Below are 230,686 nucleotides of genomic sequence, written 5' to 3' on the forward strand. Positions count from 1 at the left end.
CTCTCTTTTGTTCTTTCTTGTTATATCAACAATTTACTGAGAATCAAACTTAAGAAGTGTATAAAACATAGCTATATAGGCTTTTCGAAAGGCTTATGCTTATTTGCAAAGTCCGCCAAATTTTTAATTTGGCTTTAAAAAAGAGAAAGTTAAAAACAAAATATAAAAATTCGGCTCTGTGTTAATCCGAAAAGTTAGTGCCTTTTTGCACGCTACGTTTCATACACAAACCGTTCTCCCACAAGTAAAAGCTCTAATCTTTTGCCAAACCGAGTAAAAATATAAGTACGTCAGCAATAAAATTGTGTTAATTTCCTACTTATTAGTAACTTACAATTCTATGCCTGATAAAATACATCTTGAAAATATCTTGTTTTTAGATATAGAAACCGTACCTGAAAAAAGCTCATTTGACCAGTTAGATGAAACCACACAAGAATTGTGGGCACACAAATCTCAATACCAAAGAAAAGATGAGGTAACCGCAGAAGAGTTCTATGAGCGTGCCGGAATTTGGGCGGAGTTCGGTAAAATTATTTGTATATCCGTTGGTTATTTTACTTTTCAAAATGATGTTAGAAATTTTAGAATAACCACTTTTCACGGAGACGAAGCGAAACTCTTGGCTGATTTCAAAATCTTATTAGACGAGCATTTTAATCATGTTAAAAACGTGCTTTGTGCTCATAATGGTAAAGAATTCGATTTTCCGTATATCGCTAGAAGAATGATTATTCACGGTATAACCTTACCTCAAAAACTAGATTTATTTGGTAAAAAGCCATGGGAGATTCCGCATATAGACACCATGGAGCTTTGGAAATTTGGCGATTACAAACATTTTACTTCATTAAAATTAATGGCGCATGTACTGGGCATACCTTCCCCTAAAGAAGATATAGATGGTAGCATGGTTAGGGTGGTGTATTACGAAGAAAACGATTTGAACCGTATTGTTACCTATTGTGAACTAGACGTATTGACTACTGCACAGGTTTATTTAAGATTAAGAAATCAAGAATTACTAAAAGATAGTGAAGTTAAAAAAGTAGCTAATTAATAGAATCGCGTTAAAATTAGCAAGCATCGATATAAAAACAGGACTAATGATGTAATTTTGTTAGTAACGTCATTTGTTCAAAAACGAGCCATATCTATGAAAAAAATCATCTTATTATTCTCTGTAGTTGTATTACTGGCAAGCTGTTTACAAGAAAAGGAAATAAGCTCTATACATCCTGAAAACTGGACGAAGAGAAAAATTACCATGAAGGTTCAAGATTCTTTAGAGTATGGCAAGTCTTATTTATCTATCTATTCTCAAATTTATAGTAGCTCTGAGCATAAGACCCATAATTTAACCGCTATGGTCAGCTTACGTAATACCAGTGATGTTGATACTATTTACCTTTCTAAAGCTGAGTATTTTGATACGCATGGGGTTTCGTTGAGAAATTACTTTAACCACCCTATTTATTTGGCTCCTTTAGAAACTGCAGAAATTATTATTGATGAAATGGATGTTGAAGGCGGTACGGGATCAAACTTTATTTTCGAATGGAAAGCACCTAAAGATTGCCCAGAGCCATTATTTGAAGGGGTAATGAATTCAACGGTTGGTCAACAGGGTCTTTCATTTACAACGCAATCAAGAAGAATAAAATAATCTTAGTACTTATAAAATTTCGTACTCTTATTCACATCAAAATCTTGAATTTGCAATACATATAGTCCTGTAGGTAAATCAGAAACATTGATTCTTGAATTGGTAGCTGAATCCATTTTCAACTCTACACCGTTAGTACTTACTATTCGATATACTGTGCTGTCGGTCGTTTCAATATTCAATTGAATCTCATCAACTGCTGGGTTTGGGTATACACTAAAAGGAATTTCAGAATCAATACTTAATGTATTAAAAGTTTCCAATACAGTCTCTTCACCTTGAAAGATAAAACTAACTGGGTCGCTATATTCAGAAGCTACATTTTGAGAACAAAAAGTTCTGATTCTAAAAGAATATGTATTATCAACAATTAATCCGTTCCAAGTAAAATTATTGATGGTAATGTATTCTGTAGACCATTCTTGTTGGTGAACTTCTTTATACTGTATTTCATAAAGTCCGTCTGTAGTAGCATCCCAAGTAAGGTCTACGCTAGAAATATCGGTTTCTTCTAAAGAAATTTGTTCTGGAGCTTCAATTGAACATGTGGTCATCTGTACTCCTGAAAGGATTATAGAAAAATCTTGAGTACTATTTTGTAATTCACCTTTGTGAGTTACTGTTATTGTATACGTACCACTTGCATTCGGTATTTCAATACGTTCGAAAGGATCTACACTATTATCTCCTTTTATTGCAGCACTACTAGCCTGCCCAGGATTCAATTTCCAAGGTAAAAAAGTTTTACCGTTCTGGGTAATTCTAATATCAAGATCATTAATCAAAGCAGCAGTGGTATTGTTCAATTCACCTCTATTGATATAAGTTGATTCTAAATCGGTCCAAGAAATAGAAGCTATTAATGTTTCATTCCCTTCTGCAGAAACTGTAAACGAAAATGTTTCTCCATTCTCTAAAGACTCTTCGGCCATATGACTCGTAAAGTCTTTATTATAAAGAACCTCAGCAGCGCTCTTTGCATTCATAATACCCCAGCCCATTTTATAGTCAGGCCCTTGCGCATCAACATCATCTGCTGTGTGCAATGCCAATCCTTTTAAAGTAGCAGCTTTCATATAAGAACCGTATAATTCTTCATTATACTGTTGTAGTAATAATAAAGAACCTGTAACACCTGGCGTAGCCATTGAAGTACCTGAAGAAGTATTATAACTTGTATTACTAGAAGAATCGGTAGAAAGTATTGAACCACCGTTACCTGCGATATCTGGCTTAATTCTGCCATCATCAACAGGACCAAAACTACTATAAGCAGAAACATCTGCACTTTTCAAGTTACCGTTTCCATCAATTTTAGAATTGGCACCAGCTACTGTAATTCCATTCTTAGCCAATGTAAAACCTAACAACACATCAAAACCATCAGCAGTTGTACCGTAAGTAGGTGTCTCGTTATCTCTACTTTTCTGTGCATTACCTGCAGCAGAAACCATTAAGTAATAAGGTGCATTGTACATAATCTTGTCCCAATCTTGAGCTACTTTAGTATAAGCGCCAAAATACCAATCTGGTACACGATCCGCTTTAATACCGTACGAGTGGTTAGAAAGTAAAAGTCCGTCAGCAGCTGCTTCAGTAACTTCAATTTTATCTCTTGTCCAATCATGAGATACAACGCTTGCCTTACTAGCAACTCCTTTTGCATCTTTCTTAAACCCTGAAGATATAATACTACCAGTTACACGGGTTGCATGAGAATCTACTTCAGATTCATCATCACCGATTTTAATTCTAGAAGAATATTCAACATGATTTTCTAAAGCTACACCAGAATCCCAAACACCCACTTGCATACCGTCACCATCTAAATGAAGACCCAACATACCATTTGTATTTAAAGTAGTGGCTCTAGATACCAAACCAGCTTCGTCAGAATAGGTTTCGTAATATAAAGGACTACCATCTTCACCTATTTCTTGTAATTCAATCTTTTTACCGTTAGCAAGTGTTTCTTTAATTTTCCAATTGTTCTGTTTTGCAACTTCTTTTAACTGAGTTCTTTTGACATCATACTCAGAAACCAAATTAGATTTAAAATTAGCCAACTCAACACTCTTGTTGTTCGATGCTATTTTTAATCGTTGTTTGGTAGTCTGACCATTAAGGTTAGTTACTGCAGAGAACACTAAAAAAAGTAATATTAGAATACTACTTGCGCTGTAGGTAAAGTTTTTGGTATTCATCATTAGGTTATATAAGTGTAAGATTTGGACTACAAATATATAAACCAGATGCTGTGTTCGTTGAATGAACACTATTATTCGATGAATTACCTAGACATTGCGGCGAACTTGTTGTGAAAACATCAATTTATGATGTGTAGGGTTTTTCTTTCATTCTAATTGTGTCATGAATTGAACGTAAATACAGTATAAACAGGAAAATGATCACTATAACCTCCCATATACCTGTGCGAGACAAAAGTTCTGTACGGGGTGCCTTTATACTTACCTTTTTTTTCCTTCAGAGATTTATGATCATAGATAGCGGCAGTATCATAACTATGGGTATTCTTTTCATAATTGAAGAATGAATTCGATATCAAGACTTGGTCGAACATGTTCCACTTTCCACCGTAGACTGAAGCTCCTCTACTATCAGGAATATGTAAAGTCTCCATAGCATTAAATAAACCTGCCCCTTCTTTTAACGTTTGCATACTTTTAGAGGATGGGTCGTCATTGAAATCTCCCATGACAATAATGTTTGGATCTAGCTCTTGTAATTTGATACTTTTGATTTTCTGAATAATTTCTTCAGCAGCAATTACTCTTTTATATTCGGTTTCTACATCTCCATCACGTCTAGAAGGCCAATGATTTACAAACACATGAACCAACTCTTTGTTTAATTCCCCCTTTACATATAGTATATCCCTTGTCGTATCTCTAATACCGCCGGCATTATTAACCATTAATGTTAAAGGTTCTGAATGAAGCACCTTAAAAAACTTTTTACGATAAATAAGTCCTGTATCTATTCCACGTTCATCTGGCGAATCGAAATGTATAAAACCATAATCAAAATCTTCCATCGGCTCTGTATCTAAAAGGGCCTCTAGAACACTATTATTCTCAGCCTCGGCTACACCAATTAGAACAGGAGGATAAGGATGATCATCCTCTCCTATTTTGACAATAGTCGTTGCGAGCTTAGAAAGTTTTCGACGGTATCTTTCTACGGTCCACTTTTTTATTCCATTAGGGGTATAATCACTATCTAATATTTTAGAATTACGCTCTGGATCAAATAGATTTTCTAAATTGTAGAATGCAACCGTATAACGTTGTTTTTTTATCTTTTTCTTAAAAAATGGTATTCGCATACAGTATTTTATAGGGTCAATAAAAATACGAAATAGCTTATCGGTAATTGCTTAATTTTACACTTTACGGAATTTATGATAGAAAAGAAAAGTATAGATTATGAAAAAGCGGTTCTTATTGGCATTATCAATAAAGACCAAAATGAGGAAAAGGTTAAGGAATATCTAGATGAGCTAGAGTTTCTAACCTATACTGCTGGTGGCGAAGTTTTCAAACGTTTTACACAACGAATGGACATCCCCAACCCAAAAACCATGATTGGAACAGGTAAAATGGAGGAAATCGAAAAATATGTTGAAGAACATGAAATCGGTTCTGTTATTTTCGATGATGAACTTAGCCCTGGTCAACAACGTAATATTGAAAAACAATTGCGTTGTAAAATTATTGACCGTACCAGTTTAATTTTAGACATTTTTGCGCAACGCGCACAAACGAGTTACGCTCGTACTCAGGTAGAACTTGCACAATACGAATATTTACTGCCGAGACTTACCGGTCTTTGGACACACCTTGAACGTCAAAAAGGTGGTATTGGAATGCGTGGTCCCGGTGAAACAGAAATAGAAACGGATAGACGTATCGTTCGTGATCGTATAACGTTGCTTAAAAAGAAACTCACTAAGATCGATCGCCAAATGGAAACCCAAAGAGGTAATCGCGGTGCTTTAGTTAGAGTTGCCCTTGTCGGCTATACCAATGTCGGTAAGTCTACTTTGATGAATGTAATCAGCAAAAGTGATGTATTTGCAGAAAACAAACTCTTTGCCACGTTAGACACTACAGTGAGAAAAGTTGTTATTGGCAACTTACCCTTTCTGTTAAGTGATACTGTAGGATTTATCAGAAAACTACCTACACAGCTAGTAGAAAGCTTTAAAAGCACCTTGGATGAAGTACGTGAAGCAGACTTACTTTTACATGTTGTAGATATTTCACATCCTCAATTTGAGGAGCATATAGAGTCGGTAAACAAAATTTTGGCTGAAATAAAAAGTTCAGACAAGAAAATCATTATGGTCTTCAATAAGATTGACCAGTATGAACATGAAACTATTGATGAAGATGATTTAATTACAGAACGTACCGGAAGACATTTTACCATTACCGATTGGAAAAACACATGGATGGAAAAAGTTGGAGACCGAGCGATTTTTATTTCTGCCTTAAACAAAGAAAATTTAGATGAATTCAGAAAACGTGTCTATGACGAAGTAAGAGATATTCATGTAACCCGTTTTCCGTATAATAATTTTCTTTATCCAGAACATTTAGACGAGTATTAATTACCAATTATAATCTGATTTGTGTAGTTCATCGATGAAATTAAACCAATAATAAATCTCACCACATTTTAAGTTGAGTTCACAACATAAATTATCACCAGCTTAGGTATTGGGTTAATTTTATCATGTGTTTAAGTGTTAGTGTTGACCCCAAATCGATATTTAACTTATAAAAACTAAAAGTAAAATCCCAAATTTTACGATAATTACTTAACCGAAAAAAGCCCTCTATATAGAGGGCTTTTTTATTATATAAAATTCTGAAATGTTGCTCTGTAATTATAATGAGTAGTTAAGACCAACAAGGAAGTAAGTCTGTAACTTATTATCAACATTATCAAACGTTGCTGTTAAATCCGGAGTTGGACCAGTTAAAGCATAGTTTAAAGCTTCTTGTTTGTTACTACGTAAACCAAATTCGAAACCTAAACCGATACCATTCCATAATGTATACCCTAATGAGTTAATCCAAGTTACATTAGAAAGGTCACCACTCTTATAACTTTGAAACATTGAAAGGTTTGTCTTAAAATTAACAGCACCAATTTGTTTCGTATAATCGGCTACAATTTTAGCACCCAAAGAAGATTCGAAGACTGCATCATTGCTACTGAATACAAAATTATAGTTTAAAGGGTGTATTACAACTACTAAGTCAGCAATTGGTGTCCAAGTAGCACCAACCCCTAAATCTAAATACCCAGGATCGTTGAAGTTATTTAAGATAGTAGTACGATACTCAGCTAAAGTAGAGATAGCGAATTTCTCATTAAGCTTTCTTCCGTATAAAGAAGTAATATTGAATACATCTGTACCTTGCTTAAAGCTATCATCGTCAGTTGCATCATTTTTATCATCGAACTTTACCCATCCTAAGTTAATGTTACCAGAATTTCTCCAGAAAAACTTTTCTTGATTTAAATTAGCAAAAGCATTTACAGTTACACCGATATTGCCAGAAGATAAATCTGGGGTGCCTTGTCCGTACCAGTTGTTAAAGCTACTCAGATTAGCACCAATAGTACCAAAAGCACCTTTTTTCCATCCTGGTAATTTGTCTATTTGACCCTGTATAGCGTCTGCTCTTCCTTGAATAGCAGCTATAGAATCTTTTGCTGCTCCTAATTCACCTTTAAGCTCTTCCCCTGTTTGAGAAAAACCCATAGTTACCACGAATGCAGCCGCTATGGTTAAAATAATTTTCTTCATAATAATTAATGTTTATAGTTTATAGTGGCGCAAAGGTAAGGATTGTAAACAAAATCTTTAAATAGGAAGTTGTTATTTTCTTTTGTATAACGGCACTGAAGAACACGCTTCGCCATACATAATAGACTTAGCGACAGGTCTTAACCTCTCTGCAATAAATAAATACGCATTCGCAGGAACAGGCTTTTTACTACATCCTTTTATGATAATTGATTTATCTAAATATTCAGATACCTCTAAATTTTCAATAATGGTTTGATAGATACTTGTCTCTAAATCTACCAAAGTACCTTGTACCGCCTTTTTTGCAAAAGCACTAAGTTTAATGCTTAATAATAAATATGCCCATCCAGGTACAATCGCATCTGTTGAGCAATGCATGGCGACATAAGCACCTTCATATTGAGACCAATCATGTTCTTCTACAGAATTTCTAAAATCTTTTTCTTTCAGAATAAACCCTTCAAAAAGCCAATCTTTGATATCTAAAACCATCCTCTTCCCTTTTGGATAATAATCCTCTAGGTTAAATGTGATTAGTTTGCTTTGGGCAACTCTATTTACGATTTCATCCTGCATACATTCATCTTTTAAATCAAGAATAAGCTTTATTGCTTAAAGAAGGCCTAATTCTAATTTTGCCTCTTCACTCATTAAATCTTGAGTCCAAGGTGGGTCAAAAGTAATTTCTACCTCAGCATCTTTAATAGCATTAAGCGATTTTACTTTTTCCTCTACCTCTGCAGGCAATGATTCTGCTACTGGGCAATTAGGAGATGTAAGAGTCATTAGTATTTTTACTTCATTTTCCTCATTTACTAAAACATCATAAATAAGCCCTAATTCATAGATATCAACCGGAATTTCTGGATCGTATATTGTTTTTAATATCTTAACAATTTTCTCCCCTAATTCTGCACTATCCTCTGCTATATTCTCTTCGCTCATAATTTCTATTGTTCAATTTGTGTTTGATACGCTACTGCGTATAACTTCAACTGCTTTATCATACTCACCAAACCATTTGCCCTAGTTGGAGACAAATGCTCTTTCAAACCGATTTCGTCTATAAACTTCGTATCGGCATCTAAAATATCTTGTGGCTTTTGATTGCTAAAAGCACGTATTAAAATGGCTATAATTCCTTTCGTAATAATTGCATCGCTATCAGCAGTAAACACTAATTTATTATCGTCTAGTTCAGCATGTACCCATACTTTACTCTGACAGCCTTTAATAATGTTATCTTCAGTCTTATACTCTTCATTAATCAATGGTAATGACTTACCAAGATCTATCATGTACTCATACCTTTGCATCCAATCATCGAACATAGAAAACTCATCGATAATTTCTTCTTGTATCTCCTTAATTCCCATTACTTTATTTTATTCAAAAATACAATAACAATTGATGGATTTCAAAAGTTAACAGTCTTGATAAATCATTGTTTTACAACAACATGCTTTTAGCTTTTAATACCCCAGCTACTAGAACATCTACTTCTTCTATTGTATTATAAAAGGCAAAGCTAGCTCTTACCGTACCTGGTATTTTATAAAAATCCATAATCGGTTGAGCGCAATGATGACCGGTTCTTACGGCTATACCCAATTTATCTAGAATACTGCCTATATCGTATGGGTGAATACCATCTATATTAAATGAAATGACAGAAGTTTTATTTTTTGCAGTACCATAAATTTTAAGCCCTTCAATTTTCAATAACTCCTGAGTAGCATACAACAACAATTCATGCTCGTACTTGGCAATATTTTCAAAACCAATTGAATTTATGTAATCTAAAGCTGCACCAAATGCTATACCACCACAAATATTGGGCGTACCTGCTTCAAATTTATGCGGAAGACCTGCATATGTCGTTTTTTCGAAAGTAACCTCGGCAATCATTTCACCACCACCTTGGTATGGCGGTAATTTATTCAACCACTCCTCTTTGCCGTATAACATACCTACACCCGTTGGTCCACATATTTTATGTGCAGAACAGGTATAAAAATCAACATCAAGAGCTTGAACATCTGCTACTAAATGTGGAGCAGCTTGTGCGCCATCAATTAAAACCGCAGCACCAACTTTATGTGCTTTTTTAATTATTTCTTCAATAGGATTAATAGTCCCTAAGGCATTTGAGATATGATTACAGAAAACTAATTTGGTCTTATCATTAAGTAATTGCTCATACACATCCATTCGCAATTCCCCTTCTTGGTTCATTGGAATCACTTTTAAGATTGCTCCAGTTCGTTCACATAGCATTTGCCAAGGCACAATGTTAGAATGATGTTCCATAGCAGAAACTAAAACCTCATCTCCTTTTTTAATCAAAGCAGAGAATCCGTTTGCAACGAGATTTATACTATGGGTAGTGCCCGAAGTAAATATAATTTCATGAGATTTTGCAGCATTAAAATGCTTTTGAATCTTTAATCTAGCCTGCTCATATTTATCGGTAGCTTCTTGAGAAAGCGTATGAACCCCACGGTGAATGTTTGCATTGTAGTTTTGATAGTAATCTACAATGGCATCTATAACCTGTTGCGGAGTTTGCGAAGTAGCGGCATTGTCTAAATAGACCAATGGCTTACCGTTTACCTGACGTTTAAGAATTGGAAAATCTTCTCTTATTTTTTTAATATCTAACATAGTCAATCTTCTTATATACAAAGATACCCGATAATGAAAAAATATGTATAATCGAGCTTCGAGTTAGTACCAAATTGGCACATAAAAAAAAAGGATAGTTAAAAATTTAACTATCCTTCGTTCAAATTTTTCTTAATTATAGCTTACAAATCGAACCCAAGGTTTACCCCTAGCTTCTTCGCTATCAATTTATTGATTCTAGCTTTTAATTCAGGAATACGAACAGAAGACAATACGTTATTTGCAAACGCATACATTAATAATGCCCTAGCTTCTTTTTCTGGAATTCCTCTAGATTGCAAGTAGAACAATGCATCTTTATCTAATTGACCAATAGTACAACCGTGAGAACATTTTACGTCATCTGCAAAAATCTCTAATTGTGGCTTTGAATTGATGCTTGCCTTATCACTAATAAGAATATTATTATTCTTCTGAAAAGCGTTTGTTTTTTGGGCAATCTTATCTACTATAATTTTACCGTTAAAAACACCTGTAGAACTATCTCCGTAAATACCTTTATAATCTTGATGACTTTCGCAGTTAGGTTGAATATGATGTACCAATGTATGATGATCCACATGTTGCTTTTCCCCTAAAATAGTAACCCCTTTCATAGTAGAATCTATATACTCTCCATTCTGATAAAAGTTAAGATTGTTACGCGTTAACTTACCACCAAAAGAGAATGTATGAATCTTTACAAGACTCTTATCTTTTTGATCTACATATGTATTATCGATCAATGACGCCGTAGCAGCATCGTTCTGTATTTTATATAAATCTACGATAGCACTTTTTGCAGCAAAAATCTCGGTTACCGCATTAGTAAGTACTTCGTTGGTTGTTAAGCTTTGGTGACGTTCTATAATTTGAACCTCTGCATTTTCCTCAACTACAATTAAATTTCTTGGCTGCAATAAAAGAGAAGCCTCATTACCTGTTGAGAAATGTAAAATCTCAATTGGTTTTTTAGGCATCTTATTCTTAGGAATATAGATATATGCCCCTTCGCGACTAAATGCAGTATTTAATGTAGTTAACGACTCGTCTTTAGATGCAATTTTATTAAAATACACATCTATAACCTGTTTGTACATTGGCTTTGTAAGCGCTGCACTCATTAAACAGATATCTACACCGTCATGTGTTGTTTCGGATAGGTAAGAACTATAAATACCATCAACGAAAACAATTTTATAAGAATCAATTTCGTGAAGGAAATAACGTTTTACGTCTTTGTATTCCAACGCATTTTCCTGTTTAGGAAATATGCTGAAATCTATTTTCTGAATATTATTTAATGAAGTATACTTCCAAGCCTCTTCCTTTTTAGAAGGAAATCCTTTTTCCTCAAAATTCTTAATGGCGGCCATACGAACATCGTGTACCGGATGCTCCACATCCACGTTATTCTCAAACGCCATAAAAGAGGAAATCAATTTATCTTTTAAATCCATATTTTTTCAATTGCCATTTGGTAGTGGCAGAAAACCATTCTACAGAATGTTCTCTGCTACTGTATACTTAATTATACCGCAGTTTCTTGCTTTAACCAGTCGTATCCTTTTTCTTCAAGCTCTAAGGCAAGTTCTTTACCTCCAGATTTTACAATTTTACCATTATGCAAAACGTGAACAAAATCAGGTACGATATACTCCAACAAACGTTGGTAGTGCGTAATTAAGATTACCGCATTATCCTTACTCTTCAATTTATTAACACCACTAGCAACAATACGTAATGCATCAATATCTAATCCTGAATCGGTTTCATCCAAGATTGCCACTTTTGGCTCTAACATTGCCATTTGAAAAATCTCGTTACGTTTCTTTTCTCCACCAGAGAAACCTTCGTTTAAAGATCTTGATAAGAACTTACGATCAATCTCTAACAACTCAGATTTTTCACGAATCAATTTCAACATATCTTTTGCTGGCATATCTTCTAAACCTTTCGCCTTACGAGACTCATTAATAGCCGTTTTCATAAAGTTGGTTACAGAAACACCCGGAATTTCAATAGGATATTGAAAAGATAGAAAAACACCTTTATGCGCTCTCTCTTCTGGAGAAACATCTTCTAAATCTTCTCCTTCTAGTTCTACTGAACCTTGAGTAACTTCAAAATTATCATTTCCAGCAATTACAGAAGCTAATGTACTTTTACCAGAACCATTTGGTCCCATAATTGCGTGTACCTCACCTGCCTTTACCTCTAGGTTTATTCCTCTTAATATTTCTTTACCGTCTACACTAGCGTGTAAATTTTTGATTTTCAACATAATATGTTACTTTAAATATTCTGGTGCCTTAGGCATTTTATTAAAATCTTTATTGCTTTTTAACCTACAGAACCCTCTAAACTAATTTCTAATAGTTTTTGTGCTTCTACTGCAAATTCCATTGGTAGTTTATTCAGTACATCTTTACTAAAACCATTCACAATTAACGCAATAGCTTTTTCTGTTGGTATACCTCTTTGGTTACAATAGAAAATTTGGTCTTCACCAATTTTACTTGTCGTAGCCTCATGCTCTATCATTGCTGTTTTGTTCTTCACTTCAATATACGGGAAGGTATGTGCACCACATTCGTTACCCATTAACAAAGAATCGCATTGAGAAAAGTTACGAGCTCCATCAGCACGACTATTCACCTGTACCAATCCACGGTAGCTATTTTGAGATTTACCTGCAGAAATACCTTTAGATATTATGGTACTTCTAGTATTCTTACCAATATGAATCATTTTGGTACCAGTATCTGCCTGCTGATAATTGTTAGTTACGGCGATAGAATAAAATTCACCGATAGAATTATCTCCTTTTAAAATACAGGAAGGATATTTCCATGTTACTGCAGATCCTGTTTCAACTTGTGTCCAAGATACTTTAGCGTTTTTCTCACATAAAGCTCTTTTAGTTACAAAGTTGAATACACCACCTTTACCCTCTTTATTACCAGGGAACCAGTTTTGTACCGTTGAGTATTTTATTTCGGCACCATCCAAAGCAATCAACTCTACTACAGCTGCATGTAATTGATTTTCATCTCTTGAAGGTGCAGTACAACCTTCTAAATAACTTACATAACTATCTTCATCTGCAATAAGCAACGTACGCTCAAATTGACCCGTACCTGCCTGATTAATTCTAAAGTATGTAGAAAGTTCCATTGGGCAACGTACACCTTTTGGAATATAACAAAAAGAACCATCGGTAAAAACCGCTGAATTTAGAGCTGCATAGAAATTATCTTTTTGTGGCACAACAGTACCCATATATTTCTTCACTAACTCTGGATGCTCTTTTATAGCCTCTGAAATAGGCATAAAAATAATTCCCTTTTCTGCCAACGTCTTTTTAAAAGTCGTTGCTACAGAAACAGAATCGACAACAATATCAACAGCTACATTTTGTAATTTCTTTTGCTCATCAACAGAAATACCAAGCTTACGATACATTTCTAACAAGTCTGGATCTACATCATCCAACGTTTTGTTAGGGTCTGCAGATTTTGGTGCAGAATAATAACTGATTTTCTGGAAATCTGGTTTTTCATAATGCACATTTGCCCATGTAGGCTCTTCCATACTTTTCCAAATTCGAAAAGCTTCCAAACGCCAAAGTGTCATCCACTCTGGTTCTTCTTTTTTCTTTGAAATCGCAATAACAATTTCTTCGCTTAAGCCAATAGGGAATGTATCAGATTCAATATCTGTATAGAAACCATATTCGTACTCTTTGGTTTCCAATTCTTTCTTTAATTCTTCTTCTGTATATGCCATATATTATACTTAATAAGCAAAAAATAAATGAGTTTAAATAATTACCCAAATAGCCTTTTACAAATTTAAAACTTCACTTCTTCTTATAATGAAAAACTCTCGCCACAACCACATGTGCGTTGTGCATTTGGGTTATTGAAAACAAAACCCTTTCCGTTAAGACCTCCAGAGTATTCTAAAACCGTACCCACTAAATATAAAAAGCTTTTTTTATCTACAATGATACGTACGTTGTTGTCCTCGAATACTTTATCCGCATCGTCTTTCTTATTATCGAAGTTTAACTCGTATGACAATCCGCTACATCCGCCACTCTTGACACCCACACGAACAAAATCCGTTGTGGCATCAAAACCTTCTTCCGTCATAAGGTTGATAACTTTCTGTTTAGCCGTTTCTGATACTTGAATCATAATTAACTAGATTTAATCTAAATAGTTTACAAATATACGGTATAAGTAGGTTTTTTCCATGGAACCTAACATTATTATAACGTATAGATGTATCGAAGAATCTTATCGGAAATAAGTTGGTGATACTATTTAATTTTGAGAAGAATTAAGTCTGAATTCCCTTTAGAAGTCAAGGTGTTAAAATCTATACTTGAAGATTCCCCAACCACCAGAATGCTTCCGTCTTTGTTTTCAAGTAAATCAAAGCCAAAATCTAACCCAGAGCCACCAAAAGATTTTTCCCAAACAAGGGTACCAAATTCATTGGTTTTAACCACCCAAATATCATTCTCACCATTATTTATCGCACTATCTTGATCATCGCTTTTGGTGTTCCCTGTTATTAAAAACCCTCCATCTTTACTTTGAACAACAGCTTGGGCCAAATCGAACTGACTACCTCCGTATGTTTGTTCCCAAATCATATTTCCTTTTTCGTCCAATTTTATCATCCACATATCAGACTCGCCATGGTTTAAAAAAATATCTCCATTAGCACTAAAAGTATTACCAACCACTACAAAACCATTATCTGCTGTTTTAGCAATATCATAAGACACCTCAATACCTTCGCCACCGAAAGACTGCTCCCAAATTAAATTGCCGAAAGAATCCACTTTAACCACCCAAAAATCATAGCTGCCATTGGTATTGCTTATATCATAATCGTCGCTTTCTGTAAAACCTGCCATTACAAAACCGCCATCATTCGTTTGCACTACACCATGTGCCCGGTCATTGTTGGTGCCACCAAAATATCCTCTCCACTGTACACTACCCTCCCCATCGATCTTAGTTCCCCAAAATTCCCCTACGCCATGGCTGGTCAATGAATTTCCCTTTTCTGTATTCCCATCTACTCTAGCCGATGTAATGTCTAAAAATCCTGTGAAAAAATATCCGCCTTGTGCTGCTTCAAGAATATCGTATGAATGATCATGACCAGAAAAACCATAACTGCTTTGCCATTCCATATCACCCTTTACATCTAATTTTAAAATCCAATTATCATGAAAACCTTCGTTATTCGTTGCGTCACCATCACTACTCATAGAATACCCAGTTAAAATATAGCCGCGATCATTTGTTTCTGCTAAGCTCTGTCCAATATCATCTTTGCTTCCACCATACGTTTTATTCCATTGTAAATTTCCGTTTTGATCAAACTTCAAAAGCCAATAATCATTTTCTTCTTCCAATTTTGTTAAGATGTCACCATTAACACTACCCGTATACCCTAAAATTGCAAAACCACCATCAGTAGTTTTTATAATTGCCTGAGCACTTTCATTTCCACTGCCTCCAAAATTCTTAACCCAATCAAGCTCTCCCTTAAATTCAGTATCTAACGCCTCAAATGGTATTTCGGCTTCTTCTTTCGCACAAGAAAACAAGAAACAGGAAAGTAGCACTAGAATTAAATTTCGCATGATCAATTCGATTTCTGGATTATAAAAAATCCGCTGTTAATATCACTGATAATAATTTTACCACTTTCAAAATATGGATAAACACTCCAAACTCCGGCAAATTGAGTATTGTTATTTGCTGGATAAGTATCAAAAAAAGCTTTTTCCTCAACCGATTTTCCACCAATGTCAGAAATATCTAAAACACGAACACCTGCGGTATAATTGGCCAAGAAAAACTCATCGGCCAACACATAGCCATTATGGTCGATAGCATTTGTTGGCCCGGAGTACGTGTAATGTAAAATCGGGTTGTCTAGATCTTCCATATCAAAAATTAAGGTACGGGTTCTAAATCCCTGTCGAACCTCATCTAACTCATCACCGAGTATAAAATAACGGTGATCATCTGTAAACCAACCTTGGTGTGTATACCCAATATTAGAGTACGGCATTGTCGCCAAGGTTATAGGTGTATTCTTATCTGAAATATCAACAACCACGACTTGATCCTCATTTGCACCCACAAATATTTCGGCACCAACATAAGTGGCATCAGGACCGTTGTAGGTGATTACTTGTGCATCATGCGTATACCCGTTTAAACCCCAACCACCGACCAAAGTGGGAACTATTGGGTTTTCAAGATTTAAGAAATGTACACCACCGTTAAATTGATCATCTCTATCGGTACCTACTGGATACGCAAACCCAGATGTTTCATTAATTACAATGTTATGTGCATTACCAAGAGCTGTGTAGTGGCCGTCGGCAGAAAAATTTTCAGTGGGATTACTTACGTTTCTTAATCTTTTTAAATCAAATATCTGAACACCATGGTCATTTGCTTCAGATACAATATAAGCATAATCACCATAAACTTTCACATCTCTCCACGAACTTGATGTAGTTGCTGTAGAAAGTTTACCTAGATATATGGGATTTAAAGCATTCGACATATCAATAAAAGCAGTTCCATTATCCAGACCCATTAAGGCATACTCTTTACCAGTTTCCGCATCGGTCCACCCCCATATATCATTACCTTCTTCTGCAGACATTGTACTAAGAGAAATATGGGCGACCAAATCATATCCGCTACAAGGGTAAATACCAGCCATTCCATTTTCACAGGGTACTATAGCATCAAAGTTTTCCTCCATAGGTGTTGATTCTTCCTCTTCTTCTAGAATCTGGTCGTCAGAAGAACAACCAAAAATCACAATAAATGTTAAATACCAAACTCCCTTTTTCATATAAACAATTTATAATCAACACTTAAAGATACTAATTGCTTTATTTGAACAAACATAAAACCACTACGACCTTCACATAATTGAATGAATTGATTTATCTTGAAGATCAAATCAACAAATTACTAAACAACAGTACCGTATGTCAAACAAAAAAACCAAATTAAACAACAACACACGTCGAAAATTTATGAAAAACTCTGGTATAGCGGCTGCCGGCATTATGATAGTTCCAAGACATGTTTTGGGCGGGCCAGGTTATGTAGCACCGAGTGATAAATTAAATATCGCAGGTATAGGCGTTGGAGGGAAAGGTAAAAGTGATATTGCATCCTTTGCCGAGAGTCCGAATGTAAATATTGTATCGCTTTGCGATGTTGACGATAGACAGGCTATTGCTTCTCGAGAAGCTTTCCCAAAAGCCAGTTATTATAGTGATTTCAGGGAAATGTTAGAAAAGGAAGGAAACAATATCGATGCGGTATCTGTTTCAACACCTGACCATAACCATGCTGTAGCAGCTTATCAGGCTATGGTTATGGGTAAACATGTATATGTTCAAAAACCTTTGACCCATGATATTTGGGAAGCAAGAATGCTAACCGAGGCTGCCAAAAAATATAAAGTGGTGACACAAATGGGGAATCAAGGTGGTTCTGGCGATGGTGTTCGCACAATGAAAGAAATCTATGATACCGGCATTATTGGAGAGGTTCATACTGTAAAATGTTGGACCAATAGAGCAATATGGCCTCAAGCATTACAAACCCCTACTAAGAAAGACAGAGTGCCAAAAGGTTTGAATTGGGATCTTTGGTTAGGTACTGCAGCAATGAGAGATTACAATAACGCTTACTTACCTTTTGATTGGAGAGGATGGTCAGATTTTGGCACCGGAGCTCTAGGCGATATGGCTTGTCATATTATGGACCCTGTTTATAGAATATTACCAATATTGTATCCTGATACCGTAGAATGTAGTGTTTCAGATTCTTTTAAAGGGAAGTTCGAAACTGCCGATTATCCAAAAAGTTTTCCGAACTCAAGCAAAATTCATTTGAGCTATCCAAGAACGGATGGCAAAGGCACTGTTAAGGTTACCTGGATGGATGGCGGTTTGTTACCCGAAAGACCAGATGAACTTGGCGATGATGAAGCTTTAGGCAATTGGGATGGTGGTGTCTTATTTATTGGCACTAAAGGAAAATTAATGGCAGATTGTTACGGAGCCAATCCAAGATTACTTCCATTGAGCCTTAATGAACAAATAGAGGTAGAAGAAACAATTAAACGTGTGCCAGAAGGTCATTATCTACAATGGGTGAATGCTTGTATGGCAGGTTATGGTAATGCTGAAACAAGTTCATCATTCGATTATGCAGGTCCGTTTACTGAGAGTATTCTTATCGGTAACTTGGCATTAAAATCATATTTTGAGCTAGATCCAAGTATCGAAAACAAAGGCTTCTGGGGTGGCGGTAAACAATACCACGGAAGAAAACGTTTACAATGGGATGCCGTGAATATGAAGGTTACTAATTTCGAACCTGCAAATAAATATGTTAAGCGTACATACAGAGATGGTTATTCATTAGGATAGTCCTATTATTATTCAATAAATTTGAGTATCAAAACCGGAGCTGAAAAGCTTCGGTTTTTTTTATGTCCTTAGTCTAGTATTACTTCTTATTTTTGCAGCATGCTAGAAGACAAGAATCAAGAAAAGACATCAATTGAGAAATTAGGTGAATTTGGCCTCATAGAACATCTTACAAAGGACTTTAAAATTGAGCAGAAATCGACTTTAAAAGGTATTGGTGATGATGCTACGGTCTTAGATTTTAAAAATAAAAAAGCGGTTATTAGTACCGACCTTTTAATAGAAGGTGTGCATTTCGACCTTGCATATATGCCATTAAAACACCTAGGCTATAAAGCCGTAATGGTAAATCTATCTGATATTTATGCCATGAATGCAACAGCAACTCAAATCACTGTTTCTATTGCTGTTTCAAATAGATTTCCTTTAGAAGCATTAGAAGAGCTTTATGCCGGAGTTGCTACAGCATGTAAAGCTTATAATGTTGATTTAGTTGGTGGCGATACTACCTCCTCTAAAACAGGGTTGATGATTAGTGTTACTGCAATTGGCGAAGCTAATGAAGAAGATATTGCTTACAGGTCAGGCGCTAAACCTAATGACCTTTTGGTAGTTTCTGGTGATTTAGGTGCTGCTTATATGGGTCTTCAAGTTTTAGAGCGCGAAAAAGAGGTTTTTAAGGTCAACCCAAACAGTCAGCCCGATTTAGAGCCTTACTCCTATATCGTAGAGCGACAGTTAAAACCTGAAGCACGAAAAGACATTACTGAATTATTAAAAAAATTAGATGTCCACCCAACATCTATGATTGATATAAGCGACGGACTTTCTTCTGAGATTTTACATTTAAGCAAAAGTAGTGGTATAGGCATCGATGTATATGAAGATAAAATTCCTTTAGACCCAACGGTGATTGCTGCCTGTGAAGAGTTTAAAGTAGATAGCACTCTTGTTGCTTTAAGTGGTGGCGAGGATTATGAATTACTATTTACCATAGACCAAAAAGAATTCCCAAAAATAAAGGGCAATCCTAGCTTAACCGTCGTGGGGCATACCACAGGTAAAGAAGAAGGTGCTTTCTTAATTTCCAGGAATAATACGAAGATTCCATTAACCGCGCAGGGTTGGAATTCTTTTACAAGTTAAAATTAACCATACAATTTAAAACCCGTAATTTGTTGCTTCAATTTGTAACGAAATAATGGAAGTGATTCTTAATGTTGGCTTAGGAATAGGTCTCCTAATGTTTTTTATCCTTCTTTTTAAAAAGGGAAAGCAACAAGGGGACTATCTATTTTTAGCTTGGATATTGATCATGTTAGCTCAAGTCTATTTTTATTTCATCACTATTTATCATTTTGAAATTCAAGGCATAATAGCAATTCTATCCTTTGCTCTCCCATTATTGGGATCTCCCTTATTATTTCTATATATACTTTGTCTTACTGGGCATAAAGTTTCCTGGAAAATTATAATATTTCATTTAAGTGTTTATGTAATATATGTTTGTCTCATTTTTATTTTACAACAAGACAACTCTGTACTTTTAATTGCAAAAAATGGGTATTTAAAACTTGAAGGGACTACTACCTTTTGGCTACGATATTATGCCGTTCCTCTGGCAATTTCTGGCTTAGTGTATTGCATATGGGATTTAAGGTTGTTGGAAAAGCACAGAAAATCAATAGCGAATCTCTATTCTTTCAATGAAAGAATAAATCTGAATTGGGTAAGTTATATTGTATACTCGTTTCTTGCTCTTTTTTTAATTGCCTCAGCTTGGGTTTTTGGAGCCACTCAATTTCAACTTATTTCCTTACCAAATGCATTCGCCCTAGTAGGTATTTCGCTTTGCCTAATGTTGAGCGCTTTTGGATTTTATGGGTTTAGGCAAACAACTGTTTTCTCTAATATTAATATTCTAGATTTTGAAGATTCTACAATTAATAACACTGAATCAGAAAAATCCACTTATTTAAAATCTGGACTTACTTGGGATAAAATCCAAAGCTTGGCGCAGGAAATAGAGGTATATATGGTTAAGGAAAAACCTTTTTTGAACGATAACCTTAACCTCACTACTTTTGCTAAACAACTAAGAATCTCACCCTCTAATTTATCACAGGTCATTAATCAATATTTTGAAAAGAGCTTTTATGATTATATAAATCAATATCGTATAGAAAAAGCTAAAACAATGTTTTGCTCAAATAACTATTCACATCTTTCCATTTTAGGAATAGCCTATGATTGTGGATTCAAGTCAAAATCATCCTTCAACCGTTATTTCAGAAAATATACAGGAAAATCTCCATCCTCATTCAAAAAAAACTCAATCTAATTGGCTCCAGCCATTGGGTTGGGTCGCTTGTAATGAAAACTTTACCAAGATTTGTAGAAAATTAATCTACAATGAGCGACTACAGTTTACCACATCAAATAAATATATTACTACATATTATAAGCGGCAGTTTGGCGTTAATTTTAGCCATCATTGCAATGTCTTCTCAAAAGGGTAAAAGGATACATAAAAAAAGTGGCGTTATTTTTCTTATTTGTATGTCAATTGTTATCATCACAGGTGTGATTGGTGTTTTTGTTTTTAAAGCAAATGGATTTTTATTATCACTTACTCTTTTAAGTGGCTATCAAGCTTTTTCAGGATATCGTATTTTAAGTAATAAATCCAGTATCCCCAAACCACTGGATATTGTAATAGCCATTCTTACTTTGTTATCGGGGGTTTATTACATACTTTATTTTAAATCTATCGGATTTTTCTGGGAACCCGGTCTAATATATGGCACTATAGGGGCGCTGTTTGCGATAGTAATATATGATTTTCTTCGATATCTCATTCCAAGAAACAAATTCAAAAATCGCTGGTTATATGAACATATTTATAAAATGATTGCTGCTTTCACCGCACTATTAGCTGCTTTCTTTGGCACTGTTTTCCCTCAATACCATCCATATAGTCAATTTTTACCATCGCTTTTTGGAACCGTTTTAGCAATTATCTTTATTTTATATTATTGGAGTAAAAACAAAACTAAAAATAGACGTTTTTAAATACAGTTTAAAAAAAGAATTCCCAAAAATAAAGGGCAATCCTAGCTTAACCGTCGTGGGGCATACCACAGGTAAAGAAGAAGGTGCTTTCTTAATTTCTAGGAATAATACGAAGATTCCATTAACCGCACAGGGTTGGAATTCTTTTACCGAATAGATAATTTACTATGCAACTTGTTGCGTAGCGGTATGCCTTCTTTGGTAAATATGTTCTAAGGTTCTGTTGATATCTTGTAATTCAGGCGTTAATATGGCAAGATTGCCGCTAACGTCTGTTGTTACTTCTTTTTGACAGTGAATACATTTGTATTCTTTAATATGCGAAGTCACTTTTTTTGAAATAGAATAGTGATGGCCGAAAATGTTGCAGAATATTTTTTTCATGCTGTAGGTTTTTTTGCAAGAATTACGATTTGGGTAATCGAGAAAATGCGATTAAAAATTTTTAGGTTGAAATAATTAGAAAAATCGCTTACGCTAAATTTCCTTTTGTTAAAGTACTGTATATTAAACGACTGTACCAGTAATTGTTGTGAGTGTTGCCTAACCTGTTGTCAATCTACTTTTTTTTGGTGTCTTACAAAATCAAAACCTGTGGCTTGTCTGTTATTTCATAATCTTTCACTTAATTTGTAACCATGATCAAGAAGAAGGAAACTCTCGTTACCGCCTTTGCCCTTTTCTCTCTTTTTTTTGGAGCTGGCAATCTTATTTTACCCCCATTATTAGGCTTTAATTCAGGTAATCAATGGCTCGTGGTAACAATCGGTTTTTGTATTTCTGCAATGGTAATTCCCATTTTAGGTATTTTGGCACATGCCAAATTACAAGGAACCCTGATGGATTTTGGTAAAAAGATATCCCCAACATTTAGCTTGATCTACGCTTTTTTCATTTACGCCATTGCTATTGCCTTACCAAGCCCAAGAACGGCTTCAGTAACACATGAGATGGCAATACAACCCTATTGGGATATTTCTCCTTGGTTTACTAGTAGTTTTTATTTTGGCTTAGTATTTGTTTTTGCGATGAACCGTTCAAAAATATTAGGAATTCTAGGCAAACTTTTAACCCCTGCCATTATTCTTATTTTACTTTTTGTAATCGGAATTACAATTTTCTCTTTCCCATTCGAATTTGGAACAACAATGATTGCCAGTCCATTTACCAATGGAATTTTAGAAGGTTATCAAACTTTTGATGCAATTGGTGCTGTGGTGGTTGGTGGAGTAATCATAATTTCCATCAATTTAAGACATACCAATGCATCTTATGAAGATAAAAAATCTTTAATACGTAGTGCAGGCTGGTTGGCAGGTTTGGCCCTATTCTTAATATACCTAGGTCTAATATTGTCTGGGGCTTTAGCGCATTCCGTTTTTGATGCAGGCACAAGTAGGACAGCATTACTGTCTGGCTTAGCCATAAACAGCCTTGGTAACGTGGGTAATTTATTTTTGAGCATACTAGTAGGTGTCGCTTGTTTTACAACTGCTGTGGGTATTGTTACAGGAACTGCCGATTTTGTACGATCAAGATTCAATGATTCGCAAACCGCATATAATATCACTGCCGTAATTGGGTGTGTTTTAGGGGTATTAATGGGCCAGTTCAATGTTGGCTATATCATTGCAGTTGCATTGCCATCATTAATGTTCATCTACCCTATTACTATCATTTTAATTTTACTGAATGTAGTACCAGACAAGTATGCATCACCTTTAGTTTTTAAAGCGGTTACCATAGCGACTATCATATTTAGTATTCCAGATTTCCTGGGAAGTATTAGTGCTATTGCGCCAGCGGCAGACACTTTCTCATGGATACCCCTGCAAGAATATAGCTTGGGTTGGGTATTGCCTGCCTTGTTGGTATTTGTTGTGACTAATTTTATAATCAGAAATAAAATTAAATAGATTTTAATCGCCTACTCCTTATTTCTTCGTTTTTTGGAGTAATAATAAAAAGCGTAGGCTATTAAAACCAGTACGAAAAATGGAAGGTACGTACCAATAACTACACCAATTTCATAGGAGTCATCAGGTGCTTGCTGCATCTTTTTTTCAATTTCAGCAGCTTCTTGAAACATTAGAAATAGTCCCATAACCTAAAAATCTATCTCCAAACTAATAGGACAATGATCACTTCCCATTATTTGATCATGAATTTGTGCAGATTTCACTTTATCCCAAATCGATTCGCTGACCAAAAAGTAATCGAGACGCCAACCTACATTTCTACTTCTTGCACCACCTCGCATACTCCAAAACGTATATTTATCAAACGTAGTTGGATGCAACTTTCTAAAGCTATCCACTAAATTTAATTCGTTCAGCATTGCATCAAACCCATCAATTTCTACTTGTGTAAATCCAGATGTTTTGTTGTAATTACTTTTAGGGTTCGCCAAATCATTTGCTGTGTGCGCCACATTAAAATCACCAGTAATAATCAATGGTTTATTTTTCGATAATTCCTTTAGATAATTAGTGAAGTCCTTATCCCACCCTGCTCTATAATCCAATCGCTTTAGTCCGCTTCCACTATTCGGTATGTAAACGTTGACCAAATGAAAGTGCTCAAATTCAGAATGGGTAATACGACCTTCTAAGTCATGCTCTGCAATGCCCATGTTCTTTTTGAATTGAACGGGCTTTAACCTTGTCAAAATTCCGGTACCAGAATATCCTTTTCTATCAGCACTATTGGTGAATAACTCATACCCACCTATATCTTTCAATGCTTCGCTCACTTGATCATCTTGAGCCTTGGTTTCTTGAATGCAAAAAACATCTGCATCAAAATCTTTAACAATATTTTCAAAGCCCTTTTTTACAGAAGCCCTAATGCCATTTACATTCCATGATACTAATTTCATTCTTTGATATTATTTGTTCATCAATTCTTCTATCTCATCTGCCTTAATAGGAATATTTGCCATTAAATTAAAAGGCTCTCCTTTTTTCTGAATAACAACATCATCTTCTAAACGAATACCCATGTTTTCCGCTGGAATATAGATACCTGGTTCAACTGTAAAAACCATATTTGCTTTCATAGGTGTTTTTAAAGCACCGTAATCATGCGTATTCAATCCGATATGGTGACTAGTGCCGTGCATAAAATATTTTTTATACGCAGGCCATTCAGGGTCTTCATTTTGTACATCTGCTTTGTCCAACAATCCCAATCCTAATAATTCAGAAGTCATTAGTTTACCACATTCCTTATGGTATTCTGCCCAAAGCGTGCCAGGAACCAACATTTTGGTAGCATCATCTTTTACCCGTAAAACGGCATTGTAGACCTCTTTTTGACGCTTTGTGAATTTTCCATTTACAGGAATAGTCCTCGTTAAATCACTAGAATAGTTTGCGTATTCTGCGGCAACATCCATAAGAATTAAATCTCCATCATTACAGGGTCTGTTGTTTTCCAAATAGTGTAAAACATTTGCATTATAACCGGAAGCGATAATTGGTGGATATGCAAAACCTTTAGAACGGTTACTTACAAATTCGTGCAGTAATTCTGCCTCAATCTCATATTCCATTACCCCAGGCTTAACAAAACCTAACAATCTTCGAAAACCTTTCTCCGTAATATTACAGGCCGTTTGCATCAATTCTAATTCTTCTGGCTCCTTTATTCCACGAATCTCTTGAAGAACAGGATTACTTTTCGCAACACGATGCGCTGGAAATTGTTGCTTGCATTTTTCAATAAAACGATCCTCTCGAGTTTCTGTTTCTACCGCCTGTCTGTAATGCTCGTTAGTATTAAAATAAATAGTTTCTGCTTCGGTCATTAAATCAAAGAATATTTTATCAAAATCCTTTAACCAATGTATGGTTTGTATACCCGAAACCTCGGTTGCCTTTTCCTTTGTTAATTTAGCTCCTTCCCAAACCGCTATATGTTCGTTAGTCTCCCGAACAAACAGAATTTCACGATTTTTTTTATGTATTGAATCAGGAAACAAGACTAAAATAGTCTCTTCTTGGTCAGCACCAGACAAGTAAAAAATATCTCTATGTTGCTCAAAAGGCATTACACTATCGGCACTAATGGGGTAAATATCATTAGAATTAAAAATCGCAATGCTTTTTGGCTGCATACGATCCATAAATTTCTTTCTATTCTTTATAAATAATGAATTAGGTATTTGATGGTATTTCATGAATTTACATTTTGATATAAAATTACGGATTATGTATTGTTTCAATAGAAAATAGGATGTATAATTATGAAATTTACAAATAAACTTGCGCCCAACTTAACCAACAAAATAGTTAACTTGTATGCTTCAACCAAAAACAAATTAGCAATGAATAAAATAGCTTACCTATTAATGGTCGCCTTATGTTTGCAGGCCTGTTCAGAAACCAAAAAAGAAGAATCTCAAGCTGAACTATTTGCTCGTATCGATACTGAAATTAACCAAAACTCTAAAGGGTATAGTTCATTAAAAGAGGCCACTGAAACCATAGGTCATAGATTAACTGGATCATCAAATGGTGAAAAGGCAGAAGAATATACCTACAATAAGTTTAAAGAATATGGTTTTGAAGATGTAACCTATCAAACTTTTGAGGTAGAAGCATGGGCAAGAGGTAACGTATCCTTAGAAATAAATAATAATTCAATTAAAGTTGTTACCCTAGGTCATTCTCCTATTAAATCAGAGGTAACAGGTGAAATTGTAGATATGGGTAATGGTTTAGATGCTGATTACGCTGCTAACCCAGAAGCTGTAAAAGGAAAAATCGCTTTGGCGTATATTTCAATCTTACCTGGTAGCGAAGAAGGGTTAACCAACCTACATCGAAGTGAAAAAACAGCATTGGCTATTAAATATGGTGCTATTGGTATTATCATCATTAATCAAGTAGATAACGGAGTGCTATTGACAGGTACCGCTTCGGTTACGGGGGAGTTAATTCCAATTCCTGCTGTTTGTATTGGCAAAGAAGATGGAATGGCTTTAAAAGAATCTATGAAAATTAAAAAAGCTACTGCCAAAATAGCAATGACTAACAAAAGTGATGTCATTAAAGCACGAAATGTTGTTGCCACTTTAACTGGTAGTGAGATTCCAGAAGAGATTATTGTACTTGGCGGGCATTTAGATTCTTGGGATTTAGCAACAGGAGCAATAGATAATGGAATTGGTTCTTTTGCGGTTTTAGATATTGCAAGAGCATTTAAGGCAAATAATCTTCACCCTAAACGTACTGTAAAATTCGTAATGTTCATGGGAGAGGAACAAGGTCTTTTAGGCTCTAAATTCTTAGTAGAACAAGCTATTGAAAACAAGACTATTGAAAACATTAAATACATGATGAATCTTGATATGTCTGGTAACCCAATCGGCATGAACGCTGGTGGCAAATTAGATGACGAGCAATTTTTTAAGGATTTAGGGTCTGCCATTCAAAAACAGGACACTATTTATCAAAATACATTCTCTAACAAGTCTGGCCTACACAGCGACCACCAACCGTTTATGTTAGAAGGTGTGCCAATATTATCTGTTAATAGCAATTTAGACCGTTCTATATACGGCTGCTATCATTCTGATTGTGATGATTTTAATTTGGTGAATGAAGACCATATGAAAAACACTTCACGTTTTGGCACTATGATGTTATATTCATTGGCAAATGCAGATAAATTACCTGCAACGAAAATGGACAGTGATACCACTAAAGAATTTATGATAAAAAATAATTTGAAGGAAAAACTGATTATAGGAAACGATTGGAAATGGGAGGAATAAAATTTATAAAATCCTTTCAAAGATTAGTATTGAAGCAGGGTATCATTCCTATGACGCTCTGCTTTTCTATTTTAATAGGTTGTTCGCAACAATCGGAAAACACACCTGTTAATTATTTTGAATTGGTACGACCTGAAATCACAGGGCAACTCGCCTATGAAACCACTGATTTTGTAGAGGATTATTGGCGTGTGGTAGGTAACACAGGGTTTGACAAAACCATCCACCTCATTGCCGATACTTTAAAAGCATCTGGCTATGTGTTGGAGGAGGAATCAAGCTCAGATGACCGATTAATTTATCGTATTGAAAAGCGAGCAATGGACCACCATACATGGGAACCAATTTCAGCATCATTACAAATTTTTGGTGAAGACAAACCTTTATTGATGTCCGAAACAAATAGAAATATGACCTATTTGAACTCGACATCAACTGCCGAAAATGGTGTTAAAGCTGAAGTTGTTTGGATAAAATCTCTTATGGAATTAGAAACAGTTTCCGTAAAGGGAAAAATAGTATTTACTGAAATAGGTGCAAGACGGCTGTCTAAGCTCGCTATTAAAAAAGGTGCTCTTGGCATTATTTCTTATGACAACCCCGACTATCTACAACCCGAAAAGAATAAAACTTCCATACAGTTCAGAAGTCTACCATCAGATGATGATTCTAAGTTTTGGGGAATTGCACTTTCCTACGAGGCAAAGGAAAAACTAATTACATGTTTAATAAAGGGAAGGACAGAGGTTATCGTAAACATACAAACTAAACGTTACCCATCTGAAGAACTAACTATTATTGCCACTATAAAAGGAGCAAAAAACCCTGATGAACGTTTGGTATTTAGTGCACATATTCAAGAACCTGGGGCAAACGATAATGCTACCGGTGTAGGTGCTCAATTAGAAATGGCTAAGACAGCAGCTAAATTACTTAAAGAAGGAAAGATTCGCATTGACCGTAGCATGACGTTTTTATGGGGAGATGAAATAATTTCTACCAGAAGATATATTGAAGAAGATACTAAGCGAGCAAAGGGAATTAAATGGGGAATAAGTTTAGATATGGTTGGCGAAAATACTGCTAAAACAGGCGGTTCGTTTTTAATAGAAAAAATGCCAGATCCTAGTGCTATTTGGACAAGAGGTGCCGATAAGCATACCGAGTGGGGCGGTGAAGTTTTATCATTAGAAGACATGAAACCGCACTACCTCAACGATTTTATTTTTTTAAATTTTAGAGAACAGGGTGAATTTGCAAATTGGAAGGTTGAAACCAACCCATTTGAAGGTGGAAGTGATCACACTCCGTTCTTAAAAGCCAATATTCCCGGGCTTTTACTTTGGCACTTTACAGATCAATTTTACCATACTGATAATGACCGTATTGATAAGGTTTCACAAGAAACTTTAAAAAATGTTGGGACTGCAGCTTTAGTCAGTGGATTAGAATTGGTGAATGCAGATACATCTACTGCAACAGAATTATTAGGACAATTAAAGAAAACCGCAGATAATAGACTAACAGCAGAATTCAATCTCAGTAAAAAAATAGTACAAAATAATGGGAACTTAAATCATGAAATTTCTATTCTCGATGCTTGGGAAGATTGGTATTCAAAATCTTTTCGTTCAATATTAGACATGGTCTTGAATTCTAATTCGGACTTAGAAAAAGAAGTCATTGAAGCTCAGGAAATGTTGGCGAAAAAAAAGCAACAATTAGTAAAAGAACTTAAAGACTAAAAAAGGGTCCTTTACTCAAGGACCCTTGATACATTTTAACTTATTTAGAAATTAGGTTTTTGCCATAGCGTTTTTTATGGCTCCTATAATAGCCATAATTACGCCACCGCCGATACCGCCGCCGGCCAAACTAGATATAATCCCAGAAACGTCCATTCCGCCGTCCGTTGCTAGACCAAGCATCCCTAGCAAAGTTCCGCCTATACCGCCGCCGAGAATTCCGGTTATACTATTCCCAAGAGTTCCTAAACTTAGTTTAGGTAATAATTTTCCAGCAACATTACCACCTATTGCGCCAGAAATTAATTGAATAATTAAAAGTAAATACTCTTCCATATTATAAAATATTAATTGGTTATTTGGCAATAATTTAACATTATTATTACCATTATCATAAATAATATTAAAATTTATTTTAAATAATGTAGACATAAATCATTTCCGTTATTTCAAAACTTGTTTTTTTGTCATGAATAAAAGTTATGATTAACTTCCACGATACAAACCGTATGATATAAAAATGAAACGATTCTACCTTCTGTTATTTACCAGTATTTACATAGGTTCAGCACAAGTACAACCTACAACATCTCAAAAAATCAAAGAATCTTTAGTGTCCAAAAAAGCTATGGATGCTAATTCATTAGTCAAAAATCTGGCTTTAAAAAATATTGGCCCGTCTGTAATGAGTGGTCGTGTTGTAGACTTGGCCGTTAACGAAGACAATCCGACAGAGTATTATGTTGCATATGCTTCAGGTGGTTTATGGTACACCAATAATAATGGCACAACTTTTACACCTATAATGGATGAAACCCAGACCCAAAACATTGGTGATATTGCGGTACACTGGCCGAGTGGTACTATCTGGGTCGGTACGGGAGAGAATAATGCTTCTCGTTCTTCTTATGCAGGAATCGGAATTTTAAAATCTACCGATAAAGGAGAGACTTGGAAAAACATGGGTCTATCCGATTCACATCATATAGGTCGTATCATAGTAAATCCTAAAAACGCAGATGAAGTAACCGTTGGTGTAGCTGGTCATTTATATTCTCCAAACAAAGAACGTGGTATTTACAAAACCACCGATGGCGGTAAAATTTGGAAAAACACTTTGTTCATTAATGATGTTACAGGCGTTATAGACGTAGCATTTGCACCAGACAACTTTAATATACAATTTGCCGCTGCATGGCAAAAAGATAGAAAGGCATGGGATTTTATCGGTAACGGTGAAGGTTCAGGTATCTACAAAAGTACCGATGCGGGCGCTACTTGGTTGAAAATCTCAATGCCATCAAGTGGTTTTCCTACGGGCGACGGAATTGGTAGAATAGGATTAGCAGTGTTCGATGCTAACACCGTTTATGCTGTTCATGATAATCAATTTAGACGAAAAAAATCCGGAGAAAAGAAAGATAAGCAAGAAGGATTAACAAAAGATGATTTTAAATCACTTTCAAAAGAGCAATTTCTTGACCTAAATGATAAGGAGTTGAACGATTTTTTGAAGACCAATAATTTTCAAGAAAAATATCGTGCTGCCAACGTAAAGCAAATGGTACGTAGTAATGCAGTAAAACCAGTCGATCTTGCCCTATATTTAGAAGATGCAAATTCTATGCTTTTCGATACGCCTGTAATTGGTGCTGAGGTTTACCTCAGTAATAATGGTGGTAAAACATGGGTAAAACAAAATGAAGATTATATTGATGACCTCTTCTATAGCTACGGTTATTATTTTGCCCAAATTAGTATAGACCCTAAGAATGTAGATGCCATTTATTTATCTGGAGTACCAATAATTTCTTCAAAAGATGGCGGCAAAACTTATAAGTCAATAAATGGCGACAATGTTCATTCTGATCATCACGCTTTATGGGTCAACCCTAATTCGCCAGGTCACTTAATTAATGGAAATGATGGTGGTGTAAATACCAGTTATGATGATGGTGAAAGTTGGATCAAGAACAATTCACCAATCGTAGGTCAATTTTATGCAATTGCCGTTGATAACCAAAAACCGTATAATGTATATGGTGGCCTACAAGATAATGGTGTATGGATGGGACCGAACAACGCAGATGAAAGTACAGAGTGGCACCAAACAGGACAATACCCTTGGAAATCGATTTTGGGTGGTGACGGTATGCAAGTACAAATTGATTCTAGAAATCATAATACTGTTTACACTGGCTTTCAATTTGGCAATTACTTTAGGTTAGATTTAGAAAATGATAAACGAGTTTATATTCAACCTAAACATGAATTAGGCGAAACACCTTACCGATTTAATTGGCAAACACCTATTCTATTATCTCCCCATAATCAGGATATATTATATATGGGAAGCAACAAATTACATCGTTCATTAAACCAAGGCGATACTTGGGAAACGATTTCTGCTGATTTAACCCAAGGTGGTAGAAGTGGAAATGTTGCTTTTGGTACCTTGGCTACAATTTCTGAATCTCCATTTAAATTCGGATTGATTTATACCGGTAGTGATGACGGGCTTATTTACCGCACCGATAATGGTGGTGGTAGTTGGGAAGTGATTTCTAAAAATTTACCACAGAACTTATGGGTAAGTAGGGTTGTTGCATCAAAGTATAACGAAAATAGAGTCTATGCAACTTTGAATGGCTACCGTTCAGACGATTTTACTCCTTATATATATGTAAGTGAAGATAAAGGAATTACATGGAAGAACATTTCTAGTAACATACCAATGTCTCCAGTAAATGTAATTATAGAGGATTCGGAAAATGAAAATGTATTGTTCGTAGGTACTGACAATGGACTATATGTTTCCTTAAATAGTGGAAGCACATGGGAATCTTTTCAAAACGGAATGCCATATGTTGCCGTTCATGATTTGGTAATTCAGAAAGAAGAAAAGCATTTATTGGTAGGTACGCACGGCAGAAGTATTTACAAAGCTGACATCGCTCAACTACAAAAACTAACCCCTGAAGTACTAAAAAAAGAGTTACATATCTATTCATTAGAAAATATCATACATTCAACACAATGGGGAAATTCATGGAGTTCATGGTCAAAAGCTAGCACACCAGGACTGGATATTACTTTTTACTCTAGCAGAGATGAAGTATACCAGGCTAAAATAAAATCTTCAGATGATATTACCGTAAGTGAAACTGAAGTAATAGCGAATAAAGGATTAAACATTTTATCCTATGACTTGGGCTTTACTAAAATAGGAAAACTAAATTACCTTAAAAAGCATAAAACAGAATTGAATCAAGCTAAAAATGGTAACACTTATTTGCCAAAAGGCTCATATACTGTTGAAGTAAAGGGAAACGGGAAAATGGAACAGGTGACTTTTGAAATTGAATAATCCGCATGAAAATAGTTGATTGGTACTTATTACCAGATTTAGGAGTAAGTCATAATCCTGAGATTAAAAAGAGAACCTTAATCGGTACTAATGAGATACCTCAATTAATGATGTATGGCACGGCTATTTTTAAACCCGGTCAAGAGGTAAAATTACATAAACATGATACCATGTATGAAGTTTTTCTTATTCAAACTGGAAAGGCAATTTTTATCATTTTAGGCAATGAGTACGAAGTAAGTCCTGGCAATTGTATTACGATAGAACCTGGTGAATTACATGCCCAACGCAATCCATTCGACACTGATGTTTCATGGACCTATTTTGGCATTGCCACTGATTAATTTTTGACAAAATATATGGAACTAACTTTAGGAATACCTGCTTTACTTTTCCCTGCAATTTCTTTAACCATGTTGGCCTATAATGCTCGTTACCTAGCAATTGCCGGGCTCATACGTCAATTACATCATAAATATCAAGAAACAGCATCACCTTCTATTGGCTTGCAAGTTCAAAAATTACGCAAAAGACTTACTATAATTAAAAACATGCAGGCAACCGCTATCTTTAGCTTTCTTTTAGCGGTAATTACAATGGCACTCTTATTTTTTAATTATGTAATAATCGCCAAAATAGTATTTGGCATTAGTCTATTTGCTTTAATCCTTTCTTTAGTTTTAAGTTTAATTGAAGTTCAACTTTCCACCAAAGCCTTATCAATTCAATTAAAGGATATGGAAAAATGAAGCAAATAAAAGAGCTTGAATTACTTAATCAAATTAGAGAGATTAGGGAATTCGATTTTGGTATCTTCTATTTTTTTAAAAAAGGAATTATTATATCAGAAATGAATAAAGGTGTTCTTTTTAGATGGGAAGACGCCTCGAAAGTTGTTACCGCAGCTGAAAATATATATGGCTTAGAAATTCCAATAATCTATATTGCCAATCGAATAAACAACTATTATGTAGTACCCTCAAATTGGCTAAAGTTTTATCAAAATAGACATAAAATGGCCTTTTACGGTGTTGTAGGTAAAACAACAGGTAGTAGGGCAAGTATACTTTTAGAATGGTTTTTCTTTAAAAACTCTATTATTCAATTTAAAGATTTAGACGATGCCGTACTTTGGGCAATAGATAAATCACAGTTAAAAACCAATCAAATATCACCCTAGTTTGTTTGTTCAAGATTTTTAATCCTTTTGGTAGTTTAATCTTATAATTCTTCAACACTATAAAATTGATTCTTAAAATGAATCTAAATAGGCATACTAAACCCCTTGAAAACTTGTTAATAACTAGCGTGTGATGTAAATTCGCGTATAAAATTAACAACTAATGAGCGGATTTTTTAAATCTTCGATTGGTAGAAAGTATGCAATGGCTCTTTCTGCTTTCTTTTTAATGTTTTTTCTACTTCAGCATTTTGCAATTAATATTTTATCGGTTTTCAGTCCAGATGCGTTCAATGAAACTTCGCATTTTATGGGTACTTTTTGGGCCGTACAATACCTATTGCAACCTGTTTTAATTTTTGGAGTTATTTATCACTTCGTGATGGGTTTCATTCTTGAAATTAAAAATAGAAATGCTAGAGCAGTGAACTACGCTAAAAACAATGGTTCAGCTAATTCTAGCTGGATGAGTAGAAACATGATTTACAGCGGATTGGCAATTTTGGCCTTTTTAGTGCTGCATTTTATTGATTTCTGGTTACCAGAAATCAATACCAAATATATTCAAGGCGATATGTCTGGATTGTTGGGAGATGGTGAAGGTTTTCGCTACTACGAAGAATTGACACATAAATTTGTGAACCCGATTAGAGTAGCAGCTTATGTACTAGCCTTTGTGTTTTTATCATTACACCTTATGCACGGATTTAGTTCTGCTTTTCAGTCAGCTGGCGTATCCTCTATGAGAAAGAAAAAGCTTCAAACTTTTGGTAAGGCATATGCTATTATAATTCCATTAGGTTTTATTTTCATCGCCATTTATCATCATTTTAATCATTAATACCTTTTACTTATGTCTGTATTAGACTCAAAAGTACCTAAAGGTCCATTGAAAACGAAGTGGACCGATTATAAGAACCATATTGATTTGGTTAACCCTGCCAATAAACGAAACATTGACGTTATCGTAGTTGGAACAGGATTAGCAGGTGGTTCAGCTGCGGCTACCTTGGCAGAATTGGGATATAACGTTAAAACGTTTTGTTACCAAGATTCTCCAAGAAGAGCGCACTCCATTGCAGCACAAGGTGGTATCAATGCTGCTAAAAACTATCAAGGTGATGGTGACTCTACCTATCGTTTATTTTACGATACGGTAAAAGGTGGTGATTACCGCTCTAGAGAAGCTAACGTATATAGATTAGCAGAAGTTTCTTCAAATATAATTGACCAATGTGTTGCCCAAGGTGTACCATTTGCACGTGATTATGGCGGCCTATTAGATAATCGTTCATTCGGTGGTGTATTAGTTTCTCGTACTTTTTACGCAAAAGGACAAACAGGACAACAACTTTTACTAGGCGCATATTCAGCAATGAACAGACAAATTGCACGTGGTAAAATTACCCCGTACAATCGTCATGAAATGTTAGACGTTGTTAAAGTAAATGGTCAAGCAAGAGGAATCATCGCACGAGACCTGGTAACAGGTGAAATTGAGCGTCATTCTGCCCATGCTGTCGTTATTGCTTCTGGTGGATACGGAAATGTTTATTTCCTATCAACTAATGCAATGGGCTCTAACGCAACTGCAGCTTGGAAAATTCACAAAAAAGGAGCGTTTTTCGCAAACCCTTGTTATACTCAAATTCACCCAACGTGTATTCCACGTTCAGGTGATTATCAGTCTAAACTTACGTTGATGTCTGAGTCGTTACGTAATGATGGCCGTATTTGGGTTCCTAAGAATATGGACGATGTAATGGCAATTCGTGAAGGAAAGAAAAAGCCGACCGATCTGTCTGAAGATGAAAGAGATTATTACTTAGAACGTCGTTATCCAGCGTTTGGTAACTTAGTTCCACGTGATGTAGCTTCAAGAGCTGCTAAAGAGCGTTGTGATGCTGGTTACGGAGTAAATGCAACTGGTGAAGCTGTGTATTTAGATTTTGCATCTGCAATACAACGCTATGGTGTCGAGCAAGCAAAAATTCATAATATTGAAAATGCCTCAGCTGCAAAACTATACGAATTAGGTGCCGCCATCGTAAAAGCTAAATACGGAAACCTTTTTCAAATGTACGAGAAAATCGTAGATCAAGATCCATACAAAACCCCAATGATGATTTATCCTGCGGTACATTATACAATGGGTGGTGTCTGGGTCGATTATAATTTAATGACCACTGTTGAAGGTTTATACTGTATTGGTGAAGCAAACTTCTCTGATCACGGTGCAAACAGACTAGGAGCATCTGCTTTAATGCAAGGTTTAGCGGATGGATACTTCGTATTGCCTTACACAATTGGTGATTACTTATCTCATGAAATTAGAACAGGAAAAATTCCAACTAACACTCCTGAGTTCGATGAAGCTGAAAAATCTGTAACTGATAAAATTGATTTCTTTATTACCAATAAGGGTTCACACTCTGTTGATTATTACCATAAAAAATTAGGTAAAATCATGTGGGACAAATGTGGTATGTCTCGTAATGCAGAAGGTTTAAAAGAAGCTATTGTAGAGATTAAAGCTTTACGTGAAGATTTCTATAAGAATGTAAGTGTTCCTGGAACTGCGAACGAACTAAATGCTGAGCTTGAAAAAGCTGGTCGTGTAGCTGACTTTTTAGAATTGGGAGAGTTATTTGCAAAGGATGCACTTGAAAGAGATGAATCTTGTGGAGGACATTTTAGAGAAGAGTCTGTTGAACTTGACGGCGAACAAAAAGGAGAAGCAAAACGTAATGATAAAGATTTTGCTTTTGTTTCTGCTTGGGAATACAAAGGGGAACCTAGTGATGCCGTTTTACATAAAGAGCAACTAGAGTTCAACGAAATCGAATTAAAACAAAGAAGTTATAAATAAATAGTATTGAGCTATTACACATGATTTACATCATTCAATAATACTCATTACTCAATACTTAAAATATGAATCTGACATTAAAAATTTGGAGACAACAAAATGCCCAATCTAAGGGTAAAATGGTCGATTATAAAGTGACAGAGATATCTGAACACATGTCTTTCCTAGAAATGATGGATGTTCTAAACGAGCAATTAATTAACAAAGGTGAAGAACCAGTGGCTTTTGACCATGATTGTCGTGAAGGAATTTGTGGCATGTGCTCTATGTTTATAAACGGTGAAGCTCATGGCCCAGATAGAGGTGTTACGACTTGTCAATTGCATATGCGTATGTTCAAAGACGGCGATACTATTACTATTGAACCATTTAGAGCAAAAGCTTTTCCTGTACTAAAAGATTTAGTAGTTGACAGAAGTTCTTTTGATCGTATACAGCATGCTGGTGGTTATATTTCTGTGAATACCTCAGGTAATACTCAAGATGCTAATAATATCCCTATTTCTAAACATGCTGCTGATGAAGCGATGGATTCTGCAACATGTATTGGTTGTGGTGCTTGTGTAGCGAGCTGTAAAAACGCTTCTGCTATGCTGTTTGTAGGTGCGAAAGTATCTCAATACGCATTATTACCACAAGGCCAAATTGAAGCTGTAGACCGTGTTCAAAATATGGTTGCTCAAATGGATTTGGAAGGATTTGGAAATTGCACAAACACTGGTGCTTGTGAAGTTGAATGTCCGAAAGGAATTTCATTAGAAAATATCGCAAGAATGAACCGCGAATTTTTAAGCGCTAACGTTAAAGGTTAAATTCCATTTATAATAAATATTGAAAATCCCATGCTGTAAGGCTTGGGATTTTTTATTTTTAATACATGTCCGAAGATTACAAAGTAAAACGAATAAAAGTACCGCGTTTTAATGAAGAGTCCGGTTTTTATACCACACCACAACGCTCTAAAATAATGAGCAAAATACGAGGTAAAAATACCAAACCAGAATTAGCCTTTCGTAAAGCTTTATATGCGGAAGGTTATCGTTATCGAATTGATTATAAAAAGTTAATCGGCAAGCCAGATATAGCGCTTCCAAAGTATAAAACCGTCATATTTATAGATGGTGAATATTGGCATGGAAAAAATTGGAAAGAACGAAAACCTAAAGTAAAAACCAACAGAGTATTTTGGATAGCTAAAATTGAAAGAAATATTCAAAGAGATAAAGAAGTAAATACTGAGTTAACAAGAAAAGGATTTACCGTCTTTAGGTTTTGGGAAACGGAAATTAAAAAGAATTTAGATACTTGTCTACAACAAACCATTACCCACCTAAATACTGTGCAAATGAGCACAAAATGAAATTTTTAAAGTTCATTTAATAAATTTTTAACCCTTGACAGCCCTTATTTAATAGGCCTTTAACGAAATTAGGTTTCTATGATATGTAATTTAGTTTCAAACAAAATTATTAACCCTAAAAACTAAATATATGAAGAGGATAGCAATATTAGCTACTAATGGATTTGAAGAAAGTGAATTAAAATCCCCAAAAGAAGCCATGGAAAAAGAAGGCTTTAATGTAGAGATAGTAAGTTTGAAAAAAGGAGATATAAAAAGCTGGGCAGATGGTAATTGGTCTAATAATTATAAAGTTGATAAGACTTTGGATGAAGTAAAAGCCGAGGAATACAATGCCTTAGTATTACCAGGCGGAGTCATTAATCCAGATTTGTTAAGAAGAGAAGAGTCTGCACTCAATTTCGTTCGAGATTTCTTTAAAATGAAAAAACCAGTAGCAGCAATTTGCCATGCACCGTGGACATTAATTAGTGCAGGTGTAGTAAAAGGAAGAAAAATGACATCTTTTAAATCTATAAAAGATGACTTAATAAATGCAGGAGCAAATTGGGTAGATGAAGAAGTCGTAGTAGACCAAGGGCTTGTAACCAGTAGAAATCCAGATGATTTACCAGCATTCAATTCCAAATTAATTGAGGAGATCAAAGAAGGAAAACATGAAATGCAGCATGCATAATTTACACTTGAATTAGTACATTAAAAAAGCCCAACCTTTCGGATGGGCTTTTTTAATGTCCATTCTCAAAATTCTTACATTTACTATTATGGACTATACCCAACTAACTATAAAATCAAAACTACCAGATATAAAAACAACAATTTTTACAACCGTTGGTAATCTTGCAAGAGAACACAATGCCATAGACTTGTCACAGGGCTTTCCCAATTTTGAAGCTGACCGAGAGCTTTTATCCTTGGTTACAAAAGCAATGCATGAAGGTCATAACCAATATGCACCTATGCCCGGTTATTATGGTCTACGAGAAGTTATTTCCGAAAAAATAGAATCGCTGCATAACCATCATTATAATCCAGAAAGTGAAATTACAATTACAGTTGGAGCTACTCAAGCAATTTTTACGGCTATTACAGCCTTTATTGGCTTAGGCGATGAGGTAATTGTTATAAAACCAGCGTATGATTGTTACGAGCCCGCTATCATCTTAAATGGAGGCAACCCAGTACTTATTCAATTAGATACACCAGATTATAAAGTTGATTGGGAAGTATTTAAAACGAAGATAACCCCTAAAACGAAGATGGTTATTATTAATACACCTCATAACCCAAGTGGAACAATTTTATCGAAAAAAGATATGGAAAAGCTTCAAGACATTCTTAAGCCTACAAATATCATTTTATTAAGTGATGAAGTATATGAACATATCATCTTTGATTCTCAAACGCACCATAGCGCATCACAATTTAAAGATTTGGCAGAACGAAGTTTTGTTTGTGCATCTTTCGGAAAAACATTTCACGTTACCGGATGGAAAATGGGTTATTGTGCAGCGCCAGCAGCTTTAATGGCAGAATTTAGAAAAGTGCATCAGTTTGCAGTTTTTTGTGCAGACCATCCCGTACAACGGGCATTAGCTTCATATTTAAAAAATGCCTCTCATTATCTAGATTTGAACAATTTTTACCAAAAAAAGCGAGATTTATTTTTACAAGGAATAAAATCATCCAAATTTACTTTCAAACCATCACAAGGCACTTATTTTCAATTACTAGATTATACTGCCTTATCAAATGAAGATGATGAAATTATAGGCAAACGCTTAATAACAGAGCACAAAATTGCATCCATACCCATATCTTCTTTTAATCTAAATAATAGAAATGATTATAAGCTACGATTCTGCTTTGCCAAAAAGCAGGAAACTTTAGAAAAAGCGATTGAAATTCTTTGCAGATTATAATTTAATCTTATTAAAAAGCCGCATTTACTTTCGTCATAAATTCGCCAATTTTACTTGGCTCTAACCAACGAGTAACAACGACTACATCATTTTCTTTATCAATTACTATAAAATTACCACCAAAGCCAGCGGCATAGAAAATATTTTCAGAAAGTCCTTCCCAATGGCGGTCTCCTTTTTTATTCAACCACCACATATATCCGTAATTAGGGTTTGGTATGGAAGGTGTAGTGGCTTTTTTAATCCATGATTCTGAAATAATCTGGCTATCCTGCCATTTTCCGTTATTTAAGAAAAGTAATCCAAAACGAGCCATATCTTCTGCATTAATGAACATTCCGGCACCAGAGTGTCCTCCACCTGTAACCGACTTCATTTGTAACCCATCAATTTCTGTCCATGAATTGTCATAACCAAACCAACGCCAAGAAGATGAAGCGCCTATTTTATCCATTATTTTCTCTTTAAGAACCATTGGCATAGGTTTCCGCCACACATGAGTAAGTGAATATGCCAAAACATTTACGCGAATGTCATTATATTCCATAACTGTACCAGGTTCCTTTGGCTCAGCGAACTTCCAATCGTCTATATCACCTTTATTTGGTGGTCTATCGGCCCAATCTTTACCACCCCATAATTCACCAGACCATGCAGAATTTTGTTGTAATAAGTGCTCCCATGTAATTTTTGAATTATGTTTTCCATCGAAAGTCCCATCCCATATATAATTTCCGACAATATCATTGGTGTTAGAAATAACTCCTTCATCTTCGGCTAGGCCCGCCATCGTGCTCAAAAAACTTTTGGTTACACTGAAGGTCATATCTACTCTTTTGGTATCACCCCATTGTGCAACCACATATCCGTTTTTAAGAATCATACCTGCCGGACCACCTCTTTTCTTTGTGGGACCTAAAATCTGATGAAACGGTTCCTTTTCAAAGCCTTTCAAAATTGCAATTCTTAAATCTCGAGAACCAGAATATTCATTCGCCTCTGCAAAAGTGATTGCATTATTTAATTGAGTTTCTTTGATTTTAAAAGATTGAGGAGATTTTTGCTCCCATTCGGCATTTGCTTTTGGAAAGTAATAATCTTGTGCATTAACGTTCAATAAACCTATAAATATAAATAGGATAAAATATTTTAATTTCATGGATCGTTGTTTGAGATTACAAGGTACTTAAATCGAAACGCATTAACCAATCAGTTTGTTCATCGTTTCCAATAAAATATGGGTGTGTCCCAAACTTTTTAAATGCGTTGCGCTGGTAGAATTTAATAGCACGTTGGTTATGTTCCCATACACCCAACCAAAGTGAGTTTTTCTTACGCTGTAATGCAATATGTTTAATTTGATTTAGAATTTCTTCCCCTAGGCGCTTACCTTGATAACTCGCTATCACATAAATACGTTCAAGCTCTATACTATCTACTAATTTACCATCTGTTTGAGCGTTACCTTCGTTTAATTTAAAATAGGCTACCAAGGTTTGCTCATGATAAACAAAGTAAAAATGGCTTTCTGTATTTTGTAATTCTATCGCCAAAGTATCATTAGAAAATGCCCTATCTATATAATTTTTAAAATCTAAAGGGTCATTATCATTTTCAAAAGCTTCAACAAAAGTTTTTCTTGAAATTAGCATTAATTGACTGAGGTCATTAAACGAGCAAGGCTTATAAGAAAGTTCCATACCGCTAAAATAAAAAAAGGAGCAAATTTCTTTGCTCCTGATGGGGGAAATAATATAAAAAAGGTTGATTTGGTATGTTAACCGTTTTTAACACTACTGTTTAATAGCAATGCTATTGATAGTGGGCATTTTTCAATTGCGAACTTTTTACTATTGTTTTTGGGCGAATATTTTACCTTCTGTTCTCATCAGTAGCATACCGTCTTCCGTTTCTTTCATTTCAATAAACTCGTCTGGGAAATCAGTACCTGGATAACTGACTATATAAATATTGTCATTAACGCTCCATTTAAAATCTGTCAAATAAACTACTTCACCGTTTTTGTAACCGTGAAAACGGCCTAGATAGACGTCATTAAATATCCACTCTTCATTATCTATGACCATTTTATTGGTATTAGTAGCGGTTTTCACCGTATGTTTCCAAATTCCAATGATTGGGTCATGATTCTCTTCAATTTTTGAACATGAGGTAACCAGTACCAATAATAACAGACATTTTAATAAGCACTTCATTTTAGGTTAAGTTTTTAAAGCGATTTGGGAAACACTTTTTATTACACTTCAAATATATGTAGTCTTTTTCTTACAATTTAATATTTGTGGTAAAACATAATATACTTGTTGTGTATTACGTAATGTTGTTCATTAAAACACCTTAATTAAATCGTAATTGTAAATAATAAACTTTGTAAAAGGTTAATTTCAAAAGAAAATATCTCAAAAAAAAGCAAAAAAAAAGAGCGACTTATAAAGTCGCTCTTTTTAATCGTCTAAAAGTTATTTATAACATAAACAACTTTTTAGTAAGTCTTAAAAATCCGCTGAAAAAATCATTACGATACACTTGAACTTTTTCTTCAGCTGCAATGTGGTTAAATTGAGAATTCATTTCGGTTAAGTAATTAATAGTTATTGGGTAATAATACATCCTAAAGATATGCACATACCTCTTAATTTATAAAATAATTGTTGTGTAGTCTATTCTAGATGTTGTGAAAAAAAGAAATATTCATTTCATCGATAAAATGAAATTCTTTAAATATTCATTTCAGGTATTTCACCATTTACAATTAAAGCACCTTCAGTAGCTTCAATAATCTCATTTACCGTTACCCCTGGAGCCCTTTCTATTAACAAAAAGCCTTTGTCGGTAACTTCTAGCACCGCCAAATTTGTTACGATTTTTTTAACACAACCAACACCAGTTAATGGCAAACTGCATTTCTTTAACAGTTTTGACTCACCTGCCCTATTTGTATGCATCATTGCAACGATTATATTTTCGGCAGAAGCAACAAGATCCATTGCACCACCCATACCTTTAACCATTTTGCCTGGTATTTTCCAATTGGCAATATCGCCGTTCTCAGCAACCTCCATGGCGCCCAATATGGTAAGGTCTACATGTTTACCCCTTATCATTGCAAAACTAGTTGCAGAATCAAAATATGAAGCCCCTGGTAATGCCGTAATAGTCTGTTTGCCAGCATTGATTAAATCTGCATCTTCTTCTCCATCGAAAGGAAAAGGTCCCATTCCTAGAATTCCATTTTCACTTTGAAATTCAACATTAATATCATCGCGTACATAATTTGCTACCAAAGTTGGAATACCGATTCCAAGGTTTACATAATAGCCATCTTCCACTTCTTGTGCAATTCTTTTTGCAATTCCGTTTTTGTCTAACATGTTCTTATTTTTGACGTACCGTTCTTTGTTCTATTCTCTTCTCGTAATCTTTTCCTTGAAAAATTCGTTGCACGAAAATTCCTGGAACATGTATTTGATTAGGGTCTAATTCTCCTTCAGGCACCAATTCTTCGACCTCAGCTACGGTAATTTTAGCGGCACCACACATACATGGATTAAAATTACGCGCGGTACCTTTAAATATTAAATTACCGGCTGCATCTCCTTTCCATGCTTTTACAAATGCATAATCTGCCTGGAAAGCTTCTTCTAAAATATACATCTTACCATTAAATTCCCTTACTTCTTTTCCTTCAGCTACTTCTGTTCCATAGCCTGCAGGAGTAAAAAAAGCAGGAAAACCAGCTTGTGCTGCTCTACATTTTTCGGCAAGTGTACCCTGCGGTGTCAATTCTACCTCTAATTCGCCACTAAGCATTTGCCGCTCAAATTCATCATTCTCCCCAACATATGAAGACACCATTTTTTTAATTTGATGTTTCTGCAACAATAATCCCAAGCCAAAATCATCTACCCCCGCATTATTAGAAATACAAGTAATATCATTCACCCCTAATCTTACTAATTCGCTTATGGCATTCTCAGGTATGCCACAAAGACCGAACCCTCCTAGCATAAAAGTCATTCCATCCTTTACTCCGACTAATGCATCCGTTACGCTTGCTACTGTTTTACGTATCATTTTTTATTAAATTATCTTGTTACTAAAATACCGATTATAAATGGGATTAAATAAAAAAAGGTCTTGGTATAAACCAAGACCTTTTTTTATTTATTAAAATTTTAAACTAAAAATCTAAATCATCTAAATCATCTTCGATATCACTGTCTTTCTTAATACCGGCCGCGAATTTATCACAATCTATTTCGATAGACATGTTTTCTGGTTTTTCAAAATCTTCTTTTGAAATACCTAATTCTTCATCAGCATAATTCTTTGTCATATAAAGCCCCCAAATAGGCAATGCCATAGAAGCACCTTGACCATAGATAATACTTTTAAAATGGATTGATCTATCTTCACCACCAACCCAAACGCCAGTAACTAAATTAGGTACCATACCCATAAACCAACCATCACTATTATTTTGGGTTGTACCTGTCTTTCCAGCAATTGGATTAGTTAACGCATAAGGATATCCAGTAATAATTTCATCATATTCCTTTCTCCATTTATTAGCGCCAGTAGTACGTAATCGCGTACCTGAACCACCTTGTGTTACCCCTTTCATTAAATCGACCATGGCATAAGACACATCTTTACTCAATACATCTTTTGTCTCAGGTACATACTCGTAAAGAACCGTACCGTCTTTATTTTCAATTCGCGTAACCATAACAGGTTTTACATAAACACCTTGGTTGGCAAACGTACCATAGGCACCTACCATTTCATAAACACTAAATTCGGGAGTACCTAAAGCAATTGCGGGTACCTCTAAAATTTCACGATCAAGTCCCAAGTTCTTCACCATATTAACCACTGATTTTGGTCCGACCTCATCTATCAACTGTGCGGTTACCGAATTAACCGAATTCGCTAAAGCCCTTTTTAACGTATAACTGTTTCCTGAATATTTACCATTAGAATTCTTAGGACACCATGGCTCTAAATTACCATGTTTGCCCGCTTCTATACAGTATTGTGTATCTGGACGTGTTTCACAAGGTGACAAGCGTAATTGATCAATGGCAGCTGCATAAACAAATGGTTTAAAAGTAGACCCAGCTTGCCTAGCTCCTTGTATAACGTTATCGTATTGAAAATGCCTATAATTTATACCACCAACCCATGCTTTCACATGACCTGTTTGTGGCTCCATAGACATCATTGCCGTTCTTAAAAATGCTTTATAATAACGAATGGAATCCATTGGCGTAAGAATAGTATCCTTTTCTTTAATTGGGCTTTTCCAATCAAATACCGTCATTTCAGTCTTTTTAGTAAAAGATTCCCGTATTTCTTTTTCAGATTTACCGGCATCTTTCATAATTCGCCATCTCTCTGAAGTTTTCATAGCACGCTCCATAATACCATTGGTCTCTTCTGGAGTAATATCTAAAAATGGTGCAGTTGGGTTTCTATCTGGAGTATTCTGATGAAAAAATTCAGCCTGCAACTTCGTCATATGTTCATTGACAGATTCCTCAGCATTGGCCTGCATTTTTGAATCTATAGTCGTGTAAATCTTTAATCCGTCTAAATACAAATTATAACGATCCGACTCATCACCAATGGCTGGCTTCGGATTTTTATTAATCCAATCCTTCATAAAGCGATGTAAATACATTCTAAAATAGGTAGCCAAACCAACACTATGACTTTCTGGATTATAGTTAATATCCATTTTCATGGATTGAAGGGAATCTTTTTCCACTTCTGTGATGTAGTCATATTTCGCCATTTGCCCCAACACAACATTTCTTTTGTTAAGTGTAAGTTCTTCTCGTCTTAATGGGTTGAATAATGAAGAATTCTGCAACATACCAATTAACATAGCAGATTCTTCGACTTTTAAATCTTTAGGTTCTTTGCCAAAATAAATGCGGGCAGCAGAACGTATACCATCAGCATTATTTCCAAAATCATAAATATTTAAATACATACTTATAATCTCTTCTTTGGTATAACTACGCTCTAATCGAATGGCCAATACCCACTCCTTTATTTTTTGTTTTATAGCATCGAACTTACTTCTAGAACGAACACCAACAAATAATTGCCTCGCCAATTGTTGCGATATGGTACTTGCGCCACCTTTACTACCCAAATAAGCAAATGCCCTTAAAGTTCCTCTAGCATCAATGCCAGAATGATCCATAAAACGAATGTCTTCGCTTGCGATAAGCGTATTCACCAAATTTTCAGGTAAATCTTCGAATTTTACGTCGGTCCGGTTATCATCCAAATAGAATTTACCCAACAGTTTACCATCTGAGGAAATAATCTGAGATGCTAAATTAGTCTGTGGATTCTCTAAATATTCATAAGGAGGTAATTCTCCGAACAAACCCCAAGAGGCCGATAAAAATATCAAAGCCACTACGGCAATACCTGACAAGAATAATATCCAAAACCATTTAATGAATTTGGAGAAATTGTTGGTTGTACTCTTCTTTTCCGCTTTTGCCATAATTTACGGGTTACTTTTAATTACTTCAATACCTACATCGGTTATGCCTTCAAGACTAATAATCCCCGAAACATTACCGTTTTTACGCATCGCTTGTGAAACCTCAATAGTATATACGCCAGAAGAAGAAAAAACGATGTTTTCTTTATACCATAATTTATTTTCCTTGATACTTCCGTTCCCTTTTCCCAACCAAGTACCATCTGGTAAAGACATTGTATATTCTAGTGTATCCTTTGTTACTTTGCCCTCAGGCGTGGTAAGAGATGCTATTATAAATAAATTACTATACGGAAAGGTATTATCATTTCTAACATTAATAAATATATCATGCCCTTCAATAGTGTCCATTTCAGATAAAGAGAACTCAAGCACATTATCTTTATTCCAGACACCATCTTCTAAAGAACGGTATTCAGATTTGATGATATTGGTATTACAAGAAGTAAATAGCAATACTGCTAAAAAACAACAAAATAAGCTACGCATTGTTTTGATTACTTTTACGATTTCTGTTTTTGTTCTTGTTACGGTTTCGGTTCCTGTTTTTATTCTTGTTCTTGGTTCCTCCACCCTTAGGTCTATCGAAACGCGTAAGACTATCTTGACCAACTACATTTTCAAAAACAACTTTTTCCTCAACTTCAATTTCTATCGCATACATTTCTAAGCTAGCGACTTTCTCTTTCTTCTTATTTTTCTCTAAAATTACATTAACTTGATCCTTCGAAAGAACATGCCAGCTACCTGGATCTTCTTTATAGGAAAACCAGAGCATTTCTTTGAAAATATCAGTTTTTTGACAGAAAGCTAATCCCTTATCCGTAAGCAATTTGGTGTCTGGCCCAGGAAAGTCTTTTAAGGCATCTAGATAAACGTCTAATTCGTAATTTAAGCAACACTTAAGTTTACCGCACTGCCCCGCTAATTTCTGCGGATTTAATGACAACTGCTGATAGCGTGCCGCAGAGGTACTTACAGATCTAAAATCTGAAAGCCAAGTAGAGCAGCATAATTCTCTACCACAAGAACCAATGCCTCCTAATCGTTGTGCCTCTTGACGATACCCTATTTGACGCATTTCGATACGAATACCGAATGCCTTAGCCATATCTTTAATTAATTGTCGGAAATCTACGCGTTCATCGGCAGTATAGTAAAATGTGGCTTTAGACCCATCTCCCTGAAACTCAACATCAGAAATCTTCATTTGAAGCTTAAGAATGATTGCTATTTCACGTGCGCGCTTTTTTATCTCCTCTTCCCTATCTCGACATTTTTGCCAAATATCAATATCTTTTTGACTGGCCTTTCGATATACTTTAGGCGAATCTGGAGTATCATAAGCTACTTTCTTGCGCTTCATTTGTACACGCACCAACTCACCCGTTAAGGTAACCATACCTATATCATGACCAGACTGTGCCTGAGTGGCAACAATATCTCCTATGGAAAGTGATAGATTCTCTGTATTTTGAAAAAACTCTTTTCTACTGTTTTTAAATCGTACTTCAACAAAATCGAATGGCCGTTCCCCGTTAGGGAGCGACATGTTGGAAAGCCAATCAAAAACTGTTAATTTATTGCAACCATCTGTACCGCAAGTACCGTTGTTCTTGCATCCCTTTGGTTGTCCATCCTTACCGGTAGAACAACTACTACAACCCATATTATATATATTGATTTGGCCGAATTTTTGAAGATTCACCAAAAGAGGTTCATAAAAAACTTATAGGTAAAGATACAGTTTTTTTAATGTGAAATAAAAGGGAAGTTGGTAGTATCAATATTCTATATTCAATAACCAATGGTCGATAAGCAGTATCTTAGGGAATTTAATACACGTTAAAAACGTACTTATTTTTAAGCAAAATTTCGTCTTCTTAGTGCTAAAAGTATAAGTTAATTCAAAACCTCTAAACACTTACAGCTAAACTATTTTTTGAATTTCAAGACCTCAGAACGCCCTTTCTTAAAAATCTTATTACTGACAACTTTTCCTTTTCTCAGCTTTTTTTGCTCTTCAAAAGGTAATTCATGCACCTCTTTACAAGTATCTGAACAACAATTGTTCATTTTTTCTGCACATGATTTACATTGGATGAATAATAAATGACAAGCTTCATTTGCGCAGTTTACATGTTCATCACAAGCATTGCCACATTGATGGCAGTTTGATATAACATCATTACTGATTCGTTCACCCCTTCTGTGATCAAATACAAAATTTTTACCCCTAAACTTGTTCTCTAAGTTTTTGTTCTCAACCTGCCTTGCATATTCAATGACGCCTCCTTCAAGTTGGTATACCTGTTCAAAACCTTTGTGTTTATAATAAGCACTTGCTTTTTCACATCGAATACCACCAGTACAATACATCACCAGTTTTTTATCTTTTTTGTGATTTGCTAAATCTCGTTCAATAATGTCTAGTGAATCGCGAAACGTATCTACATCTGGTGTCACTGCATTTTTGAAATGTCCGATTTCACTTTCGTAATGGTTACGCATATCAACAAGAACCGTATCTGGATCTTCAATAAGCTCATTAAATTTTTCCGCGTCTACGTGAATGCCCTTGTTCGTAACATCAAAACTGTTATCGTTTAGACCATCAGCTACAATCTTATTTCTAACTTTTACCTTAAGTTTCAAAAAAGAAAGATTGTCTTGCTCTATAGCAATGTTGAGTCGTACATTTTCTAAAAATGAAATACTATCAAGATGTTCTTTAAATTCATTGAAATTTTCGGCAGGTACCGATAATTGAGCGTTTATACCTTCATGAGCTACATAAATGCGCCCAAGTACATCCATCTCGTTCCAATGTATAAATAAGTGATTTCTAAAAAGGTCGGTGTTACCGATATGTGCATAGGTATAAAAAGAGATGGTAAGGCGATCCTTTCCTGCTTCTTCAATCAAAGCTGCTCTTTCTATCGCACTTAGTGTATTGTACAGTTGCATGCTATACCAATAGTTTTAAGTTATAGAAAAATTTGAATGGCAAAAGTAATGATAAAATCGAAAAATTGCATCCATTTTATTAAGCTTAAACGATTTGAAATAAAAAAAGAGCCTTGATTTTTCAAGACTCTTTATTGACTATTCCATTCTTTTTCTTCTTCATAGCAGTCTTTCAGAATACAGAAAAGGAAATAGTCACCAATGCACGTTGCCACTAAAAACAACGAACTATATTCTATTTAGTAACTTCTATTTCCTATTAGATAGTAAATGATTAAAATGGTTGCGTAATACATTTCAATATTATACAAATCAAAAAAGAAATGGTAATTTAGCTTTCCAAAAAATTCAAAAAATGAGTTCCGAAAAAGAAGCAAAATTAAAAGCATTAAAGTTGACCCTTGACAAAATGGACAAGACTTACGGTAAGGGTGCCGTCATGAAAATGGGTGATAAGGTTGTTGCAGATGTTGAAGTGATTCCTTCGGGCTCGTTAGGATTAGATATTGCATTAGGAGTAGGTGGTTACCCAAGAGGCAGAGTCGTTGAAATTTATGGTCCTGAATCTTCTGGTAAAACCACATTGACACTTCATGCTATTGCTGAAGCACAAAAAAAAGGCGGTATCGCGGCATTCATTGATGCAGAGCATGCTTTCGATCGTTTTTATGCTCAAAAATTGGGTGTTGATATAGATAACTTAATCATTTCTCAACCAGATAACGGAGAACAAGGGTTAGAGATAGCAGATAATTTAATTCGCTCTGGGGCAATTGACATTGTTGTTATTGATTCTGTTGCTGCATTGACTCCTAAAAGCGAAATTGAAGGAGAAATGGGAGATTCTAAAATGGGACTTCATGCTCGTTTAATGTCTCAGGCATTAAGAAAGCTTACAGGCTCAATTAGTAAAACAAACTGTACCGTTATTTTCATTAATCAATTGCGTGAAAAAATTGGTGTAATGTTCGGTAATCCTGAAACAACTACTGGTGGTAATGCCCTTAAGTTTTACGCGTCAGTACGTTTAGATATTAGAAGATCCACACAAATAAAAGATACAGACGGTAACGTTCAAGGTAATAAGACAAGAGTAAAGGTTGTTAAGAACAAAGTAGCTCCACCATTTCGTACTACTGAATTTGACATTATGTACGGTGAAGGAATTTCAAAAGTGGGTGAGGTTATAGATCTTGGTGTAGAGTATGAAATTGTAAAGAAGAGTGGCTCATGGTTTAGTTATGGCGACACAAAACTTGGACAAGGTCGTGATGCCGTTAAAAACCTTTTATTGGACAATCCAGAACTATTCGAAGAATTGGATGGTAAAATACGAGAGGCAATTAATGCGCTGAACGCTAAATAAAGTTTTTTTAGTTAAACAGAGTTACCTTCTACGCAACCATTGCAACTAACTTTCATCTTATAAACAAATTATTTGTTTGATGAAGCAAAAATTAATATTGTTGGCTGTTTTTATAGCCTTTATAAGCAATGGTTGTTCGATAGAAGATGATAGCGCCAATTTTCATTTCACATCATTGGAAATTGTAGGCGCTGAATTACCGGAATCTTTTGATTACAATCAGACCTATGAGATTTCGGTAAACTTTATAAAACCTAATAGTTGCACTAACTATGAAGGTTTTGACGTGGTTAAAGATTCCTTAACGGTTAGAAACGTTGTAGCTATCGGCACAGTAAGAACCGATATTGATGATTGCACCGAAGAATCTATTGAACAAACAGCTTCTTTTATCTTTAAAGTAATCTATACTGACCCTTACACTTTTAAATTTTATACAGGAGATAATAACGAAGGAGAGGCTGAATACTTAGAAGTAGTTGTGCCAGTAAACAAACGTTAAAACAATCAACCATTTGTGAGTCTAGAAGAACTCATACATAATTGCAAAAAAGGAGACCGTAAGGCACAGGAACTTTTGTACAGAGCCTATGCCACTACCCTATTTGGCATATGCTTAAAGTATTCCAATTCTAAAACCAACGCAGAAGATAGCCTCCACGATAGTTTCATGACCATTTATGAAAAGATTGGACAATACCAAGGCAAAGGGTCTTTTGAAGGTTGGATGAAAAGAATAACGGTTAATACGGTATTACAGAAATATAGAAAGGAAGAATACCTAAATGTAGTTTCTGAAAATACTGAAGAGGAAATTACGGTAGATAATGAGTTTAGTGATATTAGCTTGCAATCGCTTTTAGGCTATATACAAGAATTACCGAATAAATATCGTGCGACCTTTAATTTATATGTTTTAGATGGTTATACCCATAAAGAAATAAGCGAATTGTTAGGGACCTCAATTGGAACCTCAAAATCTAATCTTGCAAGGGCGCGAACATTATTAAAGGAAAAAATAGAAACCAAAGTAACCCAGTCTATCATAGGGGTACTTATAATTATTACAACACATTTTTTATAATCAAATTGATTATAAACTGAAATCTTAAAGGATGCAGAAAAAGAATTTAGACGAACTGTTCCAAGATAAACTCTCGGACTTCAAACCAACCCCAGACAATAAAGTTTGGCGAGCGATTGATGCGTCATTGGAAAAAAGGAGAAAAAAACGAATTTTACCTATTTGGTGGCAAATTAGTGGCATTGCTGCTGCAATAGTAATTGGCCTATTACTATTCAACCCGTTTTTAGAGAACACAACTTCAAACGAGATATTAGTTGACACCCAAAAAGAGACTAAAAAGAAGAATGAGATTCAACCAAACCGAATAGAGGAAATCGTAGTTGATTTAACTGATATACCTAATAACCAGATAGTTGAAAAAACAGTAAAAGAAACGAAAAAAGATTATGATGACACGTATCCGGCTTCTAAAAAACAGCAAAAATTAAAAGGGACGATTCAACATGCAAGTAAAAATAGTAGTGAAAATCAGTCTAAAAGCAACATAGCTTTAGCTGAAAACGAAACTAATAAAGCTAAAACGGACGCGAATTCTAATACTTTGGTAGCTAAAAATACGCCAGCTAAAGAATTAATAAGCCAACAATCAAAAGAAACTACTCAAAGCATCGAAGAGTCCGTCATCGCAAATGAGACAACTAAACAGAATACCCTAAAAGCTATATTATCTGACAAAGATTCAACAACAAATACAACCATAGCAGCCAACGAAACTACTAATGAGGCAAAAGAAATAACTGAAGCAGATAAAAAATCGATTTTTGAAGAAATCGCTGACCAAAAGGAAAGCAAAAAAGATATTGCCAATAACAGATGGTCAGCAGGCCCAAATATTGCTCCCGTTTATTTCAATGGACACGGAAAAGGTTCACCTGTAAACTCCATATTTACCCCTAATTCAAAATCGGGAAACATTAACTTTAGTTATGGTATTTCTGTTGCCTATGCAGTATCAAAAAAGCTAACCATTAGATCGGGAATAAACAAGGTAGACTACGGTTATGATACTGAAGATGTTGCTTTTTCATCTTCTCTAAATGTACTATCCACCAATGGTCAATTAGCAACTATAGATTATGCTCCAACATCTGAGACATTAACAATTTCAAGTAAAAAAGTAGCCTCAGAAAGTTTCAGCACCGCCAACTCTGCATTAGATGTAACTGCCAAAAGTGCTTCTAGAGATGGTTATATGTCTCAACAGTTTGGCTATTTAGAACTACCCGTTGAAGTGAACTATGCACTGATTGACAAAAAATTTGGCGTAAATATCATAGGCGGCGTAAGCTCATTATTTTTAATAGATAATGCCGTGTCTTTAACCGCTGGAGAATTAACAACAGAAATCGGTGAAGCAAACAATATAAATGACCTTAATTTTAGTGCAAATATGGGGTTCGGTTTTAATTATAAGTTCTCTTCGAAGGTGCATTTTAATCTAGAACCTATTTTCAAATATCAACTAAATACATTTTCAGAAATATACGGTACGTTTAAACCATATTCTATCGGGATCTACAGTGGACTTAGCTTTAAGTTTTAAAAATCTTTATTCTGTGAATTTTTTAAATCTTGAAGTATCAAATTACGCACATTATTTCTTAATTGCACTTTTTCATCTTCATCGAGAGTTTTAGTCGGAATAAACTTGTGAACTTTAGCTCTACACTTTCCTGGGCCACCACTAAAAAAAGTAAATGAAAATCTTTTTTTGTTATCATAGAAGGTAATTGGTACTACTGGTATTTTATGGGCAATAGCCATTTTAAAAGCTCCATCCTTAAAATTATCAAGTAAAACATGCTCTTCTGGCACTCCACCTTCTGGAAAAATACAAATACTTGAACCTTGCTGTAATCGTTTTTGAGCCCTTCTATACACCCCCGTTCTACTCTGGGTATCCTCCCGATCCACCATAATACATACGCGTTTATAGAAAAATCCGAATAAAGGTATATTTACCAGTTCTTTCTTTCCCACAAATACGAACGGATTTCGACTAACAACGAGCATTAGCATAATATCTAACATACTGGTATGATTAGCTACTAGCATATAACTACTTCCCTTCACTAATTTCTCTTCATATTTTATACTTGGCCAACAGAACATACCATATAAAATTGGTCTTGCCCAAAGATTTCGGGCCATCCAGAAAAACTGGGGGTACCAGCTTTCTTTAGAAGCGAAAATCACCAATAACGGAAAAAACAAGAGAATAGGAACGGCCACCAAAACATGAAACCAAATACGGTATAACGTTTGACCGGTTTGTCTGACGACTTTAAGCATAAATCAAAAGTAGTTATTTAGGTTAGTTTTTTTGTATTTGTTTTACCTTTGCTTTCATAGAAAAAAAGCAAATGGCAAGAATTTTAACTGGCATACAAAGTACTGGAACCCCCCATTTGGGAAATATTCTAGGAGCGATTATGCCTGCAATCGAAATGGCTAATAATCCATCTAACGAATCTTTTCTGTTTATTGCAGATATGCATTCACTTACCCAAATAAAAAATGGCGAAGAATTACGTCATAATACGTATGCTGTAGCCGCAACATGGCTTGCATTTGGATTGGATATAGAGAATACTGTTTTTTACAGACAGAGTGATGTACCGCAAACTACCGAACTATCTTGGTACCTAAGCTGTTTTTTTCCATATCAACGTTTAACACTAGCCCATTCTTTTAAAGACAAAGCGGATAGATTAGATGATGTAAATGCTGGGTTATTTACGTACCCAATGTTAATGGCAGCTGATATATTATTGTATGATGCGAATATTGTACCTGTAGGTAAAGACCAAATGCAACATATAGAAATGACCCGCGATGTAGCCTCGCGTTTTCATGCACAATTGGGAGAAACATTTGTTTTACCTGAAGGAAAAGTTCAAGAAGAAACCATGTACATACCAGGTACTGATGGTGCAAAAATGAGTAAAAGTAAAGGTAACTTAATCAGTCTTTTTCAAACGGATAAGCAATTGAGAAAGCAGATAATGGGCATACAAACAGATAGCACACCTATGGAGGATCCTAAAGACCCTACCAACGATAATGTATTTGCCTTATATAAGATTTTAGCGTCGCAACCTCAAATAGAAGAAATGAGTGCTAATTATTTGGCAGGTAATTATGGTTTTGGCCATGCTAAGCAAGCGCTTTATGAAGTGATTTTGAATAAATTTGAAGAGCCCCGCGAAAAGTTCAATTATTATATGAACAACTTAAATGAAATTGATGATGCTTTGGCTTTAGGTGCTGAAAAAGCAAGAGAAGTAGCTGGTGGTGTCTTAGAACGTGTACGAGAAAAGTTAGGATATTAGGGAATTTAAATTCTCTTTAGCAAATAAGCTCAAAAACACAAAACCGACCCTTAGGTCGGTTTTGTGTTTTAACATTTTAGCTTTCTTAATTTTATCATCGATTTTGTGTCATTTTCCATCGTTGTTTATTTCTAAACGACCTATTTGTCTTTACCCTATAACAAAAACAAACCAAGTAGTTTGTGAAAATTTCAAATTGCCTCAAATAATTTACCTGGTAATGGCCTTATAACGCCTTTCATTTCCATATTTAATAGCGTCGACGAAGCTTTATAAATTGGAATCTTACACTCGAGTGCAATAGCATCTAACAACTGCTTGCCGTTATTTTGTAAATAGGTATAAATACCCTGCTCGATATCATCCAATTCAATGAATAGTTGTTTTTGTATCGTCTTACTTGGTTTCTGCTCAATATCCCAATCTAACAAATAAATTAAATCTGCTGCCGAAGTCATTACATGTGCTTTTTGCTGTTTTATCAGGTTATTACAACCCAAACTGTACTTATCAGTAGTTCTACCTGGTACAGCGAATACATCACGATTGTAACTATTGGCTATGTCAGCAGTTACCAAGCTTCCTCCCTTTTCGGCCGATTCTACCACAACAGTAGCTTCACTCACGCCAGCTATAATTCGATTACGTTTTAAGAAATTTTCTCGTTCAGGATTACTGGTACTCCAGAATTCTGTATAAAACCCTCCGTTTTTCAATACATCTCCCTGATATTTTGCATGTACTTTTGGGTAGATTTGATTTAACCCGTGCGCAAGGCATCCTATGGTTTGTAAACCCTGTTTTACAGCTTCACGCTGAATACAAATATCTACACCATAAGCAAATCCGCTAATAATAACCGGATTCAATGGTGCAATATCGGCAATAAACTGTTCACAAAAAGCCATGCCATAGCTGGTTATATTACGAGTACCCACAACACTTATAATCTTCCTATCACTTAAATCAATATTCCCTTTTTGAAAAATAAGAATGGGTCCGTCGATACAATGTTTTAGATAATGAGGATATGTGGCATCTTGAAAATAAATACAACTTATACTATTCCTTATAACATAATCATATTCAGCTTCAGCAGCTTCTAAATGTTCGGTTTCAAATAAATGCTTGATGGTATGTGTACCAATACCATCAATTTTTAAAAGATTTCGTTGGTTATCTTCAAAAATTGCCTCTGGACTCCCGCAATGTGAAATTAATTTCTTTGCTAAGATATCGCCAATGTTGGGCACATGTTGCAATCGAAGTATTGCAATGAGTTCATCGGCAGTGTGTTGTGTAGTTTTCATTTATTGTTCACAAAATAGGTGAAAAATTATGTTAATAAAAAGTTACGCCAGAGGTTTTTATACCACTATATTTTTTTAATATTTGCGTAACTATGGTACTAGAACACTATATAAGCGATTTACTTTATAGATACAACTGTGTGGTTGTTCCCGGTTTTGGAGCATTCCTTACCCAAAAAAATTCGGCTAGAATTAATCAAGTCACGAATACTTTCAGTGCACCAAATAAATCTATAGCGTTTAACAAACAGCTCATCTCCAATGATGGTTTGCTTGTATCTTATGTGTCAGAATCAGAGAAAATTACTTTTGAATCTGCATTGTCTTCTATTGAGGAGCAAGTTAAGGTTTGGCAAAATATATTAGCACAAGAAACGTCATTAATCCTAAAGGATATTGGGTCCTTATCAAGGAATAATGAAGATAAAATATTGTTTCAACCAGCAAGTGAACCAAACTATCTAACATCCTCTTTCGGACTTTCTAATTTTAATTCTATTCCAGTTACTAGAGAGGTATTAAAAAAAGAGGTAGTTGAACTAGAAGAAAATATACCGTTCGTTATCAGTCCGGAGCGTAGAGAAAATATAGGGTTCAGACCATATTTAAAATACGCAGCCATTTTATTATTAGCATTTTCTACAGGAGTAACAGGCTATCGTGCTTTTAAACAACAACGCACAAATGAACAAGTTGCAAGACAAGATGCGCAAGAATACGTTACTAAACAAATACAAGAGGCTACATTTTTTGACCTTTCGCCATTAGAATTACCAACAGTAACGGTTGAAGCATCAGTAACAGCATCACCTACCACTAATGAAAGTGAAATGCATTATATCGTTGCAGGCGCTTTTAGAGTAAAATCGAATGCCGACCGTAAAATAGAGCAGCTTAAAGCAATCGGATACAATGCCGGTTATTATGGCACTAATGCATACGGACTTCACATGGTTACCTACGAAAGTCATTCTAATTCTTCGGATGCATTAAAAGCTTTAAGAGAAATAAAACGCACCGAGTCAAAAGATGCTTGGTTATTATCTAAAAAATAAACCTTACACATTTTATAACTACTATTGTTGCCCGTATCTTTGCGCAAAATTTCTATACATGGAAGCTAAAACACCTGCAGCATCTCGAACTACAATGACCGATATGGTACTCCCAAGTGAGACCAACGCACTTCAGAATTTATTTGGAGGCGAACTATTGGCACGTATGGATCGTGCTGCTAGCATTGCAGCCGGTAGACACAGCCGTAGAATTACTGTTACGGCCTCAGTTAACCACGTAGCCTTTAATTTAGCAATACCCTTGGGCAGTGTTGTAACTGTTGAAGCTGCTGTTTCACGAGCATATAATACCTCTATGGAAGTCTATATTGATGTATGGATAGAAGACCGTTTTAATGGAAAGAAAACTAAGGCAAATGAAGCTATATATACTTTCGTAGCAGTCGATGATACTGGAAAACCTACAGAAGTACCTGAACTTACACCAGAAACGGAATTGGAAATCCTTCGTTTTGATGGGGCACTTAGAAGAAAGCAGTTGAGTTTGGTATTAGCAGGTAAAATGGAGCCCGATAATGCCACGGAATTAAAAGCGCTTTTCACAAAAGGCTAAAAACTAAAATTATCTGGATCAGGACCGGTTCGTTCTCCAGTTTCCAAACGATCTAAGAAGACTATATCTTCTTGAGACAATTCAAAATCAAAAATAGCTGCGTTAGATTTAATGCGGTCGATATGCACTGACTTAGGAATAGCAACTATACCCTTTTGCAAATTCCAACGTAAAATTATTTGCGCTACAGATTTTCTGTATTTTTTAGCTAAGCCATTGCAAATATCCAATTCAAAGACCTTGCCCTGCATAAATGGGGACCACGATTCGTATTGAATACTATTTTGATTACAGAAATCAATTAATTCTTGTTGCACCAAATGTGGATGAAATTCCATTTGATTCACCATCGGTACTATTTGGCAGTCCTCTATTACATCTTCTAAATGGTGCTTTAAAAAGTTACTGACTCCTATTGCCCTAATCTTCTTCTGCTTATATAAGTGCTCTAAAGCCCTCCAAGTATCTTTGTATTTATCAGCAACAGGCCAATGAATTAAATATAAATCCAAATACTCCAAACCCAGTCGATCTAAACTCTCCTCAAATGCTTTTAGTGTAGTTTCATAGCCTTGGTCAGCGTTCCAAACTTTACTTACTACAAAAATTTCCTCTCTGTTAATACCGCTCTCCTTTATACCTTTCCCTACACCCTCTTCATTCTTGTAAATCGATGCAGTATCTATATGTCTGTACCCTAATTGCAATGCTCCTTTAACTGCATCTACAACTTCTTGATCATTATCAGATTGATACGTACCTAAACCTAAATAGGGCATTTGCACCCCATTACGTAATCTAAACGTTCCTTTAATATCTGTGATGTTAGATTTATTTTTCATAATCATTATGGTTATAACCTAAACACCCATTCTTCCGGGTTTAAACGAGATGTATTTTGATATAAGTAAAATTTAAGGCGTGTTTGTCCGTTATTCCGATTGGTATAAACAGTACCAAGTTCCTCTTTACTAGCAACTTTATCACCTTTCTTAACATATAGGTCAGACAGATTATAATAGGTACTAATAAAATTACCATGTTTAATTTGAACCCCTTTATTACCACCGGGTACCGCCAAAATAGCAATGACTTCACCTTCAAAAATAGCACGTGCTTTTGAACCTTCGTCCGTTGCAATAATAACTCCATTACTTTGGTGTTTTATTCCTGGATATACTGGGTCGCTATACACCCCAAAGCCCTGGCTTTTAATACCCTTTTCAACAGGCCAAATTAACTTGCCTTTATTGGCAGAAAAATTATTTGCGATAATAGTCGCCTCTGGTGTTAGAACAAATTTGCTTGAATTTTTAGTGGTGCTACCTGATTTCTTGTTAGACGCCGCGATAGCACTTCTAATTAACTTTTCTATTTGCTGATCAATCTTGCGCGCCTCTTGTTTTTTGGTGTCAATAGCGCTAGCATATTTATTTTCATTCTTACGAATAGTACCTAACAATGCTTTTTGCGTTTGAATTTCACTAAACAATTGGTCTTTTGCCTTTTTATTTTGGGCAAGTAATATTTCTTTTACTTTTCGTTCTTCGTTAAGGTCTGAGTTTAATCGAGATAATTCATCTGTTTTAGCCAATATCTGCACACCTTGCTCTTTTCTATAATCTGTGTACTGCTTCATATACTGAAGCCTTTTAAAAGCCTGAAAAAAGCTCTCAGATGATAATAAGAACATTAATCTATTCTGCTTCGATTTATTCTGATATGACTTCTGAATCATCTTGGCATATTCCTCCTTAACCTCTAGTAATTCAGATTTAAGCTTACCTATATTTCTAATATTGGTGTTAATTTGCCTGTTTAATAAATTAGATTGTTGATTAGTGACACGTATTAATTGTTGACGGACCGTAATTTTTTTGTCCAGCGCCTCCATTTGATCCAGTACATTCCCTTTCTCCTTTTTCTCGGCAAAAAGTAACCGGTTTATATCTCTAATCTCAGTTTGCAGTCGCTCGCGCTTTTCCTCTAAGGCTTTTTGCTCACTAGTCTGTGAATAACAAGCCATAGAAGTGACCAACAATAAAAACAAAAGGCCATATTTTAGTTTGAACTGCATCTGATTATAGCTCTATTTCTTTAAAACCTTTTGGTATTGAATACGGAAAATTCATAGCACCATTTAATTCAATATTCCGAAACTCTAACACTATATTATTCTCGCTGTCTTTCGTAATAGCTCTGATTTTGATTTCATTTGGAAGTATCTCTTTATCTAAAATTTGATAATTCTCATATGATATCTCTAACAACCTTTTTTCAAAAGGTTGAGAAAGTTGTTGAAGGGCCATTTTGTAATTTTTCGGCTCTATTCTAAATAAAGTTTTATATAACGTTCCTTGCAGTTTAGGGGTTAATCGATATGATTCTTCTGAAATATCTATACCATATTTATCTTCTCTCAAGTCAACGATAGCCTGTCCCGTTAAAAGATTTTGCAAAATTGAAAAATCAACTTCGGTACCCAACAATTCACTTAAATAGGAAAAATCACCATCAAAATATTCATTCTGTAATTTATTATAAAACGAGACACGATTGGGAGTAATATAAGCTTTAACGATACCTAAAGGGGCACTCATCCAAATGGCTTTATCCTTTTCCATTCGAATGCTCACTGAAACATTCTGAGAAGATTCTCCATCAGAATAACTAATTCTCACTTTACCGTTCAAAGTTTTAAAATTAGCCTGATTTTGATAATGCGCCTTTATCACAGATTTTGCCGATAATTTTGCATCAACAGCCCCACCTGAGACCAACTTTGTGCTTTTACAAGAAGCCATAAATATTATTGCTACTACCAATAGATATTGCTTAATTCTAGCACTTCTCAAAATTTTAATCATTTAAAAACCCGGTTTTATTTTACTAAGGTACATATTTGCCTTTGACGTATTGTTGATCGCAGTATATGCATTGGCCAATTCTTTATAGATTTTATTTTCTAAAGCAATATCGTCAATAACGTAATCTAAAGCTGTTTCCAAAATTTCGATGGCATCTTCTCGCTTTTGGGAGCGATTTAAGGCAGCGCCATTCGAATAATAAAAAAATGGTTGAGATGGAAAGCTCTCCATAGCTTCTTCAGAGATTGCTAATAGCGTAACCACGTCATCGTTCGTATTTAAGAGTTCATTAATCTTTGTTTTATAGTCTTCAATACTATTTAAAGCTTCACTGGCCACTTGACTACTTGGTATTTGTAAGGTTGAAATCTTTTTGGTTTGCGTTTGAAGCGAATCTTTTATTCGTTGCTCTAAGCGGTCGTTAGATTTAGTTGCTTTTAAACCCTTTAAAACAGATTGGGCCATTATATAATCCTTTTTCAAGAAATAAATCTCAGCTAGGTTACTTCTTAGCTCAACGTTATTCCAAGGCAACTCTCCCTTGACTTCGTTTAAAATAGATTTTCTTGCCTCAACTACATTTACTAATGTTTCTGCGTACCAGTAATTTTCAGGTTCTCCATTCACGGCTTCTAGCGCATACTCTTGGGCCAAAATTAGTTGTTTGTCATAGAGATGGAATTTTGCCAACTCAAACGAGACAACTGTGTTTTGAGGTTGTAGGCGTTTACATTCCAAAAAGTAGGTTATAGCTCGGTCGTAATTCCGTATCCCTTTTTGCTTTAATCCCTCAAAGAAATTCTCTTGAAAAGTATCTGAATACTCTTCTAAAAAAACTTCTGCACTTTGCTCAATTTCAATGGTTTGATTTTCTTGGGCATAGGTTGTCTTCAGCGATAAAAATCCACTTATTAGAATGACCAAAAAAAACAATCTCTTCATACTAAAATTTGACAATTATTAAAAACAAGAATAACTACTTAACTCCAGTACTACCAAAACCACCTTCACCCCTAGCTGTTTCTGACAAGGAATCAACTAGTTTCCATTCTGCACGTTCGTGCTTAGCTAACACCATTTGTGCGATGCGTTCGCCATTTTCAATAGTAAAAGGTTCGTTGGATAGATTAACCAAAATGACCCCCACTTCTCCTCTATAATCTGCATCAATCGTGCCAGGTGCATTAAGTACCGTAATACCCTTTTTGGCTGCTAGTCCACTTCTAGGTCTGACCTGTGCCTCTATACCTACGGGAAGTTCTATAAATAGACCAGTGGGTATAATAGCTCTGCCTAACGGCTGCAATGTGATGGATTCTAAAAGGTTCGCTCTTAAGTCCATCCCTGCAGATGCACTAGTTTCATAGTGTGGTAGGGTGTGATTCGACTTGTTGATTATTTTTATGTTCATCTATTTAAATATAATTTTTTAACGTTCTCAAATTCAAGTTTGTAAACCAAGCCTAAGAACAACAATAATAATGGTATGCCTATAAAAAGATTTCTATCAAAAATGTAAAATGAAAGGACAGAAAACAAGATGGATACTACTAAATAAAAGCTAATTTTTCTGAAGTTGTATGGAATAGGATAATACATGCGCCCGAAATAAAAAGACAATAACATCATGGTGCCATAGGCTGAAACCGTAGCCACAGCAGATGCCATATAGCCAAAATAAGGAATGAAAACAAAATTGATGATTATGGTAATTACTGCACCAATCATAGATATGTATGCTCCGTATATTGTCTTATCGGTTACTTTATACCAAACAGATAGATTGTGATATATACCCAAGAAAAAACTTGCCAAAACAATTAAAGGTACAATCGGCATCGCATCCCAATACTCCTCATTTAAGACCAAAAATTGTTTAAGTATGTCAGAAAAAACAACTACGGATAATAAGATAACACTACCCATGACCACAAAATAGTTGGTTATTTGCGCATAGGCTTTTTGTGGATTTTTTGTCTCAGAGTGACTAAAGAAAAAAGGCTCAATTCCCATACGGAAAGCTGTAGCGAACAAGGTCATGAACAATGCCAATTTATAACAGGCAGAATACTTCCCCATTTCACTTTTTGCAATATCTACCGGTAATAGCTCTGAAAGTAAGTAACGGTCAAACACCTCATTAATCGTAAAAGCTACACCTGCAACCATAACTGGCATTGCATATTTAACCATTCGCTTCCACAAAACAGTATCAAATACATATGGCCGACGTATATAAACTCTAATCATCAGTAGCAACGTAACACCACTTGCAATTAAATTAGCTATTAAGATATATGGTATTTCGTAATCTGGTTTGTATAAGGAGTTCAATAATCCAGTTGAAGTTCCATCCGCTATTTTAGGCAACATAATTAAGAAAAAGATGGTGAACCCTAAATTGAGTGAAACATTAAGGATTTTAACAATAGCATAACGCATTGGTTTTTCATTTGCTCTTAACCATGCAAAGGGTATAATCGCAAGCGCATCTAAAGCCAAAATACCTAACACATAATTCATGAAAGGCAGGTCAATATTTAAAGCAAGTGATAACTTCTCTTTGAAAAGAATTCCTATTAGCACCAATAATATTGTGGAGCCCATTATAGAAAGTAATGAGGTACTCACCACTTTTTTACGGTTATCTGCTTCCTTATAAAATCGAAAGAATGCTGTTTCCATACCATAGGCAAGAAACACATTGAAGATAGCAAACCACGAAAAAATCAGTGTAATTTCACCATACTTGCCAGGCTCCATAACATCGGTATAGATAGGAACCAATAGAAATGAAATCATCCTGGGCAAGACAGTTGCCAAGCCATAGATTGCAGTTTGTTTAAAAAGTTTTTTGAGTGGATTCAAGCACCTTAAATTGAAGCAATAAATGTACCCATTAAAACCCTCTTTACAAAGTTAGTTTTTAGATGCACTCTTATAAATTAGCGGTTGCTTCTGTTTTATATCGGTAATCTTTGTGTATTTAATTTCATTATTCTCCAGATATTTCAAAACTGCCTCGTTTGACTGCAACCCTAAATCAATCGTTTCTGACGATTCAGGTTGAGAATTTGGAATCCTAGCAACAACAACGTTTTGACCTTCAATAGAATTTACCGTGGGTACGACTTGTTTTCCGCGAAAATATACTTCTTGTACCTCCACAGCCATTTTATCAGTAAAAGTAATCGGTATATTCAATTCAACACCAGAACTGCTTTCTTCTCGACCACCCACCCATGATTGACTAGTAGCTTTCCCTATCTCAAACGACGTCCCGGTTTGTAACTTTTTTTGAGAGAGACAACTAGTTAAGCAAAGGCAAATGAATAAATAACAAACACTTAAATTTTTCATTAATTTATAATATTCTTATAAATATAGGAAGTTAAATGCACCTAGTACTTCAATTAACTTCCCTTATTTATGCCACAAGCCTAATCCCTTATTAACAGTTGATTTAATTTCAAGAGTTCATTTTTAATTTGTCTATATATAAATACAGAAAATATTAGAAGTAGCACTATCGATGAAACTACAATATAAATATAAAATCCGTGAGACAATGAAGCCTTAAATAATGGCAACAATATAACAAACCCAATAACGTAAACTAGTATTGATAAAGGTGTTATCATATAATGCACAATTTTTCTGAAGCTATAATAACGTGTTAAGTCTTCTTTAAAAGCATTATAGTCGTTTATAAAACTTAACTTCTTCGACCTCTGTAGACTATATAATTCAAAGCCGATTCTAAAAATTAAACTTCCTATCATTAAACTTATTCCTAATAAAAAGATAGAATTCTTATACCCTGAAACATATATCGCAAAAAACAATAACACAATGATTGTTGTTGATAAAACAACATTCATGATCTTCTGTTTTCGCTCTATGGATTTTACACTTTTTAAAAGTGATTCAAATCCATTTTCGGTGGCTGATAAACCAGACTGGCTCTTCCACTTATCTTGTAATTCTTCAAAATTATTCATTGTTTGCACATTTTGTAAGTTGAGTTTTTATTCTATGTATACGAGTACGAATCGCTTCATGCTTAATTCCAATAATTTCAGAAATATCCATTTGAGGCAATCCTTCTAGTTCAAGTAAGATGATTGCCTTATTGGTGCTCGTTAATTTATTAATGCATTGATATAGTTGATGTAGCATAGCTTCTCTGTCAACACTATTAGGAGCAGAATCGGCTAGTTGAACATTTTCAATTTGTACGCTTTTTGGAGTTTTACCTTCCTTTCGAATTTCTGCCAAACAAGTATTCACACATATTCTAAAAATCCATGTCCCAATACCACTTTCATTTCGAAAACTATCTAGATGCTGCCATACCTTAATAAATGTATCTTGGGCTAAATCTTTGGCAAGTGTTTCATTACCTCCAGTATAACCCATACAAAGACGAGCAACCTTGCTATAATTGTCTTGATATATTTTCTTATACTTTTCTTCTTTTGATATCATTATTCAGGTAATGAATTTAAAAGATTATCTATAAACCATTTCGGTTGATCGTACATAATAAAGTGTGCAGCGTCTTTAGCGAATTTGATATCATATTCAGTGAGTGCTTTATACTGTGTTTCATAAGTGGCTTTTACCGTATCATAACCATAAGGCTCAGTTGCAGCTAATATGGTGACAGGCACTTTTATTTTAGACAAATCTTCACGTAAATCAAGCTTCAATAAATCAGTATACCCATAAACGTATGTTTCCCTATCTGCTTTAAGCATCCAATCTTTTACTATTTCTTGTTTTGATGTATCCTTAGTCATCCCACTTGCCATTTGTAATGCCATTGCCTCAAAATCTGTAGTATTCATTTCTAACAACTGCTTGTTATATGGAGAATCATAAATCATATATTCACTTTTAAAATTTGGCATCATTAAAGCACCTGTAGATGACAATGCATCTACTAAAATTAGCTTCTGATAAGAATTACTTTCAGTCGCCATCCATAACGCCAATGCACCACCTAAACTATGTCCGATTAATACAGGATTCCTTAATTTCTCCTCATCAATATAGGCGAGAATTCCTTCTTTAATTTTAGGAAGCCAAGGTTTTTGAATTGCAGGAACATCACCAAAACCAGCAAAAGTAAATACGTGACATTGATAGTCTTTTGATAATTCAGTAACGGTATCATCCCAAACATCACCCGTACAGGTAAAGCCGGGAAATAATAAAATCGAATTACCTTTGCCAAACACTTCCACTTTAAAAGGTTGGTCTTGTGCTTTGATAGAAAAGGAAACTATAATTAGCACTACAAGAATTACTTTTTCAATTGTTTTCATCTTAAGAGTTTTAAGTTATCTACCCTTTAGATTCAAAAATCAAAAAATGTTACGTTTTTATGTAAAAGAAATTATTCTGGCTCAACATTCATTCGTTTTATAGCCGTAAATGCTAAAATGAAGGCTGCTAATAAGAATAAAGCTGCCAAGGCATAAGGAGCGCCCGGAAAATATATAGTGCCCTCAGGACGTATAAAATAGTAAAATACAGGTGAGAAAATAAGTTGCCCTAAGATCGCGGTAATACTAACTAGGCCAGTTATAGATCCTTGTAATATTCCCTGTTCTTTTTCAGAAACTTGGTTAGAAATTACACCTTGCACTGTAGGGCCGGCGATACCACCAAGTGCATAAGGAATCAAGAAAGCATACAGCATCCAAGGTTCTTTGGCGAAAGAGAATAAAAACATCCCGACCGTCCAAAGTAAAAAACCGTAAATAATAATTTTTCGCTTACCGAACTTTTTTACCAATACCCCAACTAGAAAACCCTGTACTATAGCAACGAGTAAACCAACAACCATTAAAGATATACCGATTTGCCTTGGATTCCATTCATAACGTTCTATTCCATAATACGACCAGGTAGAAGGTAAGGCTTGACCTGCAAGATTGGCCAAAAAGAAAGCTGAAATGAGTAATAGGAGTCCTTTATAATTCCTTAGTGCCACTAAAGACACTCCAGGAATCATTTTCATGAAATTTATTTGTCTTCTATTTTCTGGAGCTAGAGATTCGGGAACGAAGAAATAACCGAACAAGAAGTTAGCAAAAGTCAATCCTGCAGCGATATAAAAAGGTAATCTAATATCTATTTCACCAAAAAATCCTCCGATACCAGGACCTATAATAAAGCCGACACCAAAAGCAGCTCCTATTAAACCAAAATTTTTGGCTTTATTCTCCTTAGTACTTACATCTGCAATATAGGCTGATGCCACAGTAAAACTTGCCCCAGTAATACCTGCCAAAAACCTACCTAAAAATAGCCAGGCAATCGTTGGTGCCCAGGCATGAATCATATAGTCAATACTCAGCCCAAAAAGCGCTAGCAGTAATATTGGCCGTCTACCGAATCTATCAGATATTTCTCCTAATACTGGTGAAAACAAAAACTGCATACCGGCAAAAGCTGTAGTAAGCCACATGCCGTAGATTATTGCCATGTGATTTCCTTCCCCAGTTAATTCCATAATCAAATCAGGAATTATAGGAAGAATGATTCCGATACCTATAACATCAACTAAAATGGTAATAAAAATAAAAAGAAGGGCAGTTTTGTTGGATTTCATGGTCAAGGCAAAAGTCGGATAAAAAAGGTTCTATAAACCGTTAAAAAACAAAACCCCACAATTAAAGTGAGGTTTTAAATATTAGTATACATATAATCAAAAGATCGCTTCGCTATACCCGCAATAAATCTTAATTATTTAATGCTTCTGCACCACCAACAATTTCTAAGATTTCATTGGTAATAGAAGCCTGTCTTGCTTTGTTATACGTTAATTTTAATTGGTCACGCATCTCAGTTGCATTATCAGTCGCTTTATGCATAGCAGTCATACGTGCTCCATGCTCACTTGCGAAAGAATCTCTTATACCTTTATATAATAATGTTTTTAAAGATTTAGGAATCAACTGTTCAATAATTTCAAGTTTTGAAGGCTCAAAAGTATAATCAGCACTAGTATTACCTTCCACCTCTAAAGGCACGATAGGCAAAAACTGCTCAGTCATCACAATCTGAGTAGCTGCATTTTTGAATTTGTTATATACAATTTCAATACGGTCATAAGCTCCGTTTGTAAAAAGCTCCATTAAACTTTCTGCAATCTCAGCTACATTGTCAAACGTTAAGTCATCATAAACCCCGCTGTGATTAGCAATAACATTAAAACGTTTTCCTAAATAGTCATTAGCCTTTTTACCAACAGCAACAAAATCTACTTCTTTACCGGCATGTACATTTTCAGCAAGATTAACTGACTGCTTTAAAATATTGGTATTAAAAGCACCACAAAGACCCCTATTTGAAGTTATTGATACAATCAAAACCTTTTTTATAACACGATTATCGGCATATGCACTACCAGAATCACCTTCTAAACTAGCACTTAAATTCTGTAGTAATTCGGTTAGTTTATCAGCATAAGGTCTCATAGCCGTAATGGCGTCTTGTGCCTTCTTCAATTTAGCAGCAGAAACCATTTTCATAGCACTGGTAATCTGCATCGTTGATGAAACCGATGAAATCCTATTCCGTATTTCCTTTAAGTTAGCCATACTTTAGCGTATTTAGTAATAAGTACAAAGCATATCGTTCAACATTGTTAAGCAAAACACTTTGTACTTTTTACTCAGTACTATGTACTAGTTTATTTTTTATATTTAGCAGAAAGATCTTTACAAACAGCAGTCAAGGTATCAGTAACCTCGTCTGTAAGTTTACCTGCTTTCAACGTATCCAAAACATCTCTGTGCTTAGCGTTCAAAAACTCTAAGTAATCACGTTCGAATTCTTTTACTTTCTCTACTGGTACATCTCTTAGCAAGTTCTTAGAACCAGCATAGATAATTGCAACCTGATCTTCAACAGTAAATGGATCGTTCTGTGCTTGTTTTAATATTTCAACGTTTCTACGTCCTTTTTCAATTACATTTAAAGTAGCGGCATCTAAATCTGAACCAAATTTCGCGAACGCTTCTAGTTCACGGAATTGTGCTTGATCCAATTTCAACGTACCTGCAACTTTCTTCATTGATTTAATCTGAGCGTTACCACCAACACGAGATACAGAAATACCTACGTTAATTGCTGGTCTTACACCTTGGTTGAATAAATCTTGCTCCAAGAATATTTGTCCGTCAGTAATAGAAATTACGTTGGTTGGAATATAAGCCGAAACGTCACCTGCCTGTGTTTCAATGATAGGTAATGCAGTTAAAGAACCACCACCTTTTACCATAGGTTTTAGCACCTCGGGCAAATCGTTCATTTCTCTTGCAATAGCATCGTTATTAATCACTTTTGCAGCACGCTCTAATAATCTAGAGTGTAGATAGAAAACGTCACCTGGGTAAGCCTCACGTCCTGGTGGTCTTCTTAACAAAAGAGACACCTCACGATATGCTACCGCTTGTTTTGATAAATCATCATATATAATTAATGCTGGACGACCAGTATCACGGAAATATTCTCCAATAGATGCTCCAGCGAATGGTGCATATACTTGCATTGGTGCAGGATCAGATGCATTAGCCGCTACAATTGTAGTATAGGCCATAGCTCCTTTATCTTCTAGAACTTGAGCAATACCAGCTACCGTAGAGGCTTTTTGACCAATTGCAACATAGATACAATATACAGGCTTACCTGCATCGTAAAATTCTTTTTGATTCAAAATGGTATCGATACAAACTGTGGTCTTACCAGTTTGACGGTCACCAATTACAAGTTCTCTTTGCCCTCTACCAACTGGGATCATCGCATCAATAGCTTTAATACCTGTTTGCATTGGCTCTGTTACAGGCTCTCTAAAAATAACCCCTGGAGCTTTACGCTCTAATGGCATTTCATAAGTTTCGCCAGCAATAGGCCCCTTACCGTCTATTGGCGTCCCTAAAGTATCAACCACACGACCAACAATTCCTTCACCAACTTTTATAGATGCGATACGTTGAGTACGTTTTACGGTATCACCTTCACCTACTGATTTAGAAGGTCCTAAAAGCACTACACCAACGTTATCTTCTTCAAGGTTCAATACGATACCTTCAAGTCCACCTTCGAACTCAACTAATTCCCCATACTGGGCATTTGCTAGTCCGTAGATTCTTGCGATACCATCACCTACCTGTAAAACGGTACCTACTTCGTCTAAAGTAGCGGTAGCATCAAATCCTGATAATTGTTTCTTTAAAATTGCTGATACTTCAGCGGCTTTTACTCCTGCCATTTTTAATTAGATATAAGATATTAGGCGATAGATACAAACATCTGAAGCCTTATATAGTTATTATAGACTATTCGAAAATTCTCTTTTAATATTACTTAGCTTATTTACGATACTAGCATCATATTGTAAGTCACCTATTCTTAAAATGAATCCACCTATGATACTTTCATCAATTTTATTCTCAATGGTTACTTCGTCACCAGTAATATTAGCAACTTGCTTTAATACCTTTTTTTCCATTTCAGCATTTAAAGGTACTGCAGTAGTCACGTAAGCTACGCCTTTTCCTTTCAATTGCTCATTAAGAATAATATATTTTAATGCTACTTCGTTAAGCATTCCAATACGCTTGTTATCCACTAACATGCTAATTGAACCCTCTGTTATAGCATCGCAACCCTTAAAGATTTCTGCTAATGCATTCCTTTTAGAAACACCCGATACTACAGGGCTAGCAAGAACATCTCTCAACTCTTTACTATCGGAAATAGTAGCTGCGATTGAACGCATGTCTTTCTCAACAGCAGTCAAGGCTTTCTTTTCCTTAGCCGTATCCAATATTGCCTTCGCGTAACGTAATGCTGCTCTTGATTCGCTCATTATATCTCTTAGTTAAGTTTTAAATCGCTCAACAATGAATCTACTAACTTCAATTGCTTTTCGCTACTAGACAACTCTTCCTTTATAACCTTCTCGGCAATGGCAACAGATAACTCTGCAACTTGGTTTTTAATGTCTGCAACAGCCGCTTTCTTTTCGCTTTCTATAGCCGCTTGAGCCTGCTTTAACATTTTATCACCTTCCGATTTGGCCAGCTCCTTAGAATCAGAAATCATTTTCTCTTTGATTTCGCGAGCCTCTTTCAACATGTTCTCACGCTCAGCACGAGCTTCTTGAATCATTTTTTCATTGTCTGCTTGCAAATTCTGCATATCAGCACGTGCTTTATCAGCAGCGGCCAATGCATCTATAATACCAGATTCTCTTTCATTCAGAGAATTTAATATCGGCTTCCAAGCAAATTTTACTAATAAGAAAATTAAACCTAGTAAAAGAATTGTTTGCACAACAAACAAACCTGGTGAAAAATCGTTAATTAAAACTTCCATACCTTAATTTTTTAAATACTAAATCAATAATTAAAAAACACTTCCTGCAACCAACCGTTGCAGGAGAATGTTTCTTGATTTTTGTGTTCTTATTTTCCTAAGAACAAGGCACCGAATGCCAAACCTTCCAAAAGTGCAGCGATAATAATCATCGCAGTTTGAATTTTACCTGTCGCTTCTGGCTGACGAGCAATACCTTCCATTGCTTTACCACCGATTTGACCAAGTCCAATACCTGCTCCGATTACGATTAAACCTGCTCCAATTAAATTGTACATAATAAACTGATTTATATAATTAAATTAAAAAAACTCTCGTTAAATAAAATCTCCTCTTACATCTTCTGCATCTTGCAATTCATGACCTTGAGCATCATGCTCATGATCGTGATCATGTTCTGCAACTGCCATACCTATAAATAATGCTGATAACATTGTAAATATGTACGCTTGTAAGAACGCGACTAACACTTCAATTAAAGTGATGAAAAATGATAACACTAAAGAAAGACCTGTTGCACCAACAACTCCTAAACTATTCTTTAAGGTGAACATAATTGCAATTAAGCTCATCACAACAATATGCCCTGCTGAAATGTTAGCAAACAAACGCACTAATAATGAAAATGGCTTTATTATAAATGCTCCCGCTAATTCGATAATAGCCAAAACTGGTCGAATTAAAACAGGCACACCTGGCATCCAAAGCATGTGCATCCAATAATCTTTATTCCCACTAACAGTATATATAATTAAGGTAAAGATTGCCAAAGCAGCTGTAACTGCTAATTGACCTGTGACGTTGAAGCCGAAAGGCGTAAGACCTAATAAGTTCAAAATCCAGATAAAAAAGAATACCGTCAATAGGTAACCGGTGAATTTTCTATACTTTTTCTCACCAATATTAGGCAAAGCAATTTCATCTCTTACATATATAACTAGTGGCTCTAAAACTCTACCAAAACCAGTTGGCACTTTTTTATTAGCGTACTGCCTAGCCAAAGAACTAAAAACAATCAACATAAATAAGCCCACCAATAAAATACCCATTACACTTTTTGTAATAGAGAAATCTATTACTTTATGCGCATTGGCAGCGTGATGCGTTTCGTCGAATTCAACTTGAGAAGCACCTGCCTCTAATTCGTATATTTTGCTATGAAGTTTCACAAAACTTGAACCATTACGTTCAACAACCACCTTCCCATCATCATCATGATGAAAAGCAGAAGACATAAATGTCGCAAGACCATTACTAGACCATACAATTACAGGTAATGGAAAACCAACATGTTTACGCTCACCGTTAGAGGTATACGAAAACAAATGAAAGTCATGAGCATCTTTAATGTGATGCTGAATATACGCATCTACCTCATCTTTAGTGTCTACCGCAAGGTTTTGGTCCTCATCAGACGATGCAAATCCTTGTAAGGAAAAACATAGTACAAAAAGTAGTGCTGCCGTTTTCAATGTTTCTGAAACTTTCTTCATTATATCTTTTTCAAAAATTAAGCTCTTGAAATTTTGCGCAAAAATAGTCATTATTAACCTATTCCACACAAATTTAGAGCTTTAAAATTTAAGCTTTTTTGCCATGCATTATTTTTGAAATGAAAATCACTTCAAGCGGCAAAAATACAATAACAGGAACTAATAGAGAAGCCCTATAGTAACGGGATAACATATTTTCTCCTAAAAGTTGTGGATAAAAAAGAACCGCAAAAACGATAATCTTAAAGACGAGTACACCCATATATATAAAACCCAACTGTTCAAAAAGTTTATTATTTTGAGTAAAAAACTGAAATGCAATGAGTAAAACAAGGGAGAAACAAAAGTGAAAGATATATGCTTTTTGTAGTAACGGAATAAAATTTTGGTTTTCCTTTATTAGAAAAACTTGTAGAAAATAAGAAGTCGTGCCCATAAACAGGAACACGACTATGTATAATATTATTTTTTTTAGCAATTGTCCTTATTTATTTAAGGCCATAACTTTTTTAATGACCAGATATATGGACAAAAATACGGCAAGTAACGTAACTGTATCTTCTAAATATGTTTTTTCGAACTTAACATCTAACCATTCCCCTAAAAGATTGCCCAAGAAAATCGTAGCACCCATTTGAATGGCAATACTTGACAAGCTAGCAGCTGTTCTTAAAAGTTCAGATTTATTATCACGAGGCTTTTGCGTTTTCATTGCTGTTTGATGATTTAAAGCCAGTGTTGTTCCCTGAGCCTTTCTTTCCGCCCATTGTACATGCAGCGTTGAAGGTTGCGCCTGGTTCAACAGCCAATTTATTAACTGTTACTGTACCTTCTATAACTGCAGATGCTTTTAAAGATAATAAGTCAGATACTAAAAGTTCACCATTGAAGCTGCCTTCAATATCAGCATTCACACATTCTACTTTACCATGTATGTAGCCATCTTTACCTATAACAACTTTACCAGATGTTTTTACATTACCATCTAGCTTACCGTCGATACGAAAATCTGCTTCAGAAATTATATCTCCTTTTATCTTGGTATTCTTCTCAATTCTGTTAGGTTGCCCTCCTATTTCATTCATAGCCTTAGGTTTTTGTCTGTCTGAAAACATTGTTCACGGTTTTGGGGTTAAAAGCGTATTTCTATAATCGATTATATTTTTGTGTACTTGTATAATCTTATAGTTCTCGGATAAAACTACAAAATTCTCATCAGCAACTCGGTAATCCTTATTGTTTTTTAAAAGCTCGGCATAGCCAAGTGCAAAGTCTTTAGATTTAAATCCGTGAACAACCACAAATTGATCTTCAAGATTATAAATATCTTTAGATACAATATTTTTGTACCGAAGATCTTCGATGGACTTCACTAACAATTCCATCAATTTTAAAGCCTTTTCGTTATTATTTCTTTTGAACGGAAAAACTACTTTCCAATTAGACGTTCCTTTTGAATCGGTCTCTGGTAAAAATTCTTTAGGTTCTAATTTTGGCAACTGCTCAGCAACCATTTGTTCTGCTTTTTTGCCTTCAGGATTATTCGGATACGTTAACGCAACATAATTAAGAGCTTCTTTAAACAGATCGAATCCTTGAAGCCTACCAACAGCATTCGCTTTCAACATTTCAAACTTAGGCACTATTGGATCTCCAGTAAATCTGTTGATGTTTTCCTCAGCGCCAGTAATCACTTGTAAAAATTCCTGTTCCTTAAATTTTTTGAATAAATTTTCATATCGCTTTTCCGGACTATCAGAATTATCGGCCAATACGGCCTGCGGATTCAATAAAATCTCAGCATATCTAGAATCTGAATGATTTGTAATGATATCATTCTTCATCGTATTCTTTAACGGACTATTGACCTCTTCATATATCTTATACAGATTGTATTTAGAAGGTAGAATCAATCGTTCTTCGGCATTCGATGCTAATACATCTTCTAACTTGCCTGCAGCCAATAAATTTTCGTTGAACTTCTCCTTATAAATCAATCCTAATTGATAATTAGCAAAATTACGTTCTGTTTTTAGGCTATCGATTATTGTTACATCAGTGGGTAATCGATCCATATAATACTCAAGCGAAAATTTCTCATCGTCACTTATCGTACTTAAACTATCAGTACTGTCAGTGATATTTTGAGCAATATCATCTTTAACATTAATTTTAGACTTGTCTGACCAACGCCAATCATCTGTTAATTCACGATTTCCCCATCTGTTTTTAAAATCGTTCTGACCATAACCTAAACTGGTAATATTATAAAAGTAGAATTTTCCTTTATTTTCCTTACCGCCCTTACTTTCACTAAAAGCAGCAAAGCCATCAGTGATTCTATCTTTTTCTTTCTTTTGGGCTGCCTCTTTCTTTTTTTGTAAATCTTCAATATGCTTTCCAAAATAAGCTAATTGCTCATCTTTTGGCATTTTATATAGTGTTATTACACTATCGGCATATTGAACAATATCTTCGTATTTTATGACATCTTCAAGGTTATCAAGCTTCTTTTTAACGGAACGAAATTTCTTTGTGTTTTCATCTAGGTTTGTTAGCACACTATCATAATATGCACCTGCATCTTTATAAACACTCTCATCAAAATTATACTCAGCCAAATTCTCATAATTAAGCGCATTTAATTTTGGTTTACTCTGTGAAGCTCTAAGCGATTTGTTAAAATAAAACAAGGCCAAACTATCTGACTTTTGTTCCAAATGAAACTCTGCTAGCTGTCTATAAATATTATCTAAAAAAGGTCTGTTTTCCCTATTCAACTCCATTTTAGTTAAATACTCTAAAACCTGTTCTTTATTCTCACCTGTGATTTTGGTATTCCTTAATTTTTGAATTTCCGCATTGATCATATAAACCCGTGGCGATTTCCTATTCAATTCAATGACTTTGTCAAAAGCATAATTAGCACTGTCTTTATAACCCAATTGATTATATAGCTGTCCTATTATATAGTAGTACCTTCCTTTTTCAGGATGCTTTTTTGTGTAATGCGAAGCAATCTTAAGATTTTGAACAGCCGTGTCGGGTGCTTTAAGATTTATAAAGGCCTGTGCCATCATTGCTCTCGCATCGGCATATTCTTGGTCCTTTAACTTCTCATATTTCATTAAGCGTTTAAGATTCTTAATGGCTAAATCTTCATTTTCTAGTCGGATGTTTACTTTTTCTCGCCATATGCTGGCTTCATTCAACTTATCACTTTCAGAATATTTATTTAGAATATAGTTGAAAGACTCTAAGGCGGGAATATAGCGTTCGTCAAAATAACGTGCTTTACCCAACAAAAGAAAAGCTTCATCTATTTCAGGATTTCGCTCTTCATCCTTAATATCCATACTATGCCGTTGAATTGCTTTTGTAGCTTTTTCCTCAGCAATAAGAAAGTTAGGATTGTTGTCTTCTGAATCAAGTTTTATTTCACCACTTACGGCTAAACGTTCTACTGGCAAAACTTCAAAGTAGTCATCTTGGTATGTATCATTTAAGGTATTACGGCCTTCTTCAAATGCGATATTACCATTATACAAGGTGTTGTATTTGGTATTTAATGCGTGCCATTTGCGATTTATTAAGGCATCTTTTTTGGTTGAACATGCATTGAAGAGCATGATTGCCAAAACACCGGATAAAATAAGTTTTTTTCTAAGGTTCAAAATAGATGATCTACGTATGTATGTTTAACTTAAAAACAGCCATATTATTATACGGTTCATCGGTAAAACGTATTTTTATTTTCAAGTATTATACAGTCGAACAGGCTTTCACATATTACATAAACCGACCAAGTAGTTTGTTTCAATTCAAAACGAGGGTGATTTATTCAATTATTAAACCATAATCGATACAATTATAAGTTCATCGTCTTTTAGAGGCTTTTGAATCATTTGCATTACTAAAAAACCGACCATATAGTCGGTTTCTTGATTTTTGAACAAAAAAGTGATTTATCGATGAACTACAATATCATTTTACAATTCAATGCTGCTACCCTGCAAAGAAGACCTCTAATTCTTTCAATGTTTCGGTCGATGTTTGAATATCCTTTACTACTTCTCCTTTATTTAAAACTACAATTCGCTCACATACCTCTGTAACATGAATAAGATCGTGGCTAGATACCAATACGGTAACATCTTTCTTTTCTGCTAACTCCTTTATTATCTGCTTTAAACGTATTTGAGTAGTTGGATCTAAATTCGCGAAAGGTTCATCTAAAATAACAACTTTTGGGTTTCCTATAAATGAAGCAACAATACCCGCTTTCTTCTGATTTCCTTTTGATAAATCTCTTAGGTACTTTTTCTGCCCTAAAATCTCGCCATGAAAAAAATCTTGATATTCAGACAGCAAACCATCAACATCTGCTTTGTTTTGACCACGTAGATCACCAATAAAGTAGAAATACTCTTCGGGGGTCAAATACCCAATTAAAAAAGTTTCATCAATAAACGACGACGTAAAAGGTTTCCATTCTTCACTTGTGTTCACTTGAACTTCATTATTAATAATATGACCCGTTGTAGGCTGAATTAAATCAAGTAAAAGACTGAAAAGAGTAGTTTTACCTGCACCATTATTACCTACCAAACCGAAACTTTGCCCCGTAGGGATTAATAATTCTCCAATATTTAAAACTACTTGAGAACCGTATTTTTTTGATAAATTTTCTATTGTAATCATATCTGAATATTCGAATTTGTAATTATAAAAAGAACTAGCGCTGTACTACCCTTTTAACTTGCCTTTTCCTTAAAGCCGGCAATCATTCCATATTTTTTTCTTTTGTATTGTTCTGTAATCAAGTTCATCAAGTAATTCTTCATCGCAAAACCGATAACCCCTAAGACGGACAGTACAATTACCGCTACTTGCAAGTTAAACACGTAATAAAATATGGAGAATAAGATTATTGGAACTACTAGAACCGGAAGCATAATTAGAAATTGGGTGGCGCTTGTGCCCTGCATATTCCCAAACGGACTCTGATCTAATTCTATCCGTTTTTTATTGAAAGAACCGAAATATAAAATGACCGGTATATTTACTCCCAGATTATACATTGCGCAGCCAAAATTTATAGCTAAGGCTTCCCAACCAAAGTATACATAGGGTGTCGTCAACAGAAACATAAATACTACACTAACGGAAATTAAAATCACTTTTGACTCTAGATACTTACGCATAGGTATGTTCTGAGACATCATCATACTATAGTAACTACTATCCCATGCTGGTATAAATTGACCAAAATTACTCAAGAAAATACCTGTCATAAAAATACCTACAAAGGCCTTCATGGGCACCATGCTGCTATACACATCTACGGTGTAAAATACTAATCCATAAAAGACAAAAAGCAAAGAAATAAAGACTTGTGATTTAGTTCGTTTGTTTCTCCAAATCATTTTTAAATCGAGTTGTAAAAACGAGCCCATTTCCCCAAAGCGCTTCGTCCAAGCCAAGTCAGAAGTGTTCGCTTCAACTTTTTTAGATTTTAATTTCGCATCTAAATAAATCTTATCCTTAAGAAATTTATAATTGACATAGTATATACCGAAAGCTAAAGCTATTGGAATGAGTACCGTTGCCGGATACGCATAAAGTGCATGGAAAACAGGAGCAAGTAATTCTTTAATAGAGAAAATGCCTAAATAATCCAATCCATAACCAATGATTAAAATACTTGCTAAACCAATTAGTACTTTCTCGTTCTTATTAATTAAAAGATTCAAGTAATTAATACAAAGAACAATTGCCATAACCGCTACAACCCAAAGCAATACATTTAACACAGGGTAACTATTAAATAGAAGCACAATAGCAAAAGGTATTATAAAAAAGAGGGTCAACAAATTATAGATTGAAGCTGCAGACCTACCCAAAATATAATGGGCAATAGTGCTTTTCTTTACTGGTGTGGTCAAGAATGGTTTAATATCCATCACCGGTAATTTTTGCATGAAATACCTTAGAGACAATTCAATTAGAATCCAGTAAATGAAATATTGGCTAATACTCCACGTGGGGCTTTGGTCTGGGAATATTTCTTTTAAGATAAAGTACATTCCGGCTCCTAAGCCAGCAAGGGAAATAAGCATGTAAACTCCGAAAAATCCCATCACAATTTTTATGCCCAAGCTTTTGCCAAGATTGGAAGACCTGAAAAATGATTTCCATTGTAATGAAGTAAACTGTTTGAACATGTGGTTGGTTTTTATCTTCAGGGTATTGGTAAGATAAATTTAGATTTTGTTACAAGACTGATCAAATTTATGTTTCCAAATTTGACAATCCGAAACATTCTGAAGCTACCTTTTTAGCGTAAAATGACCTGTAATTACTTGATTATCAATAAACCTGTATTTGAACCAATAATCTGACTCAGGAAGTGGATTTCCGTTCGAAGTACCATCCCAGCCTTTAGAGTTCGGACTTATTTGTTTTAAAAATTTTCCATACCTATCATAAATATATAGTTGAGAATCTGGATGAAGTTCTCCACCAATAATGTTCCAATATTCATTAGAACCGTCTCCATTTGGAGTGAAAAAACGTTGATAGCCAATGGCGATTATTTCTTCGGATAGAATTCTACACTCCAATAAATCTCTTACATAAACTGTGTATTTTCCAGGAAATACTTTGAACTGATTACTTGCCTGATAATTTTCACCATCTACAGAATACTCAAAAGGTCCTGTTCCAGTAGCTATAACTGTAACATCAATCTGGTCTGAAAATCCATTAGTATCTACCGTTATAGATTCCGGAGCGCCAGATGATAAAACCTCAAATAGTACAGAATTCTCACAGGTTACCCCGTTTGTGGTTTGGGATACCGTCAATTGATATTCTCCAAGGTCTGTTGCATCAAAAATTCTAGTTGTGCTTATTTCGGTTCCGTTAGCATCTTGCCAAGACCAAGTCTCAAAATCACCACCATCGATAACCAAAGCGGGGCTATCAGGACATATCACATAGCGTTCTTCTAAAACAGGTTGTGGTAAAGGGTTTATACTAATCTTTAGCGAAGTCAAAGCGTAGCAGCTTTGAAGACCAATTCTTTCCACACGGGCATATAGCGTTTCTTGATTTTCCGTATTAATATAGGAATTTGCGCTTAACTCATTTATTCTATATTCTGCATCAGATTGGGAAGCATAATAAGTTACTGTAAATTGATTTGTGTCTTGACTACCCAAAATTTCTAATGCCTTTTGAGTAAGATCTATGCTCTGGCTTCCTGTTTCGTTTATATCACAACCAATTATCGGTGTTGTAACAATGGCAAACGGAGTTTCAAAAACCTCCAAATCAAAACTACTTGTCACAAAACATGTTGTGTTCAAGCTATTATCTAAACGGTAAAAAAGCGTCTGTGGATTGGCAGTGTTCTGGTAAGTTCCTACAATCTCATTTTGAGCCAGATTTGCATCCGCCATGCTTTCGTAATAACCAATGGAAACATTCGCAGGGTTTTGATCTCCTAAAATTTCATTTTTCTTTTCCGTCAGGTTAAAATCAAAAACTCCGTCATTATCATTATCACAAACAACCCAGTCGGCAACCGTTTGTAATTGGGGCGTATCAAAAACATTAACCTCAAAAGAGGTCGTTGCATAGCAATTGACATCGGTAGCATTCGCTACCCGAACATAAATAGTTTGTGTACTAGCAACGCTATTGGTATAAGAATTGGGTAACGGATTTAAATTGCCCTCAGCATCAGTCATTGTAGCGTGATAGCTAATGGATAAACTACTCGCACTCTGTGCGCCAATAATTTCCGGTTCAGTATCAGCAAGATTAAAGGTGGAATAACCATCATTGTTATCATCACAGATTTCTAAATTGCTTGGAATATTTGCCGTAACTCCTTGACTTACCTCAATCATAAAACTTCCCGTTCTAAAACACGTAGGATACATACTGTTCTGAAATCGCACAAAAATTTCTTCCGTTGGTAACGTATTGGTATAGCTTACTGGTAACACATTCGTTCCATTATCAGCATCGGTCTGAGAAGCAAAATATAATATTTCAAAAGTAGTTTCGTCTTGACCATTGAAAATCTCTGTGTTTTTTAAGGAAAGGTCAAAAATGTACTGTCCATCGGTATCGTCATCGCAGACCGTCCAATCAGTTATGGTATCTACAATAGGGGCTTCACGGGCAATGATATTGAATTGTGTGGTATCATAGCATTGACTATTATTGGTATTGGATACCCGTACATACACCGTTGTAGTCCCTAAAGGAAATGGATGAACTGCCTCCAAGGCACTGGTATTCGCATCTGCATCTGCTTGTGAAAGAAAATAGTCTACCGAAAAAACATTTGGGTCTTGTGTACCCAAAACCGAGACGTTAAATGTAGGCAAATCAATGTTATAGGTGTTTTGGGTAATACAGCCTTCCAAATCTGCTAAGGGTACTGCAACGGGTGTTTCAAAAATGGTAATATCCTTAGTTTCTGTTTTGGTCTCCGAGGCTGTGGTTACGGTTACAGAAACCGAATAATCTCCAGCTGAAGCATAGGTATGACTAGGGTTTTCTAAGGTGGATGTAGTGCCATCACCAAAATCCCATACCGTAGAAATTGGACTAACACTAATAGCACTTTCAAACGTGGTGGGACTTCCTTCACATAATCCATTGACCATAATATCCACCTGAAAATAACTGGTAATAAATGGCGGTAAACCTAAAATAATTGTTCTACCCCCTAAATCAATTGCACTATAATTTAAGGTACTTAGTGCTCCTTGCTCATTAGGATTTTCAATTACACTTAAAGTCGGTCTCTCTATGTCTGCCATATAGATTTTACCATCTATACCCAATTGTAGTGCTCCAAAAATTAATGACGATGTATTTAATTGTACAACCGAACCCTTTATATCTGCTGCTACTAAATCATATTGATAAAGATCAGTTGTTAATGAACTTGATGTGTATAAAAATCTACTTGAGGGTGAAAATTCTACCCCATAAAATAATTTATAGTGCTCTGAAAAATCAAGTAACGTTTGGGCGTTCGTTAAAATTCCTGTGGCGGAATCAAAATCCATTACATCCACATTTAAGCCATTATGAGCAGCCGCTACCTTTTTTCCATCTGGGGAAGCCTTAAGATACCCTATCGCGTGAATATTTGATTGAAAAAAATAGGTTGTCAAATTAATCCCTACATTAGATATTACGGGAGTGGTTTCTACACCAGCTGGCGTAACCCTATATGCCAAATATGAATCGCCAAAAGCATCATGTGTCAAGACCCATATGTCCGTACCATTTGCATGCTTTACAGCCGTAAGTTTTTCTGCTGCTGGCGTCACTAACTGTATATTCTTTTGAATAACATCGCCCAGCCCCCCATCTAAGGAAATATCCACTAATGAATAATTTATTCCATTAGCTTCCTTTATTTTATCTGCTGTAAAAATATAGAACTGTGTTGGAATACCAGGATTTGGAACTATAATTGCCGATTGTGTTGAAGATGGGTCCCCTAACAAGCCTGTACCGTTAGGCATGGGTTGGTGATTACGGTTCCAAACTGTAATGCCATCGGTGTAGAATAATATACTGCCATTATTATCTGATATAGTCGCACAACCTTCTCTAGTACTCAAAGCACCATCTAACAAAGTTACGGGAGCACCCGTATTAAAATCTAGCCCTGCATTTTCACCAAAATACCAGATGGCGGCTTCTTTTTGGGCTTGAAGGGAATAACTACTAATTAATATGATTAGGACTGAGAGAAACTTTTTCAAGTATAGTCGTTTTGTTGATCTAGCGCTAATTTAACGATTACAACAAATAACGTAAGTAAAATACTTCATAGTGTTGATAATATCGACCATTTGTCTATTTACTTTAAGAAGTATTCTCTTCAGCTACCTTAAATTATTTCTCTTCCGCATCAAAAACTGTTTTTCAAGCTTGTTTGAAGTTTGTTCTAATGCTTTATCCAAATAGGAAATAGCCAAATTTTTATCACCCATTTTAATATATAATTCTGCATAGCAACCATAAAACAAATACGCTCGCTGGCCTAAATCTTCAACATCACTCTGTTGTAACAACTGCTTCGTTTTCACAAAATCATTTAGTTGCAAACTAACTATAGCTTGGTTGAGTAAAGTAAAAGCTGTGGGTTGAAAAGCATACAATTGTTTGTACCAACTTGATATATTTTCCCAGTTGGTATCCTCAAATGTTTTGGCATTTAAATGCTCTGATGCAATAGCCGCTTCGTAGTGATATACAGAAGTGTCGTCATATTCCATGGCTTTGTTCATAGCGCTATTTCCCATTTTAATCAATGGAAAATACCATTTGGTACGGTCTTGATGTTGCAAATTAACTATCTGGTTATCAGAACTTATTTTACTTTCTAAACGAGACATATGAAAACATAGCAACGCAAAAAGTGCATACAGGCTTCCGCTTCTAAATTGCTCTTTTTTCAACAGAAGCTGACAAAGGCGAATGGCTTCACCACACAAATCTTCCTTTATTAATTTATCATGATTGGTAGAATGAAAACCTTCGTTGAAGGTTAAGTAAATCACTTCCATAACACTTTCCATTCTATTTGGAATAGCTTCGGGAAGCGGGTATGTAAACTGAATATTATTCTTTTGAATAGATTTTTTGGCACGTGTTAATCGCTTCGTTATGGTTTCCTCCTTGGTCAACAATGCAGCAGCTATTTCTTTAGTGCTAAATCCTGAAATCGTTTTTAAGGCAAAAGCAATTTGTTCATTAGGATGCAAACTGGGGTGGCAAGCAACAAAAATCATTCGTAACTGACTATCGGCAACTTCATGATCCAAAAAAAGTTCATCTATCTGTAGCGATGATGCACCTGTTGTAATGGTAAGATTTCTATTTTTTTCGGCTTGTAAACTTCGCAGAATATCTATGGTTCGGTTTTTGGCAACCCTATTCAGCCAAGCTTCCGGGTTTTCGGGAATTTTAGTCCGCCATTGCGAAGTTGCTTTTATAAATGTATCCTGTACCGCATCTTCAATTGTTTCAATATATGAGAGTCCGAAAAAGCGAGTTAAAATAGCGACCATCTTTCCGTAATGATGTCTAAAAAGATGGTCTACTATTTTATGCTCCATGTATCTTATTGTTCAAAAACTAGTACTTCTCTAATCTCAACGGTACCATCTAAATCATAATCTGGGTAATCTTCGGCAATTTTTACTACGGCATCAGCATTTTCGGCTTGTACAATATAAAAACCACCAATCAATTCTTTACCTTCTATTAAAGGAGCATCGGTTACCGTACGCTTGGGCCCAGAAACTCTTTTTACATTCGGCACCAAAGCTTCACCACCTTTAACGATACCTTGCTTTTGCATTTTTTCGTTCCAAGCGAACCACTTACCCATGCGGGTTTGTAATTCTTCTGGAGATAACCCTAATTCTTGGTAATCTGCACCGATAAAAATCATCATAAAATCTTTCATAATTTAACTGTTTTAAATTTTACATTGAACTCGCTCTAAGTTCTTGTTGTTTGCACCATGACGTTACCAAAATCAAATTAGGGACAATTTTTAAAAATATATTTCAAAAAAGATAAATTAAGGATTATTTAAAAACTCAGAGATTTAGATTTTTTGATAAATGTCATTCTATATCGTAAAAGCAATGCTTAATTTTGTAATTCGATTTAAAGAAACGAACATATGTCGCATTTTCACGCACTAACAGTAAAACATATTAAGAAATTAACGCCAACATCTGTTGCTGTTACATTTTCAATTCCTAAAGAATTGATACAGACTTTCAGCTTTACAGCTGGTCAATACATTACCATCAAAAAAGAAATAAAGGGTAAAGAATTAAGAAGAGCCTATTCTATAAGTTCTTCCCCAGAAAAAGATGGTATAACCATTGGTATTAAACAAGTCGATAATGGTGGGTTTTCTAATTACGCAAACACCAAGTTACAAGTAGGCGATACGCTTGATGTTATGGAACCAGAAGGTCGATTTACATTTAATAAGAGCAAAAATGTACAGCATGTTGCGGCATTCGCAGCAGGTAGTGGTATTACCCCAATTATGAGTATTGCAAAATCTGTATTAGATAGCAACTCGAAGAATACGTTTGTACTTGTTTATGGGAACAAATCGTATGAAGAAACTATGTTCTATACTGATTTGGTGAAATTAGAACTAGAATATTGCAATCGGTTCTTTGTTTACTTTACCAACAGTCAAACCCGTGAAGATAAAGCGCTATTTGGCCGTATTGATACCTCAACAGTGAATTACGCATTAAAGAATAAACATAAAAATGTAGACTTTGATGCCTACTACCTTTGTGGCCCTGAGGAAATGATTCGATTGGTTCAAGATACTTTATTAGACAACGATATTGATAAGGATAAAATTCATTTTGAACTTTTTACTCCAACGGAAATTAAAGAAGAACTTCCTATTCAAGCAGAAGGATCAACTGCAATTACCGTAGTTGTAGATGATGAGGAATTTCAATTTACAATGGACAGAAAGTCCTTGGTGTTAGATGCTGTTTTAAAGCAAAATATAGACGCGCCATACTCCTGTCAAGGTGGTGTATGTAGCAGTTGTATAGCCAAGGTTACTGAAGGAAAAGCTGAAATGGTAATGAATCAAATTTTAACCGATAAGGAAATAGCCGACGGATTCATTCTTACTTGCCAAGCGCATCCTACGACACCTACTTTAAAAGTTGATTATGACGATGTTTAAATAAAAGATTTAATATCAATGTAGAGATTTATTAAAACGTCTTTACGGTTCCGATAACTATGGGATCCGTAAAGACGTTTTTTTACATCCAAAATATATTTGATTGAGTTATACTTAAATGGGGTTTAAAATACCTTTGATAGGACTTTTAACTACCTTATTATGACTTCGGAAATCATCGGTGTCTTCATTATCATTTCTGCGGTAATTATTTTGTTTGCTTTTGAGGTTTTCCCGATGGATAAAATATCCTTCTGCATAATCGCAGCATTGCTGTTGACAGGATTGGTCACTCCCGAAGAAGCGGTTAGCGGATTTTCTAACAAAGCGGTCATCACTATTTTATGTTTAATGATATTGGCAATAGGACTAGAGGAAAACGGTGCAATTTCATGGCTCGCCCAAGGTTTAAAAATTCTAAAAAACTGGCCAATTGTTTTAGCCACAGTTGCCATAATGTTAATAGCCGGTAGTATTTCTGCCTTTGTAAGTTCAACAGCTGTAGTTATCGTTTTTATAAAAATAGTTGCCGAGTTACGAGAAAAATATCAATTACCTCCTGGCAAGTTACTATTACCTATTTCATTTGCCAGTATTTTAGGGGGTAGTTGTACACTTATGGGTACCTCAACCAACTTGTTAGTTAGTAATATTGCTGCAAGGTATACCGGTGAAAAACTCGGTTTCTTCGAATTTTCATTAATGGGTATCACCTTTTTAGTAATATCAATAGGAATAATAGCACTCTTTTATCGGTTTTTACCCAATGACACAAAAGACTTATCTGAAAATTATGACCTTAATCGCTATTTATTAACGTTAACGGTTTTACCTGAGTCTCCTTTGGTAGGCAAAAAAATCGGGGAAAGCTTCATGTTTAAAGAAGCTGATATTACCGTGTTACGATTAACTAGAAATGGCTATGACCAAAATTTATTAAACCATGAATTACCTATTAAGGTTAATGATGTAATTCTTTTACACTGTAGTTTAGAGAACCTACAAAAGATGCGAGGAGAAGGTTATTTTGATGTTGATTTAGAGGAAAGAGACCATATTAAATCCACGAAAAACACTCAAATTAAAAAATTTGGAAACTCTAATGAAAAAGATGCGGAGAATAAAGATGATAAAGACAAAAGTTTACTTTTAGAACTTTTATTGCTACCTGGATCACGGTTTCTTGGTCGAAATTTAACTGAGCTTAAAACCATGTTGATGCCGCGTGCTATTCCTTTAGCCGTTAATAAGCGTAAAAAACTACGGATTCTACAAAACAGATTACATCAAAGTAATCACGAGTTTACAAAATTACATGTTGGTGACCGCTTATTGATACAAACCGAACCCGAATACGTATCAAACTTTGAAAACAGCAATAATTTAGCAGTACTCAATCAATTTGAAGGTCGTACTCCTGCAACCCCGTTCAAAAGAAATTTATCCATTATAATCCTTATAGGTACAATAACTTTAGCAGCAACAGGTATATTAGAAGTTATGACCAGTGTAATCACCGGCACTTTAGCTATGCTTCTTTTTAAATGTTTAGAACTAAATCGTATCTATGAAAAGATAAATTGGCAAATCATATTTTTACTTGCAGGAATGATTCCTCTGGGAATTGCGATGAGCAATGCAAAAGCCGACACGTGGATCACTGAGGAACTTTTGGCGTTAATGGCCGGTCAACGCCCTTTATTCATAATCGGTTTGCTCTTTTTAACCACTATGCTTTTAAGTAGCGTGGTTTCTAATAATGCAACAGCAATTATAATGGCACCTATTGGAATTTCTTTAGCTGGCGGATTAGATTTAGACACTAAACCTTTTATACTTTGTGTAATGTTTGCAGCCAATTTTAGCTTTTTCACCCCTTTGGGCTATCAGACCAATGCATTAATTTATAGTATGGGTATTTATAAATTCAAGCACTTTTTAGTTATTGGTGGAGTTATTTCAATCGTTCTTTGGGTTGTTGGCACCCTACTATTAAGCGCTATGTTGTAATCAAAGCTACTTTATTCAGGAAATATAGTTCTAAGTTTATTCACCGCAGTTTCATAACCGATAGCATAGGCTTTTTCTATACCCCTTCTATCTAATAAACCAATATGCTCCAATTCTTGCGGTTCAATTATTAGGTTACAATTATTGATTTTCTCCCTATTGATTGCGTAAATCATGAGTCCCGTGACCCTACCTGTCAATTGAAAAGAATTATTAAGATGTTTCTTCTCCAATTTAGAAACTAAAGATACATTACTACCAATAACATATTCAACTTTCGACAACACCGGTTCAGAAGGAAAATTATTCATTATTCCGCCATCTGCATGAAGTGCTCCATTGTATTCTATAGGACTAAAAACAGGGGGTAAAGCTGCTGATGCCAATAAAGGTTTTATCAACTCCCCTTTACTTATAAAAACCTCTTCACCAAGCTCTAAATTAGTTGCTACAACATGCAATTCTTTCTTTAAAGCCTCAAAACTATCTTCTGGAAAGTAGCCTTTAAAAATATCTATAAACCGTTCGGTATTTATGAGTCCGGGTTTTGCTACTGCAAAGTAATTGTATTTAAATAAGGGGGTTTCTTTAAAGAATTTAAGCATATCGACCACCGACTTATCCGAAGCATACAAGGCTCCGACCAAAGCACCTACACTACTACCTGCAACAATTGTTGCGTTTATACCAAACTCTTGCATCGCTTTAATAACTCCAATATGCGCCATGCCTCTAACGCCTCCACCTGAAAGCACTAAACCAACAGTCTTAGAACCTATTTGCATCTATCTAGAATTGATTTCAAAAAAAATGCCGAGCGAATACTATTATCCGCTCGGCATAAAATTAGGCATTAAAGCGGACTATGAATCCAATCCAAACGCATAATAATATTTACTTCCATCTTCATAAATGCCTTCTAACATGACTCCACCCTTTTTACCCTCAAGAATATCAGCTACATCATCAATATTTTTCACGCGTTTACCATCTATATGGGTGATAATAAAACCTTCACGCATTTGGGTTTCATTTTTAATTTTTCCAGGATATAATTTTGTTACCTGAACACCACCATCCAAATCGAATTTCTTAGCTAGCTCTTTGTTCACATTTTCAAAATCAGCACCTAAAAGATTAAATACTTTTTTCTCTTCCTTTTTAATGATACTCGTACCACCGTCAGAATTTTTAAGCTCAACCTCTAACTCTTTCTCCTTACCATTTCTATTAACAACGATGGCGACTTTATCACCAGGCCTTTTACCTGCAATAATCTCCTGAAGTCTTGGTGAAGTACCCGTTTCTTTTCCGTTTACACTAACAATGATATCACCAGATTCGATACCTGCCATATCTGCACCACTATCTTCACCCACTTGCTCTACCCAAACGCCTTTAGTAAATGACACATCTTTCTCTTTGGCCAAGTTTCCATCCATTGTTCTAATAGTAACCCCCAACATACCACGTTGTACGTTCCCATATTTTAACAAATCTTCGACCACTTTAGTAACGATATTACTAGGTACGGCAAAACCATATCCAGTATAAGTTCCAGTCGTACTAGCAATCGCGGTATTGATTCCAACTAAATTACCGTCAAGATTTACTAAGGCTCCACCGCTATTGCCAGGATTAATAGCAGCATCGGTCTGTATAAAGCTTTCAACTGCAAACTTATCTGTATTGATATGAATACTTCTTGCCTTTGCGCTTACGATACCCGCCGTAACCGTAGAGTTTAAACCTAATGGATTACCAACTGCTAAAACCCATTCACCTACTTCAACATCATCTGAATTTACTAAAGCCATCGTCTTAAGATTATCAGCTTTAATCTGTAATAAGGCTAAATCCGTTGTTGGATCCGTTCCTATAACCGTTGCTTTATAAGATTGGTTATTATACAGGGTTACTTCAACTTCATCTGCATTAGCAATAACATGATTATTGGTCACGATATATCCTTTGTCATTAATAATAACTCCAGAACCAGTACCAACTCTAGGTCGTGATTGCATGCCTTCTGGAGATTGACCTTTGAACATATCTCCAAAAAATTCTTTAAAAGGATCTGGTAATTCACGTGCACTTTGATTTCCGTAAGAAGCGCCTGTTTGCGTAGATTTAATATGCACCACAGCATCTAAAACTTTTTTAGATGTTTCGGTAAAATCTAATGGCTTAATATTTCCTTTATTATCGGCAGTATAAAGCACATGACTACCAAGAACCGAATCAACAACCGTCACCCCAACATCATCTTTAGTTGTTTGTTTGTTAAATTGAATTACTCCGAAACTTACGACTAGCGCAATAATCGCTGAAAAGAAGTAAACCTTCCAAGCGCTTTTAGTATTTGTATCTGATTTCATATTTAATTGTTTTTTTATATTCTTCTAATACCCTAGTGGCAATAGCTATGCCAATGATGGGCATGCAAATACTAATGTTTTTTTAAAATTGAATGAAATTTTAAGGATTTTTTTAGACTAACCAGTCTGTAACATAAGAATTATCATGACAAATTAACTAAAAAGGTGTTAGTTGACAGATTTAAACGAACGTTTAGGGCTCAATTTAGCGGTTACTAACTTAATTTAAGAATTAAAAACCGACTGACTAGTCTGAAACTGACATTTTGACTTAAAGTAAGATAATTCGGTTGTCTTAATTCTATGATTTACATATACATAAAAAACCTTTGCTATATTTTTACGTAAGTTTAACAACGAAAAAGAAAATTTAATTGAATTCACAGCATACAACTGCAATTTTGGTATTTGCCAATTCCGCTAAGGAAGAATTGGTAAATAAGTCCATTCCAAATAGTGAACAATTATTCGATGCACTAACCGAAAGTACACTAGAGAAAGCAAAAAATACTGGTTTACCTACATTTCATTTTACAGATAAAGACCAGATAGGCTCTAATTTCGGCGAACGTTTTACCAACGCGATAGCTGCAGTATTTGATAGAGGATACGATAATATTATAACTATTGGAAATGACACACCTCATTTAAAAACACAACATCTTAAAAATACGGCGAAACATTTGGCCCTTGGCAAAACTGTAATTGGCCCTTCTGTCGATGGTGGATTCTACTTGCTAGGTTTGCAAAAAATAAATTTTGATGTTGCTAGTTTTAAACGATTACCATGGCAGCGCTTTAGTTTGTATAACCAAATTTCCATTTGGCTTTCATCTGAATCTTCTCAATTAATAAAATTGCCAGTTTTACAAGATCTAGATAATGAGAAAGATTTACGGTCAATATTATTTTTTTCCAAAACATTATCTATTTCAATTTTACTCCTAATTATAGGTCTACTTAGAGTAAAACTTAGACTATTTCATAAAAAACATTATTTCTTAAATCTGTTTTTTAACAGATGTTTTTACAATAAAGGCTCTCCTGAGATTTCATTTATCTAAATCCCTCTTTGCCCAATAATTGGGTAAATGTAAAACTCAGTTGAAAAGCTATTTATGAAACACATTTTTATGGTGTTGACTATGTTTATAATAAACATAGTCAATGCTCAAGAAACAATTACTGGTACCGTTACTGATACAGATGGAAACACCATACCGTATGTAAACATTGTATTATCTGGTACTTCAACTGGAACCATAACCAATGAAGATGGAGTCTATTCAATAAAAGTGCCGAGTCTTATAGGTTCACTAGAATTTTCCGTTTTAGGATATCAGACTCAAGTAATTCCAATAAGCAACAAACAAAGTATCAATATAACCCTTGAGGATTCGTCAGAAATTCTTGACGAGGTGGTCTTAACTGCATTAGGCCTTAAACGAGAAACCAAAGAATTAGGTTACGTAGTGCAAAGTCTGGATACTAAAGGAATAACAGAAGTAAAATCTGTCAATTTTTTAGATAACCTTTCTGGCAAATTAGCTGGAGTTACGATTAACCAAGGTGCCACAGGAGTAGGTTCTTCATCTAAAATTACGATTAGAGGAGAAGCTTCTTTCTCTAACAACAATCCCTTATTTATTGTTGATGGTGTACCCATAAATAATAATTCGGTTTTCAATTTTACCAATGAGGCTGCTGCTGGTTTTCAAGAGATTGATTTTGGAAACGGTGCTATGGAAGTGAATCCTGATGATATTGCCGAAGTTTCGGTGTTAAAAGGACCTAGTGCTGCTGCGCTATATGGTACAAGGGCATCTAACGGTGTTATTATAATTGAAACGAAAAGTGGTAAAAACTCAAAGGGATTAGGTATTAGTTATAATACTAGTTTTTTTGTGGAGTCAGCGTTTAAACTACCCGAATTTCAGAATGAATACGGGCAAGGTAATGCCGGAGCATTTGCTTTTGTAGACGGATTAGGTGGAGGTACAAATGATTTAATCACCTACAGTTGGGGACCTCGTTTAGATGTCGGTAATCTAGTGCCACAATATGACAGTCCTGTGTCGCTTGCTGACGGAACAATAGTTCGTGGTGGCGATACTGCACTCTATAGTGGAATTCCTATCACTCCAACACAGTTTAGCTCTAATCCAGATAATTTGAAAGATTTTTATGAAACTGGAACAACCTTAATCAATAATATTTCGATTGCATCGGGGTTTGATAAGGGAAATTACCGCCTCTCATTTACCGATTTACGTAGCGAATCTATCATTCCTGGTGTGAATTTAGACCGACAGACCATAGGAACGCGATTAAATTTTCAGCCAATTGAGAAACTTCAAATCAATTCATCGATTAGTTATATAAGTTCAAAAAGTGACAACCGCCCCTCTAACGGTTATGGGTCTGAAAATGCAAACTATTCATTGGTTGCTTGGGGTCCACGTTCTTTAAACATTAAAAATCTAAAGAATTATTGGCAGCCTGGGTTAGAAGGCGTACAACAGTATTCTTATAACTACACCTTCTTTGACAATCCATATTTCATTCTACAGGAGAACAGAAACTCATTTAACAGAGATCGTGTTTTTGGTAATATATCGGCCAGTTATGATATTACTAAGCATATTACAGCTTCTATAAGAACTGGTATGGATTATTCAAATGAACAACGCCAATTACGCAGAGCCTACAGTTCTAATCGTTTTAGAAATGGAGGCTACGCAGAACATGATGTTTTCTTTAGAGAAATCAACACCGACTTTCTATTAAATTATAATAATCAATTCAATGACATTAGTGTTGACGTTTCTTTTGGAGGAAATAGGCTTGACCAAAAAGCATTTACCTCACAGTCACAAACCACAAGTTTAGCTCAACCGGCTATTTTTAGATTATCTAATGCCGCATCACCGATTGAAGTATTTGAATTCGAATCGAACAAACGCATCAATAGTTTTTACGGCTTAGCCAAATTCGGATATAAAAATTACCTTTTCTTAGATATTACAGGTCGTAATGATTGGTCGAGTGCATTGGCAACACCTTTTTCAGTTGACAACACCTCTTTCTTTTATCCTTCGGTATCTAGTAGTTTTATCCTATCTGAAGTTTTTGATTTACCAAAGACCATATCCTTTGCAAAACTAAGAGCAAGTTGGGCGCAGGTTGGTAATGATACAAATCCGTATCAAACTACAAGTACTTTTGTAGCACAAACACCATTTAATGGTCTGCCTACCTTTAGCAATTCAGACATAATAGCAAATCCTGATTTACAGCCAGAACGTACATCATCATTTGAAGTAGGTGCAGATATTCGGTTATTCGGTGATCAATTACGTTTTGACGTATCGTATTATAATGCATTAACTAAAGACCAGATAATTTCATTGCCCATAGGTATCTCATCTGGTTACACACAACAAGTAGTAAATGGTGGGGAAGTTCGTTCCAAAGGTTTAGAAGTGATATTAGGTATCTCACCTGTTATTAGCCAAAAGCTAAAATGGAACAGCACCTTAAATTTTAGTACTAACCGCTCTACTGTAGAAGATTTACCACAAGAAGATGGTCGATTAACGTTGGCATACTCTCGTATTTATGATAGTCAAAACCAAACGGTATTTTTTCAAGTTGAAGAAGGTGGTCGCGTTGGTGATTTATATGGTACTGGTTATCTTAAAAACGAAAATGGTGATTTTATCTTAACGGATACAGGTAGTTATATTCCAGACAACAACCTTCAGAAATTGGGTAATTACAATCCTGATTTTATGCTAGGTTTCAATAACCAATTTAAGTACAAAAATTGGAATTTAGGTTTCCTTTTCGATTGGCGACAAGGAGGTATTATTGTTTCAAGAACAAAGGCATTAGGCAATGTTGGCGGCCAATTGGCAGAAACCACCTTTAGACCAGAATCTGGTATTGTCCCCGAAGGTGTTGTGAACACAGGTACAAAGGCAAACCCAGTGTATACTCCCAATACAGTCGCTGTTTCGGCTGAAAGTTATTACCGTCAATTTTATGACCGAAACCATGAGGAGAACAACACCTACGATGCCTCTTTTCTAAAACTGCGACAATTATCAATTGGGTATACGTTCGATAACCTCAGCATATTCAACCAAGATGCCACGTTGAACTTATCGTTAATAGGAAAAAATTTATTTGCTATCACCGAAAACCCACATTTCGACCCAGAACAATTGGCAGTGCAGGGAAATGGCTTTATTAGTGGTGTTGAAGACATGTCGTATGCTACAACAAGAAGTATAGGGTTTAAAGCCGGATTTAATTTTTAAGAAGACACAATGAAACATATATATAGCATATTAATCGTATTGTTCTTCATTAGTTGTACGAATGATTTCGAAGAAATAAATACAAATACGAATGCACCCGTAACCGTGCAACCTAGCCTATTGCTTAGACAGGTCATTTACGATTATGGTGAGCAAATGTCGTACGAAGGTTTTACTGCCGGGAATTTATTAGGTCAATACAGCACCGCGCTAGATTTTAACCTATTCGATAGACATAACTTAAAATCTCCACAATTGGGCGGTAATCCATGGCCTATATTCTATCAAAACCTTCGGGACAATGAAATTATATTGAATCTCTCTCAAGAGAATCCGGCATTTACGGTGTATGAAGGTCCTGCATTAATTATGAAAGCCTATATGGCTGCTGGACTAACAGATTTATTCGGAGATGTACCCTATTCAGAAGCCTTTAAAGGAGATGTTGTTACCGTAACACCTGTTTATAACACACAAGAATCTATTTATATGGATGCTGGTGGAATACTAGATAATCTTGACCAAGGAATTGCCGCAATGGAAAGTTACTCTGGCACTATTTCTTTAGAAGGTGACATTTTATTTAATGGTGATTTAGCGGGATGGATACGTTTTGCAAATTCACTGACAATAAAATATCTCTTGCGTATTTCAGCAAAAGTCGATGTTACTGCCCAATTACAGGCTATTGTATCCGAAGGAAATTTTATAAATGAAAATTCGGAAAATGCCATTTTCAATTTCACGGATGGTGAACCCAATAATTTTAGGCTTGCCAGACTTCGAATAGGAGATTTTAATAATTATGTGTTGTCTGAAACGATGGATGAAATACTAACAGGGTTAAATGACCCACGTATGGGTAGACTTTACCGCCCTTTTGGCAATAGTACAGAAGAAGAATTCAATGGGCTATTAAATGGTATAGATGCATCTGCAGGAGTTTCTTTGGCAGATTATTCATTGCTCGGCACCATTTTCAGAGAAAATACGGGACTTTTAGATGCTAATTTCATGACCAGCATGGAAACTCATTTATTATTAGCTGAAGCAGCTCAAAAAGGCCTTATCACAGCAGATACTGAACTATTATATAACACCGGAGTAACCCAGGCATTCGCTTATTGGCAAGTAGAATTACCTGCGGATTATTTAAATACTGAAGGAGCTTTAGCCAACGGTAATCCATTAGAAAATATTATTACTCAAAAATGGATTGCCAATACGATTAATGGTTATGATGGTTGGATAGAATATAGAAGAACCGGCTTTCCACAACTGAAAACAATCTCTGCTAGTTTAAATGACAATTTAATTCCCATTCGTATGCCTTATCCGGCGGAAGAAGAGGCGTTGAACAGTGTAAATTACGCAGCTGCGGCAAATAAAACAGGTGGCAATAGTATTAATGTGCCGGTTTGGTGGGATGAATAAGTTAGGAGTAACGAGAAAAATAAAATAATCAATGACTGAAGTAAAAATTTGGCAATGGAGTTTAATTATAGCATCAAGTCTGGTGCTGTTCTTACTTTCCCCATTGGCAAAAGACACGAATCAGTTTTTTAAGGCAGTTCAAAAAAAGAAAGTACCCAATGCGTTTATGCTGATGGGCAGTTTGATCATTTCATGGATATTTGCCAAGAGCATTACGAACGCCGCTAATTTAGGTTTAGACTTTGGTATTGTTGGTGGGGTTGCATATGCTGGGTATTACCTATCCTTCGCAGTAGCTGGTTTAGTAATATACAGAATGCGATTACAAGGAAAGTACACAAGCATACACCATTTTCTATCCAGTAAATTCGGAAAATCTGCTGTCACCGTATTTTCTATTTTGATTGCCATTCGTTTATTTAATGAAGTATGGAGTAACACTATGGTCATTGGTTCTTATTTTGGTCCTGCCGGCACATCGTCATATTATTGGTCCATTTTAGTGTTTACAGGGCTGACCCTTGCTTATGTATTAAAAGGAGGTATGAGTAGTTCTATTTTTACCGATGTTATCCAAATGGGGCTTTTCTCTATTCTTTTGGCGGTAATATTGTTCACTATTTTCGGAAAGACAACATCAACAACTGTTACAGAAGTAGCTAATTCTGGAGTATGGTCGTTCGAAACGGGATTAAATTTATTGTTTGCAGCCTTATTACAATCCTTCAGTTATCCATTTCATGATCCGGTTTTAACTGATCGCGGATTTATCAGCAGTCCGAAAGTAACATTGAAAAGTTTTCTATGGGCTAGTATTCTAGGAGCATTATGTATTATCCTGTTTAGCGTCATTGGTGTTTATGCGCAATCGCAAGGCATGCAAGGTCAAGCTGCCGTAGAAGTGGGTAAAGCATTCGGTGTTGTAATTTTATTGGTTATCAATTTCATAATGATAACCTCAGCCGCATCTACTCTAGATTCTACCTTTTCGTCCTTTTCAAAACTAGTGGCGATTGATTTAAAATTCGGAACGTCTCTTAAGTTTGGTAGGTGGTCTATGGTACTTATTGCAATTTTAGGTACTATCCCAGTGTTTTTAAATGCAGAAATATTGTCGGCCACAACTATTAGTGGCACTATGGTTATTGGCTTGACCCCTGTTTTTCTTTTTTGGAGAGGGAAAGCGCCTAAAATAAGTTTTCATCTAAGTGTGTTTAGTGGAATATTCTTTGGTTTTCTTTTGATTTTCAATTGGTTTCCGCAAGCACTTATTTTTACGACTGGAAAGTATGCCGATTTACTTTGGATTAATTTTTGGGGCATTATTTGTTGCCTACTTGTATATATAATACCAACATGGATAAAGAAATAACACATATTGGCACTAAAAGCGGAAAGTTGTTGCTTTTCGGCGGGGTGTATAGCAATTTACAGGCGTTAGAAAAATTGATTTCTATCGCTGATGAAGAAGGTGTTACTGCAGAGAATTGTATTTGCACTGGCGATATTACAGGCTATTGTGCCCAACCAGAAGAAACGGTTCAACTCTTTCAAAAATGGGGTGCACTGAGCATTGCCGGTAATGTTGAGTTACAATTGGCAAATGATAGTGAAGATTGTGGTTGCGATTTTAAGAGTGGAAGCCGCTGTGATAATTTTTCAAAAATGTGGTTTCCGTACACTAAAGGTCATCTATCCCAACAGTCTTTAGACTGGATGAAGAAAATACCTGAGTATATCAGTTTCGACTATGGTAACAAAAAAGTAACTGTAGTTCATGGTAACTACGGTAATACGTCTGAATTCGTATTTAAATCAAATGCCACTGAAAGTAAAGAACGCTGTTTTGAAGAGACTAATAGCGATATCATTATTGCGGGTCACTGTGGTCTACCTTTTCATCAATCTATAAAAGATAAATTATGGCTGAACCCTGGTGTCATTGGTATGCCAGGCAATGATGGTACAGCTAGAGTTTGGTATATGCTTTTAGATATTATTGATGGAGAGGTAACCTACACACATCAATCATTTGAATATGATGCTGAAAAAGCACAAAAATCAATGTACAATAATCATTTACCTGAAGCCTACGGTGACACGCTTACTTCTGGTATTTGGGATAATATGGAAATACTTCCCGAAATAGAAAAAATGGGACAGGGCATTCCGATTTATTTTAATCAAGAACAACAAAATTCAATACAACCTAAAACTCAAAAAAAGATGGCAAATACGTATTATGACCCAGCAGATTTAAGAAAATTTGGAAAAATTACAGAATGGAGCGAAGAGCTTGGAACAAAATTTTTTGATTATTATGGTAAGGTTTTCGAAGAAGGCGCACTAAGTGCAAGGGAGAAGTCATTAATAGCCTTAGCTGTTTCACATGTAGTAAAATGTCCATATTGTATAGACGCCTATACCAAAGACGGACTTCAGAAGGGAATAACTAAAGAAGAAATGATGGAAGCTGTTCATGTTGGTGCTGCTATCGAAAGTGGAGCAACCTTGGTCCATGGCGTACAGATGATGAATAAATACGATAAGTTATCAATGTAGATTTCGTTGTTGGTTGTTCGTGGATGGTTGTTCGTAATAACCTTCCTTAATAATCACTGCAATGAAATCAATACTTGACAGAGTTTTTACGAGGAATAGAAAAATAAAAGATTAAATGTTGTGAAGTTTAAATTAGAGGTGTTTTAATTATTGCCAACAACGAACAACGAACAACGAACAACAAAAATATGGCTACAAAATCATTAAAAGCGAAAGGGAACGATTTAGCGGTTTCCAACAAGCAATTAGAAATATTGAACGGAGGGATTTTCGCCGATGGAGAGCTTCCTTATTTTAAGGATAAGATTGCGCAGATAGGCCACTTTCCACTTCGCCCAAAAAAGCTGGAAATTCTTCAAATCAATGTGGGATACATGTGTAACCAAGTATGTGAGCATTGTCATGTAGATGCTGGCCCGGATCGTAAAGAAATAATGACTCGCGAGACCATGATACAGTGTTTGGAAGTCATTAAAAATACAGGAGCCCACACCTTGGATTTAACCGGTGGTGCACCAGAAATGAATCCTGATTTTAGATGGTTTGTCGAAGAAGCTGCAAATGCGGGAATTAAGGATTTTATCGTACGTTCTAACCTTACCATCATCCGTGCAAACAAAAAATATTACGATTTACCAGATTTCTTCAAGAAACACAATGTACATGTAATTTCTTCTATGCCACATTATACAAGAGGAAAGACAGATAAGCAACGAGGTGATGGGGTTTTTGATAAGTCCATTAAGGCGTTACAAGAACTCAATGAACGAGGGTATGGCTTACCTGGCAGTAGCTTGAGATTAGATTTGGTTTATAATCCTTCAGGAGCATATTTACCAGGAGATCAAGTAGCAATGGAGAAGGATTTCAAAAAAGCGCTCAAAGAAGATTTTGACATTCAGTTTCATAGCCTATTCGCTATTACAAACTTACCTATAGCTCGTTTCTTAGATTATTTGATAGCATCAGAAAACTATGAAGATTATATGTATGCTTTAGTTGAAGCTTACAATCCGGCAGCAGTAGAAAATATAATGTGTACCAATACCATTTCAATTAGTTGGGACGGCTGGCTATATGATTGCGACTTTAATCAAATGCTAGATTTAAAAGTTGCCAGCAAGGTTAAACATATTAAAGACTACAACGAAGATTTATTGAACGATAGAAACATCATTATATCACAGCATTGTTATGGTTGTACGGCAGGCGCGGGTAGTAGCTGTCAAGGAACGGTAGCATAGTATATACAATTTTAAGCTTCCAGTACTTTATAATAATTCTGGTGGCTATTGAGTTTTATAAGAGACTTTTAAATTAACCGTTCAACGCAAAGTATTGAACGGTTTTATTTTTAATTATTGATAGTTCCCTTGGTAATAAAACTTACTTCATGAACATTTAAACAGACCGTGTGGTTTGTAAGTCCATTTATAATAGAGGTTATTGAACGATAAATTCAACGTTCACCGAAAATTAGAACAACTTCATCTAAAAATACTAAAGCTTTTTATAATATGATGGTTCTTTATATAGACCAACTGGTCGGATTTATACAAATCTTAATATTATGAACAAGAGTCTAAAACGCATGGCTACCATGCAACGTATGCAAGCAACAGGACTGGAAGTATTCTATTCACAAGGATATTATAATACCAGTGTTGATGATATTCTCAAAAAATTAGAACTTTCAAAAGGTGCATTTTATTATCACTTTGAATCGAAAGAGGATTTTTTTGTTCAGATAATTCAAAACTTACTTGCTCGTAAGATGTATAGTAGTTTAATAGAGCCTATTGAAGGGCATGAAAACCCTTTAAATTTAATAACAGAATGCTTTGATGAAGCCATGGAAACTGCCGTTCATAATGAAATGGATTTTGGTTGTATTCTAAGTAATTTTCTTACTGAATTTAATGGTAAGAATGAGGTCATTATGCATCACCTAAATGAAATTGTAACTGTTTGGGAAGTTAATCTAATATCTACGTTACAAAAAGGAAAGTTTAATGGCCATTTAGACCGTCATGTAGATTGTGAAGCCGTAGCTACTTTTTTAATGAGTTCTTATTTTGGAATTAGAACTTTAATGACAGGCTCTTCACCAAGTGCAAAAAAATATAGGTTTATGACGCAATTACGAATGTACTTTAAAAGTATAGAGGCAAAAGCTGTTCTTTCGTAATAAATACCGAATTAAACAGAGGTCTTTAAAACATCCGTTATCTTCTTTATAACAGTATCTGGCTTTATTGTTTGCATAACCTTATCATATCCATCTGGGTACTTATTTCCGTATATAGATGTTGGTATCAATGGATATTCATCTCTATCTGACAATAAGCAATTACCTTCAGGTTGATTATAAGGACTAAACCCTGCATATGGATGAGTTACTCCCCAGAGCGTGATAGTCAGTACGCCGAACATAGCGGCTAAGTGAGCATTTCCGCTATCCATAGCCAACATTAATTTTACGTTCGAAATTAAGCTTAGTTCATCGGAAAATGAGAATTTGCCGGCAGCATTAAATACATTTTCGAACTGCCTTTCCCAAGTATTAAGGATATCAATCTCCTTTTGTCCGCCGCCAAACAAAATAATTCTATACTTATTAGTATTATTTAATTGATTAACCACTTCTATCATTAATTCTAACGGATACATTTTACCTTTAAACGCTGCAAATGGTGCGATTCCGATAAGTATCTGTTCTCCTTTATCAATAAAAAGAGCACATTGTTTTGGAATTGGTTTTTGAGACAAAACATCCATTTCTTCAAATGAAATGGGATAACCAAGCTTTTCAAACACTTCCGAATAACGTTTGAACGTAGTTTTTAGCGGCACAAATTTTAATGTTCTAGGACTGATTAAATTCTTTTTTTCTTGCCTCCCTTTATCCAGTTGAACAAAAGGAATCGATTTAAATCTGAAAAACTGTTTTAAAATGGTGCTACGCAATACATGGTGTAAATCGGCAACTATATCTATCCGAAGATTTAATAACTCCTGATATAACCTCCAAAGACCTAAAACACCCTTATGTTTTCCTTTTACGTCGGCATTAAAAACCGAAACATTCGGAATATCAGAAAAAATAGGCGCCATAAAAGGCTTGGTTAGAATAGTGATCTTAACAGTGGGGTACTTTTTACAGACCCCCAAAATAACAGGAACAGTCATTGCTACATCACCCATAGCCGAGAGCCGTATAACCAAAATATGCTTTGGACTATTACTTACCACGTAAGATGGGGTTTAGTTCCTCATCGTTATACATTTTCATTTGCTTGTATACTTTCATATACTTGTTACCATTCTCAATATCGGCCAATAACTGGTTTATTGCTAAAGAGAGATCCATTTTTTGTTCCAAAAGTATATTCAATTTTATTTGGCACTTTTCTTTATGTTCTTTAGAGGCATCTGAACGATGGGCTTCCTCGTTCATATGATATATTTTTAATGCCAAAATAGACAAACGGTCAATAGCCCAAGCAGGACTTTCTGTGTTTATCGTTGCCGTTGAGTTAACTTCTACCGATTGGTATTTATTTAAAAAGTAGCTATCTATAAACTCAACTAAATCAGTTCTATCTTGGTTACTTGCGTCAATTTTACGTTTTAATACAAGTGCGTCTTTTGGGTTAATTTCAGGGTTTCGAATAATATCTTCATAATGCCATTGAACGGTATCAATCCAATTCTTTCGGTAGAGAAGATGTTCTATTTCATCTTTCGAATATGGATTATCAAAACTCTGATATACATCGTCTTTTATATGATACTTTTCAATACAATTATTAAAAATAGAAAATGCTAATTCGCTAAACATATTGGCTTTTTTACAAATATATAGTTTAAAGTTATAAACTATAATTTAGTTACAAATACTAAAATGGGCACCACAATACTAGAAATAAGAATTAGTTCTAAAAATTTAGGTTTTTTAATGGATTCAAGATAGTTAACAATAAATATAACTGAAGGAAAAAAGGTAATCATAACAGCATTCGTATTTTCTGATGTAACTAAAACATTCACTACTAAGCCAATTATAAATGAAAGTGCAATTAATCGCATAATAATTACCTTGCCCATACCAGACTTACCTAAGTGTATAAATGTTGAGAAAGCCAGCGCCATATTTAAAAGTGCATATATGGAGAACTTAAGACTTGACCACCATTTAATCGGAAAAATTGCATCGTAGTTTATAACAAAAGCATAGTGGGTTTTTATGAAAGAAGTTTCATTCATTATAACCAAAACACTATACAAAATCATAAAAAAGCAAAAACCTACAGAAAGTAGCACTAACCAATTTCTTATGTTTTTAGGGTCATAAATATAAATTGCAGCGAAAACTAACAAAAGATAGAGTATAGCCCATTCGTAAAAAACACTGGATATACATATCCACAGACCTGCATCAAAAATTTTAAGTTTAATATTTTTTAGAGATTTAATACTTAATAATCGCCTCATCGCAAGCAGTAGAAAAAAACTCGTAAATACAGCATTACTGTCCCCCAAGGTTTCAGGAAAAACTACAAAAAGCAACGTAAAGAAGAGGATTGCAAAGGAATTTGTACTTGTCAATTTATTTCTTTTCACTACAAAATCTACTACAAAAACACTGAACAAGAGAATGGTTAGTACCACAATAGAGGGCACCATTTTAATGTCAGTAAACGTGTAGTCAAAAAGGTAGAACTGGACGGACCAGTAAAAAAGAAACAAAAAAACAAGGAGAATAATGAAATTGACCGGTTTTGTTTTCTCAAAAATGCTTGAAATCATCTAAGCTTTTTATATTTTTGTCAGTAAATATAGTAATAAGATGAAATCATTTTTTGAAGGTATTGCGGATTTTTTTGTAAATGTGATATTTAAATACACAATGGATCCATTTAGATTTGCAGAAAGTTGGGCTATTGCCAATATTCTTAACTGGATGTTTATGTTGATTGGTGCAGCAGCTTTTATTTACTGGATGCTTCAATTAAAGAAATATAATGATAGTGGTGAAGAAGATACATCAAGTACTTCTCACTCTTACTTATAAATTCAAAACTAAAATCTTATCGGATTTATTTTAAAAATCCGATAAGATTTACAAGGTTTTTATAAATCAAAGCCTAAATCTTTTCTATAGTTCATTCCTTCAAATGATAGCTTCTCCACATTTTCATATGATTTGGATAAAGCAGATTTAAAATCTGGTCCAAACGACGTTATTGCCATGACTCTACCTCCATTTGTAACTACTTTACCATCCTTTATTGTAGTTCCGGCGTGAAAGACCAAAGAATCTTTTATTAATTCTATTCCTTTTATTTCTTTGCCTTTCTCATAAGCCCCAGGATACCCTCCTGAAACTGTCATTACCGTAGAAGCGGTACGGTCATCTAATTGTAAATCGATACTAGACAATTTTTCATTGGCCACCGCTTGTAACAGCTCCACCAAGTCATTCTTAATCCTTGGCAAAACAACTTCTGTTTCTGGATCACCCATTCTTACATTGTATTCAATCACCTTTGGGTCATCTCCAACTTTAATTAGACCAATAAAAATAAAACCTTTATAAGGCATTTTATCCTTTTTAAGGCCCTCTACGGTAGGTTTTACAATTCTTTGCTCAATCTTGTTCATAAAGTCTTTACTGGCGAAAGGGACAGGGGAAATAGCTCCCATACCACCCGTGTTGAGTCCAGTATCTCCTTCTCCTATTCTTTTGTAATCTTTTGCTGTTGGTAAAACTTTATAGCTATTTCCATCAGTTAAAACAAAAACACTCAATTCAATTCCATCCAAAAACTCTTCAATAACCACAGTAGAACTAGCTGAACCAAACTTCTTATCTACAAGCATTGCCCTTAATTCTATCTTAGCGTCATTCAAATCATTAAGAATAACTACGCCTTTACCAGCAGCTAAACCATCGGCCTTTAATACGTATGGAGGATTTAGCTCTTCTAAAAATAGAAAACCATTTTCAACTGTTTCTGATGTAAAACTTTTATACTGAGCAGTAGGTATCTGATGTCTCATCATAAACTCCTTTGCAAATTCCTTACTTCCCTCGAGGGTAGCGGCTAATTTCTCAGGACCTATTACCGCAATATTCTTTAATTCATCATCACCAAGAAAAAAATCATGAATTCCATTTACCAAGGGATCTTCTGGCCCAACAAAAACCAACTCAATACTTTCCTTTAAAACAAGCTTCTTAATTGCGTTAAAATCATTTACACCAATTGGTATATTTATAGCAATTTCTGCCGTACCAGCATTTCCAGGAGCCACGAAAAGCTTTGAGAGTTTATTACTTTGAGATAATTTCCAGGCAAAAGTATGTTCACGACCGCCCGATCCAAGAATTAAAATGTTCATGTTGATAGTTTTGACAAAAATAAATTATGCATTAAATAATATTACTTACTAGAAAAATCTCTATGTTCTTTTTTCTGTAGGTCTTCTGAAGACAAGGATTTAAAATAATCGTATACGATTTTTAAACCTTCAGACCTTTCCACTTTTGGCTCCCAGCCTAAAATTTCCTTAGCTTTAGTTATATCTGGCTGGCGTTGCATAGGATCATCTTCTGGTAACGGTTTATAAATAACCTTCTGTTTTGTACCTGTGAGAGCGATAATCTCTTCAGCGAATTCCTTTATAGTCGTTTCATGAGGATTTCCAATATTTACAGGGTTTGTATAATTACTAAATAATAGTCGGTATATTCCTTCAACTTGATCGTCAATATAGCAAAAAGACCTACTTTGAGAACCATCGCCAAACACTGTTAAATCTTCACCTCTTAAGGCCTGACCCATAAATGCTGGAACCACTCGACCATCATTTAAACGCATTCTGGAACCGTAGGTATTAAATATACGCACAATACGAGTATCAAGGCCATGATGCCTATGATAAGCCATGGTAATAGACTCCATAAAGCGTTTAGCTTCATCATACACACCACGAGGGCCAATAGGACTTACGTTACCATTATACTCTTCGTTTTGTGGATGTACTAGAGGATCACCGTAAATTTCAGATGTAGAAGCAACCAAAATTCTAGCATTTTTTTCTTTGGCCAATCCCAATAAATTAAGTGTACCAACTGATCCGACTTTCAACGTTTTGATTGGAATTTTTAAATAATCAATAGGACTTGCAGGAGAAGCGAAATGAAGAATATAATCCAATTCCCCGGAAACATGAACAAACTTTGTTACATCATGATGGTGAAATTCGAAATTTTCTAAAGGAAATAAATGAGAAATGTTATTTAAATCACCCGTAATTAAATTATCCATTGCTATTACATAGAAACCTTCTGCGATAAAACGATCACATAAGTGTGATCCTAAAAAGCCTGCAGCACCTGTTATTAAAATTTTCTTCATATATAATTAATAAGCCTTTTCCTCACCTTTAAAAGCATTAACAACAGTTTGAACAATTATCTTAAGGTCTAAGAAAAAAGACCAATTTTCAACATAAAATATATCAAACTTAATTCTATTCTGAATGTCGCTTTCCTTTTCAATCTCACCCCGATAACCTCTAATTTGTGCTAGACCTGTAATTCCTGGTTTAACAAAATGGCGAAGCATATATTTATCTACACGACTTGCGTATTCGTCAGTATGCTTTAACATATGTGGTCGGGGGCCGACTACTGACATATTACCAAACAGTACATTATAAAATTGTGGCAATTCATCAATACTAGTTTTTCGAATAAATCGACCAATTTTAGTTACCCTCATATCATTTTTACCTGCTTGCTGATGATCAGAGGAATCGTTCATTGCCATAGAGCGAAATTTAAAACATTGAAATTCATCGTTATCAAATCCCGTTCGTTTTTGAATAAAAAACACTGGACCCCTTGATTCTAGTGCTATTAATAATGCTAATAACGGACCAAACCAAATAAGTATGCCGAAAATAACAAAAAGTGAAAACACAATATCAAACAATCGTTTTAAAATAGCATTGAGAGAATTATGCAATGGTATATCTCGTAAAGATAATATTGGCAGATAGTCATAGTATTCAAACTTGAGTTTTTTAGAAAAAATATTTTTATTATCTGGCAAAAATTTTAGTGTTTTTAAATTATTATCTGCAAAATTAATAAATGCCGAAAGTTCATCGTTTTTTAATTCTGAAACAGAACAGTATATTTCATCGATATTATTATTAACAATATATCTAAAACAATTTAACAGCTCAAAATCTTTATCTCTCGGAGAAAATTGTGATGAAAAATGATACCCAAATTCACGTCTCGTATTAAAAACTTCTATAAGTTGGTTTGCCTTTTTACTTTTACCTATTACAACAACATTTCTAATATTCCCTTTTATTCGCTCTCTGTACTTATTGAGAAGAAAGAAGTTTAACAACTTCAGAAAACTTATACCAATAAAAACTAAAATAAAATACTGGCCTAAGGCCAATCTACTCATTAACGGTTGTTTAAAAAACCCGATATAAGCATAGAGGATTAAAAAAAAGAAAACGAATTGCGTGAATAATTTTCTAAGTAGAACTACAGCCTTAGAATACCGGTGAATTACATAAAATTCATTTTTGAATGAAAGGATAATCCACGTTATTGAAATATAAAAATGAAATAAATATAGATTTTGAAAATTAATAGGCAGAAAAGTGGTAAACAAATTTATAGTCAATAAATCCAACCCATAAGAAATGGGCGTTAAAAAGCCAGAATATCTACCTTGTTTGAAGAACATTGATTTAATCTTTACCCTATTATCCAATTAACAAATAACTATAAAATTCATTCTAATTCTTCGCGTTATTACACAAATTAAGCATATAATCTTCATATTTTCCATTAATAATTGGCCAGCTAAATTCTAATTCAATCTTTTTAATATTGTTCTGTATCTTATCTTGAAATTTATCTTTAGATTTAGATAAATGACATTTAACATCCTCACTATTTAAAAAGTAGAATGCATCATTAATCAATATACTTTTATTAAAAAGATTATCATGCGCAATAATTAAACTGCCGCAAGCCATCGCTTCTAAAAGCGATGGGTTTGTTCCACCTACTGAATGTCCATGAAAATACAGATTTGAATAATATCTAAGATTATCTAGGTGCTCATTATTATAAATACCTCCTAAAAACTTGATTCTTTTATCTTCAGCATACTTATTTTTAAGATACTCACCAAATTTCGTTTCATGCTTGCCAATAACTAAAAATGGTAACTTATTATCACCGGTCATAACACCATCAAGAATAGTTTCAATATTATTTTCTGGTTCAAGACGAGCAATCAACATATTATATTTACTAGGCTCTATGTTGTATTTATTTAGAATTTGAATAGTAGGGTTAGAAAACAAATTTGCACCATAGGCAATAAATTCTGAGTCTCTTTCATATTTTTCTTGAATATAGGATTTAATTGCAATAGAATCTGAGATTAAAAAATCACTAGAAATTACAGCTAACCTTTCGGCGATTTTTAAAAATTTTCTTACAACTAAATTATATTTAGTTCTTTTCCATTCCAAACCATCCATATTTGTAATAATAACACTATTTTTTGGTAGTAGTTTATACCAAATGGAACTACTGGTATAACCAAGTTGCAGTAAAACATCATAATTACGATTTCTACTATCCCAAATACAATTTAAATCATAAATAAATTGACCTGTAGTACCAATCTTATTCTCTAAATCAAAACAGTGTATAATATTTACACTATTCCAGGTACTATCTTGATAAGGATGTATATGTGAATTATATACGTATACATCATGCCCTTTTTCAACCAAATAAACAGACAAAAATTCCGCAAATTGTTCAAATCCTCCGTGGTTATTAGGTATTCCGCGTGTTCCTAGTATCGCTATCTTCATTCAAATCAATATTTATAAAAATTAAGCTCCAAAAAACAAAAAAAACAATTCCCTTATTGACCATAATAACGGACTCAAACAGAAAACTCCAAACAATCAATAAGCCGAAACTAAAGGCCATTTTATTTGAGCTGAATTTCTTAGTTAATACAATAAGCAAAAATACCAAATAAGTAATACCCAATAATCCTGCACATACAAATGTTTCGATATACTGGTTATGTAGATTGTAACCGTAGTAGCCTATTTTTTTTCCATCAATAGTTATGGCCATATTATGCTTTTCATAAACAGAATCCAGAAACAATTGTTTATCACCAAAACCTTGACCAAATAAAATATCAAATGGATTTTTAATCGTTTCAATAATCGCATATTTTGAAAACATGAGCCTCAAAGTAAGACCATTTACTTGGTCAAATTCTGTCATCGAATCCTCCTTTAAAATATTTAAGGCCTCGATATTGAAAATCTGGATAAATCTATCTTTAAAAAAGCCGTTTCCTAATGTTAACAAAAGGAAACATGAGATTATCATTAACAATATGACCTTCTTTCTTTTGATGCCTTTACTTAAAAAAAGCCATACTGAAAAATAAAGAAAAGTAAAGATAATAATGCTTTTCGAAGATAAAAGAATCAAAATAAAACAAAAGAAGATTATAATATAAGCCTTGCCTTTAATTCTTGTCTTTTCATTATTAAATGCTACAAGTATTAACCCTAGAACAACATACATAGAAAAAAAAATAGCATGAAATCCGAGTGGGGATGTAAGGGAATGATAGAAAAAAACATTGGAATTATCACCATTCAGATATTTAAAACTGGCAATAACAACTAATGCTATTGAAGTTAATAATAAACTTACAACATACAACTTTTGAATTATTTCATACTCCTTTAATTTGAGTTGTCTTATTCTATAATAAAAAACGGGCAAAACAATAAAGCTGGAATTATATTCTAATTTCTTTAATGCTTCTCCTATATTCTCAGTATAAATAATAGTAAATAAAATCATCAAATAATACCCTATAAATAAAAGCTCATATTTGCCAGGAATCATCAGTCTGGCATTCTTTTCTTTAATTATATCAATTAAAACAATAAGCAATGATAAAATTATTGAAAGCGTATTTATTTTCATGCTTAGAGGAAGTGTTATAGCCACTAAGCAAATTGAATAGAATAAAAGGTTCTTTAAGGTCAACGTCTCTTTCATTCTATTAATTCCTATTTAAAACACCCAAATAAGCTTCTTTAGTTTTTTTTGCGGTAATATCCCAAGTATAATTATTGAGGATATATTCCTTTAAATCAGGACTGTTTTCTTTCTCATATGCAACTATGATTGCTTTCCTTATAGACTGTATATCAAAAGGGTCACAATATGTAGCGAAATCTTTAAAATATTCTTTTACATCCCCTTTGTCCGTAACCACAATATTACATCCAAGATATCCAGCCTCTAAAGAAGAAAGCCCGGTTGTTTCAAACCAACTTGGCAAAATATGAACTTTAGCCTTATTATAATATTCATTTAATTCTTCTTGAGTTAAGTGAGAAATAAAATCTACATTCTTACTTGCCTCGTTCATACATTGCTCATAATAACCAATACTGTTCGGAGAGGGGTTTCCTATAATTGTTAGAGAATAATTAGTTTCATTAATTGCTTTAATTAAATTCAGTTGATTTTTTAACCCTTCAATCCGTGCAACACAAATAACGCCATTTCTTTTTTGCGAGCTAGTTAATGTGTTTTTAAATGTTTCAATATTTAGTGCATTAGGTATTACAATATATTGGTTTTTAACATTATAGATAGCATACAATCTTTTATATTCGCTTTCAGAATTTGGCAATAAACAACATGCTTTTTTTAATATTTTCTGAATACTTCTTTTATGACCTAAAATCAAATAACTGAAATCCCCAATTTTTTCACCATTTTTTAAATAGCGCGCAATAACCTTAAAATACTCAACAAAATCCGCAGATAAAAATTTGCCCAAAAATCCCAGTGCACCTTTTCTTAGTTTCTTCTCATACTCACTGTAATCAACAAAAATAGTGGAAATCACAAATGGTATATTACTTTTCCTAATATGTCCTAAAATATCATTTGGCCTTATTATATTGAAAAAATGAATCAAATTATAGTCACCATATTCTATCGTTTTATCGTTGGTAAGCTTAATATCAACTTTTACATTAAGCTTAATTAAGTGATTTGCTGTTTCTACAATCTGTATTGTATCCCCTCCAGGAGCAGTATATAACGTAGATCTACTTAACATTAAAACTTTAATCATTATACCTATTTTTAAGAAGCTTAGCCGGCACTCCACCATATATACCGTTCTTAATATAAATCCCTTCTTTAACAACTGCCCCAGCCGCAATTATTACTCCATCTTCAATTATTACGCCATCAAGGATAGTAGATTTTGACCCTATCCAACAATTATCTCCAATCTCAATTCCCTTTCTATTGACGCCTTGCTCCTTAATCAATACTTCACTATCTGAAAAATTATGATTTTCAGAATGCATGCTAACATAATTTCCGAGTATAGTATTGTTTCCAATATCAATTCCTCCAGCGCATCCAAAAAAACCGTGTGTCCCCAATCCCACTCCATACCCTACGTCTATACCTTTCCCAATACTTTTATATGTACCAGAACAAATTATTGTAGTATTCATTCCTATGGATGTATTCTCCTTTAAATTAATACCTTTAGTGGATAGAGCATCTATGTAACAATTTCTATCTATTACCACTCCATTTCCAATCCTAATTTTTGAAGAACATTTTATTTTAGTGTTTTTTCCTACGAAAAAGAATGTCCCTCGTTCAGATAAATTCAAATAAGTATAGCCTCTGAGAAGCATTATTGTTTTTTCGAAAATTAAAATTATTAAATAACTTATTGGTATGTTCTTGTCAAGTTTGAATTCCTTTTTCTTTACTACAAAAAACATCTTGGATATCAGATTTCTTATCATATCCTTTATTTTAAAAAAATTAGGTCTTTATGTTTTACAACTAATTTAATTCCCGAAGTAAAAAGCATAATTCTGGCTAAAAAATATTGAAGCCTAGATTCTTTTTTAAAGATTTTTAATATGGATTCTTTATGGTCCTTGAACCTTAAGTACTTTTTCTCAATACTTTCGTGTTCAAAAAATGATAAATGATGTTCCATCACATAATCAACTACAAAAAAATATTTATTCTGCTTTTCATATTGAATCATAAAATCTGTATCTATCCCATAAAGATTTAGGTCTTCATTAAAACAAGGATGATTTCCAACTAAATATTCTTCAGAAATAGCCATTCCGCTCGTAATTGCCAATTTTTCATGTGCGTTAACCAATCCTGTTTTCTCCTTTTTCCAATATCTACCCACGACATAATACCTATTAGCAGGGCTAACAATAAGGTCTTTGGACTTAATTATTGGCAAAAACAGATTTACATTAGGATTTTTAACTTTAGCCTCTATTATCTTAGAGAAATAATTTAAATCAATATGACTATCTTGATCAAATAAAAAAAGTAGGTCAAATTTTATATTATTGCTATATATAGAATTGTAAACCTTTGCTAATGATAAATTCTCTGGCGTATGTTTGTAAATTATATTATTAAATTTTTTAAGATTTTTTAGCTCTATATCACTTTGTATTTCTGGGCTATTATCCCAAATAACAATTCTTGCCCTGACATCATTTAAGTAATCAGCAATTGCAACCATCGAAATTAGAGTACTTGAAGAAGTCAATTTTTCTTTATAAATAACAATACCAATTAAGTAGTTAATTTTTTCTTTCTTCATGTTCTTGAAATAGATAATAAAACGTTAGAAAATATATAAACTTAATTGGTGCTGATCCTAGGCTAAAATGAAAAAATATAATATAAGTATAGGCTGAAAAACAACTTATTAATCCAATACCTAGGTATGTTTTTTGATTTTTCTCTTGTATATTCAGTTGTCTAATTCCATTCAAGACAATCAAATGAATCTTAAAATATATCAGTGAAAAAATTCCTAAACCAAATATAACAGAGATTATCAAAGAATCGTAAGCAATAATTGACTTGCCAGACCCAAATCCAAATCCAAAAATCTTAAAATACCTAAAAAGTTCTTCATATTGACCAAGTCTGCCAATAGTTGATGCATCACCAACCTTAAAAAACATCAATGAAAAAAAGGTCAAGACTACAAGAAATAGTGGTAAGCCTAAAATTAAATAATTATCATGTTTTACCTTTTTATCGAAATAAATGATGATAAATGTGATTAAGTAGAAAATTAATCCTGCTCGCACTTGTGTTAAGTAAATACCATATAAAGTTATTACTATTAAAATAGCTGTAGAAAACTTTTTTCTTGAATAGGTAAATTTTGCCATAAAGAAAGACCCTAATACACCTAAAAATTGCGCAAATATTATTGGGCTAACAAAAATACTTGTTGCTCTTATCTTACCATCCCTAACCAAATTAAACCACCCAGGCAATATATGATCAGACCCAAAATATTCATAAAACCAAAGAGATTTTCGAAGAACGTATTCTCCTTTTTGTCTAAAATTATCAGTTGCAAAAATAACATCCTGACCATCATAATGTTTAAAGATAGCGTTTTGATACAAAGCGTAAATAATAATAAAGAAAAGCAGTCCCTTCAGATACTTATAAAAAATCTGATTATCTATATTCTTAAAACCACCGTTTAAATATATAAGGCAGGGTATAAGAATTGGTAGAAGATACATTCTCCATCCGAGTATACTATCTTGAATCCCAAACCCATTTATTATTGAGCTTACAATTCCGTAAAAGGATAAAAAGAGTAATAAGAGTAGAAGGAAAAACATTTTCTTATTAGAAGATCCTTTTTCAACTATTAAAATGAGAATTAAAAATAAAAAAAGATATTCTTGCCACGCCTTTAATATAAAAACCACATTCTCGGTTACCACGTAACTTAATTGAATAAAGATGAAATCGTGAAATATGATTAGCGTAGCACAAAAAATAAAGAATAATGTCTTATCCTTACTAAAAAAAGAATAAAAAAATAGCCCATATGCACCAAGGCCAATAGTTAAAAAGAGTACGTTTAAAAACAATATTTTGTTGTTATAATTAAATTGTCAATCCTTTAATTTTATAGCTATCCAAGAACTCTTTAAGTAAATTTTGAATCTTTCTTATTTCGTAATAGAATATCAATCGCTCTTTCTAAAAGTTTTTAATTACTATATTAAAATGATAAAACCGGGTTTATATTAGTTTCAACTAACAGTTGATATAATCATAAATATGTTAAAATGGGATTCCTAATAAAAGAATATAGACTATTCGACTGAAAGGAAAAATATTATCATAACCAATCATCAACATATAAATACCATTTGCTAAACTCAATCATTGATAAGGCGAATTGTTTTTCTCAATTTTAGCAAATATAATCTGACCATTCTTAGTTTCCTAAATTTTCGTTCAGTGCCATTACCAATGATATATGATTATCAAATTTAGTGCTATTTCCTGCTGCATCAATTTGTTCAGAACTATTATTAGTGGCATCGGCTCCTTGAATAGACATAAAGAGGTAATTATAGTCTGGTGAGAAAGTAATTCCTGTAGCTTCTGCACCAAGTGGTGCTATCCCGAATAGCTTTATTTTTGGATTATCTTGAGTATGCCCTTTTTCAACAACCCATATATTATTATTAGATCCATCTTGCAGCACCCAAAGATTTCCATCGCCGTCAAATGCTAAATTATCATTCCCCGTTCCCCATGGTGTGCTGGTTTCACCGCCTTCATGGGCTATTGTGTATTCCATATCCCCTACAAAAGTTTCCATACTAACATCGAGCCCATTTATTGGATCGGAATCTAGAAATCTATAAACAGTATCTTCCCCTTTTACGGCAAAATACACCATCCCATCAGGGGCAATCTCAACATCCTCTATTCCATTAAATACTGTTGCCCCAACGACTTCACTCTGATCAATAGTAGTATTTCTTTCTTTAATAGTAGTATTATTTATCCGTACCCAATTACCTGCCCCCTCTTTACTCCCGACATAAACATATAGGTCACCAGAACTAAGGTCTTTATTATTATGAGCAACAAACCTAAATAAATATCCTGGATTTGAATCTGCACCTTGATATAAGGTTCGCTCATTATTATGAATCACTGCATTTTCATGTGCAAAATTACCCAAAGCCCATCTTTTATCTATCACCTTTTTATTTACAGGGTCAATCTCTACAGCCCAACCAAAATCATTGTATCCATCCATGTTATCATCAATCAATTGTATCCTTTCTTCACAGGATATAATCGTGTTCCATGGAGTTACGGTACCTGAACAATTATTTATAGTGCCCCCTACATTTGAAAAATCTACTGCCTCCGAATAAGTAACTTCCCATAATTGGGTTGTTGAATTAAGATTTATATCCAAAACAGAAACACCTCCCGGGGTAGTTTCAGAATTAATGCTTAAATAACCATTGATACTACTTCCTTCTATTGGAACATAGCCTGTAAAATCATTTCTTGGTGGTAAAGTTCCGCCTGCCGTAAGTACATCTCCAGTCTCAATGATTTTTTGAAAGGTATGTGATAAAGGAAATACAAAATCAGTATTCTGTATTTGTGGTTCGACAGATATAAACTCATTGATTGATTTTATTTCAGGTATAATTTCGGGCGGATTATCATCATTGTTTGTACAAGATGCCAACATAATTATAGCGATAAATACAATACTCCTTATAGACTTTATCATTTGATTATTATTTTCTTGGTGATTCTTTCTTCATCGTTCTCTATGTTTATCACATAAACTCCTTTGCCGACTACTCCTAAATCCAAAGATGCAAACAAGGTATCGCTTACTTCTGTGGTATAAACTAATTGCCCCGGTATGTTAAATACTTCTATTTTGGTAGGTGCCGTGCTCTTTAAAGCTATAATAAATTGTCCCTGGTTAGGAACAGGATAGACCTTTAAGTTTTCGGGGTTTGTTTCAAATGGGCTTTCATTTTCATCTTGGGTAACAAATAATCTATCCCAGCTTACGCCCTCCTCCGTTGCCGAAATACGCAATGGGTAAACTCCTTCTGGAATATTCTCAAAGGCAATCATAACCCAGCTTTCATCACCAAAGCTATTTGTTATAGTGGTCTCAAAAGAAATTTCATTTTCCAGTTCATTAAAAGATCCATTTAAAACATTGCTTCCATCGTCCAATCCAGAAGCGTTAATCCAAACATAATAAGTCCCTTCAGAGAAGGTTACCAATCGATATTCGCTATAGGCATAGGTTCCGCTACCAAGAGGTGCAGTTACTATTTCATCCTCGCTTGCGCCAGTAAAATAAAGAACTTGAGCGCTTCCTATCAAATACCTATAGTCTTCGGCTTCAATAAAAGTGCTTTCGCTTAATTCTACTGTGGTATCATTGTAATCATTTACAAAAAACACGGTGATGATATCACTGCTGGTTTCATCACCATCACTAGCCGTCAGTTTTAATTCATAAACACCTTGTTTGTTAAAGGTGACCATAGTCACCGCATTCGTGTCATCAGCAAAAATCACATTTTCATCTTCTGGGCTAGCTTCCAACGTCCATAAATTTGTTAATATCCCACTCTGGGGCAAACCATCATCAGAGACATCCCCAGACAACAATAAGGTGTTGTTTGGACTTAATACCACTTGGTTTTCACCTGCGGAAACCGTTGGGGCAATATTATCAGGAACTGAGCTGCCCTCAAATTCTATAGCTCCTCTATCTGGTAATGCTTCTATTATATCACTGTCGGCTACTGTTTGACTTAACCCATTATTAGAATAGGTTTTTATTCCAGTATCAATACATGGACTATCCACTTGCAAAGAATAATCCGCATTGAACAGGGGATTCTCGGAAATATTATTAGGTCCGGTTGAAGCATTTATAAAATCACTCCCATTATTAAAAAAGGAGTTATAATCGGTACTGGAATTATTATCCAACTTTTTAAGTGCCACGGTTGCGCTATTTGATATTATATTATTGAACACCAACATGTTGTTGGCGCCCGTAATTCCATGGTCATTGTTGTCAAATACATTGTTATATACAAAGGCTTTTTCTACCATATAAGATCCTTCAAAATTCTCAATCGTATTGCCATTAATAGTACACCCTAAACCTACCATGGCGCTATTGCGAATAACATTATGGTGTATTTGAAATTCTCTTCCGGAATTACCGTCGATATCAATCAATTGAATACCATCCTCATCTGCGCCAGATATATAATTGTAGCGAATAACATGTAACCTTGGCGAATTATCATTATTATGAAGTCTAATTTCCAACCCATCGTCATTAGGGTTAATGATGGTGTTGTATTCAACGGTCCAATCCAAACTATCATCCGCATCTATAGCTTCGTCACCATTATTCTCGAAATAATTATAGGCAAAATAACCGCCGCCGCCCTCAATACTAAGGGCGTCACTGCTGTTATCATAAAATTTACAATAGGTTACTTCCATATATTCACATTCCAATGTCAATTGCTTGTGAGCTTCTTTGAAAGTTATACCTAAAACTTTCGAACCTGCCGCACTTGCCGTAAACAGAACAAGCGGGTCTAAATTGGTTGGACTGGTAATTATGGTGGCATCAACATCAGCCTCATCTTTAGAAATAAAAAACTCAGAAGTCAAAGTTATGGGCTTATCTACTAATACAGATTCTGTAATATTATATGCGCCTGGTGCTAATAGTACGATGTCATTGTCATTGGCGGCATCCACAGCTTCTTGTATAAAACTATAGTCTTGCGGCACGCGTATAATGTTTGAATTTGCATAGGAAGGATCCACCCTACACATTTCAAAAGAATCTATACAACCATCTTCGTTATAAAAATCAAGTATTAAATCCAAATAATCTGAACCAATGGAAAAAGGTATAGAAACCTGTTCCCAACCATTGCTTTCTGTCCATCTTCCACTAGCTATCCGTTCTAGTTGTCCATTTGACAAAGATTTGTATATTCCTCCTCCCACTCCAAACCGGGATGTAGTAGGTACTTTAATCCAAAAACTTAGTATATAATCTGTGTACGGTAAGAGATCTATTGTTTGTGAAACTGACCCATTCCTGAAACAAAAAGAATAGTCACCTTCATAAGGGTTTTCCTGATCCATTATGTGACCATCGTTTGTAAGCCATGCCCCTTCATTACTATTATAAAAAGGGGGATCAACATTTATTTCGAAACCGGGTTCTATTATTGCTGCTACCTGCTCACATTGGCCATAGGAAAACATAGTACTAATAAAAACAAATACGATTAATACTATTACTATGTGATTTTTCATATGTTAATAAGTGTTTCTTCTAAGCTTAGACACTTATTTAAGAATGGTATAGCTATTGGTGTCTATTTTTCCTTTACATTCTTCGGCGTGTCGGGATAATATATCTTTTTGCTCTAACGATAATATCAAAGACTTATTCTTTAATAAGTTATTAAAAATTATGTACAAAGAATAGTAATCGTCCCATTTTAAAGGCTCTGGTTTATAATACATGCCCAAATTAACCAGTTTGAGTATATTTTCTCGGCTTTTTAAATCAATTTCTTTCGGTTTTCTTCTTTCGGTTTTGTCGATCATAAAGGAGAAATCAAATATTTTAATATTTCCATCTTCATATATGAAATTGTCCAATTTTAAATCTCTATGCACCAACGACAAATTCTTGAACTCATCCACAATCCTAATGAGAGCACCCAGTTTCTCTATGTTATTTACCATCCAATCTTCGTTAAGAACAATCCCTTTAGATAGTTTTAGAACCAACGCCCTAAAGCCTTTACTTTTTATATATTCTTTGTGTTCGATTATATGGTTTTTAAGAACTGTATTTTGTTGCATTATTTTGTATGCACGGTTTTCATTCTTTAGAAGTCTTTCCAGTTTTGTGAATTTTATAAAAACTTCATCACCGAGTTTATCAAAAGCAGTAAACAAGTCGAGATCATGATGCCATTTATCAAGGTTAAATGGTTTTACCCTGTTATATCCAAATTCTTTAAAAAAAGAAAGGACATATTTTCTTTTTTTAGAATAATAACTTCTGTTTTTTAAAGTTCTTTTTATTGAACCTGCGTAGTTTCTTATCATAAATATGATTTGAATTATTTTTTATTCTTTGGTTCAGAAAAACCTCTTATTTAACAATGATATTTAAAGAATACACTTATTCAATTAATATCGATGCTTAATAATATTTCTAAAATTATTACTCCAATACTTACTAAGAATTAAATAAATCGTAACGTGCTGATTCTATTTACCGAGCTTAATACCAATTTTCAATAAAGCCTTTTTGATTAATTTTTTAAGAACCCAAATATTTTCTATTGAAGCCCGTTCCTTTGATGGCCAAATGTCCCCAAATCTTTCTATTACTTTGGTGTTAAAATACACAGAGAGGTCTCTTGGTTCAACATATTTGTAGTTGTTGGTCGTCATAAACCTATTAAGGTCATTTAATACTTCAAATTCGATGAAAGATTTATTTTCGTAAATCAAATCAACGTTTTTGGATAAGTCGATTAGTTTAAAGACATAATCTTCCATCAAATCTGGTTTATGAATAAAAGCGTGATACATAATAGAATAAAAGTGATTGATGGTATTTGGAATATAAAGATTCTGATATTTTACCCTAGTATTCAGTATGTGTTGCTCCCATTTATTATCATAATAATCGTCCCCTAAATATCTAAAATCAAAAAAAACCTTTTGGTTTTTTACCAGCACCAAATGTTGTACTCTTTTTTTGTCCTTAGAAGTTCGTTTTCCGTTTGAAATGTCAACAAGTAGACGTTTGTTGTCTGTTAATAGGTCTATATCAGGATGGAGGTTATTCAATTCCTGGTCTAAATTAGCAAAATTCCTAAGCACAACATAGTTGGAAAGTTCATTGAATGCCTCAAATATCTGCTCTAAAGAATCCCAACCATTAGCTCCTATTAAATCCTTATTATGAGCCCATGCTTTAGTTGTATTATCGGAATCGATAATACTATTGTATTTAATACCAAACAATAAATACATGTTATTTTTCGCTTCTGATATATTATCAGAACCATGGATTTTATGCCCCCCGCCGGTCCACTGCCTGTACAGTTGTTTTGCATCAAACATATTGGAATTAACAGCTTTGATACCCTTTGATGTTTCCCTCAACTCATATTTAGGGTTATTATCCCTTATAATGATGCACAGAAATATGTCTGTGCCACAATGCTCTTCTTTTGAAGAATTCTTAGGAAGGTTCTCTCCGTAAAACCTAGACAGATTCTCAGAAAATTTATTTTTGGTCCAAGTAACATCAATGCATTCCAGAATTTCAAATTTTGTCTCAATATCTTCAAGGATCTCATTTCTTTTATGTAATCCCTTACTCCAAACTATAAATATGTGTGCTTCTCTACTTGTCATTAGTATTCTGTTAATTTTAAGGCCTTTAAATCCCTCTTTCCTATAACTTTAGTAAAAATTAATAAAAGGATAAAAACAATTATATCTATGAATATAGAAAAAATAAAATTCATGTTTTGTATTATACTTAGCTTATGGACGTATGACAATAATAAGCCCGAAAATAAAATTAATGTTAGTGCATAAAAATTCTGTCTTCTATACCCTATAAAGTTGTGCTTAATTCTTAATATGATAATCTGTAGTCCATTTGAAAAGAGCATTGCAATTAAAATAGAAATTGCCGCACCAAAATTACCATAGTACATTGAACCAACATATAATAATATCGATCCAATAATAAATGAGAACGTTCTAATATACAATTGACTTTTACTATCTCCCAGCGCAAGTAAATTTTGTCCAGTAAACCCTAAAGAAACATTTACCCATTGTCCCAATGCAAGAACTTTTAATACAAAGGCACCCTCAGTAAATTCTTGAGTATATAATAACCGTAATAATTCATCTGAATAGGAAATTATTATTCCAAAGAAGATTGAGGCCATTATCATTGTCCACTTCGAGAAATAACTACTAAGAATTGTTGCTTTTTTAAGTTTGCCATTTTGTAATGTCTTGCTCATTCTTGGTAAATACATGAAAACTAATATTATTAATATTAGTGGGATTAGATTACTAATATTAAACACGGCATAATAAATACCTAATTGCCTTTCGGATACAAAAAAGTTTAAAATCAGTTTATCCAAATGGGTTGATAGCATTATTAATAAAGAAACACCAAATAACGGAGTAGAGTAAAGAATGAACTCTTTGAATTCGGAACTAGATATATATTTTTTATTAATTTTAGTAATGAAATTTTTTGAAAAAAATAGATTAACAATAAAAACAAAGATTGCATATAATAAGTAAACGATGGCAATATGCTCATTATGTGAGCTAAAATTAAAGAAAGTCCATAAAAAAATCACATAGGCAGTAAAGCCAAAAATATCATTAATCCAAACCTTTAATCCTGGCTTTTCCAAACCGCTATAAATTGAACTAAATAAGGTATTGAAACTAAAAAATATAGTAGCGTATAAAAAAATTGTAGGTATACTTATAAATGATACTTGACTTAGTGCCAATAATAAAATTAAAACAGAAGTCACTCCTACAAGAAAAAGTGAAGTTGTAATCAGCATTTTCTTCCTTTCTGAATTATTTTGTATTGCAATAAACCGAACGATGGATGACCCTAATCCTAAAGAGCTTAAAGTACTTAAAAGTAATACTATGGTAATACCATATTTATATGCTCCAAAATCTTCTACACCAAGTTTTACTGCTAAATATTTATCTATTAATATACTTAATAATATCTTGTAGATAGTACCAGCTGCAATTAATAGACTTCCCCTGACCAGACTACTCAAACCAGTAATTGTTTTAATTTATGTTGAATAAGACTAAATCTTCATTTTGGACATACAATCCTTTAAACTATCCCGCCAATATGGTATTTCTATATCTATTTTTTCTTTTATTTTAGATTTGTCCATAACACTAAAAGAAGGTCTTTTTGCTGGTGTCGGATACTTATCAGTATTAATGGGAAGAACGATACAATTCACTTGTGCTATATCAAAAATAGCCTTTGTAAAATCGTACCAACTAGCAACACCCTCATTACTAAAGTGATATGTGCCATAATTTTGTATTTCTTTGTCAATAATGGTCATAATTGTTCTTGCCAAGTCACCAGCATAAGTTGGTGTGCCAATTTGGTCCGTTACAACACCTAAACTATCTCTTTCTACGCCCAACTTTAGCATCGTTTTTAAAAAATTATGGCCGTGCTCAGAATACAACCAAGATGTTCTGATAATAAGATGCTCAATTAAAACATCCGCAATAGCCAACTCAGCATTAAGTTTGGTCATCCCATATACACTTAATGGGTTGGCCTTATCTTGTTCTTTATAAAGATTTGTTTGCATACCATCGAAAACAAAATCAGTTGAAATTTGAATTAAAACGACGTCGTTTGTTTTACAAGCCACTGCTAGGTTTATTGCCCCATGTACATTTACCCTTTCTGCTGCTTCTTTATTTAATTCTGCAGCATCTACCGCTGTATATGCTGCGCAATTAATACAAAATGAAACACTATTGTTTTTAAAAAAAATCTTTACTGCATTAATATCAGTGATATCAAGTTGATCTTTATCTACATAAATGAAATTATAATCCTCTATTTTAACTGATAGGTCTTTAATACAACTAGCCAATTGACCGTTACCACCCGTTACAAGAATATTCTTCATAATCTTGCTGTGTTAAAGGTTGGTAAAATCAAATCTTTATCAGAAACCTTTACATGTTCTGATTCTAATTTCCAATCTATTTGTAAAGAGGTATCATTATAAATTATACCTCCTTCAGATTCTTTATTATAGTAATTATCACATTTATAAAAAAACTCTGCAGTGTCAGATAAAACTGAAAAGCCATGACCAAATCCCTTTGGAATAAAAAATTGTTTTTTATTCTCACCACTTAATTCTATGGCTACGTGTTCACCAAAAGTTGGTGATAATTTTCTTAGGTCTACTGCAACATCAATAACCCTACCACTTATTACTCTAACCAATTTAGCCTGAGCGTGTTCCCCTATCTGATAATGAATTGCCCTTATAGTACCATAATTTGAGAATGACTGATTGTCCTGCACAAAGTTTACAGTTTGATCTATTCCTGTATTAAATCTTTGTCTATTAAAGGACTCAAAAAAATACCCCCGGTCATCAGCAAATATTATTGGTTCTAAAACAAAACAACCTTTAAGTTTAGTTTCGGTAAATGTCATTTTTCATTGTTTAAAATGCCTAGCAAATTTTTTCCATAACCACTTTTCATTAAAGGATTAGCGAGCGCTTTGAATTGTTCTTTATTTATGTAGCCCATTTCATATGCAGCTCCTTCAATTGCACCTATTTTTAGTCCTTGACGCTCTTCAATTACCTCTACAAATTGAGAAGCCTGCATTAATGACTGAAAAGTACCTGTATCTAGCCAAGCAGTCCCCCTATCTAAAATACTAACACTTAATTTACCTTGCTTTAAATATTCTTTATTTATATCTGTAATTTCTAGTTCGCCCCTAGGGCTAGGCTCTATATTTGCCGCTATCTCTACAACATCGTTATCATAAAAGTATATACCTGGCACTGCGAAATTAGATTTTGGACTTTCAGGTTTTTCTTCAATACTTATAGCTGCTCCTTTATCATCAAACTCTACTACGCCATACCTTTCAGGGTCATGAACTCTATATGCGTATATTATTCCACCATCCGGATCATTATTACTTTGAAGTAATTTTGCAAGCCCTGATCCATAAAAAATATTATCTCCCAATACGAGAGCAACTTTGTCTTTACCAATAAAATCAGCTCCAATTATGAATGCTTCTGCCAAACCGTTAGGAGCATCTTGAACTGCATAAGAAAAAGAACATCCCAATTTTTTCCCATCTCCCAACAACTCTTCAAATAAAGGAAGGTCTTTTGGCGTAGATATTATCAAAATTTTTTTTATACCTGCATACATTAAAGTAGACAAGGGATAATATATCATTGGTTTGTCATAAATTGGCATCAATTGCTTACTAACAGAAAGTGTTAATGGATGAAGTCGTGTTCCAGACCCGCCAGCTAAAATTATTCCTTTCATATTTTAGATTTATTGGTAATTTAAGAATACATTTTTTTATAATATTCTTTATAATCTCCAGATGTAATATGGTTTAGCCATTCTGAATTAGATAGATACCAATCTACCGTTTTTTCCAAACCTTCCTCAAACGTAACAGATGGTTTCCAACCTAAGTGCTTATTAATTTTTGATGCATCTATTGCATATCTTAAATCATGTCCTGGCCTATCTTTTACATAGGTAATCAACTTCTCTGATTCTCCTTGAGTTCTATTTAATTTTTTATCCATGACCAAACATAGCAATTTCACCAAATTAATATTCTGCCATTCATTAAAACCTCCAATATTGTATGTCTCATGGTTTTTCCCTTTATGAAATACTAAATCTATCGCTCTTGCGTGGTCTTCTACAAAAAGCCAATCTCTGGTATATTTACCATCGCCATAAACAGGTAAAGATTTTTTTTCGATTATATTATTAATGAAAAGAGGAATTAGTTTTTCAGGAAAGTGATAAGGACCATAGTTATTAGAGCAATTACTAATTACAAATGGCAACCCATAAGTTTCACCGTATGCCCTTACAAAATGATCTGAACTTGCCTTTGATGCCGAGTAAGGTGAATTAGGGTCATAGCTTGTTTCTTCCGTAAAAAGACCCTCATTACCCAAACTGCCGTATACCTCATCAGTACTTACATGATAAAAAAGTTTACCCTTAAAATTATTTATCCAACTGTTTTTAGCTGCATTTAAAATATTTACAGTACCAATGACATTAGTTCTTACAAATGCCAATGGATCTTCGATTGACCTATCAACATGTGATTCAGCTGCTAAATGTATTACACCATCAAAATCTATACGTTTAAACAAACTATTAATAAATTCTTCATCAACTATATCTCCTTTTATGAATTTATAATTTGAAAGCTTATCTATGTCTTTTAAATTTTCTAAATTACCTGCATAAGTAAGTTTGTCAAGGTTATAAACTTTATAATCTGGGTAGTTCTTAACAAATCTTCTTACCACGTGAGATCCAATGAAGCCTGCTCCTCCTGTTATTAATATATTCATAAAATTTATTATAATTCCTTCGCTTTTTTATTCAAAAATTTCAAAAAAGACGCTAAAAAGAAAAGCATTAAGAAAAATAGTGGCATAAATACAATATTCTTGCCGAAAAAAGATTTTTGTACTAATTGCGGATGTCCAAAATTAATAATGCTAATTGGTTCTGTTCGCTGTTCTAATTCAATTTTTTTAGTTTCGGTATCACGAATCAAAAGATTCTTATATTCAAATAAATCTGCAATATTAACTTGTTCCTGATTATCCAATACAATACGTTCGTTTAAAGACTTATTACCCCTTGCGGCTAAACTATTCGTATAATTTGCAATAATTTCATCAACTTGTTTTAGCAAAACTTGATTTTCTTCAATTCGACTAGTTGCATTGCTTCGATATATCTTCAAAAGCCCATCAAAATATATATTTGTATTGATATATGAAATGACTTTTTTTGCAAAATTCTCTCCAAGAACAGCATTTTCATAATAAAAAGTGATTCTGTGATTAAAAGAGCTTTTATTTTGAAGCTCTGCTCGTACTATGTCCGAAATAGCATCAGTATTCTCAAAACTTTGAAGTAATTCTAAATACTGTAGATCACTTTCAGTATTAGCTATTTCAACAACCCGCTGAATATTGACTTCCAACCCCGTGAAGTCAACATTGTCTATTCCAATTGATTTGAAAAATATAGTATCCTTTGCTTTAATATTTGATTGTATCTCATTAATAACATCATACAAGTAATTCTTACTTTCCATTTGAGGCTTTACTATCACTTCTGTTTTTAACCTTTTTGAAATTATCTGGTTAAGAGCGTAGCCCATTGTCAAGCCTAGTGCAATAAGACCAATTAATATGTAAATATTCTTTTTTAGATAAAGAAAAACTCTTAAAAAAAAGTGGAATACTGTCTTGAACCCCCTGCCAATCAATTTAAACAATTGCCCTAAATCAATTTCATCGGAACTATTTTGGTTATTTGGTGTTTGATTCTCTACCATTTTATGTATTAAATATTTGCTTTAATATTTTGTCTGTAATAAGATATGTTGGTTTTACACCAGTAGTTCCTAACCCACCAGATGCTAACGTGCTTCCTGTTTCTAGTGGGTTATCTGATGCATAATACGCATATCTAACCTTTACATCTTCACCTATACTCTTTCTTATTTTTGATGCGGATTGTATTGCTTTTTGATAATGCACACCTTCCATTTCCAACCCAATAACATTCCAGGTTGATTTATGAAAGAACTTTAAAATATCCTTGTTTTGTAGCGACGTGCCTAAAACAGTTACCATGGTCCCTTCAAAAACCTCTAGACCATACCCCTCAAAATCTTTAGCGCATAACTCATTCTTAAAAGGGTAGTTATCTGCAGTTCCTTCAAAGATATGTGCCGAAGGAATCATTAAATCACCTTTTCCACCTTCAAGTATACCTGCTTTACCCATTATCGAAACTGAATCTACATTAATCAAAGAACCATTGTCCTTTTTTGTGATATATGGTTTTAACAACTCGTCAATAGTTTCATAAGCCTGCTCACCAAATGCGTAGTCCATTACAAATATAACAGGTTTTTTATCAATCTCTTTTGTTGAAAATTCGTACGAACAGTTATTAACTTTTATCTTCGCTGTATCAAAAATTTGAACATCGATATTAGTACCCGAGGTATCGTCGATTGAGATCATCCCATTGTTTTCTGCCAATTCTGTAACTTTCTTTCTAAATTCAACATTGCCAGCACTACTCAATGCCTCGAATATTTCTAATGAATCTACTTTAGGGAATTCACTTATTAATGCCGCTTTTGCAAAAAGTGAATTCATAACACTATGCATGTTTGCAGAAATTATATGAATCGGTCTATGTAAAAGCTTATTCTTTTTTAGCACCCTTTTAATATTGTTGGCCCAAATTTCACCATGAATATGATGACCCAATCTTTCTCTTAATATCGCACTAAATGTAATAGCTCTTTTTTCACCAGATATCTCTTCCTCTAACGCCAGCTTACCTAACCAATAGATGACATTTAAAAAACGCTCTGGATTATTTTTTGTGCTAAATTTTTTATAAACCTCAACAATTTCTTCAAAAGACCTTCCTAGTATATTAGCGGTATGTATTAACGCAATCTCTCTTTCGGCCTGTGTTAGTTCTTCCTTTTGAACAGCTATTTCAAGTTTTGTCCAATCTCTTATCGTTTTGTTTGTTTCAGATATTAGAACTCGATTACAGATTTTCTCAGACTCTATAAACAAAAAAGTCAAGTGAGTTAAAATATCATAGATGTCAGAACGACCTCTTGTAATCTCAATATTCATCTGCTCGTCATCAATACGATAACAATTTCTTCTCCTTTTTGGTGGAATTATAGGATTGATATGGGAAATATCATACCCTTCATCAGATGTTAAATTGATAAACGTACATTGCTCAATACCTTCGGGCAAACGTTCTAAAACATAAATAAGACCGTTTAATTCAGCTTTTTCTTCACCGACTGACCCATATATTTCAGGCCTTAATTGTAATAGGGCATTTTTTAATGCCTCCCCTGATACACCATTAGGTTTATAAAACCCTCTATTGAAAAGATGGCGCATAGTAATATACATGCGTTCAATAGCATTTGTAGATTCTTGAGCTCTGGTTGTAGTAATTGCTTTTCCCATTGAAGATTTCAAACAAAATTACAATTAATAATTTGTTAATAAAAAGCTAGATGTTAGTCTTGCTATATTTCGATAAACTATCTGCCACCTTTCGGTCATTCGACAGTCTTTGAACTTTATTCTGTCCTCCTAGTTTTCCTATTGATTTCATATAAGCTAAGAACCCTCCTTTTTCAATCGGAGTAATTTTTAAAGTTTGTAATACCTTACCAACAATAAGGTCGTAATAATAACTATTCTGTTTTTGTAAAGCAGCATCCAACTGTTGAATAAAAAAGTTCATGTCGTTTGGTAGCTTTTCAAATTCAATAAACCACTCGTGATATGGCAATTCATTTTTTTCTGGTGTTATCTGTGGAGCAACTGTAAATTCACTTACACTTGCATCTGTAACACTAGTTGCGACCAACATCGCTTCTTCCACTTCCTTTGCTATAACATGTTCGCCAAATGCGGAAATAAAATGTTTTATCCTACCTGAAACCACTATTTTAAAAGGATAAACAGAAATAAACCGAATGGTATCTCCAAGATTGTATGCCCACAAACCAGCATTCGTGGTTATGATCATTACATAATCAATTCCAATCTCAACGTCGCTTAGGGTAAGTCGATTTGGATGCTCATCAAAAAACTCATCTGATTTTACGAACTCATAAAATATACCTGCATCTAAAAGCAAAAGCATACCATTTTCCTTTTGGGAATTCTGATACGCAAAAAAGCCTTCGCTTGCCGGAAAAAGTTCAATGCTTGGAACCGTTCTACCAATCAACTTTTCAAACTTCTTTCTATAGGGTTCGTAATTGACACCACCATAAATAAACAGTTCAAAATTCTTGAACAAATCACCAATATTCTGATTTGTATTCTCTTTTAATTTTTCAAAATACATCAGTACCCAAGAAGGTATACCGGCAATAACGGTCATATCTTCATTCTTGGTTTCTTCTACGATAGCAGCTACCTTAGTCTCCCAATCTTCTATACAATTTGTCTCCCAACTAGGCATTCTATTCTTCTGTAGATAATTAGGAACGTAGTGCGCTGAAATACCCGAAAGTCTACCTAATTTAACTCCGTTTTTCTCTTCTAAAACAGGGCTACCTTGTAGAAAAATCATTTTGCCAGAAACAAAATCAGCATTACCCGTTTCATGAATATAATTTAGAATAGCATTTCTAGAAGCGTTTACTTGCTCTTTTATAGATTCCTCAGTGATAGGTATATATTTAGCTCCAGAAGTGGTCCCTGATGTTTTTGCAAAATACACAGGTTTACCGGGCCAAAGTATATCTCTCTCGCCTGCAACAACCAAGTTCACATATTCCTTGAGCTCTTCGTAATCCCTAATGGGTACGTTTCGAACAAAATCGTCATGTGATTTAATGTCACTAAATCCATGTTCTTTACCAAATTTGGTTTGACTAGCGCTTGCTAAAAGACTTTTAAAAACCTTTTCTTGAGTTTCTATAGGATTATTCACCCATATGTCCGTCCTCTTGGCAATTCGGTGTGCAAATATTTTAGCGGCAATGGTCTTTAAAGACATCTAATTTTTAATTAAAATCAATATAATTTGTTGGGTCAATCGGTGTTCCATTATCCCATATTTCAAAATGCAAATGTGGCCCCGTGGTAAATTCGCCTGTATTTCCTACAGATGCAATAACCTCTCCGCCTCTCACGATATTACCTTGAAATTTTGATAACGAGCCATTATGTTTATACACACTCAATAATCCGCCTTCGTGTTCAATAATAATTACATAACCTGTATCAGCGGTCCATTCAGAAAAAATGACTGTTCCATTAGCAATTGCTTTTACAGGACTATCAGTTACAGCAGTAACATCAACCGCGTAATGTTTTTCATTAGGATTATATCCCATCGAAATCGAACCTGAAACCGGAGTAAATAAAACTAAGTTTTTCTTATCGATTGTTCTTTCAAATAAATTATATTTATCCTCAAGTGCTACCTCGGCGCGTAATAAAGAATCTTCTTTAATCGGATTCAGGTCTACAGATTCAGGATCTAGCTTAAACTGTTGAAAAAGCGAATCTCTATTTACAACAGTATTTTCTATATCTCCCTTTAAAACCATTCGTATATTATCTAAATACTTATTGGTATAATTTAAGGTTCTAACTAAAGAATCTGTCTTATAGGTAAGTTCGGTAGCTTCTTTTTTCAACCTGGTAGAAGAATAACCAGGAATGTATTCGCGTAATGGTGTAAAAGCAATTAATAAAGTTGTTAACCCAATAAGGGTTATCATAAAAAGTGAACCCGTGACGAAAACATTAAGTCTACTTAGTTTAAAAGATATTTTTTCTTCAAAAGTACTTTCGTTCAAAATGACCAAACGATACTTGTGAAGTAACTTTCGTTTTATTTCCTTTCTTTTTTTTGATTTCTTGGCCATCCTAACAAAGATAAACTTAGAATTTAATTCTGAGATAAAAACTACTACATATTAACCTTTACTAGCCTTTATCCTAATTTTTAGTTAAAAACTATAATATTGTCAACCTATTTAATAATACTAAGTTTCCTATAGTTGTTTTTAGTATCTTTGAAATCCAATTAAAATTAAAGTCTTATGACAATCTTATCTACTTTTTTGGCTATAGGTGCACCGCAAATAATTCTAGTAGTAGTGGTGATTCTACTATTATTCGGAGGAAAAAAGATTCCTGAACTTATGAGAGGTTTAGGTAGTGGAATAAAAGAATTCAAAGATGCCTCTAAGGAGGATGAACAATTAGAAGAAAAGAAAAAGGATTAATTTATTATAAATTCTTTTCTATATTTTTATAAAGTCCTGTAATGCAGGGCTTTTTTTATGCCTTTAATTTATCTCGTTATTACAACTGTTTCTATATAAAAAAGATTCTGAACACGTGCCCATTACCATTGTACCGTTAAAATAATCAGTTTAAATGAGCTATAATCTTCACTAAAGCTACTGATTACAGAGACTACACGACAAAAAACACTTCTTTCACAACAAATACTGTACGAAACATTGCTTTAAAACTAATTTCGTTTGAACTGTAGTATTATCAATGCCGAATAAAACCCTCAATACTACAACTTTACACCGCTGCTAAAGCTTCGGCACAAATTAGAATTATGAATATGAAAACTTTAATAAACCTATACTTTTTAATTTTTGTCGTTTTTATTCATGCTCAAGATTTTCAAGCTAATATCGCCTCTGAACAATCATTTGAATTTGAATCTATCCCAGTATCCACTAATGAACAAACTAACTCGGAAGAATTTGAAAAAGCCGCAGAATCATATAAAATTTTACAAAAGACATTTGATAATATTGAAGATGTTGAGAATGGATATTATGTAATTGCGGGTATTTTTAGCAAAAGTAAAAATCTAAAATCTCAAGTTAGAAAGTTCAATAGAAAAGGTTTTAACTCTGGTTATTTTAAAAATCCCGATAACGATTTATATTATCTCTATTTAAATCAATACGAATCATGGCAGAAAGCCTTAAATAATTGTAACACAAAATTCAATAATAGATATGATAAAGAAATTTGGGTACTTAAAATGGCGAACAATACACCTGTTTCAAAATTAACTCCATTAGAAGATATTACATACGATGTTCTAGAAGAGTCTAAACAGAGCCCTTTATTTTTAACTCAAAATAAGCCTAAATCTATAAATAAAGAATCCAATAGCAAGCTTGTGCAAAGAGCTGATGAGTATTTTAATAAAATGTGGTACGCCGAAGCGGCCAAATTCTATGAACTTGCTTTGAAAAAAAATAAAGAGGCCTACTCTTATGATGTATTAAAAAAAGCAGGTGATGCCCATTACTTTAATACTGATATGGAAAAAGCGTATAAGTGGTACAATATCCTATATGAGAAGTATGCAGTAGAGATGAGTTCAGATTATCTTTTTAAATATGCTCATTCCCTGAAAGGAACGGGAAATTATAAGAGGTCTAAACGATTAATGAAATTATACAACCGAAAATTATCAGGAGAACAAATAGAGAAAAATAGTGAGGTAAATGAAATTGTATTAGATGGCCTTTTAAGAATGGAAGATAAATTTGATATTAACAACCTTAATATCAATTCAAAATATTCTGAATTCTCACCAATGTACTACAACGGAGGCGAAATGGTTTATGCTTCTGCAAAAGATTCTTCTATATTTAATACTAGGCGGTATAAATGGAATAATCAGCCCTACTTAGATTTATATGTTGCCAAGATAAATGAAGAATCTCAAGACCTTAAAGATGCTATTAAATTTTCAAAAGAGATAAACACCAAATATCACGAGGCATCTGTAACCTTCTCACCTGATAATGAAACCATGTATTTCACAAGAAATAATTATGGTAAAAAATTGAAAAGAGATAAGAATGGTATTAACAATCTTAAAATATACCGCTCTAAAAAAATTAATGGAGAATGGATAGAAGCCGAAGAAGTATCTTTTAATAGTGATAGCTATTCAACAGGCCACCCAGCTTTAAGTAAAGATGGTAAACAACTTTATTTTGTTTCAGATATGCCAGGCAGTATAGGTAAGACAGATATTTTTGTAGTTGATGTGCTTGAAAATGATTCTTTTTCTACTCCGCGAAATCTTGGTCCTGAAATTAATACAGAGCACAAAGAGATGTTTCCATTCATTAATGACAAAAAACTTTACTTTTCATCAGATGGTCATGTTGGCTTAGGTGGCTTAGACGTTTTTGAGGTTGCTTTTGATGATGAATCTGGTTTCTTAGAGGTAAGAAACGTTGGAAAACCTATTAATAGTAAAAAAGATGATTTCTCATTTATAGTGGACGAGAAAACAAAAAGCGGCTATTTTGCATCTAATCGTATTGGCGGTAAAGGAGATGATGATATTTATTCTTTTAAAACACTACAGATTGAAGAAATTCCTGCTAATAAAAATGCTATTTCAGGTATCATTACGGAATTAGTTGGTGGAGATATTATGCCAAATGCATTGGTTCAATTACTAGATGAGAACAATATTAAGCTTAAAGAAATGGATACTGATGAAAATGGAAGCTTCGTTTTTGAAGATTTGGAATCAGATAAAAGGTATGTGCTAAAAACTACAAAAGGTTCTTATTTTGATGACACCAGAGATACCGCTACAAAAAATAATGAAATTGTTAATGTTGAGGTTTCGATGAAGAAACTTAACGATATGATTGCTGTTGAAAATGGTATTAAAAAATTAAAGACAGAGATGATTCACTTTAATTTTGACAAGTCATATATTCGTAAAGATGCCTCTTTAGAACTTGATAAATTGGTTGCTGTAATGAATGATTCACCAAGCATGGTGATTAAAATTGAGTCTCATACAGATTCACGTGGTGATGCCGTTTATAACAAATACCTTTCTGATAAACGTGCCAAATCGACAAGAGAATATATTATAGCACAAGGCATAGACCCATCTAGAATAGAAAGTGCTATTGGTTATGGTGAAGAACAATTACTTAATCAATGTGATGGCTCAGTTCGCTGTACAGAAGAAGCGCATTATCTCAACCGTAGATCAGAATTTATAATCGTAAATATGTAAACCAAAAAAACACCGCTAAAGTCGGTGTTTTTTTTTAATGTATTCTGCCTAAGCACTATTGTGCTATAAATAACATATTATAATCACTTCTTAATGGTCCTCATTGGTATCGCCTTTAAGCCTTTAGCCCATACTTATACACCTTTTATCGAATACAACACTTTTTCTACCACTGCATTTAAACTGCCATATTTTGCAGTTCACAGAAATGATTTTAGCTTGAATACTTTTCATAGTATTAATTCCCCTTTTAACTAATCTTTTCAATAAAGGAAGAATTAATAGACAACTTTGTATTTCAGGAACACCTAAAATATAGGATATGGAAAAAATTACTTTAGTAAAAGAAATTTACACAGAAGCGTTTAGAAATTGGAGAAGCTTTATTCTTGAGAATTATTTTAAGATTTTCTCATGGTTATGCTTTGTGTTAATTGGTTTGGCGATTTATGCCATAGTTTTTAGAATATCAACCGGGTTTACTTTTAGTAACATATAGAATATAATTTTAGCGTAACATTATTGCTTATATAATTACGTCAACCTCTTATCCCAATTTTATAACAACTAAAGGTTTTAAAAGATAAAGGCCCAGAAAATTTTCTGGGCCTTTATCTTTCATTGTAGAAAAAAAATTATTTCTTCTCCTCTACATTAAATTGAACAGATTTTATTATTGCTTCTAATTCAAACATATAATCTCTTTTTTTAGTTGCTGGCGCAAAAACAAAGCCCTCTATTATTAACTTACGATTGTTCTCCTTATCGTTAATAATATAAGTTAAGAACGGACCTGCCATTGGGTATGCCGACATTTCCCAAATTCCCCTTACCTCTGCCGCTTTTTTGCCAGAAACTTCAGCAGGAAAGACATACGGAGAAAAAGCTTTTTCGGTAATCATATGATTCTTCTTACCAGGTATATCTTCACCTCCGATATAAAGCTTACCAATAGAGTCGCGCATTTTAATAATATCCTGTACAAAAGTTGAATCGTTTTGAAAACTATCCCAAGGAATCGTATATGCGATAATGTTCATGTTACCTTTTTGAATTTGTCTATCAATCCAAACAAAATTATCTTCCTCTCGACCCACTCTATAAATAGAAGGGATTTTCATTGAAATTTTAAATTTATCTACTAACGCTTTTTCTTTATTTAATGATTTTTCAAATCGTTTCTGCGCTTTTACAATTTCAAGTGCCTTAAATTCCTTAATAAATTCAGGTGCGGTTTTATTAATGTTTTCAATCAGTTCCTCTTTGTTTCGACCTTTAACTACTCCGACCTTTTGTGGCTTAGAGTACATATTAGATTTCAAGTGTGCCACATTTAAAGAATCTTCCATAACGTATAGAATGGAACTCGTGTTTCTAATAGAGCCTGAAAAAATTTGTTGCGGAATTTGAGTTACACTGAATAGTGCTTCGTCCCAGGTTAGGCCTTGAGCAGCTGCAGTGTATTTTTCACGAATAGCGTCACCAACACTACTTTTCCACAATTCATTGTCGATTACTACCGTTAGCGTATTCATAGCGCCTACAGATTCTGGTAAATAATCTGCCTTGCCATCCTCTTTACATGCTATTGATAATCCTAGTATTGCTAAAAAATAAAGTAAAAATTTTCTTTTCATTGGTATTTCAATTTACTATGAACAGTCGCACAATTTAAGTTTTGTGCCCGGTTTTAAGTTATTACCACTAATACCGTTCCACTTTCGTAAATTTTCTATACTAACACCAGGATATTTTCTAGAAATGGTCCATAATGAGTCTCCACTTCTAACTTCGTGTGTTTTTGAATTACTAGCAACATTCGACCTAGCAGGTGTTTCTCGAGGCTTGACAGATGCAATTGCATTTTTTCTTGGGTAAATTGTCAATCGTTGTCCAATTCGTAAATTATTACTACGCAAACCATTCCATTGCTTAAGTTGACTTACACCTACTCCATAACGCTCAGCTATCTTTCCAAGAAAATCACCATCTCTTACTCTATAACGAATACTATTCTGGTCAGCTTGTTTTGTAATTTCTGCAAGCGGACTTTCCTTACTTTTTAATTCTTCTTCTACATGTGCATAAATTGCTTCTTCATTAGCCACAAATTTTCCCATTTTACGCACTGGCAACCTCAATGCGTGAGTTTTACCCTTAACAAAAGGTATAACGTCTAACTTATAAGAAGGATTTAATATTTTTAATTCCTCTTTATCGATACCGGCTAATTCTGAAATTTGGTCAAAAGTAATCATGCTTTTTACATGTATCGTATCTGTTTCGAAATAGGCACGTTCTGCTCTTTTGGTTATTAGTCCGTGCTCCTCAGCATATTCAAAAATGTACATGGTAGCTTGAAAAGCTGGTACATATCCTGCCGTTTCTCTTGGTAGATTTCGCCTAATGTTCCAATAGTTTCTTTGGCCCCCACTTCTTCGTATAGCTTTGTTTACATTCCCTGGCCCAGAGTTATATGCAGCTAACGCCAAATCCCAATCATTATAAATTCTATATAATCTATTTAAGTAGTTACATGCAGCCTCAGTAGATTTTATTGGGTCACTACGCTCATCAACATAGCTGTTGATATTTAATTTCATTTCTCTACCAGTACCATACATAAACTGCCAGAGCCCTGTTGCCCCTACTCGAGAACGAGCTTTAGGGTTTAAAGCTGACTCTATAATAGCTAGATATTTCATTTCTAATGGAATATCATGATTATCTAATTGCTGTTCAAATAGTGGAAAATAGAACTGACTAATCGTAAGCATACGTTCCATTAAATCTCTTTTCCTAGTCAGAAATGATTTAATTACGCTTTCTAAAGATTTGTTGTATTCGACATTAAAAGGTGTCTTTTCATTTAACCTAGCCAAACGCATTTTTAGGGTGTCGGTAGGTAGGTCTAAAACGAATTCCGAAATTGTGTCGAGCTCCATTACTTCTTGATACATTTCATCAAAAAGAGGGGCAGCTTCAACAAGTTCTTTCATCCATAAACTATCAAACTTGGCGGCCAATTCATTATCCTCAAGATTATAAGAAGAAGATTCTGTGGGCTTGAACAGCACTAATTTTTCTTTCGGAATATTCGCTAGCTTCCCTATTTGGTTAATAGGAACTGCATTAGATGTTTCATTGTCTAAAGAATCATTGACAACGATTACGTTACGACTTAACGAATCTTTTACCGTGGTAATGGCATCTTTACTTTGGGCAAACCCCAAAATTGGGACTAGAGTTAATCCTAAGAAATAAAAACAATTGTAGGCTAATTTGTTCATATGAGGCAAAATTTGTTAACGGAACAAACGAAAATCGCACATTTTTTAATTAGAATAAAATATATTCTCTTAAAATGTACAAATTCTCGTTATAACCCGTTTATCGATAACGCCTTTACTACGCTAATATTGCAGCGATTCCCGGTAAGATTTTGCCCTCTAAACTTTCTAGCATTGCTCCTCCGCCTGTTGATACATAACTAACTTTGTTTTCAAAGCCAAATTGTTTCACAGCAGCAACAGAATCTCCTCCGCCAACTAATGAAAAAGCACCATTTCTAGTTGCCTCATCGATATAATTACCGACTGCGATGGTACCATTTGCAAATTTCTCCATTTCAAAAACACCAATAGGTCCATTCCAAAGAATAGTTTTAGAAGCTAAAATGACCTTTTTAAAATTTTGTAGTGTATCCGGGCCTGCATCCAATCCTTGCCATCCGTCTGGTATTTTATCTACATCTACTACTTGTGTATTTGCATTGGCATCAAAATCATCTGCTGCTATAACATCTACGGGTAAATGAATATTTACTCCTTTTTGCTTTGCCTTTTCAAGAATCTCTAAAGCCAAGTCCATTTTATCGTCCTCGCAAATAGAATCACCAACTTTTCCACCTTGTGCCTTAATAAAGGTATAAGTCATTCCTCCACCAATAATCAAGTCATTAACCTTATCCAAAATATTTTCGATAATGGTTATTTTTGAAGAAACCTTTGCTCCTCCAAGAATAGCCAAAACAGGTTTTTCACCAGTCGCCATAACTTTTTCTATCGCTTCTATTTCTTTAGCCATTAACAAACCGAAACACTTCGCATCCGGAAAAAACTTTGCCACCACTGTAGTTGATGCGTGTGCACGGTGTGCGGTTCCAAAAGCATCATTTACATATATATCTCCAAGTTTTGAAAGTTTTTCAGCAAAACTCTCATCTCCTTTTTCTTCTTCGCTATGAAATCTTAAGTTTTCTAATAAAAGTACTTCTCCATCCTTTAATTCAGCAACGGCTTTTTCTACTTTTTCCCCAACACAATCATCAACAAATTTCACAGAAACGCCAATGATATCTGATACTGCAGCACAAATATGACTTAATGATAAATCTGGATTTCGCTTTCCATTAGGTCTCCCTAAATGACTCATCAACACAGCGCTACCACCATCTTCTAATATCTTAATAATCGTAGGCTTTGCAGCTTCAATTCTATTTGTATCCGTTACTTCAAATTTATCATTTAAGGGAACATTAAAGTCCACTCTTATTAACGCCTTCTTATTTTCAAAATTAAAGTCATTCAATACTTTCATGCTATTATCCTTTTGTTAGATAACAAATGTAAAGATTAATAGCCTTGTGATAAAGTGCTTATCGGGTTAATTTAACCTCAATTCCATTAATTTTGTTATGCTTTAAAACAACTATATTTGAATCCATGTTATTCAAAGATATTTTAGGACTTACCCATATTAAAAATCACTTGGCTTTAAGTGCTGATGCAGGGCGTATACCACACGCACAGCTTTTTGTTGGACCAGAAGGTTGTGGCCTCTTACCAATGGCATTAGCGTATGCTCAATATATTATCTGCCAAAATAGTAATGGAGAAAATATAGGGGGAAATGAGGCATGTAATCTTAAGTTTAATTCTTTTGCCCACCCTGACGTTCATTTTGCTTTTCCTGTTGCTAATTCTGATAAAGTAAAATCACACGCAGTAAGCGACCATTATATGAAAGAGTGGCGTGAGTTCATTATAGAACAGCCGTATGGTAATCTATTCGATTGGTATCGTCATATTGAAATAGAAAAAAAGCAAGGACAAATAGGCGTAGATGAAGCACATGATATTGTAAAAAAGCTCTATTTAAAATCTTATGAAGGCGGTTATAAAATAATGTTGATTTGGATGGCCGAAAAAATGAATACCGCAGCTTCAAACAAACTATTAAAATTAATTGAGGAACCGCCCGATAAAACTATTTTTCTACTTTTATGTGAAGATGAAGAGCAAATAATACAGACTATTAAGTCTAGGTGCCAGGTTGTTCACTTTCCACCATTGGCTGAAGATGCAATAGCAAGCGCATTAATTGAAAAAGGAGCCGCTAAGCCAGAAGCCATGAGATTAGCACACGAGGCAAACGGAAATTTTAATAAAGCCCTGGACTTATTAAATAATGATTCTGAAGATCTCGTCTTTGAGAATTGGTTTGTACAATGGGTGCGCAGTGCTTTTAAAGCAAAAGGAAATAAGGCTGCAATCCACGAATTGTTACTTTGGAGCGAAGAGGTTGGTAAAACTGGTAGAGAAACGCAGAAAAATTTTCTTCTTTATTGTATTACTGTAATGCGACAAGCTTTGATGATTAATTACGGAGCAGAAGAACTTGCCTATTTAAAAATACATTCAGATGGTTTTCAATTGAAAAAATTTGCGCCCTTTGTGCATGAAAATAATATTCTAGATATTACACATGAGCTAGAAGAAGCCATTTATCACATAGAGCGAAACGGAAATTCAAAAATTATTTTCACAGACTTATCAATAAAACTGACACGACTTTTACACAGAAAAAAAACTGAACTAAACTAAACTATTATGAAAACAATGTTAGAACATGCTACGGAGATTTTACTTTTATTGTTTTTAATTATTACTTTTCTACAAAGTGGTTTTGATAAAGTTTCTGATTGGAGCGGTAATGTCTCATGGTTAAAAGAGCATTTTTCAGCCACTCCTCTTAAAAATATGGTGCCACTATTAGTTGGTATTATTCTTTTTACAGAAATCATTACAGGTATACTTTGTTTAATCGGTATTTATCAACTTTTAAGTACAGGCGATACGCTCTTTGCACTTTATGGTGCAATTTTATCGTGCATAACGCTACTCATGCTATTGTTTGGGCAACGTGTGGCAAAGGATTACGAGGGGGCTAAAACCATTGCTGTATATTTTATCCCTTCTATTCTATTGGTATTTCTTTTGCAGTTTTAAGTATCTCTAACGACACTGAAGATTTTACTTTACATAAGAGAACTTGTATAAAATAAAAAACCCTCCTATTTGGAGGGTTTTTTTTGGAGGCATCGAGCGGATTCGAACCGCTGTACAAGCTTTTGCAGAGCTGCGCCTAGCCACTCGGCCACGATGCCATTTTTTTAAGGGACAGCAAAAATAATTAATTAATTAATCTAAAAATCATAATAACTAGTTTATTTTTCTTTTAGAAATCTATACTTGAGGCATCGGGTGGATTCGAACCACCATAAAAATCCTTGCGAGACCTTGCTTATCCAATTCAGCCACAATGCCAATTATATTCAAATGTAATAACAGTAAAATTGCTAAACAAAAATCACTTCATATTATTTAACTTTAAGGTCACCGTTACTTTTTCTACATCACCATTTATAGGCGGATTGATTTTTGAAACGGAAACTTTTGATTTTTCTACGAATGGAAGTTCTGAAAATATTCGATCAATAATTCTTTTGGCCACGTGTTCCAATAACTTGGATGGTATCGCCATTTCTTGCTTGACAATTTTGTTGATGTGAACATAATCGACCGTATCTTTCAACTGATCTGATATAGACGCTTTTAACAAATCTGTGTCTACAGAAACATTAACTAAGTAATCACTACCAATATTAGTTTCTTGTGGCAAACAGCCATGATGGGCGAATGCCTTTATATTTTCTAATTGTACTTTACCCATTATTCATATTCTGGAGAACAAACTTAATCAATCTCCTTGAAGATTTAATAGGTACAACGACAATTACTAATGCCTTGAAATAAATCCACTCCTAAGGTTACCACATGGGTTCCTGAACTATAGCCAAGAAGCTCATTTAAAATGACTTGATATGAATATCCAAAGTAAAAATTATCCTTCTTAATTCCTGCTATTGGGGCAATATAAAGAGGGCTTCCAATTTGATCATTCAAAAAACGATAATTAATACCTGCATAATAATAATCTTCAAAATCATAAAATCTGAATTTTAAATTCAAATCTGTTACCGAACGACCATCACTTTCAAACAATTGAAATAAAATAGAAGGCTCTACCTCTACCTTGCTAGTCCTTTTCTTCATATATCTATAGCCAGTATAGACATAATAATTTCTTAATCTATTTGGTTCAAAAACAGGGTTGAAATTACTTAAGTCTTTATCCAATATGTTAGAAGCATTAACACTAAAATAAAACTTGTCGTATCGATAAAGCATACCAACATCAAAATTGTGGTTTGTAGTTGCTCTATCGTCTGTTACTGCAATATCTGGTGAGTCGAAGTTTTGAATGTCAATTCTAAACTGATTGAAGTTATAAGAAATACCGAAAGACAAAAACTCATCATCGTATCGATCCAGGGTTAAGTGATGCGCAAAAGAAAGTCTTGCTCCCCGTTGCTTTGTTTCACCATTACTATCATTATATAATAACGTTCCTATACCCGACTTTTCACCTATTCGCATATCGGCCGCAAGCGACTGAGTATCTGGCGCATCTTTAATACCTACCCATTGTGTAAGACCATTTAGGCGTATTTTCACATGGTCACCAATACCAGCATATGTAGGTGACATAACGAACGGATTATCCGCAAGGTATTGTGACAATTGAGGTATGGTTAGCTCTTGCCCTTTAACGGCAAAGGCACTAATAAAAAATGCTAAGGTCAATAAACTGTTCCGCATCATCTTCTTAAGTTAATTATTAACGATATAGGGTAAAGTGACCAACGAACTCTCTTTCGTCTCTTTCTCCGTTTAATTTGATTACATACCAGTAGTCTCCAGTAGGCAATTCTTTGTTAGAATATTTGCCATCCCAACCCTGTGAATCCACAGATTGTTCAGAAACCACTCTACCATAACGATCAAATATTTTTATTAGTATTTCAGGAAATTGTTCTATGTTTCTTGGTATCCAAAAATCGTTCTGTCCATCGCCGTCAGGCGTAAAGAAATTAGGCAATTCAAGGTCTATAAATTCCATGAAAATATTAGAAATTGACTCACAACCAATTTGATCTACTACACGAACTTCAAACGTATCTGTTCTAGTAATATAGAATGTATTTTTATCGCCATTATCGATGCCATCGAAGTAGTAGGTATACCCTTCTCTTCCGCCTTCAGCTACAGCCGTTATTTCATTCATGTTATGCTGTTCTAACGAAAGTGTCAATGGTTCAAATGCCTCAATGACAAAGTCAATTGTTTGAATACATCCATTAGCATGTGCTATGGTAATATAATGGTTACCTGGTGCTGTATTTCTGAAATCTGGATTCAATTGTAAATCGGCCGGATCAACAGAATCAATAGCATACAATACATCACCTATAACACTATCGTCTTCTAGAGTGATGTTTACATAGTTACTTGGACTTTCACCTGAACATTCATAAATTGGTTCAATAATAGCATTAAGGTTTACACCTCTCTCTATTTCAACAACTACGTTGGTATCGCAACCATTTGCATCTTTAATAATGATGATATACTCACCAGAAGCCATGTCTAGGAAATCGGTTCTATTTAGGACAAAATCTGCATCATTACTAGAATTCAACGCCGTGCTATATGGTGCGGTTCCTCCACTAATTTCAAGAACTATCGTACCATCTTGACTATCTACACAAATTTCTGGTGTAGTTTCTGCAGATACCACTAAACTTGCTGGTTCTGAAATAGTGTACGTTAGATATTCAAAGCAACCATTTTGGTCTTGTGCAATTATCGTGTACTCACCAGGTTCTAGATCTGTGAACGTATTGTTATTAAAGAACTGGTTCAGATTAGGAGAAATTGCATATTGGAAACCTCCAGCTCCACCAGAAAGTGTTACCGTAATCTCACCATCATTTTCACCTTCACAAGTCACATTTATGATACTTTCAGTATACGATAATGGTGTAGGCTCATCAATCACAACTTCTTCATAAGCTGTAGTACAGTCTTCACTAATTACAGTTACATAATACGTTCCTGCGCCTAAGTCTCTAAATACACCTTGTGACTGAGGACCTGCAATACGAGATGCCACAGTTAAAGAATTATCCGTAAACAATTCATATTGATAGTTTCCTAAACCACCTTGTGCCGTTGCAAATATTATTGCGGTGTTTTCTCCTGTACAGTTCACTGAAGCAGCTGTTTTATCCACCGTTAATATTAATGGGGCTATCTCTGTTTCGGTAATAGCATTTGAAATTACTGACTCACAACCATTAATTGCATCACGCACATAATATTGATATGTACCTTCTTGGAATATTCCTGTTTCAGGTAATCCTAATGGATTGCTAGTCATAGGTAAGAAGTTTATATTATCTACACTATATTCATAAGAACCACTACCGCCAGTTGCCGTAAGTTCGAATTCAGCTCCTGTTGCACAGGTTAATGGGTCTGTTCTTAATAGGCTAGCCTGTACTTCAGTCGGTTCTCTTACCTCAACAGTATTGGTTGTGATATCACAATTCCATCCATCTACAACAGTAACACTGTAGAATCCAGCTCCTAAATCTCTAAAATTAGGATTCGTTTGTATTCCCGTTGTCGTTGTAATTATTGCACCAGTTGCATCATAATAATTTAACTGATATCCATAAGAACCACTACCGCCACCTGTTACATTTGCTGTAACTACAGCTCCTGTGTCACCAAAACAAGCTAAGTCTGTTACCAACGGAGTTGCATTGGCTACAATCGGAGTAGCAGGAGTCAATGTTTCTGTATAGTTTACAACACATCCGGCATCATCGGTAATGCTTACTGTGAAATCGCCAGCAGAAAGGTTTGTAAAAATACCTTCATTAACATCATCCATTATATAAACATCACCAGTTGTAGTGTTCGTTAAAACAATATCATAAGGCTTATATCCGCCTTCTACCGCAACTCTTATTTCTCCTTGGTCATCCGTACACGTAGCTTCTGCTAACGTAGTAACAACCCCGCCTAAAGGTCTGTCTGGAGATACAATAGTTATCATGTTCGTATCTTCAGAACATAAAGGAATATCGGTCTCTGTAATAGTTATATAGTAGCTGCCACCAGATAATCCTGATATTGTTCTTGGATTAATACTAGTGTCAGTTGCAGTCGATGCTATTACTGAAACACCAGCGGCATTGAAAACTTCGTAATTGTAATTACCAGTGTATCCATCAATATCAATTTCTAAACTACCATTAGTATCACCGAAACAAGTAACTTCAGATGTTGCAGTAGCCGATGCGGTAATAAAATCGAATGGTGCAACAGTATAACTAGCTGTATTAACATAACAACCCGTATCTATATCTGTAACTCTAAATACATAAGAGCCAACAGTATCTAAATTAAACGTAGCCGTTGTTGCCGTAGAACTTACCAATGTTGCGGTTGTGTTACCTATTGGTAATAACTCATAACTATAGTTATGTGCCAAACCATTATCTACAACAGTAATTGTTACTGTTTCATCAGTAGTACAGTTTATCGCTACATCTTTAGCTATAGAAGCCGTAAATGTATTTATCGGTTGAACTGTTACGGTATCGAACGTTGTACATCCTTTAGCATCTTTTACATAAACATCGATTGTTTGTGCACTTCCAGTATCGGTAACATTGAATGTGTTAGATGCTTGGAAGATGATATTATCTATGCTGTATAAATATGGTGCGGTACCTGTACCTGCGCCAGCTGTTGCTGTTATAGTTGCTGCATTAACACTATTACTTGGCGAACAGCTAAATTCTGTTGCCACCGCACTAACCGTTAATTGTGTAGGCTCAGTAATAGTTTCATTCTTGATACCCTCACAACCTCTACTTGAAATTACTTTTACTTGATAATCTCCCTCTACTAAGCCCGTGAATAACGGATTTGTCTGAGAAGCAATCGGAGTAACCAAATCAGCAATTGCATATAATTCATATTGGTAAATAGGATTCACATTGGTCGCTGGGTCAATATTTGCCCTAATACTACCATCGTTACCACCAAAACAACTCACATTTACAATAGTCGCATCTAATAGCACTGGGTCTACCGGTGCATCTAATGTTTGCGTTACTGTTCTTTCACAAATAGGGTTAGTGGTGTCAAGGTCACTAACTAGGAAAGAATATAATCCCGCCTCAGTTAAGTTTGTAAATACCCCGTTAGTTTGAGTGACAACGCTACCTAATGGAGTAGTCATTTCAAACTGTAAGTTTGTAGAACCTCCGTTTACATTAACCGTAATCTCACCACCTGGTGTAACTGTACAATCTATAGATTTAACTACTGTAGTAGAAACATCCATTTGTTCATACAACACTTCTGCAAGTGTAGTAAAACTACAACCCCATTGGTCTGTAATCATCACTTCATAGCTACCAGCACCAAGACCTGAAAATACTCTCGTGTTTTGTGGAGCACGGAAATTAGTACCATTCATTATCAATTGATACGTATAGTTACTTCCTTGTCCGCCAATTGGCATACTAACTTCAATTTCTCCTTGTAAGTTTGTACAGTTTTCTAGGTTTACTTGTAATGTTGCTGCTATCGGGTCTGGAACATCAAGTACAATATTATTTTGAATTAATCTTTCACAACCTTCTGAGTCACGTGCCCATGCTTGGTAAGTGTCAGCTACTAATCCTGTAAACGAAGCACCTGCTACGAAATCTATAGTTGCAGGAGCACCTACACCCACATAATATGTGTAGCCACCCCAACCACCAACTACGTCAATGATTGTAATTGAACCATCGTTACCAGGGTTACAAGTAATATCTGTTACAACAGTACCTCCGCTGATATCAACTGTAGGGCCGTTTATAGTGAATGCTTCTGTATTTGTACAGAATGGGTTATTGTCTTGTCTTATTGAAACATAGTAACTACCAGCTTCTAAGCTAATATCAGCTGTAGGACCATTTGTTGTTGCTTCTGTACCAGAAATAATAATGGTATCATCACCAGTATTTGCTAATGTCCCTTCAGTGTCATAAATGGTCCAAGTAAATCCGCCAGGGTATGTTGTATCAACTAGTTCAAAATTTACAGCACCAGTTGCAGTTCCATAACAAATGACATCACTTGTTTTAACAACGTTGATGGTAAATGTATTCGGTTCTGCTATAGTTTGTGTTGCAGAAACAATACAACCTGTATCTAAGTGCTTTGCCAATATCGTATACGATCCAGCAGATAAGCCTCCCAACACGTTTGATACTTGGTAGTTTGTACCATTATCAATACTATACTCGAACTTAGTAGGGTCACTTAAAGTTGAATTCACGGTTACTGTCAATTCTCCGTCATTTCCTGGTGCACATGTAACGGTATTTGTTACGTCTGCAGTTACATCGATTATGGCATCAAAAGGAAGCACCGTTGCCGTTGTACTACCTGAACAGCCTTTATCATCATAAACATTAATAGTATATGTATCTCCTGCTCTATTAGAAACATTCATTACGTTAGATGCTCCAGATTGTACAATAGCAGAACTACTATCTAAGAATTCGTAAATAACATAATTAGTACTACCGCCAGTAATCGCGGCTACATCTATAGTTATCGTTGCATTATTTGGATTGTTACCAGTAGTGCAACCAAACTCAACTACATCTGCATTAACATTAAGTATCTCTAACGGCTCATCAATAACGATGTTACCAGAAACTGAACTACAACCGTTTGTTCCCGTTGCAGTTACTACATACGTATTAGGAGGTAAATTCTCGAACGTATTGCTAGTAGCGTTAAATGTGCCAGCTGCAGGAGCAATAGTAAATGTTAATGGGTTAACTCCATTTTCAGTTTGTGTTAATGTAATTGAACCGTCATTAGCTCCAAAACATGTAATATCTATATGGGTATCAGCAAATATTGGCTGAATAGCCGGAGCTAATTCTTGCGTTACCGTAATTTCACAAACAGGGTTTGTAGTATCTAAATCTCTAATTAAGAAACTATAGGTACCATCATCTACAAGATCAGTAAAAATTGGATTATTCGCCTGAGTTACAGCAGCACCTGTTGGAGGTGTCATTACAAACTCAAGGTTTATAGAACCACCAGTTACATTTATTGATATTGTTCCACCAATTGTCCCCGTACAATCAATTGCTTTGTCTACAGAAGTAGTTGCGCTTAATTGTTCGTATAATTCTACAGGTAACGTAATAAATGTACAACCCCACTGATCTGTAACAATTACTTCGTATTCCCCAGCACCTAATCCTGAGAAAACTGTGGTGTTCTGTGGTGCACGGAAGTTCGAACTATTCATTACCAATTGGTAAGTATAGTTACTTCCTTGTCCACCTGTTGGCAAACTAACTTCTATTTCTCCCTGTAGGTTTGTACAGTTCTCTATGTTTACTTGTAATGTTGCCGCAATTGGATCCGGAACATCAAGTACAATATTATCTTGAATAAGTTTCTCACAACCTTCAGCATCACGTACCCAAGCTTGGTATGTACCAGCTGGAAGGGTATCAAAAGTAGCACCTGCAACGAAATCTGTAGTTGCTGGTACACCCACACCTACATAGTATGTATAGCCACCCCATCCACCAACTACGTCGGTGATAGTGATTGTTCCATCATTTCCAGGTACACAAGTAATATCGGTCACTACTGTGTTTCCAGTAATATCGGCATCAGGTCCTGCAATATTGAAATATTCAACATTGGTACAGAAAGGATTGTCTCTCTGAGATATTGAAACATAATATTCGCCAACTCCTAAGTTAACAATTGGTGTAGGACCGTTAGTAAGTATAAAACCACTAGTAACCGGAGTATTATCGGTACGGAAAACTTCCCAATCAAAACCAGTGCTATATGTCGCATCAACCAATTCAAAAGTTACTTCGCCTGTATCCGTTCCAAAACAAACGACATCCCTTGTCTTAACGACATCAATAGTAAAGGTATTTGGTTCTTCAATTCTAGCTGAAGTTGTAACGATACAACCTGTATCGATATGTCTAACTAAGAAATTATAGTTTCCGGCAGACAATCCGCTAAACACGTTGCTTGTTTCATATGTCGCACCATTATCGATGCTGTACCTATATTTAGTGTTATCGCTAGCAGAAGATGTTGCTGTAACTATAATTACACCATCGCCACCTGGCGTACATGTAACCGTAGTTGTTACTACAGCTGTAGCTCCTGTCATTTCATCATAAGGAAGTAAAGTAGCCGTTGTGCTACCTGAACATCCATTATCATCATATACATTGATAGTATAAGTTTCTCCTGTTCTATCTGTTACAGTCAATACATTTGAAGCACCAGATTGAACCACTGCAGAACTACTGTCAATAAATTCATACCTGATATAGGTATTGCTTCCTCCTGTGATTAATCCTGTATTTACAGTAATTGTTGCATTATTTGGATTGTTACCCACAGTACAACCAAATTCAACAATAGAAGCGTTAACATTCAATATCTCTAATGGCTCAGAAACATCCTCGTATACATCTAAGAAACATCCTCTATCTGAATAAACTCTAATTACATAGTTATCATTAGCCGATAAATTAGAAAATATATTCGTAGTCTGAACTAGCCCTTCCGGTATCATCCTTAGTGCGTCATAAGGTAAAAGTGGTGTAGGATCTGTAAATAATTGGTACGTATATGGAGGGTTGTCCATAGTTGGGTTAAGCGCAACTACAATACTACCATCATTACCGCCGAAACAACTTACGTCTATTGCAGAAGTCGTAAATAAAACAGCCGTTGGCAATTCTAATTCTAGATCTACAGATTTGTCACAACCTGTTAGAATTTGATCGTATACAAATGCTTGATATGTTTTTGGTTCTAAACCTGTAAAAATTGGAGATGCTTGAGGTAATCCATTTACACTTACACCAGCGTCGAATAATTCATACAAATAAACACCTGAACCTCCATAAGCAGTTATTAAAGCCTCTCCATCGTTTCCAATACAAGTTGGTTGCGCAGTTACTTCAGCAGTAATTGAAGTAGGCTTGAAGATTTCTAATGTCTCAATATTACCACAACCATTAAAGTCCCGTACTTCAACTGTATAATTACCTGAACTTAAATTATTAAACTGGTGTGTAGTACCTAATGTTGTAAGGGTAGAAGATTGGTAAGATCCTCCGTTAACACTTAAGGTGTAAGGTTGAATTCCCACTCCATCTAATGTAATATCTATAACAAATTCACCTTCATTAGCAGCACATTGGTTAGATACTACCGCTGAAATTACAGGAGAGGGGTCTTCTGCAATAGTAACATCTAATGGCAATGCTGTAGCACAACCATTTCCATCCATTACATATACATCCCACTCTGTATTTACAGAAGGATCTAATTCTTTATAATTACTTGTACCATAATCTCCTGCTACTACCGGATCGCCATCTTCTACAAAAGCATACGTATAAGATCCATTCCCACCACCTGCAATAACTGTTACATTAGCATCTTCAGTACAATACCCATTATTCTGATCAACTAGAGTTAAGGTAACAGGATTTGGTTCTACTATTCTAAATTCAAATGTATTCGTACAATCTGGACTAGATGTTTCTTTAAAGAATAAAACATAATCTCCAGGAGGAATGCTACCAACAGTCCTTGGAAGAGTAGGACCTGGGCCAATAGGACCAGTTACTGTTCCAGAATAAGTACCTCCTAAAGGAGTGTTTGTTATCGATTCTCTAATTTCAAAATCAATTGAGGTAACAGAAGCATCATACCCTTCAAATCGAAAAGCAATTGACCCATCTGTATCACCATAACAAGCTACATCTGTAATTGTTGGGTTGGCAACAACATCTATTGATGATAATGTTGGAATATCAACTTCCACATAACTTGAACAGTTGGTGTCGGTATCTATAACCTGAAATACATAGGTTTGACCAGGGTTTAAACCCGTATAAGTAGCACTTTCTTCACCAGCCAAAGGACCGGAAGATTCTGAATTCGGAGCTGTTCCTGATCCATAAATAGTAAAATCATAATTTCCTGAACCTCCACTTGCCAGCAAATCTACAGTTCCGCCAGTTAAACAACTAACTGCAGGTACAAGGGCATCAACAGAAAGGTAAGGATTTGAAAGAACCCTCACTGGATTTTCATAATACTCACATCCATTAGCATCTAACACACGAACATAATAATCGCCGAATGCTAAACCATCAAAAGTAGCTGTAGTAGCCGTAGTATTTACAATAGGGTTAGGACCAGTAGTAACTACAACATTATTTAAATTATCATAAAGGGTATACGTGAAATTAGGTACACCACCACTTGTAATAGTTATATCAATACTACCTGGAATGTCACCTGTTCCTCCACAACTAACATCTGTAGCAACTACATTAGCATCAAACAATATTGGGTCAACTATAGTAACAGTTTGTGTGTAAATACATTCTTTAGAATCTCTAACCGTGTACGTGTATGTACCAGCAGCTAAACCAGTATATACTCTTTGGTTTGTAAAGGCACTACTCTCAAAACTAATTTGATAAGGGGATGATCCAAAATTCGGGTCAATATTAATTTCTATAATACCATTAGAATCACCAAAACAAGTTGGAGCAGTAACCGTTTCGGTAGCAACCGGGTTTACTGTTAGCGTAACCGTAACTATATTTGAAACAGCTGTACAACCTTGGTCATCGGTAACTCTAAATCTATAAGTACCTGCAGTTGAAGTTGCATATGGGAAAGTACCTGCAAATGCAGTAAACCCACCACCATTTATTTCTAATTCATAATTGTAAGGTGCATAACCTCCATTTGCCACTAAATTCATGGTCGCTTCTGGTGATACAGAACAATCAAGGTCTTTTGTTAATGCAAGATTTGCCGTTAACTGAGCTTCTATATCGAAAGCTACCGTATCCTTACAACCATTGGCATCTCTAATTTCAAAAGTATAACTACCAGGTGTAAGGTTTGTAAACGTATTTGAAGCTGCAAATACACCTGAATTCATTCTATACGTGAATGGAGATACTCCTCCTGTTGCTCCAACTACTATCGTTGCCGAACCTGAAACAGAAGAGTCAAAACATACATCTGAACTAGGTAAAATACTTGCTACTGGAATAGCTGGTGCTACCAAAGTAAATGTATCTGTATCAGTACATCCGTTTGCATCGGTAACTGTAATCGTATGTAACCCTAATTGATCGAGACCTGTAAATACTCCTGTATTTTGCGAAGGTGTAGATGAACCACCTGGTAATTCAATAACATAAGAATATGCAGAAGAACCACCTGTTACGGTAATATTTACAGCGCCGTCGTCATCGCATGTAGGTTGTGTTGGCGTATTAGAAACTGCTAAAACTGCAGGCTCATTAATTATTTGAGTGAAAAACTTAGTACAGCCCGCAATTGGGTTGTCAACATCTCTTACATAGATAGTATAAGTACCTTGCGATAGTCCAGAAATTGTATGGGTTGCAGCTGAATCGCTTCCTTCAATAGTTGCAAAAGCACTATCGTAGCTATACTCATATCCAAGCACTCCAAAATTCTCAACTTCGAAAGTTATCGTACCAGAATTATCTCCGTTACAATCTAAATCTTCATAAGATAAAATTGCAGCATCAAAAGCATTGCCATCTTGAACATCTACAATAATATCTGTAGTACACTCACTTCCGTAATCTACGGTAATGGCATGTTGACCAACTGTAGCGTTATTAAATACATTACTCGCTTGAGGTATATTTCCATCAATGCTATACGTATAAGTTGCATCATTTGGAAGTATTGTAATAATCCCTGTTCCATCACAACTATAATCAACAGTACTACTTAATAAAGGAGCTGTCGGTAAAGGAGCAATGATGATATTCGGAAGACTAATAATACATGCAATACTATTTGCATCTCTTACTTGAACAGTAAATGTTCCGTCAGATAAACCAGTGAAAACAGTTCCGCCTGCAGTTGTAGCTGTCCAAGTACCACCATTTATACTGTATTGATATGAACCAGAACCACCAGTTGTAGCAGTAACGCTACCAACAGTAATTTCAGCTAATTGATTACATGTATAATCTTCTGTTTGAGCACTCTCTGCAATTATTTCCGGTAATTCGTCAACAAGAACAGATATTGTTAATTCACAATTATTTACATCTCTTACCCTAACATCATAAGTGCCAGCAGTAAGATTGTTGAATAAGCTAACCGATCCAAAAGTAGTTCCACCATCAATGCTATAGGTATATGGAGCTTCGCCGCCACTTGCAGCTAAAGAAATACTACCATTATCACCACCAAAACAAGTGACATCAACTACTGTTGGTGTTGCTGCTACTGGTGTATCTTGATCAATAGTAATATCATACATTGCAGGGCAAGCATCTGCTGCTCCACTTTTGTCAAGAACATACACATCATAATCACCAGTACCTATTACGGTAACTGGATTTGTTGTTGCATAATCACCAGCTGTTGGAGTTACACCATTTGTAACCACTGCATATACATAATTACCATCACCACCTGCGGCAGTAATATTAATTTCACTATCAGTACCACAAGCTGTAATTGTACTAGCACTTGCGCTAACCGTAACTTGTTGTTCTATTGTTACTGTTTGTGCCGTAGCATCACAACCAAATGCATCAGTTACTTCAATAGTATATGTACCATTTGAAAGTCCGGTGAACGTATAAGAAGTTGCATCTACTGGAGTTGGAATAATATAAGAACCACCATTGATTCTAAATTGATAATCGCCATTTCCTGATGTAACATCTACAACAATAGTTGCATCATTACTTCCACTATAACATACAGTTTCTTGAAGTGTAAATACCGGAGTTAAAGGAGCGGTAACTACAATAGGTGCATCTATTAAATCTGAACACCCATTAGCGTCCATTACACGAACATTATATGTCCCTGCCAATAATCCGTTAAAAACGGTACCTGTTTGGTATGCAGTTACTATTCCAATTACACTTTCTTCTAATTGATACTCATATCCTGGAGTACCACCTGTTGCACTAGCCGTAATTTCAGCACCACCATTATTACAAGTGTATTCTTGTGAAAGAATTGCACTAGCAACAATTTCTGTTGGTTCTGAAACAGTGTGATCGAAAGAAGTTGAACATCCTGGTAATGTACTACCTGCGTCTCTAACATATACGGTATAATTTCCAGCTGAAAGACCTGATATGGTTTGAGGAGATACTGTAGTACTACCTAAAATACTTACAAAATTATCTAAGCTATATTCGAAACCACTTGTTCCGTAATTATCTACCTCAAATGTAATTGAACCAGAATTATCTGCATTACAATTTAAATCTTCAGAAGAAAGTAAAGCTGCTTCGAAAGCGAAACCGTCTTGAACATCTACAATAATATCCGTAGTACAATCACTACCGTAATCTACGGTAATAGTATGTTGACCAACAGATGCATTATTGAAAACATTATTAGTTTGAGGCGTATTGCCATCAATACTGTAGGTATATGTAGCGTCATTAGGAAGAATCGTAATAATCCCCGTACCATCACAACTATAAGCAACACTGCTACTTAAAGAAGGTACTGTTGGTAAAGGAGCAATTATAATTTCAGGAAGGTTTACAACACAATTGATATTGTTTGCATCTCTTACTTGAACGGTATATGTATTATTAGATAAATCTGTAAAAACTATTCCACCAGCGGTTGCCGCTGTCCAAGCGCCACCGTTTAAGCTATATTGATAAGAACCAGAACCACCTGCTGTAGGTGTTACACTACCAACGGTAATTTCTGCCAATTGATTACATGTATACGCTTCTGTTTGAAAGCTTTCTGCTACAATTTCAGGTAACTCATTTACAAGAATAGATAAGGTAGCTTCACAATTGTTTACATCTCTAACCCTAACATCATAAGTGCCAGCAGTAAGACCGTTAAATAAGCTTACAGTACCAAAAGTAGTACCGGCATTAATACTAAAGGTATATGGCCCTTCGCCTCCACTTGGCGCTAATGAAATACTACCATTATTACCACTAAAACAAGTGACATCTATAACGGTTGGTGTCGCAGCAACAGGAGCATCTTGATCAATGGTAATATCAAATGGAGTTTCGCAGAAATCTGTATTTCCACTATTGTCCCTAACATACACATCATAATCACCTGTAACAGTAACTGTAATTGTACTAGTTGCTCCAAAATCACCCGCAGTTGGTATATCTCCGTCATCTACCACTGCATATACATAATTACCATCTCCACCAGCGGCAGAAATATCGATAACAGTATCTGTACCACATGCAGTAATATTACTAGCACTTGCAGTAACCGTTAAAGCAGGATCAATTGTTATGCTACTAGAGTCCGCACAGTTGTTACCGTCTCTAACATCAATAGTATAGGTACCTGCAGAAAGGTCGGCAAAAACATTGGTGCTACTAAAAGGACCTCCGTTTAAGCTATATTCAAAAGTACCATCTCCACCAGAAGAAACGCTTGCCGTCAACGTCAATAAAACAGCATCATCAAAACAATCTTGATTAGGAGTTATTTCTAAAACAGGGAGTGTCGCAGGATCTAAATCAAACGTAAATGGAATACTACAATTATTAGCATCTGTAATTGTACCATTATAGGTTCCTGATTGTGATAATCCATTAAAAGCCCCTGTAGAATTAGAACCAAATACAGTAGTATCTGGATTATTCAATACATATACATAACCACCCCATCCACCTGTGGCAAGAACACTTACACTACCGTCTGATATGCAACTAGGCTGAGTTTCCGTTTGGCTTAAAATGGTCAATGCCGAAGCCGGACCTTCTAATTCATGTGTAACAGTATAGGTGCAATTTGTATCTGTATCTATAATATCCAACGTATAATCTCCAGCTACTAGTCCATTAATATTGTCAATAACAGCTTCTGTACCACCAGTTCTAACAACTCCTGTTGGACCAGTAATCGTGTACGTGAAATTTTGACCTGCTTGGAAATTTACATTAAAACGAATAATACCATCGGCAGCACCAAAACAACTAATTGGCTGTGTGGTTGTACCACTGGCAGACATTGGGTTAATAGCATTAATCGTATAATTTTCATCATAAAAACAACCATCTGCATCTGTAACCCTTACCGTATACGTGTCGGGAGCTAAACCATTAAAAGTAGCTTCGTTTCCTGTAGTACTTGTTGGTGTAATAATAGATGGTGCAATAATTGAATACGTATAAGGAGCTGTACCGTTAATTGCATTTACCGTTAAATTAGAAGTTTGAGCCGGACATGTAATTTGAGACTCAACAATTGTTAAATCCGTTGGTGGATTTGGTCTGTCAATTACAATTTGATCGGTACTAAGAGTACAACCATTGGCGTCTCTAATAATCAGATTATAACTGCCATCTGTTAAATTTTCAAATCTATGTGCATTTATTGCCGTGTCTAGAACAAAGTTAATTCCGTCAATACTATATTCATATGGTGCGGTACCACCAATAACATTTTGTGCTTCAATAATACCATCTTGCAAGCAAGTATAGTCTTGAATTAAAACTGCATTGCCTTGTATTGCTGCAGATGGAGCACTAATTGAATAGTTTTCCTCGTAATCACAAGAGGCACTACCTTTTCTTTGGTTAATAACCACCCTATAATCACCTTCAGGAAGATTAGTGAAAAACCCTGATCCATTTACACCTAATGGTTGGTCATCTGAGTCAAACAAAGAGAACGTTAATTGGTAACCATTGTTATCAATCAGATTAAACTGAATGCCACCGCTAGATTCACCGAAACAGCTAACATCTACAATTGTTGTAGCATTAAAATCTGCAGCAGGTTCAAACTCAATACTTACGATGTTTGATATAGAATAACATCCATTTCTGTCCAAAACCACAAAAGTGTAATCGCCCGCATCTAGTATGTCAAATATTTGACTCGTTTGAAAATTTGTTGGAGGTATATCAGTAAATGTTGGATAAGAAGTAATCGTAGTACCGCCTTCATCAACATACGACCAAATGGCATAAGTATGTTGTGGTCTTCCACCATCTGAGTCCATTAAAATATTACCTTCTCTACAAGTTATATGTTGAGAAACCCTTGCGGTTAGTTCTAGATCGTTTTCATCAATTATAGTAACTTCTTCACTATAAGAGCAGCCGTCTGCAGTTCTAATTATAGCGATATAATCTCCTGCACTTAAATCATTAAAGGTAAAGTTGTTGTCTATTTGACCATTTTCACTGTCAATTAGAGTACCAGCTCCTCCATTAGTTCCATCATCTCTTCTTATCTCATACTCATAAACAGCATCTGCATTATTTACTTGCAAGTTTATTGTACCTAAAGCAAAGCACGTTTCTGGGGTTACATTTACGTTATAGGCTACATTGCGTTCTAAAACACCAATAACCGGAGTTGTAAAAATACAAGCATCCTGTATTGGGTCACCATTTATATCAAGTTGAGTAACTTCTACTCTATATGATCCATTTTCACCTGTAGTAAAATCGAAGCTAGGGCCGTTATTTGAACTAAAAGGAACAACAATGTTATCTGTTTCATTATCTACAAGTTGATAACCATAACCATTTCCAAGGTTTGTAATAGTTATGTTACCATCTGTATCACAAACAATATCTCTATTGTTGAATTCAATATCTAAATTGTTTTGAAAGCCTTTAAAATAAAAACGACTTGTACAACCATTCTGATAAACAACAGAAAGTCTATATTCACCAGGAGCATTTAAAAGAAAGTTACTGCCGTTCCCTACTTCACTCCAAGAACAGGTAAGTGCTTTGTTCGCACAATCTTCCCCCACCGGTGTACAACTACCTTCATCTAATAGTTCCCAAGTAACACTTTGTGCATCTACAATATTTACCGCCAAAGGTTGAGAATCGTTAATACCGCATAAGAATATCTTTGGTATAAAAGAATTATCAATACTACAGAAAACTATTTCTCCTGGTATATCATTAAAAGGATCAGTGTCACCATTTACTTCGTTAAAGTGTTCTGTTACCGGGTTAGGCAAGCTTCCTGAACCAAACGGCTCTACAGTTATTATTTCTAGAAAACCTTTACAAGGGTCAGCTACTATTTTATCTACGATATACGTACCAACAGCAGTAACAACTAGCGTACTGGGATCGTTATCTGGGTCGCCATCATTAATTTCAATATCGGTAGCGTCTATTGTACCATTAGTATTGGTATCACGATACCACACGTAAGAGTCAAAACCATCACCTGCATTCAAAATAGCACTTGTACCACAAAGCTCTATGGTTCTATCAAAAGTACAATCAGAAAGGTCATCTAAAAGAAAATTTGTTGCTCCTGGTACCGTAAAACCACAAGAGTTGAAATCGGTAACACTAGGGTCATCGGTAACTTGAGCTGAATTGTCTTCGCCTCGGTATGTACCATATGCAACATTCTCAATTAAATCTGAACATGCATTGATAAAATCGAAACAGTTCTCTGCTACTTGTACTCTAAAACGAATTGAATATTCAGAATCTTCATCTTCTACATAACGATCTGGAACTGAAAAAATAATCTCGCGAGAAAGAGGGTCATATACATACGTTACGCCAGCAGGATAAGAAAAATCTGATGCGTTGAAAAAACTACGACCATCTGGTGGTGATACGTTAACCGGTAGCACATCTCTAATTGTATACCCTACACCATCATCATTACCTATATTTTCAAAGGTCAACACATAATCTAATATTTGACCTAAGTGAACACCTTGACCGGTAATATCTACACCACCAGGAGTTTGTACTCTTTTCTCCAATACAATGTTCGGTGCGATAATATCAACATCAAAAGAAGTAAAAAAGATATCATATTTATCTTGAGATGAGCTCGCTCTTAAAACAGCACTAGTAGCTCCATTCGGTATTATTGTATTACTAGCGCCTCCATTCGGAATTTCAAAATAATCAACATCCCAACCCAAGGTGTTAATGCTATTGGGGTTTCTTGCCGTAAATTGAGCATCATAAAATGAGATGCTAGAGTTGAAAAAATTATTTGCAGGATTTTCTCCGTTTGATAATGGATAAAATGTGCCATTTGCATTAATTTCTAGTCCATCACCACCAATTCTATTATCTCCTTCTAAAGCAGCAACACCCATACTTGCATAAACAGGAAAAGGTGCTGGTAATGTGGTAAAACCGTTAACTGGAATATCAACGCTTTCTCCAGATTTAATACCGGCATAACCATCAAAAGTGGTAATGAATTTATCTCCAGACAAGTTTGGGTCTTCATAAACCACAACCATTTTCCAACCACCAGATATTCCACCAGAAATACTATTACCGGTACTAGCCCTAATATTAGCAACAAAATAGTCGCCATTTGGGTTAACCAAACCACTAACTATAGAGGTTACATCTTTGTAAGCTGCATATGGGCTATAATAGCCAAAATCCGCATCCCCATTTCCATCAAATATAATTTCATCTGCAGTTATATCTTGGTAAGCACCGCCTGGTAATCTAAATTTTATATCGTCAATATTACTTCTGTCTCCATTTACATAAACTGCAGACCAGTATAGTCCTGCATATCGTACCAATGCACAATCAATATTAGGAATGGTCAAAGTAGCGCTACTAGAACTGAACGTAGAATTGTCACTGTCGACATCAATGTATTGCATGTCGTAGTTATCATTGTAATCAGAAGAATTACCAGTATCGTTAAGAGGGTCATTAGGGGAAACCGCTGGGACGGTTATAGTTTCTCTACGCCACCCCCCATTTCTATAAACCCATCGGCGATAAGATCTTTCAGCTACACGTCTGTTAACGATGTTGTTCGCAATGAAGGTAAGTTCTCCACGAATATCAGCTTCATAACGCACTTGAAATGGGGTTTTAACTTGCGAAAAGGCCGTTTGAGAGCCTAATACTAAGAATAAAATGAAAATGAAACATTTGATGTAATGCTTTCCCATAAGAGAAGTGTATTTCGTATAATCTAAAAAACTAGTCGGCTTGGTCATGTTCTATACTTATTGAAGAAATCCAATCACTCGATTTACAATCAAATCGTCCTAAGCGAAATTCTCCAATAACAAATATTCACTATAGTAGTTACGTGAAGAATTTATTGTTGTGGTATGAATGTATTCTGTTGTGAAACAGCAAATAGAATGGGTTTGATTTTTTATAAAAGTGTGTATTTCAACGATTTCACACCCAAAACAGTAGCGCCTTCAGTCACTTCTTTGTAGGTAAATACATACGTATTCTAAGAATATAAATAATTGGGAAATAGATGAAGAATCTATTTTTAGATAAGAAAATTGATTCAGAAAAAGTGTTTTTATAACTCTATTGTGAATAAAATATTACGCATTAAAACCCTACGAAAAAGGCAATATTAATCCGGAAAATATCAAGTGTGTTTCTTAAGTTATTTTTAGCAATTAATAATCGAGATTTATTAAATCAAGCGTTTTATTGGCGGAACTAAGAAAGTTGAAAAAGAAAGAAAACTATATGTTTTGGCTTACTTAATAACTCAGTTTTTTGGACCCTAAAAATAAGCGGCTTTTTGAATTCATTATTTTTCTTTGTTTAGGAGACTCCAAAAGATTTGATTCACATAGAAAACAAACGCAATTACTAATTTTATTGCTTTTGCTTTACTTGATTTTAATTTTTATAACCCAATTGAAACCTCTTTTAAAAGCGCCTGCAAGATTTTTTGTTCTGATAGCCTACTTTGCCAAAGCAAGTTTTTATGAGTACCTGAAGGCTCACTTTTTTAATGCTATTGAAAATTATTATCCTCTTTAGAAACTTGCTTTATTTCTAATTATAAATAAAGAATTAATCTTAGTACGATATTAAATATGTAGTGAATTTTGATTTACATAAAAAAGTGTACTCCTAGTTCTAAAATGGGTGTTCGGTTATCCCCATAAAAAAATATTACATAATGGATTAAATCTATTTATTAAGATCCTTGTAATGTGATGGGAAATGCGAAAAAATATACCCACATTTCATAAGGCTAAATTAAAAAATTCACTCCAAAATTGAGGATGACGATTAAGCGTACAATAATTATTTTGAAAACCTAAATCAGATTTAAACTAACAACCTGTTGAGGAATTATTCATTAAGAATAAATGGTAATTGATGTAATAAAACAGACATGTATTGAACTCCTCTAGATGGTTTTAAGCCCTTCTAAGCTAACTGCTCTTGATTCACGCGCATTATCCACATCTTGTCATTATAGGCGTCATTTAGTTTAGAGTAATACGATATAAGTGCATTCGTCCAAGAATCGTGCTTTTTAAGATATACGTATCTATAATTATTCTTTGGGTTGATAAAATAACTAGCACTTAAACCGAAAGAATTTAACAATTCTACAAATCTCTTTGCATTGTTAGGATTTGCAAAGACATTTGCTATTAAATAGTACCCCGATCCCGCACCATCAATAACATACGATTTTGGTTCAGTTTCGGTAGAGGCCACATTGTCCTTTACTACAACATTGGTAGTGAGTACATCAGAATCGTATTTAGATGATTTTTCCTTGATTTTATTTACGTTGCTGGCATAGGCCTCATTTGTATATTTATTTTCTACGTTCATTATCCACATGGCACCGTCATACATTCCGTTTAGGTTAGAATCATGTGCTGCTACCGCATCTTTAAAAGTATCATAACGTTGTAGATATACATATTTAAGTCCGTTATTGGGGTTATCAATATAATCTGCATTTATGCCTTTGTCATTCAATGTGTTCAAAAAATTATCCATGTATTTGCCTCCCTTGTATACATTGGCAACTACGTAATAGCCATCAGTTACAGCAGGTAAGTTTTTGAACCTTCTACTTTTTACACCGTCTTGAACAACTTCAGGTTTACTTACAGGCTTAACTACTTTCCTTGGTCTATTCGCCACAACCGCATCCTTAGGTTGTACTAGGTCATCCGCTTTCGTATCAACTAAATTATACTGGGTGGTATTAGACTCGGCATCATCTTGCTTATCAATTGTTGTATTGCTTTGGTCATTTGCAACTACTACCCTGTCTTGCTGCTTTTGATTATTATTATTAACTAAAGCTGAGGCCGCACCTGTATTACTTGGGTTTTCGGATGAAGCAATTCCAGTTCTGCTATCATTATCCATAAAAAGCTCTTTTGCTCTTTCTTCCAAGTCTGGCCTGTCTCCGTTTGTCTCATTTCGCACCATACGCATGACCATTTCAAAACGACGCTCTAAATCCGTCTGACGAGATGATTCCAATGAATCTTGGCGAAACATCAATTCTTCAATTATAGCATCATTTTGTGCCAATTTTTGTTTTAGTTCTTCAATCTCTTCATTAGTTGCAATATTCTCTGGCTCTAAGTCATTCTCCACTAAATCATCTTCATAATCATCTTCTAACATCACCCTATCCTCAGTAAGGTTTGGCGAGAAAGAATAGGCAAAAGAAATCTCATGAGTAAGTCCGAAATTATCAAAATTATTAGATAACCCTTTTTCCATGGTATAGCCTAAAGAAATTCTACGGTTAAGGTTGAAACCTACACCCGCTGCTGCGCCATAGAAACTATCGTATCCCGCTTGAATCCATCCTAGTTTTGGAAGATCTAAAATCAAGCTTCCTCCTAATGTTACATCTTCTTCACCAACTTTTCTAACTCTTGCCAATGGCATTAAACGACCTTCTTCTAATATGCCCGCTTGATTTTCAAACTGATGGGTATATTGTAAATGTCCTGAAAAGGTTTTATCCTTAAATTCAGTAAGAGACTCACTTGTTTTAATATTATAATCGAATAAGTTTTCTGCAAAAACACCAACATCAAACTTTCCGTAAGAAAGGTTGAAACCTGGTTGAAATGATAATAAGTTCTGGTCTTGAAGTCCCGCTAAAAAAGGATCTTCCTCAACTGTTGAAGCTCTACTTTGGTCAAAGCCACTTTGATAGTAAGAGACATTCGCTCCAAAAGTAAAATTGCTTTTATCATTCAGTTTAATACCATAGGCATAATTGGCCAACACCCCGAAGTTACTCAATGTACCTTCGCGTTGCGAATATAAGCTCAGGCCCAACCCTGTTTTATCACTAATACGACCACTATAGCTTAAGAAATAGTTTTGATTGTTATCATCAAATTGTACCGATTGGTTTCGGTGTAACAAATTAATATAAGATTTGTCTTCCCTAACCGTTGAAAACGTTGGGTTGATTAAAAATCGGTTGTACTTCAATAGGTTCTGAGCAGGAACATCATACACTACAAACGGATTATCCTCTTGCCCGCTAACCTTCATAGCAGCAAACATAAATAACAATAGATATAAAACACTTTTCTTTAGCATGGTGAGCTTAACGTATTACTGTGATGGTACCTTGTTTAAGTACCTCACTGGCATTCCTTATCTTGTAATAGAATACCATGTTTTGTTTAGTGAACGCAGTAGTAGACTGCGGCCAATTATTTTTATAATCAAATTCATTAATAATTTCTTGACCCTGTTCGTTGTAAATAATCACATTTACATCTTCTTTATTTGAATAGGAATTAGGGATTACCCATTGGTCATTAATACCATCACCGTTTACTGTGATAACATTAGGAACTTTAAACGTATCTAAGAAAGTAACCTCTAATTGCTTAATTATCTCACAATTATCTATCGAAGCAATAAGCGTATAGCTACCCGCTTCGGAAAAAGTTATACTATCAGAATTACTAATTTCTATAGCATTGGCATCTACCCATCTATAAGCGGTTCCTCCGCTTGCGGTTACTATTTTCGTAGTTCCCTCAGGAATTACAATTTCTGTACCAGGGTCAAGAGTTATTAGGTTTTCATTTAACGGAGTAATTGTAATCTCATTTGATAGCAAAGAACAACCATCTCTATCTAAAACTAATTTATATGTTCCTGGTGTAGAAACGGTCAATGTAGCATCCGTTGTGTTTATTGAAGAGCCATCTAATTGCCAGTCAAAAGTAGAAGAACTCAAATCAGTAGTCGTACTAATTGTTATTGTTTCACCACCACTACAAAAAACAGTTCCAGAACTTGTAATATTTACAGTTTCACTGGTCAATAACTGAACAGGTAATGTATTTGAGTTAACATCAAAAGTTTCAATGGTTGCATTTAAAAGGTAAGTACCATTTTCTGAGTTCGATGCGAGACTAACATTTTTACTATTTGCACCTGCAACATCTGCACCTTCTTTTTTCCATTGATATGAAAAGGCATCAATTAAAGAGCTAGTAACGTCTGTTTTAGTTCCATCGGTTGCAACCGCATTAATTAATTCTACTCCCATGGTTATACTCGTAGTTACACATGCTGTATATGTATCGGCATAATTTGTTGTAATCTCAAACGATGCAGGAGATACGACTGTGGTGATATCTGAGTTTTTTGAAGAAACCGAACAAGCACCTCCAGTTTGAGTTACCTCTGCATAATATTCGCCATCTTGGGCAATCGTTATTGTGCTATTTGTTTCTCCAGGTACTTCGATATTATTTCTAAACCATTTGAAGCTAGGCGTATTTGCAGAAGTACTAATGGTTAATGTTTGATTTTGTGTTGGTAAAAGAACCATATTCTGTTCATTGTCAACAGTTACAGTATACAATTCAGCATTCGTTATAGTAACTACTTCTGATGTTTCATTACATATTCCTGTTCCTGCTATTTCAACAGCGTAATCAGCTTCAAATCCTGCAATGGCAGCATTAACCGTATAACTAGTTCCGGTAGCACCTAATATTGCGGTACCATCTTTATACCATTGATAATTCCAGCTAGCATCGGTTTGATCAATACTTAATACTTCTGTATCAGTACTACAAAGAGATGTTTTGACCGGGCTATTTATAGCAATTCCTGCTCCTGTTCCACCAATGTTAACATCAACGATATTAGAATCTGTATTACCAGAACCAGTACATGTTGGTCCATAATCTACATATACATTATACATTCCTGTATCGGTAACATTTAGTGTATGACCTTTTTCACCTGTAAGCTCCGTACCGCTTCTAAACCAAATATACTGATAGGTTTCTGGATTGGCGATATTATCAACCTGCAACGTTATTGCACTTGTACTACATACACTTCCAGGAGGAACTCCGTCACCAATTTCACTAATGTTCAAATTTGAAGTTACATCCATATAATACATATTATATGCAGACGATGCAGAACCGATTTTTACAGGATCTGTACTTCGCACTCGCATTTTATATCCTTGACCACGAGTATCGGTAGGGATAGCAAAGCTGGTGTCAAAATCTTTTATAGTATTCTTATCAGTAATAGTTTGTAGTGTTTGAGCACTATCGAAACTACCATTAGCATCAGATAATTCTAAAATAAATTCGTTACCGGCATTTGCGGTTCCGATCCAGCTGATGTTAACATAGTATTCATTAAACCCACCGTTACCGGCACAAATGGCTGACCAAGGAGTGCTACCTGACAAATTTGGGTTGTCAGCTGGTTCGGGTGCATTGATTACTATTGCTTGTGCCGATAATTGAAAGACACTGAAAAGCACTACTAATGCGCTAAAAATTGATTTTTTGATAAAGGTTTTCATAAGTATTTGTAGTTATGGGGCCACTACGGTTGAAAAGATGGTTAATAAAAAATTTTACTGTTCCATCAATTCATAGACAAATATGTTATTTAATACGACGAACAGGAATTTTATGTTGTCGGAAGGAAGATTTCTGTTGTGAAACGCATTTTATATAAGGTGTATCCAATTTAAACACGCCATTTACTCCAATTTTGCTACTTTTGTAGACTGAAATATAATGACATGAGCGAGACATCAAAGTCTTTGAATTTTATTGAACAAATAGTAGAAGAAGACTTGGTAAATGGGTATACCAAAGAAGAACTACGTTTTCGTTTTCCACCAGAACCTAATGGTTATTTACACATTGGCCATGCAAGTTCTATCTGCCTAAACTTCGGATTGGGTTTAAGATACAACGCGCCTGTTAATCTAAGATTCGATGATACCAACCCTGCTAAAGAAGAGCAAGAGTATGTTGATGCCATTAAAAAAGATGTACAATGGTTAGGGTTTAAGTGGGATACCGAACGGTATGCTTCGGATTATTTCCAACAACTATACGATTGGGCCGTACAATTGATTAAAGACGGTAAGGCATATGTTGACAACCAGTCTTCTGAAGAAATGGCCTCACAAAAAGGGTCGCCAACAGAACCTGGCGTAGATAGTCCTAATAGAAATAGATCTGTTGAAGAGAATCTCGAGCTTTTTGAAAAAATGAAAAACGGTGAGTTTCAAGAAGGAACTCATGTTTTAAGAGCTAAAATAGATATGACCTCTTCTAACATGTTGATGAGAGACCCAATCATGTACCGTATTTTACATAAAGCGCATCATCGAACAAATACCGATTGGTGTATTTATCCAATGTACGACTGGACACATGGTGAAAGTGATTATATAGAGCAAGTTTCACATTCATTTTGTACGTTAGAATTTGCAATGCATCGTGAATTGTACAACTGGTTTTTAGACCAAGTATACGAACCTAATAGAATACGTCCTAAACAACGAGAATTTGCTCGTCGTAATCTAAGTCATACCGTAGTAAGTAAACGTAAATTGTTACAATTAGTTGAACAAGGATTAGTAACGGGTTGGGATGACCCAAGAATGCCAACTATTTCTGGTTTACGCCGAAGAGGGTACACACCTGAATCGATTCGGAATTTTGTAGATACTATTGGTATTGCAAAACGTGATAACCTAATTGATGTTTCCTTACTTGAATTTAATATTAGAGAGCATTTAAATAAAACCACTCATAGAGTAATGGGTGTTTTAAATCCGTTAAAAATAGTAATTACCAACTATCCTGAAGGAGAAACTGAATGGTTAGAGGCAGAAAACTCACCGGAGGATGATGCCGCAGGCACGCGACAAGTTCCTTTTTCTAGAGAAATTTATATTGAGCAAGAAGATTTTAAAGAAGCCGCTAATAAAAAGTTCTTCCGTTTAAAATTAGGTTATGAGGTTCGTTTAAAGAACGGATACATCATTAAAGCTGAGAGTTGTACAAAAGATACCGAAGGGAATATTACGGAAGTACAATGCACATATGACACCAAGAGTAAGAGTGGCAGTGGTACTGAAGAGAGTTTACGTCGCGTAAAAGGAACATTACATTGGGTTTCAATAGCTCATGCGGTACCCGCGGAAGTTCGCTTGTATGATCGTTTATTTACAGATGAAAGCCCAGATACACACAAAGACAAAGATTTTGTAGATTTTATTAATCCTGATTCTTTAAGTGTAATTACGGGTTACGTAGAACCTGCTCTAAAAGATGCGCAACCAGGAGAGCGTTTTCAATTTCAACGTATAGGATATTTCTGTGTTGATTCAGATACAACATCTGAAAATCTTGTTTTCAACAGAACTGTAGGTTTGCGTGATTCTTGGGCCAAAGTTCAAGAAAAAAAATAGCTTAAGAAACACTTAACAACTGAGTATTCAAGCATTTAAAAAAGCCCTTAGAAATAATATCTAAGGGCTTTTTTAATTTTGTAGACCTATAATTGCTTTTCCGCGAACTTAAGTCTTACCAGTAATACAATATGTTTTTGCAGCCTATTTACAATAGTCCCTTTCATTGATTCAAAACTAGCTTCTTAAAAAATTAAAAACCCAGAAACGTGAACGTTTCTGGGTTCATATCTTTATAATACCGATTTAGAGAATTTACTCTTTAGATTTGGGCTTATTTGTTTTTTTCATGCTTTCACCAATCATATTACTAGCCGTAAAACTAGCAACCATATTGTTTAACATATCACTACCGGCCTGAGGAGAATTTGGTAATAAAATTAAATTCGTATTCGTAGCTTCTCCTATACTTTGTAAAGTATCGTAATGTTGGGTAACAACTATTAAAGCAGAGGCCTCTTGTGAATTAATACCCACCTTATTTAAGACCTCAACAGATTCTTCTAAGCCGCGTGCAATTTCTCTTCTTTGATCTGCAATACCCATACCTTGTAATCGTTTGCTTTCAGCTTCGGCCTTTGCCTTTTCTACTATTAATATACGAGCGGCATCACCTTCAAACTGTGCTGCTGTTTTTTGACGCTCAGAAGCATTAATGCGGTTCATAGCCTCTTTAACCTGAGCATCTGGATCAATATCGGTTACCAATGTTTTGATGATGTCAAATCCATAATCCAGCATTGCCTCTTGCAATTCAGATTTAACGGCAATAGCAACATCATCTTTCTTAACAAAGACATCGTCTAATTTCATTTTAGGCACTTCTGCCCTTACCACATCAAACACGTAAGAAGTAATCTGTTCGTGTGGATACTCTAATTTATAATACGCGTCATATACTTTTTCCTTGATTACTACATATTGAACTGAAACCTTTAGTTTAACAAAAACATCGTCTAGCGTTTTTGTTTCTATAATCACATCTAACTGCTGAATTTTTAAACCTATTCTAGCTGAAATTCTCTGTACGAAAGGAATTTTGAATTGAATACCTGATTGACGTACACTAGTAAACCTTCCAAAGGTTTCAATTAAAACGGCTGTTTGCTGTTTTACAATAAATACTCCTGAAAGGATCGTGAAAATGACTAATATCACAATTGGAATCCAAATAAAGTTGCCCATAATTATTAAATTTATAATTTATACTGATAAGATACTAAAAGCCTTCGTATTAGTAGTAATTATATAGCAAATGTTATAGTAGAATTAGCTTATAATTATTTATTAAAACGCATGTATCTAAGTTTCCCCTATTAATCAAGAAGCTAATAGCATTAAGTACCTCATGCCGTTTTATTTTAAAGGTTAACTTTAAATTATAATATACATCAAACAACAGTAATAATGTTAATGTCAATCAATCCGAAATTACCAATGCGTAATAAAAATCAAACAAGGGATTATTACATTGATTCTTTAGGGTTTAAAGAATTAGGGCCTTATGATTATCCACAATATTTAATCCTTGAAAAAGATAATATTCAAATACACTTCTTTCTATTTGAAACACTTAATCCAAAAGAAAATTATGGCCAGGTGTATATTAGGACAAATAACATTAACCAATTATACCAACTGTTATTAAATAACAATGTGCCCATTCACCCTAATGGTAAGTTGGAGCCTAAGCCTTGGGGACAAAGGGAGTTTGCGTTACTTGATCCTGACAATAATTTATTGACTTTTGGCCAAGCAACTAATTCTTAAATTATAAAAAGCAAAAAGGCAGCTCTTTTAGAGCTGCCTTTTTTATGTGGGGTTAAGTTTACTTTCCTAGTTAAATATCAAAACGATCTAGGTTCATTACTTTGGTCCATGTCTTTACGAAGTCACGAACAAATTTTTGTTTTGCATCTTCTGTTCCGTATACCTCGGCCAATGCACGTAACTCTGAGTTAGACCCAAAAATTAAATCAGCTCTTGTGCCCGTCCATTTTACATCCCCTGTTTTACGGTTGCTACCTTCAAAAACAGTATCATCATTTGAAGCAGCTTTCCAAGTTGTACCTATATCCAATAGATTTACAAAGAAATCATTTGTCAACATTCCTGGTTTCTCGGTAAACACACCATGATTAGATCCGTCATAATTAGCACCTAATACACGAAGACCACCAACCAATACAGTCATTTCAGGAGCAGTCAATGTTAAAAGGTTTGCTCTATCAACTAATAATTCTTCTGCTTTTACCGAATATTTTTGTTTTGTAAAATTTCTAAATCCATCAGCTATAGGCTCAAGTGCATCAAACGCTTCAATATCCGTTTTCTCTTGCGTTGCATCTGTACGGCCCGCGTTGAAACCAACGTTTACATCATATCCTGCAATTTTAGCGGCATTCTCAACAGCAGCAGAACCGGCTAAAACAATTAAATCCGCAAAAGAAACTTTCTTATTACCTGTCTGATTCTCATTAAAATCCTTTTGAATTTTCTCCAAAGTAGCGGTAACTTTAGCTAGCTGTGAAGGATTATTAACTTTCCAATCTTTCTGAGGTGCTAAACGAACACGGCCACCATTAGCGCCACCGCGCTTGTCTGACCCTCTAAAAGTAGAAGCAGCGGCCCAAGCAGCAGAAACCAATTCTGAAGTTGATAAACCAGAAGCTAAAATGCTCTTCTTTAATTCTTTAATATCGCCATCATTAATCAACTCAAAATCTACAGTAGGTACTGGGTCTTGCCATAATAACTCTTCTTGTGGAACTTCTGGCCCCAAATAACGGTCAACAGGTCCCATATCACGGTGGGTCAACTTATACCAAGCACGTGCATAGGCATCTTTAAACTCATCTGGATTTTCTAAAAAGTTTCTAGAAATTTTTTCATAAGCTGGATCCATTCGTAAAGAAAGATCAGTTACCAACATAAAAGGTTGGTGTGTCTTACCTGCAATATGCGCATCAGGAACAGTACCCGAACCAGCGTCACCGACAGGTTTAAATTGCCAAGCTCCTGCTGGACTTTTCGTTAACTCCCATTCAAAACCAAATAGGTTTTCAAAATATAAATGACTCCATTTAGTAGGTGTTTGTGTCCATGCTCCTTCTAAACCACTAGTAATAGTATCAGCACCAGAGCCAGAACCATAAGTGCTCTTCCAACCTAAACCTTGTTCCGTAATATCAGCGGCAGCTGGTTCAGCAGTTACATATTCTTCCGGGTCTGCAGCACCGTGTGTTTTCCCAAAAGTATGACCGCCCGCAATCAATGCAACTGTTTCATAATCATCCATAGCCATTCTTTTGAATGTCTGTCTAATATAATGTGCAGCCTCTAAAGGATCAGGGTTTGCATTGTGTCCTTCGGGATTTACATAAATCAATCCCATGTGTGCGGCACCCAGTGGATTTTCTAACTCATTTCCATCTTCATCATATCGTTGCTTGTTTCCTAACCATTCCGTTTCAGAACCCCAATAAATATCTTCTTCTGGTTGCCAAATATCTTCACGACCACCTGCAAAACCGAACATTGGTAATCCCATGCTTTCATGAGCAACATTCCCAGTCAAAATCAATAAATCTGCCCAAGAAATCTTTTTACCATATTTCTGTTTGATAGGCCAAAGTAATAACCGTGCCTTATCTAGATTAGCATTATCGGGCCAGCTATTTAACGGTGCGAATCTTTGATTTCCAGAACTTGCGCCCCCTCTACCATCGGCAATACGATATGTACCAGCACTATGCCAAGCCATTCGTATAAAGAATGGTCCGTAATTTCCGTAATCTGCAGGCCACCAATCTTGACTTGTGGTCATTAATTCAGTCAAATCCTTTTTAATAGCAGCCAAGTCCAATGATTTAAATTCTTCTGCATAATTAAAATCATCATCCATAGGATCCGCCTTTTTAGAATGCAGTCTTAGAATATTTAAGTTCAGCATGTTTGGCCACCAATCTTTATTGGTTGTACCACCACCCGCTGCTTGATTTAATTCACCATTTAAAAATGGACAATCTGCTGCTGAAGATTCATTCACATCCAAAGCTTCTCCTTTTCCGTTATTACTCATGATTATATTAGTTTTTAAAGTTGATTTATTTCTACTACAGTAAATTTATTAATATTTTATTTATTAAAAACTTAATATCAATAGATAAAAACTATGCTGTATCTTCAAATTCAATCCTAGTACTCTAAATAAATCGTCAACATCGTTTTTATTTCCTTTCTAATTTTAGAATATCTCAAAGTTTCAACCTTATAGGTCCATTTTGAAAGAAAGGTATCTCTTTATTAATACATTAGCTATACCAACCAAATATAGATTCCATGAAAAGGATTCCAAAAACCATTATTTTTTCTCAATTCAGCCAAAAATTACTTAACCCTATCCATTATCATTACTCACGAAATATAATTTACAAAATTTCTCTATTGATTCTTTTGGGAGGTTTTCATGCTAATGCCCAAGAAATTCCTAATCCAAATGATGTTATTGGTTTTGAAATAGGTTCAGATTTTAATTTGGCTACCTACGAACAATCAATCAAATACTTTAAAAGGCTCTCGGAAGCAAGTAATTTAGTTGAAATGCAATACGCCGGAAAAACATCAGAAGGTAGAGAATGGAATTATGTGTTGATTTCATCACCAGAAAACCTCAAAAAGATTGACCATTATAAAGCAATTTCACAACAACTTGCACATCCCGAAGACCTTACCAGAGAAATGGCAAAACAACTTGCCGAAGAGGGAAAAGCAATAGTAGATTTAAGTGGTGGATTGCATGCCTCTGAAGTGGCTGGTGCACAACATATTATAACATTGGCCTACGAACTTGTAAGTCATGCAGATAATAAAAAGTATAAGGCCATTCTAGATAATGTAATTTTAGTTTTATGGCCCTCCCTTAATCCAGATGGGCAAGATATCATTGCAAATTGGTATTTAGGAAATGTAGGAACACCATACGAAACCGCACCAACCCCTTGGTTATATCAAAAATATGTAGGTCATGATAATAATCGTGATGCATATATGCTAAACCAATTAGAATCTCGCGTTGTAGGTCGTACATGGCGAGAATGGGAACCGAACATTATTCATGTGCACCACCAATCTTCACCATTCCCTACACGTATTTGGTTGCCACCTTTTGCAGAACCCATTGCACCACAGACTCCACCTTTGGTGGCCCGCGAAGTAAATATGATTGGTATGGCGATGGCTCAAGAATTAGAAACAGAAGGTTTACCAGGAGCGGTGCATATGGGAAAAGGTTTTGATGCTTGGTACCCAGGCTACATAGATTATATGCCCGCAATGCAGAACATCCCATCATTTTGGACTGAAACAGCTTTATATCGATATGCAACACCTCATTTTTATACCATTCGGGATTTTCCCAAAGACAGAGCTGATTTACGCGTTGAATCGCTCTATTCAAGCCCTTGGAAGGGTGGCTGGTGGCGATTGGCGGACGCGGTGCAATATATGCAGACTGCATCAATTGCTGTCTTAGATTATGCCGCAAAATATAAAGAGACGTTACTCTTTAATAAATATCAAGCAGGTGTTACCACTATAGAAAAATACAAGAATGAGCCACCGTATGCATATTTCATAAAACAAGATCAACGAGATCCGGTTCGTCCTGTAGAATTATTAAAAAGATTGGCATTTAATGGTATCAAAATTTCTCAGCTAGATAAGGCTATACTTTTTGAAGGCATGAATTACCCTAAAGGAACGTGGGTGATCCCTATGGCACAGGAATTTGGTGAGTTGGCACGTCAGTTAATGGATGTTCAAGAATATCCTGATTTGAGAGAATCACCAGACGGACCTTTAGAGCAGCCTTATGACGCGGCGGGTTGGACATTACCCTATCAAATGGAACTTGAGGTTATTGCAGCAATGTCACCGTTAACGGAACAAATTCAAAAAGCACTCGTTCCGGTAAAAGGTACGCCAGCAAATGAAGAGGAAAAGGCAGATGTTAGCAAAATTGACTTTGTCGGTGGAGCCGGATTTAACACGAATGCAGTTGCTGCGGGAATAGTGCCGTTGCCGGGTTCATTAAAGGGTAATGGCGGAACCTTGTTCTTAAACCCTAAAGAGAACAATACATTTAGGGTTGTTGGTGAGGCTATGGACAAGAGCCTTCCTATAGTTTATGATTCTAAAAACAAATCTTATGGTATTAAAAATGCCAATCGTTCTCAAATGCAAAAATGGGTAAATGATTATGCGGTTAATGGTGTTTTAGGTTCAAGCAGTTCTAAAGCGAAAGTTACCTCAAGAATTGCAGTTTATGACCCATGGACTGCAAGCATGGACATGGGATGGACAAGGTGGTTGCTAGATAATTTTGGAATACCGTACACCGTAATTAGAAACGCTGATGTGGTAAATGGTAGATTATCTGAACGTTTCGATGTTATTTTACTCGCTTCTGAACGACCCGAGACTATAAAAAATGGGTTTACAAAAGGTATGGCGCCGCCACAATATGCAGGTGGTTTAAAAGGACAAGGCATACGGAATATTGATTCTTTCATCAGTGAAGGCGGCACATTGGTTTGTCTAAATAAGAGTAGTGATTTTGCTATTAATGAACTTCATTTACCAGTAGTAAATAGCATTAAAAATCTAGAAAGAAATGAGTTTTTTACTGGTGGTTCAATTTTAGAAGTAGAACACAATAACCAACACCCTGTAATGGCAGGAATGCCTGAAAAATCAGGTGTTTTTGTTTTTGATAGTCCTGTTTTTAAAACACTTGATGGGTTTCAGGGAGAGGTTCTTGCGCGATATCAAGAAAAAGGCTCGCCTTTATTATCTGGCTATTTGGTAGGTGAGGAGTATATGAACAAAAATGCTGCTGCTTTAGATGTTTATTATAAAAAAGGCCATGTAATACTATTTGGTTTTCAACCCCAATGGCGCGGACAACCAATGGGTACATATCGTGCATTGTTTAATGCCCTGTTATATTCGAAAAATATAGCAAATGAGCACAAAGCAATAGAGGAGTGGTCATCTACAGAAATCAAAAAAACCGTTGAAGATGAAAAGGGGATATAGAATATTAAACCACGTGTGGAGATTCTTAAGTATTTCTCTACTTGCATTTTTAACCATGAGTTGTTCAAGCTAAAATATACTGCAAGCATAAAACCTTTACTCGATAAACAACTAAAACAAACCCATACAGAACAAAATTGGTTTGTGCCGATAAACACAGTTTTATTTGTTATTACTGAACGTCAGGCGAATTGGAAAGATGGTTCAGAAAACCATTCTATAGCCGAACTCGTTTCACATGTATCTTTTTTTTAGAACGAAAGAGTTTTAATTGCTTTTAAAGGTGGCAATGGAAGTTACATTTAATACAAATTCTGAGGGAAATTGGATTAATACAAATTAGAACCTAGATAATTTGCAAATAGAGTGGTAACATATTGTTCAAGAAGCACCCGTTAAAAAACCAAAAATCTGGAACACAGAAATTCTAAATTCATCAACACATATCGCATATCATACAGGTCAAATTATTTATATCAGAAAACAGAACAAATGGTGGCCCTAAACCCTGTTCTTTTAACAAATTCTTCTGATATGAAATTTATAAATCTAACTAAATTGCACACCAAGATTGGTTCATACGTATGAGTAAGGATAGTAGGCGGAAACAACAGGCAAAATTGCTGCGTAATTTTAGAAAAATTCACCGAATCACTGGTGCGGCTTTATTTATATTTTTCTTTTTCATTGCAATTACCGGACTTCTTTTAGGTTGGAAAAAACACAGTGGAGGCATTATATTATCAAAATCTTACCAAGGAACTTCTACAGAACTTAAAAATTGGCTACCAATAGATAGTTTAAACACTTTGGCAGATTCATATCTACTAAAAACAATTTCACCAGAACTTTCTACCGAAATAGATCGTATCGATATTCGTAAAGAAAAAGGGATGGTTAAATTTATATATGCCAATCATCTTTGGGGCCTTCAACTTGATGGCGCAACAGGAAAATTACTTCATGCAGATCGTCGTTACTCTGACCTAATAGAGCACATACATGATGGTTCAATTTTAGATAATTATTTAGGCACGAGCAATAATCAAATTAAGGTTTTTTACACCACAGTTATGGGTGTTGCTCTTTTGGTTTTTACGATTACAGGCTTTTGGCTTTGGTATGGCCCTAAACGTATGCGAAGAAATAACCATACTGCTTAAAAATTAGGTTTAGCTTTGGGCTCTCAAGAATTTATTAAAATTATGTCAGACCCTAAGAAAAAAGAAGGTTTAGAAAAACCAAGTTTACATCACAGAAATAAACATACAGGCCGTTACGATTTAAAGGCACTTCGCCTAGTTAATCCAGAATTAAAAGAATTTGTTGCCAAAAATAAATATGGTAATCTAACTATCGATTTTTTTAATCCTAAAGCTGTTAAAGCGCTTAATAAAGCGTTATTAATTTCTCAATATGGATTAGATTTTTGGGATATACCAGATGGTTTTCTTTGTCCGCCAATACCAGGGCGCGCAGATTACATACACCATATTGCAGATATACTAGCTGCAAGCAATGAAGGAACAATACCAAAGGGAGAACAGATAAAATGTATAGATATTGGTGTGGGAGCAAATTGTGTGTATCCAATTATAGGAAATAATACCTACGGATGGTCTTTTATTGCTACAGATATAGACCCAAAAGGTATTGAAGCTGCACAAAAAATTGTTACCTCAAACCCTTCACTTCATGGTAAAGTTGAATTTAGACTACAGCCAAAACCAGAGCATATTTTTTCGGGAATATTAAACACCAATGAAAAAGTAGATTTAACTATTTGTAATCCGCCTTTTCATGCTACCCAAGCAGAAGCAGAAGCCGGAACTTTACGAAAGCTTAGTAACCTGAAAAAGAAAAGGGTAAAAAAACCCGAACTGAATTTTGGAGGTCAAGGTGGTGAATTATGGACCGATGGTGGTGAGAAACGTTTTGTGCTCAATATGATTAATGAAAGTGGGCAGTACCCTAAAAACTCTGCATGGTATTCAACATTAGTCTCCAAACAATCTAACCTTCGAGCGTTCTATGATCGTTTAGAAAAAATTGGAGCTACCGAGCATAAAACAATACCAATGGGTCAAGGAAACAAGATGAGTAGAATAATAGCCTGGACATTTTTATCTCCAACAGAGATGAAAACTTGGGCAGATGAACGATGGGGAAGCAAATAATATATTTCCTAAAGCTTAATTCGAATTAAGCTAACCTAGTTTTAAGCCGTTCTAACTTGTTTATAGACCCGAAGGGTCGAATTTTATTTTTAAAACCAGTGAAAACGCTCGTATGGCAGGAGAAACAGATCTTAATGTATTATTAAAGAGTTTGAAACCCAACCTAAACGTGGGTAGCTATGTTTTTATATCTCTTAAAGACATCACTAAAATATCAAGAGAAGATATTCTGTTTGAATTTAAAGAAGCAGAGGGTATTACAATTATCTTATCTAAAGAGAAAGCCGACGCACTTAATTTCGATTACGAATTCGTTGCTTCCTGGATAACTTTAACGGTACATTCCGCATTAGATGCCGTTGGTCTTACAGCTGCGGTTTCTACAGCACTAACAAAACATAATATTAGTTGCAATGTCGTTGCAGCATATTACCATGACCATATTTTTGTTTCTACAAAAGACACAGAAAAGGCTATGGAAGTACTAGGTGAATTTTCAAGAAAATAAGTTTCTGCATATTTTCTTGAAAATTTAATCTTACCCCAATTTATTTAGTGCAGTTTCTATTCGAGAAATACTTTCTTCTTTACCGATCATTGCCATAATATCGAAAATATGTGGTCCTTTCATATCACCAACTAAGAATAGACGTAAAGGAGGCATCACTTTTCCAAAAGACAATTCTTTTTGTCCAATCCATGCTTTTACAATGGTTTCTGTATTTTCAGAAGAAAAATCTTCAATTGGTTTTAAGATAGAAACCAAGTCATTCATGATTTCTGAAGTATCTTCTTTCCATTGTTTTTTAGCTGCTTTCTCATTGTATTCTGATGGTGCAACAAAGAAGTAATCACTTAAATCCCAAAAATCTAAAACAAAAACGGCGCGTTCTTTTATTAACGTAACCACTTTAGTAACATAATCTAAATTCACTTTAGAGTCACCTGTAATATGCTCTTTTACAATTGGCAAGAACATTTCAGCTAGCACTGCAGCAGGTGTTTCTTGAAGATAATGTTGATTGTACCATTTGGTTTTTTCTGGGTCAAAACGTGCTCCAGATTTATTTACACGATCTAAGCTAAACGATTCGACTAGCTCATCTAATGAAAATAGTTCTTGTTCCGTACCAGGATTCCATCCTAATAAAGCCAAGAAATTTATAACTGCTTCTGGGAAATAACCAGATTCTTTATACCCTACAGATTCATTCCAAGAAAGCGGAAAAACAGGAAAGCCCATTTTTTCACCATCACGCTTACTCAATTTACCTTTTCCAACGGGTTTCATTATTAACGGTAAATGCGCAAATTCTGGTGAATCCCAACCAAATGCGTCATACAATTGTTTGTGAAGTGCCATTGATGGCAACCATTCTTCACCACGAATAACATGGGTGATTTCCATTAAATGATCATCAACAATATTTGCTAAATGATACGTTGGCATACCATCACTTTTAAAAAGCACTTTATCATCTAAAACATTGGTGTCTATTTGAATAGACCCTCGTATTAAATCTTGTAAATGCAATTTTTCATCTGGTGGAGTTAAAAAACGGATAACATAATCGTCTCCATTATCCAATCTGTTTTTTACTTCTTCAGGCATTAAAGACAATGAATTATCAAGCTTTAATCTATTATGCCAGTTATAGATAAAAGTTTTGCCATTCTCCTCATGGTTTTTTCTATGCGCATCAAGACTTTCTGAAGTATCAAAAGCATAATATGCATTACCACTTTCCACTAAATCATTGGCATATTTTTTATACAACGATTTACGCTCGCTCTGTCTATACGGACCAAAACCACCATCTTTGCCAATACCTTCATCAAAAGGAATTCCACACCAGTTTAAAGAATCTATAATATATTTCTCTGCGCCTTCTACATATCTATTCTGGTCGGTATCTTCTATACGGAGTATAAAATCGCCACCATGTTTTTTGGCAAACAAATAGTTGAATAGGGCAGTACGAACACCGCCAATATGTAAAGGTCCAGTAGGACTAGGTGCAAAACGAACACGTACTTTTTTTGTCATGCCGCAAAGGTATAAAAACACGCTTAGCCATTTAAGTCCGCAACGTATTTATTATCTAAAAAACACAATACATTATTAATAATTTCTAGGATATAACTCGTGCACACCAACCTAACGACATAAACCTGTATAAGAAGATAATTAAATCTTAGATTTTAAGTACAGATTACAAGCTAAATAATAAGATTTATATTCATAAACCATTTAAAAGAAACTATACGAATACCAAAGATCACACGTTATTCTAAAACCTAAAAAACGTTTAAATGAAATATTCTATTAGTTTTCTTAGTGCATTTTTTGCACTATTAATTCTTGGCTGCACATCAGATTCTTCTGATGACTCCATCACCGGTATTGAAAAAGAAACGGAAATAATAACGTTGAGCTCTATAGAAATAGAGTATGATGAAGTAACTCAAACAAGCGCAAAAATTATTTGGAGCGAGGTTACGGCATCAAATGCTAGTACCGTAAACTACAGTTTGTTTTTAGATGACGAACTGGTAGCAGAAAATCTTGCAGAGTTAGTATATACAGTTGAAGAACTAGAAATCAACACTTCATACACCGTAAAAATTGTTGCATCTGCCGATGATGCAGAAGAGAGTATAAACACTTCGGTATTTAATACTTTGGGAACTCCGCCATCTGCCTTTCCAATAACTCATCTGGAAATTGGTTGTGGTATTGCCAATATTAGCTGGCCAACCCCAACGGTACAAGATGAATCAGAATATTATTATGAAATTTATTTAAATGGCGATTTCTATAAAAGCTACAGTTCTTATGATACAGAAAGAACTGTTTTTAATCTTGCGGTAGAAGAGGGTGCGGAACATACTATCGAAGTAATAGCTAAAAGTTATAACGGTACTCAAACATCGGAGGAAATTACATTTTTTCAAGAGGCTTGCCCAATACCAACAGATTTTGTAATAACTGCATCCAATATTACAGGAACTTCGGCAACATTGAACTGGACACCATCTACCATGTCAGATGGAACTAGAGTTTATTATCTTTTGACCGCGAACGGCGTAAGTTATCCAGCACCCTATACTTTTACATATGCCACCAGCTATGAGCTTACAAACTTAGAACGTAATACAACCTATGAAGTAGTGATTAGTGCAGAAGTAGAAGGGAACAACAAGTTTAAAGAATCGACCGTAACTTTTACCACCACTAACGATTATCCAGTTCATCCAACCATTACCATAACAGATGCAACACTTAACACACCTGACAGTCAATTCTTTGGGGGTCAATTAAATGTTACTTTTTCAGAAGAAATAGCCAATTTTGATATTCAAGAATGGATTGCTGTAGCTTTTGAAATAGAAAATTATGCTATATATAATTCTTCTATTTCTAGCAGTGTTCTTAGTAACGCCAACTATGATTCTTTAGCAGAGAACAAGACGGGTTATCTATTAATTGAAGATGATGGAGTGGTCTACCAGTTAAATTATACGGTTTCCGTGGAAACTAATTAATTTTACTACCACAATTATAAAGCTTTAGGCCGAATCTCATACGAAAAGAATGGAATTCGGCCTTCGTATTTTCATCCTAACCGAATCAGATTATTTTAATTTTAGTGATTAACTGTCAAGCATATAGAATCCCTTTTAACAAATATTTCCCAACAAACATTCGTCATAACCGTTATCTTGGTATAAAAAAGGGCAATTGCAAGACTATAAGCACATTTTAGACCGGTTAAATCAGTTCATTCAAAAACATTATTCCCAAGTACTTTTAAAGGGGGTTTTATTGTTTTTTGCATTCGGATTGTTGTTTTTTCTATTGGTATTAGGCGTAGAATATTTTTTATGGCTGAATACAACAGGCCGATTGGTGTTATTTGCCATTTTTATAGGAGTTGAATTCTTTTTACTCATTAAATATATACTGACTCCTATTTTCTATCTTTTAAAATTGAAAAAAGGAATAGGGCAAAAGGATGCCGCCAACATTATCGGTAAACATTTTCCGGAAGTAGGAGATAAGCTGACAAATTTGCTGGATCTAGCAGAAAATCCTCAACAATCAGAATTACTACTAGCGAGTATAGCTCAGAGATCAAAACAAATGGACCCCATACCATTTTCTAATGCCATTGATTTTAAAGATTCTTTAAAATATTTAAAATACGCTATTATTCCACTTCTAATTATTGGAGCATTATATATTTCTGGAAATTGGAATACCTTTTTTGGAACCTATGAGCGTGTTGTTAATTATGAAATGGCTTATGAAAAACCAGCACCATTTAAATTTGAAGTTTTGTCTGATAACTTAAGTACATTACAAGATGAATCATTCACCATTCAAGTAGCTACTAAAGGAACTATAAAACCAGAAAATGTATTTATAGAAATTGATGGTAAATCCATATTGTTACAAAAACAAAATGGCTTGTATGAATACACATTTTCACCACCCATGACTACGACGAGCTTTAATTTTAGAGCAAATGAAGTTAATTCTAGAAAATATACACTCCTTGCCTTGGCAACTCCTTCAATTGTAGATTTTACCATGGATTTAAGTTATCCTACCTATTTAAAAAAAGCAAACGAAACAATTAAAAGTACCGGAAACGCAGTAATACCTGAAGGCACCAAAGTTATATGGAAAATTGAAGGAGAAAATACCGATAAGATTAAACTAGCTACAAAAGACACTATACTATCCTTTAAAAAACAGAAAAACACTTTTTCTATTGATAAACGGATATATAACGACCTTAATTACGAATTAACCACAACCAACAGAAATGTACAAGATTACGAGCGTCTAGCTTATGACTTTAAGGTGATTAAAGATGGATATCCTACAATCAAAATAAATCAAGTTTTAGATTCAGTTAATCCTAATGTTTCTTACTACATAGGTAGCGTAACTGATGACTATGGTTTAGCTAATATTGATATTATCTATTTTGAAGTTGGAAAAGAAAAGGAAGAGAAAAAGATTAGCATTACCAAACCAACATCTAACTACGAACTATTTTACTACACATTCCCATCCGGATTAGAAATTGAAGCCGGTAAGAATTACGGTTTGTATTTTCAGGTTACAGACAACGATGCCATTCATAATGGTAAAACAGTTAAAAGCCAGGTTTTTCAGCAAACCTTACTTGATGAAAACCAATTAAAAAATAAAGATTTAGAATCCCAACAATCATTAATTAAAGACCTAGATAAATCTCTAGAAAGAGCAAAAGAACAGAAAGAATTATTAGAAGAATTAAACCAAAATCAGAAAGAAAAAAGCAGCCTTAATTTTAATGATAAAAATCAAATTAAAGATTTTCTAAAAAAGCAAGAACGCCAAGAACAGTTCATGCAAAAATTCAGTAAAGAACTCAAAGAAAACCTGAATAAAGAAAACAAGGATAACAAATTAAACCAATTGTTACAAGAACGTTTAGAGCGACAAGAAATAGAGGCGAAGAAAAACCAGAAACTACTTGAAGAACTTAACAAAATAGCTAATAAAATAAATAAGGAAGAACTAACCAAACGCCTAGAAGAACTAGGAAAAAAGCAACAAAATAGCGAACGAAGCTTAGAACAATTATTAGAATTGACCAAACGGTATTATGTCACAGAAAAGGCTTCTCAATTAGCAAGGGATTTAGAAGAATTAGCGAAAAATCAAGAAGAACTATCGAATCAAAATAACGAAGAAAATAATCCTAAAAACCAAAAAGTATTAAATAAAAAATTCGATGAACTTTCAAGTGAAATGGATGCCTTGAAAAAGGACAACAATCAACTAAAAAAACCAATTGATTTAAAACTTGACACTGATAAAAAAGATGGTATAAAAGAAGATCAGAAAGATGCACTTGATAAACTAGAAAAAGGACAAGAAAACAAACAAGAATCAGACTCTAAAAAAGAAGCTAGCAAAAAACAAAAATCGGCTGCACAGAAAATGAAGGAAATGAGCGAGCAGTTGGGAGAATCATCCTCGGGTAGCGGTGGTGGCTCTTCGGTTTCAGAAGATGCAGAAATGCTAAGACAAATATTAGATAATCTTATCATCTTTTCTTTTAAACAAGAATCACTTTTTGACAGACTCGCACAAAAAGAAGACCAAGATGCCAATCAATACTCTGAAACAGTTCGTGATCAAAATGAATTAAGAGGTCTTTTTGAACATGTAGACGATAGTCTATTTGCCTTATCCTTAAGACAAGCAGAACTATCTGAATTTGTTAATGAGCAAATAACCGAAGTATACTATAATATTGACAAATCGTTAGAGACAATGGCCGATGGACAAATTTACCAGGGTATCTCACATCAAAAATATGTACTTACCGCCGCCAATAGTTTAGCGGATTTTCTAGCCGAAGTAATGGATAATATGCAGCAGAGCATGAAAATGGGAAAAGGTTCTGGTCAAAGTGAAGGGGGATTTCAACTACCCGACATAATTAAGGGTCAACAACAGCTTGGAGAAAAAATGGGTGAACAAGGAGATTCTGGTAGTGAAGGTAAGAAAGGGCAAGATGGTGAAAACGGTCAAGGAGAGAAAGGTAAAAAAGGTGAAGGTGGGCAACAAGGCGAGGGTGGTAAGCAGGGTTCTGAAGGAGAAAACGGAGAAGGAGGTCAAGGAAAAGGCGGTAAAAATGGTAAAAGTGGTGAATTTGGAACCAATGGTGAAGGGCAAGGAGGAAGTAACGGTACAGAGGGCCAGGGACAAGGAAGTATGAGCGAAGCAGAGCTAAAAGAGATCTACGAAATATATCAGAGCCAACAAAAAATTAGACAAGAACTAGAAAACCAATTGCAAAATATGATTAATTCTGGAGACCAAAAATTGGGTCAAAAGTTGATTAAGCAGATGGAGGACTTTGAAAACGATCTATTAGAAAATGGAATTACACAACGTACAATCAACAAGGTCAACACTATACAATACGAATTATTGAAATTAGAAAATGCAGCTTTAAAGCAAGGGGAGAAATCTGAAAGAGAAAGTAACTCTAATTTAAAGGATTTTAGCAATCCGATTACTACTAAACCCTCATTATTAGATAATTATCATAATGAAGTTGAAATTTTAAACAGGCAAAGCTTACCTTTGCGGCAAAATTTTCAAAACAAAGTTAAAGAGTATTTTAAAGCAAATGATTAACTACAATTACCTACTTGATTTTAAATTACAAACAGAAAGCAATTATGATTTATGGATAATAGAAACCTGTGACACGGAAGGTTTTTCAATTCTTGAATTAAATTACATTTTCTGTGATGATGATTACTTACTAAAAATCAACCAAGATTACCTTCAACATGATTACTTGACAGATATTATCACATTTGATTATGTGTCAGGAAAAAATGTATCTGGAGACTTATACATTTCAATCGATCGTCTAAAGGAAAATGCAAAGGAATTTAATGTTTCCTTTGAAAACGAATTAAAACGCGTAATGGTTCATGGGGTTTTACACCTAATGGGTTATTCGGATAAAACGGAAACAGCTACTGTCGAAATGCGCGCCAAAGAAGAAGAAAAAATAAAGCTGTTCCACGTGGAACAATAGAAGATATGTTTGGAGAAGAATATGATGTAATAGTAGTAGGAGGTGGTCATGCAGGAGCAGAAGCCGCAGCCGCAGCCGCAAATTTAGGATCAAAAACACTTTTGATAACGATGAATTTGCAAACAATTGGTCAAATGTCATGTAACCCGGCTATGGGTGGTATTGCAAAAGGCCAAATTGTAAGAGAAATTGATGCACTTGGTGGATATAGCGGAATAGTATCTGATAAATCGGCCATTCAGTTTAAAATGCTCAACAAATCAAAAGGTCCTGCAATGTGGAGCCCTAGAACTCAGAATGACAGAATGCGTTTCGCAGAAGAATGGAGGTTAATGTTGGAACGTACGCCAAACGTTGATTTTTATCAAGAAATGGTTTCTGGACTGTTAGTAAAGGATAACAAAATTGTTGGTGTAAAAACATCTTTAGGAATTGACATTAAATCAAAATCCGTCATATTAACGAACGGTACATTTTTAAACGGATTAATTCACATTGGTGAAAAACAATTTGGTGGAGGTAGAGCTGGAGAGAAAGCTGCCACAGGAATAACAGAACAATTACTCGGTTTTGGCTTTCAAAGTGGTAGAATGAAAACAGGAACTCCACCCCGTGTAGATGGAAGGTCTTTAGATTATTCTAAAATGATTGTACAACCGGGTGATGATATACCTGAAAAATTCTCATACACAAACACAAAACCATTGGCACATCAGCGTGATTGTCACATGACACATACAAGTGCGTTAGTTCATGATTTACTAAGGGAAGGTTTTGATAGGTCACCAATGTTCAATGGTAGAATAAAAAGCACAGGTCCTAGATACTGTCCTTCTATCGAAGATAAGATTAACAGGTTTGCTGATAAAGATAGTCACCAAATGTTTATTGAACCTGAAGGCTGGGAAACTGTAGAAGTTTATGTAAATGGTTTTTCAACATCATTGCCTGAAGACATTCAATTTAAAGCACTACGTTCTGTTGTAGGTTTCGAAAAAGTAAAATTCTTTAGACCCGGTTATGCAATAGAGTACGACTATTTTCCACCAACACAATTGAAACATACCTTAGAAACTAAGTTAATAGATAATCTTTATTTCGCTGGACAAATAAATGGAACAACAGGATATGAAGAAGCTGCATCGCAAGGATTGATGGCTGGAATAAATGCTCATTTAAAACTAAACGAAAAAGAACCTTTAATACTTAAAAGAGATGAAGCATACATCGGTGTTTTAATAGATGACCTAATTACCAAAGGAACAGAAGAACCTTACAGAATGTTTACGTCTAGAGCAGAATACAGAACGTTATTAAGACAAGATAATGCAGACTTAAGATTAACGCCTTTAAGTCATTCCATAGGTTTAGCTACAGATACTCGCATGAAAAGAATGGAAGAAAAATTAGCCCAATCAGATGCATTGGTAAATTTCTTTAGAGAAACAAGCGTACTGCCAAAAGACATAAATCCAATATTAGAAAGCGTTGATTCGGCATTGGTAAAACAATCTGATAAAATGTACAAAGCTTTCTCAAGACCTAATGTTACTATGGACCACATGCTAAAACTAGATAAAGTTTCTACCTACATTAAAGAAAATAATTTAGACAGCGAAGTTCTAGAACAAGCTGAAGTACAAATAAAATATTCAGGATATATCGCAAAAGAAAAAGTAAATGCTGATAAACTACAAAGACTAGAAGCTGTTAAGATTCCAACAAATTTTAACTACACCAAATTAAAATCTCTTTCTTTTGAAGCAAGAGAAAAACTGACCAAAATTCAACCTGTAACAATTTCACAAGCTTCAAGAATAAGCGGAGTTACACCAAGTGATATCAGTGTGCTTTTAGTTTTTCTTGGACGGTAGGGGAAATTGTTCCACGTGGAACAATGAAAAAAAAGAACATAAAAAAGAATTACAACAATAGAGTATGCTTGAAAATAAAATCTTCTTAAAAACAAAAGACCACCTTGTTACTCAAGAAACCTTCAATCTTGTAAAAGATTCAACATATGATATGCTCATTACAGAACCACAACCAAAAAACTTAGACGACTATTACCAAGAAGAAAATTATATTTCACACAGTGATGATGCAAAAAGTGTTTTTGAAAAAATTTATCAAATTGTAAAAAGCTATACGTTAAGAAAAAAAATAAAATTGATAAATCAATATTCACTTAATGGGAAAAATATTTTAGACATTGGGTGTGGAACAGGAGAATTCTTAGCATACGCTAAAAACAATAATTGGAAAACTTTTGGGGTTGAACCTAATATTAAAGCTAGACAAAAGGCATTAGAAAAAAACCTAAATATAGTAGAAAAATTAGAATTAATAAACGCAGAAAAATTTAATGTTATTTCACTTTGGCATGTCCTTGAACATCTTCCTAATCTACAAGAACATATAGTAAAAATAAAAAATATTTTGTCAGATCAAGGAACTTTAATTATTGCCGTTCCAAATTATAAATCTTACGATGCAGCATATTATAAAGAAAATTGGGCGGCTTATGATACGCCAAGACATCTATGGCACTTTTCACAAAATTCAATAACAGAAATATTTAATGAACATAATTTTAAAGTAGTTAAAACTCTACCAATGCACTTTGACTCTTATTATGTTTCCCTTTTATCTGAGAAATACAAAAATGGTAGAACAAATTATTTAAAAGCTATATTCAGGGGATTACTGTCAAATTTAAATGCAAGACGCTCTGGTGAGTATTCTTCTCTTATATATATTCTAAAAAGAGAGTAAAACCTAATTTAAAGAATTCTAATGATATAATTTAAAGTAATCAATACAAACTATTATTAAACTAAAAATATTCTCTTATATCCTCTTAAAATACTTCATTTAAAATAAGAATTATCTATATAAAAATTATAAATCATAGTAAATATCAATATTAACGTAATTCCTCCTTTTATTCCGATTCAAAATTAAATCCATTATAAAAACCTTTGTTACTTTTGCACAACTTAAAAATGAAAAAATGAAAAACGTAATAGTGATTTTAGCGCTTACATTATTGGCATCTTGTCAACAAGAAAAAATTGGTTATGTAGACAATGTAAAATTGATGGATGAGTATCAGCAAAAAATTGATGTTGAAGCAAAATTCAAAATTCAAGCAGATGCATTAGCCTCAAAAAGAGATAGTATATCGCAAGCTTTTCAAATGGAAGCACAAGCTTTTCAAACTAAAGCACAATCATTGTCTCAGAGTAAAGCTCAAGAAGAATATGCAGCAATGCAACAAAAGGGGCAAATAATCGGTCAACAATTACAACAACAAGATCAACAACTTCAATTAGCCGGACAAACTGAAATGGATAGTATTGTTTCTAAGGTAAAAGAAGAAATCAAGGATTATGGAAAGAAAAATGGCTATTCTTATATCTTAGGAGGTGGAGATGGTGGTAGTGTTCTTTATGGTACTGATGCTAATGATTTAACTGACGAAGTAGTTAAATTACTTAATGATAAGTATAAAAAATAAAACGCATACAAAATAAAAAAAGCCGGTTATTAACCGGCTTTTTTTATTCTATTAAATTATGCTCAAAACGTTCAAGTTCCTGTTCTATATTAAACTGATCCTTAGGTAAAAATCCTTTTACAATAAGAACCACTCCACATATAATAAGTATAATTCCTATTACTTTTTTAATTACAAAAATTCTATTTGCCGTTAATTTTTTCTTTAACTGTTTAGCTAGTAATATCTTAAATATATCAGTTATAAAATAGGAGAGTAGTACAGTTGCAAAAAAAGTAAAAAAGCGATTGGGTTGATTATCAAGACTAGGACCAACGATTATAATAATTCCAAGCCAAAATACGAGAACTCCTATATTAATAAAATTCAATAAAAAGCCTTTAATAAATAGACCTAAAAAATCGGCCTTTTTAATTTTTCTAGACTCATCAGGTATTATCTTTTTATCGACCTTAAAAAAAGTAAATAACCCATATATTAAAAGAATAACACCACCGAATACATATAAACCTGGTTGGTTACTTAAATTTTCAAGAAGTTGAAAACTACTAAAATAGGCTAATAAAATAAACAAGATATCTGCTAATAAAACACCAAAATCAAAAGTAATTGCAGCTCTAAAACCCTTAACAGCGCTAGTTTGCAAAAGCACAAAAAATACAGGCCCTACCATAAAACTTAGAAAAAATCCTAAAGGAATCGCTGCCTGTATATCTTCTAACATAGAACTTTACATTCTTTTTATTGTACCACCAAAAACGGTTTTCTCTTCTAATTTTTTAGGATTACCATAGACTTGTACCTCACCACCAGCTTTAACTGTAGCCTTTACATAATCTTTAGCATTGATTTCTGCTCTTGAACCAGCATTTACATTTATTGTAGAAAAATTAGTTTGGAAATTTTTACCTTCATAAATACCACCGGTATTGATTTGAACATCTTGTAAATTTGAGGAACCTGATGTTCTAATAACACCACCTGATACTGATTTTATCAACATTTGTTCCACCTCAGCATTTACAATTAATTCACCACCTTCCTGAGCTTTTAACTCCAATACCTCTTGTTTAATAACCTCCTCTGTAACTATTCTTGCATCCTCATTTACATCAATAACTAAAATTTTACCGGAATAATAAAGGTCAACAAAAGTTTTGTATCCGCTAAATATTTTACCTATTTGCATACGAATTTTAAGTATTCCCTCATTATTAACAATAGCAACGCTAGTTGTATTTTCTCCAGAAATAATCGCTTTGTTCTCAGTAGATTTAATAAGATTAATAGACAAACCATCAAACCCTTTTAATTCCTTAAAGGGTTCTAAATTTTGAGTAACCTTACTATCCTGGCCAGTAACCAAAATACATCCGAAGAGAAACATTAAAACTAATATTTGTTTCATTCTTTACGTATAAATTTGTTTTATAGAAAAGCATATAATTTATTAACTGCCTTTCTAACACAGCCACCTTATACCAAATTTCGTTCCAAATTATTTTTTGTCATCCGGAATCAAAGCAAAATCTAGATGTCTTTTTATCAAATCGGTATTCCTTACCATTACAGTAACCTCATCACCTAACTGATATTTTTTCTTGGTACGTTCACCAATAATAGCATATTGCTTTTCATCAAAGATATAATAATCTCCTTTTATGTCACGAATACGAACCATGCCCTCACACTTATTATCTATAATTTCGACATAAATACCCCATTCAGTTACTCCACTAATGACACCACGAAACTCTTCATCTTTATGATCCTGCATAAATTTGATTTGCATGTACTTAATTGAATCACGTTCTGCACTAGAAGCTAAATATTCCATATCTGAAGAATGCTTACATTTCTTTTGAAATTCCTCTTCTTTAGCAGAACTACCTCCATCTAAGTAATGTTGTAATAACCTGTGTACCATAATATCAGGATATCTACGAATTGGTGAGGTAAAATGTGTATAATAATCAAAAGCTAAACCATAATGACCAATATTATCTATGGTATAAATAGCTTTGCTCATACTACGTATTGTAAGGGTATCGACCATATTCTGCTCTTTTTTACCCTTAACATCTTCTAATAATTGATTTAAAGATGAACTTATAGATTTCTTATCCTTAAAATCAAGCTTATGACCAAATTTAGCAATGATACCGTTCAAAGTCATTAATTTATCTGGATCTGGATCATCATGCACCCTATACACAAATGTCTTTTTTGGTTTTTGTTTACCTATAAATTCAGCAACCTTTCTATTAGCTAAAAGCATAAACTCTTCTATAAGTTTATTGGCATCTTTAGATTCTTTAAAATAAACTCCTATCGGCTCACTATTTTCATCCAAATTAAAACGAACCTCTACTTTATCAAAAGATAACGCACCTTGGTCCATTCTTTTATCACGCATTATTTTAGCTAATCGATCCATAATCAATGTACCTTCAACCACATCATCAGAAACAGTATAAGAGGAGTCTCTAATAGATATATCTTCAGAAATAAGACCTTTACCCGTTTCTATGATATGTTGTGCCTCTTCATAAGCAAAACGTTCATTAGAATTGATTACAGTTCTTCCAAACCATTGATTTCTAATTAAAGATTTGTCATCTAGCTCAAAAATTGCAGAAAAAGTATACTTTTCCTCATTAGGTCTTAAAGAACAAGCATTATTTGATAATACCTCAGGTAACATAGGAACAACACGATCAACTAAATACACCGACGTAGCTCTTTCATAAGCTTCATCATCTAAGATTGTATCTTTTTGTAGATAATGTGAAACATCGGCAATATGAATACCAATTTCGTAATTACCGTTTTCTAATTTTTGAAAAGAAAGCGCATCATCAAAATCTTTTGCATCTTTTGGATCTATAGTGAACGTAAGAACATCTCTTACATCTCTACGTTTTAGTATTTCTTCTTGTTTGATACTAGTATCTAAACCATCAGCAAAATTTTGTACTTCTGCTGGGAAAGAATAAGGTAATCCGTATTCGGCTAATATTGAATGAATTTCAGTATCATGTTCGCCTGGTATACCTAATACCTCAGTTACTCTACCAAAAGGTGAGTCTACATTATCTGGCCAATCAGTTATTTCTACTAAAACTTTTTCACCATCTTTTGCATCCCCTAGATTATCCTTTGAAACAAAAATATCAGTATACATTCTAAAATCTGAAGGTCTTACGAAAGCAAATGTTTTTTGCATATCTACAATACCAACAAATGTTGTTTTGTATCGTTCAAGAACCCTTACTATTTCGCCCTCTAACTTTTTACTTTTACTTCTAGGATAAATATAAACCTCTACTTTGTCTTTATGAAAAGCTTTATTTATTTTATTTGATGGTATAAAAATATCATCGTCCATACCTTCAACAACGATATAAGCATTTCCCCTTCCTGTAATATCTACAGTACCTTCGTGGTACGACTTCGTATTTTCTAATACTTTGTATTGACCTCGGTCAACTTCTTGAATACGCTTCTTTTCCTTTAGCTCAGTCAACCTTTTTATTAGGATATTTCTATCTTGAGCATCGGTTATATCTATCTTGGCGGCAATCTGCTTATAATTAAAACTTTTACTAGGTTCCTTTTCCAGAACAGTAAAAATTCCTTTTGTGATTTCATTCTTTCTATGATTATTAGCCTTCTTATTTCTCTTCGACATTAAACTTCTTATTTGTTGGAAAATTACGAATTATAATCCACTACCTATTAGTCAACCTTTTAATGAAAAGTTAAGCTAATGAGTTGTTATTAACATATATATCATAATTGACATTTTTTCTTTTAAATTAAATTAAATTTTGATGGTTATTATAGTCTGTTAATAACAGGTATAACTTATTTGAATATTGCTTGACTTTATGAGATACTAAAAGTTGTTGACAGAACTTTTAGTAATTGGTAATTGAAAATCAGTATTTTGAGAAGTTATCAGAAATGGTTTATAACCTCTATTAACATGAATTTATTAATAACTAAATGTAATTTTAATGTTAACGAGGAATGTTTTTTTGATGAAAATCCACTAATACTTTCTAATACTTTAATTCTTCTTTAGAAGATTAATAGTGTAAGCAGATGTCAACTTTATAAAGCAAATATTTAAGCATGTTTTTTTAAACAATTTATAAATGAATTAAACCTGCTTATAACATAGTAATTAACAACTATTAAATTATACAACATAGCAAATGTTGTCAACTAGGTAATTTTTGTTGTGAATGCCTGATTATTGTACCTTTAGCATCTATTTTACCTATCCCCACAGTGTAAAATTAAGAACTATTAACCTATAAAGATTACGCTTATGAAAATAGCTATTGGTAATGACCATGCGGGCACTGAATACAAGTTAGCCATCATTGGTTTACTAAAATCTATGCAAGTTGAAGTTATTAATTATGGTACTGATGGTACAGATAGTGTAGACTATCCAGATTTTGCTCACCCGGTTGCACAAGATGTTGAAAACGGTACTGTCGATTTTGGTATTTTAATTTGTGGAAGCGGTAATGGTGCTTGTATGACGGCAAATAAACAACAAAATGTAAGAGCTGCTTTATGTTGGACTAAAGAAATAACAGAACTAGCAAGAGAACATAATGATGCTAATATAATTAGCTTACCCGCAAGGTATATTGCATTACCCCAAGCACTTGAAATGATCTCTACATTTTTAAGTACCGCATTTTCTGGAGGAAGACATGAACGTAGAGTTGAAAAAATTCCTCTACAATAAAGAGTTATTATATATATGTTAATAACCATTTGGGTACACTTATAACTTATTGAAAATAATATATTTAAGGGATGCTAGTTATGAACAGAATAAGTTAATTGAATCAATTTATGTTAGATATTATAGTAAAAGAATTTAACGAATTAAGTATTCAAGAACTGTATAATATATTGCAATTACGAAGTGATGTTTTTGTTGTAGAACAAAATTGTGTTTATCAAGATTTAGATGGTAAAGATGCTAAAGCACTTCATGTAATAGGTACTAAAAATAATAGAGTTGTTGCATATACCAGAATTTTTAAACCTGGTAATTACTTTGATGAATCTAGTATAGGTAGGGTTGCTGTACATAAAGACCATAGAAAGTATGGTTATGGAAAAGATATTATGCAAGCCTCTATTAATGCAGTTCATGAAAAGTTTGGGAAAGAAAAAATAAAAATATCTGCACAAACCTATCTTAAAAAATTTTACACTGAGCTAGGTTTTAAAGTTAAAGGTGAGGATTATTTAGAAGATGGTATTCCGCATATTACGATGATAAAAGAATAAAAATGGCCGCTATTAGCGGCCATTTTTATGTATGATTATTTGCACGTTTATATTTTAATAGGTGTTTTATTACTCAAGTTAATATCTTCTAACATATTATCGGTAAACTTATAATGCCCTTTAGTTGTTATAATTCTAAAACGGTTAGAATTCATGCGGCTTAAGGTATCTAAGAACAACCATTTAGATTTTAGTAACCTGGTTTTTGGAGATTTAAGACTAATATCAAAATAATATTTTCTACCATTCTTAATAGCTACAATATCAGGAGTAATATTATCTTCTAATCCTTTTCTAGTATAAGATTTGGGTGTTTCATAACCCTCCATGTCAGCTTTAATATTCTCGAAACCAGTAGCCTCTAAATGTTGGATTGACTTTTCTAAAAACGCTATATTATCTGACTTTTCTACTTTTACCATACCTAATAAGATAACAAAAAAAAGGACAATTCCAAATTTTAAACGTTGATTAACAATATGTTGAGATAACGAATAAAATTTATACTAAACGTTTTGCAACCCCCTGCTCAATTAAAAATTCCAATTTAAGAATTAAGTTAATGGGCTTTTCAGATTTATTATTCCTTGAGAAATAGAGATAACCTTCAGTTCTAGCATTCAGCTCTTTTAATCTTAATTTTCCGTGTAAAACAATATTGGCATTACAATAACCCTCTAATACTTTTTTAGTAATTTCTCTAAGTTCTAAAAAATGAAGTAATTTTTTACGGTTAACCAATGTTATTTTACAAGAAGTAAATTTATCGGGTTCATCTTCATATATAGCGGTTGCTAAAGAATAGAAATCGGTCTTTTTCTGTGCGTCATAGAGCCATCCTTCTTTATAAATATCCTCTTTGTAGTAGCCTAACTCAAAAGCAAATGTGGGTAAATCTTCATTAACATAATCTAATTGGGCTTTTTCGTCAATATTAAATATGTCATTAGTGTGTTTATGAGTAAACACTAGGTCAATGCCTGCCATTTGATTTTTAATATCATGAACACGACGCGTATCATAATAATTTATTTTATTTAAGTAATACACATCCATAAGTTGGGAGAGTTGTTTCTCCTTTCTTAAGTCAGATGTGAATTTACTTTTCACGATGAACTAATTTTATGGGTAAGAATTTTACCTATTCTTTGAACGACACCGACCACCAACGCATTTCCCATAAAGAAAGCTCTTTTAGTATTTGAAATACCTTCAATAGCGGTATGGTTTTCTGGGAACATATTTAAACGCTCCAATTCTATTGGCGTTAACCTACGTAATCCTTTTTTAGTTTGAACTACATGTTTAAAACGTGACGGACTCTTACCTCCTTCACCAGTAATAATTGTTCTTGAAGCATTGTCTAGTGCATCCGGAAAAATCATACTTCCTTCGCTATAATTATATGAAAAGCCTGTTTTAGCTGTTCGTGTTTCTTTTTTCGCTCCTTTTAGGTATTCCCATTTTGCATACTCTTCTTCTGCAATATAATATTCTTCGGGTATGATACCTTTTTCTAAGATGTCACCTAAAACAGTTCTCTTTCCGTCAAAATTAGGTGTTGATTTAGTGGTATGAACTTTACCATTGATAAAAACACCAGTGTTTTGAAATGGAGAGAGTTTTGCTCCTACATTGAAATTTTCGGACAAAGAAACCAAGTCTTCATCAATGGTAAAAGATGTTATATGTGACGAAGTACCAGTAATAGGAAATGCAGATGCAATTGTTCCTGAATCAAAAATCCAATCTGTTGGGGTATTCTTTTTAAATTGTTTGTAAAGCGAAGTAGATTTATGATATCCTAAGAAAAAAATACGCCTACGACGTTGAGGCAAACCATAATCTGCTGCATTAATAACTCTCCACTCTACGGCATAACCTAAATCATCAAGGCTCTTGAGCATTATGGCAAAATCTCTTCCCCTTTGGTTAGAAGGTGATTTAAGCAAACGATCTACATTTTCTAAAAAGAGATATTTGGGCGGGTTTTTCTTTTCTGATAGAATTCTATGAATACTCCACCACAACACTCCTTTTTTTCCAATTAAACCTTTAGAATTTTGCAAGGTAGTCGCTACAGAATAATCTTGACAGGGAAAACCACCCACTAAAATATCTGCATCTGGTATTACTTTGGATTCTACTTCAGAAATATCCATATTACTATGGTTCTGTTTTCCAAAGCGGGCTTCGTAAACTAATGATGCATGTTGTGTTTTTGTACTAGGTTCCCATTGGTTGCTCCAGACTACCTTATAGTTGTCTGAGTCCTCTAATCCCAAACGAAATCCGCCAACACCAGCAAAAAGTTCTATGACCTTAAGTTTCTTCATTTGCGATAAATTTACATAAATTCACAAGGCTAATACTATTTGAAACTTTTTTAGGTATGAAGAAAACGCTGTTCCATATAGCTTTTGTATTAATTTTGATAGCATTGAATATATCATGCGGCACCAATTTAGAAGAAAAGATAATTTCTACTAATGAGATTCAAAGCATAAAACACATTGTTGCACCTGACAAACGCGTAGCGCTTTTCAATGTAGAAGTTTTAGAAGACCCTTCTGGTTTAAAATTGATAGGGGAAAGTAATCTACCAAAGGCAGTAGATTCTCTAAAAGCAATTTTAAAGGAGAAAGGAATTCAGTTTGTAGACGAAATTAAGATACTTCCTTCTTCAGAATTGAAAGGCAAAACGAAGGCAGTGATTAATATTTCAGCGGCCAATCTAAGAAGTAACCCAAAACACTCTGCAGAATTAGCAACCCAAGCCATTCTTGGTACAGAAGTTAATGTTTTAAAAAAGGATGAAGACTGGTATTTGATTCAAACACCAGATCAATATTTGGCATGGGTAGATGCAGGGGGTATTCAATTAATGGATGAAAAAAGTTTATCGCAGTGGGCAACTTCAAACAAGATTATATATACGAATACCTACGGTCATGCGTATGATTTGATAGATGCAACCATTCGAGTATCTGATCTTGTTGCTGGTAGTCTTTTGAAGGTTTTAGAGGAAGAAGAAGGGTATTATAAAGTTGAATTTCCAGATGGTAGACATGCTTTGATTTCTAAAGAAGAAGCAAGGGATTATACATCATGGTTATCAAGTTTAAGCTATGATGCTAAAGCCCTTGTTGAAACCTCAAAATCATTAATGGGGGTACCTTATTTGTGGGGAGGGACATCAACGAAGGGTGTTGATTGTAGCGGTTTCACCAAAACTATTTATTACATGAATGGAATGGTTATTCCACGAGATGCATCACAACAGGTACATGCAGGTAAACCTATAGATTCCATTGCAGATTTCAGTAAATTAGACAAAGGTGATTTATTGTTTTTTGGCAGAAAAGCGACTGATTCGACTGCAGAAAAAGTTGTTCATGTGGGTATGTGGATTGGCGATAATCAATTTATCCATTCTTCAAATATGGTGCGAGTAAGCAGCGTAGATAAGAACGCCTCCAATTATGATGAATACAATGTTGATCGTTATTTACGAACCAAAAGATTACTTAAAGAAAACGACCCCCTTTTAAAGAACTTAAGGGTTTTTAAAGATTGATAAGTTTTTTTAACATGTTTCCCTAGCTCTTTTTAAGGAAAAATATACCAAGGCAGTAATAGATTCGTTTAGTGATAATTACAGTTCATTACAGATTTATGAAAAAAGCTTCTTATTACATCTTCCTTTTATGTCTTTTAATAACTGCGCCAATACTTGCACAAAATGACCGGGCAATTTTAGAATTTAAGGACGGAAAACAACGAAAAGGTTTAGCAAAATTAATTGGAGGCGACCAAGTAAAGTTCAAAAAAGCAAAAGGACAAAAAGCTGAAAAATTTCATTTTAGCGAACTTCAAAAAGTGGTAATTTATGAGAGTGAAGAACCTTCAACATATATCTATATTGAAACTCGTGAAGGGCGATTTAATGTTGTAAAAGAATTAGAAATTGGTGCCGTCAATTTATATGTATTGGAACAAAAAGGATATTCGCCCCCAATGCAAATGGCTGGGGCCAATGGTCACATGAATATGACGGGAGGTAATTTCTACGATATTAAAAACCTTTATGTAAAAAGAGGAGAAAACGGAGAATTAACCCACCTTGGGTCTAACCAACTATTTTCTAAAAATTTTAAAAAGGCAGCATCAGATTATTTTTCTAATTGTCCTAAACTTGTAAATAAGATACAAAACAGAGATTTTAAGAAAAAGCACGTGAAAGATATAGTTCACTATTACAACACCAAATGTGACTTATAAATTATCTCTGCTGTAAGGCGAATGCAATAATCTGATTTCCTTTTTTGGTTCCTAGTTTTTCACCCCCACAAGCAAGAACGATATACTGTTTACCCTTGTATTCATAAGTGCTTGGTGTAGCAAACGAAGCTGCAGGCAGCTCATATTCCCATAGAAGTTCTCCCGTTGTTTTATTAAACGCCCTAAAATAGCCGTCTTTTGTGGCGGCAATAAGTAATAGACCGTTTTGGGTAATGATAGGCCCACTATAATTTTCGGTTCCAGTAGTGGGAAACCCTTTTTCTTTAAGCGATATAGTTTCACCTAAGGGTATAGACCATAGAAAATCACCTGTATTTAAATCGATGGCGTTTAGTGTTCCCCAAGGCGGCGAAATACCAGGTAATCCAGTACTATCTAAAAACTTATGATACCCACCATGTAAGTATGGGTTCTCTTCTGAAGTGTTGGCAATTTCCTTTTTTCCTTGATGGGCTGAAGCTTGCTCCTCATTGAACAGAAATTGAATCAAAGTAGCTTTTTCTGAATCGGACAATGTCGGAAACCCTGTCATCATACCTTTGCCTTGCGTAACAATAGACACAACCTCATCTTTGCTTTTCTTAAGATTAATATCTACCAGAGAAGGAAAACCACTAGCTACTAAACCTTTTCTATCAGACTGATGACAAGTAGCACATTTACTACTATAAATTTGCTTACCTAACGGCATTTCTTTTGCATTAGCTTCATTGACCTTCATTTTTAGATTCCAAGCCATTTCATTAGAATTCACGTATAAAATTCCATCTTCAGGATCAACACCGGCACCGCCCCATTCTGCAGCCCCATCATAACCGGGCAGCAATAATGTAGGCTCAAGACTAGGCGGACTATAAATATCTTTTTCTGCGGATTCAAAAAAGTCTAAAAGCTCTTCTTTATTTTCGGCATAAGGGCTTATATCTTCTTTTGTTAGCTCATTTGATTGTCGTGCAAAAGGTTTCGGTTTTCTGGGAATAGGTTGTGTTGGCCAAGCAACTTCACCTGATAATGTTGAAGGTGAAACAGGTATTTCTTCAATATCAAATAGAGGCTCTCCTGTTATTCTGTCAAAAACAAAAACATAACCTTGTTTGGTAATTTGTGCAACCGCCTTTATTTTTTGCCCGTTATGTTCAACGGTTAAAAGGTTTGGTGGGGCAGGAGGATCACGGTCCCAAATATCATGATGTGTAAATTGAAAATGCCATATGTACTCGCCTGTATTTGCATTTAAAGCCACTAATGAATTAGCATAGAGGTTACTTCCCAAACGGTCACCACCATAAAAATCAGGAGCAGCAGAGCCTGTTGGCACATAAATTATTTCTGCTTTTTCGTCTAATGCCATACCCGCCCAATTATTGGCAGCACCTACCATTGGGCTTTTGTAAGCGTTAGTATCTTCCCAAGTCTCATACCCTAATTCTCCTGGGTGAGGTATGGTGTGAAACACCCATTCTGGTTTACCGGTAATTACATTAAAGGCCATAATATCACCAGGTGCTGCATCAGAACCTTCAGATATTCTTAAAGGCATTACAATAATCTCTTTAAAAACAGTGCCAGGAGTATTAGAAATAACGAACTTTTCTTTTGCAGACTCTGGCATTCCCGAACGCATGTCTATTTTTCCATCTATACCAAAAGAGGGAATAGGTATTCCAGTGAGAGCATCAAGAGCATAAAGATCAGCACCACGTGTGCAGAGAATACGCTTATCATTTCCTTTTTCCCAATAAGAGACACCTCTACTTGTAGAATGCCACACTTGAACCGAATCGCCAAACTGCCACAGTTCTTTACCAGTTTCTGCGTGAAGAGCTACAACACGTAATGCTGCAGTTACCCCATATACAAGGCTATCTACAACCAAAGGGTTCATTTGCATTTGCCCCCAATCGGGTGCTTCGTATCTCCAGGCAATTTTTAATTGTGAAACATTTTGAGGTGTAATTTGGTCAAGAGTAGTAAAATGACTTCTACCAGAATCGCCTAAATACGAGGACCATGTAGTATACGTCTTATCATCCTTTTTCGAAGTCTCTTCATTACAACCGACAAAGGTGTAAAGCCATAGGATATAAAATGTAATTAAATAGAAATTGACCCTCATAGGTTACTATTTCTAATACTTAATTAGTAGTGATAAACTCTCGAATATCTTTACTTAATTGTATTAAATCTGGCTCATGTGTATACATCATATGACCCGCTTCGTAGTACTTCATTTGTACGCGTTCATTTACGATTCCGTTTCTGGCAAAAGTATATTCTGCATCAAAAAATGGAGTAATTAAATCATAATATCCACTTGCGACCATAACTTTCATAGCGGTATTTCTACGCATAGTTTCACCTAAATCTGGAGCTGTATTTACAGGCATAGGTTCCCAATATTGAGAATCAGGAACGGTTCTCCATCTCCAGTTTGATCCACCCCCGGATGTTATATAAGGTCTGTCCATTTTTACTTTCAATTCAGAAGCAAAATAATGGTTTATACTAGCAGTATATGCAGCACTAATTTGATAACTAGCCGCATCACCTAAATGAGGTTTTTCAGATACTTTATCTTCTTCATCGCCCATAAAACGCCCGTCAAGACGACCAATAGCCAAGCCTTTATCTAACAATAGTTGTTTTTGAAAACGACCCATTAAAATTCTTAGATTCGAGCGAAGAATATAGGTTTTATCTAAACCTGTAAAATAAGCTAGTTTTTCAGCTATGGTATTCTTCTCGCCATCTGTTAATAAATTACCCTTATACAAAGCAGGAACATATGTATTATAAGTAAAATCACGACATTCTTGGGCGAAGCTTTCTAAGGTTTTACCTTGTCCAGCTTTTTTGTGGTACCAAGCTGTAGCGGCCATACTTGGTAAATAAGTAATAAAAGAAGATATGTTATTTGGCTCAGATGTAGAACCAGCATAATCGAGTGCTTGAGAAATTAATATCATTCCGTTCAGCGCCATATTTTGTCCGGATCCTTCTAAGACTTTGCCAAGTGCTGCGGCACGTGTAGTTCCATAACTTTCACCTGCCAAATATTTAGGAGAAAACCAGCGTTCGTTTACTGTAACCCATTTACGAATAAATTGGGCGAACGAATCAACATCCTCCTTAAGTCCGTAGAAATCTTTCCCCTCACCTTTTCCCACTAATCTGCTATATCCTGTACCTACAGGGTCGATGAACACCAAATCGGTTATATCTAATAAACCGTGTTCATTATTTATTAGGTTGTAAGGTGCGGCACCATCATCGTTTTTAGCGTCAGAATCTACTTTTACAATTTTTGGGCCAAAAAAACCAAGGTGTAACCACATTGAAGCAGAACCTGGACCGCCATTAAAAACAAATGTTACCGGTCGTTTTGTTACATCACCCATTGATGTTTTAGTATAAGCAACCGACCAAAACGTGGCTATTGAATCACCATCTTTATTGGTAAGAAAAGTTTCTTTTGCTGTCGTGGTGTAATCGATAGTTTTACCTCCAAAAACCCCTTGATGTTTGGTAACAAAAGATTTGGCTTCAGGAATAGGTTTAGGAGTAGTATCTTTTTTAGTTTCTTGAGCTTGAGTAAGCAGACACAACAATAAGCTAGTTGCTAGTAATAATTTTTTTCTCATAATTTGAGTAGTTGAAGGCTAGAAGTTTTAGTTTGTTTAATTAAAAGTAGCGATAAAATATGAACGTTAACTTTTTCAGTTAAAATCTATTACTTTTAGTAAGTAGCTAAGATTTTAATCAATCAACATAGATTATATTTAAAAGTGAACTATTCAAGGTTTGCTTTTGTTTTCTTGAAGAGGCACACCACAACCAACTGATTTAAAAGACTTAAAATGAAAGAACAAATTCTAAAGACTAGTTTAACTTTTACAGCATTATTGTTTTTAATGGGTTACGGGGTAGTAAAATCTCAACAAACAGAAGAAGACTGGGAAACGATGTTTAATGGAAGTGATTTAAGTGGATGGACAACAAAAATTCATCATTATGAAGTTGGTGATAATTATGGGGAAACCTTTAGGGCAGAAGATGGTATGGTAAAAGTGCGCTATGATCAATATGAAGGTGAGTTTAACGATCGTTTTTCTCATTTATATTATGATCAACCTTTTTCAGATTTTCATTTGACTATGCAGTACAGATTTGTTGGGGAACTTTATAGGGGAGCACCAGAGTATACCATGAAAAACAGTGGGATAATGTTTCATTCACAAGACCCTAAAACAATGCTTAAAGAGCAAGACTGGCCAATTTCTGTAGAAATGCAATTTTTGGCAGGAATTGAAAAGGGCGTAGAGCGCCCTACAGGTAATATGTGCTCTCCGGGCACAGATGTAGTTTATAAGGGCAAGATAGACCCTAGACACTGTATTAATTCGAGTTCAGACACGTATTATGGTGAGCAATGGGTAACAGCAGAGTTAATTGTACTTAATGACTCGTTGATTACACATATTATTAATGGAAAAACCGTATTGCAATATACTAAACCACAAATTGGCGGAGAAGTAGCTAATGGCTATGACCCTAAAATTAAGCAAGATGGGAAGCCATTAAAAGAAGGTCTAATAGCATTACAAAGCGAAGGCCAACCTATAGATTTCAGGAATATTAAAATCAGGAATTTAAAAGGGTGTACAGACCCTAAGGCTAAAAACTATAAAGAATATTACGTTGTTTCAGATGCTAAATCGTGCTCTTATGAATAAAGGAATTCTATTTCAAAATACCGTTATACTTAGAATTATTTCCTAATAATTCTGTTGCGGCTAAAATAGCATCATCGTTATTTAAATAATACTGGTACAAACCGTTGCTGTAGAAGTAGCGTTTAACGATTTCATCTTCTAGGTTTTTTTGAATCTCGCTTTGGTATTTATCCAATGCGTTGATTTTGCCTTTCTCGATATTCGCTAAAAGTGTTTTATAACTATCCTTAACATCGCTACCTAAAAAATCGTTTTCATCACCAGAAAGGGCACTTTTAATAGCCTTCTCTGCCTTGGTCTCAAAAGAGAAGCTACTTTTCTTTACATGATTTTTAAATGCGTTAAAATCAGCATCTGTAAATTTAAAATCGGTTATTGACTCATAATTATGTGTATAATGGTAATCGGTAGCATAATCAAAAATTACGTTGTTTCGAAGTAAGGCTAAAGTAAGATCATTTGTTTTGGCCGTTGCCACCTCAATATCGGGTAAAATTCCGCCACCATCTTGAACTTTTCTACCATTACGTGTAGAGAAATCATTGAAAGTGGTATTTCTTACGGCATTGCCTCCTTCATCTCTATTCCAATAATCCAATGCTTGAATACAACGGCCGGAAGCCGTATAGTATCTTGAAATAGTAACTTTTAATTGCGTGCCATACGTAAGTTTTAAGGGGCGTTGAACTAAACCTTTTCCAAAACTTCGTGCACCCATGATAACTGCCCTATCTAAGTCTTGCAAACTGCCCGATACAATTTCACTTGCCGAGGCGCTACTTCCATTCACTAAAACGACTAGTGGAATTTCTTCATCTACAGGCTGATTGTTGGTATGGTATTCACGGTTAAACTTTTTAACTTTAGATTTAGTCGTTACCACTAGCTCACCTTTTGGCACGAACAAGTTGGTTACATTAATTGCTTCTGAAAGCAAACCACCAGGGTTACCCCTAAGATCTAATATTATTTTTTCGGCACCTTTTCCTTTTAAATCTAGTAATGCAGCCTTTGTTTGTTCAGATGCTTTTGCGTTGAATTTTGCTAATACGATATACCCCGTTTTATCGTCTATCATTTTAAAGAAAGGGACGGCATCTACTTCGATACCTTCACGAGTAATAGTAGTTGTAATTAATTTACCTTGCCTTTTGTAGGTTACACTTACCGTTGAACCATTAGCTCCTTTTAAGAGTTCACTTGCGTTTTCTTCAAATTCGGATACTTTGATGTCTCCTATCTGAATAATTTCGTCTCCTGCTTTTAAACCAGCTTTATCTGCCGGATATCCTTCATGTGGTTCTATAATTAATAATTTGTCTTTAAAAGAACGAACCATTGCACCTATGCCTGAATATTCCCCAGCATTATTAATTCGATAGGTTTCAACATCTTGTTCATTTAGAAATTTGGTGTAAGGATCTAATTCCTCAAGCATATTTTTAATGGCGGTATCCATTAATTCTGCAGGGTTGGTTTCATCCACGTAGTTCATGTTCAATTCCTTGAACAGGGTAGTGAAGATTTCTATTTGCTTGGCTATTTCAAAAAAGTCACTTTTATAACTACTTCCTACAAAGAGAAAGACAATCGCTATAATGGGTACTATGACTTTTTTACTTAGTATTTTTTTCATTAATCTGTAGCTTAAACTTGTTTAAAACGAGCTTCATTTTATGATCTAACTGCTCAAAGGTGGGCATATCCTTACCAAGGTATAAAAATAGAAACGCAAAGTTAGCATCTGTATTGTTAAAAACCAGTGCTTTATTAAGTCTATAAGACTCTCTAAGCAAACGTTTAATCTTGTTTCTATCTACGGCGCTTTTAAAATTACGTTTGGCAACCGTAACCCCGGTTTTAATTGGCACTTCTTTATTCTCTACGGATAGATAAATTAATTTCAACGGATAAACAGAAATACCTTTACCCTCTTCAAACAATTGTGTGATGAGTGTTTTACTTTTAAGTTTTTCCTTTTTTCCGAAGGATTCATCCATTATAAAAGAAGTATTAAAAGAATTAGCCCCCAAGTTGGGGGCATAAATATCTAAAACTTTACAAGAAGATACTACTCTGCTTGCCAAACATTATTTTCTAAATTCACATCTGCCATTAGTTGAGATGGATCTAAAACAATTGCTTTTATGGAAGACATTGGTTTATTGATTACAAAATCGTAGGTAGGGTAAGCCCAGGCCCAATCTTCTATAACAGTTCTTTCTATACCTTCATAAGGGTTTTCCTTTTCACCTCGCATCATACGTAACGGAGCATAAAAAGTTTCTCTGGTATCGTCATTGTATACGACCAAAATATCCATAGGCATGGGCATTAAGCCAATACGCTCTAAGGTAACTTTGGTTGTGTTTTCTGTGGCAGCAACTTCTTTTATACTATAATCAATAGTATTGGTAGTCTGTGTCCAGTCGGTCAAGTACCAATCCAGTTCAAAGCCAGATACTTTTTCGGCAACACGTTTAATATCATTCGGTACTGGATGTTTAAATTTAAATTCATCATAATACTGACGAATAGTTTCCATCAATTTATCTTGACCAATAACATATCCTAATTGAGATAAAAAGATAGAGCCTTTGCTATATGCAGAAATTCCATAAGCAAAGTTAAGATCATAACGATCTGCATAAGTACCTTGAGGTTGTTCTTTACCTGAAAGCGCTAAGTTTCTATATCCTTTGTAAGTACTCTCAAAAGGGTTTTCTTTTTCATAATCCATTATTTCACTCATGCAAAGCTTAGATATAAATGAGGTAAATCCTTCATCCATCCACTCATGTTTAGCCTCGTTTGTAGCCAAAATATGCTGAAACCACGAATGCGCCATTTCATGTGCCATTACACCAACCAGGCTACCAAATTTACGGTCACCTGTTATAAGAGTTGACATGGCATATTCCATACCGCCATCACCGCCTTGTATTACAGAATATTGGTCGTAAGGATATTCACCGATATTCTTATTAAAAAACTCCATAGCCTCTACAGTCTTAGGCTGAAGATTTTTCCAGTTTTCTAATATTTTAGGATTGTTCTTATATAGGAAATGCAAAACCGGACCATTAGGAACTTGCTGAATATCATGAATATATTCAGGATCTGCAGCCCACATAAAATCATGTACCATTGGGGCTTTAAAGTGCCAAGTTAAGGTTTTGCCTTTTTGCTTTTTAACCTTTGTTCCTGGTGTCTCATAACCATGACCTATTTCATTTGGGTTTTGTAGGTAACCTGTGCCACCAACAGTATACTTTTTGTCTAGGGTTAATTTTACATCAAAATCGCCCCATACACCTTGAAATTCACGTGCTATATATGGGTCTGCATGCCAACCTTCAAAATCAAATTCCGCAAGTTTTGGGTACCATTGGCTCATAGACAAGGCAACACCTTCTTCGTTATTTCTACCAGAGCGTCTTATCTGTAAAGGAACTTGACCATTAAAAGCCATGTTAAAAGTAGATTTACTACCCGGTGCTATTGGTGAAGCTAAGTCAACGACCAAAACAGTGCCTTCTTCAGAAAACGTAACGCTCTTACCATCTTGTGTTAAAGTAGTAGCGTGTAGATAGCCCATTTCACTTTCAGAAAGGGTAGAAATTCTACTCTTCTTTTCTTCTGTAATCATACGACCATCAGGATCAGCAATAGTATGCAAGCGAATATCCATTTCACTACCTGGTTGAAAGGCATTGAAATATAGATGGAAGTAAACCCTTTTTAATTCATCTGGCGAATTATTGGTGTAGACCAATGTTTGGGTTCCGGTGTATTGAAAACTATCAACATCCATATCCACTTCCATGGTATAATCTACATGTTGTTGCCAATAGTTGGTTTTGTTCTGAGCAATTAGTCCAATAGTGAATAATGCTGTTAGAAATGTAAATATTGATTTAGTCATATGTGTGGTATAAATATTATAATTGAACCTGTCCGGCAGCAACCTTGCTTGCCATTACCAATGCATTGTAAGCATTAACAATTTTACCTGATGTTGAAATTTGTTCTAATGAAGCACTTTTAGCATTATCTCCTGCTAAAATCACTTTTGCTCTAATTGGCAGTCCAGATTGTAAAATTATCTTTTTAACCTGCGCAGCTGTAAGTGATGGATATTGTGACATAACCAAAGCCGCTACTCCGGCAACAGCAGGTGCTGCCATTGAGGTGCCGGGCGAATATTCATATTCATTGTTTGGGTAGGTAGAATAGATATCGGTACCAGGGGCAAAAATATCAACATTTACTTTACCGTAATTAGAATAGCTAGCCACCAATTCTGAACCATATTTTGGATTCAAAGCACCAACGGTAATTACGTTATCTGCAATTTCAGGCCCATTATTTACTTGATCATTAGGGTAATTACCATTCTTTGGGTCGTCTAGATTTGCACCATCATTACCAGCTGCATGCACAAAAAGAACATTTTTTTCAGCTGCGTATTTAATAGCTTCATATACCCATTCTGCTTTAGGCGAAAAAGATTTTCCAAAACTTCCATTTATAACTCGAGCACCATTATCTACAGCATAACGAATACCTAGCGCAATATCTTTATCATACTCATCACCATTAGGCACGGCTCTAATACTCATTATTGCAACGTTGTTCGCAACACCATTTACACCTTTTCCGTTATTACGCTCAGCCGCAATAATACCTGCCACGTGTGTTCCATGGCTTTCATCGTCAACCCTATTTTTTGGGTTACCGTTTCCATAATCTAAATCACTTATATCGTATGCGTCATCACCTACAGGCTCTCTACCATTGAAATCTTTATTTAGATTATAGTTAAGTTGTTCGGTGTAATACTTAATTCCAGAATTTAATTCTTTGAGAACCTCAGGTATGGTTTCTTTGATACCGAACATTTGATTAAGCACAGCTACATTTCGCTGCATAGTCTCATCGGTTGCCTTGATACTTACTAAATCTTCTTTAGTGTAAGAATCCTTCTTCAAATATTTCTTAACATCTGCATCTGCATTTTTAACGGCTTGTAATATTTGCTCGTATTGCTGCTTGCCCTGTAATGCCTCGCTATATTTTGCATCTAGCTTTGATTTAGCCTTAGCTAAGGTAGCTGCGTCACCTATGTTTAAACGCAACATACGCACATACTCTAATTGTTCATTATATGATTCTCCCAAGAAGTTATAACCATGAATATCATCTATGTAGCCATTACCATCATCATCTTTATTGTTGCCAGCTTTTTCTTTGGTATTAGTCCACAATATCCCGTCAAGGTCTTCATGGTTTAAATCGATACCAGAATCTAGCACCGCTACAATTGTTTTCGTTCCTTTTCTATTTTTAATGATTTCATCGTAAGCCTTGTCAACACTCATACCGGGTATGGTGTCTGCTACCAAGTCAAGATGACCCCAGTTATTCTTTTCACTGGTGGTGAGATCGGCTATTTTTAAAGGAGTTGTATCAATATTCTCAACGGGAGTAAGAATAAGTCCTCCCCCGCCTGTTGCTGAACTCGTACTACCACAACTGGTTAGTATTGCAACAATTGAAAGAGTGAATAACGATTTTAAATATGTATTTGTCATAAATGGGAACTTTAATATAAATGATATATTAGTTAATGTATAGTAGCGTAAAGTTAATTGAAGATTTCATCAAAAGAGTAGACCTTATCTAGACGTACACCCTTTTCGGTTTGTTTTAAGGTACATAGTTGATTATGTGCATCATGTTCAAAAAATAAATAATAGTTGTTTTCAACAGCCTGTTTTAAAAACAGTTCTTTCTCGGTCATTGTAATTAACGGCCTAGTATCATAACTTATAACGTAAGGCAATGGAATATGCCCAACTGTTGGTATAAGGTCGGCGACGTAAGCAATAGTCTTTCCTTTGTAAGAAAATTGAGGTAACATTTGTTTTTCTGTATGACCGTCTACAAAACGAATATCAAAACCTAACGGGCTATTATTAAGGAATCCTCCTTCTGTTTGGTCAATAAAATTTAATTGACCACTCTCTTGCATGGGTATGAGGTTTTCTTTTAAAAATGAAGCTTTTTCTCGTGGATTAGGTTCTGTTGCCCATTTCCAGTGCTTTTCATTTGTCCAGAACTTTGCATTTTTAAAAGCAGGTTCATAACCCGTTCTATCTTTATTCCACTGAATGGCACCACCACAATGATCAAAATGCAAATGAGTCAAAAAGACATCGGTTATATCATCTCTGTTAAAACCATGTTTTTTTAAAGAAGCATCTATGGTAAAGTCTCCCCATCGATAGTAGTAGCCAAAAAATTTGTCTGATTGTTTGTTACCCATTCCAGTATCAACCAATATAAGACGTTCGCCATCTTCAATTAATAAACTACGGGCGGCTATGTCAATAAGATTATTGCTGTCTGCAGGGTTTGTTCTCTGCCAAATAGCCTTTGGAACAACGCCGAACATAGCACCACCATCCAATTTAAAATTACCGGTTTCAACAGGAAAAATTTTCATAAGCGGCAAAATAATAAAAGTGGATTGAATCTTAGGTTTATTAAGAATATATTATCATTTAGCCCTGTAGATTAATGGGCTAAAAACATAATTTTTGAGTTGAGCTTTGTTGTGTAATTAATCCTCTAAAAGCAATTCACTAATTTGATGGTGTGCTAAAGGCTTGGTAAGGTGTTTTTTAACCACATAATACTTTTGTCCATTTTCAGAGTCTGAAGAATCTAATGAGGAGCTTAGAATATATATTTTGCAATGATTTTTTACGCCTTCTGGCAGTTTCATGTATTCATCTAAAAATTCAAACCCGTTCATTCTAGGCATTTTAATATCTAAGAATATTACATCGGGAAAAGCCTCTTCTTTTACAATAATGTCGTTTAAATAAACCAAAGCATCAAAACCAGAAGTCATGACCGTAATTTGTGAAATGTGTTCCTCTTTCGAAATTATGGCTTTATTAATAAAATTGTCCACATCCGAATCGTCAATTAAAAGTATATTTATATCCCTAGTCATATTATTTTCTACCTGATTCATTTGGTATTTTTATAGTAAACATTGTTCCTTCCCCCAATTTTGATTTTACTTCAATGGTTCCATTAAGCTTGGTCAACACTTCTTTTACGATGAACAAACCTATACCAGACCCCATTATTCTAGAAGACACTCTATAAAACATATTAAATATTTTATCTAATTCTATTTCTTCTATCCCTAATCCATTGTCTTTAATAGTAATAATTGCCTCTTTCTTTGTTGTGGTAACATTCAACCAAATAGAAGGCGCCTTCTTTTCTATATCATGATATTTAATGGCGTTCGATATAAAATTATTTAAAATGATAGAAATTCTCTTGCTATCGGAAACAAAACCTACTTTATCAATAACGTTTATTTCTATATTAATTTCATTCGTGTTCTCTAAATACCAAAGACTTTCTATGGAATTTTCTAATAAGTTAGTAAAATTTATGGTTTCTAATTTAACATCAACATGTTTATTTCGAGAATATTCAATGATGTCTTTGATAAAATCATCTAACCTTTCAATAGATTTTTCCATCATATTTAAATGAAGTGTTAATTGTGGATCTCGTTCTTCCATTAAGGTTAATTGTATGAGTCCAAGAACCGAGGCTAAAGGAGCTCTTAACTCATGAGAAGCACTATACACAAAACTATCAAGTTCAGAATTTGTCTTTTTAAGCTCTATGTTTTGAGACTTCAATGCTTCTTCAGCTTCTTTTCTTTTCGTGTTGTCAATTAAGTTGACCAAGTAGCTTTCTTTATTATTAAAATGCAAAGATTCAATTGAAATCAAAAGAGATTTAGTTTGACCACTGTTTATTAGATGTACAACAAACTCCTGGTTGATTACCCTTCCTTTTTCTATAAACTGCCCCCAAATTTTAAGACGTTCCTTCTCATCTATAGTGATTACTCCAGATTCTAAAACAGTTTTACCTATTAAAGCTTCTCGTGTAGTACTTAAAAGATTGTAGACTGTCTTGTTGGCTTCAATTACCCTTCTTTGGTCATCTAGAATAACCATGCCCATTAAATTGGTCTCAAAGGCTTTGGCAAATTTTTCTTTGGTTTCACGCAAGGCTTCTTCTGCTAGTATATTTTTAGTAATATCCATAGCTGTACCATGCAGTTGTATGGGTTTACCTTCATCATTATAAACATTTTCAGAAAAGCTTAGTATATGTTTAACGGTTGTGTCTTTAAGGCATATTTTATAAATGGTTGGTATGGTTTGATCATCCTCTGGTTTTCTACTCAAAACCTCAGCCAAAACGTTAGCATCATCAGGATGTATAAATTCGATTACTTCTTCTAGAGTTATGCTTGTCTTATCATGAATACCATATATTTCAAACATCTCGTCAGACCATTCTACGAGATTACTCTCTATGTACCAGCTCCAATACCCAATCTTTCCAATTCTTATAGCTGCGTCCATTTTTGACTGCAGCTTTGTTATTTCATTGTCAGCTTCTTTTTGTTTGGTAATGTCGATTACTGTTCCCCTTAATTTAATGGGTAAATTCTCCACATTAAATTCAGCTTCCATTTCTATATGCAAGTATTTAATGGCGCCATTTTTGTCTAATATTCTATATGTATAAGAATGTGTGCCATTTTCTACAATTGTTTCTTTCAAAACTTTACGGTGCAGATGCACATCATCTGGATGAATTAGGCTTTCAAGTAATGGAATGGTAATAGTGGTGTCTTGCTTAACATTATAAATTTCGTACAATTTTGGAGACCAATTGGCGACTTCTGTTATTATATCATAGTCCCAATAACCAATTTTACCAATTCGTATGGCGGCATTCATTTTACCTTGAAGATCTAAGATTTCATTTTGAATTTTATTATGTTCGCTTAGGTCAAAAGCAATACAGCCAACCGCAATAGGGTCATTTGTAATTTTATCATGAATTAAAAAACTTGAAAGCTCTAAAGGAATTTCTGAGTTTGATTTAAAATTTCTAAACGGAATTTGACCGGTCCATAAACCATTTTCAAGAACATTTGGTAGGTGACTGTTCTCAACAACATTTCGATATTCGTTTGGAAAATAATCAAGAATTGAAATATTCGAGATATCTTGATTATCTGAAATACCCACTAATTTTTTACCAGCCTCGTTAACATATAATGACTGACCGTTTAATGCGGCTAAACCTATAAACCCTGGACTATTTTCAATAATCGCAATTAATTTTTGGTTTTCTTGATCTATTTTTCTCTTTTTGGTTACGTCCCTAAAATAAATGGTGATACCTTCTATAGAGGGGTATAGCTTATTTTCTATCCAAACATCAAACTGTTCATGATATTGCTCAAAATGAGTGAATTTTTGCGTTTCCATGGCTCCGTTAAAAATGGCATAGGCCTCTGAATTTTTGAATTCAGGAAATTCTTTCCAAAGATTTTTGCCCATCATTTCAGCAGCCTCTATATCAATAACCCTTGCGGCTTTAGCATTTATGTAAATAAAATTCCAGTTTTTGTCAAAGGCGATATAGGCATCTGAAATACGCTCGGTTAATTGTCTATATTTTTTTTCACTACGTCTAATTTCGAGGTCGGCATTTTTCCTGTCTGTTTGGTTTATATAAGTGCTTAAGCTGTATTTTTTGTCTTGGTACTCATAGGGCTCCATAGAGGTTATCAAATGTAATATTTCACCTTTTTTTGATTTAAACTCTATTTCTATTTTACCAACTCTTTTTGAAGAAGCAAATACGCTTATATCAGGGTTATTTTTTAAGGCCTCTTCCATATCTAAAAGGCCTAATTCTGGAATGGTTTTTCCTTTTATTTCTTTAAGGGTATATCCTATTAATTCGAGAAAATAATCATTGGCGTCAACAAAACGTTTATCACAGTCTTTAATAGCCATACCGACAAAACCATTATTAAAGGCTTTGCTGAATTTTTTTAAATTATCTTGGGCGGTGAGTTCTAATTCTTTTCTTGTTGTGGTATCTCTTACAATTCCTAATATTGTTGTATCATTTAATTTTTTAGAACTTACTTCTCCATAAAAGGTAGTGCCGTCCTTTTTAATTAGTTTACGCTCAGAAAGCACTGATTGTCCTTCCTCAAGTGTATCATATCGTAAGGGATATTTGTCTAAATCAGCTGCCGTTGTAAGTTCATTTATATTTTTTGATAAAAACTCATCTTTTGCATACCCAAACATATTAATTCCATAGGGGTTACTATCTAAAACATTGCCACTAAAATCAGTTAGAAAAATTCCGTCAGAAGCTTGTTCAATCAGCAAGCGATACTTTTCTCTACTTTCTTGTAGCAAAGTTGTTTTTTCTTCAACCAATTGATTTAATCTAAAAGGTTGACGAACAAGAAACCAAACGAGAATTCCGCAAACGACTGAGAGTAAAAATCCTAATATAGAAAAGATAATTATTGTAGAATAAGAAGTTGTTTTATTTGAAATAATACGAAGCTTCCATTCTCCTTGGCTTGTGGTAATGGGTACATTGATAGCCTCTTCTTTTGATATATTTTTAGAACTAAAAAACACTTCTTCTGTTTGATCATCATTAATTTTGGCTAGTTGGTAAGAGAAATGAGTATCGCCCAATGAATCTAACTTTACCGCACTTATAACAGTAGACAAATTAATTACTGAAGCCACAAAACCATTAAAACCATTTTCATTGTATAACGGTCTTCTGCCTACAAAGCCCGTACCTCCTTGATTTAGGTAAATTGGTCCAGCCGTGAAATACTTCTTTCTTTCGAGTGTAATTAGCGCGCCATCTTTTCCAATAGAATCTTGCAATATATTCAAACCCAAAACTTCGTTATTTTCTAATGGGTAAACATGGGTGATTACCCCTTCGTGGTTCACAAGTTCAAGTACATCAATCTTATCATTAACATTAAGGAGTAATTGCGCTACACTATCAAAGTTATCGGGAATACCATAGTTTTCGATTATAAAAGCTAAAGTTTGAGTGGTAGTGAAACTTTGGCTAAGGACGTTCTATAAATCTTCCTTTAGTTTTAAAGCCCTTTCATTTACTCCTTGTTGTTCTGTTTGCTTCTGTAGTTTAAATCTTTGATTGGTTATGGTTTGTGTAATTAACAAAACCATTAAAAACACCAAAAAACCATATAGAAATGGTTTTTTGAAAACAGAATGCTGTTGAGTTTCAAGCATTTTAAAGTTCTTATTAATTTAGATGTATTACTAGGTTTAGAATTTCAACGTATTCTTTCTTCAAGTTTAATGTTTAACAATATGGCTAACCTATAAATAATCAAATTGGAAAACGAATAATAAGCTTTTATTTAAGGATATTGTAAATAAAGAATTTCAATAATCTTATTTTAGTTTGAACACAATCGCCAAATATTTGAGTTTTCGTGAACTTTAAGCTAAGTTAAAAAAGCATTTGTAAAATTAGGTATTTTCCTCATATTTTGTAAGGCGTAATCTTAGTGTAAGAAAAACACTTGTTATCTGTATATTAGAAAGTTATACCAGTAGGTTTTTAAAAATCATGAGATTAACTGTCGCAATTATGTACTAATACAATTGTTGTCTATATAGCAATAGTTATCAAAACACTTGCTAGCTTTTATGAAGAAGTTTAAACAGAAATACTTTGTGTGAGCAAAATATTAAGTTGTTTACCAAAATATAGCATCGCCTTAATTTCCTTAACACTTAAAAGGCGTTCTTTTTTCAAGATCATAATAGATTTTCCGTTGCTTTCAATATGATAATATGGATTGCTTTCTAAGAAAAGTATGAGCTCATCGGTAAACAAATCTTGAATATCATCTCTATCTGGGCCACTTAGGTAAAATCGTTTATTAAAATCGGGGTGATTTTCTATGTCAATGTCCTTAAAACCTGCCATCCCATAAATGAAATCCAAAAGACCCTCTTTATCTAAGGTGAACACCGGTATTGGTTGTTCTAATTTTATGTGTAAAATAGTAGTTTTAACCACTTCTCTTGCAATAAATTCACCCTCATTAAACTCTATATCAAACAAATGAAATGTTTTTGTTTTATCATAAAAGCTGTTGTAGAAGAAAGGAACTTTTCTTGTTCTAAAGAAAATAAATTTCTGTAAAAATTTAGTTTCACTAGACCGTTTAGGGTTGTATGACCATTTGTATTCTTTGGACATTTTTTTTAAAAGCCCTTGTCTTTTGGTAAAATATCTTTCTATAGGACCAAGCTTGTTCAATGGCATCAATTTACGAATAGCAAAAGGATGTTTTGAATCTGTACCATGCTTATCAAGCCCTATGATTTCGATACTACCATCTTTCTTGGTAAAGGTGTCAATATAGTTTTCTAAACCTTCCATTACGGTATGGTCTACAAAACTACATAGAGAGAAATCTAAGATTACATTCTCATTTTCAGGTATGATATCGAGTTTATTCTTTAGCCTATAAAAGTTTAGGAAACTTAAGAAGTACTTTACACTGATATAATAATTGCCTCCGTCTTTTTCTTTAAACATTAAAATATTTGGTTTTGCCAAGTGATTAATGAATAAGGATATGCTTCTGTTTAACACCACGTGAATTATAAAGGTTACCAAAATTCCCATGGCAATACCTGTTATAAGATTTGTAAATAAAGTGGTTAAAAGTGTTGCGAAAAAGATAAGAATCTGTTCTTTTCCAATTCGGGCTATTTTCGAAATGTTTTTTGGTGTTGCGAGCTTATAACCGGTATACACAAGAATTGCAGCTAAAGCTGCTAAGGGTATACGCCTTAATTGGTCTTGAAAAAGAAGTACAAATATGACTAGAAAAAGGGCGTGGAAAAAATTAGCGGACCTATTGGTTGCACCGTTGTTTACATTAACAGAACTTCTTGCGATAACCGTTACCACATTCAAACCACCAACCAACCCACTAATTGATGTGGCTAAGCCAAGAGCCTTAAGGTCTTTGTTTACATTAGACCTTCTTCGTTCGGTATCAAGTTTGTCTACCGCTTTAATACTTAATAATGATTCTATACTGGCAATTAGTGTAATTGCCAAAACCGTCATAATAAAATCTATCTCCATTGCTTTTGAAAAATCAGGAAAAGCTAAATTCGAGAGTACATTATTAGGAATACTCACTAAAAACTCTCCTTCTAGGGGATATGGTAAATTCAGCGAAACAAAAACATAACTAAAGCTTACCGATAAAATTAAAATCCACATGGGCGCAGGAATGAGGTGTAAGTACTTATTCCTTATTTTAGAGTAATTGGCCATAATAATGAGCGCAATTAAACCGATAATAGCAGCAATAAGCTGTTCTAAATGATAGTCATTATAAAGATCAATGATGCCTTCGGGTATTTGTAATAATAATTGAATTATACTACCATGTTCATTGTTATGGCCAATCATGATATGAAACTGCTTGGCAAGTATACCTAAGCCTATAGCGGCCAACATACCCTCAATTGCAGATGCCGGAAAGAAATCTGCAAGTCTTCCCATTTTCAGAAACCCAAGAATTAGCATCAGTATACCAGAAAAGACAATAGCGGCCAACGTAAATAGGTATCCGGCATATAGGTCTCCACCGCCCAAAGTGGTGATAGCACCTAATAGTACGATTACTAAACCATTACCAGGTCCGGTTATGGTTACGTTAGAGCCGCCTAAGAGGGAAACTACTACCCCGCCAACTACAGCTGCAATAATGCCGGATATTGGAGGTGCCTCACTTGCCAATGCCAGCCCTAGCCCTAAGGGCAGTGCAATTAAAGACACCACAAAACCAGAAAATAAATTCTTGGGAAGTGAACCAATGAACGTAGAGGTTTTCTTTTTTTTGCCGGTCAAATCTATTTTCTAACTATTAATAAATCGGTTGGTAAATCAGATAAAATATATTCAATATCATGCGGAAAAATTCGGTCCCAAATACCTGTTTTTATTGGCGCATTCATAACTAAAAGATCAGCTCTTACTACTTCGGCATAATGCCCAATTGAATAACCTCTCTTTCCGAATATACTTTGTGTTTTTACTTTAATGTTTTGGGTAATATTTTTAGGTAGAGCGCAAACTATGTTGTTGACCCTCGATTCTTCTCTGTGTCGTAATCGTTGTTTAATAATATTCGCTTTTTTTAAAGAGCGATCATCTTCAACGGTTACGCGTATTTCTTTTGGTAAAATTTCTTCGACTATGGTGATTTGCTGAGCCCCAAGCAAACTAGAAAAATAAAAGGCATGCTGTATGGCCATTGGCGTTTCTGGAGCATTGAGCCCATTAACAACTACATGCTTACAGGGTATTCTTTTTTCTGAAGGTTTAATTAATAAGAGAACAGAACAATTTACTTTACGCGTTAACTTTCTGGCAATCGATCCTACATAAAACTGAAATTTTTTCTCTCGCTGTAGAGCGCCTAAAATTAACAGGTCGATTTTTAAATCTAAACATGCTTCTGCAATAACCGATTCAGGGTTGCCTTCTTTCCAAATCACATCAATAGTAAGATCAGAATGTTCAGATTTTGAAATTATTGCATTGATTTCATCTGATTTTTCTGGAGTGTTTTTACCTACATGTAATAAGGTTAATTTGCAATTCAGATAATGGGCAATACGAGTAGATTCTATGATATTCACCTTTAAGGAAGGTGAAAAGGCAAAGCCGAATAAAATCGATGAATATAACTTGATAGGTTTTTGATTAATGGTTTGTGTGTTCCAAGATAGGGCTTAATTATAAGAAGCAAAACAAGCTTTCCAATTTGGGTACTTAAAAATGCATGGTTTAGGTGCTGTTTTTATCGTAATTAATACGCTTAAATTGTTATTTTTATCCAAAATAAATAATATGCTAGAGCTTGCTGGAATCATTATTTTAGGAATACTTGCTCAATGGGTGGCATGGCGTTTAAAATTACCCGCGATATTACCTTTAATTCTTATTGGTTTATTGGTGGGGCCATTTTCTACTCTATATACAGCCGATGGTTCCAAGATAATAGAACCTATATGGAATGGGGATAAAGGACTTTTTCCGGGAGAAAGTCTGTATTACTTTGTTTCTCTTGCTATCAGTATTATATTATTTGAAGGCGGACTAACTCTGAAGCGCTCAGAAATAAGTAGTATTGGGCCCGTAATCACAAAATTAATAACATTAGGAAGTGTTACTACATTTTTTGGAGCGGCATTAGCTGCATATTTTCTATTTGGTCTTTCATGGCAACTTTGTTTTTTATTCTCCGCGTTAATTATTGTAACTGGCCCAACAGTAATTACTCCGATTTTAAGAAATATTCCGCTTAAAAAAGATGTGTCTGCAATTTTGAAATGGGAGGGTATTCTTATTGACCCCATAGGTGCTTTGGCAGCTGTTTTGGTGTATGAGTTTATTAGCGTAGGAGAGGGACAGGCATATACAATGACGGCATTAATAGAGTTCGGTAAAATCTTATTATTTGGCTTCACTTTTGGCTTCACCTTTGCTCATGCCCTTACTTTTCTAATTAAGAAGAACTTTATTCCACATTATTTGTTGAATGTTGTTACACTTTCTGTGGTATTAGGCGTGTTCGTAATGTCTGATGTATTTGCTCATGAATCGGGTTTATTGGCCGTTGTGGTCATGGGAATGGTCATGGGAAACACCAATTTGCCCAATATAAAGGAGTTGCTTTACTTTAAAGAATCATTAAGTATTCTTCTAATTTCTATTTTGTTCATTTTGCTGGCAGCCAACATCAATATTGCGGATCTAGAATTAATATATACTTGGAAAACGATTGTTTTATTCTTGTCCATTGTATTATTGATCAGACCTCTTGGCGTTTTTCTTAGTTCAATTGGTTCCAATTTAAAGCTTAACGAAAAACTTTTTATTAGTTGGGTAGGCCCTAGAGGTATTGTTGCAGCTGGTATAGCGTCGCTTTTTGGCTCAAAACTATTATCGAGAGGAGAACCGGGTGCAGAGTACATTACACCTTTAGTGTTTATGATTGTTTTGGGCACGGTTCTTTTGAACGCCACAACTGCGCGATTATTTGCAAAGTTAATTGGTGTATTTCTGAATAAATCGGAAGGCATATTGATTTTGGGCGCTTCTAAAGCTTCAAGATTAATCGGCACATATTTACATCAACATGACAGGCATGTAGTATTGATAGATAATAATCAATCGAACATTGATAAGGCCAATAAATTAGGGTTGGAAGCTATTTCTGCCAATGTTTATTCTGATAGTTTAATAGATAATATTGAACTTAATGACATAGGTTATTTAATGGCGTTGACTGGCAACTCAGATATCAATAAATACGCGATTAACAAGTTTCAGGATATCTTTGGTGAAAATGGTTCTTTTAGGTTGGTGGATGCCGATGAAATGGCAGACCCAGAAAACAACCCGAAAGAGGGCTTATTTTCCCATACAGATGACTTTATTAAACTGACCGAAGCCGCCAGAAAATATCCATCAATCCATGAAATTGAACTTCATGATACAGAACATTACGAAGGGTTAATAGAAATCACTAAGGCCGATGCCGATATTGTTCCTTTATTTCTTAAAGATCCTGAAGGGGATATTCAAATAATTACAGCTTTTAGCAAAGATTTCACCGACATACAGGAGGGATTCAAACTTGTATATTTAGGTAAGATGTTTCCTTCGGAAGATCAAGAAAAAGAGGTTAAAAAGGAAATCGCTTAATCGTTCAATTTAAGAACAGCCATAAATGCTTCTTGTGGTATTTCTACATTACCAACTTGACGCATACGTTTTTTACCTTTTTTCTGTTTTTCTAAAAGTTTTCTTTTACGAGAGATATCACCACCGTAACATTTAGCCGTAACATCTTTACGTAATGCCTTAATGGTTTCTCTAGAAATAATTTTAGAACCGATAGCTGCTTGAATAGGAATATCGAATTGTTGTCTTGGTATAAGTTCTTTAAGCTTCTCACACATTTTTTTACCGATAGTAGTAGCGCTGTCGGCATGTATTAATGCGGAAAGCGCATCTACAGTCTGTGCGTTCAATAAGATATCTACACGAACCAATTTCGATTCTCGCATTCCTATAGGTGTGTAATCAAAAGAAGCATATCCTTTAGATACTGTTTTTAAACGATCGTAGAAATCAAATACAATTTCAGCCAAAGGCATATCAAAGTTGAGTTCTACACGTTCAGTAGTTAAATAGGTTTGATTGGTAATCTGCCCTCTTTTTTCAATACAAAGAGACATAACATTACCAACAAAATCAGCTTTAGTGATAATGGTTGCTTTTATATAGGGTTCCTCAACGCGATCAATTGTTGATGGATCAGGCAAATCGGTCGGATTGTTCACAATCATCGGAACTTGTGGGTCTTTGCGAGTAAAGGCGTGATAGCTAACATTGGGTACCGTAGTAATTACGGTCATATCAAATTCGCGTTCCAAGCGTTCCTGTATAATTTCCATATGCAGCATTCCCAAGAACCCGCAACGAAATCCGAAGCCAAGTGCAGCACTACTTTCTGCAGCAAAGACTAAAGAGGCATCGTTCAATTGTAATTTTTCCATAGAAGACCTCAACTCTTCAAAATCTTCGGTATCAACCGGGTATATTCCAGCAAAAACCATAGGTTTTACATCTTCAAATCCTGCAATAGGGTTTGTAGTTGGGTTGGCAGAATCGGTAATTGTATCACCGACCTTCACTTCGCGTGCATCTTTTATACCGGTAATCAAATATCCTACATCCCCTGCCTTTATCTCTTTTTTAGGTTGTTGTGTCAATTTTAAAGTTCCCACCTCATCGGCAAAGTAACTTTTATCGGTAGCAACGAATTTTATCTTCTGACCTTTTTTAATAGAGCCGTTCATCACTCTAAAGTAGGTTTCAACCCCTCTAAAAGGATTATAAACAGAATCAAAAACAAGTGCTTGTAAAGCTTCATCTGGGTTTCCTTTTGGTGCAGGAACCCGCTCAATAATTGCACTTAATATTTCTTCGATTCCAAGACCTGTTTTCGCACTTGCCGGTATAACATCTTCTGCTTTACAGCCCAATAGATCAACAATATCGTCAGTAACTTCTTCTGGACTTGCACTTGGTAAATCCACTTTATTTAAAACAGGAATGATTTCAAGATCATTCTCTAAGGCTAAATATAGGTTTGAAATAGTCTGTGCTTGAATGCTTTGTGCCGCATCTACAACCAAAAGGGCACCTTCACACGCTGCAATAGAACGAGAAACCTCATAAGAGAAATCTACGTGACCAGGTGTGTCTATTAAGTTTAAAATATACTGCTCGCCTTTGTAGGTATACTCCATTTGTATGGCATGGCTCTTAATAGTGATACCACGCTCTCTCTCAAGATCCATACTATCTAATAATTGCTCTTTCTTTTCACGGTCTGTAACAGATCCCGTAAATTCCAAAAGACGATCGGCCAAGGTGCTTTTACCATGGTCAATATGGGCGATTATACAGAAATTTCTAATGTTTTTCATAGCGGCAGCAGTAAAAATAATGCTAAATTAAACCAAGAATAATACTCGGCACTAAAGAGCAATTGCAAATATAATCTAATTTATAGCGCTAAGCTTGGGTGTAATCGCCAATTTATTCTTGTCACGTTTTCATTGGATTACATAGTTTGTAAAGAATTACAACATATTTTTAATTAGATTTGATAATCAACCCAAACTACTATTGAGACTATTATTTGCTATTTTAATCTTCACCATTGGTATTTCTGATTGTGCTTTTAGTCAAACCTATGAATTGAAAGGTGAGGTTAAAGATCAATTTCAAGAACCTGTTGCCTTTGCTTCTGTTTTTCTTCTAACGATAACTGATTCTATTTTGGTTAAAGGAACTTCTGCAGACGAGAATGGGACTTTTTCTATTTCTAATATCACTGAAGGACTTTATTTTTTAAAAGCATCTTACGTAGGGCAAATGTCAGATAATCTAGCATTGGAGATAATCAAAGACACAAAAATTGGCGCTGTGATTATAGAACAGCAGGCAGAGGAACTTATTGAGGTTACCGTAACTGGTAACAGACCTGTAGTAGAACGAAAGGTAGACCGTATCGTATTTAATGTTGAGAACACCGTGATTTCGCAAAATAGTTCATGGGATATTTTACGTCAGACACCAGGGGTAATTGTAACGAATGATGAATTACAAGTGCGAAACCAAGCTACTACCGTATATATTAACAACCGCAAAGTACAATTGTCATCAGAAGAGGTTAGAAGTCTTTTAGAGAATTATCAGGGGGAGAATATAAAATCGGTTGAGGTTATTTATAATCCCCCAGCTAGTTATGATGCAGAAGGCGGATCAATTTTAAATATTATTACGAGTAAAAATGTATCTCTTGGCTATAAAGGAAATATAAGCGCAGGATATACCCAAGGGGTATTCCCAAAATATAATTTTGGCACCTCTCATTTTTACAAGACCGATAAACTTAATGTGAATGCTAGTTATAATTATGCGCCAAAAAAGGAATTCAAGAATACATTGAATAATACAAATTACATCAATAATACTGGCGTCTTTTCTGTATGGGATACTGATTTTGACCAAGTCATTCGTAGTAATACACATAGCGCAGGCCTTGTGATAGATTATGATTTAGATAATAAGAATACCCTTAGCCTGACTACAAATGCACAACTGCAACCTAAAAGGGAATCTGAATTTAATCAAAACACCACTATAAAGAATGGTGCTGGAGTATTGGATTCAACATTTACAACAGGTAGTTATCTAAACGAAACAAAGAATAATATATCTGGCGACCTTACCTACAAGCATAGTTTTAAGAAAAATGGAAATCTTAATGTAAATGCACATTACACATATTTCGACCTAGATAGGTCGCAAGATGTGAATTCTAATTATTTTCTACCAAACGGTTCATTTATTCGAGATTTCAATTTCTCAACTAATGCGGATCAGCAAATCGAAATTAAAACCGCTCAATTAGACTATAACGATAATTTTGGAAGTGTCTTTTTTGAAACAGGAATTAAAGGGTCATATATAAATTCTGAAAGTAAATTGGATTATTTTCTTAGAAATAATGGTTCAGAATTTATTTCAAATTTATCTGACGATTATTCTTATGATGAAAGTGTTTATGCCGCATATTTTAGTTTTTCAAAAGATTGGGAAAAATGGAGTTTAAAAACAGGTTTACGAGGAGAAAATACAGAAAGTTCAGGGAATTCTGTAAACATTTCTAGCATCAACGACCTTAGCTATTTTGAATTGTTCCCATCCTTATATTTACTTCATAACATAAATGAGCACCATAGCTTATCTTTTGATTATTCAAGAAAGCTACAACGGCCTAGATATGAAGACTTGAATCCATTTAGAACATACATCAATGAAAGAACCTTTGAAGAAGGCAACCCAAACCTTATGCCCAGCTTCAGTCATAATTTTAATTTAAACTACACCCTTAATCAAGAATACTTTTTTGATTTTTATTATCGGGATAATGGCAGGTATATATCAACACTAACATTTCAAGACAATGATAATTTAATATTAAGGGATATAACTCAGAATGTGATGGAAAGCACTTCTTTTGGTTTTGATTTTACGTATGGCAAGTCCATTAGTAATAATTGGTATCTGTACAGTTACATTTCTCTTTTTCATGAAGATGAAACATTCATCGCCTTACAAAGTGATGCTTATTCCTTTAAAAATGAATACAACGGGGCATATATCGACCTTACAAATTATATTACCCTTTCTGGCGACGGTACATTTAAAGGAGAATTAGGCTTTGTTTATATGTCAGGCTATTTACAGGGGTCTTATATTCAAGAACAATCTACCAATTTAACATTGGGGCTCAGAAAGTCGTTTATGAAGAACAGGGCCGTAGTTAGTGTAAGTGCTAACGATCTTTTAGGCAAGTACAATGCATATGTTTCTTCTAAATACTTAAATCAAGACAATCGCTATTTGTCTGCACCAGAAACGCAATATGTGAAGTTTGGTTTTACTTATAATTTCGGAAATTTCCGATTAGAAGATAACCAACGTGATATAGAAAAAAGCGAGCGTGAGCGGTTAAATAATTAATTAAGGCCTACTACTTAGAAGTCAATATTTTTTCTTGTTAAAATAATTAACATTTCTGTCAGATATTTCCGATTACCTTTCCTATATTTAATTCCTACAATCAATTAAATGATTAGAAATTTCTTTACCACATTGCTTTTTAGCCTGATAGTTTCTCTTGTCCATTCGCAAGAATTTGAAATTACAGGTTTAGTCTTAGATGAAGACAAAAAGCCGATGGTATTAGTAAATGTTCTTTTATTAACTCAAGATGGTGATTTTATAAAAGGCACGGTAACCAATGATAACGGTTTCTATCAGTTTTCGGCTATAAAAGAAGGTACATATCAGATTATTGCTAGCTACATTGAGAACACGGTAGAAAGTCAGTCAATTCAATTATCTAATGATACAGAAATTGAAACCCTTGTTTTAAACAGTGCACAGCAATTAGATGAGGTGGTGGTTACACAAAAGAAACCGGTACTAGAACATATGGCAGACCGTCATGTATTTAATATTGAAAATACCGCCCTTTCTGATAATGATATTTGGAGTGTTCTAAAACGTACGCCAGGTGTCATGGTCATGAATAACAAATTGTTGGTTAACGGTAGCTCGAATGTGAATATAATGATCAATGGTAAACGAGTTAATCTGCCGGAAGATGATATAATTAATCTACTTACGGGCAGTTCTGCAAGCAACGTAGAATCTATTGAGGTCATTACGAGTCCGCCTGCAAAATACAGTGCAGAGGGCGGCTTGTTAATAGACATTAAAATGAAGAAAAACTTGGTTGCCGGGTATAATGGCGCCGTTTTTAATAGATATACACAGGGGGTGCTACCAAAACATACCTTGGGGATGGATCACTTTTTTAAAGGTAAAAAGATAGATTTTTCTACCAATTACAGCTTTAGTCATGATAGAGATTGGACCAGATATTCTGACATTACCACATATTTTGAAAACGGACAAGAAAGTGAAGTTTGGACAGCCGAACAGAAATCTTTAAGCAATAAAAAAAGTCATAATCTAAACCTTTTCCTAGATGTTCAATTAGACGATAAAAATGCAGTTAGCCTGTCTTCAACATCTAGCTTTTCACCTAACGGAGGAACAAAATTCTCATCAATAACCGATATAGAAAACACCACGGGAGATTTCTCAGCGCGTTTAGACGGACTTAATATTCTGAATTCAGACAAATTCAATTCGTCAAATTATTTAGATTGGATTCATAAGCTGAATGATAAGGGAGCAGAAATAGCAACAAATGCACATTTTACATATTATGATTCTAAAGATAGTCAAGAATTAAATAATGATATTGTAGAGGGTTTTACAGAGAATACTTCTGAGAATACTTTAAATGTAGGATCAGACCAAATCATTAATCTTTTCAGTGCCCAAACAGACCTTACCTTACCATTATCAGAGCATTCTACTATGGAAACCGGTTTAAGGTTTGCCAATATAAACTCGGAAGTAAGTATATTACAGTCAGGCTTCGATGATACCTTTGAAGGTATCGACCCTACGGAATCTGGTATTTTCAATTACGACGAACAAATTTATGCAGGGTATGTCAGTCTTAGCAACAGTTGGGAAAAATGGAAGTTAAATGTAGGTCTTAGAGCAGAATATACAGATACAAAGGGAGATTTAGATGTTTTAACGTTGACGAACACGACTTCTTATTTTGATTTATTCCCAAACCTGTCAATGTCTTATACGAAAGAGAAAAATGCTTTCATGGTAAAATACTACAGGCGAATTACCCGGGCCAGATATAGCAGTATTAACCCTTTTCAATATTATCTATCCGCAAATTCTATCTTTGAGGGAAACCCTAATTTAAAACCAGCTTACCGCACATACGTAGAAGTTGATTATGTGTACGACAAAGACTTTAAGTTTGCCTTATTTACCAGTATAAAATCAGACGAACAGGTACAACAATTTATTCAAGATAATGATACCAATATCCTTAAAGCACAATATCTAAATTTAGAAACCAATTATAATTTTGGTGCAGATGTAAGTGTGTCTAAATATCTTACGTCATACTGGTACTTTTATTTTTTGGTGAGCCAATATTATAATCAAAATAAGTTTAATGATGTAGCAACAGATGCTATTATTGATAATTCTATTTGGACAACATATGTAAGAGCGAATAACTATTTTACCCTTTTAAAAGATGAATCGCTCTATGCAGATCTAGCTTTTAACTATATTTCTCCGTACGTTAGAGGTAATGCTAGTAATAGAGCCTATAGTAAATTAGATATAAATTTTAGAAAGACTTTTTGGAATAAAGATGCTAGTGTTTCAATAGGAGTAGAAGATATATTTAATAACGGAAATACCTTTTCTACAAGAAACTATCTTGACCAAAATAACACTACAAGTACTAGGCTTGAAAGTCGATTATTTGTATTCGGTTTTAGATATAAGTTCGGGAACACTAAAATTCGCGATAATTCTAAAAGTAAGAATACAGACGAAAATAAGCGATTATAACATTTTCTACGATAGCATAGCACCGCATATACCAAGGCTTATTAGGCAATACACGCCTGCTAATATCATAAAGACCTTACCCGCTTTTTTCTTTTTATAATAAAACAAAATCGCCCCGATTATGATGAACAATATTGCGGGACCGAACATGATTAGAAACAAAAATGTAGCAAGACCATCAAGATTACCAACTTCTAAAATCATAGCATTTCGTTTTGTAGTTCCTTTAATCGTTCAATTTTATCATCTCGGTAAAAGAGGTTCATAGTCTCGAACGGAATAATTTTATAGTCTTTATTTACAATGTGCACACACGATTTCTTTATAGCACGTACATCAAAGTTATGAGCATCTATAAATTGCATGATAATGATGCGAAACAAGTTGTCATACCCGAGCTCAGGCGCATCAATTTCTGGTAAGCAGCACATAATACTCTTTAGGTTTTCAGAAGCTTTTTCAACAGAATTTCCAGTACTGAACAACTCAATCATTTTACCATGCAACTGCTCGTCTTGCTCATAGATAATAGTGTTTTTTCCTTCGTTCAATAAGTCTTCAGGATTTATAAAACGCGTTAACGGATTCACTTCATCTCCCAGTTTTAAGGCATAAGCCATCACCAAAGCATCAGGGTTACAAGGCACGGGTATTAAATCATCAGATTCAAAAATGGGAGATTGCTCTAGTATCTTTCTACGCACTTCTGTTAAGGTAATTCGGTTTTCATCCACTTCAAAATTCTCTAATCGCCCAGCTATTTGAGTGGGTTGAAAAGTAACACCACGTACACATTTCTGTTTTAAGGCAAAGTCAATAGTGCTACCCATTTCATGGTCGTTGAGACCTTTTTGTATAACAATTACAAGAGTGGTAGAAAGATTTAATTTGTTAAGATGTTCAAGGGCTTGTAAACGAACATCCGCAAGGTCTGCGCCTCTCAAAGTTCGCAGAACTTTGTTATCCAATGAATCAAACTGTAAATACACTTCAAAATCTGGTGCGTAGGTGGCTAATCGTTTTGCGAATTCAAAATCCTTTGCAATTTTAATTCCGTTCGTATTTAACATCAAATGCCGAATAGGAAGTGATTTTGCATAATCAAGTATTTCAAAAAACTTTGGGTGAATTGTTGGCTCTCCACCACTAAGTTGAACCACATCTGGCTCACCTTCATTTTTTACGATGACATCGAGCATCTTTTTAAATTCCTCTAAGGTTCTGTGTCTGCCATAAGTGGGCGAAGATCCTGCATATCATGTTGGGCATGTAAGGTTGCAGCGGTCTGTAAGTTCAATTACGGTTAAACAAGAATGTTGCTCGTGATTAGGGCACAGCCCGCAATCGTAAGGACAACCATAGTGTGTTTCTGTATTAAAGGTTTTTGGGTACTCAGAAGCTTTGTTATAGTTTCTTATGTTCTTATAATATTCATTATCGTCAGCAATTAAAACTTTAGACCTACCATGTTCTTTGCAGTTTTTAAGCATATACACCTTCTCGTTTTCAAAAACGATTTTAGCATCCACCCTTCTAAGACATTCTGGGCAAAGGCTTAGTGTAAAATCATAATACGTATAGTTTTTTTCGGACATAAGATATTCCCTCAAAGATGAATTTATAGTAGTAAACCAAACAAATTAAACATAATAATTGAATGCTGCTGAGACCTAGCACATAAAAACTATTTGGTTTTAGAAATTCTATATAGAAACGTAATGAGAAATAACTGACCATAAAAAGTTTAAAGTAATCACCATTTACAAAAGAAGTAGATGATTTTTGGAACTTTTTAATGATTATAAAAAGTAGCATTAGAAATACCACTTCATAAAGTGCTATTGGGTGCCTGGTAATTCCATCACCTAAATCCATGCCCATGAAAATAGAAGTTTCTTTGCCATAGGTAAACTCTTTTATGCCAGCTAGAAAACAGCCTAAGCGACCAATGGAAATACCAAGAATTATAGGTAACGTAAAAAGGTCTCCAGAAGAATGTTTTTCACCAATTAATTTTTTGGCAAGCTCTACCCCTAGCAACCCACCAAAGAGTCCGCCCATTATGGTTTTGTTGTTGAGATTAAAGATCCAATCCTCATTCACGTGAGCTATAGGGTTTTCAAAAAAGGCAACGATTCTAGAAAGAAGCAAAGCCCCAAAAACAGCACCTATTATAATTGATAGGCGATTATTAGAAGAAATTACATCGGTACTTTTTTTACGTAAGAAAACGTAATACCTAAATCCAATAAAAAATGCTAGGTATTCAAGAATAAGATGCATATTCAATTTGACACCAAAAAGGATAGGTTCATAAGGAAGGGAGACAATAAGCATAGAACTATTCATTAAGTCATTATCTATAATTCTAAAACTGATTATTCTAAGTTGCACGTATAATTGTAGTCAAAGACTAGTAACGGGTACTAATTTACATTCTTTCTAGAAACAACTATTTAAACATCTACAATGGGGTTCATAACCATCAAGTTTATCAAAATTATGGCGAATTGACCTTCTAGTATTTTTATATAACTTTGCACCCGAAAATTAGAATACGCCAGTGCCTAAAATAGGAGACATACAATTACCAGATTTTCCTTTGTTGTTAGCACCAATGGAAGATGTTAGCGACCCACCTTTTCGTGCCCTTTGTAAAGAGCAAGGAGCCGATGTGGTGTATACCGAATTTATATCATCGGAAGGATTGATCCGTGATGCTGCAAAGAGCGTTATGAAGCTCGATATTTATGAAAAAGAACGCCCTGTAGGTATTCAAATTTTTGGTGCTAATTTAGAAAGTATGTTACAATCTGTAGAGATTGTAGAGAAATCAAGACCAGATATTATTGATATTAATTTTGGTTGCCCAGTAAAAAAAGTAGTTTCTAGAGGAGCCGGTGCCGGAATATTAAAAGATATAGACCTAATGGTTTCTTTGACCAAAGCGATGGTAGAGCATAGCAACTTGCCTATTACCGTTAAAACTAGATTGGGTTGGGATGATGATTCTATTAAAATTGTTGAGGTTGCAGAACGATTACAAGATGTAGGTTGCGCAGCAATTTCAATTCATGGCAGAACCCGTGCACAAATGTATAAGGGAAATGCAGATTGGAACCCGATTAGAGAGGTTAAGAACAACCCAAGAATGCATATACCTGTATTTGGTAACGGTGATGTAGATTCGCCAGAAGCAGCCATGAAAATGCGTGATGAATACGGCTTGGATGGAGCAATGATCGGTCGTGCCAGTATTGGTTACCCTTGGATATTTAGAGAGGTAAAACACTTTTTTGAAACAGGTACTCATTTAGCTCCACCAACTATGGAAGAACGTGTAGATGCCGCTCGTCGTCATTTACAAATGTCCATTGACTGGAAGGGAGAAATACTAGGTGTTTTTGAGACACGTAGGCATTATACCAACTATTTCAAGGGAATTCCTAATTTTAAGGAGTATCGTATGAAAATGGTGACTAGCGATGATTCTGCCTCAGTTTTTGCAGCCTTTGATGAGGTAATGGAAAAATTTGGAGATCATGAGTTTACTTTGGCTTAAAGGTCTACCAATTTCTTATTGATACGGCTGCTTGCAATTTTAGAAGCAATAATGCCCAACACAATAATTGTTGCTAGAACAATGGCAATATTGATGAATTCAAATTTAACAGGGTAGGCCAGAGAAGGGGTGATTTTCAACCAACCAAAAGCCAATTGTGACCATACGATAAGCACACCAATAAGCACACCGATTAATCCGCCGAAACCAGTGACTAAAACCCCTTGTACAAAGTAAATTCGTTGTAATTCTTTAATGGTTGTACCCAAGCTATAAAGCGTTTTTGAGTTCTGCTGCTTATCTAAAATCATCATAATAATAGCACCGACTACATTAAAAAGGGCAATGATAAGCACAAGGGTAAATATGAGATATGTAGCAACATTCTCGGTATTCAACATTTTATAAAGTGTACTGTTCAATTGCTGCCTGTTCTTTAGTTCAACACCAGAACCTAAAATAGCCTGAATTTCTGAACGGACTGTACTGGGCTCTACCCCGTCGTCCATTTTAAAATTTATACCTGAAATTTGGAGCGAGTCTTTTTCTAATAATGCCTGCGTTAATCGTAAATCAGCAAATACATATTTGTTATCTAAGTCGGCTTCTACGGCGTATACCCCACCAATGACCATAGGAATTTGGTTATATAATGTTGATGTGTTCATGTTTTGCGATATAGAACCTTTACCAGGTTTAAACGCATAAATCTGCATAGGACTACGAAACTGATTGATGGTTACCCCAAGAATATTTGCAATACCTAAACCTGACACTACCTGTGTGTCATTAACCGTCCAGTCGCCCATGTAAAGAGTGCTGTCTACTGCGGTAACCTTGGTGTAATTACTATCTACACCTTTTATGTGAGCAATATGATTTTTACCACGGTGTTCTAAAGAAACTTTTTCTTCGAGCTCTTTCGAGAAAAAGGCAAGACCTTCTATTGCGTGTAATTTTTCTTCTTGTTCGGGAGATAAGGTAAACGTCTTTCCGGCTACAGGTAAAGCTTTTAATTGAGGGTCAAAAGATTCGGTAAAAGAAAGGCTAAAAGTTTTTAATCCAGCAAAGGCCGAAAGCACAATAAACAGTGCTGCAGAACCAATAACAATAACTAAAAAGGTAATAAAATTAATGATGTTAACCGCGTTCTGGGTACTTTTTGAACGTACATACCTTTTGGCGATATAGAGAGGAAAATTCAACCGATTAGGACTTTTTACGCTTAGGTAACAAATCTCTGTTCTCGATGGGGTTTTCTTCGCGTTTTAAAGACTTTTCAATATTCTCAATGTAATCTAACGAATCGTCTAAATAGAATAATAATTCTGGCACCCTACGCAATTGGTTTCTTGTGCGTTGCGAAAGTTCATGCTTAATTAATGGCTGGTTCGATTTAATACCTTCCATCAGTTCGCCTGCTTTATCGTTCGGAAAAATACTTAGGTAAATTTTAGCGATAGATAAATCTGTGGTCACTGCAACTTTAGACACAGATATTAGGGTATTACGAAGTCCGCCATCAATGGCAGCTTTTTGTAGAATGTCTACAATATCTTTTTGAATGACCCCAGCTATTTTACGTTGTCTTTGCGTTTCCATACTGCAAAAATACATATTAAAATGTATCTTAACCCCTATGTGATGCACTCTGAAGCAAATTAAGACATGAAAAAGATAGAACATTTAGGTATAGCGGTGAAAAACATAGAAGATTCCAATGCCCTTTTCGAGAAATTACTGGGGGTAGCACCCTATAAACAAGAAGAAGTTGCTTCAGAAGGGGTAAATACTTCTTTCTTTCAAAACGGACCTAATAAGATAGAATTACTGGCGTCAACCAACTCTGACGGACCAATCGCCAAGTTTTTAGAAAAAAAGGGGGAAGGTATACACCATGTAGCTTTTGAAGTCAATGATATCGTGGCGGAAATGGCACGATTAAAATCGGAAGGTTTTACATTGCTGAATGAAAAGCCTAAGAAAGGAGCGGATAATAAATGGGTTGCTTTCGTTCACCCAAAGACAGCAAATGGCGTGTTGGTAGAGTTGTGCCAAGAAATTCGAGAGTAAGCTTTATTTTGCTTGTGTCAGTTAAAAATAAGTAGTAATATTGCATCCGCAATTCGCGGGTTTTGTAGCTGGTTTGAGCACCAGTCTCTATCGATTTTAATCGAAACAAGAGTTTACAAAGCTAAAATATTGAATTATAACCGGTCCTATAGCTCAGCTGGTTAGAGCACCTGACTCATAATCAGGTGGTCCCTGGTTCGAGTCCAGGTGGGACCACTACTTATAAAGTAAACCCTTCAAGAAATTGAAGGGTTTTTTTATTTTTAGCAAAGACATCATCCAAGTACATCCATAATATCCACCTGTTCAATTAATATATTTTTAGAAAATGGAGTTATCTTTTTAAGGTTAGAAAACTGATTTATAATACTCTACCTCTTAATGTAGTAGTTTCAATTTCATATAGTTTTGGTCGAAGCCACTCTCTTGTTCGTCGAATTTGTTTATGCCTTTGTTATTTTTAAAGTTCTTTAGCAGAACCAATCATATATATAATTTTATATTAGAATTAACGGCATATTCGTAATGATGTCATTAATATTTTACTAAAAGAACAATCATGGAAATCTTCGAGACATTTTTCAATGAAATAATTGGTTTTCTAGGCATATCAAATGCTTTTGAAATACTACAGACAGGAGATTATAGTAAGTTCAGAACTTATGATGGTGTGGTTTCACTGATCTATCCGATAATACCACTATTATTAATTTTAGAATTGATATTG

180 protein-coding genes, 3 tRNA genes and 3 pseudogenes (1 of these 186 cut by a window edge) are annotated in these 230,686 nt (G+C 34.7%); 68 read left to right on the top strand and 118 right to left on the bottom strand.

Features of this window, described 5'->3' with window-relative positions; all coding sequences use genetic code 11:
• Nucleotides 1–340: 340 nt before the first annotated feature.
• Together AAC084_RS00005 and AAC084_RS00010 are read left to right on the top strand one after the other, a co-directional pair.
• Nucleotides 341–1,060, top strand: coding sequence for a 3'-5' exonuclease (locus AAC084_RS00005; RefSeq protein ID WP_339835213.1), 720 nt, complete (start codon nt 341–343; stop codon nt 1,058–1,060).
• A gap of 96 nt (nt 1,061–1,156) precedes the next feature.
• Nucleotides 1,157–1,666, top strand: a complete 510-nt coding sequence (locus AAC084_RS00010; RefSeq protein WP_339835215.1) for a DUF3124 domain-containing protein — start codon at nt 1,157–1,159, stop codon at nt 1,664–1,666.
• A gap of 2 nt (nt 1,667–1,668) precedes the next feature.
• Here AAC084_RS00010 and AAC084_RS00015 read toward each other — a convergent pair whose 3' ends face one another.
• Together AAC084_RS00015 and AAC084_RS00020 are read right to left on the bottom strand one after the other, a co-directional pair.
• Complete coding sequence (locus tag AAC084_RS00015; RefSeq protein WP_339835217.1) at nt 1,669–3,873, bottom strand: S8 family serine peptidase; 2,205 nt, start codon at nt 3,871–3,873, stop codon at nt 1,669–1,671.
• 161 nt (nt 3,874–4,034) lie between these two features.
• Nucleotides 4,035–5,012 (bottom strand): endonuclease, encoded by a 978-nt coding sequence (locus tag AAC084_RS00020; RefSeq protein WP_339835220.1) that lies wholly within the window; start codon nt 5,010–5,012, stop codon nt 4,035–4,037.
• 75 nt (nt 5,013–5,087) lie between these two features.
• On the opposite strand from AAC084_RS00020, the gene hflX reads away from it, so the two are divergent.
• Nucleotides 5,088–6,299 carry a GTPase HflX gene (gene hflX, locus AAC084_RS00025; protein ID WP_339835223.1) on the top strand — a complete coding sequence of 404 codons (1,212 nt, stop codon included), beginning with the start codon at nt 5,088–5,090 and terminating at the stop codon, nt 6,297–6,299.
• Between the two features lie 279 nt (nt 6,300–6,578).
• On the opposite strand, the gene AAC084_RS00030 is transcribed toward hflX, so the two are convergent.
• The 11 genes from AAC084_RS00030 to AAC084_RS00080 all read right to left on the bottom strand — a co-directional run bounded on the left by AAC084_RS00030 (nt 6,579) and on the right by AAC084_RS00080 (nt 17,081).
• Nucleotides 6,579–7,508 (bottom strand): DUF3078 domain-containing protein, encoded by a 930-nt coding sequence (locus AAC084_RS00030; protein WP_339835225.1) that lies wholly within the window; start codon nt 7,506–7,508, stop codon nt 6,579–6,581.
• 72 nt (nt 7,509–7,580) lie between these two features.
• Complete coding sequence (locus AAC084_RS00035) at nt 7,581–8,087, bottom strand: DUF2480 family protein (protein ID WP_339835227.1); 507 nt, start codon at nt 8,085–8,087, stop codon at nt 7,581–7,583.
• Between the two features lie 36 nt (nt 8,088–8,123).
• The gene (locus AAC084_RS00040; protein ID WP_339835229.1) at nt 8,124–8,456 is read right to left on the bottom strand and encodes an SUF system Fe-S cluster assembly protein; all 333 of its coding nucleotides are present in this window, start codon (nt 8,454–8,456) and stop codon (nt 8,124–8,126) included.
• Between the two features lie 5 nt (nt 8,457–8,461).
• Nucleotides 8,462–8,887, bottom strand: a complete 426-nt coding sequence (locus AAC084_RS00045) for a SufE family protein (RefSeq protein ID WP_339835233.1) — start codon at nt 8,885–8,887, stop codon at nt 8,462–8,464.
• Nucleotides 8,888–8,960: 73 nt separating this feature from the next.
• The gene (locus AAC084_RS00050; RefSeq protein ID WP_339835235.1) at nt 8,961–10,175 is read right to left on the bottom strand and encodes a cysteine desulfurase; all 1,215 of its coding nucleotides are present in this window, start codon (nt 10,173–10,175) and stop codon (nt 8,961–8,963) included.
• A 143-nt stretch (nt 10,176–10,318) separates the two neighbouring features.
• Nucleotides 10,319–11,635 carry a Fe-S cluster assembly protein SufD gene (sufD, locus tag AAC084_RS00055; protein WP_339835237.1) on the bottom strand — a complete coding sequence of 439 codons (1,317 nt, stop codon included), beginning with the start codon at nt 11,633–11,635 and terminating at the stop codon, nt 10,319–10,321.
• 71 nt (nt 11,636–11,706) lie between these two features.
• Nucleotides 11,707–12,459 (bottom strand): Fe-S cluster assembly ATPase SufC, encoded by a 753-nt coding sequence (gene sufC, locus AAC084_RS00060; protein ID WP_339835240.1) that lies wholly within the window; start codon nt 12,457–12,459, stop codon nt 11,707–11,709.
• Nucleotides 12,460–12,518: 59 nt separating this feature from the next.
• Nucleotides 12,519–13,964: a Fe-S cluster assembly protein SufB gene (sufB, locus tag AAC084_RS00065; RefSeq protein ID WP_339835241.1), complete on the bottom strand. Its 1,446-nt coding sequence runs from the start codon at nt 13,962–13,964 to the stop codon at nt 12,519–12,521.
• 83 nt (nt 13,965–14,047) lie between these two features.
• Nucleotides 14,048–14,377 (bottom strand): iron-sulfur cluster assembly accessory protein, encoded by a 330-nt coding sequence (locus tag AAC084_RS00070; RefSeq protein ID WP_027065385.1) that lies wholly within the window; start codon nt 14,375–14,377, stop codon nt 14,048–14,050.
• Between the two features lie 125 nt (nt 14,378–14,502).
• Nucleotides 14,503–15,846 carry a hypothetical protein gene (locus AAC084_RS00075; RefSeq protein ID WP_339835243.1) on the bottom strand — a complete coding sequence of 448 codons (1,344 nt, stop codon included), beginning with the start codon at nt 15,844–15,846 and terminating at the stop codon, nt 14,503–14,505.
• Nucleotides 15,847–15,848: 2 nt separating this feature from the next.
• Nucleotides 15,849–17,081, bottom strand: a complete 1,233-nt coding sequence (locus AAC084_RS00080; protein WP_339835245.1) for a choice-of-anchor B family protein — start codon at nt 17,079–17,081, stop codon at nt 15,849–15,851.
• Nucleotides 17,082–17,220: 139 nt separating this feature from the next.
• On the opposite strand from AAC084_RS00080, the gene AAC084_RS00085 reads away from it, so the two are divergent.
• The 5 genes and pseudogenes from AAC084_RS00085 to AAC084_RS00105 all read left to right on the top strand — a co-directional run.
• On the top strand, nt 17,221–18,678 hold the full coding sequence (locus tag AAC084_RS00085; protein ID WP_339835248.1) for a Gfo/Idh/MocA family oxidoreductase: 1,458 nt from the start codon (nt 17,221–17,223) through the stop codon (nt 18,676–18,678).
• A 99-nt stretch (nt 18,679–18,777) separates the two neighbouring features.
• Nucleotides 18,778–19,824, top strand: coding sequence for a thiamine-phosphate kinase (gene thiL, locus AAC084_RS00090; protein WP_339835251.1), 1,047 nt, complete (start codon nt 18,778–18,780; stop codon nt 19,822–19,824).
• A 55-nt stretch (nt 19,825–19,879) separates the two neighbouring features.
• On the top strand, nt 19,880–21,019 hold the full coding sequence (locus AAC084_RS00095) for a helix-turn-helix domain-containing protein (protein ID WP_339835253.1): 1,140 nt from the start codon (nt 19,880–19,882) through the stop codon (nt 21,017–21,019).
• A gap of 71 nt (nt 21,020–21,090) precedes the next feature.
• Nucleotides 21,091–21,750, top strand: a complete 660-nt coding sequence (locus AAC084_RS00100; protein WP_339835256.1) for a hypothetical protein — start codon at nt 21,091–21,093, stop codon at nt 21,748–21,750.
• Nucleotides 21,751–21,763: 13 nt separating this feature from the next.
• Nucleotides 21,764–21,907: pseudogene (locus AAC084_RS00105) on the top strand (thiamine-phosphate kinase); the annotation flags it as partial.
• Between the two features lie 8 nt (nt 21,908–21,915).
• Here AAC084_RS00105 and AAC084_RS00110 read toward each other — a convergent pair.
• The gene (locus tag AAC084_RS00110; RefSeq protein ID WP_339835259.1) at nt 21,916–22,134 is read right to left on the bottom strand and encodes a hypothetical protein; all 219 of its coding nucleotides are present in this window, start codon (nt 22,132–22,134) and stop codon (nt 21,916–21,918) included.
• Nucleotides 22,135–22,388: 254 nt separating this feature from the next.
• Here AAC084_RS00110 and AAC084_RS00115 point away from each other — a divergent pair, with 254 nt between their 5' ends.
• The gene (locus tag AAC084_RS00115; protein ID WP_339835262.1) at nt 22,389–23,666 is read left to right on the top strand and encodes a branched-chain amino acid transport system II carrier protein; all 1,278 of its coding nucleotides are present in this window, start codon (nt 22,389–22,391) and stop codon (nt 23,664–23,666) included.
• Between the two features lie 11 nt (nt 23,667–23,677).
• Here AAC084_RS00115 and AAC084_RS00120 read toward each other — a convergent pair whose 3' ends face one another.
• The 3 genes from AAC084_RS00120 to AAC084_RS00130 are packed head-to-tail and all read right to left on the bottom strand — an operon-like array spanning nt 23,678 to nt 25,930.
• Nucleotides 23,678–23,854 carry a hypothetical protein gene (locus AAC084_RS00120; RefSeq protein ID WP_339835265.1) on the bottom strand — a complete coding sequence of 59 codons (177 nt, stop codon included), beginning with the start codon at nt 23,852–23,854 and terminating at the stop codon, nt 23,678–23,680.
• Nucleotides 23,855–23,857: 3 nt separating this feature from the next.
• A complete protein-coding gene (locus AAC084_RS00125) occupies nt 23,858–24,628 on the bottom strand; it encodes an exodeoxyribonuclease III (RefSeq protein ID WP_339835267.1) in 771 nt (256 codons plus the stop codon).
• A 9-nt stretch (nt 24,629–24,637) separates the two neighbouring features.
• Nucleotides 24,638–25,930 carry an aminopeptidase P family protein gene (locus AAC084_RS00130; RefSeq protein WP_339835270.1) on the bottom strand — a complete coding sequence of 431 codons (1,293 nt, stop codon included), beginning with the start codon at nt 25,928–25,930 and terminating at the stop codon, nt 24,638–24,640.
• A gap of 147 nt (nt 25,931–26,077) precedes the next feature.
• Here AAC084_RS00130 and AAC084_RS00135 point away from each other — a divergent pair, with 147 nt between their 5' ends.
• Entirely contained in the window at nt 26,078–27,529 is a 1,452-nt protein-coding gene (locus AAC084_RS00135; protein WP_339835273.1) for a M20/M25/M40 family metallo-hydrolase, read from the top strand.
• Nucleotides 27,517–29,274, top strand: a complete 1,758-nt coding sequence (locus tag AAC084_RS00140; protein WP_339835276.1) for a M28 family peptidase — start codon at nt 27,517–27,519, stop codon at nt 29,272–29,274. The genes AAC084_RS00135 and AAC084_RS00140 overlap by 13 nt, the downstream gene beginning before the upstream one ends.
• Before the next feature lie 51 nt (nt 29,275–29,325).
• Here AAC084_RS00140 and AAC084_RS00145 read toward each other — a convergent pair whose 3' ends face one another.
• A complete protein-coding gene (locus AAC084_RS00145; protein WP_339835279.1) occupies nt 29,326–29,610 on the bottom strand; it encodes a hypothetical protein in 285 nt (94 codons plus the stop codon).
• 184 nt (nt 29,611–29,794) lie between these two features.
• Between AAC084_RS00145 and AAC084_RS00150 the strand changes: the two genes are divergently transcribed.
• From AAC084_RS00150 to AAC084_RS00195, 10 genes are all read left to right on the top strand, one after another.
• Complete coding sequence (locus AAC084_RS00150; protein ID WP_339835282.1) at nt 29,795–32,641, top strand: glycosyl hydrolase; 2,847 nt, start codon at nt 29,795–29,797, stop codon at nt 32,639–32,641.
• A 5-nt stretch (nt 32,642–32,646) separates the two neighbouring features.
• Complete coding sequence (locus AAC084_RS00155) at nt 32,647–32,985, top strand: cupin domain-containing protein (protein WP_339835284.1); 339 nt, start codon at nt 32,647–32,649, stop codon at nt 32,983–32,985.
• A 15-nt stretch (nt 32,986–33,000) separates the two neighbouring features.
• Complete coding sequence (locus AAC084_RS00160) at nt 33,001–33,390, top strand: DUF2721 domain-containing protein (protein WP_339835286.1); 390 nt, start codon at nt 33,001–33,003, stop codon at nt 33,388–33,390.
• On the top strand, nt 33,387–33,821 hold the full coding sequence (locus tag AAC084_RS00165) for a hypothetical protein (protein WP_339835288.1): 435 nt from the start codon (nt 33,387–33,389) through the stop codon (nt 33,819–33,821). The genes AAC084_RS00160 and AAC084_RS00165 overlap by 4 nt, the downstream gene beginning before the upstream one ends.
• Before the next feature lie 163 nt (nt 33,822–33,984).
• Complete coding sequence (locus AAC084_RS00170) at nt 33,985–34,662, top strand: succinate dehydrogenase cytochrome b subunit (protein WP_339835291.1); 678 nt, start codon at nt 33,985–33,987, stop codon at nt 34,660–34,662.
• 12 nt (nt 34,663–34,674) lie between these two features.
• A complete protein-coding gene (locus AAC084_RS00175) occupies nt 34,675–36,690 on the top strand; it encodes a fumarate reductase/succinate dehydrogenase flavoprotein subunit (protein ID WP_339835294.1) in 2,016 nt (671 codons plus the stop codon).
• Nucleotides 36,691–36,755: 65 nt separating this feature from the next.
• Nucleotides 36,756–37,502 (top strand): succinate dehydrogenase/fumarate reductase iron-sulfur subunit, encoded by a 747-nt coding sequence (locus AAC084_RS00180; protein ID WP_339835296.1) that lies wholly within the window; start codon nt 36,756–36,758, stop codon nt 37,500–37,502.
• Nucleotides 37,503–37,567: 65 nt separating this feature from the next.
• Complete coding sequence (locus tag AAC084_RS00185; protein ID WP_339835298.1) at nt 37,568–38,050, top strand: very short patch repair endonuclease; 483 nt, start codon at nt 37,568–37,570, stop codon at nt 38,048–38,050.
• Nucleotides 38,051–38,180: 130 nt separating this feature from the next.
• A complete protein-coding gene (locus AAC084_RS00190) occupies nt 38,181–38,726 on the top strand; it encodes a type 1 glutamine amidotransferase domain-containing protein (RefSeq protein ID WP_339835300.1) in 546 nt (181 codons plus the stop codon).
• Nucleotides 38,727–38,814: 88 nt separating this feature from the next.
• Complete coding sequence (locus AAC084_RS00195) at nt 38,815–39,972, top strand: methionine aminotransferase (protein ID WP_339835303.1); 1,158 nt, start codon at nt 38,815–38,817, stop codon at nt 39,970–39,972.
• 10 nt (nt 39,973–39,982) lie between these two features.
• Here AAC084_RS00195 and AAC084_RS00200 read toward each other — a convergent pair whose 3' ends face one another.
• The 9 genes from AAC084_RS00200 to AAC084_RS00240 form a co-directional block, all read right to left on the bottom strand.
• A complete protein-coding gene (locus tag AAC084_RS00200; protein WP_339835305.1) occupies nt 39,983–41,131 on the bottom strand; it encodes a serine hydrolase in 1,149 nt (382 codons plus the stop codon).
• Nucleotides 41,132–41,147: 16 nt separating this feature from the next.
• Entirely contained in the window at nt 41,148–41,672 is a 525-nt protein-coding gene (locus tag AAC084_RS00205; RefSeq protein ID WP_339835308.1) for a GNAT family N-acetyltransferase, read from the bottom strand.
• Nucleotides 41,673–41,822: 150 nt separating this feature from the next.
• Nucleotides 41,823–42,188: a hypothetical protein gene (locus tag AAC084_RS00210; protein WP_339835310.1), complete on the bottom strand. Its 366-nt coding sequence runs from the start codon at nt 42,186–42,188 to the stop codon at nt 41,823–41,825.
• Between the two features lie 522 nt (nt 42,189–42,710).
• Complete coding sequence (locus tag AAC084_RS00215) at nt 42,711–43,364, bottom strand: CoA transferase subunit B (RefSeq protein WP_339835313.1); 654 nt, start codon at nt 43,362–43,364, stop codon at nt 42,711–42,713.
• Nucleotides 43,365–43,368: 4 nt separating this feature from the next.
• On the bottom strand, nt 43,369–44,067 hold the full coding sequence (locus tag AAC084_RS00220; protein ID WP_339835316.1) for a CoA transferase subunit A: 699 nt from the start codon (nt 44,065–44,067) through the stop codon (nt 43,369–43,371).
• A 106-nt stretch (nt 44,068–44,173) separates the two neighbouring features.
• Nucleotides 44,174–46,519: a transglycosylase domain-containing protein gene (locus tag AAC084_RS00225; protein WP_339835318.1), complete on the bottom strand. Its 2,346-nt coding sequence runs from the start codon at nt 46,517–46,519 to the stop codon at nt 44,174–44,176.
• 3 nt (nt 46,520–46,522) lie between these two features.
• On the bottom strand, nt 46,523–47,008 hold the full coding sequence (locus tag AAC084_RS00230) for a gliding motility lipoprotein GldH (protein ID WP_339835321.1): 486 nt from the start codon (nt 47,006–47,008) through the stop codon (nt 46,523–46,525).
• A complete protein-coding gene (gene ricT, locus AAC084_RS00235) occupies nt 47,001–48,188 on the bottom strand; it encodes a regulatory iron-sulfur-containing complex subunit RicT (RefSeq protein ID WP_339835324.1) in 1,188 nt (395 codons plus the stop codon). Before ricT ends, AAC084_RS00230 begins: the two co-directional genes overlap by 8 nt.
• Nucleotides 48,189–48,454: 266 nt before the next feature.
• Nucleotides 48,455–49,486 carry a rhodanese-related sulfurtransferase gene (locus AAC084_RS00240; RefSeq protein ID WP_339835327.1) on the bottom strand — a complete coding sequence of 344 codons (1,032 nt, stop codon included), beginning with the start codon at nt 49,484–49,486 and terminating at the stop codon, nt 48,455–48,457.
• Nucleotides 49,487–49,841: 355 nt separating this feature from the next.
• On the opposite strand from AAC084_RS00240, the gene recA reads away from it, so the two are divergent.
• From recA to AAC084_RS00260, 4 genes are all read left to right on the top strand, one after another.
• Nucleotides 49,842–50,852 (top strand): recombinase RecA, encoded by a 1,011-nt coding sequence (gene recA / locus AAC084_RS00245; protein WP_339835329.1) that lies wholly within the window; start codon nt 49,842–49,844, stop codon nt 50,850–50,852.
• Between the two features lie 79 nt (nt 50,853–50,931).
• A complete protein-coding gene (locus AAC084_RS00250; RefSeq protein WP_339835332.1) occupies nt 50,932–51,354 on the top strand; it encodes a hypothetical protein in 423 nt (140 codons plus the stop codon).
• A gap of 15 nt (nt 51,355–51,369) precedes the next feature.
• On the top strand, nt 51,370–51,936 hold the full coding sequence (locus AAC084_RS00255) for an RNA polymerase sigma factor (protein WP_339835335.1): 567 nt from the start codon (nt 51,370–51,372) through the stop codon (nt 51,934–51,936).
• A gap of 31 nt (nt 51,937–51,967) precedes the next feature.
• Nucleotides 51,968–53,482, top strand: a complete 1,515-nt coding sequence (locus AAC084_RS00260; protein WP_339835338.1) for a hypothetical protein — start codon at nt 51,968–51,970, stop codon at nt 53,480–53,482.
• Here AAC084_RS00260 and AAC084_RS00265 read toward each other — a convergent pair.
• Nucleotides 53,479–54,231 (bottom strand): lysophospholipid acyltransferase family protein, encoded by a 753-nt coding sequence (locus AAC084_RS00265; RefSeq protein ID WP_339835341.1) that lies wholly within the window; start codon nt 54,229–54,231, stop codon nt 53,479–53,481. The two genes, AAC084_RS00260 and AAC084_RS00265, sit on opposite strands and share 4 nt — an antisense overlap.
• A 71-nt stretch (nt 54,232–54,302) precedes the next feature.
• Here AAC084_RS00265 and trpS point away from each other — a divergent pair, with 71 nt between their 5' ends.
• On the top strand, nt 54,303–55,271 hold the full coding sequence (gene trpS, locus AAC084_RS00270; protein WP_339835344.1) for a tryptophan--tRNA ligase: 969 nt from the start codon (nt 54,303–54,305) through the stop codon (nt 55,269–55,271).
• Between the two features lie 191 nt (nt 55,272–55,462).
• Here trpS and dprA read toward each other — a convergent pair whose 3' ends face one another.
• Nucleotides 55,463–56,581 (bottom strand): DNA-processing protein DprA, encoded by a 1,119-nt coding sequence (gene dprA, locus AAC084_RS00275; RefSeq protein ID WP_339835346.1) that lies wholly within the window; start codon nt 56,579–56,581, stop codon nt 55,463–55,465.
• Between the two features lie 92 nt (nt 56,582–56,673).
• On the opposite strand from dprA, the gene AAC084_RS00280 reads away from it, so the two are divergent.
• Entirely contained in the window at nt 56,674–57,636 is a 963-nt protein-coding gene (locus tag AAC084_RS00280) for an SPOR domain-containing protein (RefSeq protein ID WP_339835347.1), read from the top strand.
• Between the two features lie 58 nt (nt 57,637–57,694).
• Nucleotides 57,695–58,210, top strand: a complete 516-nt coding sequence (locus tag AAC084_RS00285; protein ID WP_339835348.1) for an acyl-CoA thioesterase — start codon at nt 57,695–57,697, stop codon at nt 58,208–58,210.
• On the opposite strand, the gene AAC084_RS00290 is transcribed toward AAC084_RS00285, so the two are convergent.
• The 25 genes from AAC084_RS00290 to AAC084_RS00410 all read right to left on the bottom strand — a co-directional run bounded on the left by AAC084_RS00290 (nt 58,207) and on the right by AAC084_RS00410 (nt 84,477).
• Nucleotides 58,207–59,052: an aldo/keto reductase gene (locus AAC084_RS00290; RefSeq protein WP_339835351.1), complete on the bottom strand. Its 846-nt coding sequence runs from the start codon at nt 59,050–59,052 to the stop codon at nt 58,207–58,209. The two genes, AAC084_RS00285 and AAC084_RS00290, sit on opposite strands and share 4 nt — an antisense overlap.
• 11 nt (nt 59,053–59,063) lie before the next feature.
• Nucleotides 59,064–60,287 carry a peptidoglycan DD-metalloendopeptidase family protein gene (locus tag AAC084_RS00295; RefSeq protein ID WP_339835354.1) on the bottom strand — a complete coding sequence of 408 codons (1,224 nt, stop codon included), beginning with the start codon at nt 60,285–60,287 and terminating at the stop codon, nt 59,064–59,066.
• A 4-nt stretch (nt 60,288–60,291) separates the two neighbouring features.
• The gene (locus AAC084_RS00300; RefSeq protein WP_339835356.1) at nt 60,292–61,077 is read right to left on the bottom strand and encodes a DUF4292 domain-containing protein; all 786 of its coding nucleotides are present in this window, start codon (nt 61,075–61,077) and stop codon (nt 60,292–60,294) included.
• Nucleotides 61,078–62,019, bottom strand: coding sequence for a hypothetical protein (locus tag AAC084_RS00305; protein ID WP_339835358.1), 942 nt, complete (start codon nt 62,017–62,019; stop codon nt 61,078–61,080).
• A gap of 34 nt (nt 62,020–62,053) precedes the next feature.
• Complete coding sequence (dut, locus tag AAC084_RS00310; RefSeq protein WP_339835360.1) at nt 62,054–62,488, bottom strand: dUTP diphosphatase; 435 nt, start codon at nt 62,486–62,488, stop codon at nt 62,054–62,056.
• Nucleotides 62,485–63,945: an oligosaccharide flippase family protein gene (locus tag AAC084_RS00315; protein ID WP_339835362.1), complete on the bottom strand. Its 1,461-nt coding sequence runs from the start codon at nt 63,943–63,945 to the stop codon at nt 62,485–62,487. The genes dut and AAC084_RS00315 overlap by 4 nt, the downstream gene beginning before the upstream one ends.
• A gap of 51 nt (nt 63,946–63,996) precedes the next feature.
• Nucleotides 63,997–64,437, bottom strand: coding sequence for a hypothetical protein (locus tag AAC084_RS00320; RefSeq protein ID WP_339835365.1), 441 nt, complete (start codon nt 64,435–64,437; stop codon nt 63,997–63,999).
• Between the two features lie 80 nt (nt 64,438–64,517).
• Nucleotides 64,518–65,078 (bottom strand): hypothetical protein, encoded by a 561-nt coding sequence (locus AAC084_RS00325; RefSeq protein ID WP_339835369.1) that lies wholly within the window; start codon nt 65,076–65,078, stop codon nt 64,518–64,520.
• Entirely contained in the window at nt 65,071–65,565 is a 495-nt protein-coding gene (locus tag AAC084_RS00330) for an RNA polymerase sigma factor (protein ID WP_339835371.1), read from the bottom strand. Before AAC084_RS00330 ends, AAC084_RS00325 begins: the two co-directional genes overlap by 8 nt.
• Nucleotides 65,565–66,407 carry an alpha/beta hydrolase gene (locus tag AAC084_RS00335; protein ID WP_339835374.1) on the bottom strand — a complete coding sequence of 281 codons (843 nt, stop codon included), beginning with the start codon at nt 66,405–66,407 and terminating at the stop codon, nt 65,565–65,567. The genes AAC084_RS00330 and AAC084_RS00335 overlap by 1 nt, the downstream gene beginning before the upstream one ends.
• A 71-nt stretch (nt 66,408–66,478) precedes the next feature.
• Nucleotides 66,479–67,699, bottom strand: a complete 1,221-nt coding sequence (locus AAC084_RS00340) for a TCR/Tet family MFS transporter (protein WP_339835377.1) — start codon at nt 67,697–67,699, stop codon at nt 66,479–66,481.
• 130 nt (nt 67,700–67,829) lie between these two features.
• A complete protein-coding gene (gene atpG / locus AAC084_RS00345; RefSeq protein WP_339835379.1) occupies nt 67,830–68,690 on the bottom strand; it encodes an ATP synthase F1 subunit gamma in 861 nt (286 codons plus the stop codon).
• A 92-nt stretch (nt 68,691–68,782) separates the two neighbouring features.
• Entirely contained in the window at nt 68,783–70,363 is a 1,581-nt protein-coding gene (atpA, locus tag AAC084_RS00350; RefSeq protein ID WP_339835381.1) for a F0F1 ATP synthase subunit alpha, read from the bottom strand.
• Nucleotides 70,364–70,423: 60 nt separating this feature from the next.
• Nucleotides 70,424–70,963 (bottom strand): ATP synthase F1 subunit delta, encoded by a 540-nt coding sequence (atpH, locus tag AAC084_RS00355; RefSeq protein WP_339835383.1) that lies wholly within the window; start codon nt 70,961–70,963, stop codon nt 70,424–70,426.
• Between the two features lie 8 nt (nt 70,964–70,971).
• Entirely contained in the window at nt 70,972–71,472 is a 501-nt protein-coding gene (locus AAC084_RS00360; protein ID WP_339835385.1) for a F0F1 ATP synthase subunit B, read from the bottom strand.
• An 89-nt stretch (nt 71,473–71,561) separates the two neighbouring features.
• Complete coding sequence (atpE, locus tag AAC084_RS00365) at nt 71,562–71,750, bottom strand: ATP synthase F0 subunit C (RefSeq protein WP_013993139.1); 189 nt, start codon at nt 71,748–71,750, stop codon at nt 71,562–71,564.
• Nucleotides 71,751–71,789: 39 nt separating this feature from the next.
• On the bottom strand, nt 71,790–72,965 hold the full coding sequence (gene atpB, locus AAC084_RS00370) for a F0F1 ATP synthase subunit A (RefSeq protein ID WP_339835388.1): 1,176 nt from the start codon (nt 72,963–72,965) through the stop codon (nt 71,790–71,792).
• Nucleotides 72,966–73,449: 484 nt separating this feature from the next.
• On the bottom strand, nt 73,450–73,677 hold the full coding sequence (locus tag AAC084_RS00375) for an AtpZ/AtpI family protein (protein ID WP_339835391.1): 228 nt from the start codon (nt 73,675–73,677) through the stop codon (nt 73,450–73,452).
• Nucleotides 73,655–74,080, bottom strand: a complete 426-nt coding sequence (locus AAC084_RS00380) for a polymer-forming cytoskeletal protein (protein ID WP_339835394.1) — start codon at nt 74,078–74,080, stop codon at nt 73,655–73,657. Before AAC084_RS00380 ends, AAC084_RS00375 begins: the two co-directional genes overlap by 23 nt.
• Before the next feature lie 3 nt (nt 74,081–74,083).
• Nucleotides 74,084–76,639 (bottom strand): hypothetical protein, encoded by a 2,556-nt coding sequence (locus tag AAC084_RS00385; RefSeq protein ID WP_339835397.1) that lies wholly within the window; start codon nt 76,637–76,639, stop codon nt 74,084–74,086.
• Between the two features lie 331 nt (nt 76,640–76,970).
• Nucleotides 76,971–77,666 (bottom strand): ABC transporter ATP-binding protein, encoded by a 696-nt coding sequence (locus tag AAC084_RS00390; RefSeq protein ID WP_339835400.1) that lies wholly within the window; start codon nt 77,664–77,666, stop codon nt 76,971–76,973.
• Between the two features lie 53 nt (nt 77,667–77,719).
• Nucleotides 77,720–79,189: a DUF5687 family protein gene (locus AAC084_RS00395; RefSeq protein WP_339835402.1), complete on the bottom strand. Its 1,470-nt coding sequence runs from the start codon at nt 79,187–79,189 to the stop codon at nt 77,720–77,722.
• A gap of 105 nt (nt 79,190–79,294) precedes the next feature.
• Nucleotides 79,295–82,765, bottom strand: coding sequence for a T9SS type B sorting domain-containing protein (locus AAC084_RS00400; protein WP_339835404.1), 3,471 nt, complete (start codon nt 82,763–82,765; stop codon nt 79,295–79,297).
• 123 nt (nt 82,766–82,888) lie between these two features.
• On the bottom strand, nt 82,889–84,124 hold the full coding sequence (locus AAC084_RS00405) for a sigma-70 family RNA polymerase sigma factor (protein ID WP_339835407.1): 1,236 nt from the start codon (nt 84,122–84,124) through the stop codon (nt 82,889–82,891).
• A 5-nt stretch (nt 84,125–84,129) separates the two neighbouring features.
• Nucleotides 84,130–84,477, bottom strand: coding sequence for a YciI family protein (locus AAC084_RS00410; protein WP_339835409.1), 348 nt, complete (start codon nt 84,475–84,477; stop codon nt 84,130–84,132).
• A 222-nt stretch (nt 84,478–84,699) separates the two neighbouring features.
• Between AAC084_RS00410 and AAC084_RS00415 the strand changes: the two genes are divergently transcribed.
• Both AAC084_RS00415 and AAC084_RS00420 read left to right on the top strand, forming a co-directional pair.
• Nucleotides 84,700–85,749 carry a ferredoxin--NADP reductase gene (locus AAC084_RS00415; RefSeq protein ID WP_339835411.1) on the top strand — a complete coding sequence of 350 codons (1,050 nt, stop codon included), beginning with the start codon at nt 84,700–84,702 and terminating at the stop codon, nt 85,747–85,749.
• Between the two features lie 162 nt (nt 85,750–85,911).
• Entirely contained in the window at nt 85,912–87,759 is a 1,848-nt protein-coding gene (locus AAC084_RS00420) for an SLC13 family permease (protein ID WP_339835413.1), read from the top strand.
• An 11-nt stretch (nt 87,760–87,770) separates the two neighbouring features.
• On the opposite strand, the gene AAC084_RS00425 is transcribed toward AAC084_RS00420, so the two are convergent.
• Both AAC084_RS00425 and AAC084_RS00430 read right to left on the bottom strand, forming a co-directional pair.
• On the bottom strand, nt 87,771–88,544 hold the full coding sequence (locus AAC084_RS00425; RefSeq protein WP_339835415.1) for a patatin-like phospholipase family protein: 774 nt from the start codon (nt 88,542–88,544) through the stop codon (nt 87,771–87,773).
• 78 nt (nt 88,545–88,622) lie between these two features.
• Nucleotides 88,623–90,137, bottom strand: a complete 1,515-nt coding sequence (locus tag AAC084_RS00430) for a Do family serine endopeptidase (RefSeq protein ID WP_339835418.1) — start codon at nt 90,135–90,137, stop codon at nt 88,623–88,625.
• Between the two features lie 374 nt (nt 90,138–90,511).
• Between AAC084_RS00430 and AAC084_RS00435 the strand changes: the two genes are divergently transcribed.
• The 8 genes and pseudogenes from AAC084_RS00435 (at nt 90,512) to AAC084_RS00470 (ending at nt 100,643) form a co-directional block, all read left to right on the top strand.
• The gene (locus AAC084_RS00435; RefSeq protein ID WP_339835421.1) at nt 90,512–91,201 is read left to right on the top strand and encodes a DUF2064 domain-containing protein; all 690 of its coding nucleotides are present in this window, start codon (nt 90,512–90,514) and stop codon (nt 91,199–91,201) included.
• A 54-nt stretch (nt 91,202–91,255) separates the two neighbouring features.
• Nucleotides 91,256–94,459, top strand: coding sequence for a SusC/RagA family TonB-linked outer membrane protein (locus tag AAC084_RS00440; RefSeq protein ID WP_339835423.1), 3,204 nt, complete (start codon nt 91,256–91,258; stop codon nt 94,457–94,459).
• 9 nt (nt 94,460–94,468) lie between these two features.
• Nucleotides 94,469–95,893, top strand: a complete 1,425-nt coding sequence (locus tag AAC084_RS00445) for a SusD/RagB family nutrient-binding outer membrane lipoprotein (RefSeq protein WP_339835425.1) — start codon at nt 94,469–94,471, stop codon at nt 95,891–95,893.
• A 31-nt stretch (nt 95,894–95,924) separates the two neighbouring features.
• A complete protein-coding gene (locus tag AAC084_RS00450) occupies nt 95,925–97,265 on the top strand; it encodes a sodium:solute symporter (RefSeq protein WP_339835428.1) in 1,341 nt (446 codons plus the stop codon).
• Nucleotides 97,250–97,879 (top strand): annotated as a pseudogene (locus tag AAC084_RS00455) (metallophosphoesterase family protein); the annotation flags it as partial. The gene AAC084_RS00450 and the pseudogene AAC084_RS00455, both read left to right, overlap by 16 nt.
• A 240-nt stretch (nt 97,880–98,119) precedes the next feature.
• A complete protein-coding gene (locus AAC084_RS00460; RefSeq protein ID WP_339836832.1) occupies nt 98,120–98,455 on the top strand; it encodes an arsenosugar biosynthesis-associated peroxidase-like protein in 336 nt (111 codons plus the stop codon).
• A 188-nt stretch (nt 98,456–98,643) separates the two neighbouring features.
• A complete protein-coding gene (gene arsS / locus AAC084_RS00465; RefSeq protein ID WP_339835431.1) occupies nt 98,644–99,699 on the top strand; it encodes an arsenosugar biosynthesis radical SAM (seleno)protein ArsS in 1,056 nt (351 codons plus the stop codon).
• A gap of 326 nt (nt 99,700–100,025) precedes the next feature.
• Complete coding sequence (locus tag AAC084_RS00470; RefSeq protein WP_339835434.1) at nt 100,026–100,643, top strand: TetR/AcrR family transcriptional regulator; 618 nt, start codon at nt 100,026–100,028, stop codon at nt 100,641–100,643.
• 11 nt (nt 100,644–100,654) lie between these two features.
• Here AAC084_RS00470 and AAC084_RS00475 read toward each other — a convergent pair whose 3' ends face one another.
• The 3 genes from AAC084_RS00475 to AAC084_RS00485 are packed head-to-tail and all read right to left on the bottom strand — an operon-like array spanning nt 100,655 to nt 103,264.
• Nucleotides 100,655–101,707 (bottom strand): glycosyltransferase family 9 protein, encoded by a 1,053-nt coding sequence (locus tag AAC084_RS00475; RefSeq protein WP_339835436.1) that lies wholly within the window; start codon nt 101,705–101,707, stop codon nt 100,655–100,657.
• Nucleotides 101,697–102,296: a DUF4254 domain-containing protein gene (locus tag AAC084_RS00480; protein WP_339835439.1), complete on the bottom strand. Its 600-nt coding sequence runs from the start codon at nt 102,294–102,296 to the stop codon at nt 101,697–101,699. The genes AAC084_RS00475 and AAC084_RS00480 overlap by 11 nt, the downstream gene beginning before the upstream one ends.
• A 38-nt stretch (nt 102,297–102,334) precedes the next feature.
• Nucleotides 102,335–103,264 (bottom strand): DUF6427 family protein, encoded by a 930-nt coding sequence (locus AAC084_RS00485; RefSeq protein ID WP_339835441.1) that lies wholly within the window; start codon nt 103,262–103,264, stop codon nt 102,335–102,337.
• Between the two features lie 40 nt (nt 103,265–103,304).
• On the opposite strand from AAC084_RS00485, the gene AAC084_RS00490 reads away from it, so the two are divergent.
• Nucleotides 103,305–103,529 carry a uracil phosphoribosyltransferase gene (locus AAC084_RS00490; RefSeq protein ID WP_339835443.1) on the top strand — a complete coding sequence of 75 codons (225 nt, stop codon included), beginning with the start codon at nt 103,305–103,307 and terminating at the stop codon, nt 103,527–103,529.
• 59 nt (nt 103,530–103,588) lie between these two features.
• Here AAC084_RS00490 and purD read toward each other — a convergent pair whose 3' ends face one another.
• The 22 genes from purD to AAC084_RS00600 form a co-directional block, all read right to left on the bottom strand.
• Nucleotides 103,589–104,860 (bottom strand): phosphoribosylamine--glycine ligase, encoded by a 1,272-nt coding sequence (purD, locus tag AAC084_RS00495; protein ID WP_339835445.1) that lies wholly within the window; start codon nt 104,858–104,860, stop codon nt 103,589–103,591.
• Nucleotides 104,861–104,901: 41 nt separating this feature from the next.
• A complete protein-coding gene (locus AAC084_RS00500; protein WP_339835447.1) occupies nt 104,902–105,879 on the bottom strand; it encodes a UDP-glucuronic acid decarboxylase family protein in 978 nt (325 codons plus the stop codon).
• A gap of 6 nt (nt 105,880–105,885) precedes the next feature.
• The gene (locus AAC084_RS00505; protein WP_339835450.1) at nt 105,886–107,238 is read right to left on the bottom strand and encodes an exopolysaccharide biosynthesis polyprenyl glycosylphosphotransferase; all 1,353 of its coding nucleotides are present in this window, start codon (nt 107,236–107,238) and stop codon (nt 105,886–105,888) included.
• 52 nt (nt 107,239–107,290) lie between these two features.
• Nucleotides 107,291–108,388 (bottom strand): DUF1972 domain-containing protein, encoded by a 1,098-nt coding sequence (locus tag AAC084_RS00510; RefSeq protein ID WP_339835453.1) that lies wholly within the window; start codon nt 108,386–108,388, stop codon nt 107,291–107,293.
• Nucleotides 108,351–109,613 (bottom strand): O-antigen ligase family protein, encoded by a 1,263-nt coding sequence (locus AAC084_RS00515; RefSeq protein WP_339835456.1) that lies wholly within the window; start codon nt 109,611–109,613, stop codon nt 108,351–108,353. Before AAC084_RS00515 ends, AAC084_RS00510 begins: the two co-directional genes overlap by 38 nt.
• A gap of 4 nt (nt 109,614–109,617) precedes the next feature.
• Nucleotides 109,618–110,706 carry a glycosyltransferase family 4 protein gene (locus tag AAC084_RS00520; protein ID WP_339835459.1) on the bottom strand — a complete coding sequence of 363 codons (1,089 nt, stop codon included), beginning with the start codon at nt 110,704–110,706 and terminating at the stop codon, nt 109,618–109,620.
• On the bottom strand, nt 110,699–111,403 hold the full coding sequence (locus AAC084_RS00525) for an acyltransferase (RefSeq protein ID WP_339835462.1): 705 nt from the start codon (nt 111,401–111,403) through the stop codon (nt 110,699–110,701). The genes AAC084_RS00520 and AAC084_RS00525 overlap by 8 nt, the downstream gene beginning before the upstream one ends.
• 5 nt (nt 111,404–111,408) lie before the next feature.
• Nucleotides 111,409–112,239 carry a hypothetical protein gene (locus AAC084_RS00530; protein WP_339835464.1) on the bottom strand — a complete coding sequence of 277 codons (831 nt, stop codon included), beginning with the start codon at nt 112,237–112,239 and terminating at the stop codon, nt 111,409–111,411.
• On the bottom strand, nt 112,220–113,380 hold the full coding sequence (locus tag AAC084_RS00535; RefSeq protein WP_339835467.1) for a hypothetical protein: 1,161 nt from the start codon (nt 113,378–113,380) through the stop codon (nt 112,220–112,222). The genes AAC084_RS00530 and AAC084_RS00535 overlap by 20 nt, the downstream gene beginning before the upstream one ends.
• Before the next feature lie 518 nt (nt 113,381–113,898).
• Nucleotides 113,899–115,227 carry an alkaline phosphatase PhoX gene (locus tag AAC084_RS00540; RefSeq protein ID WP_339835469.1) on the bottom strand — a complete coding sequence of 443 codons (1,329 nt, stop codon included), beginning with the start codon at nt 115,225–115,227 and terminating at the stop codon, nt 113,899–113,901.
• Nucleotides 115,224–117,824, bottom strand: coding sequence for a T9SS type A sorting domain-containing protein (locus AAC084_RS00545; protein ID WP_339835471.1), 2,601 nt, complete (start codon nt 117,822–117,824; stop codon nt 115,224–115,226). The genes AAC084_RS00540 and AAC084_RS00545 overlap by 4 nt, the downstream gene beginning before the upstream one ends.
• A gap of 33 nt (nt 117,825–117,857) precedes the next feature.
• A complete protein-coding gene (locus AAC084_RS00550) occupies nt 117,858–118,631 on the bottom strand; it encodes a hypothetical protein (RefSeq protein ID WP_339835474.1) in 774 nt (257 codons plus the stop codon).
• A gap of 165 nt (nt 118,632–118,796) precedes the next feature.
• Complete coding sequence (locus tag AAC084_RS00555; protein WP_339835477.1) at nt 118,797–119,957, bottom strand: hypothetical protein; 1,161 nt, start codon at nt 119,955–119,957, stop codon at nt 118,797–118,799.
• Nucleotides 119,957–121,381: an oligosaccharide flippase family protein gene (locus AAC084_RS00560; RefSeq protein ID WP_339835480.1), complete on the bottom strand. Its 1,425-nt coding sequence runs from the start codon at nt 121,379–121,381 to the stop codon at nt 119,957–119,959. The genes AAC084_RS00555 and AAC084_RS00560 overlap by 1 nt, the downstream gene beginning before the upstream one ends.
• Before the next feature lie 33 nt (nt 121,382–121,414).
• Nucleotides 121,415–122,272, bottom strand: coding sequence for a dTDP-4-dehydrorhamnose reductase (rfbD, locus tag AAC084_RS00565; protein WP_339835483.1), 858 nt, complete (start codon nt 122,270–122,272; stop codon nt 121,415–121,417).
• Nucleotides 122,269–122,814, bottom strand: coding sequence for a dTDP-4-dehydrorhamnose 3,5-epimerase (gene rfbC, locus AAC084_RS00570; protein WP_339835485.1), 546 nt, complete (start codon nt 122,812–122,814; stop codon nt 122,269–122,271). The genes rfbD and rfbC overlap by 4 nt, the downstream gene beginning before the upstream one ends.
• Nucleotides 122,811–123,680: a glucose-1-phosphate thymidylyltransferase RfbA gene (rfbA, locus tag AAC084_RS00575; protein WP_339835487.1), complete on the bottom strand. Its 870-nt coding sequence runs from the start codon at nt 123,678–123,680 to the stop codon at nt 122,811–122,813. Before rfbA ends, rfbC begins: the two co-directional genes overlap by 4 nt.
• Before the next feature lie 20 nt (nt 123,681–123,700).
• Nucleotides 123,701–124,744 carry a dTDP-glucose 4,6-dehydratase gene (gene rfbB / locus AAC084_RS00580; RefSeq protein ID WP_339835489.1) on the bottom strand — a complete coding sequence of 348 codons (1,044 nt, stop codon included), beginning with the start codon at nt 124,742–124,744 and terminating at the stop codon, nt 123,701–123,703.
• An 8-nt stretch (nt 124,745–124,752) separates the two neighbouring features.
• Complete coding sequence (locus tag AAC084_RS00585; RefSeq protein WP_339835492.1) at nt 124,753–125,745, bottom strand: hypothetical protein; 993 nt, start codon at nt 125,743–125,745, stop codon at nt 124,753–124,755.
• A 1-nt stretch (nt 125,746) separates the two neighbouring features.
• Nucleotides 125,747–127,429 (bottom strand): hypothetical protein, encoded by a 1,683-nt coding sequence (locus AAC084_RS00590; protein ID WP_339835493.1) that lies wholly within the window; start codon nt 127,427–127,429, stop codon nt 125,747–125,749.
• A 46-nt stretch (nt 127,430–127,475) separates the two neighbouring features.
• A complete protein-coding gene (locus tag AAC084_RS00595) occupies nt 127,476–128,981 on the bottom strand; it encodes a GH3 auxin-responsive promoter family protein (RefSeq protein ID WP_339835496.1) in 1,506 nt (501 codons plus the stop codon).
• 7 nt (nt 128,982–128,988) lie between these two features.
• Nucleotides 128,989–129,858 carry a M23 family metallopeptidase gene (locus AAC084_RS00600; RefSeq protein WP_339835499.1) on the bottom strand — a complete coding sequence of 290 codons (870 nt, stop codon included), beginning with the start codon at nt 129,856–129,858 and terminating at the stop codon, nt 128,989–128,991.
• Nucleotides 129,859–130,035: 177 nt separating this feature from the next.
• On the opposite strand from AAC084_RS00600, the gene tatA reads away from it, so the two are divergent.
• From tatA to AAC084_RS00615, 3 genes are all read left to right on the top strand, one after another.
• Entirely contained in the window at nt 130,036–130,221 is a 186-nt protein-coding gene (tatA, locus tag AAC084_RS00605) for a twin-arginine translocase TatA/TatE family subunit (protein ID WP_027065489.1), read from the top strand.
• Nucleotides 130,222–130,574: 353 nt separating this feature from the next.
• Complete coding sequence (locus AAC084_RS00610) at nt 130,575–133,028, top strand: OmpA family protein (protein WP_339835501.1); 2,454 nt, start codon at nt 130,575–130,577, stop codon at nt 133,026–133,028.
• A gap of 322 nt (nt 133,029–133,350) precedes the next feature.
• Nucleotides 133,351–133,527 carry a DUF6747 family protein gene (locus AAC084_RS00615; protein WP_339835503.1) on the top strand — a complete coding sequence of 59 codons (177 nt, stop codon included), beginning with the start codon at nt 133,351–133,353 and terminating at the stop codon, nt 133,525–133,527.
• Nucleotides 133,528–133,663: 136 nt separating this feature from the next.
• Here the strand turns inward: AAC084_RS00615 and AAC084_RS00620 are convergent, their stop codons facing one another.
• From AAC084_RS00620 to AAC084_RS00630, 3 genes are all read right to left on the bottom strand, one after another.
• Complete coding sequence (locus tag AAC084_RS00620; RefSeq protein ID WP_339835505.1) at nt 133,664–134,665, bottom strand: DUF4837 family protein; 1,002 nt, start codon at nt 134,663–134,665, stop codon at nt 133,664–133,666.
• A 15-nt stretch (nt 134,666–134,680) separates the two neighbouring features.
• Nucleotides 134,681–136,318, bottom strand: a complete 1,638-nt coding sequence (locus AAC084_RS00625; protein ID WP_339835509.1) for a LysM peptidoglycan-binding domain-containing protein — start codon at nt 136,316–136,318, stop codon at nt 134,681–134,683.
• Between the two features lie 118 nt (nt 136,319–136,436).
• Complete coding sequence (locus AAC084_RS00630; RefSeq protein ID WP_339835511.1) at nt 136,437–137,627, bottom strand: phosphoglycerate kinase; 1,191 nt, start codon at nt 137,625–137,627, stop codon at nt 136,437–136,439.
• A 125-nt stretch (nt 137,628–137,752) separates the two neighbouring features.
• Here AAC084_RS00630 and AAC084_RS00635 point away from each other — a divergent pair, with 125 nt between their 5' ends.
• Both AAC084_RS00635 and AAC084_RS00640 read left to right on the top strand, forming a co-directional pair.
• Nucleotides 137,753–138,913 (top strand): DNA polymerase III subunit delta', encoded by a 1,161-nt coding sequence (locus AAC084_RS00635; protein ID WP_339835514.1) that lies wholly within the window; start codon nt 137,753–137,755, stop codon nt 138,911–138,913.
• 6 nt (nt 138,914–138,919) lie between these two features.
• Nucleotides 138,920–139,318: a DoxX family membrane protein gene (locus AAC084_RS00640; protein ID WP_339835517.1), complete on the top strand. Its 399-nt coding sequence runs from the start codon at nt 138,920–138,922 to the stop codon at nt 139,316–139,318.
• Between the two features lie 84 nt (nt 139,319–139,402).
• Here the strand turns inward: AAC084_RS00640 and AAC084_RS00645 are convergent.
• From AAC084_RS00645 to AAC084_RS00675, 7 genes are all read right to left on the bottom strand, one after another.
• Nucleotides 139,403–139,476: transfer RNA gene (locus AAC084_RS00645), tRNA-Cys, on the bottom strand.
• Nucleotides 139,477–139,564: 88 nt separating this feature from the next.
• Nucleotides 139,565–139,636, bottom strand: a tRNA-OTHER gene (locus AAC084_RS00650).
• Nucleotides 139,637–139,679: 43 nt separating this feature from the next.
• Nucleotides 139,680–140,042 carry a dihydroneopterin aldolase gene (gene folB / locus AAC084_RS00655; protein WP_339835520.1) on the bottom strand — a complete coding sequence of 121 codons (363 nt, stop codon included), beginning with the start codon at nt 140,040–140,042 and terminating at the stop codon, nt 139,680–139,682.
• Between the two features lie 44 nt (nt 140,043–140,086).
• A complete protein-coding gene (locus tag AAC084_RS00660) occupies nt 140,087–141,031 on the bottom strand; it encodes a type IX secretion system membrane protein PorP/SprF (RefSeq protein ID WP_339836835.1) in 945 nt (314 codons plus the stop codon).
• A gap of 19 nt (nt 141,032–141,050) precedes the next feature.
• Nucleotides 141,051–158,375, bottom strand: a complete 17,325-nt coding sequence (locus tag AAC084_RS00665) for a T9SS type B sorting domain-containing protein (protein WP_339835522.1) — start codon at nt 158,373–158,375, stop codon at nt 141,051–141,053.
• 1,195 nt (nt 158,376–159,570) lie between these two features.
• A complete protein-coding gene (locus AAC084_RS00670; RefSeq protein WP_339835525.1) occupies nt 159,571–161,739 on the bottom strand; it encodes a type IX secretion system membrane protein PorP/SprF in 2,169 nt (722 codons plus the stop codon).
• 7 nt (nt 161,740–161,746) lie between these two features.
• A complete protein-coding gene (locus tag AAC084_RS00675; protein WP_339835527.1) occupies nt 161,747–163,993 on the bottom strand; it encodes a gliding motility-associated C-terminal domain-containing protein in 2,247 nt (748 codons plus the stop codon).
• A 225-nt stretch (nt 163,994–164,218) separates the two neighbouring features.
• On the opposite strand from AAC084_RS00675, the gene AAC084_RS00680 reads away from it, so the two are divergent.
• A complete protein-coding gene (locus tag AAC084_RS00680; RefSeq protein WP_339835529.1) occupies nt 164,219–165,904 on the top strand; it encodes a glutamine--tRNA ligase/YqeY domain fusion protein in 1,686 nt (561 codons plus the stop codon).
• Between the two features lie 255 nt (nt 165,905–166,159).
• Here the strand turns inward: AAC084_RS00680 and AAC084_RS00685 are convergent, their stop codons facing one another.
• Nucleotides 166,160–167,089, bottom strand: coding sequence for an SPFH domain-containing protein (locus AAC084_RS00685; RefSeq protein WP_339835531.1), 930 nt, complete (start codon nt 167,087–167,089; stop codon nt 166,160–166,162).
• Between the two features lie 222 nt (nt 167,090–167,311).
• On the opposite strand from AAC084_RS00685, the gene AAC084_RS00690 reads away from it, so the two are divergent.
• On the top strand, nt 167,312–167,674 hold the full coding sequence (locus tag AAC084_RS00690) for a VOC family protein (RefSeq protein WP_339835534.1): 363 nt from the start codon (nt 167,312–167,314) through the stop codon (nt 167,672–167,674).
• A gap of 70 nt (nt 167,675–167,744) precedes the next feature.
• Here AAC084_RS00690 and katG read toward each other — a convergent pair whose 3' ends face one another.
• Nucleotides 167,745–169,985: a catalase/peroxidase HPI gene (gene katG, locus AAC084_RS00695; protein WP_339835537.1), complete on the bottom strand. Its 2,241-nt coding sequence runs from the start codon at nt 169,983–169,985 to the stop codon at nt 167,745–167,747.
• Between the two features lie 260 nt (nt 169,986–170,245).
• On the opposite strand from katG, the gene AAC084_RS00700 reads away from it, so the two are divergent.
• From AAC084_RS00700 to AAC084_RS00715, 4 genes are all read left to right on the top strand, one after another.
• Nucleotides 170,246–173,002 carry a M14 metallopeptidase family protein gene (locus AAC084_RS00700; protein ID WP_339835540.1) on the top strand — a complete coding sequence of 919 codons (2,757 nt, stop codon included), beginning with the start codon at nt 170,246–170,248 and terminating at the stop codon, nt 173,000–173,002.
• Nucleotides 173,003–173,586: 584 nt separating this feature from the next.
• Nucleotides 173,587–174,165 (top strand): PepSY domain-containing protein, encoded by a 579-nt coding sequence (locus AAC084_RS00705; RefSeq protein ID WP_339835543.1) that lies wholly within the window; start codon nt 173,587–173,589, stop codon nt 174,163–174,165.
• Between the two features lie 42 nt (nt 174,166–174,207).
• A complete protein-coding gene (rlmF, locus tag AAC084_RS00710; RefSeq protein ID WP_339835545.1) occupies nt 174,208–175,179 on the top strand; it encodes a 23S rRNA (adenine(1618)-N(6))-methyltransferase RlmF in 972 nt (323 codons plus the stop codon).
• A gap of 112 nt (nt 175,180–175,291) precedes the next feature.
• Entirely contained in the window at nt 175,292–175,687 is a 396-nt protein-coding gene (locus AAC084_RS00715) for an ACT domain-containing protein (RefSeq protein WP_339835547.1), read from the top strand.
• 30 nt (nt 175,688–175,717) lie between these two features.
• Here the strand turns inward: AAC084_RS00715 and gltX are convergent, their stop codons facing one another.
• A complete protein-coding gene (gene gltX, locus AAC084_RS00720; protein WP_339835549.1) occupies nt 175,718–177,226 on the bottom strand; it encodes a glutamate--tRNA ligase in 1,509 nt (502 codons plus the stop codon).
• 266 nt (nt 177,227–177,492) lie between these two features.
• On the opposite strand from gltX, the gene AAC084_RS00725 reads away from it, so the two are divergent.
• From AAC084_RS00725 to AAC084_RS00750, 6 genes are all read left to right on the top strand, one after another.
• Nucleotides 177,493–178,725 carry a fibronectin type III domain-containing protein gene (locus AAC084_RS00725; protein WP_339835552.1) on the top strand — a complete coding sequence of 411 codons (1,233 nt, stop codon included), beginning with the start codon at nt 177,493–177,495 and terminating at the stop codon, nt 178,723–178,725.
• Between the two features lie 196 nt (nt 178,726–178,921).
• Nucleotides 178,922–182,389: a hypothetical protein gene (locus AAC084_RS00730; RefSeq protein WP_339835555.1), complete on the top strand. Its 3,468-nt coding sequence runs from the start codon at nt 178,922–178,924 to the stop codon at nt 182,387–182,389.
• Complete coding sequence (gene ybeY, locus AAC084_RS00735; protein WP_339835558.1) at nt 182,382–182,801, top strand: rRNA maturation RNase YbeY; 420 nt, start codon at nt 182,382–182,384, stop codon at nt 182,799–182,801. Before AAC084_RS00730 ends, ybeY begins: the two co-directional genes overlap by 8 nt.
• A 5-nt stretch (nt 182,802–182,806) precedes the next feature.
• Nucleotides 182,807–184,675 carry a tRNA uridine-5-carboxymethylaminomethyl(34) synthesis enzyme MnmG gene (mnmG, locus tag AAC084_RS00740; protein ID WP_339835561.1) on the top strand — a complete coding sequence of 623 codons (1,869 nt, stop codon included), beginning with the start codon at nt 182,807–182,809 and terminating at the stop codon, nt 184,673–184,675.
• Nucleotides 184,676–184,739: 64 nt separating this feature from the next.
• Nucleotides 184,740–185,576 (top strand): class I SAM-dependent methyltransferase, encoded by an 837-nt coding sequence (locus tag AAC084_RS00745; protein ID WP_339835563.1) that lies wholly within the window; start codon nt 184,740–184,742, stop codon nt 185,574–185,576.
• Between the two features lie 238 nt (nt 185,577–185,814).
• The gene (locus AAC084_RS00750) at nt 185,815–186,321 is read left to right on the top strand and encodes an OmpH family outer membrane protein (protein WP_339835564.1); all 507 of its coding nucleotides are present in this window, start codon (nt 185,815–185,817) and stop codon (nt 186,319–186,321) included.
• A 43-nt stretch (nt 186,322–186,364) separates the two neighbouring features.
• Here AAC084_RS00750 and AAC084_RS00755 read toward each other — a convergent pair whose 3' ends face one another.
• The 3 genes from AAC084_RS00755 to rnr form a co-directional block, all read right to left on the bottom strand.
• The gene (locus tag AAC084_RS00755) at nt 186,365–187,045 is read right to left on the bottom strand and encodes a LysE family transporter (protein ID WP_339835566.1); all 681 of its coding nucleotides are present in this window, start codon (nt 187,043–187,045) and stop codon (nt 186,365–186,367) included.
• A 6-nt stretch (nt 187,046–187,051) separates the two neighbouring features.
• Complete coding sequence (locus AAC084_RS00760; RefSeq protein WP_339835569.1) at nt 187,052–187,729, bottom strand: head GIN domain-containing protein; 678 nt, start codon at nt 187,727–187,729, stop codon at nt 187,052–187,054.
• A 90-nt stretch (nt 187,730–187,819) separates the two neighbouring features.
• The gene (rnr, locus tag AAC084_RS00765) at nt 187,820–190,012 is read right to left on the bottom strand and encodes a ribonuclease R (protein WP_339835571.1); all 2,193 of its coding nucleotides are present in this window, start codon (nt 190,010–190,012) and stop codon (nt 187,820–187,822) included.
• A 645-nt stretch (nt 190,013–190,657) separates the two neighbouring features.
• On the opposite strand from rnr, the gene AAC084_RS00770 reads away from it, so the two are divergent.
• Nucleotides 190,658–191,089: an RpiB/LacA/LacB family sugar-phosphate isomerase gene (locus AAC084_RS00770; protein ID WP_339835574.1), complete on the top strand. Its 432-nt coding sequence runs from the start codon at nt 190,658–190,660 to the stop codon at nt 191,087–191,089.
• 110 nt (nt 191,090–191,199) lie between these two features.
• On the top strand, nt 191,200–191,643 hold the full coding sequence (locus tag AAC084_RS00775) for a GNAT family N-acetyltransferase (RefSeq protein ID WP_339835578.1): 444 nt from the start codon (nt 191,200–191,202) through the stop codon (nt 191,641–191,643).
• Between the two features lie 47 nt (nt 191,644–191,690).
• On the opposite strand, the gene AAC084_RS00780 is transcribed toward AAC084_RS00775, so the two are convergent.
• From AAC084_RS00780 to dcm, 3 genes are all read right to left on the bottom strand, one after another.
• Nucleotides 191,691–192,065 carry a hypothetical protein gene (locus AAC084_RS00780; protein ID WP_339835580.1) on the bottom strand — a complete coding sequence of 125 codons (375 nt, stop codon included), beginning with the start codon at nt 192,063–192,065 and terminating at the stop codon, nt 191,691–191,693.
• Nucleotides 192,066–192,144: 79 nt separating this feature from the next.
• Nucleotides 192,145–192,753 (bottom strand): hypothetical protein, encoded by a 609-nt coding sequence (locus AAC084_RS00785; protein ID WP_339835582.1) that lies wholly within the window; start codon nt 192,751–192,753, stop codon nt 192,145–192,147.
• Nucleotides 192,750–193,979 (bottom strand): DNA (cytosine-5-)-methyltransferase, encoded by a 1,230-nt coding sequence (gene dcm / locus AAC084_RS00790; protein WP_339835584.1) that lies wholly within the window; start codon nt 193,977–193,979, stop codon nt 192,750–192,752. The genes AAC084_RS00785 and dcm overlap by 4 nt, the downstream gene beginning before the upstream one ends.
• A 56-nt stretch (nt 193,980–194,035) precedes the next feature.
• Here dcm and AAC084_RS00795 point away from each other — a divergent pair, with 56 nt between their 5' ends.
• Complete coding sequence (locus tag AAC084_RS00795) at nt 194,036–195,220, top strand: C40 family peptidase (protein WP_339835586.1); 1,185 nt, start codon at nt 194,036–194,038, stop codon at nt 195,218–195,220.
• Between the two features lie 98 nt (nt 195,221–195,318).
• Nucleotides 195,319–195,924 carry a hypothetical protein gene (locus AAC084_RS00800; protein ID WP_339835588.1) on the top strand — a complete coding sequence of 202 codons (606 nt, stop codon included), beginning with the start codon at nt 195,319–195,321 and terminating at the stop codon, nt 195,922–195,924.
• Between the two features lies 1 nt (nt 195,925).
• Here the strand turns inward: AAC084_RS00800 and AAC084_RS00805 are convergent, their stop codons facing one another.
• Both AAC084_RS00805 and AAC084_RS00810 read right to left on the bottom strand, forming a co-directional pair.
• On the bottom strand, nt 195,926–198,061 hold the full coding sequence (locus tag AAC084_RS00805) for a PQQ-binding-like beta-propeller repeat protein (RefSeq protein ID WP_339835589.1): 2,136 nt from the start codon (nt 198,059–198,061) through the stop codon (nt 195,926–195,928).
• A 19-nt stretch (nt 198,062–198,080) separates the two neighbouring features.
• Nucleotides 198,081–199,586 (bottom strand): peptidase S10, encoded by a 1,506-nt coding sequence (locus tag AAC084_RS00810; RefSeq protein WP_339835592.1) that lies wholly within the window; start codon nt 199,584–199,586, stop codon nt 198,081–198,083.
• Between the two features lie 216 nt (nt 199,587–199,802).
• Here AAC084_RS00810 and AAC084_RS00815 point away from each other — a divergent pair, with 216 nt between their 5' ends.
• On the top strand, nt 199,803–200,678 hold the full coding sequence (locus tag AAC084_RS00815; RefSeq protein ID WP_339835594.1) for a DUF1080 domain-containing protein: 876 nt from the start codon (nt 199,803–199,805) through the stop codon (nt 200,676–200,678).
• Nucleotides 200,679–200,685: 7 nt separating this feature from the next.
• Here the strand turns inward: AAC084_RS00815 and AAC084_RS00820 are convergent, their stop codons facing one another.
• The 10 genes from AAC084_RS00820 to AAC084_RS00865 all read right to left on the bottom strand — a co-directional run bounded on the left by AAC084_RS00820 (nt 200,686) and on the right by AAC084_RS00865 (nt 215,344).
• Entirely contained in the window at nt 200,686–202,314 is a 1,629-nt protein-coding gene (locus AAC084_RS00820; RefSeq protein WP_339835597.1) for a S41 family peptidase, read from the bottom strand.
• Nucleotides 202,295–202,765, bottom strand: coding sequence for a ribonuclease P protein component (gene rnpA / locus AAC084_RS00825; protein WP_339835600.1), 471 nt, complete (start codon nt 202,763–202,765; stop codon nt 202,295–202,297). The genes AAC084_RS00820 and rnpA overlap by 20 nt, the downstream gene beginning before the upstream one ends.
• Nucleotides 202,750–204,603: a M1 family metallopeptidase gene (locus AAC084_RS00830; protein WP_339835603.1), complete on the bottom strand. Its 1,854-nt coding sequence runs from the start codon at nt 204,601–204,603 to the stop codon at nt 202,750–202,752. The genes rnpA and AAC084_RS00830 overlap by 16 nt, the downstream gene beginning before the upstream one ends.
• 16 nt (nt 204,604–204,619) lie before the next feature.
• Nucleotides 204,620–206,272, bottom strand: coding sequence for a S8 family peptidase (locus AAC084_RS00835; RefSeq protein ID WP_339835605.1), 1,653 nt, complete (start codon nt 206,270–206,272; stop codon nt 204,620–204,622).
• Nucleotides 206,273–206,325: 53 nt separating this feature from the next.
• On the bottom strand, nt 206,326–207,186 hold the full coding sequence (locus AAC084_RS00840) for an MBL fold metallo-hydrolase (protein ID WP_339835607.1): 861 nt from the start codon (nt 207,184–207,186) through the stop codon (nt 206,326–206,328).
• Between the two features lie 117 nt (nt 207,187–207,303).
• Complete coding sequence (locus tag AAC084_RS00845; RefSeq protein ID WP_339835609.1) at nt 207,304–207,723, bottom strand: response regulator; 420 nt, start codon at nt 207,721–207,723, stop codon at nt 207,304–207,306.
• Nucleotides 207,704–211,582 carry a PAS domain S-box protein gene (locus AAC084_RS00850; RefSeq protein ID WP_339835611.1) on the bottom strand — a complete coding sequence of 1,293 codons (3,879 nt, stop codon included), beginning with the start codon at nt 211,580–211,582 and terminating at the stop codon, nt 207,704–207,706. The genes AAC084_RS00845 and AAC084_RS00850 overlap by 20 nt, the downstream gene beginning before the upstream one ends.
• A 135-nt stretch (nt 211,583–211,717) precedes the next feature.
• Nucleotides 211,718–211,894 (bottom strand): hypothetical protein, encoded by a 177-nt coding sequence (locus AAC084_RS00855; RefSeq protein ID WP_339835612.1) that lies wholly within the window; start codon nt 211,892–211,894, stop codon nt 211,718–211,720.
• Between the two features lie 433 nt (nt 211,895–212,327).
• Nucleotides 212,328–214,550 (bottom strand): SulP family inorganic anion transporter, encoded by a 2,223-nt coding sequence (locus tag AAC084_RS00860; protein WP_339835614.1) that lies wholly within the window; start codon nt 214,548–214,550, stop codon nt 212,328–212,330.
• A gap of 2 nt (nt 214,551–214,552) precedes the next feature.
• A complete protein-coding gene (locus AAC084_RS00865) occupies nt 214,553–215,344 on the bottom strand; it encodes a universal stress protein (RefSeq protein WP_339835616.1) in 792 nt (263 codons plus the stop codon).
• 211 nt (nt 215,345–215,555) lie between these two features.
• Here AAC084_RS00865 and AAC084_RS00870 point away from each other — a divergent pair, with 211 nt between their 5' ends.
• The gene (locus AAC084_RS00870) at nt 215,556–217,415 is read left to right on the top strand and encodes a sodium:proton antiporter (protein WP_339835617.1); all 1,860 of its coding nucleotides are present in this window, start codon (nt 215,556–215,558) and stop codon (nt 217,413–217,415) included.
• On the opposite strand, the gene lepA is transcribed toward AAC084_RS00870, so the two are convergent.
• Nucleotides 217,412–219,208 carry a translation elongation factor 4 gene (lepA, locus tag AAC084_RS00875; protein ID WP_339835619.1) on the bottom strand — a complete coding sequence of 599 codons (1,797 nt, stop codon included), beginning with the start codon at nt 219,206–219,208 and terminating at the stop codon, nt 217,412–217,414. The two genes, AAC084_RS00870 and lepA, sit on opposite strands and share 4 nt — an antisense overlap.
• A gap of 202 nt (nt 219,209–219,410) precedes the next feature.
• Between lepA and AAC084_RS00880 the strand changes: the two genes are divergently transcribed.
• Together AAC084_RS00880 and AAC084_RS00885 are read left to right on the top strand one after the other, a co-directional pair.
• A complete protein-coding gene (locus AAC084_RS00880; RefSeq protein WP_339835621.1) occupies nt 219,411–221,816 on the top strand; it encodes an outer membrane beta-barrel family protein in 2,406 nt (801 codons plus the stop codon).
• Nucleotides 221,817–221,924: 108 nt separating this feature from the next.
• Complete coding sequence (locus AAC084_RS00885) at nt 221,925–224,324, top strand: outer membrane beta-barrel family protein (RefSeq protein ID WP_339835623.1); 2,400 nt, start codon at nt 221,925–221,927, stop codon at nt 224,322–224,324.
• Nucleotides 224,325–224,330: 6 nt separating this feature from the next.
• On the opposite strand, the gene AAC084_RS00890 is transcribed toward AAC084_RS00885, so the two are convergent.
• The 3 genes and pseudogenes from AAC084_RS00890 to AAC084_RS00900 all read right to left on the bottom strand — a co-directional run bounded on the left by AAC084_RS00890 (nt 224,331) and on the right by AAC084_RS00900 (nt 226,718).
• Complete coding sequence (locus tag AAC084_RS00890; protein WP_036150782.1) at nt 224,331–224,528, bottom strand: hypothetical protein; 198 nt, start codon at nt 224,526–224,528, stop codon at nt 224,331–224,333.
• A pseudogene (locus AAC084_RS00895) lies at nt 224,525–225,919 on the bottom strand (radical SAM protein). Before AAC084_RS00895 ends, AAC084_RS00890 begins: the two are co-directional and overlap by 4 nt.
• Nucleotides 225,891–226,718 carry a prolipoprotein diacylglyceryl transferase family protein gene (locus AAC084_RS00900; RefSeq protein ID WP_339835627.1) on the bottom strand — a complete coding sequence of 276 codons (828 nt, stop codon included), beginning with the start codon at nt 226,716–226,718 and terminating at the stop codon, nt 225,891–225,893. Before AAC084_RS00900 ends, AAC084_RS00895 begins: the two are co-directional and overlap by 29 nt.
• Before the next feature lie 169 nt (nt 226,719–226,887).
• On the opposite strand from AAC084_RS00900, the gene dusB reads away from it, so the two are divergent.
• The gene (gene dusB / locus AAC084_RS00905) at nt 226,888–227,886 is read left to right on the top strand and encodes a tRNA dihydrouridine synthase DusB (RefSeq protein ID WP_339835629.1); all 999 of its coding nucleotides are present in this window, start codon (nt 226,888–226,890) and stop codon (nt 227,884–227,886) included.
• On the opposite strand, the gene AAC084_RS00910 is transcribed toward dusB, so the two are convergent.
• Nucleotides 227,883–229,091: an FtsX-like permease family protein gene (locus AAC084_RS00910; protein ID WP_339835631.1), complete on the bottom strand. Its 1,209-nt coding sequence runs from the start codon at nt 229,089–229,091 to the stop codon at nt 227,883–227,885. The two genes, dusB and AAC084_RS00910, sit on opposite strands and share 4 nt — an antisense overlap.
• A 4-nt stretch (nt 229,092–229,095) precedes the next feature.
• Nucleotides 229,096–229,488, bottom strand: coding sequence for a 30S ribosome-binding factor RbfA (gene rbfA / locus AAC084_RS00915; protein WP_027065546.1), 393 nt, complete (start codon nt 229,486–229,488; stop codon nt 229,096–229,098).
• A gap of 66 nt (nt 229,489–229,554) precedes the next feature.
• Between rbfA and mce the strand changes: the two genes are divergently transcribed.
• From mce to AAC084_RS00930, 3 genes are all read left to right on the top strand, one after another.
• A complete protein-coding gene (gene mce / locus AAC084_RS00920; protein ID WP_339835634.1) occupies nt 229,555–229,959 on the top strand; it encodes a methylmalonyl-CoA epimerase in 405 nt (134 codons plus the stop codon).
• A gap of 142 nt (nt 229,960–230,101) precedes the next feature.
• A tRNA-Ile gene (locus AAC084_RS00925) sits at nt 230,102–230,175 on the top strand.
• A gap of 343 nt (nt 230,176–230,518) precedes the next feature.
• A protein-coding gene (locus AAC084_RS00930) for a sterol desaturase family protein (RefSeq protein WP_339835636.1) crosses the window boundary here: on the top strand, nt 230,519–230,686 show its 5' portion. Its footprint extends 879 nt past the window's final position; 168 of the gene's 1,047 nt are visible here — the first part of the coding sequence; it begins with the start codon at nt 230,519–230,521; its stop codon lies beyond the right edge, outside the window.

Origin of the sequence: uncultured Maribacter sp., from assembly GCF_963977385.1 — a bacterium.
Taxonomy (GTDB): domain Bacteria; phylum Bacteroidota; class Bacteroidia; order Flavobacteriales; family Flavobacteriaceae; genus Maribacter.

Bases quoted from the DNA above. Each gene is read 5' to 3' on its own strand.
- AAC084_RS00005 (WP_339835213.1), top strand. From the start codon at position 341: ATGCCTGATAAAATACATCTTGAAAATATCTTGTTTTTAGATATAGAA.
- AAC084_RS00010 (WP_339835215.1), top strand. From the start codon at position 1,157: ATGAAAAAAATCATCTTATTATTCTCTGTAGTTGTATTACTGGCAAGC.
- AAC084_RS00015 (WP_339835217.1), bottom strand. From the start codon at position 3,873: ATGATGAATACCAAAAACTTTACCTACAGCGCAAGTAGTATTCTAATA.
- AAC084_RS00020 (WP_339835220.1), bottom strand. From the start codon at position 5,012: ATGCGAATACCATTTTTTAAGAAAAAGATAAAAAAACAACGTTATACG.
- hflX (WP_339835223.1), top strand. From the start codon at position 5,088: ATGATAGAAAAGAAAAGTATAGATTATGAAAAAGCGGTTCTTATTGGC.
- AAC084_RS00030 (WP_339835225.1), bottom strand. From the start codon at position 7,508: ATGAAGAAAATTATTTTAACCATAGCGGCTGCATTCGTGGTAACTATG.
- AAC084_RS00035 (WP_339835227.1), bottom strand. From the start codon at position 8,087: ATGCAGGATGAAATCGTAAATAGAGTTGCCCAAAGCAAACTAATCACA.
- AAC084_RS00040 (WP_339835229.1), bottom strand. From the start codon at position 8,456: ATGAGCGAAGAGAATATAGCAGAGGATAGTGCAGAATTAGGGGAGAAA.
- AAC084_RS00045 (WP_339835233.1), bottom strand. From the start codon at position 8,887: ATGGGAATTAAGGAGATACAAGAAGAAATTATCGATGAGTTTTCTATG.
- AAC084_RS00050 (WP_339835235.1), bottom strand. From the start codon at position 10,175: ATGTTAGATATTAAAAAAATAAGAGAAGATTTTCCAATTCTTAAACGT.
- sufD (WP_339835237.1), bottom strand. From the start codon at position 11,635: ATGGATTTAAAAGATAAATTGATTTCCTCTTTTATGGCGTTTGAGAAT.
- sufC (WP_339835240.1), bottom strand. From the start codon at position 12,459: ATGTTGAAAATCAAAAATTTACACGCTAGTGTAGACGGTAAAGAAATA.
- sufB (WP_339835241.1), bottom strand. From the start codon at position 13,964: ATGGCATATACAGAAGAAGAATTAAAGAAAGAATTGGAAACCAAAGAG.
- AAC084_RS00070 (WP_027065385.1), bottom strand. From the start codon at position 14,377: ATGATTCAAGTATCAGAAACGGCTAAACAGAAAGTTATCAACCTTATG.
- AAC084_RS00075 (WP_339835243.1), bottom strand. From the start codon at position 15,846: ATGCGAAATTTAATTCTAGTGCTACTTTCCTGTTTCTTGTTTTCTTGT.
- AAC084_RS00080 (WP_339835245.1), bottom strand. From the start codon at position 17,081: ATGAAAAAGGGAGTTTGGTATTTAACATTTATTGTGATTTTTGGTTGT.
- AAC084_RS00085 (WP_339835248.1), top strand. From the start codon at position 17,221: ATGTCAAACAAAAAAACCAAATTAAACAACAACACACGTCGAAAATTT.
- thiL (WP_339835251.1), top strand. From the start codon at position 18,778: ATGCTAGAAGACAAGAATCAAGAAAAGACATCAATTGAGAAATTAGGT.
- AAC084_RS00095 (WP_339835253.1), top strand. From the start codon at position 19,880: ATGGAAGTGATTCTTAATGTTGGCTTAGGAATAGGTCTCCTAATGTTT.
- AAC084_RS00100 (WP_339835256.1), top strand. From the start codon at position 21,091: ATGAGCGACTACAGTTTACCACATCAAATAAATATATTACTACATATT.
- AAC084_RS00110 (WP_339835259.1), bottom strand. From the start codon at position 22,134: ATGAAAAAAATATTCTGCAACATTTTCGGCCATCACTATTCTATTTCA.
- AAC084_RS00115 (WP_339835262.1), top strand. From the start codon at position 22,389: ATGATCAAGAAGAAGGAAACTCTCGTTACCGCCTTTGCCCTTTTCTCT.
- AAC084_RS00120 (WP_339835265.1), bottom strand. From the start codon at position 23,854: ATGGGACTATTTCTAATGTTTCAAGAAGCTGCTGAAATTGAAAAAAAG.
- AAC084_RS00125 (WP_339835267.1), bottom strand. From the start codon at position 24,628: ATGAAATTAGTATCATGGAATGTAAATGGCATTAGGGCTTCTGTAAAA.
- AAC084_RS00130 (WP_339835270.1), bottom strand. From the start codon at position 25,930: ATGAAATACCATCAAATACCTAATTCATTATTTATAAAGAATAGAAAG.
- AAC084_RS00135 (WP_339835273.1), top strand. From the start codon at position 26,078: ATGAATAAAATAGCTTACCTATTAATGGTCGCCTTATGTTTGCAGGCC.
- AAC084_RS00140 (WP_339835276.1), top strand. From the start codon at position 27,517: ATGGGAGGAATAAAATTTATAAAATCCTTTCAAAGATTAGTATTGAAG.
- AAC084_RS00145 (WP_339835279.1), bottom strand. From the start codon at position 29,610: ATGGAAGAGTATTTACTTTTAATTATTCAATTAATTTCTGGCGCAATA.
- AAC084_RS00150 (WP_339835282.1), top strand. From the start codon at position 29,795: ATGAAACGATTCTACCTTCTGTTATTTACCAGTATTTACATAGGTTCA.
- AAC084_RS00155 (WP_339835284.1), top strand. From the start codon at position 32,647: ATGAAAATAGTTGATTGGTACTTATTACCAGATTTAGGAGTAAGTCAT.
- AAC084_RS00160 (WP_339835286.1), top strand. From the start codon at position 33,001: ATGGAACTAACTTTAGGAATACCTGCTTTACTTTTCCCTGCAATTTCT.
- AAC084_RS00165 (WP_339835288.1), top strand. From the start codon at position 33,387: ATGAAGCAAATAAAAGAGCTTGAATTACTTAATCAAATTAGAGAGATT.
- AAC084_RS00170 (WP_339835291.1), top strand. From the start codon at position 33,985: ATGAGCGGATTTTTTAAATCTTCGATTGGTAGAAAGTATGCAATGGCT.
- AAC084_RS00175 (WP_339835294.1), top strand. From the start codon at position 34,675: ATGTCTGTATTAGACTCAAAAGTACCTAAAGGTCCATTGAAAACGAAG.
- AAC084_RS00180 (WP_339835296.1), top strand. From the start codon at position 36,756: ATGAATCTGACATTAAAAATTTGGAGACAACAAAATGCCCAATCTAAG.
- AAC084_RS00185 (WP_339835298.1), top strand. From the start codon at position 37,568: ATGTCCGAAGATTACAAAGTAAAACGAATAAAAGTACCGCGTTTTAAT.
- AAC084_RS00190 (WP_339835300.1), top strand. From the start codon at position 38,181: ATGAAGAGGATAGCAATATTAGCTACTAATGGATTTGAAGAAAGTGAA.
- AAC084_RS00195 (WP_339835303.1), top strand. From the start codon at position 38,815: ATGGACTATACCCAACTAACTATAAAATCAAAACTACCAGATATAAAA.
- AAC084_RS00200 (WP_339835305.1), bottom strand. From the start codon at position 41,131: ATGAAATTAAAATATTTTATCCTATTTATATTTATAGGTTTATTGAAC.
- AAC084_RS00205 (WP_339835308.1), bottom strand. From the start codon at position 41,672: ATGGAACTTTCTTATAAGCCTTGCTCGTTTAATGACCTCAGTCAATTA.
- AAC084_RS00210 (WP_339835310.1), bottom strand. From the start codon at position 42,188: ATGAAGTGCTTATTAAAATGTCTGTTATTATTGGTACTGGTTACCTCA.
- AAC084_RS00215 (WP_339835313.1), bottom strand. From the start codon at position 43,364: ATGTTAGACAAAAACGGAATTGCAAAAAGAATTGCACAAGAAGTGGAA.
- AAC084_RS00220 (WP_339835316.1), bottom strand. From the start codon at position 44,067: ATGATACGTAAAACAGTAGCAAGCGTAACGGATGCATTAGTCGGAGTA.
- AAC084_RS00225 (WP_339835318.1), bottom strand. From the start codon at position 46,519: ATGGCAAAAGCGGAAAAGAAGAGTACAACCAACAATTTCTCCAAATTC.
- AAC084_RS00230 (WP_339835321.1), bottom strand. From the start codon at position 47,008: ATGCGTAGCTTATTTTGTTGTTTTTTAGCAGTATTGCTATTTACTTCT.
- ricT (WP_339835324.1), bottom strand. From the start codon at position 48,188: ATGGGTTGTAGTAGTTGTTCTACCGGTAAGGATGGACAACCAAAGGGA.
- AAC084_RS00240 (WP_339835327.1), bottom strand. From the start codon at position 49,486: ATGCAACTGTACAATACACTAAGTGCGATAGAAAGAGCAGCTTTGATT.
- recA (WP_339835329.1), top strand. From the start codon at position 49,842: ATGAGTTCCGAAAAAGAAGCAAAATTAAAAGCATTAAAGTTGACCCTT.
- AAC084_RS00250 (WP_339835332.1), top strand. From the start codon at position 50,932: ATGAAGCAAAAATTAATATTGTTGGCTGTTTTTATAGCCTTTATAAGC.
- AAC084_RS00260 (WP_339835338.1), top strand. From the start codon at position 51,968: ATGCAGAAAAAGAATTTAGACGAACTGTTCCAAGATAAACTCTCGGAC.
- AAC084_RS00265 (WP_339835341.1), bottom strand. From the start codon at position 54,231: ATGCTTAAAGTCGTCAGACAAACCGGTCAAACGTTATACCGTATTTGG.
- trpS (WP_339835344.1), top strand. From the start codon at position 54,303: ATGGCAAGAATTTTAACTGGCATACAAAGTACTGGAACCCCCCATTTG.
- dprA (WP_339835346.1), bottom strand. From the start codon at position 56,581: ATGAAAACTACACAACACACTGCCGATGAACTCATTGCAATACTTCGA.
- AAC084_RS00280 (WP_339835347.1), top strand. From the start codon at position 56,674: ATGGTACTAGAACACTATATAAGCGATTTACTTTATAGATACAACTGT.
- AAC084_RS00285 (WP_339835348.1), top strand. From the start codon at position 57,695: ATGGAAGCTAAAACACCTGCAGCATCTCGAACTACAATGACCGATATG.
- AAC084_RS00290 (WP_339835351.1), bottom strand. From the start codon at position 59,052: ATGAAAAATAAATCTAACATCACAGATATTAAAGGAACGTTTAGATTA.
- AAC084_RS00295 (WP_339835354.1), bottom strand. From the start codon at position 60,287: ATGCAGTTCAAACTAAAATATGGCCTTTTGTTTTTATTGTTGGTCACT.
- AAC084_RS00300 (WP_339835356.1), bottom strand. From the start codon at position 61,077: ATGATTAAAATTTTGAGAAGTGCTAGAATTAAGCAATATCTATTGGTA.
- AAC084_RS00305 (WP_339835358.1), bottom strand. From the start codon at position 62,019: ATGAAGAGATTGTTTTTTTTGGTCATTCTAATAAGTGGATTTTTATCG.
- dut (WP_339835360.1), bottom strand. From the start codon at position 62,488: ATGAACATAAAAATAATCAACAAGTCGAATCACACCCTACCACACTAT.
- AAC084_RS00320 (WP_339835365.1), bottom strand. From the start codon at position 64,437: ATGAAAAATTTAAGTGTTTGTTATTTATTCATTTGCCTTTGCTTAACT.
- AAC084_RS00325 (WP_339835369.1), bottom strand. From the start codon at position 65,078: ATGAATAATTTTGAAGAATTACAAGATAAGTGGAAGAGCCAGTCTGGT.
- AAC084_RS00330 (WP_339835371.1), bottom strand. From the start codon at position 65,565: ATGATATCAAAAGAAGAAAAGTATAAGAAAATATATCAAGACAATTAT.
- AAC084_RS00335 (WP_339835374.1), bottom strand. From the start codon at position 66,407: ATGAAAACAATTGAAAAAGTAATTCTTGTAGTGCTAATTATAGTTTCC.
- AAC084_RS00340 (WP_339835377.1), bottom strand. From the start codon at position 67,699: ATGAAATCCAACAAAACTGCCCTTCTTTTTATTTTTATTACCATTTTA.
- atpG (WP_339835379.1), bottom strand. From the start codon at position 68,690: ATGGCTAACTTAAAGGAAATACGGAATAGGATTTCATCGGTTTCATCA.
- atpA (WP_339835381.1), bottom strand. From the start codon at position 70,363: ATGGCAGGAGTAAAAGCCGCTGAAGTATCAGCAATTTTAAAGAAACAA.
- atpH (WP_339835383.1), bottom strand. From the start codon at position 70,963: ATGAGCGAATCAAGAGCAGCATTACGTTACGCGAAGGCAATATTGGAT.
- AAC084_RS00360 (WP_339835385.1), bottom strand. From the start codon at position 71,472: ATGGAAGTTTTAATTAACGATTTTTCACCAGGTTTGTTTGTTGTGCAA.
- atpE (WP_013993139.1), bottom strand. From the start codon at position 71,750: ATGTACAATTTAATTGGAGCAGGTTTAATCGTAATCGGAGCAGGTATT.
- atpB (WP_339835388.1), bottom strand. From the start codon at position 72,965: ATGAAGAAAGTTTCAGAAACATTGAAAACGGCAGCACTACTTTTTGTA.
- AAC084_RS00375 (WP_339835391.1), bottom strand. From the start codon at position 73,677: ATGAAAACGCAAAAGCCTCGTGATAATAAATCTGAACTTTTAAGAACA.
- AAC084_RS00380 (WP_339835394.1), bottom strand. From the start codon at position 74,080: ATGTTTTCAGACAGACAAAAACCTAAGGCTATGAATGAAATAGGAGGG.
- AAC084_RS00390 (WP_339835400.1), bottom strand. From the start codon at position 77,666: ATGATTACAATAGAAAATTTATCAAAAAAATACGGTTCTCAAGTAGTT.
- AAC084_RS00395 (WP_339835402.1), bottom strand. From the start codon at position 79,189: ATGTTCAAACAGTTTACTTCATTACAATGGAAATCATTTTTCAGGTCT.
- AAC084_RS00405 (WP_339835407.1), bottom strand. From the start codon at position 84,124: ATGGAGCATAAAATAGTAGACCATCTTTTTAGACATCATTACGGAAAG.
- AAC084_RS00410 (WP_339835409.1), bottom strand. From the start codon at position 84,477: ATGAAAGATTTTATGATGATTTTTATCGGTGCAGATTACCAAGAATTA.
- AAC084_RS00415 (WP_339835411.1), top strand. From the start codon at position 84,700: ATGTCGCATTTTCACGCACTAACAGTAAAACATATTAAGAAATTAACG.
- AAC084_RS00420 (WP_339835413.1), top strand. From the start codon at position 85,912: ATGACTTCGGAAATCATCGGTGTCTTCATTATCATTTCTGCGGTAATT.
- AAC084_RS00425 (WP_339835415.1), bottom strand. From the start codon at position 88,544: ATGCAAATAGGTTCTAAGACTGTTGGTTTAGTGCTTTCAGGTGGAGGC.
- AAC084_RS00430 (WP_339835418.1), bottom strand. From the start codon at position 90,137: ATGAAATCAGATACAAATACTAAAAGCGCTTGGAAGGTTTACTTCTTT.
- AAC084_RS00440 (WP_339835423.1), top strand. From the start codon at position 91,256: ATGAAACACATTTTTATGGTGTTGACTATGTTTATAATAAACATAGTC.
- AAC084_RS00445 (WP_339835425.1), top strand. From the start codon at position 94,469: ATGAAACATATATATAGCATATTAATCGTATTGTTCTTCATTAGTTGT.
- AAC084_RS00450 (WP_339835428.1), top strand. From the start codon at position 95,925: ATGACTGAAGTAAAAATTTGGCAATGGAGTTTAATTATAGCATCAAGT.
- AAC084_RS00460 (WP_339836832.1), top strand. From the start codon at position 98,120: ATGGCAAATACGTATTATGACCCAGCAGATTTAAGAAAATTTGGAAAA.
- arsS (WP_339835431.1), top strand. From the start codon at position 98,644: ATGGCTACAAAATCATTAAAAGCGAAAGGGAACGATTTAGCGGTTTCC.
- AAC084_RS00470 (WP_339835434.1), top strand. From the start codon at position 100,026: ATGAACAAGAGTCTAAAACGCATGGCTACCATGCAACGTATGCAAGCA.
- AAC084_RS00480 (WP_339835439.1), bottom strand. From the start codon at position 102,296: ATGTTTAGCGAATTAGCATTTTCTATTTTTAATAATTGTATTGAAAAG.
- AAC084_RS00485 (WP_339835441.1), bottom strand. From the start codon at position 103,264: ATGATTTCAAGCATTTTTGAGAAAACAAAACCGGTCAATTTCATTATT.
- AAC084_RS00490 (WP_339835443.1), top strand. From the start codon at position 103,305: ATGAAATCATTTTTTGAAGGTATTGCGGATTTTTTTGTAAATGTGATA.
- purD (WP_339835445.1), bottom strand. From the start codon at position 104,860: ATGAACATTTTAATTCTTGGATCGGGCGGTCGTGAACATACTTTTGCC.
- AAC084_RS00500 (WP_339835447.1), bottom strand. From the start codon at position 105,879: ATGAAGAAAATTTTAATAACAGGTGCTGCAGGCTTTTTAGGATCACAC.
- AAC084_RS00505 (WP_339835450.1), bottom strand. From the start codon at position 107,238: ATGTTCTTCAAACAAGGTAGATATTCTGGCTTTTTAACGCCCATTTCT.
- AAC084_RS00510 (WP_339835453.1), bottom strand. From the start codon at position 108,388: ATGAAGATAGCGATACTAGGAACACGCGGAATACCTAATAACCACGGA.
- AAC084_RS00515 (WP_339835456.1), bottom strand. From the start codon at position 109,613: ATGAAAGAGACGTTGACCTTAAAGAACCTTTTATTCTATTCAATTTGC.
- AAC084_RS00520 (WP_339835459.1), bottom strand. From the start codon at position 110,706: ATGATTAAAGTTTTAATGTTAAGTAGATCTACGTTATATACTGCTCCT.
- AAC084_RS00525 (WP_339835462.1), bottom strand. From the start codon at position 111,403: ATGATAAGAAATCTGATATCCAAGATGTTTTTTGTAGTAAAGAAAAAG.
- AAC084_RS00530 (WP_339835464.1), bottom strand. From the start codon at position 112,239: ATGAAGAAAGAAAAAATTAACTACTTAATTGGTATTGTTATTTATAAA.
- AAC084_RS00540 (WP_339835469.1), bottom strand. From the start codon at position 115,227: ATGATAAAGTCTATAAGGAGTATTGTATTTATCGCTATAATTATGTTG.
- AAC084_RS00545 (WP_339835471.1), bottom strand. From the start codon at position 117,824: ATGAAAAATCACATAGTAATAGTATTAATCGTATTTGTTTTTATTAGT.
- AAC084_RS00550 (WP_339835474.1), bottom strand. From the start codon at position 118,631: ATGATAAGAAACTACGCAGGTTCAATAAAAAGAACTTTAAAAAACAGA.
- AAC084_RS00555 (WP_339835477.1), bottom strand. From the start codon at position 119,957: ATGACAAGTAGAGAAGCACACATATTTATAGTTTGGAGTAAGGGATTA.
- rfbD (WP_339835483.1), bottom strand. From the start codon at position 122,272: ATGAAGAATATTCTTGTAACGGGTGGTAACGGTCAATTGGCTAGTTGT.
- rfbC (WP_339835485.1), bottom strand. From the start codon at position 122,814: ATGACATTTACCGAAACTAAACTTAAAGGTTGTTTTGTTTTAGAACCA.
- rfbA (WP_339835487.1), bottom strand. From the start codon at position 123,680: ATGAAAGGAATAATTTTAGCTGGCGGGTCTGGAACACGACTTCATCCA.
- rfbB (WP_339835489.1), bottom strand. From the start codon at position 124,744: ATGAATATATTAATAACAGGAGGAGCAGGCTTCATTGGATCTCACGTG.
- AAC084_RS00585 (WP_339835492.1), bottom strand. From the start codon at position 125,745: ATGGTAGAGAATCAAACACCAAATAACCAAAATAGTTCCGATGAAATT.
- AAC084_RS00590 (WP_339835493.1), bottom strand. From the start codon at position 127,429: ATGGGAAAAGCAATTACTACAACCAGAGCTCAAGAATCTACAAATGCT.
- AAC084_RS00595 (WP_339835496.1), bottom strand. From the start codon at position 128,981: ATGTCTTTAAAGACCATTGCCGCTAAAATATTTGCACACCGAATTGCC.
- AAC084_RS00600 (WP_339835499.1), bottom strand. From the start codon at position 129,858: ATGGCCAAGAAATCAAAAAAAAGAAAGGAAATAAAACGAAAGTTACTT.
- tatA (WP_027065489.1), top strand. From the start codon at position 130,036: ATGACAATCTTATCTACTTTTTTGGCTATAGGTGCACCGCAAATAATT.
- AAC084_RS00610 (WP_339835501.1), top strand. From the start codon at position 130,575: ATGAAAACTTTAATAAACCTATACTTTTTAATTTTTGTCGTTTTTATT.
- AAC084_RS00615 (WP_339835503.1), top strand. From the start codon at position 133,351: ATGGAAAAAATTACTTTAGTAAAAGAAATTTACACAGAAGCGTTTAGA.
- AAC084_RS00620 (WP_339835505.1), bottom strand. From the start codon at position 134,665: ATGAAAAGAAAATTTTTACTTTATTTTTTAGCAATACTAGGATTATCA.
- AAC084_RS00625 (WP_339835509.1), bottom strand. From the start codon at position 136,318: ATGAACAAATTAGCCTACAATTGTTTTTATTTCTTAGGATTAACTCTA.
- AAC084_RS00630 (WP_339835511.1), bottom strand. From the start codon at position 137,627: ATGAAAGTATTGAATGACTTTAATTTTGAAAATAAGAAGGCGTTAATA.
- AAC084_RS00635 (WP_339835514.1), top strand. From the start codon at position 137,753: ATGTTATTCAAAGATATTTTAGGACTTACCCATATTAAAAATCACTTG.
- AAC084_RS00640 (WP_339835517.1), top strand. From the start codon at position 138,920: ATGAAAACAATGTTAGAACATGCTACGGAGATTTTACTTTTATTGTTT.
- folB (WP_339835520.1), bottom strand. From the start codon at position 140,042: ATGGGTAAAGTACAATTAGAAAATATAAAGGCATTCGCCCATCATGGC.
- AAC084_RS00660 (WP_339836835.1), bottom strand. From the start codon at position 141,031: ATGCGGAACAGTTTATTGACCTTAGCATTTTTTATTAGTGCCTTTGCC.
- AAC084_RS00665 (WP_339835522.1), bottom strand. From the start codon at position 158,375: ATGACCAAGCCGACTAGTTTTTTAGATTATACGAAATACACTTCTCTT.
- AAC084_RS00670 (WP_339835525.1), bottom strand. From the start codon at position 161,739: ATGCTAAAGAAAAGTGTTTTATATCTATTGTTATTTATGTTTGCTGCT.
- AAC084_RS00675 (WP_339835527.1), bottom strand. From the start codon at position 163,993: ATGAAAACCTTTATCAAAAAATCAATTTTTAGCGCATTAGTAGTGCTT.
- AAC084_RS00680 (WP_339835529.1), top strand. From the start codon at position 164,219: ATGAGCGAGACATCAAAGTCTTTGAATTTTATTGAACAAATAGTAGAA.
- AAC084_RS00685 (WP_339835531.1), bottom strand. From the start codon at position 167,089: ATGGGCAACTTTATTTGGATTCCAATTGTGATATTAGTCATTTTCACG.
- AAC084_RS00690 (WP_339835534.1), top strand. From the start codon at position 167,312: ATGTTAATGTCAATCAATCCGAAATTACCAATGCGTAATAAAAATCAA.
- katG (WP_339835537.1), bottom strand. From the start codon at position 169,985: ATGAGTAATAACGGAAAAGGAGAAGCTTTGGATGTGAATGAATCTTCA.
- AAC084_RS00700 (WP_339835540.1), top strand. From the start codon at position 170,246: ATGAAAAGGATTCCAAAAACCATTATTTTTTCTCAATTCAGCCAAAAA.
- AAC084_RS00705 (WP_339835543.1), top strand. From the start codon at position 173,587: ATGAGTAAGGATAGTAGGCGGAAACAACAGGCAAAATTGCTGCGTAAT.
- rlmF (WP_339835545.1), top strand. From the start codon at position 174,208: ATGTCAGACCCTAAGAAAAAAGAAGGTTTAGAAAAACCAAGTTTACAT.
- AAC084_RS00715 (WP_339835547.1), top strand. From the start codon at position 175,292: ATGGCAGGAGAAACAGATCTTAATGTATTATTAAAGAGTTTGAAACCC.
- gltX (WP_339835549.1), bottom strand. From the start codon at position 177,226: ATGACAAAAAAAGTACGTGTTCGTTTTGCACCTAGTCCTACTGGACCT.
- AAC084_RS00725 (WP_339835552.1), top strand. From the start codon at position 177,493: ATGAAATATTCTATTAGTTTTCTTAGTGCATTTTTTGCACTATTAATT.
- ybeY (WP_339835558.1), top strand. From the start codon at position 182,382: ATGATTAACTACAATTACCTACTTGATTTTAAATTACAAACAGAAAGC.
- mnmG (WP_339835561.1), top strand. From the start codon at position 182,807: ATGTTTGGAGAAGAATATGATGTAATAGTAGTAGGAGGTGGTCATGCA.
- AAC084_RS00745 (WP_339835563.1), top strand. From the start codon at position 184,740: ATGCTTGAAAATAAAATCTTCTTAAAAACAAAAGACCACCTTGTTACT.
- AAC084_RS00750 (WP_339835564.1), top strand. From the start codon at position 185,815: ATGAAAAACGTAATAGTGATTTTAGCGCTTACATTATTGGCATCTTGT.
- AAC084_RS00755 (WP_339835566.1), bottom strand. From the start codon at position 187,045: ATGTTAGAAGATATACAGGCAGCGATTCCTTTAGGATTTTTTCTAAGT.
- AAC084_RS00760 (WP_339835569.1), bottom strand. From the start codon at position 187,729: ATGAAACAAATATTAGTTTTAATGTTTCTCTTCGGATGTATTTTGGTT.
- rnr (WP_339835571.1), bottom strand. From the start codon at position 190,012: ATGTCGAAGAGAAATAAGAAGGCTAATAATCATAGAAAGAATGAAATC.
- AAC084_RS00770 (WP_339835574.1), top strand. From the start codon at position 190,658: ATGAAAATAGCTATTGGTAATGACCATGCGGGCACTGAATACAAGTTA.
- AAC084_RS00775 (WP_339835578.1), top strand. From the start codon at position 191,200: ATGTTAGATATTATAGTAAAAGAATTTAACGAATTAAGTATTCAAGAA.
- AAC084_RS00780 (WP_339835580.1), bottom strand. From the start codon at position 192,065: ATGGTAAAAGTAGAAAAGTCAGATAATATAGCGTTTTTAGAAAAGTCA.
- dcm (WP_339835584.1), bottom strand. From the start codon at position 193,979: ATGAAGAAACTTAAGGTCATAGAACTTTTTGCTGGTGTTGGCGGATTT.
- AAC084_RS00795 (WP_339835586.1), top strand. From the start codon at position 194,036: ATGAAGAAAACGCTGTTCCATATAGCTTTTGTATTAATTTTGATAGCA.
- AAC084_RS00800 (WP_339835588.1), top strand. From the start codon at position 195,319: ATGAAAAAAGCTTCTTATTACATCTTCCTTTTATGTCTTTTAATAACT.
- AAC084_RS00805 (WP_339835589.1), bottom strand. From the start codon at position 198,061: ATGAGGGTCAATTTCTATTTAATTACATTTTATATCCTATGGCTTTAC.
- AAC084_RS00810 (WP_339835592.1), bottom strand. From the start codon at position 199,586: ATGAGAAAAAAATTATTACTAGCAACTAGCTTATTGTTGTGTCTGCTT.
- AAC084_RS00815 (WP_339835594.1), top strand. From the start codon at position 199,803: ATGAAAGAACAAATTCTAAAGACTAGTTTAACTTTTACAGCATTATTG.
- AAC084_RS00820 (WP_339835597.1), bottom strand. From the start codon at position 202,314: ATGAAAAAAATACTAAGTAAAAAAGTCATAGTACCCATTATAGCGATT.
- AAC084_RS00830 (WP_339835603.1), bottom strand. From the start codon at position 204,603: ATGACTAAATCAATATTTACATTTCTAACAGCATTATTCACTATTGGA.
- AAC084_RS00835 (WP_339835605.1), bottom strand. From the start codon at position 206,272: ATGACAAATACATATTTAAAATCGTTATTCACTCTTTCAATTGTTGCA.
- AAC084_RS00840 (WP_339835607.1), bottom strand. From the start codon at position 207,186: ATGAAAATTTTTCCTGTTGAAACCGGTAATTTTAAATTGGATGGTGGT.
- AAC084_RS00845 (WP_339835609.1), bottom strand. From the start codon at position 207,723: ATGAATCAGGTAGAAAATAATATGACTAGGGATATAAATATACTTTTA.
- AAC084_RS00855 (WP_339835612.1), bottom strand. From the start codon at position 211,894: ATGCTTGAAACTCAACAGCATTCTGTTTTCAAAAAACCATTTCTATAT.
- AAC084_RS00870 (WP_339835617.1), top strand. From the start codon at position 215,556: ATGCTAGAGCTTGCTGGAATCATTATTTTAGGAATACTTGCTCAATGG.
- lepA (WP_339835619.1), bottom strand. From the start codon at position 219,208: ATGAAAAACATTAGAAATTTCTGTATAATCGCCCATATTGACCATGGT.
- AAC084_RS00885 (WP_339835623.1), top strand. From the start codon at position 221,925: ATGATTAGAAATTTCTTTACCACATTGCTTTTTAGCCTGATAGTTTCT.
- AAC084_RS00890 (WP_036150782.1), bottom strand. From the start codon at position 224,528: ATGATTTTAGAAGTTGGTAATCTTGATGGTCTTGCTACATTTTTGTTT.
- rbfA (WP_027065546.1), bottom strand. From the start codon at position 229,488: ATGGAAACGCAAAGACAACGTAAAATAGCTGGGGTCATTCAAAAAGAT.
- mce (WP_339835634.1), top strand. From the start codon at position 229,555: ATGAAAAAGATAGAACATTTAGGTATAGCGGTGAAAAACATAGAAGAT.